Source organism: Curtobacterium sp. NPDC092190 (assembly GCF_044755625.1).
Classification (GTDB): domain Bacteria; phylum Actinomycetota; class Actinomycetes; order Actinomycetales; family Microbacteriaceae; genus Curtobacterium.
Map to the genome: position 1 here is coordinate 151018 of NZ_JBIVRJ010000001.1, position 230686 is coordinate 381703.

Consider the following 230686-nt stretch of genomic DNA (forward strand, 5'->3'; position numbering starts at 1 on the left):
GGGGCGCTGGCGGGGGGCCCCGCTCGGCGCCCCATGGTCGGGGCCGGGGACGTGTGGCGGGTTGCGCCGTTTTCAACCCGGGCCCCCCCGGGGGGGGGGGGGGGGGGGGGCGGGGGGCCCCCGCGCCTCCCGTCCGTTCGTCTGCCCGTTCCTTCCCGGAACGCGTGACGTGCCGTGCGGAACCGGGCGTACCTGCCGGATCAGGAGGACCAGGTACGCCCGGAACGAGCAGCGACGCCCGAAACGACTGGGGACGCGGAAGGACCGGGTACGCGACGCGACGCGACGCGGCGCGGAGTGACGTGCCGCCTGCCGGTCAGGACGGGGCGCCGGCCCGCCGCCCACCGCCGGTCCACGACCGGGTCCCACCGTCGTGCACGGCGAGCCGCGTCCGGTGCCCCGACGAGGTACCGCGTGCGCGGGCGATCGCGTCGGCCGCGGACACGAGCGTCAGGTGCGACAGCACCTGCGGCGTGTTGCCGATGTGGTGACCGGTCGCCCCGTCGATCTCCTCGGAGAGCATGCCGACGTCGTTCGCGTAACCGACCAGGACGTCCATCAGCCGTTCGGCGTCGGCGATGCGCCCGGAGGCGGCGTACTGCTCGACGAGCCAGAACGAGCACGCCAGGAACGGGTGCTCGGAGCCGGACAGCCCGTCGAAGCCCGCGGTGGTCCGGTACCGCAGGACCAGGCCGTGCTCGCCGACGCGGAGGTCCTGCTCGATCGCCGCGACCGTCCCCGTCATGCGGGGGTCGTCGGCGTGCAGGTACCCGATCTGCGGCAGGACGAGCAGGCTCGCGTCGACCTCGTCGGTGTCGTAGTGCTGCCGGTAGCTGCCGCGTTCGGCGTTCCAGCCGTGCTCCTCGATCTCCGCGCGGACCTCGTCGCGCAGGCTGCGCCACCGGTCGACGGGGCCCTCGAGGCCGAACTCCTCGACGGCCGCCACCCCGCGGTCGAAGGCGGCCCAGATCATCGCCCGGGAGTGCGTGAAGTGCCGCCGCGGTCCGCGCATCTCCCAGATGCCGTTGTCCGGCTGCTGCCAGTGCTCCTCGACGTAGCCGAGCAGGGCACGCTGCAGGGCCCACGAGTCCGCGTTCTCCTCGACACCGAGCTCGCGCGCGTCGTGCAGGGCGGCCAGCACCTCGCCGAAGACGTCCCCCTGGTACTGGGTCGACGCGCCGTTGCCGAGCCGGACCGGCGTCGAGTCGAGGTAGCCGGGGAGCTCGTCGAGCGTGCGCTCGGGCAGTTCGCGTTCGCCGGCGATGCCGTACATGATCTGCACGTCGGCAGGGTCACCCGCGATCGCACGGAGCAGCCACCCGCGCCAGTGCATCGCCTCGTCCCGGTAGCCGTGGGCGATGAGCGACGCGAGCGCCAGGGACGCGTCGCGGAGCCAGACGTACCGGTAGTCCCAGTTGCGTTCGCCACCCGGGTCCTCCGGGAGGCTCGTGGTCGCGGCCGCCACGACGCCGCCGGTCTGGCCGTGGGTCATCGCACGGAGCAGCAGCAGGGACCGTCGGCTCGCCTCGGCGTAGGGGCCCTCGGTGTGCGCGGTCGCCATCCAGTCGCGCCACCAGCGCTCCGTCGCCTGCAGTGCGGCGTCGACGTCGAGCGGCTCCGGTGGCTCGCGGTGCGACGGGTACCAGGTGAGCACGGTGTCGACGACGTCGCCGTCGTGCACCGTGACGGTGTGCGTGTGCCGGTGGTCGTCGGCCCGGAAGCGCACGCCACGGACCACCACCGAGCCCGGGCCGGCGGTCGCGAGGAGCGCCGGGTCCTCGTCACCGCCGATCTGCCGGACCCAGGGGAGCGCTCGGGCGTAGTCGAACCGGATGCGGAGCGTCTGCTCGACCTCGACCGAGCCCTGCAGGCCGCGGACCCGTCGGATGATCGCCGCGCGGTGGGCGCCGATCGGCATGAGGTCGGTGACCTCGACGACGCCGGTCGACGTCGTCCACACGGTGGAGAGCACGAGCGTGTCCGGGTGGTGGTGCCGTGTGCTCGTGGCGTCCGGGTCCGTCGGGCGGAGCGACCAGTGCCCGTGGTCCTCGGTCCCGAGCAGTGAGGCGAAGGTCGACGGGCTGTCGAAGCGCGGCAGGCACGCCCAGTCGATCGTCCCGTCGCGGCCGACGAGTGCGGCCGTGTGGGTGTCCCCGATGAGGGCGTGGTCCTCGATGCGGTTCGGCGGGGTGACGGTGCTCATGGCTCGATCCTGGCACCGGCGGCCGCCGTGCGGCCCGGCAGCGCTGAAGGTGTGCACAGCGGAGCCGACGGAGCTGCCGGTGCAGGGATCAGAGCGGGGCTGACGGGTCGGCGTCGACGAGGCCCACGCGAGCGAGCTCCGACCACATGCCGGCACCGTCCGGGGCGTACACCCACGGTGCGGACCCGGCGCGCGTCCGTTCCTGCGCGCGCGACCGACCACCGGCCAGGACCGCCTCGCTCGTGGACAGCTGCCGGACGGCGACACCGGCGACGTTTTCGGGGTGCTCCCGGGCGAACTCGCCGTAGAGCGTCTCGTCGTGCTGCCCGTCGTCACCGACCAGGAGCCACTGCACGTCCGGGAAGTCGCTCGCGAGTCGCCGCAGGTTCTGCTGCTTGTGCAACTGGCCGCTCCGGAAGAAGCGGTCGTGGGTCGGCCCCCAGTCCGTCAGCAGGAGCGTGCCGGTCGGGTACATGTTCCGGGTCAGGAAGCGTTGCAGCGTCGGCGCCACGTTCCACGCCCCGGTCGAGAGGTACACGGTCGGAGCGCCGGGGTGCTGCGCGAGCACGCGTTCGTACAGCACGGACATGCCCGGGACCGGGCGTCGGGCGTGCTCGGTCAGGACGAAGGAGTTCCACGCTGCGAGCATCGGGCGGGGGAGCGACGTCACCATCACCGTGTCGTCGATGTCGGACAGCAGACCGAAGCGCGTGTCCGGGTCCACGATGAAGACGTCGGCCTCGACGTCGCGCATCCCACCGGCCGAAAGGCGCACCGTCTGCCATCCGGGTTCGAGGTCGATCGGGACCTTCACGTCGACCACGCCGCCACGGTCGGACTGCACCACGTGGGTCGTGCCACCGGCCGTCACGGTGACCTCGGCGTCGTCGACGGCGACACTCGTGAAGCTCCGCCAGCCGCGCACGCCGTAGTAGGAGGCGTCGGACGCCAGGCCGCGTCGCGTCAGCAGGACACGGCAGAGCACGCGGATCCAGCCCGGTGCGCCGTAGCCCGTGTAGGGGATCACGGTCGGCACGAGCCCGCGACGCCGGGCCCGGTGCTCGCGGAACTCCTGGACGGCGTCCTCGATCCGAGCGGCCCGGTGGAGGATCGGTTCGGCCAACGACGGCTCGTGGGGCGTCGGGTCGGGCATGGCTCCATCCTCCCACGCGCGGGACCCCGGCGGCGGGCGGTGGACGACCACGACGGGGTGAGTCGCAGCGATGATCCAGCCGGTCTGTGCGAGAGTCCTTCCCGTCACATCCCACATGACCGCGCTCCGCCGGGAGCGCAAGAGGAGAACACGTGCTCGTCACCGAGGTATCGAACGCACTGCCGGGGGGATCATCACTGCTCAGGAACGAGCCGGTCCAAGCCCGCAGTTCGGCGCGCCTCGCGGGACTCCTCGACGCCGCGGCTGCCGTGATCGACGAGATCGGGTTCGAGCGACTGACCACCGCGATGGTGGCCGAGCGCGCGGGGGCGTCGATCGGCACGGTCTACCGGTACTTCCCGGACCGCATCGCCGTGGTCGAGGCGCTGGCGATCCGGAGCACCCAGCGGCTCGCCGAGCGCTTCCTCACCGCCCTCGACGAGAGCGACGCCACGACCTGGCAGGACGCGCACGACGCGCTCATCGACGCGACCGTCGAGATGTACCGCGCGGAGCCGGGCTTCCGCGCGATCCGCTTCGGTGACCCCGCGGACACCGGCACCGGTGACGCCGAGGACCGCATGGCTGCGCTGGGGGCAGCCGTCGCGCAGGTCCTGCACGACCGCTTCGGCTACCCGCTGGGCGAGCGTGCTGAGCGCGCCTGGGTCGTCCTGGCCGAGTCCGCGCACGCCGTGATCGCCCGGGCGCTCCGCGACCGGACCGCTCCCGACACCGCGCTCATCGAGGAGTACCGCACGATGAGCCGGGCGCACCTCGAGGCGGTCGCCGCAGCCGCCTGAACCGCGATCGGCCGGACGCGCGACGCGCCCGACCGGCGCACCGGACCATCCACCGACGCCCGTGCTCCCGAACAGGGAGTGCGGGCGTCGTTGTCCGCGAGCCGTCATGACCGGTCACGGTGGAACGCTGTCCTCGATGCGCGGGTACGCTCGTGCGGAGTCGGGCTACCTCCGAACAGAAGGGCACCCACATGATCGAGTTCCGCTCGGTGCGCAAGACGTACCCGGACGGCACCAACGCGGTCGACGACTTCAGCCTCGTCATCCCGTCGCGGACCACCACGGTCTTCGTCGGCTCCAGCGGCTGCGGCAAGACCACCCTGCTCCGCATGATCAACCGGATGGTCGACCCGTCGTCGGGGACCGTCGAGATCGACGGTGAGGACGTCGCCGGGGTCGACCCCGTGCAGCTCCGTCGCCGCATCGGCTACGTCATGCAGAACGCCGGCCTGCTGCCGCACCGCAAGGTCGCCGACAACATCGCGACCGTGCCGCTCCTGACGGGTGTCCCGAAGGGCGAGGCCCGTGCCCGGGCGCTCGAACTGATGGACACCGTCGGTCTCGACCGGGCGTTCGCGGACCGGTACCCCTCGCAGCTCTCCGGCGGACAGCAGCAGCGCGTCGGCGTGGCCCGCGGCCTCGCCGTCGACCCGAACGTCCTGCTCATGGACGAGCCGTTCGGCGCCGTCGACCCGCTCGTCCGCAACGACCTGCAGGACGAGCTCATCCGGTTGCAGCGCGAGCTCGGCAAGACCGTCGTCTTCGTGACCCACGACATCGACGAGGCGTTCAAGCTCGGCGACCAGGTCGTCATCCTCAAGAAGGGCGGCGAGATCGCGCAGCTCGGGACCCCCGCCGAGATCCTCGCCGAACCGGCGGACGACTTCGTCGCGAACTTCATCGGTGCCGGCCGCGGTCGGCGTGCCCTGCGCGTCGAGCAGACGCCGACCGGCCCGATCGTGGTCGACGGCGACGGCCGGGCAGCCGGTGTGCTCACCGGTCCGGTCCAGGTGGTCGACGCCGCAGCCGCGGTGCCACAGGCAGCAGAGGCCGGGGCGCGTGACACCGCCCCGGGTGCTCCGGCGCAGGGTGGGGGACCGCGGTGAACTGGATCCTGTCGAACCTCGACACGATCAGTGACGCCACGATCGCGCACCTCGCGATCGCGATCCCACCGATCATCATCAGCTTCCTGCTCTCCATCCCGATCGGCTGGGTGGTGGTCCGACTGCAGCGAGCGGGCGGATCCCGCTTCGCCGCCGGTCTGGGCAGCGGCATCGTTACCTTCGCGGGTCTCCTCTACGCGATCCCGTCCCTGGCGCTGTTCGTCGCCCTGCCCGGCATCATCGGGACGAGCCTGCAGAGCCCGGTCAACGTGATCATCAGCCTGACGATCTACGGTCTCGCGCTCATGGTCCGGTCGACGGTGGACGGCCTCTCCTCGGTCGACGCCGGCACGAAGGCGGCCTCGACCGCCATGGGGTACTCGGGCGTGCAGCGCTTCTTCCGAGTCGAGCTCCCGCTCGCCGGACCCGTGCTGCTCGCCGGCCTGCGGGTGATCGCGGTGTCGACGATCTCGCTCACGACCGTCGGCGCGGTGCTCGGCATCCAGAGCCTCGGCTCGCTGTTCACCGACGGACTCGCGCGCGGCATCTACGAGGAGATCCTCTCGGGCATCGTCATGGTGCTCGTGCTCGCCTTCGCCCTCGACGGCCTGCTCGTGCTGCTCGGACGGCTCGTCATGCCGTGGACACGGCGGGCGCCCCGGAGCCGTCGCGCCGCGCGTCGGGTCCTGCAGCGAGCGGAGGTCGCATCGTGATCATCGGAGAGGCGTTCGGCTGGGTGTTCGACCCGGCCAACTACGCCGGCGTCAACCCGATCCCCGAGCGGCTCTGGGAACACGTCTGGATCACCCTGCTCGCCGTGGTGATCGCAGCCGTGATCGCGGTCCCGATCGGGTACGCGATCGGGCACACGGGCCGGGCACGCGGGTTGTCCATCGCGCTGTCCGGCGGCATCAGGGCCCTCCCGACGCTCGGCGTGCTGTCCCTCTTCGGCCTGCTGCTCGGCATCGGGCTCGAGGCGCCGCTGCTGGCACTCGTGGTCCTGGCCGTCCCGTCGGTGCTCGCCGGGGCGTACGCGGGGATCGAGTCCGTCGACCCGGTCACGATCGACGCGGCGAAGGCCCAGGGCATGACCGGGTGGCAGGTGCTCTGGAAGGTCGAGATCCCGCTCGGGCTGCCGCTGCTCATCGGTGGCGTCCGGTCGGCCGTGCTCCAGGTCGTCGCCACCGCCACCCTGGCCGCCTACGTCGGCGCCGGGGGACTGGGCGGCTACTTCTTCCTCGGCCTCAAGACCCAGGACTACGCCGAGATGCTCGGCGCGTCCGTCCTCGTGATCGCGCTCGCGATCGCGTTCGAGATCGTGTTCGCCGCGCTGCAGCGGGCGTCGGTGCCGAAGGGCACCCTCGACCCGTCCGCGCGGCAGCGCCAGGGATCGCGCGAGCGAGCCCGCAATCCCATCCCGGAAGGAAACCCATCGTGACCACAGCACGGATCCGCGTCGCCCTCGCCGCCGCAACGGCACTCGGCGTCGCCGCAGCCCTGACCGGCTGCTCCTCTGGTGACCCGCTCAGCAGCGGCTCCAGCGCGTCGTCCGACTCGAAGACGATCGTCATCGGCTCGCAGCAGTACTACTCGAACGAGATCATCGCCGAGCTCTACGCGCAGGTGCTCGAGAAGGACGGCTTCACCGTCGAGCGCAACTTCAACATCGGGCAGCGCGAGGTCTACATCCCGCAGCTCGAGAAGGGCGCGATCGACGTCATGCCCGAGTACAGCGGCAACCTGCTGCAGTACTTCGACAAGGAGTCGACGGCCAAGAGCGCGGACCAGATCGACGAGGCGCTCGAGAAGGCCCTGCCGAAGGGCCTGCGCGTCCTCGACGAGGCCGACGCCACCGACCAGGACAGCTACACCGTGACGAAGCAGTTCTCCGAGGAGAACGACGTCACGAGCCTGGCCGACCTGAAGGACGTCAAGGAGAAGCTGACCGTCGGCGCGAACTCCGAGTTCCAGACCCGCCCGTACGGCCCCGATGGCCTGAAGTCGGTCTACGGCGTGGACGTCGACTTCAAGGCGGTCGAGGACTCCGGCGGCGCCCTGACGGTGAAGGCGCTCAAGGACGGCACCGTCCAGCTCGCCGACATCTACAGCGCGGACCCGAGCATCAAGGCGAACGACTTCGTCTCGCTCAAGGACCCGGAGAACCTGATCCTGCCGCAGAACGTCATCCCCGTGGTCTCCGACAAGGTCGACGAGAAGGCTGCTGATGCCATCGACGAGGTGAACGAGAAGCTCACCACCGACAAGCTCATCGAGCTCAACGAGAAGAGCGTCACGGACAAGGAGAAGGCCTCGCAGATCGCGAAGCAGTTCCTCCAGGACGAGGGTCTGCTCTAGTCGGTCGGCGCTCGGCGCCGATCAGCACTGAACGACAGGTGTCGGGCTTCGGCCCGGCACCTGTCGTCGTTCACGCGGAGGGTACCCGGGCACCGTCGTTCCGCACGATCGTGCCGACCAGTGCTTGTGCACATTCGTGCAGAGTGCCCCTCTACAACTTGTCGAAGCAGGTGTCCCGGCGGTAGCGTGGAGGTGTCCCGACGGGGTGACAAGTACCAGTTCCTCCTCCCGGAAGAGGCATCTCTCGTGCACGAACAGCGCGCGGCGGACCGGCTCGGACACGCCGCATGAACGACATCCTCGATCCCCTGATCCTGTCGCGGTGGCAGTTCGGTCTGACGACGATCTACCACTTCCTCTTCGTCCCGCTGACGATCGGCATGGCGCTCGTCGTCGCCGTCTTCCAGTCGGCGTGGGTGCGGACCGGGCGCGCTCACTACCTCCAGCTGACCCGTTTCTTCGGGCGCATCTTCCTCATCAACTTCGCGATGGGCGTCGTCACCGGCATCGTCCAGGAGTTCCAGTTCGGCATGAACTGGTCGAACTACTCGCGGTTCGTGGGCGACGTCTTCGGTGCCCCGCTCGCGCTCGAGGGCATCCTCGCGTTCTTCTTCGAGGCGGCGTTCATCGGCATCTGGATCTTCGGGTGGGACCGCCTGCCGCGGGCGCTGCACCTGGCGAGCATCTGGTGCGTCAGCGTCGGCACGATGATGTCGGCGTACTTCATCCTGGCGGCGAACGCCTTCATGCAGCACCCCGTCGGCTTCGCGATCAACGAGGCGAAGGGCCGCGCCGAGCTCACCGACATCTGGGCCGTCCTGACCAACAAGGTCGCGCTGGCCGCCTTCCCGCACACGCTCTTCGGGGCCTTCATGGTCGCCGCCTCGGTGATCATCGCGGTCGCGGCGTGGCACCTCGCACGCAACCAGAACCTCGAGACGATGATGCCGGCGCTCAAGTTCGGCATGTGGACGATGCTGGCGTCCGGTGCGCTGACCGTGCTGTCCGGCGACCAGCTCGGGCTTACGATGGTCGACACCCAGCCGATGAAGATGGCCGCGGCCGAGGCGCTCTACAACACCTCGACGGGCAAGGACGCCTCGTTCTCGATCTTCACGCTCGGCACCCCCGACGGTGTGCACGAACTGTTCTCGATCCGCATCCCGTACCTGCTCTCGTTCCTGTCGACGCACACCTTCACCGGCACGGTCGAGGGCATCAACGACCTGCAGGCGCAGTACACGCAGGTGTACGGCCCCGGCGACTACAAGCCGATCATCTGGGTGACCTACTGGTCGTTCCGCTGGATGATCGCCCTGGGTGTCGGCGCGGTGCTCGTGTCGGTCGTCGGCCTGTGGCTGACCCGCAAGGGCCGGTTCCCGTCGCAGCGCTGGGTCTGGCGCATCGCCACCTGGTCGGTCCCGCTGCCGATGGCCGCGATGATCATGGGCTGGGTCTTCACCGAGATGGGCCGCCAGCCGTGGCTCGTGTTCGGGCTGCTCCGCACGGCGGACGGCGTCTCGCCGAACGTCACCGGGGTCGAGGTCCTCATCTCCCTGGTCGTGTTCACGCTGATCTACGGCGCGCTCGCGGTCGTCGAGTTCCGGCTCATCAAGAAGGTCGCGCAGGAGGGCCCCGCCGCCCCTGCGAAGGTCGACGAGGTCACCGGCGAGGTCGAGCACGAAGTGACGGTGTACTGAGATGGATCTGCCAGTCCTGTGGTTCGCGATCGTCGGACTGTTCTTCGTCGGGTACTTCGTCCTCGACGGGTTCGACTTCGGTGTCGGGATGTCCCTGCCGTTCCTCGGCAAGGACGACACCGACCGACGCGTGTTGATCAACACGATCGGCCCGGTGTGGGACCTCAACGAGACCTGGGTCATCGTCGCCGGGGCCTGCCTGTTCGCGGCGTTCCCCGAGTGGTACGCGACGATGTTCTCCGGCTTCTACCTCGCCCTGCTGCTCATCCTCGTGGCGCTCATCGCCCGTGGGGTCTCGTTCGAGTACCGGCACCAGCGGAAGCACCCGGAGTGGAAGCGCCGGTTCGACCTGATGATCATCGTCGGCAGCGCCGTGCCGTCCTTCCTGTGGGGCGTCGCGTTCGGCAACGTCGTCCGCGGGATCCCGATGGACGCCGGGCACAACTTCACGGGCACGTTCCTCGACCTGCTGAACCCGTTCGCGCTGCTGACCGGCCTCGCGACCCTGATGGTGTTCTTCACGCACGGCGTCGTGTTCGTCGCACTGAAGACCGAGGGTGAGATCCGCGTGCGGGCGAAGCGCCTGGCGGTCCGGGCGGGCGTGCTGACGATCGTCGTCGGTGCCGCGTTCCTGGTGGCGATGGCGTTCGTGCGGGCGACGCCGGCGAGCCTGGTGCTCTCGGTCGTCGCGGCACTCGCGCTCGTCCTCGCCGTGCTCTGCACCGCGTGGGGCAAGGAGGGGCGGGCGTTCACGCTGATGGCGGTCACGATCGCCGCCGTGGTCCTGGCGATGTTCACCGCGATCTTCCCCGACGTCATGCCGGCGTCGAACGACCCGGCGAACAGCCTGACCGTGGTCAACGCGTCGAGCGGGCAGTACACGCTGACCGTGATGAGCTGGGTCGCGCTGATCTTCGTCCCGCTCGTGCTGGCCTACCAGGCCTGGACCTACTGGGTGTTCCGCAAGCGCGTCTCGCGGGCCCACATCGACCAGGCCGCGCACTAGGGGCTCCCGGTGAAGCCGCTCGATCCTCGTCTGCTGCGCCTGTCGCGTGCGGCGCGCTGGTCCGTCGTCGCGTCCGCGGGGACGGGCCTGGTCCGCACACTCGCGACGATCGGTGTCGCCTGGGGGATCGCGGCGGCCGTCACCCTCGGCGTCGACGCGGTGCGCGACGGGCGGCTCCCGGAGACGTTCGTCCCGACGCTGACACTGCTGGTCGGTGCGTTCGTCGTCCGTGCCGTCGCCGCCTGGGCGACGGACGACCTGGCGGCGCGGGCCGGGGCGACGGTGAAGAGCGAGCTCCGTGCGACCGTCCTCTCCCGAGTGGCCGAGCGCGGACCGTCCTGGCTCGCCGCCCGGTCGAGCGCCGGCTTCGCCACCGCGCTCGGCCCCGGGCTCGACGCCCTCGACGCCTACTTCGGGCGGTACGTCCCACAGCTCGCGCTCACGGCGGTCGCGACCCCGGTGCTCCTCGTCGCGATCGAGCTCGGTGACCTGACGAGCGCGGTCGTCATCGTGCTCGCGATGCCGGTGATCCCCGTGTTCATGGTGCTCATCGGTCTGGCGACCCAGGCGCTGCAGCGGCGGCAGGCCGACGCGCTCACCCGCCTCGGCGGCGCCTTCACCGAGGCGGTCGAGGGCCTCGCCACCCTCAAGGTCTTCGGACGTGCCCGCCGCCAGGTCGATCGCATCGGCACCGTCACCGACGAGTACCGGCGCGGCACCATCGGTGTCCTGCGTCTGTCCTTCGTCAGCGGCTTCGCCCTCGAACTCGCCGCGAGCCTGTCCGTCGCCCTCGTCGCGGTGTCGATCGGCGTCCGACTCGTCGACGGCTCGCTCGGCCTCGGCGCCGCGATGTTCGTCCTGGTGCTCGCCCCGGAGGCGTTCGCACCCCTCCGCCAGGTCGGCGCCGACTTCCACGCCGCCCAGGACGGCGTCGAGGCGTCCGGCGCCGTGCTCGACGTCCTCGACGACCGGGGACGCGACACGTCGACCAGCGCACCCGCGCCCGGCACCCCGGCCGCCGCGGCCACCGACCTGGTGCTCGAGGGCCTGGTGGTCCGTCGCCCCGACGTCGTCGTCGGACCGCTCGACGTGCGCGTCGCGCCCGGCACCGTCGTCGCCCTCGCCGGGCCCAGCGGGTCCGGCAAGTCCAGTCTCATCGCGGCGATCCGGGGTGTCCTCGCCCACGACGGCACGGTGACGGTGCCCGGTCCGGCCGACGCCACCCGCGCCGACCGCACGACCTGGGGTGACCAGCGTCCGCGCCTGGTGCGCGGCACGGTCGCCGAGAACGTCGCCCTGCACACGCGACCCGACGACCACGACGTGCGCCGCGCCCTGGGCGAGGCGGGGCTGGGGGTCGAGCCGAGCCTCCCGGTCGGACCCGGGGGAGCCGGTCTCTCGGGCGGTCAGGCGCAGCGCGTCGCGGTCGCCCGGGCCCTGTACCGGGCGCGTCGCGCCCGCACCCCGCTCGTCCTGCTCGACGAGCCGACGTCGGCCCTCGACGCCGACGCGGAGCAGATCGTCGTCGACGCCGTCCGGTCGCTCGCCGCCGACGGCGCGGTCGTCGTCGTGGCGAGCCACCGCCCCGCCGTGCTGGCCGCCGCCGACGTCCGCGTCGACCTCCGCCCCGGCGGAGCGGTGACCGTGACGCACCGACAGGAGGCACGCTCGTGAGCCGGGAGGCCCGTCCCACCCCCGTCCTGCGGCTGGCGCTCCCGCACGGGGCCGGCTGGGCGAAGGCGGTCGCCGCCGGCACGCTCAGCGCCGTCTGTGCGGTGGCGCTCCTGGCGGCGAGCGGCTACCTCATCACCCGCGCGGCCGAGCAGCCACCGATCCTCTACCTGACGCTCGTCATGGTCGGGGTGCGTGCGTTCGCCCTCGGCCGGGCCGCGCTGCGCTACGTCGACCGACTCGCCGGGCACGACGCGTCGTTCCGGCAGCTCGCCGTCGTCCGGACCGAGATGTACCGACGGCTCGCCTCGGTCGCGCCGGCCGGGCTCGGGGCGACCGGGCGCGGTGACCTGCTCACCCGGCTCGTCACGGACACCGACCGGCTGCAGGACCTGCCGATCCGCGTCGTCGGCCCGCTCGTGTCGGCCGGGGTCGTCGCCCTGCTCTCCGTCGTCGCGGTCGCGGTGGTCTGGTGGCCCGCGGCGGTGGTGCTCGTCGTCGCCCTCGCCGTCGCCGCGCTGCTCGGGACGGTCACGACCCTGTCCGTCGCGCGGCGATCGGACCGCGAGACGGCGGCCGAACGCGGACGGGTCGCGGACCTGGTGCTCGACACCGTCCGGACCCTCGACGTGTTCGCCGCGTACGGCACGCTGCCCGACCGCCTGGCCGGCATCGCCGCGCTCGACGCCCGCGTGACCCGCGCCGTCCGGCGTCGTGCGACCGTCGAGTCGCTCGTCGGGGCCCTCGTCGGCCTGGTCGGTGGCGGCGCCGTCGTCGGGGTGCTCGCGGTCGGTGCTCCCGCGGTCGTCTCGGGCGCGCTCGTCGGACCGCTCTGGGCGCTCGCCGTCTTCGTGCCGCTCGCACTCTTCGAGGTCGTCGGCGGGGTCCCGCTCGCCGTTCTGACGCTGCGCCGGGTCCGCGCCGCCGCGGAACGGGTCGAGGAGGTCGTCCCCGCGGAGCTCCCGGCCGGCATCGTGCCGGAGCCCGACGTGCCGGCCGACCCGTCGGACCTCGTCGTCGACGGGCCGGTGCGGGTGACGGTGCGGGACCTGACCGTGCGGTGGCCCGGCGCGTCGGCGCCCGCGGTGGACCGGGTGTCGTTCGACCTGTACCCGGGTGAGGTCGTCGTGCTCGAGGGGCCGAGCGGTGCCGGGAAGTCCACCCTCGTGGACGCCCTGGTGCGGTTCGTCGACCACGAGGGGTCGTACACGCTCGACGGGGTCGAGACGCGGTCGATGCACCCGGACGCGGTGCGCGCACGGGTCGGGCTCGTGGAGCAGGACCCGTTCGTGTTCGACCAGTCGGTGCGGCAGAACCTGCTCTTCGCGCGGGACACCGCGACGGACGCCGAGCTCAGCGACGTGCTCGACCGGGTCGGGCTCGGCCCGTGGGTCGCGGGGCGCGGTGGGCTCGACGCCCTGGTGGGGGAGCGCGGCGGACTGCTCTCCGGCGGGCAGGCGCACCGCCTCGCGCTCGCCCGGGCGCTGCTGCACGCGTTCCCGGTGCTGGTGCTCGACGAGCCGACCGCGGACGTCGACCCCGACCTCGGCGAAGCGGTGCTCCGCGACCTCGTCGGTGCGGCGCGGCGGGCCGGACGCACCGTGCTGGTCGTGTCCCACGTGCCGGTCCCGGCCGACCTGGTGGACCGGACCCTGCGGATGCGTGACGGACGCCTCGTCGAGGGGTGACCGCCTGCCGGACGGAGGATGCGTCGGCGGGACCGGGGCGGGCCTCCAGGCCTTGTACCCTTGGTGATCGTGACCACCGAGCACTCCACTGCGAACGCAACCGAGCACCCCGCCGGGCCCGCAGCCGTCGATCCCGACGCCTACGACTTCCGCCGCATCCAGGAGAAGTGGCAGCCCCGCTGGGAGGAGCTCGGCCTCTTCACGACCGACCTCGACGACTCGCGCCCGCGCAAGTACATCCTCGAGATGTTCCCGTACCCGTCCGGCGACCTGCACATGGGGCACGCCGAGAACTGGGCACTCGGCGACTTCGTGGCCCGCTACTGGCGGCAGCAGGGCTTCAACGTCCTGCACCCCATCGGCTGGGACTCCTTCGGCCTGCCCGCCGAGAACGCGGCGATCAAGCGCGGGGTCGACCCGGCGCAGTGGACCTACGCGAACATCGAGCAGCAGAAGGCCTCGTTCAAGCGCTACGCGCCGTCGTTCGACTGGACGACGGAGATCCACACGTCGGACCCCGAGTACTACAAGTGGAACCAGTGGCTGTTCCTCAAGATGTACGAGAAGGGCCTGGCCTACCGGAAGGACAGCTGGGTCAACTGGGACCCGGTGGACCAGACCGTGCTCGCGAACGAGCAGGTGCTGCCCGACGGCACCTCGGACCGTTCCGGCGCCGTCGTCGTCAAGAAGAAGCTGACGCAGTGGTACTTCGCGATCACGAAGTACGCGGACCGGCTGCTCGACGACCTCAACCAGCTCGAGGGTCGCTGGCCGGCGAAGGTGATCGCGCAGCAGCGCAACTGGATCGGCCGTTCGGTCGGCGCCGACGTCGACTTCGTCATCGAGGGGCACGACGAGCCCGTCACCGTGTTCACCACACGTCCGGACACCATCCACGGGGTGACGTTCCTCGTGGTGGCGCCGGACTCGGACCTGGCGGCGTCGCTGGTCTCCGCCGCCCCTGACGACGTGCGTGCCGACTTCGACGCGTACCTGACCGCGACGCAGAAGACCTCGGAGATCGACCGGCAGAACGCCGACCGGCCGAAGACCGGCGTGCCGCTCGGCCGCTCCGCGATCCACCCGCTCACGGGGGAGCGCCTGCCGATCTGGGCCGCCGACTACGTGCTCGCCGACTACGGCCACGGCGCCGTGATGGCGGTCCCGGCGCACGACCAGCGCGACCTCGACTTCGCCCGGGCCTTCGACCTGCCCGTCAAGGTCGTCGTCGACACGAACCAGCCCGTCACCGGTGCCATCCCGGTCATCCCCGAGGGCGCGACGCTCGAGGACCTGCCCGCGCTCGACCCCGTCTCGACCGGCGAGGCGCTCACCGGCCAGGGCCGGATGATCAACTCCGGGCCGCTCGACGGCATGTCGAAGCAGCACGCCATCACTGCGGCGATCTCCCTGCTCGAGGAGCGTGGGACGGGTCGGGCTGCGAAGACCTACCGCCTGCGCGACTGGCTCATCTCCCGTCAGCGCTTCTGGGGCACCCCGATCCCGATCATCCACGGCGCCGACGGCACCGAGCACCCGGTCCCGATGGACCAGCTGCCGGTGCGCCTGCCGTCGACCGAGGGCCTCGACCTCAAGCCGAAGGGCACCTCGCCGCTCGGTGGAGCGACCGACTGGGTGAACGTGCCGAACCCGGTGGACGGCACCCCGGCGCTCCGCGACACGGACACGATGGACACCTTCGTCGACTCGTCGTGGTACTTCCTGCGCTTCCTGTCGGCCCAGGACGACACGCAGGCGTTCGACCCCGAGGCCGCTCGGAGGTGGGCTCCGGTCGACCAGTACATCGGTGGCATCGAGCACGCGATCCTGCACCTGCTCTACGCGCGCTTCGTCACGAAGGTCCTGTTCGACCTCGGCTACCTCGACTTCACCGAGCCGTTCTCGGCGCTTCTCAACCAGGGCATGGTGCTCTCCGGCGGCTCGAAGATGTCGAAGTCGAAGGGCGGCGTCTCGCTCGGCGACGAGCTCGACGCGAACGGCGTCGACGCGATCCGCCTCGTGATGGGCTTCGCCGGGCCGCCGGAGGACGACATCAACTGGGAGGACGTGTCGCCGTCGGCGTCCGCACGCTTCCTCGCCCGCGCCTACCGCCTGGCGCTCGACGTCACCTCGGCACCGGACGCCGTCTGGGCCGACGGTGACCGTGCCCTGCGCCAGGTGACGCACCGCTTCCTGGCCGACGCGCCGGGGATGATGGAGGCCTTCAAGTTCAACGTCGTGATCGCGCGACTGATGGACCTGGTGAACGTCACCCGCAAGGCGATCGACAGCGGCCCCGGCGCCGGTGACCCCGCCGTGCGCGAGGCCGTCGAGACGATCGCCCTCGCCCTCGCCGTCTTCGCCCCGTACACCGGCGAGGAGATGTGGGAGAAGCTGGGCTACGAGGCCACGGTCGCCACGTACGGCTGGCGGAAGGCGGACCCGACGCTGCTCGTGCAGGAGACGCTCACCGCGGTCGTGCAGGTCAACGGCAAGGTGCGCGACTCGTTCGAGGTGTCGAAGTCGATCGAGGCGGACGAGCTCGAGCAGCTCGCGCGGGCCTCGGCGAACGTGCAGCGGTACATCGGTGACCGCGAGATCGTCAAGGTCATCGTGCGGGCGCCGAAGCTCGTGAACATCGCGATCAAGGGCTGACGGCTCCCGGAGTCCTCCCCACCTGACCGGCCCGGCCGGTCCCTCCACAGGAGGGGCCGCCGGGCCGTCGTCGTCCCCGTGGCGGGACCTACCGTGCCGGGCATGACTGCTTCGTCTCCTGGAGGACCCGGTGCCGACGGGTCGTGGGCGTCCCGGTTCGCGCTCTCGCCCCGGGCGGCCGTGGTGCTGGCCGCCGTGGTGGTCGGGCTCGCGCTCGTGGTGGTCGCGATCGGGACCCTCGGGACGCGATCGACGGCCGGGGTGACGGTGACGAGCGCGCCCTCGACGGCGCCCGGCCGACCGGATCCGGGTCCGAGCACGGACGCCACGGGCGGCGCTCCCGGGTCCGGATCGCGCTCGGGATCGGCGAGTGCCGCGGCGGTCACCGTGTACGTGCTCGGCGCGGTGGTCCGGACCGGGGTCGTCGAGGTCCCCGCCGGGACCCGCGTGGACGGCGCGCTGCAGCGAGCGGGGGGAGCCACGGCCGACGCCGACCTCGCCCGGCTCAACCTCGCTCGTCCGGTGGTGGACGGAGAACGCCTGTACGTGCCGCGGGTCGGGGAGACCGAGGTACCCGAGGCGCTCCGGCCGGACGCGCCGGGTGCCGGGGGCGGGAGTGCCGCCGTCGGGGGTGGTGCCGGCGGCGCGGACGACACGGGCGCGGCCGTCGTCGACCTCAACACCGCCGACCAGCCGACGCTCGAGACCCTGCCCGGCATCGGCCCGGCACTGGCGGCCCGCATCCTGGCGTGGCGCGAGGAGCACGGCGGGTTCACGTCGGTGGACGACCTGCTCGAGGTCAGCGGCATCGGCGACACCCGCCTCGCCGAGCTGCGGGACCGGGTCCGGGTCTGAGTCGTGGACGTGCAGCCGAGCCTCGTCGACCTGCGCCTCGCGGGACCGGTGGCCGTCGCGTGGATCGAGGCGGCGCTGCTCGTCGGGGCGCCGGGGACCGCGTGGTGGTGCGCGACGACCACGGCGACCGCCGGCACCGTGGTCGTCCTGGCGCTCGTGGTGCGGGGCCGGCGCGGGCGTGCAGCGCTGTCCGGCGGTCGCGGTGGTCTGCTGGGCGGCGTGCCGGGTGGCGTGCTGGGCGGCGTGCTCGTCGCGGCAGCGTGCTGCCTGCTCGTCGCGGTGGCGGTCGGGGTGGGCGCGGCGGCGCGGTCGCCGCAGGCGCTCGCGGACCGTGCCGGACGGACCGTGGCCGTCGAGGTCGTGCTGACCCGGGACCTCGCCGCCTCCGACCGGTCGACCACGGGCACGCTGCGGACGATCGGTGACGTGGGCGGGCTCGAGGTCCCCGTGCGCGTGGTCCCGGCCGGGCGTCTCCGTGCGTCGGCCGGAGCGGTGCTGCACGCCCGGGCGACGGTGCAGACCGACGACGGCGGCGCACCGACCGCGGCGGTGGTGTTCCTGCGCGGACGTCCGACGAGCCTGCCGCCGACCGGTCTGCTGGCAGCGTCGGAGCGCGTGCGGCAGGACTTCACGGCGGTGACGCGCGACCTGCCCGAACCCGGCGGCGCGCTGCTGCGCGGGCTGGCGATCGGGGACCGCAGCGGACTCGACCCGGCGACGGAGTCCGCGATGGAGACGACCGCGCTGACCCACCTCACGGCGGTCTCCGGCTCGAACTGCGCCGTCGTCGTCGCGCTCGTCGTTGCCGGGTGCCGGGCGCTCGGGCTCCCTCGGGTCCTCCGGGCGGTCGCGGCCGTCGGGTTCCTGGTGGCCTTCGTGGTGCTCGTGCGACCGGACCCGTCGATCGTGCGTGCCGCGGTGATGGCGGTGGTGGTCCTGGCGGTCCGGCTGTCGGGCCGCCCGCTCCGCGGGGTGCCGCTCCTGGCGCTCACCGTCCTCGGCATGCTCGTGGTGGACCCCTGGTACGCCCGGGCGCCCGCGTTCGCGCTGTCGGTCCTGGCCACCGGCGGCATCATCGTGCTGGCACCGCGCCTGACCGCCCTGCTCGCGCGGCGGTGGTGGCAGCCCGTCGCTGCAGCGGTCGCGATCCCCGTCGCCGCACAGCTCGCCTGCTGGCCCGTGACGGTCGTGCTCGCCCCGACCCTCCCGACCTACGCGGTCCCGGCGAACCTGCTGACGGAGCCCCTCGCGCCCGTCGTCACCGTCGGCGGGCTCGCCGCGTGCGTGCTCGCTCCTGTCTGGCCCTGGGGCGCCGGGGTCGTCGCGCACGTGGCCTGGGCTCCCGCGGCGGTCATCGGTGCCGTCGCACACGGGGCGGCCGCACTGCCGGCGGCGACGCTCGACTGGCCCGCCGGACCGGTCGGAGCCGCGACGGCGGGGGTGGTCAGCCTGGCGGTCGCCGGTGCCGTCCTCGTGGATGCTCCGCGACGGACGTGGGTGCTGGTCGCAGCGGGGACCGTCGTCGCGATCGGGATCGGACTCGTGGCCGTCCCGCGGCTCGTGGTGCGCTCGACCGTGCCGGGGGACTGGGCGGTGGTGGCGTGCGACGTCGGGCAGGGTGACGCCGTCCTGGTGCGCGACGGCACCGGTCCGGTCGCCCTCGTCGACACCGGGGACGACGAGGAGCTGCTGCTGCGGTGCCTCGACCTGGTCGGGGTCGACCGGGTCGACCTGCTCGTGCTGACCCACTTCGACCGTGACCACGTCGGCGCGGTGAGGGCGGTGGCGGACCGGGTCGCGCGGGCGCTCGTCGGTCCCGTCGGACGGCCCGAGGACGAGCGGGTCGTCGGGACGCTCGAGCGGGCCGGGGTCGAGGTCCGGACCGCGGACGACGGCACGTCGGGCACCCTCGGCGCGTTGCGCTGGCGGGCGGTGTGGCCGCGCGCGGGATCGTCGGCATCGGGCAACGACGCGAGTGTCGTCCTCGAGACCACCGCCGACGGACCCTGCCCGACCTGTGTGTCCGGGGTGTTCCTCGGCGACCTCGGGGAACAGGCCCAGCGCCGGCTCCGACCCTTGGTCGAGGCGCACCCGGACGTCGTCAAGGTCGCCCACCACGGATCGGCCGACCAGGACCCGGCGTTGTACCGACAGCTCGCGGCGCCGATCGGACTCATCGGCGTCGGCGCCGACAACACCTACGGGCACCCGACGGCGTCGGCGCTCGACGCCCTCCGCGCCGCGGGGACGACCGCATTCCGCACCGACGAGCAGGGTACCGTCGTGGTCTCGCGATCGGCCGACGGGTCGTTGCAGGTCTGGACCGAGCGGACGGCGCCGACGCCGGAGGCACCCTCGCCGACTCCACGGGCGTCGGTCCTGACGGCGCCGGCCGCGACGACGGGGGGCCGTCCGGCGGGAGGTCCGTCTGCGGCGGCCCGTAGGATCGGAGCAGGCCCCGACCAGCTCGCTCCGGAGCCGACGGAAGGAACGCATGCCCGCCAAGAAGCCCACGCGCGCCGCCGCGAAGATCGACCAGGTGCCGTGGTCCGGTGTCCGACCGGCGCCCGTCGTGCTCGTCACCGGTCCCGAGCAGTTCCTGGCGGAGCGGGCGAGCAGCGTCCTCCGGGACCTGCTCGTCGGCGAGGACCCGGCGCTCGAGGTGCACGACCTCGAGGCAGACCAGTACGCCCCCGGCCTCTTGGCGACGCTCGCGAGCCCGTCGCTCTTCGGCGAACCGCGGCTCGTGCGGGTGACGAACGTCGAGAAGTGCACCGACGCCTTCATCACCGAGACGATCTCCTACCTGCAGGCGCCCGCTGACGACGTCACGCTGGTCCTGCGACACGGTGGGGGCATGCGCGGCAAGAAGCTGCTCGACACCATCCGCAGCGGGGTCGGCGGCGGCGTCGAGGTCCAGTGCGACGAGCTCAAGCGCGACACCGACAAGATCGACTTCGTCAACGCCGAGTTCCGGGCCGCCCGGCGGAAGATCGCGCCCTCGGCAGTCCGCACGCTCGTCGCGGCGTTCTCCGACGACCTCGCGGAGCTCGCGGCGGCGTGCCGGCAGCTGCTGGCCGACGAGGCCGAGGAGATCACCGACCGCACCGTCGACAAGTACTACGGCGGTCGCGTCGAGACCAACGCGTTCAAGGTCGCGGACATCGCGCTCGCGGGACGCTCGGCTCCGGCGATCGTCGAGCTGCGGCACGCCCTCGCGACGGGGGAGGCGCCGGTGCCGATCGTCGCGGCGTTCGCGAGCAAGATCCGCACGATGGCCAAGGTCAGCGCCTTCCGTGGGCCGAGCGGCCAGGCGGCGTCCGCGCTCGGCATGGCGCCGTGGCAGGTGCAGCGCGCGCAGCGCGACGTCGCCGGGTGGAGCGAGGCCGGGTTGGCGAACGCGATCACGAGCATCGCGGCGGCGGACACGGCGGTGAAGGGCGGCTCTCGCGACGCGCACTACGCGCTCGAGGTCATGGTCCGGACCATCGCCCGTCGCGGCGAGGAGCGCTGAGGCGCGGCCCGCCCCGCGACGAGGCCGCAGCACGACGAGCAGCACCTCGCGCCACGGATCTCCGTGGCACGAGGTGCTTCCGGTTGTTCTCGAGCGAGTCGCGCCGCCGCCGCCGCGCTCGTGGCGCTGCCGCCGCGCTGCCGCCGCGCCGCCCCGCCCGGGCACACGCCGCAACGACGAGAGCCCCGCACCATCGGTGCGGGGCTCTCGTGCAGGTGTCAGACGCTCAGAGCGCGGAGACCTTCTTGGCGATGGCCGACTTGCGGTTCGCCGCCTGGTTCTTGTGGATGACGCCCTTGCTCACGGCCTTGTCGAGCTTCTTCGACGCGAGGGCCAGCGCTGCGACGGCCTTGTCCTTGTCGCCGGCGACGACGGCCTCGTTCGTGTGGCGGATGACCGTCTTGAGCTCCGAGCGGTAGGCCTTGTTGCGCTCCTGGGCCTTGAGGTTGGTCTTGATGCGCTTCATCTGCGACTTGATGTTCGCCATGCGTGTTGCTCCTTGTTCGTCTGCTACGGGTGGTCGCGACGTCGGGTAGAGGGGCCCTCTGTCGCATCGCGTTCCACCCGTGGGCGGGGAACGCGGAAGCCAGCCACCAACTCTACCAGCAGACCCACGGACCGCCAAAGCCCCGACGCGCCGTGCTCCGTGCCAGGGCCGCACGGCGGAAACGCCCCCGCAACACGGACGGGTTACCGTGACGAGGTGCCATCCCTCGCTCCACGCATCGACTCCGTCCCCGCCTCCGGCATCCGTCGCGTCTACGAGCAGGCGGCCCTGCTGCGAGCGGACGACACCGACGTCGCGATGCTCGTGATCGGTGAGCCCGACGTCCCGGTCGCGCCGCACATCGGCGAGGCCGCGCGCCGCGCGTGGACCGAGGACCGCACGGACTACACGCCGAACGGCGGCATCGCACCGCTCCGTGCGGCGATCCGCGACAAGCTGCGTCGCGAGAACCGCATCGAGGTCGACGTCGAGCAGGTCTGGACGACGATCGGCGCGACCCAGGCGCTGTTCCAGGCGATGACCCTCGTGCTGAGCCCCGGGGACGAGGTCCTGGTGCCCGACCCCGGCTACACGACCTTCACGATGAACGCGCACATCATCGGTGCCACCCCCGTGCCGTACCGGCTCGAGCCGCAGCACGACTTCGAACCCGACCTCGCGGCACTCGAGGCGAGCGTCACCGAGCACACCCGTGCGATCGTGGTGAACTCGCCGTCGAACCCGCTCGGCTCGGTGTTCGGCGAGGACACCCTGCGCGCGCTCCTGGCCCTGGCGAAGCGGCACGACCTGTGGGTGATCAGCGACGAGGTCTACGAGTACTTCACCCACGGCACGCGTCACGTGAGCATCGCGGCCCTCGACGACGACGACCGGGTCTTCACCGCCTTCTCGTTGAGCAAGACGTACGCGATGACCGGTGTCCGGGTCGGCTACCTGGTGACGCCGAAGGGCATGGGGCCCACGATGCGCACGACGCAGGAGGCGATGATCAGCTGCGTCGCGGAGCCGGACCAGTGGGCCGCGCTGGCGGCGATCGTGGGCGACCACCAGGCGGTGCAGGACGCACGCGAGCACTACCGAGCGAACCTCGCCGTCGCGAAGGAGGTCCTCGACGCAGCGGGCATCCGCTACCTCGATCCGCGCGGCGCCTTCTACCTGTGGATCGACGTCTCGCACGCGTCGCAGGGCGACGTCGCCGAGTGGGCGCTGGCGTTCCTGCACCGCGAGCACGTCGCGGTCGCCCCGGGCAGCGCCTTCGGTCGGTCCGGTGAGGGGTGGATCCGGGTCTGCCTGGCGGCGACCGTCGACGACCTCCGTCGCGGCCTGGGAGCGCTGCCGGCGCCCGCCAGGGCGACCGTCTGACGGACGGGAGGCCCGTGGCGGGCGCGACCACGCGCCTCCGGTCCGTCCTGCAGACCGTCCGGGGCCGTGGCGCGCCTCCACAGGTCGGCCTGCGGTGCGCGCTGCCCGTGTGCAACCGTGGGACAATCGTTCGACCGCACCGACCCCCTGAGGAACCGTGAGCCCACAAGCATCCGCGCCGCTCGAGCCCGCCGCGACCCCGGCCGAGGCGATCCGCAACTTCTGCATCATCGCGCACATCGACCACGGCAAGTCCACGCTGGCCGACCGCATGCTGCAGATCACCGGCATCGTCGAGGAGCGGGCGATGCGTGCGCAGTACCTCGACCGCATGGACATCGAGCGCGAGCGCGGCATCACGATCAAGTCGCAGGCCGTCCGCATGCCGTGGGAGCTCGACGGTCAGACCTTCGCCCTGAACATGATCGACACCCCCGGGCACGTCGACTTCTCGTACGAGGTCTCGCGCTCGCTCGCGGCGTGCGAGGGCGCGATCCTGCTCGTCGACGCGGCGCAGGGCATCGAGGCCCAGACGCTCGCCAACCTGTACCTGGCGCTCGACAACGACCTCGAGATCATCCCGGTCCTCAACAAGATCGACCTGCCGGCGGCCGACCCCGACAAGTACGCCGCCGAGCTCGCGCAGCTCATCGGTGGCAAGCCGGAGGACGTCCTCCGCGTCTCGGGCAAGACCGGTGTCGGTGTCGCCGAGCTCCTCGACCGCGTGGTCCGGACCGTGCCGGCGCCGGTCGGCGACGTCGAAGCGGCCCCCCGCGCGATGATCTTCGACTCGGTCTACGACAGCTACCGCGGCGTCGTGACGTACGTCCGGATGATCGACGGCACGATCCACCCGCGCGAGAAGGTCCAGATGATGTCGACCCGGTCGACGCACGAGATCCTCGAGATCGGTGTGTCGTCGCCCGAGCCGAAGCCGACGAAGGGACTGTCGGTCGGCGAGGTCGGCTACCTGATCACCGGTGTGAAGGACGTCCGGCAGTCGAAGGTCGGTGACACGGTCACGACGGCGCAGAAGCCGGCGACCGAGGCGCTGCCCGGGTACACGGACCCGAAGCCGATGGTGTTCTCGGGCCTGTACCCGATCGACGGTTCCGACTACCCGGACCTGCGCGAGGCGCTCGACAAGCTCAAGCTGTCGGACGCGGCCCTCGTGTACGAGCCCGAGACCTCGGTGGCGCTCGGCTTCGGCTTCCGCTGCGGCTTCCTCGGCCTGCTGCACCTCGAGATCATCACCGAGCGCCTGTCGCGGGAGTTCGGCCTCGACCTCATCACGACGGCCCCGAGCGTGATCTACGAGGTCACGAACGAGGACACGACCGTGACCGAGGTCACGAACCCCTCCGAGTTCCCGGGCGGTCGCATCGTCGAGGTCCGCGAGCCGATGGTCCGCGCGGCGATCCTCGCGCCGAAGGACTACGTCGGCGCGATCATGGAGCTCTGCCAGTCGCGCCGCGGATCCCTGCTCGGCATGGAGTACCTGGGCGAGGACCGCGTCGAGATCCGGTACGAGATGCCCCTCGGCGAGATCGTGTTCGACTTCTTCGACCAGCTGAAGAGCAAGACGCAGGGCTACGCCTCGCTCGACTACGAGCCGACCGGCGACCAGGCCGCCGACCTCGTCAAGGTCGACATCCTGCTGCAGGGCGAGCAGGTCGACGCGTTCAGCGCGATCGTCCACCGCGACAAGGCGTACGCGTACGGCACGCTGATGACCGAGCGTCTCCGCAAGCTCATCCCGCGGCAGCAGTTCGAAGTGCCGATCCAGGCCGCGATCGGTGCGCGGATCATCGCCCGCGAGAGCATCCGTGCGATGCGCAAGGACGTCCTGGCGAAGTGCTACGGCGGTGACATCACCCGCAAGCGCAAGCTCCTCGAGAAGCAGAAGGAGGGCAAGAAGCGCATGAAGATGGTGGGTCGCGTCGAGGTCCCGCAGGAAGCCTTCATCGCAGCGCTCTCGGGCGACGTCGAAGAGAAGAAGAAGTAGCCGCTGCGAGCACGAGCAGCACGACGGAGCCCCGCCACGAGCGGGGCTCCGTCGTTCCCGGACCCGCTCGTCCCGGTGCGGTAAGCGGACGAGATCGGGGCGCAGTCCGCCGGGGGTTCGGGGGCGGCCGGCCTGGTCCTCCGCGGATGCGGTGGGTGGACCGGGTAGTCTGCCCGCACTCTGGGGGACCGGGCAGGTCACCCGATCTGTACGGTCGCATCTGTACCGAGGGCGACTGAAGACCCCTCAGTTCAGGGTGGACCCGGCCGCCCGGACCGTGCGTGCTCCTGCGCCACGGCGCTCGAGGACCCGGGGTGCACACGGAGGTGCGAACCACGATGTCCCGTCACGCAACGACCGTCCCCCGCGCACGGCGCCGACGGTCCGAACGCGTCCTGGTCGCCGCCGGCGTCGCTGCTGCGGTGGTGCTCGCCATGAGCTTCAGCGGCACGCTGTCGGTCTTCACGCAGGCCTTCCTGCACGGCACCAACACGGTCGCGACCTCGACCGTCCAGATCGTGGAGACGACGGCGGACGGTTCGCCGGGTGCGTGCACGACCGCGGCCGACGGCACGGCGAGCTGCACCGACCCGGACCTCTACGGCGGCCAGTCCCTGCGACCGGGGGGCCGGTCGGAACCCCAGACGATCTTCTTCGAGAACACCGGGACGGCGACGCCCACCGGCTTCCGGCTGACCGGCGGACCGTGCGCGACCACGCCCGAGAGCGGGTCGGACCTGTGCCGCCAGCTCGTCGTGAAGATGACCTGGCGCGGCGCCGACGTGCTGCCCGCGTCCACGACGCCCGCGTACCTCGCGGCGAACGCGATCACGCTGCCCTACCCACCCGCCGCAGGCGAGCGCTACCCGCTGGCCGTGCAGGTCTCGCTCCCGGACGGGGCGACCGCGCCGACGTCGGGTGTGACCCTCTCACAGGCCCTCACGTTCACGTTCTCGGCCTGACGGTGCCGTCGTGGGAAGGCACTCGGCGATCGTCCCGCGGGCTTCGGTGCGCACGGGCTGGCTCCTCACGGCGGCGGGTCTCGTCGCCTCGGTCGCCCTCGCACTGACGGCGACCGGCACGACGTCGGCGTACACGGCGTCGATCTCGAACACCACGAACACCGCCAACACCGTCTCGATCGAGATGACGCAGGGCCCTGACGCCTCGACCGTGGCGTGCAGGAGCACCGCCACGGCCACCACGACCTGCTCGACCGACCTCTACGCGGGCAAGGACCTCCGGCCGGGGGACACGACGCGCGGCACCTCCACGGTGATCAGGAACACCGGAGGGGTCACCGCGTCCGCCTTCTCGCTCACCCCCGGCACCTGCATCGGCACCGTCTCGACGTCGAACAGCATCTGCTCCTGGTTGCGCGTCACCGTGACGTGGACGACGCCGACGGGGACCACGACCGTGGTCTCGGGGGAGAGCGCCGCGACGGTCGGCGGGCGGACCTTCCCCATCAGCCCGGCGCCTGCGGCCGGTCAGGGCGGTACCGCCGTCGTGTCGGTCGCCCTCGACCCGGCGGCTCCGAACGACTCGCAGGCGCAGAGCATGAGCCAGTCGCTCGTGTGGACGTTCACCGCATGACGGTGGCGGAGACCGGCGACGCGATCGGCGTCCCCGCGGCTGGTCGCCGGCGTGCTCCCGGCCGCGCGGTGCGGGTGCGGCTCGTCGTCACCGTCGCCGTCGTCCTGCTCGTGCTGCTCGGTGTCGGGGCCGCGACGGCCGCGGGCGTCCGGACGTTCGACGTCCGGACGCCGTCGATGGGCCGCACGGCACCCGTCGGCTCGCTCGTCGTCACCCTGCCGCCCGGACCGGACCGGCTGGCCGTCGGCGACGTCATCACCTTCGTCCCACCGGTCGCCGAGGGCGGGGGGACGGCGCCTCGACTGCCCTACACGCACCGCATCAGCGCGGTGGAGGACGGCGCGTTCACCACCAAGGGCGACGCGAACGGTGCTGCGGACGGCTGGACCGTCAGCCGCGCTGACGTCGTCGGCAGGGTCGTCGCAGTCCTGCCCGGTGCGGGGTGGGCGCTCCGCATGCTGCCGTGGTCCGTCGGCGGGGTCGGTCTCGTCTGGCTCCTGACCGGGCTCCTCGGCGCGGGCGCTCCGCGGACCGCCGCTCGCCTGCTCGGCTCGGCCGCGGTGCTGGCCGGCGTGGTGACGGTCTTCCGACCGTTCGCCGCCCTCGTCGTGACCGGCGTCGACCCGGGGACGCGGCCGGTGGCGCACGTGGTCTCGACCGGTCTGCTGCCGATCCGGGTGGTCGGACCGTCCGGTGCGTCCGACCGGCTCGTCAGCGGTGCGGTCGGTCAGGTGCCCCTGCCTCCGGGGTCGGACGGCGCGGTCGCGCTCGCCGCTCGACTCGACCTCTCCCCGCTCGGTTGGGCGGTGCTCGCCGTGCTCTGTGCCGCACCCCTCGTCGTCGGGGTCCTCCTGGCCCGGTCGCAGAGCCTCCGTGTCGCCGATCCCGGGCACACGGAGGGCCCTGCGACGGACCTCCCGGCGGTGTCGTCGTGAGTGCCAGGACGGCGGGCGTGCTCACCGGGGCGCTCGTCGTGGCACTCACCGTGGCGACCGGTGTCACCACGACGGCCGATCCCACCCTCGCCGTCTACACGGCGGCGTCGTCGAACCGGAGCACCGCGAGCACGGTCGGTGACTACGCCCTGACGGGCCTGCCGTTCCGTGACTCCTTCGCCGGAGGGCAGGGGGCGTGGAGGACCTACGGCGGCTCCTGGACGACCCGGACGCAGTTCGGCTACGGCACGTTCACCGAGACGGCCGGCTCCTCCGACGGGCCCAAGGCCGTCACGGGTGACCCGTCGTGGACGGACTACACGATGCAGGCGGACGTCCAGGTGAACAGCGGGACGAACGCCGGGCTCCTGGTCCGCGTCACGGATCCCGCTCCGGGTGCCGATGCGTTCACGGGGTACTCGATCGGTCTGGACCGGACGGACAACACGCTGTCGATCAGCCGGACGAAGCACGGTGCGACGACCCGACTGGCGTCCTCGACGATCCCCGGCAGGCTCGCGAACGGACAGTTCTACCACGTGGTCGTGCAGGCCGCCGGGTGCGGCATCACCGCCTGGTCGACCACCGTCGGCGCGAACGACTGGACGCGGGCGAGTGTCTCGGAGTCGTCGGCCGACTGCTTGACGACGGGCGCGATCGGGCTGCGCGGCAACGGCAGCGCAGCCGGCTACCGCTTCGTGACGGCCACAGCGGGTGCCCTCGCACCCTCGCTCGCGGCGGACCCGTACAACTCGACCCTCGCCACCGGTCGGTTCGAGGACGGCGCGCCCGCGCGGGTGTTCGGGGGCACGTGGGCGATCGACCAGCAGGAGGAACGGATCCGCAGCACGGCCTACGCGAACACCGGGGACAAGCAGGTCCTGAACCGGGTCTGGGGCGACATGACCCTGACGGGCGACGTGCGCCTGATGCGCACCCCGAGGTCGGGCGTCGACGCGGGTCTCGTCGTCCGGGTGAACGACCCGTCCACAGGGATCGACTCGATGCGCGCCTACTCCGTCGGCATCACCGCGACCGGGATGACCATCGGCGAGCACCGGTCGCCCGGGTTCGTCGGGTCGTTCGTGTCCTTCGGTCGGACGGTGCAGGCCGAGGAGTGGTGGCACCTCACCGTCGAGGCGGTCGGCTGCACGATCACGGCCACCGCGTCGCCGGCCGACGGTGGGACACCCGTCCAGGGTCGCGTGTCCTTCGGTGCCTGCTCGTCGACGAGCGGCGCGGTCGGGATCCGCGAGCAGGGCACCGAGGCCGAGTGGCGGAACCTCGCCGTCACGCCACGCTGACACAGGTCGGGCCGAGCGGCCCCGGTACGATGGGTCCATGAGTTCCCGCGGCAGCTACCGGACCGCCCTGACCTACGGTGCCGTCGGTGCCACGCAGGCGGCGGACCTCATGACCTACCCGCCGGAGGGCTTCACCCCGGCGCAGTCGCGGGCGCGCATCGGCCACGGCGACGCCCGGTTCGAGACCGCGGTGACGCAGGCGTTGACCTGGCAGATCCAGGAGCGCAGCGGCATCCGGGTGCAGGTCGAGGACCATCCCGACGACGACGAGGTCCGCTACAACCCGGTGACGTTCGACGAGCACGGTGTCCCGATCGCACCGGCCTCGATCGGCACGCCCCGGGTGGAGAAGTTCGCCGCCGACGGCACCCCGCTGCTGACGGCGGGCACCACGGCGACGCTCGAGATGCACGCGTTCGGGCAGACCGTGCACGCGCCGGTCCGCGTCGTGTCGATCATCGACGAGACCGACCGCAAGGGCTTCGCCTACGGCACGCTCGAGGGGCACCCGCTGTCCGGCGAGGAGTCCTTCGTGGTCGAGCGCACGAGCGACGGTTCGGTGTGGCTGCAGGTCCGCCAGTTCTCGCAGCCGTCGAGCCGGAAGTGGGCGTTCGTGGCGCCGCTGCTCCGTCGACAGCAGCGGGTCATGGCAGCGAAGTACCTCAGCGCACTGCGCGGCGACTGACCGGTCGAAACGAGGCGTCCGACCGCGTGCTCGGCACGGCGCACCGACCGCCACCGCCGCCGCCGCTCAGCGCAGCGGCGGCAGCGCGGCGATCGCCTCCTCGAGCAGTCGGGCGTCCTGCACGCAGTCCCGCGCGACGCACACCGCGCTCGTCCCACGCAGGGCGTCGACCTCGTAGACCCCGGTCGCGACCGCGACGAACGGGATCCCCACCGCGTCGGCCGCCTCGCCGTCCCGCGGGGTGTCGCCGACGATGACGGCTCGCTCCCCGGACAGGGCGGCGGCGGCGCGTGCGGTGACGCCGGTGCGCTCGACCTCCGCGTCCCCGAAGTAGGAGTGCTCCCAGTCGAAGGCGCCGAGGTCGAAACCCGCCCCGCCCAGCTTCACGCGGGCCCGGTGCTCGGAGTTGCCGGTCAGCAGGCCGTTCCGCCAGCCGAGTCCGGCGAACCGGCGGACGAGCGCGGCGGCTCCCGGGGCGGGGGAGCGGCGTTCGCCCCGGCCGTAGCGCTCGTCGGTCAGGTCGCGCAGGTGCCGGCTGACCGTGGGGATGAGCGCGTCGTCGAGGTCGTGTGCCCGGACGTGGTCCGCGATGAGCCCGGCGTCGGTCCGGCCGTGCTGGTGTCCGACCTTCAGCACGAGGTCGCGGCCGACCGCGCGCTCGACGGCCAGGTGGTACAGGTTGCCGGGCGACGCCGCGTTCAGCACGAGGGTGCCGTCGATGTCCCACAGCACCGTGGTGGGGACGGTGTGGTGCTCCATGGCTCCATCATGGCCGAGAATGGAGTCCATGCCGAGTGCGCTCCCGATCGCCGATCCCGCTCCCGCGGACGGCCTGCTCACCCCTGGCCCCGGCGCCGGCGACGTCCCCTTCGGCGTCTACGTCCACGTGCCGTTCTGCCGGGTGCGGTGCGGCTACTGCGACTTCAACACCTACACGGCGTCCGAGCTGCGCGGGGTGCGCCGTGACGACTACGCCGGCCACGCGGTGCAGGAGATCCGGTGGGCGGCCGAGGTCCTCGACCGCTCCGGGGTGCCGCGACGCCCGGTCTCGACGGTGTTCTTCGGCGGTGGCACGCCGACGATGCTGCCGGCGGACGACCTGGTGATGATCCTCCGGGCGATCGACGACACGTGGGGCATCCTGCCGGGGGCGGAGGTCACCACCGAGGCGAACCCGGACTCCGTGGACGCGGACGCGATCGCGACCCTGCAGCGCGGCGGGTTCACCCGGATGAGCTACGGCATGCAGTCGGCCGTCCCGCACGTCCTCGCGACGCTCGACCGGACCCACGACCCCGAGCGGGTGCCGGTCGTGGTGGACCTCGCGAAGCAGCAGGGCCTCGACGTCAGCCTCGACCTCATCTACTCGACCCCGGGGGAGTCGCTCGACGACTGGCGCACCTCGCTCGAGGCCGCGCTGGCCTGCGCGCCCGATCACGTGTCGGCGTACTCGCTCATCGTCGAGGACGGCACGGCGATGGGGCGCATGGTGGCCCGCGGCGACCTGCCGGCCCCGGACGACGACCTCGCCGCCGACATGTACGAGCTCGCCGACCGGACCCTCGCCGACGCCGGGTACTCCTGGTACGAGGTCTCGAACTGGGCGCGCACCGATGAGGCCGGTGGTCCGGAGCGCCACGCGAGCCGACACAACCTGTCCTACTGGAAGGGCCACGACTGGTGGGGCGTCGGCCCGGGTGCGCACTCCGCGGTCGCCGGCACCCGCTGGTGGAACGTGAAGCACCCGGCCGCGTACGCGAACCGGGTGCTGGCCGGCGAGTCGCCCGCGGCGGGGCGCGAGACGCTCGACGCCGACACCCGGTACGTCGAACGGGTGCTGCTCGCCGCGCGCGTCCGCGGCGAGCTCACCACCGCGGAGCTCGGCCGGGAGGCACGTGGCCGGGTCGCCGGTCTCATCGCGCGTGGCCTCGTGGACGGCACGGCCGCGGTGCGGGGACGCATCGAGCTCACCCTGCAGGGCCGGCTGCTCGCGGACGCGGTCGTCCGCGAGCTGCTCGACTGACGCGCCGGCGGTCGCTCGCGCGCTACTGCTTGATGAACTCGATGGTGAGCGGGTAGCGGTAGAAGTCACCGCGGTTCGCCGCGAGGGCGGCCAAGATCGCGAAGACGATCACGATCACGTACAGGATCGGCAGCAGCACGAGTCCGATGACGACGAACGCCAACAGGCTGCACACGAACCCGGCGATCGCCATCGTGATGTGGAAGTTCAGTGCCTGACGGGTGTGCTCCTTCACGAACTGCCCGCGGTCGCGCAGCACCAGGTAGGCGATGATCGGCACGACCAGGCTGAAGAAGATGCCGCCGACGTGCGTCAGCGTCGCCCAGAGTCGCTGGTCCTCCGGCGACATCGGCTGGGGCGGCGTGAAGCCGGCCGGGTACTGCGGTCCCTGCGGGTTCTGGGGTCCGCCCTGCTGCTGGCCGTAGCGGCCGTCCTGCGGGCCGCCCGGTTGCTGTCCGTAGCTCATGCCGTGAGCGTACCGGCGTGGGCCCCGGCGGTCCCGGTCGGTCGGCGGTCGGGCGTAGGATCAGCAGTCGACACGTCCGAGTGCCAGCATCGAACGGAAGGGGTCCGGATGGTCAGCGAACGCTCCCTCGAGGTCCTCAAGGCGATCGTGCGGGACTACGTGGCCTCGCGCGAGCCCGTCGGCTCGAAGACGATCGTCGAGCGCCACGCCTTCGGGGTCAGCGCCGCGACGATCCGCAACGACATGGCGCAGCTCGAGGACGAACAGCTGATCGCGGCGCCGCACACCTCGTCGGGGCGGGTGCCGACCGACAAGGGGTACCGACTCTTCGTCGACCACCTGGCCGCAGCCCGGCCGCTGTCGAGCGCGCAGCGCCACGCCATCGAGACCTTCCTCGGCACGCCGAACGACCTCGACGAGGTCCTCGGTCGCACGGTCCGCCTGCTCAGCCAGCTCACCAACCAGGTCGCGCTGGTGCAGTACCCGTCGATGGTGCGCGCACGCGTGCAGCACGTCGAGCTCGTCCGGCTCGGTGACACCCGCCTGATGGTCGTGCTCATCACCGACACCGCCCGGGTCGAGCAGCGCGTGGTCGAGACGGACGTCCCCCTCGACGAGGGGTCGCTCACCGAGCTCCGCACCGTCGTGAACGGGGCGAGCGTCGGGCTCCTGCTGCAGGACGTCCCGCGTGCCCTGCGCGAGGTGCCGCAGCAGCTCCGTCCGGACGCGCAGACCCTCGGCGGCGTCGTCGTCGCGACGCTCATCGAGCAGGTCGCGGCGAACCGGCAGGACCGCCTGGTCATGGCCGGCGCGGCGAACCTGGCGAAGAGCGAACGCGACTTCTCCGGCGGACTGTTCTCCGTGCTCGAGGCGATCGAGGAACAGGTGACCCTGCTCCGCCTGTTCGGCGAGATGCAGGTGGACGACGTGGCCGTGGCCGCGAGCATCGGCGTCGAGAACGCCGAGTACGGCCTCGACGCGACGAGCATCGTCGCCGGTGGCTACCTCGCCGGCGGCGGAGCGGTCGCCCGACTCGGGGTCCTCGGCCCCACCCGCATGGACTACGGCACGAACATGGCCGCCGTCCGTGCGGTCGCACGGTACCTGTCCAAGCTGCTGGGCGAACATTGACCGGACCCTGCGCCCGACGCGCGGTGTCCAGCGGACCGGCTCCGCGCCTCCAGACCGGACCGCGGCGACCGCCGCGACCCACCGACCGAACCGAAACCGACTGAGGGAACCGTGGCAGACCACTACGACGTCCTCGGCGTCCAGCCGGACGCCTCCGATGCCGACATCAAGAAGGCCTACCGACGGCTGGCGCGCGAGCTCCACCCGGACGTCAACCCGAGCCCGGACGCGGCCGAGCGCTTCAAGGACGTGACGCACGCGTACGACGTGCTGAGCGACCCGGAGCAGCGCCGACGCTACGACGCCGGCCCGCAGGAGAGCCCCTTCGGCGGCGGTGCCGCCGGTGGCTTCAGCGACATCTTCGACGCCTTCTTCGGCGGGGGTGGCGGCGGCGGACGCGGCAACGGTCCGCGCAGCCGTGCCGAGCGCGGGCAGGACGCCCTGCTGCGCATCGAGGTCGACCTCGACGAGGTCGTCTTCGGCACCCACAAGGACGTCGAGGTCGACACGGCCGTCGTCTGCGACACGTGCCACGGCTCGTGCTGCGCGCCGGGGACCAGCCCCCGCACCTGCGACATCTGCGGTGGCTCCGGGCACATCCAGCGCCAGGTCCGCTCGCTCCTCGGCAACGTCGTGACCAGCGCGCCCTGCGGGACGTGCCGCGGCTACGGTACCGTCATCCCGAGTCCCTGCCCGACGTGCCAGGGCCAGGGGCGCGTCCGCGCCCGCCGGACCATCCCCGTCGACGTCCCCGCCGGCGTCGAGACCGGGCTGCGCCTGCAGATGCCGGGCCAGGGCGAGGTCGGACCCGCGGGCGGCCCGTCCGGCGACCTGTACCTCGAGGTCAAGGTGCGCCACCACGACGTCTACAGCCGCGACGGCGACGACCTGCTCGCGACGCTCGAGGTCCAGATGACCGATGCGATCCTCGGCGCGCACACGACGATCGACGGGCTCGACGGGCCGGTCGAGCTCGAGATCCGTCCGGGCGTGCAGAGCGCCGACGTCCTGGTCATCAAGGACCGCGGCGTGACGAAGCTGCGCGGCACCGGCCGGGGCGACCTCCGCGTCGGCGTGCAGGTCGTGACCCCGACCAAGCTCTCGCACAAGGAACGTGGGCTCGTCGAGCAGCTCGCGAAGACGCACAAGGCACCGGGACCGCAGCTCGCCCGCTTCCAGCAGGGCATGTTCGGCAAGCTCCGCGACCGCTTCTTCAACTTCTGATGGCATCGCTCTACCTCGTCGGTCCGGGGACCCTCGACGACCTCGGCGCCGGTGACGCGGTGTCGCTCGACGGCGCGGAGGGCCGACACGCCGTCTCGGTCGCGCGGGTCCGCGTCGGCGAGACGCTGCGCCTCTCCGACGGCCGGGGCACGGTCGTCACGGGCGCGGTCGCGTCGACCGGCAAGGACACGCTGACCCTGACGGTCGCCGACGTCGCCGTCGAGGCGGAACCGCGTCCGGCGCTGGTGCTCGTGCAGGCGCTCGCGAAGGGCGGGCGTGACGAGATGGCGGTGCAGGCAGCCACCGAGATCGGCGTCGACCGCATCGTCCCCTGGGCTGCAGCGCGCAGCGTGTCGCGGTGGGACGGCGCGAAGGTCGAGAAGGGACGCGCCCGGTGGGTCGCGATCGCGCAGGAGGCCGCGAAGCAGGCGGTCCGGTCGCGCGTCCCGACGGTGGACGCACCGGTGACGACGGCGCAGCTGGCCGCGGTCGGCCGGGAGGCGCGGCGTGCGCTGGTCGTGCTGGACCCGGTCGGCGCGGTGCGGCTCTCGGCGTGGGAGCCGCCGGCCGACGTCGACGAGATCGTCCTGGTCGTCGGACCCGAGGGCGGGATCGACGGTCCCGAGTTCGACCGGCTCGAGGCCGCCGGCGCCGTCCGCGTGCGGCTCGGGGACACCGTGCTCCGCACCTCGACCGCCGGACCGTCCGCCCTGGCCGTCCTGCAGACCAGGCTCGGGCGCTGGTAGCGGCGTCGGAGGCGGGTCCTACGATGGTCTCCATGAGCAGCAGCGAGCCGAGCATCTTCTCGAGGATCGTCGCGCGCGAGGTCCCGGCGACCATCGTGGCCGAGGACGACCGGGTGATCGCGTTCGAGGACATCGCTCCGAAGGCACCCGTCCACGTGCTCGTGGTGCCCAAGACCGAGGAGTACCGCGACGTCACCGAGCTCGCCGCCGGTGACCCCGAGCTGCTGGCGCACGTCGTCGCGACCGCCCGCCGCATCGCGGACGAGCGGGCCGGCGGCCAGTTCCGTCTCGTCTTCAACACCGGCGAAGCCGCCGGTCAGACCGTGTTCCACGTGCACGCGCACGTCCTCGCAGGTGATCTGCACGAAGGGAATCTCCTTGCCGGTTGACGACTCCGTCCACCCCGCGTCCGACGCGCCCGCACCGGACCGACCCACGACCCGACCCGTGTCCGACCCGTCCGACGTCGTCGTCGACATCCGGGTCGACGGCATCGCGATGGTCCAGCTCCTCGGCCCGCAGGACCGCCTGCTCAAGACGGTCGAGCGGCAGTACCCGGGCGTCCGGGTGCTCGTCCGCGGCAACGAGGTCTCCCTCACCGGAGCCGAACGCGACGTCGCCCGTGCCCACGCGCTCGTCGACGAGCTCGTCGGCATGGTGAAGCGCGGGCAGGACATCGGTCCGGCGGACATCCCGACGTCGGCGCGGATCCTCGACGAGGACCGCAAGCCCTCGGACACGTTCGGCACCCCGATCGTGGCGAGCCGCGGCAAGTCGGTGCGGCCGAAGACCGACGGGCAGCGCGCCTACGTCGACGCCATCGACCAGCACACCATCACCTTCGGCATCGGCCCCGCGGGCACCGGCAAGACCTACCTGGCGATGGCGAAGGCCGTCCAGGCACTGCAGCGGCGCGAGGTCACCCGCATCATCCTGACCCGTCCCGCGGTCGAGGCGGGCGAGCGGCTCGGGTTCCTGCCGGGCACGCTGACCGACAAGATCGATCCGTACCTGCGCCCGCTGTACGACGCCCTCAACGAGATGATGGACCCCGAGCTGGTCCCGAAGCTGCTGGCGGCCGGCACCGTCGAGGTCGCACCGCTGGCGTACATGCGCGGGCGGACGCTGAACGACTCGTTCGTGATCCTCGACGAGGCGCAGAACACCACGCCCGAGCAGATGAAGATGTTCCTGACGCGCCTCGGCTTCGGCTCGAAGATGGTCGTCACCGGTGACATCACGCAGGTCGACCTGCCCGGCAACCTGTCCGGTCTCCGGCTCGTCACGCGGATCCTCGGCGACGTCGACGACATCCACTTCGCCCGGCTCGGCAGCGAGGACGTCGTCCGCCACACCCTGGTCGGACGGATCGTCGACGCCTACACCGTGTACGACGAGGAACGTCTGGCGGAACAGGCCGGGCACCGCCCCGCCGGCCGGGGGACCTCGCCGACGGGCAACCCAGCCGGAGCGAACCGCGCCGAGCGTCGCGGGCGGCCGCCGCAGGACCGCCAGCAGTCCCCGTACCCCCAGAACGACGCCCGAGGAGGCAACCGGTGAGCATCGAGCTCAACAACGAGTCGGGTGTCGAGGTCGACGAACAGGCCGTCCAGCGCCTCGCCGCCTTCGCGCTCGACGCGCTGCACGTCCACGCGGACGCGGAGCTCGCGATCGTCCTGGTCGACGAGGGCGCGATGGAGCAGCTGCACGTCCGGTGGATGGACGAGCCGGGTCCGACGGACGTCCTGAGCTTCCCGATGGACGAGCTCCGCCCGGGGACCGAGGACGAGCCGACACCGGCCGGGCTGCTCGGCGACATCGTCGTGTGCCCGCAGGTCGCCGCCGAGCAGGCGAAGACCGCGGGGCACACCACCACCGACGAGATGCTGCTGCTCACGTGCCACGGCATCCTCCACCTGCTCGGATTCGACCACGCCGAGCCGGAGGAGAAGGCCGAGATGTTCGGGCTGCAGGGCGAGATCCTCTCCGCCTTCGCGGCACAGCGACGCGGGCGGTGACCTGATGGTGCTCGTCGCCGTCCTGCTCGCGGCGGCGTTCGTCCTGGTCGTCGTCGGTGGTCTGCTCGCCGCGTCCGACGCCGCGCTCACCGTGCTGTCCCGCGCCGACCTCGACGAGATCGCCCGGGGCAGCCGCAACCGTCGTGCGATCGAGGCCGTGGCCGACGACGTCGGCGCGCACGTCAACGCCCTGAACTTCGTCCGCGTGCTCGCCGAGACCGCCGCCGCGGTGCTCGTCACGATCGCCCTCGTCACGGTGTTCGACACCTGGTGGGTGGCCCTGGTCGTGTCCGCCGCGATCATGACGGCCGTGTCGTTCGTGCTCGTCGGGTCGAGCCCGCGCAGCGTCGGACGCGCACACGCCGAGCGCCTCATCGGCGCGACCGGAGGACTCGTGCGCGCCGTCCGGATCGTGCTCGGTCCGCTCGCCGGGCTCCTCGTCGCGATCGGGGACCGGGTGACCCCCGGCCGTGGTCGCAGCGCATCGACGGTGTCGAGCGAGGAGCAGCTGCTCTCGCTCGTCGACGAGGCGACCGAGAGCAACGTGCTCGCACAGGACGACCGCGAGCTCATCCACTCGGTCTTCGAGTTCAGCGACACCCTGGTGCGCGAGGTCATGGTGCCCCGGACCGACATGCTCACGGTCGACGGCGAGGCCACCCTGGCCGCGGGGATGGAACGGTTCCTGGTCGCCGGCGTCTCGCGCATGCCGGTCACCGGCAAGGACAGCGACGACGTGCTCGGCGTGCTCTACCTGCGCGACGTCTCCCGCGCCCTGTACGAGCAGCCCGGCAGCGAGCGGGAACCGGTGACGGCGCTGCTGCGACCGGCCGAGTTCGTCCCCGAGTCGAAGCCCGCGGACGACACCCTCCGGCACATGCAGGTCGCCAAGAACCACCTGGTGCTCGTGGTCGACGAGTACGGCGGGGTCGCCGGGCTCGTGACGATGGAGGACCTCATCGAGGAACTCGTCGGCGACATCTCCGACGAGTACGACCGCACCGTGGTCGACCGGACCGAGGTCGGCCCGGGCGTCTGGCGCATCTCCGCCCGCATGCCGATCGACGAGCTCGGCGACCTCTTCGGCGTCGAGCTCGAGGACGACGACGTCGACACCGCCGGTGGCCTGCTGACGAAGGAGCTCGGCCGGCTGCCGGTCCGCGGCGAGCAGGTCACCGTCTCCGGGGTCGCGCTGACCGCCGACCGTGTCGAGGGCAAGCGCCGCCACCTGATCACCGTCCTGGCCGAGCGGAGCGCCGCCCTGCAGGACGCCGAGGACGCCCTCGACGAGACCACTCCGAGCACGACGGGAACCCCGAACGCATGACCGATCACGAACCCGACCACGGCACCGACACGGGTACGGACACCGACGCGACCACGGGGACCGACACACCGGGCCAGCCGTACCGCGCCGGCTTCGTCTCCTTCGTCGGGCGTCCGAACGTCGGCAAGTCGACGCTGACGAACGCCCTGGTCGGCGAGAAGGTCGCGATCACCTCGTCGAAGCCCCAGACCACGCGACGCGCCATCCGGGGCATCGTGCACCGGCCCGACGGCCAGGTCATCATCGTCGACACCCCCGGCGTGCACCGCCCCCGCACCCTGCTCGGCGAACGGCTCAACGACCTCGTGCAGTCGACGCTCGGTGACGTCGACGTGATCGGCTTCTGCGTGCCGGCCGACGAGCCGATCGGGCCGGGCGACAGGTTCATCAACGAGTCGCTCGACCAGTACCCGCGGGCGCGGAAGATCGCGATCGTCACGAAGATCGACGGCACTCCGAAGGACCGCGTCGGCGAGCAGCTCCTCGCGGTGTCCCAGCTGCGGGAGTGGGACACGATCATCCCGACGTCGGGGACGAAGGGCCTGCAGCTCGAGGTGCTGCTCGCCGAGATCACGAAGCTGCTGCCCGAGTCGCCGCAGCTGTACGACGCTTCCACCGTCACCGAGGAGACCGACGAGGACCGCATCGCCGAGCTCGTCCGCGAGGCAGCGCTCGAGGGCGTCCGCGACGAGCTGCCGCACTCGCTCGCGGTCGTCATCGAGGACGTCGTCGAGCCCGACGACGAGGACGACCCCGACGGACCGCTGCGGATCTTCGCGAACCTGTTCGTCGAGCGCGACAGCCAGAAGGCGATCGTCATCGGCCGCGGCGGGGAACGGCTGAAGGACGTCGGATCCCGGGCGCGCGCGGAGATCGAGTCGCTGCTCGGCGGTCGCCACGTCTACCTGAACATCCGTGTCAAGGTCGCCAAGGAGTGGCAGCGCGACCCGAAGCAGCTCGGCCGTCTGGGCTTCTGATCCGGGTCATCCCCTGGTCGGACGCGCGTCCTCCGGCCGCGTCGTACCGTGGGGTGGTGTTCCGCCCCCTGCTGCGCGCGCAGCTCGTCACCGACGTCACCACAGCGGTGCTGCTCGGAGGGCTGCTGACGCTCCTGCGTGCGTCCGCCGACCTGCCGTCCCTCTGGCTGGTGACGGTGGTCGGACTGAGCATCGCCCTCGCGATCCGTCGCCTGTCGCCGGGGCTGTCGCTCGCACTCTCGTGGGTGATCGCCGTCTTCGAGATGGTGACCATGCAGGTGCCGGACTACTCGAACGCGCTGCTCGCCGGCGTGCTCTTCACCACGAGCGCCTACGGCAGCAAGCGCGTCCGCATCGCCGGCCTGGTCTCGGCCATCGGCGGATCCGCGGTCGCGGCGGCGTACGTCGGGCTGTACGACCACCAGCGCCGCTCCGGCATCGAGACCGCCTCGTCGCCCACGCTCGAGACCCTGCAGGTCGTGCTCGCGACGTTCGCCGGCGTCCTGCTGCTGCTCCTGCTGCCGTGGCTCGCCGGACTCGTCCGCCGCGCCCGCCGGTCCGCGAGCATGAGCCGGGAGGCCCAGCTGGTCGCCGAACGGGATGCCGCACGCGCCGACCGTGCGGTCGCGGTCGAGCAGGAGCGGGTGCGGATCGCCCGCGACATGCACGACATCGTCGCGCACTCGCTGGCTGTCGTCATCGCCCAGGCGGACGGGGCACGCTACGCCGCCAAGACCGACCCCGCGATCGCGGACCAGGCGCTCGAGACCATCTCGAGCACCGCTCGCAGTGCCCTCGGTGACGTCCGCGAGCTGCTCGGCGCCCTGCGGCACGAGCAGGGGACCGCCCCGACGCCCGAGGCAGCCGACCTCGAGGTGCTCGTGGCCGAGATGCGCGAGGTCGGCCTCGACGTCCGTGTGGACCGGGAAGGCGACCCGACCGGTCTGCCCACGACGACCCAGCTCGCCGTGTACCGGATCGTCCAGGAGAGCCTGACGAACGCGTGGAAGCACGGGGAGAGCGGGACACCGGTCCACACCGCGCTGACCTACCGTCCCGACACCGTCGAGATCACCGTCGTGAACCGGCGCGCCGACGACGGCTCCAGCGGCCCCGGCACCGGGCACGGACTGGTCGGCATGCGCGAGCGTGTCACGATGACCGGGGGGTCGATGACGGCTGGGCACCGCGGTGACGACTTCGTGGTGGCCGTGCGCATGCCCGCGGTCCCCGCGAGCGGCCAGTTCCCCCGCGGCCGTATCACCCAGATGGAGCAGGAGCGCACCAGATGACCACGTCCCAGCCGACCGGTGGCCCGATCCGGGTCGCCCTCGTCGACGACCAGGCGCTCTTCCGCACCGGGATCCGGATGCTCATCGACTCACAGCCCGACCTGCAGTTCGTCGGTGAGGCCGGCGACGGGGCCGAGGGCGCCGAGCTCGTGCGGCGCACCGGGGCGGACGTGGTGCTCATGGACGTCCGGATGCCCGTGATGGACGGGATCACCGCGACCGCACGGATCGTCGAGCAGGGCGGGGCAGACGCCGCGAAGGTGCTCGTGCTCACCACCTTCGACTTCGACGAGGCTGCCGCGAAGGCGATCCGGGCGGGCGCGAGCGGCTTCGTGCTCAAGGATGCCGACCCGGAGTTCCTGCTCGCCGCGGTCCGGACCGTGCACGCCGGCACCGCCGTGTTCGCCGCCTCCGCCACCCGCGAGCTCCTCCGCCGGTACGACGACGGCGCGGCCCAGGCCGCCGCGGTGCCCGCCGCCTTCGCCGAGCTGACGCCCCGTGAGCGGGAGATCTTCGACCTCGCGGCACGCGGGTACAGCAACAGCGAGATCGCCCAGCACGAGTACGTCAGCGAGGCGACGGTGAAGACGCACATCTCGCGCGTGCTCAGCAAGCTCGACCTGCGGGACCGCGTCCGGCTCGTCGTGTTCGCGCACGAGCACGGGCTGGTGCCCAGGGCCGACTGACCCCGGCGTCGACCGGCGGAGCGACCCGCCGTCATCCGACAGGATGACCCCTCCACAGCACGTCGAGCCGAGCGGACCATCCACAGGAGCCGCGCGACGGACGCGGGACGCGCCTCCCGGCCGCCAGGCTCGGAGCATGACCACCAACCACACCCCGATCATCCGGCTCGACCACGTGTCCAAGCACTACGGCGACGCCGCCCGCCGCGTCACCGCGCTCGACGACGTCAGCGTCGACATCGGGGCGGGGGAGTTCACCGCCGTGATGGGGCCGTCGGGCTCCGGCAAGTCGACGCTCATGCACGTCGCCGCGGGGCTCGACGCGGTGAGCACCGGGCGGATCACGATCGACGGGGTCGACATCACCGGCCTCGGGGACCGCGAGCTCACCGAACTGCGCCGTCGCCGGCTCGGGTTCGTGTTCCAGTCCTTCAACCTCGTCCCGACGCTCGACGTGCGGGAGAACATCCGGCTGCCGTTCCTGCTCGGTGGGCACCAGCCGAGCCGGGACGAGTCGGCGTGGATCGACCGGCTCGTCGACCTGCTCGGCCTGGGTGACCGTCTGACCCACCGGCCGCACCAACTCTCCGGCGGACAGCAGCAGCGCGTCGCGATCGCGCGTGCGCTCGCGTCGCGTCCCGCCGTGGTGGTCGCGGACGAGCCGACGGGCGCCCTCGACTCACGCACCGGGCGTGACGTCCTCGCGATCCTCCGCGGCGCCGTGCAGGAGTGGGGGCAGAGCGTCGTCATGGTCACGCACGACCCGACGGCCGCCGCGAACGCGGACCGCATCCTCTTCCTCGCCGACGGGCGGATCGTGGACGACCGCCCGTCGATGACCGCCGCCGAGATCTCGGCGACGATGCTCGGGATGGAGGCAGCCGCGTGACCGGCCTGCGCACGTTCGCCCCGACGGTCCTCGTCGCAGCCCTCGGCACGACGTTCGGGTCCGCCCTCGTCATCGCTCCCGGCATCGTGACCCAGGCGATGGCTGCCGCGGGTCTCGACGACCTCGCACCCGTCCGGGCGATCCTGTCCGTCGTCGGGTGGCTCTTCCTCGGCATCGCCCTCTACGTCGGTGCGATCGTGACGGCGAACACCTGCGCCACGATCATCGCGGGGCAGACCCGCACGATCGCCCTCCAGCGGTTGATCGGGGCGACGGGCGCCACCCTGCGTGCCCGGACGATCCGCACCGGCCTCGTCGTCGGTGCCGTCGGCGGCGCGGTGGGCACCGTCGTCGGCACCGGGCTGTCCGCGTGCTTCGTCGCGGTCCTGCGGAGCACCGGCTTCCTCCCGGAGACCACCTACACGCTCGTCCCGTGGGAACTCGTGCTGCCGCTCGTCGCCGTGGTCCTGGCGACCTGGGGCGCGTTCGCGGCCGGGTCCCGCCGGGTGCTGACGGTCACGCCGCTGCAGGCGCTGTCATCGACCGTCGAGCCGAGCCACGCCGACGTCCGGTCGGGCCGGGCGCGGACGGTCTGGGCGGTCCTGCTCATGACGGTCGGTGCGCTGCTGATGGTGCTCGGTCTGGTCCTCAGCCCCGCCACGCCCGCGGCCGTCCTGCCGGCGGCCCTCGGCGGGTTCGTCTCCTTCGCCGGGGTCGCGGTCGGCGCGACGATCGTGATGCCCCCGGTCCTGCAGTTCATCGGTCGGATCGGGTCCCGTGACCCGGTCGTCCTGCTCGCCGGTCGCAACGCGATGCGGGCTCCGGGCCGGTCGTCACGGGCCACCATCGGGCTCGTCATCGGCGTGACCCTGCTGGTCACCTTCGCGGTCGCGCTCGGGATCATGCAGCACGTGGTCGAGACCCAGATGGCGGCGATGGGCGACGCTTCCCTGCCGGCGGACGCGGTCCAGGCGCAGCGGGACTTCTTCGTGCAGCTGAACGCCGTCGTGAGCGTGATCGTCGGGTTCTCCGCGGTGATCGCCGCGGTCGGCGTCGTGAACGCCCTCGCGCTCGGCGTGCTCCAGCGTCGTCGTGAGCTCGGCCTGCTGCGCGTCCTCGGGCTGACCGGGGCGCAGGTCCGACGCATGATCGTGACCGAGGCCGTGCAGATGGTCGTCGCCGCGGTCGTCACCGGACTCGTCCTCGGCACCCTGTACGGCTGGGTCGGCGGGCAGACGATGCTCGGCTCGCTCGGGACGGTCGTCACGCCCGTGCTGCCGCCGCTGACCGTCGCGGTCGTGGTGGTGGGGGCCCTCGTGCTCGCGGTCGTCGCCACGGTCGCACCGGTCCGGCGGGCCATGCGGGTGTCACCGACCGAGGCGCTCGCCGTCGACTGACCGCACGGGTCGGGAGGAGCGTCCGGGACGTCATCCACTTGCACCGCGCTGGTGTACCAGTGCTACGGTGGCAGCGATGTACTCGGCGCTCCTCCTCCTTCGCTGCCGCGACGAGGCCTGACACACGGCCCACCTCGTCGCGGAGTCCGTCGTGGCCCCCCACAGCGCCGATGCCGGCGAGACGACGAAAGCGACGACCATGCAGAACACCCAGCGCCCCTCCGGGATGCCGATCCACAAGTACGTCCCCTTCCACGAGCAGATCCGCGTCGACCTGCCCGACCGCACCTGGCCGACGAAGCGCATCGACCGGGCGCCTCGGTGGTGCGCGGTGGACCTCCGCGACGGCAACCAGGCCCTGATCGACCCGATGGACTCCGAGCGCAAGCGGGCCATGTTCGACCTGCTCGTCCGGATGGGCTACAAGGAGATCGAGGTCGGCTTCCCGAGCGCATCGCAGACCGACTTCGACTTCGTCCGGTCGCTCATCGAGGACGGCGCGATCCCGGACGACGTCACGATCCAGGTGCTGACCCAGGCGCGTGAGCACCTCATCGACCGCACGTACGAGGCGATCGACGGGGCGAAGCAGGCCATCGTGCACCTCTACAACTCGACGTCCATCGTCCAGCGCGAGGTCGTCTTCCGCACCGACGTGCAGGGCGTCGTCGACATCGCCGTCGCGGGCGCCCGGATGTGCAAGGCGGCCGAGGCCCGGCTGCAGCACGGCACGCAGGTGTTCTACGAGTACTCACCGGAGTCCTACACGGGCACCGAGCTCGAGGTCGCGGCGCAGATCTGCAACGCCGTGCTCGAGGTCTTCGAGCCGACCTCCGACCGCAAGGTGATCATCAACCTCCCGGCGACGGTCGAGATGGCCACGCCCAACGTCTACGCCGACTCGATCGAGTGGATGTCGCGCAACCTCGACCACCGCGAGGACGTCATCCTGTCGCTGCACCCGCACAACGACCGCGGCACCGCCGTCGCCGCCGCCGAGCTCGGCTACATGGCCGGGGCGGACCGCATCGAGGGGTGCCTGTTCGGCAACGGCGAGCGCACCGGCAACGTGGACCTCGTCGCCCTCGGCATGAACCTGTTCACGCAGGGCATCGACCCCCAGGTCGACTTCTCGGACATCGACCAGGTCAAGCGCACCGTCGAGTACTGCAACCAGCTGCCGGTGCCCGAGCGGCAGCCCTGGGCCGGCGACCTGGTCTACACGGCGTTCAGCGGTTCGCACCAGGACGCCATCAACAAGGGCTTCGAGGCGATGCAGGCCAAGGCCACCGCCGCGGGGAAGTCCGTCGACGACATCGCCTGGGCGGTGCCGTACCTGCCCGTCGACCCGAAGGACATCGGCCGCTCGTACGAGGCCGTCATCCGCGTCAACTCGCAGTCCGGCAAGGGCGGCGTCGCGTACCTGCTCAAGACCGACCACGCGATCGACCTGCCCCGCAAGCTGCAGATCGAGTTCTCCGGCGTGGTGCAGCAGCGCACCGACACCGAGGGCGGTGAGTTCTCGTCCGACCGGATCTGGGACCTGTTCCGCGACGAGTACCTGCCGGCCGACGACGAGTCGGACAAGTGGGGCCGGTACGAGATCACGAAGACGGCGACGTCGAGCGACTTCGACGGCACCACGGAGCTCCACGTCGCGATGCGAGTCGACGAGGGGTCCGTCGCCGCCGATGCAGTCGGCACCGGTCCGGTCGACGCCTTCCTCACCGTCATGCGGGAGCAGGGCGTCGCGGTCACGCTGTACGACTACTCCGAGCACACGATGAGCGCCTCGGGTGACGCGAAGGCCGCCGCCTACGTCGAGCTCGACGTGGACGGCACCCGGCTGTGGGGCGTCGGGATCGACGCCGACATCGCGACCGCCTCGCTCAAGGCGATCGTCTCCGCGGTGAACCGGGCCGTGCGCGCCGGGGCCGCGACCGGGACGCCGGAGCTGGTCACGGCGTAGGACGCCAGCGCTCTCGGGAGGCGCGGTGCGGGTCCGTCCCATACCGCGCCTCCCGTCTGTGGACGCGTCGTCGACCGGGCGGATCCCGTCACGCTCGGCGTCGTCCGTCGACGGCGGTGCGTCGAGCGGGTGGATTCGGTCACGCTCGGTGTCGTCCGGCGACGGGATCTGCCCGCCGGACGGAACTCACGCGGCGTGTCCTGCCCGCTCCGCGCTCCGCGCTGGCCGCGCCGCCGGCACCCGCTGTCGGCGCCGCGGGGGATACTGGGGCAATGCCGCTGTACCGGGACGAGTGCGTCGTGCTGCGCACCCACAAGCTCGGCGAGGCCGACCGCATCGTCACCATGCTGAGCCGGCAGCACGGCAAGATCCGGGCGGTGGCCAAGGGGGTACGGCGCACGGCGTCGAAGTTCGGGTCGCGACTCGAGCCGTTCATGGTCGTCGACGCGCAGTTCTACGAGGGTAGGTCGCTCGACATCGTCACCCAGGCCGAGAGCCTCGGCTCGTACGGCGCCCAGATCGTCACCGACTACGGCGCCTACACGGCGGCCAGCGCCATGGTCGAGACGGCGGACCGGTTGAGCGAGGCGGACGCCGGGCTCCAGCAGTACCTGCTGCTCGTCGGTGCCCTGCGCTCACTGTCCAGGCACGAGCACGTCGTCAGCGCCACGCTCGACTCGTACCTGCTCCGGGCGATGAGCATCGCGGGGTGGGCGCCGTCGTTCGGCGACTGTGCGGTGACGGGGGAGCCCGGGCCGCACACCGCCTTCGTCGTGCAGCTCGGCGGGGTGGTGGCGGACCGTGCAGCGCCGCCCGGGACGCCCCGGCTCGACACCGACACGCTCGGCCTGCTCGGGGCACTGCTCGCCGGGGACTGGTCGACCGTCGACGCCTCCGACGAGCGGACGCGGTCGCGGGCCTCCGGCGTGGTGGCGGCCTACGCCCAGTGGCACCTGGAACGATCGCTCCGGTCACTGCCCCACGTGGACCGCAGTGAACACCCCGCTCCGGTCGCACCGACCCCCGGTGGGGTTCCGGCAGCCGTGGTCGCCACCCCGGCGCCCGCCGTGCCCGTCACGTCCGATCACGAAGGAACACCTGCATGAGCCCGCGCCGGTCCGCGTCCGAAGCCGTGTCCGAGGGACTGCGACCCGTCGACTGGACGGGGGAGCAGCCGCCGGCGATCCCGGCGCAGTTCGTCCCGGAGCACGTGGCGATCGTCATGGACGGCAACGGCCGCTGGGCGAACCAGCGCGGCCTGACGCGGGTCGAGGGGCACAAGGCCGGCGAGGCCTCGCTGCTCGACGTCGTCGCCGGCGCGATCCAGATCGGCGTCAAGCACGTCTCGGCGTACGCGTTCTCGACCGAGAACTGGAAGCGGTCGCCGGACGAGGTCCGCTTCCTGATGGGCTTCAACCGCGAGGTCATCCACCGCCGTCGCGACCAGCTGCACGCGTGGGGTGTCCGCGTGCGGTGGGCCGGCCGGCGACCCCGGCTCTGGCGGAGCGTCGTCGACGAGCTGCAGACCGCGGAGCGGATGACCGCCGACAACGACGTCTGCACCCTCACGATGTGCGTCAACTACGGTGGGCGGAACGAGATCGTCGACGCGGTCCGGGGCATGGCCGAGGACGTCGCCGCCGGTCGGATGAAACCGAGCCAGGTGACGGAGAAGGCCCTGGCGAAGCGGCTCTACGTGCCCGAGCTGCCCGACGTGGACCTGTTCCTGCGGAGCTCGGGCGAGCAGCGGACGTCGAACTTCATGCTGTGGCAGTCCGCGTACGCGGAGATGGTGTTCCTCGACCAGCTCTGGCCGGACTTCCGCCGCACCGACCTGTGGGGAGCGATCGAGGAGTACGCGCGCCGCGACCGACGCTACGGCGGCGCGGTGGACGCACCGACCGCCTGACGGGAGGCCCGTGGCGGGGCAGCCACGGGCCTCCCGTCCGACCCGTGGCCGGCCGCACAGCCGTCGGTGCCGACACGAGACCCGTGCCACGGACAGCGCGCCGCGCCTCACGTGAGCAGGTGCGCCACCCCACCGACCGCCTCCAGCGCCGCCCGCACGCTCGGCACGCGGTCCGCGCCGCGGGAGACCACGACCTCGACCCGTCGTGCCAGCGCGTCGTCGGCCGGCGTGACCGCCACACCGGACGGTACGACGGTGGTCGACAGCGCCAGCCGGGGCAGCAGGGCGACGCCGAGCCCGGCCGCGACCAGCCCGACGACCGCCGCGGCGTTGTCGGTCTCGAGCACGATCTCCGGCGTGAACCCGGACGCCGCGCACGACGCGAGCAGGTGCCCGCGGCACCGCGGACAACCGCCGATCCACCGGGCGTCCCGGAACGCGGCGAGGTCGGCTGCCCGGTCCCCGGGCGGCACCGCACCCGCGGCGGTGACGAGCGCGAGCGGATCGCGCCCGAGCACGCGCGTGGTCAGGGTCGGATCGTTCGCGGAGTCGTCCTGCAGTGCGTGCGAGAAGGTCAGGGCGACGTCGACCTCGCCGCGCCGGAGCAGTTCGACGGCCTCGGGGGGCTCGGCCTCGACGTACGACGTCACCACCCCGGGGCTGTCCGTCGCCAGCGCCGCGAGCACCGGGGGCACGAGGGTCGACGACGCGCTCGGGAAGCCGGCGAGCCGCACCCGCCCGCGGGCGAGACCGCCGACCGCGTCGAGGTCCTCTCGTGCTGCGGCCAGGGCCGCCTCGACGTGCAGGGCGTGGTCGGCGAGGACGCGTCCGGACTCCGTCAGGGTCGCACCGCGGCCGCCGCGGAGCACGAGGTCGTGTCCGAGCCGCTGTTCGGCGCGTGTGAGCAACTGGCTGACGGCGGGCTGGCTGTAGCCGAGCGCCGCGGCCGCACGGCTGATCGACCCGCCGTCGCGCACGGCGAGCAGGACCCGGAGCAGCTGCGGTTCGATGGCCTCCACAACACGATGTTATGGGTCCCCGAAGAAGCCTGCCCTGGCGTGATGGCGCCGGCCGTCGGAGCCTGGGGGCATGGACTCCTTCGTCGACGGATCGGGCTACCTCGCCGCCTGCACCGCCGGGCTCCCCACGCTCGGCACCCTGGCCGCACAGCGGGCGGACCTCGACGCGTGGTCGCGCGCCGCGACCTCGCCCGCGACGTACGGCGCCCTGGTCGAGGAGGGCCGTGAGCTATTCGCGGGCATCGTCGGCGTGGACGCCGCACGGGTGGCGACGGGGTCGCAGACCTCGGCGATGGTGGCACTCGTCGCTGCGTCACTGCCGGACGGTGCCGAGGTCGTCGTCCCCGACGGCGACTTCTCGTCCGTCGTCTTCCCGTTCCTCGTCCAGGCGCACCGCGGCGTCACGGTCCGCAGTGTCCCGCTCGAGCGACTCGCCGACGCCGTCCGCCCGGGCACCGCGCTCGTCGCCTGGTCCGCCGTGCAGTCCGCCACCGGCGTGGTGACCGACCCCGCCCCGGTCCTCGACGCGGCGCGCGCCTCCGGTGCCCTCACCCTCTGCGACCTCACCCAGGCCGCGGGCGTCCTGCCGGTGTCCGCCGCGCCGTTCGACGTCACGGTCACGCACGCCTACAAGTGGTTGTGCGCACCGCGCGGCGTCGCCTTCGCGACGTTCTCCGACGCGGCGCTGGAGCGCGTCCGCCCCGTGCAGGCCGGCTGGTACGCGGGAGCGGACGTCTGGTCCTCGTGCTACGGCCCGACCATGCAGCTCGCCGACGACGCCCGCCGTTTCGACGTGTCCCCGGCATGGCAGGCGTGGCCGGGGGCGGTCGCCGCCCTGCGACACCTCGCGTCCGTCGACGCCGGTTCGGCCTGGAGGCACGCGACCGGTCGCACGGACCGGCTCGCCGACGCGCTCGGGACGCCCCGGTCCGGTCAGGCGATCACGACCTTCCCCGACCCGGACGGATCGGCCCTCCGCGCCCTGTCCGCGGCGGGGGTCACGGCGAGCGGACGGGCGGGCCGGCTGCGCCTGGCCTTCCACCTGTGGAACGACGACGCCGACGTCGACCGGGTCGTCGCGGTGCTGGGTGCGGTGGAGGGGTTCCGTCCCGCGGGGTGAGCCGGCCCGTCCACGGGTGCCGCGACCGGCGTCCGTCGGTCGCCGCGGGGCCGGTACGCTTGCCCGGTACCGTTCCCGCACCGGGCACCCAGTCCGGCGAACTCAGGAGTCCTCTTGGCACCGTCCTCCCGTCTCGACAGCGTCATCGCCCTGGCCAAGGGCCGTGGCTTCGTCTTCCAGTCGGGGGAGATCTACGGCGGATCCCGCTCCGCGTGGGACTACGGGCCCCTCGGCGTCGAGCTGAAGGAGAACATCAAGCGCCAGTGGTGGCAGCGGTTCGTCCGCGGCCGCGGCGACATGGTCGGCCTCGACTCCGCCGTGATCCTGCCCCGCAAGGTGTGGGAGGCCTCGGGTCACGTCGCCACCTTCACCGACCCGCTCGTCGAGTGCCTGCACTGCCACCACCGGTTCCGCGAAGACCACCTGCTCGAGGCGTTCGAGGCGAAGAAGGGTCGAGCGCCCGAGGGCGGCATGGCCGAGGTGCCGTGCCCGAACTGCGGCACCCGCGGTGAGTGGACCGAGCCGCGCGAGTTCTCCGGCATGCTCAAGACCTACCTCGGCCCGGTCGAGTCCGAGGAAGGGCTGAACTTCCTCCGCCCGGAGACGGCGCAGGGCATCTTCGTCGACTTCGCGCAGGTCGTCACGACGAGCCGCATGAAGCCCCCGTTCGGCATCGGTCAGGTCGGCAAGGCGTTCCGCAACGAGATCACGCCCGGCAACTTCATCTTCCGCACGCGCGAGTTCGAGCAGATGGAGATCGAGTACTTCGTGCCGCCGGCCGACGTCGACACGCACTACGAGCAGTGGATCGCCGACGCGGTGGCGTTCTTCACCGACCTCGGCATCGACCCCGAGAACCTGCGGCGCTTCGACGTGCCCGACGGCGAGCGCGCGCACTACTCGGACGCCACCGCGGACATCGAGTACCGCTTCGGGTTCGCCGGCTCCGAGTGGGGCGAGCTCATGGGCGTCGCGAACCGCACCGACTTCGACCTGAACAACCACATCGAGTCGTCGGGCAAGGACCTGCGCTTCTTCGACCAGGCCGCGAACGAGAAGTACGTGCCCTACGTCATCGAGCCGTCGTTCGGGCTCACCCGTGCGCTCATGGCGTTCCTGCTCGACGCGTACCACGAGGACGAGGCCCCGAACGCGAAGGGCGGCGTCGACAAGCGCACCGTCCTGCGCCTCGACCCGCGCCTGGCGCCGGTCAAGGCCGCGGTGCTCCCGCTGTCCCGCAACGAGCAGCTGTCGCCGGTGGCGCGCGGGCTCGCCGACGACCTGCGGAAGCACTGGAACGTGGACTTCGACGACGCCGGCGCGATCGGTCGGCGCTACCGTCGCCACGACGAGATCGGCACGCCGTTCTGCATCACGGTCGACTTCGACACGCTCGACGACAAGGCGGTCACGGTGCGTGAGCGCGACACCATGTCGCAGGAGCGCGTCTCGCTCGACCAGCTGCAGGGCTACCTGGCGCAGCGCCTCCTCGGGGCGTAGCGCGCGGCTGCTGCGGCAGTACCGAACCACGGAACCGACAACGAACCAGCGCCCCTGCCTGGTTCGTTGTCGGTTTCGTGGTTCGACCTCGGAATAGCACCGACCGCCCGGCGTTGGAGCAGCCGTGAACGAGTCTGTGAAGGTCGATGTCTGGTCGGACATCGCATGCCCCTGGTGCTACATCGGCAAGCGGAAGTTCGAGGCCGGCGTCGCCGCGTTCGCCTCCTCGCCCGACGCCCAGCCGGTCGAGGTCGAGTACCACTCCTTCGAGCTGAGCCCGGACACCCCGGTCGACTTCGAGGGCACCGAGGCCGAGTTCCTCTCGCAGCACAAGGGCCTGCCGGTGCAGCAGGCACAGCAGATGATCGACCAGGTCGCCGGCATCGCCTCGTCCGTCGGGCTGCACTACGACTACGACGCACTGCGCCACACGAACACCGTCAAGGCGCACCAGGTCATCCACCTGGCGAAGCAGCACGGCAAGCAGCTCGAGATGGTCGAGCGCCTCTTCACCGCGTACTTCGAGCGCGGCGAGCACGTCGGACAGGACGAGTCCCTGGCCGACCTGGGCGCCTCGATCGGTCTGGACCGCGACGAGGTCCTGGCGACCCTGCGCGACGACGCCCAGCTCGCCGCCGTCCGTGCCGACCAGGCCCAGGCGCAGGCGTTCGGGATCAACGGCGTCCCGTTCTTCGTCATCGACGGCAAGTACGGCGTCTCCGGCGCACAGGACCCGGCGGCGTTCGAGCAGGTGCTCCGCCAGGTCGTCGCCCTCCGCGACGTGACGCCCGAGGAGCTCGCGGCGCAGCAGCAGCGCGCCGCGGACGACGCGACCGCGGATGCGGAGGCGACCCGGTGACCGGCGTGACGACGACCGGCCCGGTCGAGCCGGGCCTCCAGGCCGACGACCGGGAGGCGCGACCCGCCCTGCTCACGCTCGTCACGCCCGGCGGTGCGCCGGTCTGCGAGGGTGACAGCTGCTTCGTGCCCGGTGCCGAGGGCGACTGGACCGAGGTCCCCGACTGAGCCGTCCGCTAGCGGACGGGTTCCTCGTCGGTGATGTCGGCGACGGTCGCGTCGTAGGCGGCGACGAGCGCGTCGCCGTCGACGAAGGCACTCGCGCCGTGGCGACCGGCACCGAGCGCGATGCGGCGGCCGAGGACGCGTTCGTCGGCGTACACCGGCAGGTCGCCGGTCGCGCCGATCGGCGTGATCGTGCCGCGCTCGTAGCCCGAGGCCTCGAGCGCGGTCGCCGCGTCGGGCATGGACAGCTTGTTGACGCCGACGACGGTGCGGAGCTTCTTCCAGGCGATGCTGCGGCCGCCCGGCACCAGCGCGAGCAGGAAGCCACCGTCGTGACGCTTGACGACGAGCGTCTTCACGATGTCGCCCGGGTCGATGCCGAGCAGGGCGGCGGCACCCTCGAGGGAGTCGGCGGCGGGGCGCTGGACGACGTCCACCGCGAGCCCTCGGGCGGCGGCGTCGGCGTCGAACCGGGCGATCGCGGAGTCGGTCATGTGGAGAACGCTACCGGCGCGGACACGCGTGGGAGAATGGAGCACGTATGACGATCACCGACGCGCCCACCACGGCGCCCCGCACGGCGAAGCCCCTGCGCATCGGCCCCATCGAGGTCGAGGCGCCGGTCGTGCTCGCGCCGATGGCGGGCATCACGAACATGGCCTACCGCCGGCTCTGCCGCGAGTACGGCGCCGGACTCTACGTCTGCGAGATGATCACCTCGCGGGCGCTGGTCGAACGCACTCCGGTGTCGATGCAGCTCATCCAGCACCACGAGTCGGAGACGCCGCGGTCCATCCAGCTGTACGGCGTCGAGCCGAACACCGTGGCCGAGGCGGCGACGATCCTGGTGGGCGAGGACCGCGCCGACCACATCGACCTCAACTTCGGGTGTCCGGTGCCGAAGGTCACACGGAAGGGCGGGGGAGCGGCCCTGCCGTGGAAGACCGACCTCTTCAAGGACCTCGTCGAGAAGACGGTCAAGGCCGCTGGCGACGTCCCGGTCACGGTGAAGATGCGCAAGGGCATCGACGCCGACCACCTGACCTACCTCGACGCGGCACGCATCGCCCGCGACGCCGGTGTCGCCGCGATCTCGCTGCACGCCCGCACCGCGAACGAGCACTACTCGGGGCAGGCGGACTGGTCCGCGATCGCCACGCTGAAGGAGACGATCACCGACATCCCGGTGCTCGGCAACGGCGACATCTGGTCCGCCGCCGACGCCCTGCGCATGGTCGACGAGACCGGCTGCGACGGTGTCGTGGTCGGCCGCGGCTGCCTGGGTCGTCCGTGGCTGTTCGGCGACCTGGCGGCGGCGTTCCGCGGTGAGGACGTGCGCGCGATGCCCTCGCTCGGCGACGTCGCGACCGCCTTCCGTCGACACACCGAGCTGCTCGTCGAGTTCTTCGGGTCCGAGGACCACGGGTGCCGCGACGCCCGGAAGCACGTCTCCTGGTACTTCAAGGGGTACCCGATCGGCGGCGACGTCCGCTCGGCGCTCTCCATGGCCTCGAGCCTGCAGGAGATCGACGACCTGCTCGGGCAGCTCGACTGGTCCGCGCCGTACCCCGGTGCCGACGTCGAGGGCCCGCGAGGCCGCGCCGGCCACCCGAAGCGCACGGCGCTGCCGGACCGCTGGCTCGAGTCGCGCGACGTGGACGCCGAGTTCCGCAAGGTCCTCGCCGCCGCCGAGCTGCACCACAGCGGCGGATGAGCGCCACCGCCTCGTACGGGCCGGCCGACGCGGAGCGCTGGCTGCCCGAGACCCACGGCAACCGTCGCTCCGACTTCGCCCGGGACCGCGCCCGCCTGCTGCACTCGAGCGCGCTCCGACGCCTCGCCGCGAAGACCCAGGTGCTCAGCCCGACCACCGGACTCGACTTCGCCCGCAACCGCCTGACGCACTCGCTCGAGGTCGCGCAGGTCGGGCGCGAGCTCGCCGACTCCCTCGGGCTCGACCCCGACGTCGTCGACACCGCGTGCCTGGCGCACGACATCGGGCACCCGCCGTTCGGGCACAACGGCGAGACCGCCGTGAACGCCTGGGCGGCGGACATCGGCGGCTTCGAGGGCAACGCCCAGACGCTGCGGTTGCTGACCCGCCTCGAGCCGAAGGTCTACGGCGACGGGCCGGACGACGAGCGTCCGTACGGGCTCAACCTGACCCGGGCTTCGCTCGACGCGAGCTGCAAGTACCCGTGGCCGGCGGCGCAGGGCGTCGCCGAGGCATCGTCGGGGCGCACCAAGTTCGGCTTCTACGACGACGACCACGACGCCTTCGCGTGGCTCCGGCGCGGTGCTCCGCGTCGGCAGCGGTGCATCGAGGCGCAGGTCATGGACCTGTCCGACGACATCGCCTACTCGGTGCACGACTTCGAGGACGCCGTCGTCGCGGGCTTCATCGACGTCGCGGCGCTGGGCGACCGGGTCGGCGAGAACGACATCGTCACCGCCATGCACGCCTGGGTCGGATCGGACCTCAGTCGTGACGAACTGCTCGAGGCCTTCGACCGACTCCGGTCGCTGCCGCTCTGGATGACGTCCTACGACGGGTCGCGGCGGGACATGGCGCGGCTCAAGAACCTCACCTCGCAGCTCATCGGGCGGTTCGCGCGGACGGCGACCGCGGCGACGCGCGAGTCCTACGCGTCCGGGTCCCTCGTGCGGTTCGCGGCCTCGGTCGTCACCCCGCCGGAGATCATCGGCGAGATCGCGGTGCTCAAGGGCATCGTCGCGGCGTTCGTCATGACCCACGGCGACCGGCAGCCCGTGTACGAGGACCAGCGTCGCGTGCTCACCGAGCTGCTCGACGCCCTGGCGGCGACGGGCAGTGCGGACCTCGAGCCGGGCTTCGCGGCGGACTGGCGTTCGGCGTCCGACGACGCCGGGCGGCTGCGGGCCGTGGTCGACCAGGTCGCGAGCCTGACGGACCAGGGGGCGCTGGCGTGGCACAAGCGACTCGTGGTGGGGGACCGGGAGACGACGCACATCGCGGTCTGACGCCGGCGTGCGGGACGCCGCCGTGCGAGACGCCGCCGTGAAGACGAGGCGCCGCCGTGAGGGCGAGACGCCGCCGGATCTGGGTCCGGTTCGCCGACCCGGCACCGTCTCGGGCGGACGGCGCCGTCTCGGTCGGACCGGAGTGGCTCCTGCCCGGCCGCCGCGCGTGTCGACGTGCGCACCGACCGAGGTGGGGCGCGTGCTGATCGTGCACCGCGCCTCCCGGCCGTCGTGCTCTCCACAGGCGGACACGGACCGTCCTCCGGCACCGGCCGCACGAACTAGGATCGAGGGGTGGCTGGCAGGATCGCGCGGAACGACATCGACGAGGTCCGCTCGCGTGTCAACATCGCCGACGTCGTCGGCGACCACGTCACGCTGAAGTCGGCGGGCGTCGGCTCGCTGAAGGGGCTCTGCCCGTTCCACGACGAGCGCTCCCCGTCGTTCCACGTGCGGCCGCAGGTCGGCCGGTACCACTGCTTCGGGTGCGGCGAGGACGGCGACGTCTTCGAGTTCATCATCAAGATGGACCACACGACGTTCCAGGAAGCGGTCGAGCGCATGGCCGCGAAGATCGGCTTCACGCTCCACTACGAAGAGGGCGACGGCCCGCGCACCGACTACAACCAGCGCGCGCGGCTGATCGCCGCGAACGAGGCAGCGCTCGAGTTCTACCAGTCGCAGCTCACCTCGGCGGCTGCCGAGCCCGCGCGACGCTTCCTCGGGGAGCGAGGCTTCGACCCCGCGGCAGCGCAGCACTTCGGCGTGGGCTTCGCGCCGCAGTCGTACGACGCCACGCGTGAGCACCTGCGGGGCCGTGGGTTCTCGATGGACGAGATCCTCGCGGCGGGGCTCGCCGGGCAGGGCGACCGCTCGCCGTACGACCGGTTCCGCGGACGCCTCGTGTGGCCGATCCGCGACGTGACCGGTGCGACGATCGGCTTCGGCGCGCGTCGGCTGCTCGACGACGACAAGGGCCCGAAGTACCTCAACACCCCCGAGACGCCGATCTACCACAAGAGCCAGGTCCTCTACGGGCTCGACCTCGCCCGCAAGGACATCTCCAAGGGCAAGCAGGTCGTGATCGTCGAGGGCTACACCGACGTCATGGCGTGCCACCTCGCCGGTGTGACGACCGCCGTCGCGACGTGCGGCACCTCGTTCGGTGTCGACCACATCAAGGTCCTCCGGCCGATGCTCGGCGACGTCAGCGGTGCCGACCCGAACGCCAACGGCGAGGTGGTCTTCACGTTCGACCCAGACGAGGCCGGGCAGCGTGCCGCCTCGCGGGCGTTCGCCGAGGAGCAGCGCTTCGCCGCGCAGACCTACGTCGCGGTGGCTCCCGGCGGACTCGACCCGTGTGACCTCCGACTCGCGCGGGGCGACGACGCGATCCGCCGGCTCGTCAGCGCGAAGCGCCCGATGTTCGAGTTCATGATCCGTCGGACGCTCGACGGCCACGACCTCGAGACCGTCGAGGGGCGGGTCAGCGCACTGCGGGCCGCCGCGCCGGTCCTCGCCGGGATCCGCGACCGCTCCCTCACGCAGGGGTACGTCCGCGAACTCGCCGGGTGGCTCGGCATGGACATCCCGGACGTCCGGCGGGCGGTCGACTCGGCGCGTCAGCGCGCGTCCGCAGCGCGCACCGACCGGACGGGAGGCCCGGTGCCGGTCGGCCAGGCCGGTCCCGGTGGTGAGCTGGTCGCCCCGCCCGAGGAGCCCGTGGCCGGTCTGCGGTTGCTGCCGAACGACCCGATCACCCGGATGGAGCGCGACGCCGTGATGGCGATGGTGCAGCAGCCCGGGTACGTGGGCGCACCGCTGATCTGGCTCGCGGCCGGCGCGACGTTCTCGGCGCCGATGCTGTCGGTCGTGCGGGACGCCGTGGTCGCCAACGTCGACTCGATCGGTGCGGGGGACTGGCTCGACCGGTTGCTGCAGGACGTGCCGGCGCCGTTCCGCGGTCTCGTGCAGGAGCTCGCACTCGCGCCGATCCCGGCTCGAACCGACGAGGACCTGGCGCTCTACGCCCGGAGCATCGTCGTGGCCCTGGTCGAGCGGGACCTGCTCGCCCGCAAGGCCTCGCTGCTCGGGCAGTTGCAGCGGGCCGACCCGCACGAGCAGTCCGACCGGCGCGCCGAGATCCAGCGCCAGCTCGTCGACATCGACGCGCAGCGGATGCGCCTCCGCGCCGACGCCGAGGCGGCAGCGCAGGGCTGAGCCGTCCCGCGAGGGGCGGCAGCGCGTCGTCGCCCGGCCACTCGTGCTGGACCGCTCGGTCGCCCGGCCACTCGTGCTGGACCCCAGGGTCGCGCGACCTGCCGCGTGCGGTCGATCTGGTCGCAGGACTCGCCGCCGCGACCCGGACTGAGCGGCAGGTCACGCGACCAGGGCGCGAGCGCCATCCGTCGCCGCCGCCGCAGCGGGCAGGGATCGCCGCGTGGACGACGTCGAGCGGGTGGGGATCGGTGCCCGGAGACGCCGAGGGTGACGTACTCCGCCCGCTCGGTGTCCCGCCGTGGCCCGGCCGCTCGCACTGGCCGTTCCGGTCTCACGACGTGCCGTGTGCGGTCGTCCTGGTCGCACGACCCGCCGCCGCGGCCCGAATTGAGCGGCAAGTCGTGCAACCCGAACGCGAGCGCCACCGACCGGCGCCGAGCGGGCAGGACATGCCGCGCGCGTGACGTCGGGTGGGCGGGATGTGTCGGCCGGGGAGGTCGAGCGTGACAGATCTCGCCCGCTCGGCAGTGGGCAGCGGGCAGCGGGCAGCGGGCAGCCGGCAGCGGGCAGCCGGCAGCCGCTCGCCCGCCCGGTGGGCAGCAGCGGCCCGACCTCCGACCCCCGTTGCACCACGCAACTTTCGTGCGCGACACGCCGCTCAGTGACGCGCGCATCATGCGCCACGCGACGCGGTCGTGCATTACAAGGGTGTAAACAAATGTCCCTCGAATCGTGGACTTCCGTGTCAGGGTGGTACCAATGAGCGTTCCCGGCGGGCCTCACAGTCGATCCACCGCCCGTCGCGGGACCCCTTGCGAACCATCACCGAGAGAGAGAGCGGACATGGCATCCGTATCCAAGTGGGGCAAGCGCGGCATCGCGCTCGGCGCCGGTGCAGCAGCGACGGCGCTGGTCCTGACCGGCTGCGCGAGCAGCAGCGTCTCCGACACCGACCTGAACGGCCTGAGCATCGGGACGACGGACAAGGTCACGTCCCTCGACCCGGCCGGGTCCTACGACAACGGCTCCTTCGCCGTGCAGAACCAGGTGTTCCCGTTCCTCATGAACACCCCGGTCGGCAGCCCCGACGTCAAGCCGGACATCGCCGAGAGCGGTGAGTTCACGAACGACACCACGTACACGGTGAAGCTCAAGAGCGGGCTGAAGTTCGCGAACGGGCACGACCTGACGTCGAGCGACGTGAAGTTCTCGTTCGAGCGCGAGCTGAAGATCAACAACGAGAACGGCCCGCAGTCGCTGCTCGCCAACCTCAAGAGCATCGAGACGCCGGACGCCACCACGGTCGTGTTCACGCTCGACCACGCCGACCAGACCTGGCCGCAGGTGCTCTCGAGCCCCGCCGGCCCGATCGTCGACGAGCAGGTCTTCTCGGCCGACGAGCTCACCCCGGCAGCCGACATCGTCAAGGGCAAGGCGTTCGCCGGGCAGTACGAGATCACCTCGTACAAGGAGAACGACACCATCCAGTACTCGGCGAACCCGAACTACGACGGGCTCCTCGGCAAGGCGAAGACCAAGGAGGTCACCGCCAGCTACTACACCAAGGAGACCGACCTCAAGCTCGCCGTGCAGAAGGGCGACGTCGACGTGGCGTACCGCTCGCTGACGCCGACCGACATCGCCGACCTGCGCAAGGACGACTCCGTCAAGGTCACCGACGGCCCCGGCGGCGAGATCCGCTACCTGGTCTTCAACTTCAACACGCAGCCGTTCGGCGCGAGCCAGTCCGACGCGGACGAGGCGAAGGCCCTCGCCGTGCGCCAGGCCGTGGCCGACGTCGTCGACCGCGAGAAGATCGCGAAGGACGTCTACAACAACACGTACTCGCCGGTCTACTCGATGGTGCCGGACGGCCTGACCGGTGCCGCGAAGCCGTTCGAGGAGCTCTACGGCAACGGCAAGGGCGGCCCCGACGTCGACAAGGCGAAGGAGACGCTGTCGAAGGCCGGTGTCACCGGCAAGGTGCAGCTCGACATCCAGTACGCACCCGACCACTACGGTTCGACGTCGGACGACGAGTACGCCGAGCTCAAGACGCAGCTCGAGAACTCGGGCCTGTTCTCCGTGAAGATCCAGTCGACGGTCTACACGACCTACGCGCAGGAGCGCACGAAGGACTCCTACCCGGTGTACCAGCTCGGGTGGTTCCCGGACTTCTCGGACGCCGACAACTACCTGTCGCCGTTCTTCACGAAGGACAACTTCGTGCAGAACCACTACGACGACCCGGAGATCCAGAAGCTGATCTCCGAGGAGCAGCAGGAGTCCGACAAGGACAAGCGCGCGCAGCTCATCGAGCAGGCGCAGGAGCGCGAGGCCACGCAGATCTCGACGCTGCCGCTCCTGCAGGGCAAGTCCGTGGCGGTCGCGGGCAAGGACGTCAAGGGCCTGACCCTCGACTCTTCGTACAAGTTCCGCTACGCCACCCTCTCCAAGTAACACCGGCGTCGGCCCACGGGGGCGTTCCCACGAGGAGCGCCCCCGTGGCCACGTCCCGAACGGCACCGAAAGGCACCCGTCCCCGTGACCCTCAGCACCCCCGAGGCGACACCGGAGCTGGCCACCGACCCCACCAAGCCCCAGGCACAGCGACGTGCCCGTGGGCAGGGCGGCGGGCTCGGTCGGTACATCCTGGTCCGCTTCCTCCTCATCTTCCCGACGGTGTTCATCCTGGTGACGCTCGTCTTCTTCCTGATGCGCGTCATCGGGAACCCGATCACCGCCTCGGTCGGTGGTCGGCTGACGCCCTCGCAGCTCCAGGAACGTCTGCACGCCGCCGGCTACGACCGCCCGGTCATCGTCCAGTACCTCGAGTACCTCGGCGGCATCGTGCGCGGGGACTTCGGCACGACGTCGACCGACAATCGCCCCATCACCGAGGTCATCGTCACGTACGGCGGCGCGACCGCGGAGCTGGTCTTCTACGCGCTCATCGTCGCCCTCGTCCTCGGCATCCCGCTCGGCATGCTCGCGGCGTACGTCCGCGACAAGTGGCCGGACGTGCTCTTCCGAGCGCTCGCGATCCTGACGTACGCGACGCCGGTGTTCTTCGGCGGTCTGCTCCTCAAGCTCGTCTTCTCCGTCTGGCTCGGCTGGCTGCCGCTCGGCGACCGCGCCTCCACCCGGGTGTCGCTCATCCTCGACAACATCCCGGGTGCGACCGGCATCTACCTCATCGACGCGCTCCGCACCAGCAACGCGCAGGTGATCGGCGACGTGCTGTCGCACGCCGTCCTGCCCGCGCTGACGCTCGGCCTGCTCACCGCCGGCATCTTCCTGCGTCTGGTGCGTGCCAACATGATCGGCTCGCTCGGGTCCGAGTACGTCGACGCGGCCCGCTCGCGCGGCGTCCGGGAGGCCCGGCTCGTCCGGACGCACGCCTTCCGTCCGGCGCTGGTCCCGATCATCACCGTGATGGGTCTGCAGATCGCCATGCTGCTCGGTGGGTCGGTGCTCACCGAGACCACGTTCGGCTGGCGCGGGCTCGGTTTCCAGCTCAACCAGTACCTGTCGGCCCGCGACTTCGTCGCGGTCCAGGGCATCGTCGCGATGCTCGCCGTGATCGTCGCCGTGACGAACTTCGTCGTCGACGTCGTCGCGGCGCTGATCGACCCGAGAGTGAGGTTCTAGCGATGGCCGACACCTCGCTCGTCGACCGCCACGAGCCGCTCTGGAAGCGGCTGCCCGTGGTGGTCCAGCTCCGCAGGAGCACCGGCTGGCAGCGCGCCATGCTCATCACCGGCGTGGTCATCTGCGCTCTGTACCTGATCGTCGCCCTCGCCGCGCCGCTCATCGCCCCGTACGGCTTCGGACAGCTGCAGGGCGCCGACGGCCAGGGCTTCCCGCGCACCGCCCCGCCGAGTGCCGAGCACGTCTGGGGCACCACGGTCGGTGGCTTCGACGTGTTCAGCCGCGTCGTCTTCGGCGCGCGCACCGCAGTGCTCGTCGTCATCGTCGCGGTCGTCGTGTCGATCACGATCGGTGTCATCCTCGGCATGGTCTCGGGGTACGTCGGCGGCTGGCTCGACCGGGTCCTCGTCGTCGTCGCCGACGCGATCTACGCGTTCCCCTCGCTGCTGCTCGCCATCGTCGTGTCGATCGTCATCTCCGGCGGCAACTCGAGCTACACCGGCGGCATCGTCGCGGCGGCGATCTCGATCACCGTCGTCTACGTCCCGCAGTACTTCCGGGTCGTGCGTGCCGAAGCGGTGCGCCTGAAGAACGAGGCGTTCGTCGAGTCCGCGCGGGTCATCGGCACGAACCCGTGGCGCATCATGACCCGCCACGTGCTGCGCAACAGCACCAGGAGCCTGCCGCTCATCCTGACGCTGAACGCCTCCGACGCGATCCTCACCCTGGCCGGCCTCGGCTTCCTCGGGTTCGGCATCGGCCCGACCAGCGGCGCGGAGTGGGGCTACGACCTCAGCCGCGCGCTGTCGGACGTCGGGTCGGGCGTCTGGTGGACCGGTGTGTTCCCCGGCGTCGCGATCGTCGTGCTCGTGCTCGGCGTGACCTTCATCGGCGAGAGCCTCAACGACATCTCGGACCCGCGCCTGCGCGCCCGCAGGAGGCTGAAGCAGCTGGTCTCGCGGAAGCAGGCCGCCAGCACGGAAGGGGCGACGGCATGACCGACGCAGGGAACGACCAGCAGGACCGACCGGTCGCGGTCGTCGACGACCTGACCGTCACCTTCGCGACCGACGGCGGTGCCGTCGACGCGGTCAAGGGCGTCAGTCTCGACGTCCGTCCGGGCGAGGTCCTCGCGCTGGTCGGCGAGTCCGGCTCCGGCAAGTCGGTCACGGCCCGCAGCATGCTGCGGTTGATGCCCGAGACGGCGACGCTCGGTGGTGCGGTGTACCTCGACGGTACCGACGTGGTCAGCGTCGGGTCGGCCAAGCTCCGCGAACTCCGCGGCACGGCCGGTGCGATGGTCTTCCAGGAGCCGTCGACCGCGCTCAACCCGGTCTTCACGGTGGGGTGGCAGATCGCCGAGGGCCTCCGGGCGCACGGCGGCGTCTCGAAGAAGGACGCCCGTGCGAAGGCGATCGACTACCTGCGCCGCGTCGGCATCCCCGACCCGGAGACGCGGGTCGACCACTACCCGCACCAGTTTTCCGGCGGGCAGAAGCAGCGCGTGGTCATCGCGAGTGCACTGGCCCTCGAGCCGAGCGTGATCATCGCCGACGAGCCGACCACCGCGCTCGACGTCACCGTGCAGGCCGAGATCCTCGACCTGCTCCGGCGCTGCCGCGACGAGTTCGGCGCCGCCATCGTCATCATCACGCACAACATGGGCGTGGTCGCCGACCTGGCCGACCGGGTCGCCGTCATGTACCAGGGCGAGGTCGTGGAGGAGGCACCGGTCGCACAGCTCTTCGCGGACCCGCAGGCCGACTACACGAAGCGCCTGCTCGCCGCCGTGCCCCGGCTGGAAGCATCGACGGGGACGGCCCGCCGAGCGGTGGTCGCGACCGACGTCGAGCCCCTCGTCAGCGCGAAGGGGCTCGAGATCGAGTACCCGGGCCGCCTCGGCTCGCCCGCCTTCAGGGCCGTGAAGGGCGTCGACCTCGACGTCCGTCCCGGCGAGGTGCTCGGGCTGGTGGGGGAGTCGGGCTCCGGCAAGACGACGATCGGTCGGGCCATCGCGGGGCTCACCCGCGTCACCGGCGGGTCGCTCGAGGTCCTCGGCACCGAGATGCTCGGGTACCGCGAGCGGGACTTCAAGCGGCACCGCAAGGACATCGGGTTCGTGTTCCAGGACCCGGCGACCTCGTTCAACCCGCTGCTCACGATCGCCGAGTGCGTCGCCGAGCCGCTCGTCGTGCACGGCGAGGTGCGGAACCCCCGAGCCGCCCGCAAGCGCGTCGGCGAGTTGCTCGAGATGGTGCAGCTCCCGGCGTCCTACGGCGACCGGTACCCGCACGAGCTGTCCGGTGGCCAGCGGCAGCGCGCCTCGCTCGCGCGCTCGATCGCACTCCGGCCGAAGCTGCTCATCGCGGACGAACCGACGAGCGCGCTCGACGTGTCGGTGCAGGCCCGCGTGCTGGAGCTCTTCCTCGAGCTGCAGCAGGACCTCGGGTTCGCGTCGCTGTTCATCAGCCACGACCTCGCGGTCGTCGGCGCACTGTCGGACCGCATCGCGGTGCTGTACCGCGGCGACCTGGTGGAAACGGGCACCACCGCCGAGGTCCTCGGTGCGCCGCAGCACCCCTACACGCAGCGGCTGCTCGCGTCGCTGCCCGTGCCGGACCCGGCGGAACAGGCGGAGCGACGGCGTACGCTGGTGGCACTGGAGAACGCCGGGTCCTGACCCGACGCGACCGGCCTGGAGGCACGGCGTTGCGTCGTCGACGCACGCCGCGCCTCCCGGCCGGTCACCTCCGGCGAACCACCGACGACGCGACACCGGTCCGTCGCGCAACCGCCGCCAGGGGGCGGCGCGGAAGGGGACCCATGATCGCGGTGAACGGCCCGGCGGTCGTCGCAGACGACGTCTCGATCGAGTACCGGGGCGTCCGCGGATCGGAGCCGATCCGCGCGGTCGACGGGGTCAGCCTGACCGTCCGCCAGGGCGAGATCCTCGCGCTCATCGGTGAGTCCGGTTCCGGCAAGAGCACCTTCGCCGCCGCGATCGCCGGGCAGCTCGGTGCGACCGGCGAGGGCGAGGGTGCGCACCGGCGGCAGATCGTCGGCGGTGAGCTCACCGTGCTCGGTCAGCACGTGCGCGGGCTCCGCCCGTCCTCGCGGAAGGCGCAGCGGCTGACCGGCCGCATCGGGTACCTGCCGCAGGACGGCGCCGACCGGCTGAGCCCCGACCTGACCGTGGGCGAGGCGATCGCCGAACCGATCTACCTGCGCGACCGGCGGTTCGACCGCAAGGAGGCCGGGCTCATGGTCGCGCGACTGGTCGACGCCGTGCACCTGCCCCTCGGCGTCATGCGCCTGAACACGTGGGAGCTGTCGAGCGGGCAGCGGCAGCGTGTCGCCCTCGCACGCGCGCTCATCCTCGAGCCGCAGCTCCTCGTCGCCGACGAACCCGCACGCGGCGTCGACGTCCTGGTCCGTCAGTCGGTGCTCGAGGCCCTGACGAACCTGCAGCGCGGTCGGCAGTTCTCGGCCGTCGTGGTGTCGAGCGACCTCCGCGAGGCCCGGGCGCTCGCGGACCGCGTCGGTGTGCTCGCCGAGAGCCGCCTGGTCGGGCTCGGCACCTTCGACGAGGTCCTCGACAACCCCGTCGACCCTTACGTGCAGACGCTCGCCGCGACCGCGTCGCGCCCGGTGAAGCGTCGTCCGACCGCGACCACCACCCCGCGGCGCTCGTCCGCCCCCCGTCGTCCGGTCGGTGCCGGGGCGGGCACCGCTCCCCGGGCCGAGCGTCAGGAGAACGCATGAGCACCACGACCGCACACGACACGGCGAGCAGCCGCGGGCACCGCGCGGTCGTCACCGACGCGGGCGCCCCGCTCCCCGTCGACGCACCCACGGCCGGACCGGTCGCGATCCTGCCGACCGCGGCCGACCTGCACGCGGACGCCGTGCGGGCCGCCGGCGGCACGGTCGGCGACCTCGGCGCGGACACGCGGGGGATCGTCTGGCTCGATGCCCGTGACCCCGACGGGCTCGCGGCAGCGTTGGACCAGGGGCCCTCGGTCGGCTGGGTCCAGCTGCCCTTCGCGGGCGTCGACGCCTTCGCCCACCTGATCCAGGAGCACGGGGACCGGGTGCTCTTCACGTCGGCCAAGGGCGCCTACGCGGAACCCGTCGCCGAGCACGCCCTCGCGCTGACGCTCGCGACGCTCCGGGTGCTGCAGAAGCGCGCCCGCGCGACGTCCTGGGCGACCGAGCCGGAGGGCGTGTCGCTCTACGGGCGGAACGTCGTGGTGATCGGCGCGGGCGGGATCGCCCTGGAGTACATCCGGCTCGTCGCCCCGTTCGAGGTCTCCGTGACCGTCGTGCGCCGCTCGGACGACCCGGTACCGGGAGCCGACCGCACGGTCACGACCGACGCCCTGGACGAGGTGCTGCCCGACGCCGACGTGGTCGTGGTCGCGGCGGCCATGACCTCGGGGACGGCGAAGCTGTTCGACGCGCGCCGGTTCGGACTCATGAAGCCCTCGGCGCGTCTCGTGAACATCGCGCGCGGGGGACTGGTCGACACCGACGCGCTCGTCGCGGCGCTGCGCGAGGGCACGATCGCCGCCGCCGGCCTCGACGTGACGGACCCGGAGCCGTTGCCCGACGGGCACCCGCTCTGGGACGAGCCGGGTGTGGTCGTCACGCCGCACCAGGCCGACACCCCGGACATGGTCGCGCCGCTGCTGGCCGAGCGCGTCCGGGCGAACACCGCCGCGTTCCTGTCCGGCTCCGGCGACGGGTTCGTCGGCGTCGTGGACCCCGTCGCGGGCTACTGAGCACCGACGGCGCCCCGCCCGGCCGGAGAGCTCGACGACGCGGCGCGCCCGGGATGCGCGGCCGATGCGCGGAGCGGGCTCGGGGTGCTGCTATGCTGTTACCCGTTGTTCGCACCACATTCGCCAGCGGACAGTGATCCTCGATAGCTCAATTGGCAGAGCAGCCGGCTGTTAACCGGCAGGTTGTTGGTTCGAGTCCAACTCGGGGAGCGACAGGCCCTCACCCTCCGGGGTGGGGGCTTCTTGCGTTCCCGGGGTTCGGCGCCCTTGCCGCTTGCCGCGAGACTCGGCTCCGCGGACGGTTTCGCGCCTACCGGACCACGAACGTGTCCGCACGGCCGAGTCTCGCGCGGAGCCGGCGCTGGGCACCGGCCGGTGTTCGGCTTCCGGCTGGCTCGCAGGCGCCGCCCGGTCGCAAGCTGTTAGCGTTCACAGGTGATCACCGTGCGCCGGACCCTCGCCGCGGCGTTCGTCGTCCTCGGAGCGGTGGCGCTCACCGCGTGCACCGCCGGGCAACCGGAGGCGGAGGACTCGCTCGACTCCGCAGCACGGTCCGAGGTCTCCGCGACGGGCAGCGCGCCGATCGTCTTCGCGTTCGTGTGCAGCGGCGCCGCGGACGGCAGCAGTGGCGCGGGCAGCGACACGACGGGTGACGACGCCGACGGCACGGGCGAGACGTACACGACCTACGCCGCCGTGTGGGAGGCCGAGCGCACCGACTGCCGGGCCGAGCGCATCACGGGCACCGAGATGTCGGCGCAGCAGCGGGCCGCGGTCCGGGCGGCCGACGGTACCGCCACGCTCGAGGAGCTCGCGGCGACCTGCGCGGAGCGCGGAGCGTCGCCGTGGCGAGACGGCGTCGCGACGCCGGAGCAGGCCGAGCTGGCGGCCGGACTGGTCGCGTACTGCCCCGGCCACCCTGACCGGGACCGCCTGCAGGAGTCGCTGACGGCCTACCGGGGCTGAGCCGGGCCTCCCGGCCGACCGCCGGTGCCGCCCTGGGACGTGCGCCGGAGCCGCCCGCGCGGTCAGCCCTCGGGGTGGTCGCGACCGGGGAGCCAGGACTTGCCCGGGCCGCCCCAGCTGCTCTTGCGGATCGCCTTCGCGACCTGCTTGCCGTACGGGTGCGCGAGCCGGTCGGCGTAGAGGTAGCCGTCCAGGTGGTCGTACTCGTGCTGGAAGACGCGGGCGAGCCACCCGTGGGCCTCGACCTCGAAGGGCTCACCGTGCTCGTCGACCGCACGGAGCAGGGCGCCCTCGGCCCGACGCAGCGGGAAGCGCTCGCCCGGGATCGAGAGGCAGCCCTCGGACTCCTCGTCCTCGTCGAGCTCCTCGACCGTCTCCGGCACGGGCGGGGTGGTCCAGAGCACCGGGTTGATCGCGACCCCGCGGTGCAGGACCTCGTCGTCGTCGGTCCACGAGTACACGAACAGGCGCTTGCCGACCCCGACCTGCGGACCCGCGAGACCGACCCCGGGGGCGAGGTCCATCGTCTCGTACATGTCCTGCACCAGTGCGCGGAGGTCGTCGTCGAACGCGGTGACCTCGGCAGCGCGCTCGTGGAGGACGGGTTCGCCGGTGATGCGGATGGGGAGGACGGGCATTCACCCAGGTTATCCGGCGAGGACCGGTAGCCTCGTCGCGTGACGACGGACCTCCCGATCCCGGACGCGGTCAACCTGACCCCGTTCCAGGCCCTGATGATCCCCGTCGCGCTCGTCGGCGCGGTCTTCCTCTCGCTGGGAGCGCAGTTCCAGAGCCGCGGGGTGCAGCGCGTCGAGGCCCGGCTCGGTCGGCAGTCGAAGGGGCTGTCGGTGCGGCACGTCCTCGGGCTGCTCGGCAGCGGCTGGTGGGTGCTCGGCACGCTCATGCTCGGTCTGGCCGTCGTGCTCCAGCTCATCAGCATCACGAACGCCCCGCTCATCGTCGTGCAGCCGCTCGGCGCCGTCGCGCTCGTCATCACCACGTGGTTCTCGTCACGGTCCTCCGGGGTGCCGCTCGGACAGCAGGCGCGACGGGCGGTCTGGACCTGCATCATCGGTGTCGGGATCTTCGTCGGCATCGCCGCCGTCGTCGGCCGCGAGAGCGCGATCACCCACGAGCAGCTCGTGACGATCCTGGTGGTGCTGGCGATCGTCCTGGTGGCCGTGTTCCTGTCGTTCCGCTTCGCGGCGAAGCGGGCGAGCGCCATGTACTACATCGTCGTGGCCGGGGTGCTCTACGGCTTCGTCGCGACACTGGCCAAGGTCGTGCTGAACCGGTTCCTGCACGGCACGTTCGACTGGCTGACCGCGATCGCCGTCGTCGGGGTGATCGTCGCCGCGGTGCTCGGCGGGTACTTCGTGCAGAACGCGTACTCGAGCGGGTCCGCCGACCTGGTGATCGCCGGCCTCACCGTCATCGACCCGATCGTCGCCGTGGGCATCGGCGTGATCGTGCTCGGCGAGGCCGCCGGGGCGCCGTGGATCGCGGTGGTCGGCTTCCTGGTCGCTGCGGTGATCGCCATCACGGGTGTGTTCCTGCTCGCGAAGCACCACCCCGAGACGCGGCGCTGACCGCGGTCGGCTCGCGGCGTCGGCGGTCGTGTCCGCGGTTGCTGACAGCGTCGGTCGTCGCTGTCGGCCATCGGCGTCGTCCGCGCGGCTGACGCGGGTGCTCGGGCCCGTGCGGTACCGTCGAGGCCCGACCAGCAACCGCCCACGAGAGGACGATGCCAGCCGTGTCAGAGGACGCCACCACCGCCACCGCCGAGTCGACGGGTGCGACGGGCGGGTCCCGACCGCTGCGCGTCATGATCGCGGCCGACACCTTCCCGCCGGACGTCAACGGCGCCGCGACCTTCGCCGAGCAGCTCGCCGTCGGGCTCGCGGAGCGCGGTCACGAGGTCCACGTCGTGGCCCCGGCCTCGAGCGCCCACCACGGCACGTTCGACGAGGAGCACCGCGGCGTCGTGCTCACCGTCCACCGGCTGAAGTCGTACAAGTGGCCGTGGCACGCGTGGCTCCGCTTCGTGTGGCCGTGGAGCGTCCGGAAGTGGACGGGTCCGATCCTCGACGCCGTCCAGCCGGACGTACTGCACATCCAGTCGCACATCGTCATCGGGCGCGGCATCGTGCAGGAGGCCCACGAGCGCGGCATCCGCATCGTCGGCACCAACCACTTCATGCCCGAGAACCTGCTCGAGTACGTCCCGTTCGGCCGTCGCACGCTGCCGATCGCGCTGAAGATCGCGTGGAACGACGCCGCCAAGACCTACCGGCTCGCCGACGCCATCACGACGCCGACGGTGCTGGCCGCGGACTACCTCCGCGAGGCCATCGCCGGACAGCAGGTCCTCGCGATCTCGTGCGGCATCGACGCGTCGCGCTACAGCGCCCGCAGCGGTCGCCCCGCGGGGAACGACATCGTGTTCGTCGGCCGGGTCGCGCCGGAGAAGAACCTCGACGTGCTCGTCCGGGCGCTCCCGCTGCTGCCGAGCGAGCTGCACGCGACGCTCACCATCGTCGGTGGCGGCGAGATGATCCCGAAGCTGAAGGCCCTCGTGCAGGAGCTCGGGCTCGAGGACCGGGTGCGCTTCGCCGGCTTCGTGTCGGACGAGGCGAAGCGCCAGGCGCTGACGAACGGCACCGTCTTCGCGATGCCGTCCACCGCCGAGCTGCAGAGCATCTCGTCCCTCGAGGCGATGGCGTCCGGGCTGCCGGTGGTGGCCGCGGACTCGATGGCACTGCCGCACCTCATCGACGGCAACGGGTACCTCTTCACGCCGGGCGACGTGCAGGACCTCGCTTCGAAGCTCGCACAGGTGCTGCAGGCGTCCGACGACGACTACCAGGCGCTGCGGGAGCGCAGCCTGGCCATGATCGAGGCACACGACATCAACCGCACGCTCGCGACGTTCGAGTCGCTGTATCGTGGGCAGTCGGTGGCCTGACGGTCCCCGACGAGGGGCGGTAGCCAAGCTGGTCAAGGCACTCGGCTCATAACCGAACGATCGCGGGTTCAAGTCCCGCCCGCCCTACCAAGCCGACGAACCCAGCGGGTTCAAGCAGTCCAGAAAGGCTGGCCCGCCCGTGCACCTGCCGCGACGACGTGAGACCCCCGACGACCACGCGCCGACCCCGAACGTGACGTTCGAGGCGACCCGGGTCGGCACCGGCGTGCGCGTGAACGCGTTCCGCATCGGCTTCATGGGGGCCCTGGGCGTGCTCATCGCCCTGCTGGCCGGCGTGATCGTCCAGCAGCTCAGCACGGTCCTGGTCTACATCGGCGTCGCGCTCTTCCTGTCGCTCGGCATCGATCCGCTGGTGTCCTTCCTCGAACGGTTCATCCCGCGCTGGTCGGCGATCACGATCGTCGTCGTGGGTGTGCTGTCCGCCTTCGCCGGCGTCGTGTTCGCGGTCGTCCCGATCCTCATCCAGCAGGCGACGAACCTCGTCCAGAACTTCCCGGAGATCGTCCAGGACATCTCGCAGCAGGAGTGGGTCCAGGACCTGTCGCAGCAGTTCGCCGGCGCCGTCGACGTCAACCACGCGCTGGAGTCGCTGCAGTCCTTCGTGGAGGACCCGGGCAACCTCCTCAGCCTCGGTGGCGGGATCCTGGCGGTCGGCAGCGGCATCCTGTCCGGGCTGACCGGCGCGATCATCGTCATCATCCTGATGCTGTACTTCCTGGCGTCGATGCGGGGCCTGAAGTCGATGGCCTACCGCTTCGTGCCGGCGACACGTCGGCAGAACTTCGTCGACGTCAGCGAGCAGATCACCCAGGCCGTCGGCCGCTACGTCGTCGGACAGATCAGCCAGGCGCTGATCAACGGCATCCTCAGCCTCGTGTTCCTGCTCATCATCGGCGCACCGCTGCCCGTTCTGCTGGCGACCTTCGCGTTCCTGGGCTCGCTCATCCCGCTCGTCGGCACCCTCGCCGCGGCGGTCGTCATCTCCCTGCTCTGCCTGTTCGCCTCGCCGGCCACGGCGCTCGCGGCCGCGATCTACTACCTCGTCTACATGCAGGTCGAGGCGTACGTCATCTCCCCGCGCATCATGTCGCGCGCGGTGCAGGTGCCGGGCGCCCTGGTGGTCATCGCCGCGGTCGCCGGTGGCACGATCGGCGGGGTCCTCGGGGCGCTCGTCGCCGTGCCGGTCGCCGCGTCGGTGATCATCATCGTGCAGAAGGTCATCTACCCCCGCCAGGAGCAGTCGTGAGCACGGTCGAGCCGGACCTGGCCGAGCACGTCGCGGCCCGCGATGCCTGGGCCCGCAGCGCGCGCGGCCCGCTCGCCCTGGTGAACGCGCAGCACGTCGACCGCCCGCAGCCCGTGTGGCCGGTCGCCGGGCAGTGGGCGCCGGCGCCCGGTGGTCTCACCGTCACCGCCGCGGCGGCGGACGGCGTCGTGGTCGACGGCGTCCCGGTGGACGGCACGGTGCTGGTCGCCGGTGACACCGCCGTCGTGCCGTCGACCGTCGCCTTCGCCGACGGTCTCGCCGGCACGGTGCACGGCTCCACGCTCCGCGTCTGGGACCCGGCCTCCGACGCGGTCTCCCGCTTCGCACGCATCGCGCGGTTCGCCCCGCGGCCGGGCGGGTGGGTCACGGCCGGCAGCTACGAACCCTGGTCCGGTCGGGAGGCACCCGGTCACCTGACCGACGCCGCCGGCGACCCCCTGCCCGTCGCCGGGACGATCGAGACCACGGTGGACGACGCTCCCGTGCGGCTCACCGCGGTGCGGTCCGCGCCGTTCCACGGCCGACCGCGCCTGCAGCTCATCCTGCAGGACACCACCAGCGCCCTGCCCGAGGGCGACCCGGGCAGCTCGTACTCGATGGGGCGCTTCCTGTACCTGCCCGAGCCCGACGGCGCGGCCGAGGTCGTGCTCGACTGGGACCGGCTCGTCCTGCCGCCCTGCGCGTTCTCGTACCAGTACGCCTGCCCGGTGCCCCCGGAGGAGAACCGCCTCCCGGTCGCACTCACCGCGGGGGAGCGGCACCCCGTCGACGAGCAGGGCGCCGTCCTGCACTGAGCGCCGCCGGTGCGGTCTGTTCGCCGGGTGTGGCGTTCCCAGCGCGGACGCTGCATAATGGGCGTGTCCGCAGGGACATCACAATCTGATACCGATGGTTCCGCTACCGGGACTCCGCACCACAGGTCGATGGGGAAGTCGCACCTGACGAAGCGGAGGAATCGTGAACGGAACGACGACAGGGGTGCTGTACGTGCACTCCTCACCACGCGCGCTCTGCCCGCACGTCGAATGGGCAGCCGGTCGCGCGATGAGCCGTGCCGTGAACTTCTCGTGGCTCGACCAGCCCGCACTCGACGGCTCCCGCCGGACGGAGTTCACCTGGACGGGCCAGGTCGGCACCGGTGCGGCGATCGCCTCTGCCCTGCGCGGGTGGGAACACCTGCGCTACGAGGTCACCGAGGAACCGACCGCGCAGTCCGACGGCGGGCGGTGGATGCACACGCCCGACCTCGGCGTCTTCTTCGCGCAGACCGACGTGTCCGGCAACATGGTCGTCCCCGAGGACCGTGTGCGCTACGCCATGGAGGTCGCCGGCAGCAACGCCCTCGAACTCCACCGCGAACTCCGTCTCGCCCTCGGGCAGGCCTGGGACGACGAGCTCGAGCCCTTCCGGCACGCCGCCGAGGGCAACCCCGTCGTCTGGCTGCACCGCGTCGGCTGACCCCTCCCGCGCCCTCCGCACCACTCGGACGCCGCCCGCTCCCTCCGGAGTCGGCGGCGTCCGTCGTCCCCGCGTGCGGCACGCCTGTCGTCGAGGAGCTGTGCCCTGGCCTCATTCAGGTCGCACGACGTGCCGCCTGCGGACGTCCCGGTCGCAGGACACGCCGTCGTCGCGGAACATGAGCGGCAGGTCGTGGGACCGGAACGGCCCGGGCACCGGCGGCCGATGGACGGGCGGCTCCCCGTGACGGACGGAGGCCCGCCCTGCGGACGCAGGACGGGCCTCCAGGCCGACGACGGGCCGGCGACGCCGGATCAGGACGTGCGGAACGCCACCACGGCGTTGTGTCCGCCGAACCCGAACGAGTTGCTCACCGCGAGCAGGTCTCCCGCGGGCAGCTCGCGCGGCGCGGTCGCGACGTCCATCACGATCTCCGGGTCCTGCTCGGTCAGGTTGATCGTCGGCGGCGCCACGCGCTGGTGCAGCGCCATGACCGTGAACGCGGCCTCGATCGCACCGGCACCGCCGAGCAGGTGCCCCGTCGACGCCTTGGTCGCCGAGACGACCACGTTGTCGAGGTGGTCGCCGAAGACGCGGCGCATCGCGTGGTACTCGGCCACGTCGCCGACCGGGGTCGAGGTGGCGTGGGCGTTGACGTGGACGACGTCCTCGCGGGCGGCGTCGGCGTGCTCGAGCGCCGTGATGACCGCGCGGGCGGCGGCGCTGCCCTCGGGGTCCGGCGCGGTGATGTGGAAGGCGTCCGAGGTGATCCCGGCACCGGCGACCTCGGCGTAGATCGTCGCGCCGCGGGCTTCCGCGTGCTCCTTCGACTCGAGGATGAGCGCTGCGGCGCCGTCGCCGAGCACGAAGCCGTCGCGCGTGACGTCGTACGGACGCGAGGCGGTCTCGGGGGAGTCGTTCCGTCGCGAGAGTGCCTGCATCGCGGCGAACGCGGCGAGGGGCAGCGGGTGCAGCGCGGCTTCGGCGCCACCGGTGATGACGATGTCGGCGTCGCCGTCGGCGATGTGGCGGTAGGCCTCGGCGAGCGACTCGGTGGACGAGGCGCAGGCGGAGAGGTAGGTGCGGGCACCGCCACGGGCGCCGAACTCCATCTCGATGGCGGCGGCCGGGCCGTTCGCCATGAGCATCGGCACGGTCATCGGCAGGACGCGACGGGGGCCCTTCTCGCGCAGGGTGTCCCACGCGTCGAGCAGGGTGTTGACGCCGCCGATGCCGGTGGCCCAGTCGACGATGAGCCGCTCGGGCACGACGGACTCGGCGTCGATGCCGGCGTCCGCCCACGCTTCACGAGCGGCGACGAGTGAGAGCTGCGACGACGGGTCCAGGCGCTTCGCCTCGGGACGCGTCAGCTGGTCGGTGAGGAAGCGGCGTGCCTGGCCGGCGAACTCGACGGGGATCTCGAGCGACGAGTAGCGCTCGTCCTCGATGCGGGTGATGCCGGACCCGCCGGCGAGCAGCGCGTCCCAGGTCTCCCGGGCGGTCGCGGCGAGGGGTGTGATCGCACCGATCCCGGTGACGACGACGGTCTTCTTGGTCATGGAACGACGTGTCTTTCGTGTGGACTGGTCGAGCGCCGGTGGACGCCCGTCCGTGTGGTCGAGCGCCGGTGGGCGCCCGCCCGGTGTGGTCGAGCGCCGGTGGGAGCTCCACCGCTGGTGGACGAGGTGAGCGCCGCGGCCCGCGGGATGTGCGCGGTCCGCGGCGCTCAGGAAGCTCGCGTCAGGCCTGGGCCTTGGTGATGTAGTCGACGGCGTCGCCCACGGTCTTGAGGTTCTTGACCTCTTCGTCCGGGATCTTCACGTCGAACTTCTCCTCGGCGTTCACGACGATGGTCATCATCGAGATGGAGTCGATGTCGAGGTCGTCGGTGAACGACTTGTCGGCTGCGACGGTGTCGGTCGCGATGCCGGTCTCGTCGTTGATCAGCTCGGCCAGGCCGGCGAGGACTTCTTCGTGGGACAGGGCCATGGTGGTTCTCCTTGAGGGGGGTGTCGTTTGACCGTGGACCAGCCTAGGGCACGAGTGGTACGGGTGCCCGGAGCCGAGCCGGTGTGGGGTTCAGGGGAGGACGACGACCTGCGCGCCGAACACGAGTCCGGCGCCGAAGCCGATCTGCAGGGCGAGGCCGCCCGACAGGTCCGGGTGCTCCTCGAGCAGGCGGTGCGTGGCGAGCGGGATGCTCGCGGCGGAGGTGTTGCCGGTCGTGGTGATGTCGCGGGCGATCGTCACCGTGTCGGGCAGACCGAGCTGCTTGGCGAACTCGTCGATGATCCGGATGTTCGCCTGGTGCGGCACGAAGGCCGCGAGGTCCTCCGGACGGACCCCGGCGGCCTCGATGGCCTGGCGCGCGACCTTGACCATCTCCCAGACCGCCCAGCGGAAGACCGTCTGCCCGGCCTGCCGCATGGTCGGTCGGGGTGCGCCCGCGGCCCACTCGTTGTAGGTCGCGGTCATGCCGATCGCGTCCCACTTCGAGCCGTCCGAGCCCCAGATCGACGGGCCGATGCCCGGCTGGTCGCTCGGGCCGACGACCGCCGCGCCCGCACCGTCGCCGAGCAGGAACGAGATCGACCGGTCGGTCGGGTCGACGACGTCGCTCAGCTTCTCGGCGCCGACGACGAGCACGTGGTCGGCGAGGCCGGACTTGATGAAGGAGTCCGCCTGGGCGATGCCGTAGGCGTAGCCGGCGCACGCGGCGCTCACGTCGTAGGCGGCTGCGGGCGTCGCGCCGATGCGCTCGGCGAGCAGGGACGCCATCGACGGGGTGGCGACGGTGTGCGTCACGGTGCTGACGAGGACGACGCCGATCTGCGACGGCTCGATGCCGGCCTTCTGGATGGCCTCGCGCGCCGCGGCCTCGGCGAGGTCGACCGCCTCGACGTCGGCGCCGGCCCGCTTGCGGGTGATGATGCCGGTGCGCTGGCGGATCCACTCGTCGGACGAGTCGATGGGCCCGACCAGGTCGTCGTTCGGCACGACGTTCTCGCCGCGCGCGGCACCGAACGCCAGGATGCGGGTGAACTCGTGGCCGCGACGCTGCTGCAGCACCGGACGGGAGGCGCTGGGCACCGCCGTCCCGTCGGCTGCGGTGGACGGGGTGGTGCTGTCGGTCATGCGGTTGCGTCTGCTTCCTGGCCTGCGGTCTCGCTGTCGCGCTGCAGGAGCTCGATCGCGGCGGGCAGGTCCTCGGGGGTCTTGATGGCGACGGTGGGCGTCCCGCGCATGCCGCGCTTGGCGAGACCGACGAGGGCCCCGGCCGGCGCGAGCTCGATGACACCGGTGACGCCGGCGGCGGTGAACGACTCCATCACGGCGTCCCAGTGCACGGGGTTCGCGATCTGCTGCACCACGAGGTCGACGAAGCGGCGCCCGTCGTCCACGCGGGAGCCGTCGGCGTTGGTCCAGATCGGCAGGGTGGGGTCCTGCGTGGCGATCGCGGCGGCGGCGGGGGCGACGCGTTCGACCGCGGGTGCCATGAAACGGGTGTGGAACGCACCGGCCACCGCGAGCGGGATCACCCTGGCCCGCGCGGGCGGGTCGGCGGCCAGCGCGGCGATGCCCTCGGTGGGCCCGGCGACGACGGTCTGCCCGCCGCCGTTGTGGTTCGCGGGCACGAGACCGTGCTGCGTGAGCGCTTCGGCGACCGCATCGGCGTCGCCACCGAGGACGGCCGCCATCGATGTCGGCTCGAGCGCGGCGGCGTCCGCCATCGCCCGGCCGCGTGCGGCGACGAGGGAGACGGCGTCGGTCGGCTCGAGGACACCGGCGACGGCCGCGGCGGTGAACTCGCCGACGGAGTGCCCGGCGACCCCGCCGACCAGGGCACGACGGCCGTCGGCGAGCAGGGCGTCGGCGGTGACGAGCCCGGCAGCCACGATGAGCGGCTGCGCGAGGGCGGTGTCCTTGATGGTGTCCGCGTCGGAGTTCGTGCCGTGCTCGACGAGGTCGACGCCGATCGCCTCGGACCACGCTCCGACGCGGTCACGGACGGCAGAGTCCTCGAGCCAGGGGGCGAGGAAGCCGGGGGTCTGGGAGCCCTGTCCGGGCGCGACGACGACGATCACCGGTCAATCCTCGTCGCCGCGCCGCTGTCGGCCCGTGTGGACATCCGACAGCGATCCGGCGGGGACGTTGTGCGATCCCTACCGTCGGGTCAGCGACGCGGCGGCAGGCGCCGTCGACCGGCGTTCGACTCGGACATCGCGCCGAGGATGAGCGCCGACTGCACGATCAGGGCGTCACGCGCGTGGGTGGCGTCCCACCCGATGACGTCGGCGACGCGGCGGAGCCGGTAGCGCACGGTGTTCGGGTGCACGAACAGCTCGCGCGCCGTCGCCTCGAGCGACCGGCCGGTGTCGAGGTAGCACCAGAGCGTCTGCAGGAGCTCGGTCGACTGGTCCTTGAGGGGGACGTAGATGCGCTGCACCAGTGCCGACCGAGCGAGCGGGTCACCCGCCAGGGCCCGCTCCGGCAGCAGGTCGTCGGCGAGTGCCGGACGGGGAGCACCGCGCCACGCCCGTGCGACGGCGAACCCGGCGAGGGCGCCCTTCGCGCTGGTCGAGGCGTCGACGACCCCGGGGACCTCGTTGCCGAGCACCAGGTGCCCCTCGCCGAACGACGGTTCGAGGGCCTGGGCGATGGCGGTGAAGGACACCGGCTCCTCGCCCTCGGGGACGTCGTCACGCGGGGTGGCCCGCCCGATGACGACCACGAGCCGAGAGCCCTGCACGCCGATGAGCACGTCGGCGTCCATGTGGCGCGCGGTGCGGCGGATCTGGTCGACCTCGAGCTGCTTCGGTGCGTTCCCGACGAGCACCGCGACCTCGCCGTGGCCGTGCCAGCCGAGCGCGGCGATGCGGGAGGGCAGCTCGTCGTCGTACTCGCCCGACAGGATCGAGTCGACGACCAGTGCCTCGAGCCGGGCGTCCCACAGGCCGCGGGCCTCGGCGGCGCGGGCGTAGACGTCGGCCGCTGCGAAGGCGATGTCCCGCGAGTACTTCAGGATCGCTTCCTGGAGCATCTCGTCGTCCTTCGCGCGCTCCTCGACCACGGTCACCACGACGCGGATGAGCTGCAGCGTCTGCTGCAGGCTCACCGAACGCAGGAGCTCGCGCGGGGCGGACCCGAAGACGTCGGCGGCGGCGATCCAGGGGGTCGACGCGGTGCCCTCGAGCCAGGAGATGAACGAGGTGATCCCCGCCTGGGCGACGAGGCCCACGGCGGACCGCCGCCCCGGGGGCATCTCGCTGTACCAGGGCAGGGTGTCCTCGAGCCGCTTGATCGTGGCGGTCGAGAGTTCGCCCGACACCTGCCGGAGCCAGGAGAGCGCGCGTTCGCGGTCCCTCTCCTGGCCCACGGCAGCGTCGGTGCGGGGTGTGCTCACCAGCGGATCAGGCCTCTCCGCCCGCGCTGCCGGTCGTGCCGGCGTTGACGTCGTGCAGGCGGTACTTGTCGATCGCCTGCTGGACGACGGCGTGGTCGACCTTGCCCTGCTTCGCGAGCTGCTGCAGCGTGCGCACCACGACGGACGGACCGTCGATGTGGAAGAAGCGGCGTGCCGCCGGACGGGTGTCCGAGAAGCCGAAGCCGTCGGCACCGAGCGTCGCGAAGTCGGTCGGGACGAACGGACGGATCTGCTCCTGCACGGCGTGCATGAAGTCGCTCACCGCCACGACCGGCCCCTCGGTGCCGAGCAGGCGCTCGGTCACGTACGGGGTGCGCGGCTGCTCGTTCGGGTTGAGGAACGCCTGCTGCTCGGCGTCGAGACCGTCACGGGTGAGTTCGCCCCAGCTCGTGACGCTCCAGACGTCGGCGGACACGCCCCAGTCCTCGGCGAGGAGCTGCTGCGCCTCGAGGATCCACGGCACCGCCACGCCGGACGCGAGCAGCTGGGCCTTCGGGCCGTCGTGCTCGCTCGGCTTGAGCAGGTACATGCCCTTGACGATGCCCTCGACGTCGACGCCCTCGGGCTCGGCGGGCTGCACGAGCGGCTCGTTGTAGACCGTCAGGTAGTACATGACGTTCGGGTCGTCGTGGGACGGCGAGCCGTCCTCGTTCGTCCCGTACATGCGCTCGAGGCCGGACCGGACGATGTGCCCGATCTCGTAGCCGTAGGCCGGGTCGTAGGACACGACCGCCGGGTTCGTCGCCGCGAGGAGCGGCGAGTGACCGTCGGCGTGCTGCAGGCCCTCGCCGGTCAGCGTGGTGCGCCCTGCGGTGGCACCGATCATGAAGCCGCGGACCATCTGGTCTCCGGCGGCCCAGATCGCGTCGCCGGTGCGCTGGAACCCGAACTGCGAGTAGAAGACGTAGACCGGGATGAGCGGTTCGCCCTGCGTCGAGTACGAGGACCCGACGGCGGTGAAGGCCGCGAGGGCGCCCGCCTCGTTGATGCCGACGTGGATGATCTGGCCCTGCGGGCTCTCCTTGTAGGCCAGGAGCAGCTCGCGGTCGACCGACGTGTAGTGCTGGCCGTTCGGGTTGTAGATCTTCGCGGTCGGGAAGTACGCGTCCATGCCGAACGTGCGCGCCTCGTCCGGGATGATCGGCACCACGCGGTTGCCGAAGTCCGGGGAGCGGAGCAGGTCCTTCAGCAGGCGGGCGAACGCCATGGTCGTGGCGACCTCCTGCTTGCCGGAGCCCTTCTTCACGACCTGGTACTTCGACTCCTCCGGCAGCGTGAACTGCGTGTACTTCGTCCGACGCTCCGGCACGTACCCGCCGAGCTCGCGGCGACGCTCGTGCATGTACTGGATCGCCTCGTCGTCGTGACCGGGGTGGTAGTACGGCGGGGTGTAGGGGTCCTCGTCGAGCTGTGCGTCGGAGATCGGGATGCGCATCTCGTCGCGGAACTGCTTGAGGTTGTCGAGCGTGAGCTTCTTCATCTGGTGGGTCGCGTTGCGCCCCTCGAAGCTCGGGCCGAGGCCGTAGCCCTTGACCGTCTTCGCCAGGATGACCGTCGGCTGGCCCTTGTGCTCGGTCGCGGCCTTGAACGCGGCGTAGACCTTGCGGTAGTCGTGCCCGCCGCGCTTGAGGTTCCAGATCTGGTCGTCCGTGTAGCCCTCGACGAGCTCGAGCGCCTTCGGGTCGCGCCCGAAGAAGTTCTCGCGGACGTAGGCGCCGTTCTCGGCCTTGTACGTCTGGTAGTCGCCGTCCGGCGTCGCGTTCATCAGGTTGAGGAGCGCGCCCTCGGTGTCGCGGGCGAGCAGGTCGTCCCACTCGCGGCCCCAGACGACCTTGATGACGTTCCAGCCCGCGCCGCGGAAGAACGCCTCGAGCTCCTGGATGATCTTGCCGTTGCCGCGGACGGGTCCGTCGAGGCGCTGGAGGTTGCAGTTGATGACGAAGTTCAGGTTGTCGAGCCCGTCGTTCGCCGCGACCTGCAGCTGCCCGCGCGACTCGACCTCGTCCATCTCGCCGTCGCCGAGGAACGCCCAGACCTGCTGGTCGGAGGCGTCCTTGATGCCGCGGTTGGACAGGTACTTGGCCTGCTGGGCCTGGTAGATCGCGTTGATCGGGCCGATGCCCATCGACACGGTCGGGAACTGCCAGAAGTGCGGCATGAGGCGCGGGTGCGGGTAGGACGACAGTCCACCGCCCGCGTGCGACTTCTCCTGGCGGAAGCCGTCGAGCTGGTCCTCGCTGAGGCGGCCCTCCATGTAGGCGCGGGCGTACATGCCGGGGGAGGCGTGGCCCTGGAAGAAGACCTGGTCACCGCCGGACGGGTGGTCCTGCGCGCGGAAGAAGTGGTTGTAGCCGACCTCGTACATCGCGGCGCTCGACGCGTACGTCGAGATGTGCCCACCGACCGCGACGCCGGGGCGCTGGGCGCGGTGCACCGTGATCGCGGCGTTCCACCGGATCCACCGGCGGTAGCGGCGCTCGAGTTCCTCGTCACCGGGGAACTCCGGCTCGTCCTCGGGCGCGATCGTGTTGACGTAGTCGGTCGTCGGGACCATCGGCACGCCGAGGTGCAGCTCGTTCGAGCGCTTCAGCAGGCTCTGCATGATCTCGCGGGCCCGCTGGTGGCCGTGCGTCGCGACGAGTCCGTCGAGCGACTCACGCCACTCTGCGGTCTCCTCCGGGTCCTGGTCGGTCCCTGCGGTGCTGCGCGGGTCCTGGTCGTTCACCGTCACCCTTGACCTCGTTCGTTCTCGTGGTGGTGGACATGGGGGCCACCGATGGTCGGGTCACGACCGGTCGGAGCCCACACCACCTTAGGCCCCACGACCGACGCCTTCGCTGATGGTGTCGTGCAGGTGGTACTTGCGTCCTGGTGCGGTCGGCGTACGATTGCCGATCGTGCACGGACGACCCGCACGTGCGCACGCGACACGGGCACACCCCACGCCCGAGGAAGAAGCAGCGCACCGATGGCCCTGGAGATCGGCTCCCTCGCGCCGGACTTCGAGCTCCCGAACCAGTTCGGCGAGCACGTCCGCCTCAGCGACTTCCGTGGCGTCCGCCCGGTCGCCCTCGTCTTCTTCCCGCTGGCGTTCTCGTCCGGCTGCACGAACGAGCTCTGCACCCTGCAGGACAACATCGCGATGTTCGAGGACCAGCGGGTCGAGCTGATCGGCATCTCCGTCGACTCGAAGGCCACGCTCCGCTCGTTCGCCGAGACGCACGGCTACGACTTCGAGCTGCTCGCCGACTTCTGGCCGCACGGCGCGGTGTCGAAGGAGTACGGCGTGTTCCTCGACAAGAAGGGCTTCGCGACCCGCGCGACGTTCGTCATCGACGTGCACGGTCGCATCAAGGCGTCGATCATCACCGAGCCCGGGCTGCAGCGCGACGTCGCCGAGTACCGCGAGGCGCTCGACCGTCTCGCCGCGTGCACCGCGCCGGTCCCGGTCGCCTGACCGTCCCCGCGAGCCCCTACGCACCCTGGCCGGTGACCGACGCGGCCGCCGCGTGGTCGCTCCGATGCACCACGGTGCCCACCGGCAGCGGGCCCGTGGTGGTGCACCACCGTCCCGGTGCCGACCCGGTGCTGCTGCTCCACGGCGTGGCGGGGTCGTGGACGACCTGGACGCCGTTGCTGGCCGCCGCCGGTGGTGTCGGCGCGCGGGGTCTCGTGCTCGTCGACCTGCCCGGGTGGGGGTCCTCGCCGGCGCCCGCGGGGCCGTTCACCGTGGACGACGGCGTCCGCGTGCTGCTGGAGGTCCTCGACGCCCTCGCCGTGGGGTCGGTCGACGTCGTCGGGCACTCGATGGGCGCGTTCGTCGCGCTCCACCTCGCCGTGGTCGCTCCCGAGCGCGTCGGGTCGCTCGGGCTCGTGTCGGGCACGACGACCGCGACCGTGCGGGCCTCCGGCCGACCCTGGCGTGCGCTCGCGTCCCTCCCCGCGTTCACGCTGCTGCGGGCCGGGCTCCTCGTGACGGGTCGTCGGGCGAGGGCGATCCTCCGTGGCACCGCCCGCGTCGGACTCCTGCCGCTCGTCGCCGCACCCGTGTTCGCGCACGTCCGTCGACTGGACCCGAGTGTCCTCGACGCCTTCGTCGACGAGTTCCGGCCCGAGCGCTTCACGGCTGCCGCCCGGGACGCCGCCGGCTACGACGTCGACCGCTGGCGCTCGGTCGGCTGCCCGGTGACTGCGGTGCTCGGCCGCGGGGACGTCTTCGCCCGGGTGTCCGACCTCGACGACCTGCGCGGCCTGGTGCCGGGAGCCCGGACGGCCGTGCTCGACGACTGCGGGCACTTCGCACACGTCGAGCACCCCGGTGCCGTGGCGGCGTTCCTCGGACTCACCTCCGCACCGGCCTGACGGGTCGGGCCGTTCCGCAGCGGTCGTCCGACGGCGCCGCGCCCCCAGCGCGGCCGTGCGAGCGCGGCCCTGCTCAGCCCGCCACCGCCCCGGCGGGGAACGTCTCCGCGATGCGGGACCGCACCTCGGTCACCACCGCGCGTCGCATCGCCGGCGAGAACAGCGCGTGGTCGCCGTCCGGGACCTCCACGACCGAGACCTTCGCACCCCAGCGGCGGACGGCGCGACGGCCGCCGTACCGCTCGAAGCGTTCGATGTCCTCCGGCGCCGCGACCACGACGACGTCAGTGCCGTGCTCGACGATCGGGCCGAGGTGGCCGACGACGCCGCCGAGCGCCCCGCGGCGGGCGATCGCGTCGCGGACCCGCGCCGGGACGAGGCGGTTGTAGGGAGCGCGGAGTGCGCGACGGAGCCGGGATGCGTCGGCCACCGCCTGCGCGGACCCGGCGTACGAGCCCGGAGCCGCGGGCGTGCGGCGGTAGTCGTTCGGACTGATCTCCACCACGAGCCGCGGGTGCTCGTCGACCGCGCGGCCGGCGAGCCACGCACCGGCGCACATGCCGACGATGGCGAGCCGCTCGGAGGGGACCCGCAACGCCGCGACCACCTCGTGCTGGTCGTCGACCCACTCCTGCGCGAACAGGAAGGCGTCCTCGTCGGCGCGCACGTCCGAGCTCTCCCCGGTACCCCGCCGGTCGACGCGCACGACGCGGGCGCCGTCACGGGCCAGCGTCCGCGCGAGGGCGACCTGGTAGTCGACGGCGCCGGTCCGGTGCTCGGCGCCGCCGTTGTGGAGCAGCACCACCGGGGCGTCCTCGTCCTGGGCGGAGGACACGGTCTCGACGGCGAAGAGCCCGTCCGGGCCGATGCGGAGCACCCGCTCGGACACGCGGTCGTCGACGTCCAGCACCTCGTCGAGCGCGGGCGGGGTCGTCGGAGCAGCGGTGGCGGGTGCCCAGGCGTCCAGCCGACCGACCACGGCGTCGACGGCGTCCGCCGGGATCCGGGCGTCGATGCTCGTGCCGTCGAGGAGCTCGGCGGTGCCGTCCACCTCGAGGACCTCGACCGGGCCGAGTCCGCGCGGCGGGACGGCACCAGGGCGGACGACGGCGACCGTCGTCGCGGAGCGTGGCGCGTACGCCAGGGCGCCGACGACGGCGGTCTCGGCGGGTCCGAGGTCGATGCCCACGAGCGACTCGACCCCGTCCACGATCCGGTCGGGGCCGATCGTGATCGTCGCGAGCGCCCGCTGCCGTCGCAGCCAGGCACGTCCGGACGCCGGGGCGTCCCAGACGACCAGGGCGTCGTCGTCACCGACGGCGGCGGCCGCGACCAGGGCTGCCGAGGCGAGACCCACGAACGCGATGCGCTCGACCCCCGACCGGCGCAGCACCGCCGCGGCGGCGCGAGCGGACCGCACCTGCGCGTCGGGGTCGCCGTCGTCCGCGGAGTCCCCACGTCCGGACGGGTCGTAGCGCACCGAGGCCACGCCACGGGCCTCCAGGCCGTCCGCCAGCAGCCGCAGCGTGCGGTAGGCGATGACGCCCTCCTGCCCGAGCGGCGGGCAGAGGACCACGCCGGCGCGTGCGGTCGGCGGGAGCTGCACGGCGAGGCGCAGCGCGGGCGACCCCGACCAGCCGTGGTGGGTGGTCACAGCGCCAGGGCGGCGCGGACGTCGGTCGTCCAGCGGTCCGGGTCGGTGCCGTGCGCGGCGAACAGGGCGATCGTGATGCGCTCGAGGCCGAACGCGGTGCAGGCGCTGTGGGCCACCTCGCCGTCGGCGGTGCGGAGACCGAACGACGTGCCGAAGTGGTCCTCGTGCAGGTTCGCCGACGAGATCGCCGTCGCCTCGTGCTCGGGCCCGTACACGGGGGTGACGAACTCGTACTTCAGCGACTGCTCGACCTGGTTCCGGGCGAGCATCTGGCCGACCCGACCGAAGAACGGGTCGTTCGCCGGGACGACGTCGATCGCCAGGCCGAAGGACTCGAGCAGGGCGCGCATGCCCGGGGTGCGGCCGTCGCGGTGCGCCTTCGCCGACTCGGGGGTGCCGACGTGCACGAACTCGTGCATGTGGAAGGCCTGCAGTCGCATCGGGTCGAGCGAGGGCTCGCGGCGGAACGAGTCGCCGACGATGTCGAACGTCCGACCACCGGCCGGCACCGTGTCGCCGATCAGCCCGTACAGCGGGTGGCAGACGGCCGGGGTCAGCATGAGGTCGGCGGGCTCGAGGAACGACTCCCAGCGCTCGCCGCGACCCCGGGCGGCCAGCAGTGCGCGGTGCGTCCGGTCGTCGCCGGTGAAGCCGGAGATCGACGCGGCGAGGTCCGGGAACGACGCGATGTAGTCCGTCCGCTCGAACGCGGCGAGCGGCTCGACCGGCGGGAAGCGCAGGACCTCGGCGTCGAGGTCGGCCTGGCTCCGCACGACGGCGGCGTCGACCGCGCCGTACACGCGCTCGAAGACGCCGGTGCGGCCGTAGAGCCCGGGGGAGCCGAGGTCGACGAGGACCCGGTCGGTGAGCAGACGTCCGCGCAGGTCGGCGCGCGCGGCGTCGAGGTCGGACGTGGTGGTGTGGTCGGTGATGGTCACAGGAGTGCTCCGCTCATGAGTGCCAGTGCGGCGTCGTTCTGCAGGAGCCGGTCGTTGCTCACCATGACGGCGGCTCCGTGGGCGTCCCGGAGGTGTCGGGCGATGCTCAGCGGCCCGGTCGCGGCGAACCCGGCGATGCCGACGATGCGCATCGCGGTCGTCACGATGTCGACGACCCGCTCCGATGCGGCGATCTTCAGGGCGTTGGCGGCGAGTGCGTACGCGGGGGAGCCGAGCACCGTCGCGTCGTCGGCGGACCGGTCGAAGCGCTCCGCGGCGTGGCGGACCGCGTCCGCGAGGGTCTGCAGCTCCACCAGGAGCTCGGCGAGCCGGAGGGCTCCCGGCGGGGTCGACCCGACCGCGGCCCGCGCCTGCTTCCGCACGGCCTGCCGGGCGCGGTCGGCGGCGCCGGCGGCGATGCCGGTCCAGACCGACGCCCACAGCACGTGCGAGACCGGCAGGACCGTCTGCGCCGAGATCGTCGCGTAGTCGTCGCGGAGCACCCGGTCCTCGTGGGTGTCGGCGTCGAGTACCCAGCCGTTGCTGCAGGTGCCGCGGAGACCGAGGGTGTCCCAGGTCGAGGTCTGCGTGAGGGTCGTGTCCTCGGGCAGGCAGACGACGAGACGCTGGTCCGAGGGCGCGGCGTCGGGGTCGCGACGGGCGGTGACGAACACCGCGTCGGCCTCGGTCGCGTAGGAGATGACGGGCGCCTCCTTGTGCAGGTGGATGCGACCAGCGGTGGAGACCTCGATGGCGCAGGTGCTCCGGCGCGCGTCGCCACCGATGCCCTTCTCGGTCGTCGAGGACGCCACGAGCGCTCCGGCCAGGACGGCCTCGGTCATCGCGGTGACACCGAGGCCGACGCCGCCGTGCCGCCAGAGCGCCATCGCCTGTCCGTGGTGCATCGCGAAGACCATCCCGGTCGCGGCGCACGCCCGCCCGAGGGCCGTGGCGATCGTCGAGAGCTCGGCGAGGGTGGCTCCCTCGCCGCCGAGTGCGGTCGGGACGGCGGCCGCCAGGAGGCCGTGCTCCTTCATCGCCGCGATCGCCTCGCGGGGCGGACGGGCGTCGCGGTCGACCTCGTCGGCGTGCCGGGCGGCGACCTCGGCGACGAGTGCGGCGCGGAGGGCGAAGCGGTCGACGGGCGTGGTCGCTCCGGTCGTGTCCGGGCCGACGGGGACCGACGGGTCGTCCAGGACGGGGGTGCTCACGCTGCTGCGTCCGCGGCGGCCGCGATCGACTCGATCGTGGCGAAGGTCGAGCGGTGCAGCACGGCGTCGGGGAACTCCACGTCGAGCTCGTTCTCCACCGCGAGCATCACGTTCACGGTGGCGTGCGAGGTCAGGCCGAGCGCGTACAGGTCGGCGATCGAGGCGATGTCGGACGCGTCGACGGTGAGGTGTCCGTGGTCGGCGAGGGCCCGTCGGACGGCCTGCTCGGCGCCGGGCGCGGCGAGGGCGACGGGGGCGGGTGCGGAGGTCGGGTCCTGGTGCATGCGAGCAACGATAGGGAGCATGCGGGCCCGGAAAACCGCCGTGCACGTGCGTGATCCCGCACGTGCGCCGCAAGGAACGCGGGACCGGGTCGGTCAGCGTCGGGACAGCGCCACGGCGGTCGCCAGCGCCAGCCCCCGTTCGTGTGACAACGACACCGCGACCGGTCCGCAGCCGACCGCCGCGGCGAGCTCGGCGGCGCGGCCGGAGAGCTCGACGACCGGGGCGCCGGCGGCGTCCAGCACCACCGCGACGTCCGTCGGGGGGACCGCGTCGCCCGGCGCGGGTCGCAGCAGCTTCAGCACGGCCTCCTTGCCGGCGAAGCGGGCGGCCAGACGCTCGGGGTCGTCACCGCAGTCGGCGCGCTCGCGGTCGGTGAACACCCGCGACAGGTAGCGCTCGCCGTGTGCGGCGATGCCCGCGACGACGTCCTCGACCGCCGCGAGGTCGGTACCGGTCCGGATCGTCGTCACGGGTGCAGCGTACGGCTCGCAGCCACGCGGTGGCACGACGTCGTCGCCGCGTGGCCGCGAGCCGCCCCCGACCCCGGTGCCGACCCCCGTCAGCGGTACTGCGGCGGCCAGTCGAACGGCGCCGGCAGGTGCGGCACCTCTCCGATCGTGGTGACGACGAGCACGACCTCGCGACGGTTCGTCAACGCGATCGACCGCGGGTTGCCGAGGTACCGGTGTCCGTCGACCCAGGTCGTCAGCTCCCCGTGCAGCCCGCCGACGTGCCCCGCGCCGAGCGAGACGTCCCACTCGTCGAAGAACTGCCCGAGTGTGAACGTCTGCCGGGTCGGCGACTCGACGTGCAGGATGCCGGAGGTGTCGTGGGTGTGGAGCTCGGCGGCGAACCGCTCCCGCGACGAGTGCCCGACGTCGCCCGGGACCGTCACCGGTGTCGAGCCTTCCAGGATCGTCAGGTGCGTGTGCACGTGCTCGGCGAGCGGTTCGCCCCAGACGTTCCGCAGGCCCGCCGCTTCGGCGCGCGTCTGCAGGTCGGTCGGTGCCGGCCAGGGAGGCGCGGTACGGGTCGTCCCCGCCGCCGGCGCCGTGCAGAGGGCGAGCAGGAGGACGGCCACCGCCGCGACGAGCGTGACGACGACGCTCCGGGGCGCCGTCCGCGCACCGCCCGTCCGCGGGGCCCGGCCGGTTCGCGTGCCTGGCCGGCGGCTCACCACCGGTCGTGCACGGTGGCGCGGAACCACCGGTCGTAGAGCTCGTGCACCGTGCTGTCGAGGGCGCCGAGGTCGAGTGCGCTGCCGTCGACCAGGTCCGGTGCTCCGGCGTTCGAGCGGGCCTGCTCGGGGTTCCTGGCGCCCGGGATGGCGGCGGTGACTCCGTCCTGCGCGACGATCCACGCGAGCGCCGCCTGCGGGACCGAGATGCCCTCGGGCAGCGCCGCCGCGAACGCCCGGGCGGCCTGCACGCCGTCCGCGAAGTCGACGCCGCTGAACGTCTCGCCCTGGTCGAAGGCCTCGCCGTGACGGTTGTAGTTGCGGTGGTCGCCCTCGCTGAACGTGGTCTCGGTCGTGTACTTCCCGGAGAGCAGTCCCGATGCCAACGGCACGCGCGCGAGGATCCCGACCCCTGCCTCTCGTGCGGCCGGCAGCACGCGGTCCAGCGGCTTGAGCCGGAACGCGTTGAGGATGACCTGCACGCTCGCGACGTGCGGGCGGGCGATCGCTGTGAGCGCCTGGTCCGCGGTCTCGACGGAGACGCCGTACGCGGCGACCGACCCGTCGGCGACGAGGGCGTCGAGGGCGTCGTACACGGCGTCGTCCTCGAAGACCGCGGTCGGCGGGCAGTGCAGCTGCACGAGGTCGAGGGTGTCCTGCCGGAGGTTGCGCCGGGAGCGGTCGACCCATTCGCGGAAGTTGGCCGCGACGTAGTTCGCGGGGACCTGGTCGGCGCGTCGACCCATCTTGGTCGTCACGGTGAGCGGCACGTCGGGGTTGGCCTGTCGCCATGCCCCGATGAGCTGCTCGCTGCGACCGTCGCCGTACACGTCGGCGGTGTCGAAGAGGGTGACGCCGGACTCGACCGAGGCGTCCATCACGGCGGCGGCGTCCTGCTCGCTGACGGGACCCCAGTCACCGCCGAACTGCCAGGTGCCGAGGCCGACGACGGACACGGAGCGGCCGGTGCGGCCGAGGGTGCGACTCTGCATGCGGACGAGCGTAGTCACGGCAGCCGCGGACGTCCCGTGACGATCCCCGGGGCGCAGGGCCGGCTCAGGACTCGGTCGGTCGGGACTCCGTCGGGTACGGCTCGGTCGCGACCCCGCGACGGAGCAGTGCCCGTGCTGCGCGGGCGCGGGGGACGACCCAGAGCGCGGACCACGCGCCGATCCCGACCCAGAGCGCGACGAGCAACCCCGTCAGGAGCGGGCCGTGCTGGTCCGCCATCGAGAGCGTCATCGCGGTCCAGAGCACGCAGAGGACGATCTTGCCCCAACCGGCGCCCTCGCGGTCGGCCTGCGCCTGCAGCGCCGGGACCCACTCGTCGGCCGTGACCCCCGGCGGCACACGCTGTTCCGCGACCCATCGCTGCACGGCCGCCGATCGCTCGTAGCCGCCGGCGGCTCGCCAGGCCCGCAGCTGCGTCCGGACGCCGATGGCCGCACCGGCGATCCCCGCGGGCACACCGACCCCGACGAGCAGCGCCGTCGTGGTCGTCAGCCAGGACGACGCGACGAGCACCGCGAGCACCACGCCGAAGGCCGCGCCGGCCACGGCGCTGCCGAGGAGCCGCAGCCGCCCGGACTCGTCCACCACACCGACACCGTCCACGAGGACGACGCTACCCGCGACGGACGACCGTCCGCTGCGAGCGCGCGGGGTGCCCGGTGGGGCATGATCGACCGGTGTCCTCCCTGAACCCGACCGCCGTGTACCGCGCCGCCCGTGACGAACTGCTCGCGGTCCTCGACGAGCACGACACCGAGCGTGCCGAGGCCGCCCGACGTGCGTTCCGCTGGCCCGACCTCGGCCGGACCTTCAACTGGGCGACCGACTGGTTCGACGTGGTCGCCCGTGGGAACGACCGCGTGGCGCTGTGGATCGTCGACGAGGACGGCGGCTCGCGCACGACGTACGCCGAGATGGCCGCCCGCTCCGACCGGCTCGCGGTCCGCCTGGACCGGCTCGGGGTCCGGAAGGGCGACCACGTGCTCCTGATGCTCGGCAACCAGCTCGAGCTGTGGGAGACGATGCTGGCGGTGATGAAGCTCGGCGCGGTCATCCTGCCGACCTCGACCATGCTCGACACCGCCGACCTGCAGGACCGCATCGACCGCGGCGGCGTCGCGCACGTCGTCACGAACCACGGGGAGACGCCGAAGTTCGACGGGGTGACGGGTGCTCCGTCGCGCATCGTGGTCGGGGGAGCGGTCGACGGTTGGACGTCCTACCCGGACGACCTCGGTACCCCGGCGCCGGCGGACGAGGTGCGGCCCGTGGTCACCACGAGCACCGACGACCCCTGCCTGGTGTACTTCACGTCGGGCACCACCTCGCGGCCGAAGATGGTCGTGCACACGCAGGCGTCGTACCCGGTCGGCCACCTCAGCACGATGCACTGGCTCGGACTCCGGCCCGGCGACGTGCACCTGGCCATCAGTTCACCCGGGTGGGGCAAGCACGCCTGGAGCTGCTTCTTCGCGCCGTGGATCGCCGAGGCGACCGTCTTCGTGTACGACACGCCGCGCTTCGACCCGGCCGGGCTCCTCGCGCAGCTCGACGAGGCCGGCGTCGACACGTTCTGCGCGCCGCCGACCGCCTGGCGGATGCTCCTGCAGTCCGACCTCGGACCGAGGCCGCGCGCGCTGCGCGAGGTGGTGTCCGCGGGCGAGCCGCTCAACCCCGAGGTGATCGCCCGTGTCCAGGCGGCCTGGGGCCTGACGATCCGCGACGGCTACGGCCAGACCGAGACGACGGCGATCATCGGCAACGTGCCCGGTGGGGCGGTGACACCCGGGGCGATGGGTCGTCCGCTGCCCGGGGTGGCCGTGACGCTGCTCGACCCGCTGTCCGGGCGCGTCGGGGACGAGGGCGAGGTCTGCCTCGACCTGACCGAGCGGCCGACGAACCTGATGGCCGGGTACCTCGGCGACCCGGAGCGCACCGCCGACGCGATGCGAGACGGCTTCTTCCACACCGGCGACATCGCGGTCCGCGACGCGGACGGGCAGCTGACCTTCATCGGCCGGACCGACGACGTCTTCAAGTCCTCCGACTACAAGGTGTCGCCGTTCGAGGTCGAGAGCGCCCTGCTGCAGCACGACGCCGTGGCCGAGAGCGCCGTCGTCCCCGCACCGGACGACGCACGGCTGAACGTCGTGAAGGCCTACGTCACGCTCGCGGCCGGGTGGGAGCCGACGGCCGAGACCGCTCGTGCGGTGCTCGAGCACGCACGGGTCGCGCTCCCGGCGTACGCCCGGGTCCGCCGGGTCGAGTTCGGGCAGCTACCGAAGACGATCTCGGGCAAGATCCGACGGGTCGAGCTCCGCGAGCGAGAGGAGTCCGCGGCGTCGGGCGGTGTGTCGGTCGAGGGGGAGTGGCGGGACGACCAGTTCCCGGAGCTCCGATCGGTGGGACGGGCTCAGGCGACGCGGAAGAAGTCGCCGTAGGTCGGCTCGGGCGGGACGTCGCCGTGCGTGCGGTGGTGCACGAGGGCGTCGATCTCGTCGGGGTGCCGCAGGCCGCGGCGGTGCCACTCGTGGGGGTGGCGCTGGAGTTCGCGGAGGTCGTTCGCGGTGCGCACCGTGCTCACGCCCCGAGGGTGACGACGGTGACGGCAGCGGTGGCGACGGTCACGGCGACGATGCCGAGGCTGGTCGCCAGGGTGGCGAGGACCCGTCCACGGGCTGCCTCCCGGACCTCGGAGAACTGCGAGTGCGTCGCGTCGATGGTGCTCATGGCCGGCCCTTCCCGTGCTGTGGGTCGCCGCCGATCGGCGACTGGGGCCAGCTTGCTCCGATTTCTCTAGTTTGTCTAACTACCGAAGTGGATGCGTACGCATATCGGCCATCGCACCCGGGCGGGCGGCGCCGTCGGCCTCGTCCGCGGGTGAGTCGGCGCCCATCGCGTCGATCACCTCGGCGAAGAACGCCTGCATCTCGACCACCGTCTGCGGCGACAGCCGGTCCGCCGCGGCGATCATCCGGGCGTGCACGTCGGTGAGTTCGGACCGGACCTCGTCGTCGCTGTGCACGGTCGCGACCAGCAGGGCGCCGCGGCCGTCCGCCGGGTCCGGCCGGCGTTCGGCGTGCCCGCTGGAGACGAGCCGCTTGACGACGGCCGTGGTCGACGCCGACGTGATCCCCAGGTGCGCGGTCAGGTCGCCCGGCCGCACCGCGCGGCCCTGCTCCGCGGCGCGCAGCAGGAAGCGGACCGCCTCCATGTCGGTCGCGTTCATCCCCATCGACCGGCGCTTGCGCTCGCGCATCGCGACCTCGGCGGCGCGGTAGCGCCGCATCGCGGTGAGCAGTTCGACACCGGTCCTCGCCGGCCGGTCCGGGTACCAGTACCCGGACGTCCCGTGCGTGCCGTCCTCGGTCATCGCAGCCTCCTCACCTCGTCCGCCCGACAGTACCGAGCCGGTCCGGGCGCGCGGGGAGCAGCGGGGTACGTGACGAGGGTCGGCGACCCGTGTCACCGGTCGCGACGCTCACGACCGGACCACGCGTCGGACGGGAGGCGCGAGGCGGGTCGGGCACGGGCCTCCCGTCCGGCACGCACCGGCTCACTGCCGCGGAGCGGCTCGTCCCGCAGCGGTCTCGTCCCGACGCGCGGACGAGGACCGGGTGCGGCGGCCGATCCGTGACCCGAACACAGACCGGCCGCCCGTGCCGTGGTGCCTGACCCGCACCACGACGTCTCGATTGAACACGATCCTGCTGTGAGCGCAAGCCCACAGCCGCTGCGCGCACTGCGTGCAGCCGACGTCCAGACACGCGGTCGCCGGGGCGCGCCGGAGATCGCGCGTCCGGACCGAGGAGGCCCGAGCGCCGTAGGCTCCGTGAGGAGAACTCGTCACGGGAGACGGAAGGCCGGCATGACCAGCACCACCACCAGCAGCCACCCCGCACCCGGCGCCGCACACGGCGCCCGGACGACCCAGGCCACCGCCTCCGTCGCCGCGATCCTCGCCGAGTCCGCGGCGCGGTTCCCGGACGACGTCGCGGTCGTCGTGGGGGACCAGCGGACCACGTACGCCGAGCTGTGGCAGCAGACCCTCGCCTACGCCGGCGGCCTCCGCGCGCGCGGTGTGCGTGAGGGCGACCGCGTCGCGATGCTCGTGCCGAACGTCGCCGACTTCCCGCGCGTCTACTACGCCGTCCTCGCGCTCGGCGCGGTGGTCGTGCCGGTGCACGCGCTGCTCAAGCGCGGGGAGATCGAGTTCGTGCTCCGCGACAGCGACGCCCGACTGCTCGTCTGCGCGGCCCCCCTGCTCGGCGAGGGTGGCGCCGGGGCGGCAGCCGCCGGCGTCGACGTGCTCAGCGTGCTCGCCCCGGCGGACGCCGAGGGCGCTCCGGACCGACTCGAGACCGTCGCCGCGACGAGCGAACCGCTCGACACCTACGTCCCGCGCCACCCGTTCGACACCGCCACGATCCTGTACACGAGCGGGACGACCGGGAAGCCGAAGGGCGCCGAGGGCTCCCACTTCGCCCTGCTCGAACAGGTCAACACGTGCCTGCTCACGACCTTCGACATGCGTCGGGGTGACGTCCTGCTCGGTGCGCTGCCGCTCTTCCACACCTTCGGGCAGACCTGCACCATGAACACCGGGTTCCGCGCCGGCGCGACGATCGTCATGCTGCCGAGGTTCGACGGCGACGCCGCACTCGCGGCCATGGTCGAGCACGACACGGCGATCTTCATGGGCGTCCCGACGATGTACATCGCGCTGCTCGACGCCGCGACCCGGTCCGAGGCTCGACCGCACCTGCGGTACGCGATCTCCGGCGGGGCATCGCTGCCGCTCGCCGTGCTCGAACGGTTCCAGCAGGTGTTCGACGCGCCGGTCCACGAGGGGTACGGGCTCACGGAGACCTCGCCGGTGGCGTCGTTCAACCACGTCGGGGCCACCCCGCGCCCGGGCACCATCGGGACGCCGATCTGGGGTGTCGACATCGAGATCGCCGACCCCGAGGTCACCGACCGCACCGTCCTGCTGCCGCGCGGCGAGATCGGCGAGCTGGTGATCCGCGGCCACAACCTGATGAACGGCTACCTGAACCGACCCGAGGCCACGGCCGAGGCGATCGTCGACGGGTGGTTCCGCACGGGCGACCTCGGGCGGAAGGACGACGACGGGTACCTCACCATCGTCGACCGCACGAAGGACATGATCATCCGCAACGGCTACAACGTGTACCCCCGGCAGGTGGAGGAGGTCCTCGCCGCCCACCCGGACGTCACGATGGCCGCCGTGTTCGGGATCCCGCACGAGGTGCACGGGCAGGAGGTCGCCGCGGCGGTCGTGCTCCGTCAGGGCGCCGAGGTGACCTCGGAGGAGCTGATCCGCTTCGTCGCCGACGAGATCGCCGTGTACAAGTACCCGCGGGTCGTGCACGTGGTGGACGCCCTGCCCCTGGGGCCGAGCGGGAAGGTGCTCAAGCGGGAGCTCGTCGAGCGGTTCGGCTGAGCGCCCCGCGGCGGGGTCGTCGGTCCGGAGCGCGGCTCGCGCTCCGGACCGGTCGCGATCGTGCTCGCGGCCGACCGTCGCCGACGTCAGCGGGCGCGTGGACCGGGCGCCGCCCGGCGGCGGCGTTGCTCGTCAGCCGTGGCCACGACGAGGAACACCGCCCCGATCACCGCAGGACCGTGGACAGGGTGTTCCCACCGAGCGTCTAGGATCGACTCCAGGGGCCTTTAGCTCAGCTGGTAGAGCGCCACGTTTACACCGTGGATGTCGTCGGTTCGATCCCGGCAGGGCCCACCAGAAAAACCCAGTTCAGGCCCCACCATGCGGAAATAATGTGTGGCCGACGGGAGGAGAATCCGGGCAGCTGCCGGTGAGCTGCCGGTGTCTAACCTGGGAGCTGGGGGATTGAGGTGTGCGCGCCGCGGTTGACGCTGGGAGAAGCATGCACGCCGCTCGGCCCGCTTGAAGTGGTGCCTGAGATTGTGCCGCGATCGTGCCCTCCAATGACTGCACGCTGATGGCCTCTTCGCAGCGACGCTGTGCCAAGCCAGGGGTAGCGAAGAGTCGCCGAACTTGGAGTGTAAGTCGGGCGAGTACGTCGACAATCGAGTTCCATGACGGTGAGCCGCGTCATACAGGCGGTCTACTGGCTAGACCTTGGTCCAATCCCGGCCCTATCGAATTTCACCGTGCAAGCCGCGCTAAGGTCAGGTTCGACAGATGATGCATCGGAGCGGCGCCCCTTGCGTTGACCCTACAACCTCCAGAATCTAGGCATGCTCTCCCTCGTTCTCTCCATCTATGCGGCTTTGGTTGCGACCTTCGCGCTGCTGTTCAACTACTTCAAAGAGCCAGTGCCGCTTATGCACGTGATCCGTAACGATGTGTCGGCCGAGTACGGAAAGCCCTACTGGTCGCTGTATTTCCGTAACCTCGGGGCAGGGTCAGCGCGGCACGTCAAGGTACGAACTCGACAGGGCAAGGCCCGATGGACGCCCTGGACGAGCCTCGCTCCGGTCTTGGATGCCAAGAGTGAGGTCGGCCACAGGGTGCCACTTACTGAAGAGGAGTACGCCGCGTTAGCGTCGGAGCCAGCTCGTTCGTCTTGGCGAGTGCAGTTCCGCTGGACGCAAGGCCCCGTCTCCTTCGTTGGCCAGCGCCGGCTCACTGTTCGTCCCGACCACTACTGGACTCGTGAACAGTCAGACGCTTGGGGTTAGCTGCTGACCGCTGGCTTCTTCCTGCCGTGCCTGTCGGGACCGTGAACGGCGGCGTCCAATCTTGGCTCGCCAAAAACTGATCTAGTGGCAGTGTCATCGCCTTTACCATCTCGGGATGTTCGTGAATGTCTTTGATTCGGTGACCGATCATGTAAAGCGTCGGCACCTTGGTATCAGGCCAAGCGATGTCGCGACGCACTGCCACGAGAAGATCAGCCATGAGTCGCATCGTCACCAAGTTCGGCGGATTCAAGTTGGCTGAAGTGCGCCACCGGTAAAATGTCTCGATCACTTCGTCCGAACCCCAAACCGTCACGAAGCCCTGAAAGTTCGTAATGACGTCTTCCATACCGGCCAGAGCGGCCGCGCTCCGATTCGGAGTGAGAAGGTCGTTTAGCGTTGTGAGGAAGGGCTGATACAGCTCGAACTTTTTCTGCGCTGTGCGCTCCTCAAGCGCTCTAAGACGTGCAGCCTCCGCCTCTGCGTGTTGCGCTCTGCCCGCGGCCCGCGACGCCAGAATGCTGGAGATCACGGCGACGGCGACGGGGACGGCAAGGGTGACGATTTGCAGCCATAGAGGAAGTGTCATGCGTGGGAGTCTTGCATCGACCGCCGTCGATCGGCATCACGACCGCGCCGTCCGGGGCGCCGGTAGGCCTCTGGTCGATCAGGTCAGCAGCAGGTTTGCCATCGCGCTGTCTTCCCCAGTGAAGAAGAGCCTCTAGGTCCACCGAACACCCCTCAAAGCAAGCACCCTCAGTCCAGTGGCTGAGGGTGCTTGTATTGAGGGGACTTACGAAAAGATCGGGCATGCTCGAGGATCTACGCGTACCTGTCGTTAGTCGCCGTCCGGATCAGCGCCTACGACCTCACCTACGACGTGCAGTAACAGCAGCGGCAACTCCAAAACCGAGGCCAGCTAGACCGACCAGCATTCCTCCGTTGTAAATCAATCCTGCAGCGAAGTTAACGCCCCCACCGGGAGGACTCAGTATGGTCCATACAGAGCCGATTGCAGTTGCAACGAAACCGACCGCAAGAAGAACGATTGCAGCAACGACTACCCCTGGCATTCTCATCAGTTATTACGTCCGTTTCCCTTATAGAAGGCCCAGCCAGCGCCACGAACAGCGGTGTAGTAGCCACCAGCGACACCAGCACAAGAGTTTCGCGTAGCACCCTTGGGGTAAGCCTTGTTGCAAGCATACGTAAGGTTACCGAGGAACGCGACGTCGCAGGTCAGGCGGTTAATCTTTTTCTTATTGCCATAGCAGATGTCGTGGGCGTCGCAAGCGGGCCTGAACTTCGCCTTACCCCACGTGTCGGGCGAATAGCTACAACCGTTGGGTGCAGCGAAAGTGGTCATCTCCCCACTCGCGGTCGGCTCGGGGTCGGTGGCGTCAGGAACGTCCTCCCCCTCGTTCGCGACTCGGAACGACCAATCTGCGGTCTGAATATCGCCTCGTTCGTCCCATGCGGTGGCAGCCGAAACTTTCGCCTTCCATGAGTAGGAGTGCCCTCGGGGAAGGTCGTAAAGGCCGAGCGGGACGTTACCAGTAGTGGTCGCCTGCGTGACGCCGGTTGTCAGGTCGCGGAGCTCATAAGCGATCGCAGCATCGCCAGGTAGGAGCCCTGACTGGGGAAGCGGGTAAAGGGAAACCACTTCCGGGTTCACCACTGCCCCGTTCGCAAGACTTGGCTGTAATGCCTCGTTCTGCCACTGACCAACCCCAAATTCGTAGGCCACGGAGGGCGCCAACCCCGTGCTGCTGGACAGTTCTGCACGCAGCTTCACTAGCCCAGACAAGGGTGGAGTCGTGAAGGTGAACGAGGACGTCGTAGTGTCATTCAGTGAATAAGACTCGAGCGGAAGGTCGTTCAGGTACACGTCGACCGTTTGCCCAGCCTCGACTGCAGCAGGCGCGCTTACAGTGCAAGACGCCGCAATATCATCGCTTCCCGTGGTAGCGGTCCATGTTCCAGCCCCGAACGGAGCGGCGCAAGTCAGACGAGGGGCTTGAGGATTGCTGTACCAGCCTTGGACGTCGAAAACGTAGTCGGTCGGGTCAGCGACACTGTTGATTGCGACCTTGCCGTTCGCGCCGAGCGGTACCGTAATGGTGTTCGTGCGGATCGTAGTCTCGTCGAAATTGATCGACGTCGTGTTCGGGCGGGTTGTGCCGTCTGCCCACACCGTCGCATTGCCGGCACCAGCGGTCGACTTCAGCGAGGTGAGCGAGAGGACAACGGCCTTGATACCAGAGCCCATGACGGGGACGCCTGCTTTGCCGGCGATCTGGATGGAACGGGTTTCGTTCTTTCCCATGACTGTGTTGCCGCTGGAGCGGGTGTCGTACGCACGGCCAGCACCGGGAGTGAAGACGGCGCCTCCCTTCCCAGCGGCGGTGAAGTAACCCTGGGTGTCGACGACGAGGTCGGTGGTGCTGTTGTTGTTGTAGATGGTGATCTTGCCGTCAGCGGAGAGCTTGACCTGCGCCTGCATCGAGGTCGGCACGTTGCCGGCGTAGTTGAAGGAGTTCGACGGACGGGTGTCGCCCGTGGCGTACGGGGTGAGGTACCCGACGGAGGCGGTGCGGTTGACGGCGATCATGTTGATGATCGCGCCGGAAGCACCCTTCGGGATGCCGCCGCGTCCGGAGACCTGCAGGTCGACACGCTCGCCGGCGCCGATGGTCTGCTGTGGGAAGCCGAGCCCGGAGCGGGTGTCAGCGATGCGCGAGCCGTTCAGCGGGACGAAGCCGCCGGCGGCAGTACCGTCGTCGCTGGCGGTGTAGTAGCCCTGCACGTCGAGGATGAGCCGGATGCTGGTCTCGGCCTGCACCTGAATCGTGCCGTCGGGATTCACCGCGAGGACAGCGGAGAACGAGGTGTTTTGCTCGCTCTCACCACCGTAGATACCCATGAGCGTCGTCTTCGCGGCTGCGTTCGGGCGCCCGTAGAGGATGCCCTGATGCGAGATGCTCGCCGCGGTCGCAACGACGGATACAGCTCCAACGGAACCGTCGTCCGGGACGCCGTTCTTGCCGGTCACCTGGACGGTGCGCCAGCCCTTGGCAGGCATCGGGGTGTCGAAGCCGCCGATGTTTCTCCCCGTGTCGAGGAAGCGTCCGGTTGCCGGGACGAATACGCCGCCGGTTCCGGTGTCGTTGAGGGCTTGCGCTGGCGTTGCGACCAGCAGCGAGCCAAGGATTGCGAGCGCGCTCAGGGTTGCGGCAGCGATGCTGCGCTTCCTCTGGCGCGGCCTGTGCAGCAGCGTGCGCACGAGACCCCCTAGGTCAGCTGACAGCACGGGTTGCCGTCAGTTCGCGAAGGCTAGAAGAAGTCTGAATACCGGCACAGGTCCCCCGAAGAGGGGCTCGCCAGAAAAATCCCAGTTCAGAGGTAATAGTTCCGGAATGGGCTGAGCGTTCTCTCAGTCTATGTCAACCTGCGAGCTGATGATCCCAGCCAGTCGGCTAGCGCCAAATGGCTAGCGCCGAACAGCTGTCCAGTTGGAGCTCTGGGCTGATCGAACGCAAGAGAGGGTGGGGCATTCTCACGCAAGTCAGCGTGAACAGCCACAACGCCGCGACGCGCCGGGGGGCCGCAGGGTCCGTTTTGGGTCCTAAAACGATGCGCAGGAAGGGCACATCAAGGGCGTAGCGACGCGAACGCTACGATGCTCCACACCAGCCAGAACCGCGGAACGACGCGGATCAAGGGCACAAGGACGCGCACCATCGCAAGGCCTGACCCGGTACCAGTGGGTTCCAGATTCAAGACCCACGAGCCCGCAAGGAGTGACGACCCATCGTGTCCGGGTCACAGCCGGCGGGTTCGACAACATTGATGTTGAAGTAAGCGCCGAAGCCGATGCCGGCGATCGAGCCTCTCTTCCACGCGAGACCTAGGCTCTTCTCATGATCAACGCCGCATACGCGCTGTACGACATCTTCCTTGAGTGGCGCGAGGCGGCCGCAGCCGGCGTGGTCGCAAATGACGCCCGAGGCTGGAACGCTGACCCGATGGTTGCGACTACAAAGATGCTCGAGACCAGCGCTCTGCTCACGGCTATCGATCGTGCGCTCAGCGAGATGGAGGCGGACGGTCTCAACGTCTACGTCTCGAGGGAGTCGTTCCCGCAATGGGGCCGCATGGCGGCCAATGCGGGGACCACTTGGGGTCAGCAGTCCGACCCTGGCGCGGCATTCCCTTCAGCAGCGATGGGGCAGCTGCAGATGCTGGGCACCCTCATTGAAGCGACCAAGGGGAGGATCGCGCCGGGCGGACTCGACCGGCTCAGTGCCGTCGTCGACGAAGCGATTGGCCTCCTTGAGGAAGACCAGACCATCAGCGCGGAGCTTCGCTACTACTTGGTGAAGCTGGTGCGCGAGATTCGCGATGCGATGGAGGATGAGACGCTCGCTGGGGGCTTCGACTATGCGAGCGCTGCTGAGCGGCTCTGGGTTGCCATGCAGGCTGCAGCCGGACAGGCGGACGAGGAGCGTAGTCCCCGATGGCGGGACGCCGCGGCCAAGCTGATTGTCCCTGCGGTCACGGGTGCCATCACACACGCGGCCACTCTCGGCTATGACGGTGTCGCAGCGGCGCTCGGACAGCTCGGCCAGTAGTTCCGAGGTGGGCGCCTGTCGTCTCGGCCGGAAGCATCAGCAGCTGCTCGGCGGCGGACCTTTACGTGCACGGCGCGACACACGTTAGCGGTTTGCCGCGGGGGGGGGGGGGAGTACGCCGTGCTCGCGCCGCCTGCCGAGCGTCGCCAGGCAGCCGCCGTTTCATTGGGCGGCGATATCGGCGGCCGAGGCGGTAGCGGTGCGTGTCGTCGGCGTAGGGGAGGCCGGCGCCACGGCGGGGAACTCGAGGACGACCGGCACAAGCTGCCGGTGTGCTGCCGGTGACCACGCGCAGCCGGGTGCTTTTGTTCGCAGTTGTCCGCAAGCTACTTCCGCGCCATCACTGGGAAGCGCTGCGTATCGCTGCGGACGTTTGCGCGGTCCGCCACGTTTACACCGTGGATGTCGTCGGTTCGATCCCGGCAGGGCCCACGCAGTCGCTCAGCGACGCGCGCGCAGGGTCTCGCTCGGCAGCTCCCCGAACCGCTTCGCGTAGGCGGAGGAGAACCGCCCGGCGTGTGCGAACCCCCACCGTCGTGCGGTGTCCGCCACGGTCGTCTCGCCCACCGAGTGGTACCGGAGCTCCGTCCGGATCCGGTCGAAGCGGATCCCGCGGAGCATCGAGTTCGGTGACATCCCGACCTGCCGCTGGAAGCCCTGCTGGAGCCCGCGGACACTGAGCCCGACGTGTTCGGCGACGTCGGTCGTGGTGATCGGGACGTCGGCGTTGGCGTGCATGTACTCGATCGCCTGCTGCACCCGGCCCCGTGCGCCGACGGGCACCGGCGCGGCCGGCGCGAGGGTCGTGTGCGGGAAGGTCCGGAGCATCGCCAGCGCGGTGCGCCGGGTGGCCTCGGCCATCGCGAGCGGGGACAGCGGCGTGGCACCGAGGACGACCTGCGCGGAGGCCCGCAGCTCGGCGTTCCACGTCCGGACGTCCTCCCGTCGGGGCAGCGCGGCGTGGTCGAACACGAGCGGCGCCGGCTCCGTGCCGTGCAGCTCGGCGGCGGTGCGCTCGAGCGTGCGGCGGTCGAACTGCACCACGTTCTGCCGGACGTCGGCGAGGTCGAAGCGGTACGGGCGCTCGCTCGGGAACACGATCGGGCGTCCGGGCGCGAGCGCCACCTCGTCGCGGTCGATGTCCAGCAGTCCGCCGCCGTCGCTGACCCACGTCACGAAGTAGTGGCTCGTCGCGTCGACCTCGCCGGCCATCCGACCGTCGAAGCGCTTCGAGTCCAGCGACATCCCCTCGCCACCGACCGATCGGAACCGGTAGCCGAAGTCCCGCTCGGTCCGCTCGGGCAGGAACCCGGCGGCACCGTACGCCGACTCGAACACCGCTCGGGCCGCGTCGAGGTCGTCGCCGGACGCCTCGACGACGTGACGGACGTCGGGTTCGGCGGTGGTCATGATCCGATGCTGACACGTCCGGCTGAGCCTCGCGCGCGCGTCGTGGTCAGGACAGCGCCTCGAGCGGGTTCTGCGCGAGCTTCCGGACGACACCGCCGTCGACCAGGCGCCGCGCTGCGGTGTCGGGCTTGCGAGCGGCCTGGTCGGCGACGCACGCGCCGAACTCCGCAGCCAGCGAGCCGCGGGGGTGCCGTGCGAGCACCTCGCGCAGGTACGACTCCGGCAGCAGCTCGGCCCCCGCACCGGAGACGTCGAGCCCGGTCGCGCGTTCGAGCAGGTGCCCCTCGAGGTCGAGGAGGACGTCGACGTCCGGCCAGTTGTGCCGCACGATCACGTCGAGCACGCGCTGCTGCCGCTCGACGGCCCAACCCGCCCCGGTCGTCAGGGCGACGGCGACGTGCCCACCGGCGTGCTCGTAGGACACCGTGTGGTTGTCGAACTCGGTCACGGTGCCGATGTCGTGCAGGACGGCCGCGACCCACAGCAGTTCGTGGTCGACGCCGTCGAGCCCGTCGAGCGCCGCGAAGCCCGCTGCCCAGTACCAGGACCGGACGGCGTGCGCCGTGATCGCCGTCGACTGGTAGCGCGTGGCGAGCGACGCAGCCGCTCGGGCGGCCGGGGTCTCCGGGACGGGGAAGTCGTCGATGCGCACCTCCGGATCATGGCATGCTCACCGCATGGACCCGCAGCCGCCCTACGGCGACCGTCGCCCCGCGCCGCCGCACCCGCCCGCGCGCTGGGACCCGTGGTCGGCGGCGTTCGCCGCACTCGCGGTCGCGGCCGGGGTCGGGGCACTCGCCGCGGCGTGCTGGGGCGTGGCCCTCGTGCTGCTCGCCCCGGAGGGCGGTGGAGTCGACTTCCGGTCCGTCTGGGCAGGGCTCGCCCTGGTCGCGTTCGTGGCGCTCACTGCGGTGCTCGCCGAGGCGGCGCGCGCTCGTCGCCGTCGGGGTGGCGGACGCTCGCAGCGGTGACGCGACCCACGGGAGGCACGGTGCCGGCCGGCCACGTGCCTCCGGACCGGCGCGGCGTCGGACGCGCGACGTGGCGCTGATCCGCCACGCGCCTCCCGTCCGGTGCGCTGCCGGCCCTGCCGGTGGGGCCGAGGTCCCAGGACGACAGCTGGTGCTCGCCGACCACGAGCGTGTACGGTCCCGGCGCGTCGGTACGACTTTACGGGTGGGGGAGTTCCGAGCGGAAGCGCTCAGACATCGCTCGTCGGCAGCGCGGTCGCGTCCGACGGCCCGCCCTCGGGAGGCGCCACGGCCGCGTCGACCGGGTCCTCGACCAGCCGGACGGTCACGCTGATGAGGTCCGCTGTCGCGGTCGTGTCCGCGTCGAGCAGGTCGCGGACCCGTTCGCCCACCGCGCGGAGGGTGTCCGCGGCGGGACGGCCGCCGTCGACGCTGATGCCGGTGACGACGTGCACGCGGCCGCCGCGTCGGTCCACGTCGACCAGGACGTCGGGGTCGTGCAGACGGAGCGGTACGGGCACCACCGCGTCGACCACGGTCTCGGCCGCGGCGGCGACGGGGCGGGGCGGGTAGACCCCGGTGACCCCGGGGACGTGTCGGATGCCGGCCGTCACCGTGCGTGAGATCGCTTCGTCGTCCATGGTCGCGCTCCTCGCTGCTGGTGGGTCGTCTCGCCGCCGGTCGGGCAGGCGGTGGTCGTCAGGGCAGGTAGACGTCGTCGAAGTGGACGTCGACGGCCTCGACGCGCAGCTCGGTGTGCCGTTCGACGGCCTCGGCGACGGTGACCCGCAGGCGCTCGGCGGTCTCCAGGGCCGACCCGCCGTACACGAGCCCGGCAGTCACGTCGATGCTGACCGCGGCTCCGGGCTCCTCCACGTCGCCCCGCAGCACGCAGCGGCCCATCACGACGCCGCCCATCGTGTCGCCGGCACGGCGCACGAGTCCGCGCACGGCCGCCTCGGTGACCGCCAGGCGCAGGCGCGGATCGGGGTGGGCGACCGGGACGTCGCGACCGGGCCGCACCTCGGCGCGGATCGCTCCCAGCAAGCGGTCGACCCAGGCGGTCTCCCGGTCGGGCTCGGCACCGGCGCGCTGCTCGAGCGCGCCGAGCGAGAGCTCGCGCAGGCGCTGCATGTTCGTCATCGCGAGTCGGCAGACCGCCGAGCCCTCGATGGACGGGTCGATCGGGTCCCGACCGCGGTCGAGGTAGTCCGCGATCTCCTCGATCGTGTGGCCGTCGAGGTCGTCGTCGGGCAGGGGGAGGTCGTCGGTCGTCATCGCCATCCCTCCATCTCCGCGGCGAGGAACCGTCGCGCCCGTGCGAGCAGGCCCCGCACGGTCGACGTCGGGAGCTCGAGTTCCTCGGCGATCTGCTGGTAGCTGTACCCGGCGGTCTCCCGGAGCAGCCAGCACCGACGCTGGTCGATCGGCATCCGGTCCAGTGCAGCCCACATCGCGTCGAGCTGCATGCGCGTCTCGACGGTACGCTCCGGGGCCTGCGACGGGTCGGCCGCCTCGTCGTGGTCGTCCAGGTCGTCGTGGTGACGTCGACGCCGGAGACGGTCGAGGGCCCGGCGGGTGACGATCTGCATGATCCAGGGGCGGAACCGCTCGGCGTCCTCGAGGTCCGCGAGCTTCCGCCACCCCGTCAGGAAGGCCTCCTGCACGACGTCGTCGGACTCGACGTTGGAGCCGAGCACCTGCTCCGCGTAGACGCGCATCAGCGGTCCGTGCCGGCGGGCGAGCACCTCGAAGGCCAGCACGTCGCCGTCGGCCGCGCGGGCGACGAGCGTCGCGTCGGACGCGTGCTGCAGCGCGGTGCCGTCGCTCATCCCCGCCTTCCGTCCGACTCGGGCTGCCGGTCGGTGGACCGGTCTCCACCGAGCATGCACCGGCAGCGCGGAGAGTGCCCGCGTGGTGTCGGGTGCGTCAGTTCGTGACGGATCCGCTGCTCGTGACGTCCCACTGGTGAGATGCACGACGACACCACCACGACCCCCCTGCCCGCTGTCGAACCGGAGCCGACCGACGACGCGACCACGGACCCGCTCGGCGACAGGACGCCGCAGCGTCCGCTCCGCCACGCAGCGCCGCAGCGGCCCGTCGCCGGCGCGGTGCGCACGGCACGGACGCTCTGCATGAGCGTGTTCGACCGGTGGCGGTGCGGGCTGGAGGACGGGCACGGGGGACTGCACACCGCGACCGAGGTCGGGGCCACCACGTCCTGGAACGACGCCGTCGCCGGCCGCATGCTCCGGGAGCTCTGAGCGGAGGAACGCACGACGCTCACTCGGCGGAGAAGAAGTCGCGGTACGCGGGGTCGGCCGGGACGTTCTCCAGCAGCCGGGTGTGCACGAGGGACGCGATCTCGTCCGGGTGACGCAGCCCACGCCGGTGCCACTCGCCCGGTTCCTCGTGCAGGTCGGAGAGTCTCGATCGCACCCGTTGCACCTCCCGCGTCGTCCCGCCGGCCGTCCTCGCCGGCGGGTCTGCGCGAGCGGGGTGCCGCCCGGTCGGACGGCTCCGTCCACACTGCACGCGCTCCGGGGCACCCGGCGGGTCCGGTCGTGTTCCGGACGCGGACGGGCGGACCATCCGGTTCGCGCGCTCGTGCTGCGTCCCGTGGCGCGCGCTCAGCTCCGCGGTACCGGGCGCAACCGCGGCACCCAGCACCGGACGGCTGCGGCGTAGCGGCGGAAGTCGTCACCGAACCGCTGCTCCAGGTCGCGCTCCTCGAGCGGGCGCACGACGCAGTTCCACACGACGGAGCCCGCGACCGCGTAGACGAGCACCGTCCAGGACGCCGCGACGAGCCCCACCGCAGCGCCCTGGGTCAGCCCGGCGAGGGCCATCGGGTTCCGCAGCACCCGGTAGGGGCCGGCGACCACGAGCCGGTTGGGCATCGCCGACGGCAACGGGGTTCCGCCGCCACGCGTCGACATCGACACCGCCGAGGCGAGGCCGAGCAGGCTCGCCAGCACGAAGACGACGAGACCGGTCCCGCTGACCACCTGCACGACGGCGTCGGGCAGCGGGGGACGGAGCCGCCACCGGGTCTCGGCGGCGGCGATCAGCAGCGGGAGGACGCCGAGGAAGAGCCCCCAGAACACGACGATCTGCACCGCGGTCCCGAGGAGGTGCCGGACGGGTCCGGCGTCCGGGTCGGCGGTCCGGAAGCGCAGCGGACCCGACGTGACGAGTTCGGTCGGCACCCGCCCGAGCAGCGCGAGGACGGAGCCGACGGTCGCTGCGGTCATCGCGACGACACCCCAGCCCGCCTCACGGGTGACCGTCGCCCAGGCGGCCGTCCCGAGCAGCACGAGCACCGTCCACCCCGTGGCGACGACGGCGGACCAGCGGAGGCCCGCGGCGGCCAGTGCCGAGGCGACGACGAACAGCGGGACGTCGAGCGCGGCGACCGGCACGGGGTCGAGCGAGCCGAGCGTCGCGGTCCGGACGATCGGCACGGTGGGGACCAGCAGCCACCAGACGGCGCCGCCCGACGCCTGCAGCGCGAACCACCACCGACCCCACGACACAGCTGCAACCTAGCAGCGCCGCGCCGACGTGACGGCGTCTCGCCGTGACCGGCGGTGTCCGGCGTGACCACGAACGGACGGGAGGCGCGGTGCCAGCCGGCACCGCGCCTCCCGTCCGTCAGCGCGCAGCGAACGCGCTCAGCGCTGTCCGTTGATCTGGCCGAGCCAGCGTCCGAACGTCTGCTCCTGCTGGTCGTCGTGCAGGGCGTGCAGGGTGCTGGTCGGCAGGCAGTGACGCTCGGTGTCGACGCTGTTCCCCTTGTGGAGGTCGAGGGTCATGGTGTGCTCCTTCGCGTGGTGTGTGGATGGTTCGACGTCGGCGGCTGCGCGGGCATTCCCGCTCGGAGAGCAGCGTGTCCGCTCCACGAGCCGAGGCGGTCCAGGGTCAGGGCGTGACCATGCCCCCGTTGACGTTGAGGGTCTCGCCGGCCACGAAGCTCGACTCCTGCGACGCGAGGAACACGTACGCCGGCGCGAGCTCGGCGGGCTGGGCCGCGCGGCCCATCGGCGACTCGCTGCTGCCGAACTCGGGCAGCGACTCCGGGTCGACGCCGCCGCTCGGCTGCAGGACGGTCCAGGTCGGACCCGGGGCGACGATGTTGACCCGGATGCCGCGCTCGACGAGCAGCTGCGACAACCCCTTGGAGAAGTTGTTGATCGCGCCCTTCGACGCCGCGTAGTCGAGGCGGTCGGGCGCGGGCTGGTAGGCCTCCATGGACGCGGTCGTCGTGACCGTCGACCCCGGCTGCAGATGCGGCAGGGCTGCCTTCACCAGGCGGAAGAGCCCGAACACGTTGACGTCGAACGTCGCCTCGAACTGGTCGTCGGTGATGTCGAGCAGGTCGGGCTGCCACCGCTGCTTGCCGGCGACGCTGACCAGCGCGTCGATGCCCCCGAGCTCGGCGACGGCGCGCTCGACGAGCTGCCCCGCGTAGGCCTTGTCGCGCAGGTCACCGGGGACCGCGACCGCCTTCCGCCCGGCCGCCTCGATCTGCTCGATCACGTGGTCGGCGTCGGACTGCTCCTCGGGCAGGTAGGCCAGGACGACGTCGGCCCCCTCGCGCGCGAAGGCGATCGCCACGGCGGCGCCGATGCCCGAGTCGGCTCCGGTGATGAGGGCCTTCCGGCCCTCGAGGCGCCCCGTGCCCCGGTAGCTGGACTCGCCGAGGTCGGGGACGGGGGTCATCTGCGACTGCAGGCCTGGCTCGTCCTGGGTCTGCGGCTCCGGAGAGACGTCGGGGTAGCGGCTGCGCGGGTCGCCGAAGGCGTACTGGTCGCTCGGTGCGGTGGTCATCGTGTCGCCTCCAGTTCGACCTTGACCCAGCCGGGCTCGCGGCGGTCGAAGGCCTCGTACGCGGCGATCGCGTCGCCGATGGGTTCGTGCTCGGTGATCAGCGCGGTCGGGTCGAACTGCCCCGATGCCACCAGGTCGATGAGCGGCGGGGTGACCGAGTGGTGGTCGCAGTTACCCATCCGGATCGTCAGGTTCTTGTTCATCGCCTCGCCGATCGGGTACGACTGTGCGGTCGGACCGTAGACGCCGATGATGCCGATGCGGCCGTACTTCGCGACCGACGCGACCGCCCACTGTGCGACCTGCGACGGGCCGTCACCGGGCTTCCACTGCTGCTGCTCGCCGAAGCCGTCCGGCGAGGCGTCGGGCGCGACCTGCTGCACCTCGGCGTCGAACTGCTGGGCCTGTTCGTCGGACACTGCTGCGGGGCCCTGCTTCGGGCGCTCCGCGTCGACGCCGACGGCGTCGATCACGGCGTCCGCGCCGATGCCGTTCGTCAGGTCCATGATCGCCTGCACCGGGTCCTCGCGGTTGTAGTCGACGACCTCGCAGTGCTGCGCGAGCGCCGCGGCGAGCCGGGTCTCCTCGCCGTCGACGACGATCACGCGGGCTGCGCCGAGCTTGTAGGCGGAGGCGGCGGCGAACTGGCCGACGATGCCGGCGCCGAACACGACCACGACGTCGCCGCGGGTGACCCCGGCGAGCTCGGCGCCGAACCAGCCGGTCGGGAAGATGTCGGAGAGCAGGATCGCCTGCTCGTCACTCACGTTCTCGGGCAGCGGGTGCATCGTGTTGCGGGCGTACGGCACGCGCACGTACTCCGCCTGCAGACCGTTCACCGGCCCGGTCGACTGCGGGCCGCCGAAGAAGCTCGTGCCGGCCTGCGGGCCGTTCGGGTTCGCGACGTCGCACTGCGCGGTCTTGCCCATCCGGCAGTACCGGCATGCGCCGCACGAGATCGTCGAGTTGATGACGACGCGGTCCCCGGCGCTGAACCCGCGGACGGCGTCACCGACCTGGGTGACGACGCCGACGGCCTCGTGCCCGAGGATGGTGCCCTCCTCCATCGGTGCCATGGTGCCGCGGACGAAGTGCAGGTCCGTGCCGCAGATCGCACTGCGGGTGATCCGGACGATCGCATCCTCCGGGTGCTGGATGGTGGGCTCCGGGACCTCGTCGAGGCGGATGTCCCCGATGCCGTGCCAGACCACTGCGCGCATGTTGCTCTCGCTTCCTGTCGTGGGGTGTTCGGGGGACACACAACCCGACCAGTGCTGGACGGATGCGGAGCGGCGTCCGATCAGCGCACCGGAACGGGGGACACGCAGCGCTGCGTGGACACCCAGGCCCGGCGCGTTCGCTGGCCGCCATGAGCGACGACCAGCACGACGAGAAGCAGACGCGCGACGACTTCGCCGACGCGGTGAACATGACCGCGTCGGAGCTGAAGGAGTGGCTCGACACGGACGAGTCGAAGGAGGTCGGACAGAAGTCCGACGGCGGCGGCGAGTCCACCGGTCACGAGAGCGGGCGGCACATCGTCCGCATCCTCGAGAAGAAGCAGGGCGACTACACCGACGACGACTACGCCCACATGCGGAAGGTCGTCGGCTACGTGGCGCGGCACTCGAAGCAGGAGCCGAAGGGCGACTCCCACGACTCGAAGTGGCGGTACTCGCTCATGAACTGGGGCCACGACCCGGAGAAGTAGGCCGCGGCGACCCGGGACCGTCGCGCCGGTCGGGCAGAATGGGGCCGTGGACGACTCCGGCATGCCCCGCTTCCGCCGCATCTGGTCGACGATCCAGGTCGGCGTCCTCGCCGCGGCCGTGGTGTTCTGCGTCGTGATGCTCGTCATCGGCCAGGGCAAGCTCGACCGCGTCTACGCGGTCGCCGCGGTCTTCTTCGGCCTGGCGCTGGTCGGCCACGCGACGTACCTCTGGTTGCTGGCACGCGCGAGGCGCTGAGCACTGGACGGACGGGAGGAGCGTGGCGGGCTCGGCACGCCCCGCTCGGCGGCCGTCAGGCCTGCTGCCAGACCCGCACCCAGTCGACGAGCATCTGCTGCGGGAACCGCGTGGTCGCGTCCGGCGACCCGGGCCAGGTGCCGCCCACGGCGACGTTGAGCAGCACGAAGAACGGCTTGTCGAAGACCCACGGCGACGTCCCCACGTCGGCCCGGGTGACCGTGCGCTGCGCGACGCCGTCGACGATCCACGTGACCGATCCCGGGCGCCAATCGACCCCGAAGACGTGGTAGGCGTCCGCCCAGGCCGCACCGTTCGGCAGGGTCGCAGCGGCCGACAGCCCCTGCGCTCCCGAGTAGCCGGGTCCGTGCATGGTGCCGTGCACGACACCGGGCTCGTACCCGACGTTCTCCATCACGTCGATCTCGCCGCAGGCCGGCCATCCGACCTGCCCGATGTCCGCGCCGAGCATCCAGAACGCGGGCCAGATCCCCTGCCCGCGCGGGATCCGGATGCGTGCCTCGATCCGGCCGTACTGCGCGGTGAAGGTGCCCTCGGTCTTCAGCCGCGCGGAGGTGTACGTGCCGTCGGCCTCGCGTCGTGCGGTGATGACGAGGTTGCCCGCGCCGTCCAGCGCGCTGTTCCGTCGCGAGTCGGTGTAGGTCTGCAGCTCGGCGTTCCCCCACCCGCCGGCGCCCGTGTCGAACCGCCAGATCCCCGGGTTCGGGGCGCTGCCGGCGGCGCCGTCGAACTCGTCAGCGGCGAGGAGCACCCCTCCGGACGACGTCGTGGTGGCCGCCGCGGCGTGGTCGTCCGGCGTCAGTGCCGCTCCGACGGCGGCCGTCGTGGCTGCGGCGCTGCCCAGCCCGAGCGCCAGGAAGCGGCGTCGGTCGACGGTGTGGGCGGCGTCGGTCGGCGTGTGGTCGTGCAGCATCCGGGGGATCCCTGTCCTCGTGCCCGTCGGTGGACGGGACGCACGATCATCCCCCGTGATCGGTCCGGTGACCAGTCCACACTTCGAGGGACACGCGCGCCGGACCGCGGTCGCGACGAGGGGTCGGTCCGCTCAGGGCACGTAGCCGACGCACAGCACGGTGACGTCGTCGGGGTGCTCGTCGGCGTGCGCGAGCTCGGCGATGCCGTCGACGACCTGCTGCGGGTGGTCCCGCTCCGCCACCCACGCCTCGAAGCGGTCGAGCGAGTCGAGGTCGCCGCCGAACAGGTCGAGCACGCCGTCGCTCACGGCCACGATGACGTCGCCGGGCTCGAGGACGGTGTCCTCGGCGGTCCAGCTCGTGCCGACACCGATCGGCAGGTGCGCCGACCGCAGCGGGCGGACGGTGCCGTCGACGCTCCGCAGCACCGTCAGCCCGTGCCCGGCGTCCACCCACCGGGCGTGCCCGTCACGGTCGACCCGCACGTGGAAGCACGTCGTGAACTGTCCGCTGGTCAGGTCGGACGTCCCGGTCGCGAGCCCGGTCGCGGCGCGGCGGACGGCGACCGCGGGGTCGGACTCGTCGACGGTGCTGCGGATGAGCGAGCGCACGGCGGCGGCGATCATGCCGGCGCCGACGCCCTTGCCCATCACGTCGCCGAGGGTGAAGGCGGCGCCGCCGGGGGTGGGGAACCAGTCGTAGAAGTCGCCTCCGACCGTCCGTGCGGGGATGCACACGCCCACCGCGCGGAGCTCCCCGGGCAGCCCCGCGGCGGTCGTCGGCAGGAGCGACTGCTGCACGAGGGCCGCGCGGTCGATCTCGCCCTCGGCCACCCGACGCCGGCGCTGCACCGCGGCGAGCTGGAGGCCGGCCTGCCGCGCGAGCTCGTTCGTCACGGCAGCCGTCGCCCCGAACACGAACACGACGATGAACAGCCGCACGAGCTCGCTCGGCCGCGGTTCGGTCGGGGAGATCGCGTAGGACAGCAGCAGCGTGCCGGTCGTGCCGAGCACCGGCCACACCACGTGCCGTCGCCCGGGGTTCGCGGCGACCCACACCACGGGCAGCACCACGATCGCGGTGAAGACCGAGGCGGCGTCGCCGGTGCCGTAGCGCAGGAAGCCGACCGCGACGAAGTCGATCGCGGGGACGAGCAGCTCGACCCGCATCGCCGCGGACGAGCGCACGGCGACGGCGGCGAAGACCAGGCCGAGCAGGGCGATCGCGACCCCGCTCCACATCAGCGGGGCGTCGGTGACCTCGAGCCACGGGGAGAAGGTGCTCCCCACGGCAGCCCCGACGATCAGCGCGGCGATGACCGTCTGCTTCGCGAGCGGAGCCCACGACGTCCGGAGGCCGCCGAGCACGATCGGACCGGTGTCGTCGCGCACGCTGATCGTCCACGTCGGCGTCGACGAGGGGCGGTCCGCGGTGCTCGTCACGCGGTCGAGTCAACCCGGACGGGGTGTTCCGGGCAACCCCACTCCGAGGGCCGGGCGTGTTGAGCCGCGCTCACGCGACGCGGCTCACACGACGATCGGTCGTCGCGCCTGCGCTCGCGCGACGGTCGACCGCCGGTCTCAGAGGCCGAGACGGAAGGCGAGGGGGACGAACAGCCCGGCGACCCAGACGAGGACCATCACCAGCGCGCCCGCGGCGAGCCACCGCCGACGCCGGCGCAGTCTCGGGCTGCGGTCCTCGCCCCACATCTGCGCCCGGACCAGCGTCCGGTTCGCCTGCTCGACGACGCGGCGGACCTCGGGGTCCTCGAGCGGGAGCGCCCCGGACCGGGCGTGCTCGGCGATCGCCGTCGCCTCCTCGACCGTCAGCTCGTCCTTCGGCATGCGCCCATCGTCGCACCCCCGGGCACGTCCGGGAAGCCGTGGGGCGACCGCACCCGGCCTGGGCGTCGTCGCAGCCGGTCGCGGGTAGCAACGAGGTCATGACCAAACGGTTCCGCGGGAAGATCGTCGTCGTCACCGGAGCATCGAGCGGCATCGGGAGGGCCGCGGCGCACGAGTTCGCCCGACAGGGGGCCACCCTCGTGCTCGCCGCTCGCAGCCACGACAGCCTCGAGGCCGCCGCGGCCGAGTGCCGGTCACTCGGCGCCGAGGCGGTCGCGATCCCGACCGACGTCGCCGACGAGCACGCCGTGCGCGACCTCGTCGCCACCACCACCGCACGGTTCGGCCAGATCGACGTCTTCGTCGGCAACGCGGCGCTCTTCGTCTACGGGCTCTTCGAGCAGACCCCGACGAAGGCGTTCAAGCGCGTCGTCGACACGAACCTGTACGGGCACCTCCACGCGATCTCCGCGCTGCTGCCGCACTGGAAGCAGCGCGGCACGGGGACGTACGTGCTCGTCGGGTCGATCCAGTCGCTGCTCTCCGCGCCGTACCAGTCGGCGTACGTGACGAGCAAGCACGCCGCACTCGGTCTGGTCGACGTCCTCGGCGACGAGTACGCGGGCACCGGGATCCGGTTCACCGCCCTGCTCCCCTCGACGATCGACACCCCGATCTACCAGAACGGGGCGAACTACACCGGCAAGACCTCGCACCCCCTGCCGCCCACGGTGTCGGTCGAGCGCGCCGGTCGGGCCGTCGTCCGCGCCGCGCTGCACCCGAAGCGCTACCGCTTCGTCGGGCGGATCCAGGCGTCGCTCGTGCCGCTGCAGTACGTGTTCCCGGGACTGTTCCACAAGATCACCAAGCCGATGGTGGAGACGTTCGCGCTCCGGGGCAAGGGCGTGCCGAGCGACGGTAACCTGTACGAGCCCGCCGACGCCCACAACGCCACCGACGGCGGCTGGGTGGCGAAACGCCGCCGCGTGACGCGTCCGCTCGTCTGGGCGGGCATCGCCGCGGTGGTCGGCACGGTCCTGCTCGGCCGCCCACGTCGCTAGCACGACCGGAACCGGACGGGAGGCGCGTGGCGGTCCGGCCGCGCGCCTCCCGTCCGTCGGTCGCTCGCCGTAGGGTGATCGCGTGGAGTTCCCGGGGGAGGCGGCCGACGCGCGCGACGCGTCGACCTCTCCGGGGTCACCCCGGGGCACGCAGGACCAGCAGGACGACACGCCCCGAGCGGGACGGCGCGCTCCGCGCGCGACGCCGCACGGAGGCACCGACGGGTCCTCCGGGAACCCCACGCCCCTCGAGGTCGTGGCGACGGCGCTCGCCGACGCCTTCCTCACCGCCGACTCGTGGGCCGTCGACGACCTGACCGCCGCCGGCTACGCCGTGGTCGGCGTCGACCGCGCCTACGTGGGACGAGCCGTCGGGGCGGCGCTCGACGCCTACCCGCGACCGCCCGTCGACGCACCCCGCCAGCTCGCCCGGGTGCTCGCCGCGGCACCCCGGCTCGCCGCCCTGCACCGCTCCCGCGAGGCGCGGCGTCCGGTCCGCGTGCTCGCCCGTCCGGTCACCGCCGTCCGCGCACGACCCGCGACCGACAGCCCGCTGCTCGTCGACACGCTCCCGGAGCTCGCCCGGGCGCTCGACGTCACCGTCGGTCGGCTGCTCTGGCTCGCCGACACCCGGGCGTGGAACCGGCACGCCCCGGCGGGCAGTCCGCTCCACCACGTCCGGCACGAGTGGGTGGTCCGGCCCGGGCGGGTACCGCGCCTGCTCGAGAAGCCGATGGACCTGCTCCGCCGGACGCAGCGCACCGTCCTGGACGGACTGCTGGTCCGGCTCCCGGTGCACGACGCCGCCCACGGGTTCGTGGCGGGACGGAGCGTCGTCACCGGCGCCGCGGTGCACACCGGGCAGCAGGTCGTGCTCAGCGCCGACCTGACCACGTTCTTCGCCAGCGTCACCGCCCCGACGGTCTACGGCGTGTTCCGGTCCGCCGGCTACGCGGAACCGCTCGCGCACGTCCTGACCGGGCTCTGCACCCACCGGGTCCCGCCCCACGTCCTCACCGCGATGCCGGCCGGCGGGAGCCCCGAGGAACGCGCCGCGCTGCGCGAGGCCCTCGCCGTCGCCCACCTGCCACAGGGCGCGCCCTCGTCGCCGGCCCTCGCCAACACGGCGCTGCGGCACCTCGACGCCCGCCTCGCCGGCTGGGCGGGAGCGACCGGTGCCCGGTACACCCGTTACGCCGACGACCTGACCTTCAGCGGCGACCACCGGTTGGCCGCCCGACCCGAAGCCTTCCTGCGCGGCGTCGAGCGGATCGTGACCGAGCAGGGGTACCGGCTCAACCCCCGCAAGAGCCGGGTCCGGAGGCGGGGGAGCCGGCAGTCGGTCACGGGGGTCGTCGTCAACGAGCGGCCGTCGCCCGGTCGCCGTGAGGTCGACCGGCTGCACGCCGTCCTGCACAACTGCGTCGTCCACGGCCCGGCGTCGCAGGACCGCGCCGGGCACCCCGACCTCCGCGCGCACCTGCTCGGCCGGATCGGCTGGGTCGAGCAGGTGCACCCCGGTCGCGCGCGGCGACTGCGCGAGGAGTTCGCCCGCATCCGGTGGTGACCCGTCCGCACGCTTCGCCGTCCGCCGTCCGCCGTCCGCCGTCCGCCCTCGGCCGTCCGGAGGTGCACGGACGGCGACTCCGACACCGGGACACGCTGTCCGGGAAGCGCACACCGGCCGCCGGTCCTGAGACCATGCGATCGTGACTGGGCAGGCACGAGGGACGGAACACCCCACGTTCCGACGCTTCCGGGTGGAGGCCGTCAGCGAGCACCGGGGTGACGAACTCGACGAGATCTACGGGACCGCCGGCGGGATCGACAGCGCGCTCGACACCTTCCGCTACCTCGGCGCGGGCGACGCCGAGGTCTCGGTCCGCCGGGCCGAGGTCCAGGGCACGCGGGCCGGCGTCATGCAGCCGCGCGACGAGCACATCGTCTTCTGGATCGGGGACGGCAGTGCGACCATCGAGGACCTCGACGGCGGCGACCCGCTCGCCGTGCAGCCGGGTGCACCGGTCCTGCTCACCGCCTCGCGTCGCTACGCCTTCACGGCGGACGTCCGCACGATCACGATGGTCCACCTGTCGGACCGCGTGCTCCGTCGCGCGCTCGTGCGCAGGGGACACCTGCCGACCGGGCCGGTGGTCCTCGCGCCGGAGTCCCCGGACGAGTCCGCGCGGCGGGCCCTGCGCGCCGTGATCCGTGCGCACGGTGGACCGGTCATGGACGCCGCGCTCGCCGACGCCGTCCGACAGACGATCAACGCGGAGATCGCCGACGCCGTCGTGGCGGCCTTCCCGGTCCTGCCGGCCGTCGCGCCGACCGGCCGTGGCTCCGCCGCGCGCGCAGCGGAGTGGATCCGCGCGCACGCCGACCAGCCGGTCACGCTCCGGGACATCGCGGACGCCGTCGGGATCAGCGAGCGGGGACTGCAGAACGCGATGCACCGTCGGTTCGGGGAGTCGCCGATGGCCAGGCTCCGGGCGGAGCGGCTCGACGGTGCCCGACGGGAGCTCGAGACGTCCGGCGGGGACCTCCTGGTGGCCGACGTCGCGCGCCGGTGGCAGTGGCCGCACCTCGGTCGGTTCGCCGCCGCGTACGCCGACCGCTTCGGCGAGCACCCGAGCGACACCCTGCACCGCAGCCGGCGGGACGACGGGTTCCGCTGAGGCCACGGCGGCGGCACCGGCGTCCGCACGTCCTGCGACCACGGCTACCCTGGCGGCCATGACGACACGCCGCGTGACCGCTCCGGAGCCGCCGGAGGACGGGTCGAAGCCGAAGGGCCCCGCCTCGTACTTCCCGAGCATCGAGCGGACCTACGGGCGCCCCGTGCAGGACTGGCTCGACCTGGTCGCCGAGCAGCTGGACGGGCACCGGCACGCGGAGGTGGTGGCCTGGCTGAAGGACGAGCACGGGTTCGGCCACGGGCACGCGAACGCGGTCGTCGGGTACGTCCGGAACGCGCTCGACGGCTGACCAGGCCCGGGCGCCCGACGGCTCGGCAGTCGCGGTGTCGGAGGTGCTCCCTACGGTGACGGCGTGGTCGAACCGGTGGACGCGTGGTGGCGACGGCGACAGTGGTCGCGGGGCACCGCCGTACCGTACGCCGTCGGCGAGTTCCGCTCGGCGTGGGCGTCGTACCCGGTGCTCGTGGGGCAGTACCACCCGGAGTGGAACCACGGCGTGGTGCTCACGCAGGTGCCGCCCGCGGCCGAGGTGCTGCTGACGTGGGAGTGCGACGTCGGTCACGTCTTCGTCGCAACGCCTGCCGAGCAGCGGTCGCGACCCGGGCGGGAGCGCCGACGGTCCGTCTGGTGCCCCGAGTGCCACCTGCAGGCGGCACCGCAGCGGTGGCCGGTGCTCCCCGAGGACTGGCCGGCAGCGGTCCCGCCGCCGCAGCGGGCGGAGCGGGTCAGCGGCCGCCGGACGCTCCCGTCGGCTCCGGGGCGAGGCCCGGTCCCCGGCGTGGGCCGGGTACCGACCGGTGCGGTGGCGTCGTCCCGATCGGGGGCCCGTGCTGCGGGACGGTCGGGCGCACGCTCGACACGGGCGAGCGGTACACGGTCGTCGCAGCCGGTCCCGCGGTCGATCTGCCCGAAGACCCCGAGGGTCCCGTCGGGCGACTCCTTCACGAGCGTGTGCGCCCCCGTGCCGGCGTCGGCGGTGGAGGCCGACCTGCGGCAGGCGCTGCGCGACCGGTTCGCCTTCACGTTCGACCACACGGCCATCCGGCTCGACCGCCCGTTCTTCGACCACGTCGAGGCCTGGCCGGACATCGTGCTCCCGGAGCTGCGCGTCGCGATCGAGTACGACAGCACGGGCCGACACGGGCTCGAGCACGTCGGACCCCGGCAGGAGACCGACCGGCGGAAGGACCGTGCCGTCCGCGCCGTGGGGTGGGAGGTCGTGCGGATCCGGACCGGCCGCCTGCCGGCGCTCGGTCCGTACGACCTCGAGGTGTCCGGCATCTCCGGGCGCACGATCGAGCGGCTCGTCGACACCCTGCGGGACCTCCGCGGAGCGCTGTTCGTCGACGCCTACGCGCGCTGACGGCCGGATCGGCGCAGGGTCTGGCGCGGGTACTCGCCGTGGCGCTGCTGGTAGGTCGCGGAGAAGCGGCCCGCGTGGGCGAACCCCCACTCGCGCGCGACCTCGGCGATGTTCGTCGTCGCCGGGTCGCCGGCGAGCAGCGCCTCGCGCACGCGGTCGAGCCGGACCTGTCGGATGTACGCGTTCGGCGAGAGCTCGAAGGTCCGCTGGAACGCCGTCTGCAGGGCGCGGAGGCTGAGTGACGCGACCCGGGCCAGGTCGGTGCTCGTGATCGGCAGGTGCGCGTGCTCGTGCACGTACTCGACGGCTCGTCGGACGTGCGCGTTGCGGGGGAGCAGCAGCTCGTCCGGCAGCGACGCGCTGACGACCGGGTAGAGCTCCAGCAGTGCCAGCGCCCCGAGTCGACCCATCTCGGCCTGCAGCAGCGGGGAGGCACGGCGGTCGAGGACGGTGTGCGAGATGAGCTGGACGCTGCTCCGCCAGACGCGCATCGCCCGCTCGTCCGGTCGGACGGTGTGGTCGAGCACGAGCTGCCCGGGCGCGGTCCCGCGTTCACCGGCGACCTCCTCGAGGGCGCTCCGGTTGACCTGGACGATGCGCTGGTCGTAGTCGTCGTACGAGAACGCGGCGCCCTGCTGCGGCCAGAGCTGCGGTCGACCGGGCTCCATCACGATCTGCGCGTCTCCCGACCCGATCGCAGCGGTGCCGCGGGTCGTCCACTGCACCACGAAGTCGTCGGACGGCGTCATGACGCCCTCGAGGTGGCCGTCGAAGCGGATCGACCGCAGCGACATCGCGGCGTCCCCCACCGCCGAGTAGCGGAACGCGAACGGCTGTCCGGTCGCGTCGGCGCTCCACTCGTTCCCCGCGTACGCGGTCGCGAGGAAGTCGCGGGCTTCGTCGAGGTCGGAGCTCTGCGTCTCGACGTCGATGCGTGGCGGCGTGATCGGGTTCATGGGTCCCGTGCATTCTGTCCGCCGGACGCGGCGCTGTCCGGACACCGGTGTCCCCGGTCCGGGGGGTGGACGACATCGTCCGCGCAGCAGGGATGTCCGGAGATCGTCGGACGAGGACTGCCGGACGTCCGTCTTTCGTCGTCGTCGCCCGGTCGGCGTCCGCCCGACGCCGCGGTCTCCTAGCGTCTTCGGTGGACGGGTGCCGGATCGGCCGGCCCCCCGGAGACCCGAGGACGACGACCGTGACCATCATCGCCACCGACCTGGACACCGGACCCACGACCGCCCGCGCCGCCGGGATCGGTCGCACGACCCCGCGGTTCGCCGAGGTGGTGGAGGCCCGCCGACAGCGTGGCCTCCAGATCGCCGCGGTGTCGACCGGTCTGCTCTCGGTGACCGTCGCCGCGTCCGCAGCGATCCTGCTGGGACTGTCCGCATGAGCATCCCGCGCAACGAACTCGGCATCCGCGGATCGCGGCTCTCCCGCGGGACCCGCGCGCTGCCCGGGGCGGACCACTCGGTCGCCGACACCGTGCTGCCGGTACGACGGTCGGCCGCCGCCGACGCACCGACGCAGCCGATCGACATGCGGGCCCTGCTCGCCGAGGCCCTCGACGCCGCTCGCGTGTCGGGCCAGTAGGCTCGCGCCACCCGCGGTCCCGACCCTGCAGAAGGCACATGACCCTCCTCACCCTGACCCCCACCGTCCGTGAGTCCCCGGCACAACGCCGGGCGTCGACCGCGGCGGACACCCTGTTCACACGGCACGGCGTCACCCCGGTGACGCTCGACGACGTCGCGGACGAGGCCGGACTCACGCGCGACGAGCTCACTGCCGCGTACCCGTCGAAGCGGGAGCTCGTCGTCGCCGTGCTCCAGCGCTGGCACGGCGCGTGGCGACGGGCACTGGACGGCATCGCTCGGGACGCCGACGACCCGCGGGACGAGGTCCTCGGGGTGTTCGGGTACCTGGAGCAGTGCTTCGCCGACGAGGGCTGGCGCGGCTGTGCGTTCATCAACGGGCACGCGGAACTCGGGCGCACCGACCCGGCGATCGCCGAGCTCGCGCGAGCGCACTTCGCCGACGTCGAGGCGCACCTGACGCAGCTCTGCGCGCGTGCCGGCGTGCCGTCGCACGTGGCGCAGGCGCTCTCGTTGCTCGTCGAGGGGGCCCGGGTGGAGTCCGCGGTGCAGCGGTCGGCGCAGCCCGCACGGGTGGCTCGCCTGGGTGCCGCGATGCTCCTCTCGGTCTACGAACCGCGCACGTCCTCCTGACACCGCCCGCCGGGGTACGTCGCAGGGGTACAGGAGCCTGGGTCCCGCGCGATCCGGACGGTAGGAACGAAGGATGACAGCGACCGCCTTCTGCCTGCACGCGCTGGGCTCGAGCTCGGAGGAGTTCGCCCTCCTCCGCTCCGAGCTCGCCGGCACCCTCGACCTCGTCGGCATCGACCTGCCGGGCTTCGGGCGGAGCCCCGCCTCCGGTGGCACGACCGTCGAGGAGATGGCCGTGCTCGTCGAGCGGGCGATCGGGGCGAGCGGCGCCACCGAGTGGGCGATCGTGGGTCACTCGATGGGCGGCAAGGTCGCGACGGTCGTCGCCGACCGCACGGTCTCGGGCGCGAACGGCCTGTTCGGACTCCGCGCCGTCGTCCTCCTCGCCGCCTCGCCCCTCGCTCCCGAGCCGATGGACGAGGACCGCCGCGACGCGATGCTCTCGTGGGCCGCGGACGGGCCGATCGAGCCGGACCACGCGGCGGAGTTCGTCGACGCGAACACCGCCGACGTGCTGCCCCCGGACCGGCACGAGCAGGCCGTGCAGGACGTGCGCCGCACCGACCCGCGCGCCTGGCGCGACTGGCTGCTCCGCGGTAGTCGGGAGGACTGGTCGACCACGGCCGAGCCGAACCCCGTCCCGGCGCTCGTGCTCGCCGGCGCCGAGGACGGCGACCTGGCGGCCGGGGCGCAGCGTCGCCTCACGATGCCGCACTGGCCCGCCGCCGAGCTGCACGAGGTACCGGGCGCCGCGCACCTGCTGCCGTGGGAGCGCCCGCAGGAGGTCGCCGCGCTCGTGCGCAGCTTCTGGGATCGGCGTGTCGCCCACGGACCGGTCGTCCCCGCCGACCAGGCCCGGGTGATCGCCTCGCCGCGGGTGAGTGCTCGGACCCGGGGCGTGCTCGCGGTGCGTGCGCTGCCCGACGACCCCGCCGCGACGCCGGACGCCCTGTCCCCGCAGCAGCTCGACGTGCTCCGGGCGGTGGCTCGGATCGTCGTCCCGCAGGCAGGGCCGGGAGAGGTGGACGTCGCGCTCCGTGTCGACCGTCAGCTCGCCGCCGGGCAGGGCGACGGATGGCGCCCCGACGGGATGCCGGAGGACGCCGACGCCTACCGCGGCGCGCTGGACGTGCTCGCGACGGTCGGTTCCGACGACCTGCCCGCGGTGCTCGAGGACGTCGCCGCCGGCCGGTACCGGTCGGACGGCCCGCTCGGGGCGGAACAGCTGCGGGTCTGGTTCGAGGACGCCAGCGTGGACCTCGTGAAGCAGTGGCTCGCCCACCCCGCCACGATGTCCGAGATCGACTACGACGGCTTCGCCAACGGTGGCGACGGCGTCCGGAAGCAGGGCTTCCAGCTGCTCGGAGCCGGGCAGCGGGAAGCGTGGGAACCCGAGGGAGCAGGACGATGAGACTCGACGCACAGCGCCACCACCAGGACGACGAGGTCGTCGACGTCGTCGTCGTCGGGACGGGTGCCGGCGGCGCCCCGCTGACCGCTCGCCTCGCTCGCGAGGGCCTGAGCGTCGTCGCCTTCGAGGCCGGTCGGAACACCGAGCCCGGCGACCACACGCCCGACGAGGTCGAGGCACCGGCGGACATCAACTGGATGGACGAACGCATCAGCGGTGGTGCCGCTCCGACCGCCTTCGGTCCGAACAACAGCGGGACCGGCGTCGGCGGCTCCACCCTGCACTGGGGCGCCTTCACCCCGCGCCCGAGCACGCACGACCTCCGTCTCCGCACCGAGAGCGGGCAGGGCGAGGACTGGCCGATCGACCACGCCGAGCTCACCGCGTACATCGAGCGCGTCGAGCACGAGGTCGGCGTCGCCGGCCCCGCGCACTACCCGTGGGACCCGGACCGCCGGTACCGGATGGGTCCGCCCGCGCGGAACGCCTCGTCGGACATGATGATGCGTGGCACCGCGGCGCTCGGCATCACCGCGACGGACGCACCGGTCGCCCTGACCACCGAGGACCGGATGCAGGAGCACCACGGGCTGCGTCAGGCGTGCGTGTCCTGCGGGTCGTGCCACCAGGGCTGCCGCAACGGGGCGAAGGTGTCGATGGACACGACCTACCTACCCGCCGCCGTCGCCTTCGGCGCGGAGATCCGTCCGGAGTCGTTCGTGCACGGCATCGAGCTCGACGCCGACGGCAGGGTGTGCGCCGTGCTCTACACGCGCGACGGCCGTGAGCGCCGCCAGCGGTGCCGGTCGCTCGTGCTCGCCGCGGGCGGGGTGGAGACGCCGCGCCTGCTCCTGCACACCGGGCTGGCCAACAGCAGCGGCCAGGTCGGCCGCAACTTCACGGCGCACGGGGCCACCCAGGTGTGGGCGACCTTCGACGAGTCGATGCGCTCGTACCGCGGGTACCCGTCGTCGATCATCACCGAGGACTTCGTCCGGCCGACCGACGCGGACTTCGCCGGCGGCTACCTGATCCAGAGCCTCGGCGTCCAGCCGTTGACCTTCGCGACCACGCTGGTCCGTGGCGGCGGGCTGCGCGGTGCCGAGCTCGTCAAGGCGATGCGCGACTACCCGCGGACGGCCGGCGTCGGCATCAACGCCGAGTGCCTGCCGTACGACGACAACCGGCTCGTGCTCTCCGACGACCTCGACGAGCACGGCGTGCCCCGGGCCCGCGTGACGTTCTCGCCGGGTTCGAACGAGGACGCGATCCGCGCCCACGCCGTCCGCACGATGACCGCCATCGTCGAGGCTGCCGGCGGGACCGACGTCCGGGTGCTCGAGCGCACCGCCCACACGATCGGCACGGCGCGCATGGGTTCCGACGCCGGGTCGTCCGTCGTCGACCCGGCGGGTCGGTCGTGGGACGTGCCGAACCTGTGGGTGTGTGACAACTCGGTGTTCCCGAGTGCCGTCATCGCGAACCCCGCGCTCACGATCATGGCGCTGTCCCTGCGCACCGCCGACCGGTTCCTGCGGGACGACCCAGCAGCCGACCGGCAGCGCGCGACGGCTGCAGCGGCCTGACCCGAGGTGCTGCGCGGCATCTCCGCGCGGCACCTCCACGACCCGCGTCGCGCACGGCACACGTCCGCGCAGGGAACGGGAGCCGGTCCCTGCCGTGCAGGGACCGGGAGCCGGCCTCAGCCGCGCAGCGCCAGTGCCTCGCTCGTCCACCGGGCGTGCAGCGCCCACGGGTCGTCCACGCCCGCGGCGACCCGCGCGACGTGCTCGAGCAGTGCGGGCGTGGTCCGGAACCACTCCGTCCCCGGGAACCGGTCGTCCGCGAAGGCCGTGTGCCGTCGTCGCTCGACGGACCGGTCGCCGCGTTCGAACGCCAGGAGCTCCTGGTGCGGCACCGCTGCGAGCCGTCGCCGCGGGTTCGCGGTCGTACCGATCTTCACCCGGTCGCCGAAGTCGTCGCGCTGCCGCAGGTAGTAGACGACGTCGACGCGCGGCGGTGGCAGTTCACCGTCCGGCACGTCGCCCCACCGCCACTCGCACGTCCCGCACAGCACGGCGCTCGGCCAGCGCACGCCCACGCGTGACCCGCAGACCGGGCACGGGCCCGGCAGCGCGTCCTCCGTTCCGACGTGCTCCGCCGCGACCTCGGCGACCAGGGTCACGTGTCCGCCGCAGAGCGGCAGGACGGCGCCGAAGCCGTCCGCGGACGGCGCGTCGCAACCGGGGACGCAGCAGGCGGGGACGGCAGGAGGGGTGACCACCCGGCGGACGCTAGCGTGCGCCACCGACGCGCGCCGGGCCTCCCGGCCGACGCACGGACCGGGGTCGCTCAGTCCGCGAAGATCACGCCGACCGGCTCGCGCTTCTCCTCCTGGAACCGGTCCTCGGCCCGCCCGAGCGCCCAGTACGCGGACAGGGACATCTCCGCCTTCTCGAGGCCCCACTCGTCCTGCAGCACGCGGCGGAGCGCCTTCACCGCGGTCCGCTCGCCGTGCGCGAAGACCTGCACCGGTCGGGAGGCACGGGGCAGCGCCCGAGCGGCGGCCACCAGCAGCGTGCCCGGCTCGGCGCCGGTGGCGTCGCGGTGCAGCCACCGCAGGTCGACCCCGTCCGGGTGCTCGAGCGGCTGCTCGTCGGCTGCGCCGCCGACCTCGACGAGCGCGATGCCGCGGGCGTCGTCGGGCATCGCGGCGAGGGCCGCGCCGATCGCGGGCATCGCGCTGTCGTCGCCGAGGAGCACGTGGGTGACGGTCGGGTCCGTCGACGGTGCGTACCCGCCGCCGGGTCCGGACAGGGCGAGCAGGTCACCGGGCTGAGCTGCGGCGGCCCACGGGCCGGCGAGGCCCCGGTCGCCGTGCCCGTCCTCGGGCCGGTGGTCGTCGTGCCGGTGGGCGTCGTGCCGGTGGGCGTCTTGCCCGTGGTCGTCGTGCAGCACGAAGTCGATGGCGATGGTCCCTGCGGCGTGGTCGACGGACCGGACCGTGTAGGTGCGGCGCGCCGGCCGCTGGTGCTTCGGCAGGGTCTCGCGCAGCGCCTCGAGGTCGTACGGCGGGGTCAGGCCGCTCGACGGCGGCGCGAGCAGGAGCTTGACGTACTTGTCCGTGGCGGCGAGGCGGTCCGGGTCGGCCCCGTCGACGAAGTCCCGGAAGGCCGGACCACCGAGGTGGACGCGCACCATGTGCGGGGACAGGTGCTCCGTGCGGTCGACGACGAAGACGTGCTGGGTGCGCTTGGGACTCATCCTGGGATTCCTCTTCCGGTGCTCGACCTTGCCAGCTACTGAGGTTAGCCTCACCTCATGAGTCCGACCGTGACGCCGTTCTCCGAGCTCCTGCGCCGGCGCTCCCGCACCGCTGCGGACCCGGCCGTGTGGACCGGCGGTGCCCACGACCTGCTCGCGGGGGAGTGCGACGTCGCCGACTACGCCGACCTGCTCGGCCAGTACGCCGTCGTGTACGACGCCCTCGAGCGTGCCGCCGAGCGGATGGCGGACCACCCGGTCGCCGCGCCGTTCGTCACGACGCAGCTCACCCGGATGCCCGCGATCCGCGCCGACCTCGAGTACCTCGTCGGTCCGGACTGGTCCGAGCTCTGCTGTCCGACCGCCGCGACCACCGCGTACGTCCGTCGCCTGTGCGCCGTCGCGGCGACCTCGCCCGGGGCGTTCGTCGCGCACCACTACACGCGGTACCTCGGGGACCTGACGGGCGGCCCCACCCTGGCCCGGATGCTCGAGGACCGGTTCGGGTTCGACACGAACGGCGTGCTCTTCACGATCTTCGACCAGGTGGCCGACCCCGCCGCCTTCGAGGACACCTACCGGGCCCAGCTCGACGCGGCCCCGTGGTCGGACGCCGAGCGCGAGGCCGTGCTCGCCGAGGTGGAGCTGGCCGCGGGCCTCGACCGGGCGCTGGTGGCCTCGGTGCGTCGCCCGACGGCGGGCGACGGTCGGACCGTGCCGCTGCTCCCCGCCTGACCGTGCCGGTGCTCGCCGCCTGATCGGGCTCCGGGCACGACGGGGCGGATCGACCGCCGGCGCGACCGCCGCTGCGCCCGCCGCCGCGTCCGTCGGCGCGCTGGTGGGCCGTGCCCTGGGCGGTCCGCGGTCCGTCCGGACGGTCGTCGTCACGTGCCCGCGTACGCCGGTACAGTGCTGGGGACCCGGGACGCGGTCCCGGCGCAACGTGAGAGGAACCCATGACGGCGATCGACGGATCGACGCGCCACGGGCGCGCACGGGACGACGTCAGCGGCGCGGTCGACAGCGACCTGCGCGCGGACGTCCGGTACCTCGGCATCCTGCTCGGGCGGGTGCTGCGGGAGACCGGGGGTGACGAGCTGCTGCACGACGTCGAGAGCCTGCGTGCCGCCGTCATCGACGCCTACGAGGGCTCCGACGCCGAGGGCGCCGCCCGTGCCGAGGCGATCGTGGCCGGCATGTCCGCCGAGCGGGCCGAGGCCGTCGCCCAGGCGTTCACGACGTACTTCCACCTGACGAACCTGGCCGAGGAGCACCACCGCGTGCGCGTCCTCCGTGCCCGGGGCGACGACGGCGGCCTGCCCGGCGACTCGTTCCCCGCGACGTACGCCTCGCTCGTCGAGCAGGTCGGTGCCGACGAGGCCGCCGCGCGCCTGGCCGACCTGCGGTTCCACCCGGTGCTCACCGCCCACCCGACCGAGGCCCGCCGTCGCGCGGTCACCACGGCCGTCCGGCGCATCACCGACCTCATCGACGAGCGCGACCGCTCGCGCAACGCCACCGCCCGCGCCGAGAACGAGCGGCGGCTGCTCGAGGAGATCACCACGCTCCTGCGCACCTCACCGCTGCGCACGACCCGGCCGACCCCGCTCGACGAGGTCCGCACGGCGATGAGCGTGTTCGACCAGACCCTGTTCGAGATCGTGCCGCAGGTCTACCGCCTGCTCGACGACCGGCTGCTCGGCGACGACGCCGGTCGGGTCCCGGTGACCGCACCGGCCTTCGTGCGCTTCGGCACCTGGATCGGCGGCGACCGCGACGGCAACCCGCACGTCACCGCCGGCGTCACGAAGCAGGCCGCCGACATCGCCGCCGAGCACATCCTGCTCGGCCTCTCCCGCGCAGCCACCCGCATCGGTTCGGCACTGACGCTCGACGCCGCCGAGACCCCCGCGGACGCCGGACTGCAGGCCCTCGTCGCAGCGCAGGAGCAGCTCGACCCGGGCATCGCCGAGCGGATCGGCGTCCGTGCCCCGAACGAGACGCACCGTCGAGCACTGCTCTTCGTCGCCGCCCGCATCCGCGCGACCCGCCGCGGCCAGGAGGGCCTGGCCTACGGCGACCCCGAGGAACTCCTCGCCGACCTCCGGGTGATCCAGGCGTCGCTCGTCGCCGCCGGTGCCGTCCGGACCGCGAACGGCGACCTGCAGAACCTCGTCTGGCAGGTCGAGACCTTCGGGTTCCACCTCGCCGAGCTCGAGGTCCGTCAACACTCGCAGGTGCACCGGAACGCCCTGGCGGAGATCCGGGCCGGCGGCGAGCTGAGCGAGACCACGGAGGAGGTCCTCGCGGTGTTCCGCACCGTCGCGGACCTGCAGCAGCGCTACGGCGTCCGTGCCGCGCACCGCTACATCGTCTCCTTCACGCAGTCGGCCGCCGACCTGGCGAACGTGCACGAGCTCGCCCGTGCCGCCTGCGGTGACGCGGCCCCGGTGCTCGACGTCATCCCGCTGTTCGAGACCTTCGCCGACCTGCACGCGAGCGTCGACATCCTCGACGAGGCCGTGCGCACCGAGCCCTTCCAGCGGCGGCTCGCGGCGACCGGGCGTCGGCTCGAGGTCATGCTCGGCTACTCCGACTCGTCGAAGGACGTCGGCCCGGTCTCGGCGAACCTGGCGCTCTACGACGCACAGGCACGGATCGCCGACTGGGCGCGCGAGCAGGACGTCGAGCTGACGCTGTTCCACGGCCGCGGCGGATCGCTCGGCCGCGGTGGTGGCCCGGCGAACGAGGCGGTCCTCGCACAGCCGCCGGGGTCGATCGACGGGCGACTCAAGCTCACCGAGCAGGGCGAGGTCATCTTCGCCCAGTACGGCGACCAGGACATCGCGGCACGGCACCTCGAGCAGATGGCCTCGGCAACGCTGTTCGCGTCGTCGCCGTCGAACGAGGAGCGCACGGCCGTCGCGGCGACCCGCTTCGCCGACCTCGCGCAGCAGCTCGACGACGTCTCGCGCCGCGCGTTCTACGACCTGGTCAAGGCGGACGGCTTCGCGCCGTGGTTCGCCCGCGTCACCCCGATGGAGGAGATCGGACTCCTGCCGCTCGGCTCCCGCCCGGCCCGACGCGGCCTGAGCGTGGAGTCGCTCGAGGATCTCCGAGCGATCCCGTGGGTGTTCTCGTGGACGCAGGCACGCATCAACCTCGCCGGGTGGTACGGCCTCGGCTCCGCGCTCGAGGCCGTCGGCGACGTCGATGCCCTGCGCGCCGCGTACGCGGAGTGGCCGCTGTTCGGCGCGATGATCAAGAACGTCGAGATGTCGCTCGCGAAGACCGACGAGCAGATCGCCCGCCGCTACCTCGAGCTCGCCGACCGCGACGACCTGGCCGCCAAGGTGCTCGACGAGATGCTCCGCACCCGCGACTGGGTGCTGCGGGTGTCCGGGGGGGCGGACGTGCTCGAGGACCGTCCGGTGCTCGCGCGTGCCGTGCGGCTGCGCAGCCCGTACGTCGACGCGCTGTCGCACCTGCAGCTGCGCGCCCTGCGGGCGATCCGGACCTCCGGCAGCACCGACCCGACGGACGGCGACCACCGCCTGCTCCTGCTCACCGTCAACGGGGTCGCGGCCGGTCTGCAGAACACGGGCTGATCCGCCCACGACCCCGTCCGTCACGGGTCAGCGTGGTGCCCGACGGCCGTCGCGGATCGGTCCGCGCGGGCGTAGCGTGGCGTCGGTGACGACGGAGCGCGCGGGGACCGGACCGACGACCGCGACGACCCGGCTGCCGCCGATCGTCCCACTGGCACTGATCGTCGGCGTCTCGCCCTTCGCCACCGACATGTACATCCCGGCGCTCCCGACGATCGCCCGCGACCTCGACACCACACCCGAGGTCGTGCAGCTGTCGCTCACGGCGTTCCTCGTCGCGTTCGCGGTCGGCCAGCTCCTCGCCGGGCCCGTGAGCGACGGCACCGGACGGCGACCGCTGCTCCTCGTCGGGACCGCCGGCTTCGCGCTGGCGTCCGTCGGCTGTGCGCTCGCACCGGACGCGGGCACCCTGGTGGCCGCCCGCGTGCTGCAGGGACTCGCCGGTGCGGCCGGAGCCGTCGCCGGTCGTGCGATGGTCTCCGACACGACCTCGGGGCCACGGGCGGCGACGGTGTTCGGCACCCTGGCCGCGATCAACGCCGTCGGGCCGGTCGTCGCACCGCTGGCCGGCGGCGCCGTGCTCACCGTCGGGTCCTGGCGCCTGATGTTCGTCGTCCTCGCCGTGCTCGGGGCGGCGTTCGCCGTCACGGTCGTCCTGCGCTTCGGCGAGACCCTCCCGCCGGCCGCCCGGGGCGGGACCGGCTTCCGGGCGAACGGGCGTCGCATCCGGGACCTGCTCGCGATCGGGCGCTTCCGGGCCTACGTCCTGACCGGGGTGCTCTCGACGATCGGCTTCTTCGCCTACATCGCGACGAGCTCGTTCGTGTTCCAGCAGCAGTACGGCTTCTCGGAGCAGCGTTACACGCTCGTGTTCGCGACGAACGCCTCGGTGATGGTCGTCACGACGCTCGTGTTCCGCCGCGTCGTCGGCCGGTTCTCCGAGGACTCCCTGCTGACCGCGGGGCTCGCCACGGGGACCCTCGGCAGCGCGGTCGTCCTGGTCGCTGCCCTCGCCGGAGCGGGACCCGTGCCGGTCTGGTGCGGGCTCGCGGTGGTCACCGGGGCCTGGGGGTTCGTGCTGCCCGCGGCCATGACCCGGACGCAGCACGTCGGCGCTGCCCACCCGGGAACCGCGGCCGCACTGCAGGGCGGTCTCACCTTCGGACTCGGCGGGCTCGGGACGCCGCTCGCGGGTGCGCTCGGCGGGACCGCGACCGCGATGGGCGCCGTGATGGTGACGCTCATGGCGGCCGCCGTTGTCGTCCAGGTCCTCGCGACGCGGCGAGGCCGTACCGCCTGACGGCTCACACCCGGTAGGTTGCAGGGTGCACCCGCACCGAACCGAGGAGGCCCCTGCATGGACATCGTCGTACACGAGGCGACAGACGACACCGCCGTGCTCGAGTGCAGCGGACGACTCAACATGGTGAGCGCGGGAGCCTTCCGCGAGACCGTGGCGAAGGTCGTCGAGGGCGGGCGCTCGCGTCTGGTCGTCGAGCTCTCCGGCGTCGAGTTCATGGACTCGTCCGGACTGGGCGCCCTGGTCGGCTGCCTGAAGACCGCGCGCCAGGCCGGGGGAGACCTGCGGCTCGCCGCCCCCTCCGAGCAGGTGCAGATGGTGCTCAAGCTCTCCAACATCGACAAGATCCTGCGGACGTACCCGGACGGGGACGCCGCGGTGACGAACTGGGCATGACCGTGGCCACCGGCGAGCACGTCCTCGACCTCGCCTGCCCGCCCGACGACGTCACGGCGGTGCACACGTTCCTGTCCTCGGTGTGGGCCCACGAGCCCGAGCTGTCCCTCGAGGACCGCATGGCGCTCGAACTCGCCCTCGTCGAGCTCGCCTCGAACGTCATCGAGCACGGAGCCGGCGGTCGTCCGGTGTCCTGCTCGCTCCGGATGGACGTCGGCCCGGACGAGGTCACGGTCTCGCTGTCCGACGACGGTGTGCCGGTCCTGGTCGACCCGTCGGCGGCGCACCTGCCGGACGCGCTGGCCGAGGGCGGCCGCGGGCTCGCGCTCGTGCAGATGGTCGTCGACGACCTGCGCTACGAGCGGGTCGACGACCGGAACCGATGGGTCGTCCGGCGCGGCCGCCGCTGACCGGTCTCCGCGTTCGGCCCGCGCATCATCCGTTTCCCGCACGGGAGGAGCCGGTCCGCGCACTCCGGGACGGTGCGCACGCGGGACCGGCGATGTCGTGCCACGCTCGGCCCGGTGACGACCGAGACGCGCGCTGACACCCGGATGCGCTACGAAGCCGTGGGGACCGACCTCGGCGCGGCGCTCCAGCTCTTCTCGGACGCGTACGACGGCGCGCACTTCGCTGCGCGCCACACCGCACGGTCGTTCGGGTACCGCTTCAAGGCGGTCGGTGACGCGTCGATGTCGTTCCGGTCGACCCACTTCGACGCGCACGCGACGGGTGAGGCGTCCTCCGGCGACGACTACGCCGTCATGTGGACGACCGACGGCGGAGGCACGGTCGACGTCGGTCGGGACGAGGCGTCCTTCGCTCCCGGGCACGCGCTCGTGTTCCCGGCAGGTCGGCCCTTCGTCTTCGAGGTCGAGGACGTCCGGCAGAACCTCGTGCACTTCGACCGGAGGTTCCTCGAGGGCATCGCGGCGGAGGAGCACGGCGGGCAGGCGGGCGCGATCGTCTTCGACCACACCGCGAGACCGCACGCCGAGGACCTGCGGGTGTGGAACGCACAGGTCCGACGGGCCGCGCAGGTCGTCCTCGGCCCCGCGGCTCCCTCACCGCTCGTCATGGCCGAGACCGCACGCGAGACCGCCCTCGCGATGCTGCGGACCTTCCCGCACGAGCAGATCGCGCCCGAGGTCCCGATGCCGCAGGGTGCGACGAGCCGGGTCCGCGAAGCGGTCGAGTACATGCACGCCTACGCGCACACCCCGATCACGACCACCGACGTGGCCGAACACGTCGGACTCAGCGTCCGCGGGCTGCAGCAGGCGTTCCAGCGGCAGGTCGGGACCGCCCCGAACGCCATGCTCCGTGGCATCCGGATGGACCGTGTCCGCGAGGAGCTCCACCGGGGCACCCCGGGGGAGCTCACGGTCGCCGCGGTCGCGGTCCGGTGGGGCTTCGCGCACCTCGGTCGGTTCTCGGCTGCCTACTCGGCGCGGTTCGGCGAGTACCCGCGCGACACCCTGCACAGCTGACGGTCGTCGCCGCCAGGGCTGCCCGCTCCGCTGCCCGGACGTCCGCTCCGCTGCCCGGGTGCCCGCTACGCTGCCCGGATGGAGGAGCAGCTGCGCCCGGCGGACCGGCACCCCTGGGTCGTCGTCCCGGGCATCTGGGGGTCGGACCCCGAGCACTGGCAGTCCCGCTGGCAGGACGAGCGCGCCGACGGTGCGGTGCGCATCGCACCGAGGTCCTGGTCGGACCCGGAGCCCGGCGACTGGAGCCGGGCGATCACCGAGGCCGTCGACGCCTGCTCCCGGCCGCCGGTGCTCGTCGCGCACAGCCTGGGCGTCCTGGCGGTGGCCGACTGGTTGGCAGAGCACGGCGTCGACGGCGCTCACGAGCGGGTCGTCGGCGCGTTCCTGGTGGCGGCCCCGGACCCCGAGGCGCCGGTGTTCCCCGCCGAGGCCGCCGGCTTCCGTGCTCCGCGCCGACCAGTCGCGGTACCGACCGTGCTCGTGGTCAGCGACGACGACCCGTACTGCTCCGTCGACCGAGCCGTCGCGTTCGCCGGCACGCTCGGGTCCCGGGTGGCCCGGGTGGGGGACCGGCAGCACGTGAACGTCGCGAGCGGTGTCGGTGCCTGGGACGAGGGTCGGCGCCTGCTCGACGACTTCGCGGAGTCGCTCCCGAGGCTCTGACACGCCGCTCATCTCCGACCCGGTACGTCACGTCCGAGAGTGCGGGATGCGCGACACACCGCGGATCTCCCCGCATCCGGCGCGCGTGATATCTATCCTGCGTCACATGGAGACCCAGCCCGGTGCGCGCACCCCCCTCGTCGACCCGTTCGGTCGCGAGCTCGAGGAGTGGCTCCGAGACGTCCCGGCCACCCGTACGCCGTACCTGGCGGACCTCGTGGTGCCGCCGGTCACGGGTCCGGTGCAGCGCCCGGTGACCACGGACGCCGTCGCCGAGCCCGCCGTGCCCGTCGGCCCTGGTGCGGCTGCTGCCGAGCCCGAGCCCGAGTCGGCGTCGGACGCACCCGAACCCGAGCCCCAGTCGGCGTCGGACGCACCCGAGCCCGTGTCCGCCGCTGCCGAGGCCGCACCCGCGCCCGCGCTCGTACCCGCCGCTGCCGCGCCCGCCGCCGAGCACTCGGAGCCCACCGCCTTCCGTCGTCGTGACCGTGCACGGCACGTCGCGGCCTGCGCCCCGTCGTTCCCCGAGCCGCCCGCCCGGATCGCCCTGCGCATCGAGGACCTGGCGGTCGAGGTCTCCGCCACGAGCGGTCGCACCACGATCGACCGCATCGTGCTGCTCGAGGACGAGGTCCGTCGCCGCGACGAGGACCTCGCGCGCCTCGCCGCCTGGGAGGCCACCGTCGCCCACCTCGACGACGCCGAGGTCGACGCCGCGCGCGCGTTCGCCCGCGCCGTCTTCGCGGACCTGCTCGCCGACGCAGCGGACGAGGTCGCGCGCCGTGATCGTGCCGCCGCCCGACGCGCCGCCACAGCACCGGTGCCGACGCCGGTGCGTGCAGCAGCCGCCCCGCGCGCCGCCGCACCCCGGACCGACGTCGCGACCCCGACGCGACCCGTCCAGCGGGCCACGACCGCACCGACCACGACCGGGGTCCTCGCGACCACGGGCTCGGGTGCCGTCGACGCTGCGGCGACCACCCCGGGCCGCGAGCTGCCGGTCCGGCCGGTGCTGGGCCTCCCGGTCGGCTCGCCCCTGTCGGCCGCGACCCGGCCCGCTCCGCTCGTCCAGCCGGCCACCGGGCCCACCGTCATCGACCGGGCTGCCTTCGCGGCCGCGCTGACCGCGCACACCGGTGCGACGGCGAGCACGCCGGTCGTGCTGCCCGAGGCGGTGGCCCTGCCCGCGAGCGAGACCACGGCGAGCCACGACGACGAGCACGCGCCGACGACGGACAGCACCGGACCCGGCTGGTGGGCGCGCCTCGTGGCACGTCTGCGGTCCCTGTTCGGCCGCCGCTGAGCGACCCGGACCCCGCCTGCGGCTCGGTAGACTGACGGGATGCCGACGCTCCGCGAACTCCAGGCCGTGATCGAGGACCTGTGGCCCTCCGCCGGCGCCGAGTCCTGGGATGCCGTGGGGCTCGTCTCCGGGCACCCGGACCAGCCGGTCGAGCACGTCCACCTCGCCGTCGACGCCGTGCCGGCCACGGCAGACGAGGCGGTCGCCGTGGGTGCCGACCTGCTCCTCACCCACCACCCGCTCCTGCTCCGCGGCGTCACCACGATCGACGAGACGACCGCCAAGGGACGGGTCCTCGCGACGCTCGTGCGGGGCGGGACCGCCCTGCTGGCCGCGCACACGAACGCCGACGTCGTGACGACCGGGACCTCGGCCGTGCTCGCGGACCGGCTGGGCCTCTCCGAGCAGCGGCCGCTCGAGCCGGGGGCCGAGCCCGGCACCGGCATCGGTCGTGTCGGGGTCCTGCCGCACGGGACCACCCTGGGCGCGCTCGCCCGGCAGCTCGTCGACCTCCTGCCGCCGACGGCGACCGGGGTCCGGGTCTCGGGCGACTTCGACCGGCCCGTCCGCACGGTCGCGCTGTGCGCCGGGGCCGGCGACGCCTACCTCGGCAACGCCGCGGTCCGCACCGCCGACGTCTACGTCACGAGCGACCTCCGGCACCACCCCGCCTCGGAGTTCCGCGAGCAGGCCCTGCTCGTCGACGGCCCGGCGCTGGTGGATACCTCGCACTGGGCGACCGAGTGGCTCTGGCTCGACGTCGCCGCCGAGCAGCTCCGACGACTCGCCGGCGTCCGCGTGACCGTCAGCGACCTGCGCACCGACCCCTGGGACTTCGCCGTCCTGCCCGCGGCCGAGCCGACACCCGGACCGACCGCCGCGGACGGCTCCGGCTCGACCGGCACCGCCGCTCCCACCCCCGCCCCCGAAGGAGACCGACCGTGAAGGCAGCACCCGAGGACCAGGTCGTCCTCCTCGACCTCCAGCGCCTCGACAACGACGTGACCCGTCTGTCGCACCGCATCACCGCCCTGCAGAAGGGCGACCGTCTCACGGAGCTCGGCACGACCGCCGCCTCGTTGCGCGCCGAACTCGCCGCCGCGACCGGCCAGGTCGAGGACGCCGAACGGGAACGCACACGCCTCGAGTCGGACACCGCGACGGCGCAGGCCCGCATCGAGCGCGACACGACGATGCTGCAGAACGTCTCCAGCGCGAAGGACGCCGCCGGGCTCGAGAGCGAGATGGAGTCCCTCCGTCGCCGCATCGGCGACCTGGAGACCGCCGAGCTCGAGGTGATGGAGCAGCTCGACGTGCACCGCGCTCGCGTCGGGGACATCGAGGCGAAGCTCGCCGGGGTCGAGGCGGACCGTGCCACCCTGGTCGCGGAACGTGACTCCGAGATCGCCCGTGCCGAGGCCGACCGCGAGTCGGCGGTCCAGAGCCGTGCGGCCGTCGCCACGAAGGTGCCCGCGGACCTGCTGGCGCTGTACGACCGGCAGCGTGCCCGCTACGGCTTCGGTGCGTCGCTGCTGCAGGGCGGGGTCTCGACCGCCTCGGGCGTGACCCTCACGAACTCGGACCTGCAGGACATCCGTCGGGCCGCGCCCGACGACGTCGTGCTCTGCCCCGACAGCGACGCGATCCTGGTGCGCACGGCCGAGTCCGGCCTGTAGACGCGGGACCACCGGACGGGAGGCACGTGGCGACACCGCCACGAGCCTCCCGTCCGTCGTCGGTGGGGACGCGCGGGGCGCGCTCGTGGTGTCGTGTGTGCGAACGGGCCGGCCGTACGCCGGGTTCTGTCCCGCTCTCGCGGTGACGGCCATCTCTCTCGGACCGACGTTGCCGCCGGCCTCCAGCGGTCCACCCGAGGACTCAGCGAGCAGCCTCGTCGTCCTCTGTCTGACCTTGCTCCGGGCGAGGTTTACCGAGCGGATCCGGTCACCCGGACCCCTGGTGGTCTCTTACACCACCGTTTCACCCTTACCGACGTCGCCGCCGGCGGTCTGCTTTCTGTGGCACTGTCTCGCGGATTGCTCCGGGTGGGTGTTACCCACCGCCCTGCTCTGTGGAGCCCGGACGTTCCTCGGCACTCCCGGGGGAGTGACGCGACCGTCTCACCGACCCGTTCGCACCCCCGAGTCTACCGCTGCCGACCCCGTCCCGCGCCCGCCTGCTGCCGACGGTCCCGGCGTCCGGCCCCTCTCTTGCCCGCCGTCGTTCGCCGAGCGGGCCAGATCTGTCACGCTCGACGCTGACACCCGACCGATCGCACCCGGTCGTCGGACCACGCGCGGCATGTCCTGCCCGCTCGCCGGACAGCGGGAGCCGGCCGCCGGCGGACGGTCTCGGTGCCGTAGGGCGGCTTCCGCGTCGTCGGACGGTCCCGGCGTCGGACGGCGCCGTCGGACGGGCAGGAGCAGCGCTGCCGGCAGCGCCGTCTACCTGCTGCGCGCCGCCAGGGTCGCTGCCCCGATGATGCCGGCGTTGTTCCGGAGGGTCGCGGGGATGATGTCCGCCTGCAGGTCGAGCAGCGGCAGGAACTCCTCGTGGTGCTTCGACACGCCGCCGCCGACGACGAAGAGCTCGGGGGAGAGCAGGGCCTCGAGCGTCGAGTAGTACTTCTGCAGGCGCTTCGCCCAGTGCTTCCAGGACAGCTCGTCCCGCTCCTTGGCCGCGAACGAGGCCTTCGTCTCGGCGTCGTGCCCGTCGATCTCCAGGTGGCCGAGCTCGGAGTTGACGATGAGAACGCCGTCGTTGATCAGCGCCGTGCCGATCCCGGTGCCCAGGGTCGTGACGACCACGAGCCCGTCCTTGCCCTTCGCCGCGCCGAACTGCTGCTCGGCGAACCCGGCGGCGTCGGCGTCGTTGACGAAGTGGATGGAACGACCGAGCTCCTTCTCGAAGAGCGCCTCGGCCTCGAAGCCGATCCACTTCTTCGACACGTTCGCAGCCGACATGGTCTTGCCGTCACGGACGATCGCGGGGAAGCAGACCCCGACGGGCACGTCCGCCGCCGGAGCGAGCTCGTCGAGGATCGACTTGGCGACCGCGACGATGTCGTGCGGCTTGCCGCCCTCGGGGGTGGCCTTCTTGATCCGGTCGGTCGTGAGCTCGCCGGTGGCGACGTCGACGATCGCGCCCTTGATGCCCGTACCGCCGATGTCGACGCCGACTGCGAGGGAGGTCATGAGAAGCGGTGCCTTTCGAGAGTGTCCGTCAGGAGACGGTGAGGAGTTCCGCGCCGCGCTCGGTGACGACGAGGGTGTGTTCGAACTGTGCGGTCCAGGACTTGTCGCGGGTGCTGACGGTCCAGTCGTCCGACCAGATGTCGGCCTCGATGCCGCCGAGCGTGAGCATGGGCTCGATGGTGAACACCATGCCCGGCTCCATGACGTCGTCGAAGCGCGGCGCGTCGTAGTGGGGGATGATCAGCCCGGAGTGGAAGGCACGACCGACGCCGTGACCGGTGTAGTCGCGGACGACGCCGTAGCCGAAGCGCTTCGCGTAGGCCTCGATCGCTCGTCCGATGACGTTGACCTGCCGTCCGGGGGCCACGGCCTTGATCCCGCGTTCGAGCGCGGTGCGGGTGCGGTCGACCAGGTCCTGCACCTCCTGCGACGCCTGCCCGACGACGAACGTGCGGTTCGTGTCGCCGTGCATGCCGTCCTTGTAGGCGGTGATGTCGATGTTGACCAGGTCACCCTCCTGCAGCACGGTGTCGTCCGGGATGCCGTGGCAGATGACCTCGTTCAGGCTCGAGCAGAGCGACTTGGGGTACCCGCGGTAGCCGAGCGTGGAGGGGTAGGCCCCGTGGGACACGACGAACTCGTGGCCGATGCGGTCGAGCTCGTCGGTGGTGACCCCGGGGCGGATGGCGTCCCCGACGGCGTCGATGGCCTGCGAGGCGATGCGTCCCGCGGCCCGGATCAGCTCGACCTCGTCCGGCGTGTACGTGTCACCGAGTCCGTGCTCGTGGGGCTCGACGCGCCCGACGTACTCGGGACGCTCGATGTCCTTCGGCACGGGGCGCTGCGGGGAGATCCGGCCGGCGGTCAGGTGTCCGTGTTCGTCCCGGGGCATGCCGACCACTCTAACCGGGTGCGGCAGGCCGCCGTCCCGCCGCACGCCGGCGCCGAGACGCCGGCGGCCGCGCGAGAGGCCCCGCACGTGCGCGAGGCGCGGCACGTGCGGGAGACGCCGGCGTCGGTGCGAGACGCCTCGCCGGTGCCGAGACGCCGCGTGATCCGGCTGCGTCTCGCGGCGCCGAGGGCGTCCGGCGGTGACGCCGGCGTCTCGCGGCGCCGCGCGGGGCACCGGCGACGCCCCGGCTCGAACCCGCCCTCAGGACCGCCCGCCCCGCGCCCCGCGCCCCACGCGACGGCCTGGAGGCGCGTCGCCGGCTCGCCGGACCGGCACCGCGCCTCCAGGCCGGTCACCCCCACCGCCCGGCCGTTCCCCGCGACCGTTCCCGGTCCGCGACCCCGCGAGTCTCGAGCTGAGCGACCGATCGCGCGCCCCGGTGCGCGAAGACTGTCGCGCAGCCCGAGACTCGGCTGCGCACCCGCCGCGCGCCGCGCGCGAGCGTGGTCCGACCCCGCACCCGCCGCGCGCGGGCGGCGCCCGACCGCCGTGGGTACGGTGGCGCCATGAGCGACGAACGCATCGAGTCCCAGTGGTGGTTCAACGAGAAGACGCACGAGGTGGAGCAGGGCCCGCAGTCGCCGCAGCGCGACCGCATCGGCCCGTTCGACACCCGCGAGGACGCGCAACACGCCCTGGACCGCATCAAGGCGAACAACGAGCGCTGGGACGACGCGGACCAATAGGCTGGGAGCCCCAGCAGCACCACGGAAAGGGCGTCCATGGACAAGCAGACGGACTTCGTGCTCCGCACCATCGAGGAGCGGGGCATCAAGTTCATCCGACTCTGGTTCACCGACGTCATCGGCACGCTGAAGTCCGTCGCGATCGCCCCGGCCGAGGTCGAGGGGGCCTTCGCGGAGGGCATCGGGTTCGACGGCTCCGCGATCGAGGGCCTCACGCGCTCCTACGAGGCCGACGTCCTGGCGCACCCGGACCCCTCGACGTTCCAGATCCTGCCCTGGCGGGGCGAGGTCGACCCGACGGCGCGGATGTTCTGCGACATCACGACGCCCGACGGCCAGCCCGCCGTCGCCGACCCTCGCAACGTGCTGAAGCGGACGCTGGCGAAGGCGAGTGACCGTGGGTTCACCTTCTACACGCACCCCGAGATCGAGTTCTACCTGCTGAAGAGCCGCGACTGGGCGGACGGCGGCCCGCAGCCCGTCGACCAGGCCGGCTACTTCGACAACGTCCCCGGCGGCAGCGCCCACGACTTCCGCCGCCGCTCGGTGCGCATGCTCGAGGACCTCGGCATCTCGGTGGAGTTCTCCCACCACGAGGCCGGCCCCGGGCAGAACGAGATCGACCTCCGCTACGCCGACGCGCTGACGATGGCGGACAACATCATGACCTTCCGCACGGTGGTGAAGGAGGTCGCGATCGAGCAGGGCGTCTACGCGACCTTCATGCCGAAGCCGCTGTCGGGGCAGCCCGGCTCCGGCATGCACACGCACGTGTCGCTCTTCGAGGGCGACCAGAACGCCTTCTACGAGGCCGGCGGCGAGTACCAGCTGTCGCAGACCGCGAAGCACTTCATCGCCGGTGTGCTGCGGCACGCGCCGGAGATCACCGCCGTGACGAACCAGTTCGTCAACTCGTACAAGCGCCTGTGGGGCGGTGACGAGGCCCCGTCCTTCGTGACCTGGGGCCACAACAACCGTTCGGCCCTGGTCCGCGTGCCGCTGTACAAGCCGAACAAGGGCCAGTCCGCCCGCGTCGAGTACCGCGGCATCGACTCCGCCGCGAACCCGTACCTGGCGTACTCGCTGCTCCTCGCGGCGGGCCTCAAGGGCATCGACGAGGGCTACGAGCTCCCGCCGGAGGCCGAGGACAACGTCTGGAGCCTGTCCGACGCCGAGCGCAAGGCCCTCGGCTACAAGCAGCTCCCGGCCAGCCTCGACCACGCGCTCGGTCTGATGGAGGACTCGGAGCTCGTCGCCGAGACCCTGGGCGAGCAGGTCTTCAACTTCGTGCTGCTCAACAAGCGGCAGGAGTGGAAGGCCTACCGCGACCAGGTCACGCCGTTCGAGCTCCGCACGAACCTCGGCGCGCTCTAGCAGCCGCCCGGTGCGCCACCCATGACCGGTCGGACGAAGACGTCCCGTTCCGAGATGGCCCGCCTGGGCTTCGCGGAGCTGTCGGAGAGCCTGGAGCGGATCGCCGGCCTGGAGGCCCGGTTCGGCCCCGACCTACGGGTGCCGGTCGCCGACGCCCCGGCCCTGTGGGAGTCCACGGCCGATCCCGACGGTGCGCTCCGGCTGCTCGAGCGGCTCCTCGAGCGTGCGCCGGACGAGCTGCGGCCGGTCCTGGCGGACCGGGCGGCCACCGAGCGGCTCGTCCGGTTGCTCGGTGCGTCGACGGGGCTCGGGGAGTTCCTGCACCGTCGTCCGGCGGAGATCGCGCTGCTGCTCGAGCCGGTCACCCCGCCGTGGTCGCAGGAGGCGTACACGGAGTCGCTGGCCGAGGCGGTCGCGGACGCCACCGGTGAGGACGCCCGCCTCCGGCTGCGGGTGCGCTACCGGCGGCACCTGGCGCAGATCGCCCTGTTCGACGTGCTGCACCCCGCCCCGACCGAGGCGTTCCCGGCGGTCGCCGCGGGGCTCGCCGACCTGGCCGGCTCGGCGCTCGAGGCGGCGGTCGCCGTCGCCCGGCGCGAGGTCCCGTTCCCCGCCGCCGACGTCGAGGCCACCCCGCTCGCCGTGATCGGCATGGGGAAGGCCGGCGCACGCGAGCTCAACTACGTCAGCGACGTCGACGTCATCTTCGTCACCGAGTCGACCCGTGACGACGAGACCGGCTCCGGCGTCGGAACCGACCGCGCCGTCCTCATCGCGACGCGGCTGGCGATCGCGGCGACGCACGCCATCACCGACCTCGCGGCCGAACCGGCACTGTGGGAGGTCGACGCCAACCTGCGGCCGGAGGGCAAGGACGGCGCGCTCGTCCGGACGCTCGACTCGCACGTGGCGTACTACGAGCGCTGGGCGAAGGGGTGGGAGTTCCAGGCGCTGCTCAAGGCGCGGCCGATCGCCGGCAGTCGGGACCTGGGGGAGCGCTACGCCGCAGCGGTCGCCCCGTTCGTCTGGAGTTCCGCCGGCCGGCCCGGGTTCGTCGAGTCGGTGCAGCGGATGCGGGAACGCGTCACCGAGCACATCCCGGACGACGAGGTCGACCGGCAGATCAAGCTCGGGCCGGGCGGGCTGCGCGACGTCGAGTTCACCGTGCAGCTCCTGCAGCTCGTGCACGGCCGCGACGACGACACCGTGCGGGTCCGCTCGACGCTCGAGGCGATGGACGCCCTGGCCGCCGCCGGGTACGTGGGCCGACCCGAGGCCGCACGCTTCGGCCCCGACTACGCCCTGCTGCGCCTCCTCGAGCACCGCATCCAGCTCCGACGACTGCAGCGCACGCACCTCATGCCCTCCGACGAGGACGAGCTCCGGGTGCTCGCACGCTCGACCGGGCTCGCGACCTCGGCGTCGGCGCTCGAGCAGCGGTGGCGCGGCGTGAAGCTCGAGGTCCGCGGGCTCCACGAGCGGCTCTTCTACCGACCGCTGCTCTCGGCGGTGGCCGCGACCGACGGTGACATCGTCCTGACGAACGACCAGGCGGCCGACCGCCTCGGCGCGATCGGCTTCGCGGACCCCTCGGGCGCGCTCGGCCACATCCGCGCGCTCACGCAGGGCACGAGCCGGCGGGCCGCGATCCAGCGCAACCTGCTCCCCGTGCTCCTGCGGTGGATGGCCGAGGGGCCGGCTCCGGACCGGGCGCTCCTGGCGTTCCGGCGCCTCAGCGACACGCTGGGGGAGTCGAGCTGGTTCCTCCGCATGCTCCGCGACTCGTCGGGCGCCGCGCACTCCCTGACGACCGTGCTGTCCGAGTCGGCGTTCCTCGCCGGGTTGCTCGAGCGCTTCCCCGAAGCGGTCGCGTGGCTCGACGAACCGGAGACGCTCCTCCGGCCCCGACCGCTGGCGTCCCTGCTCGCCGAACACGCCGCGACGACCGCCCGACACGGTGACGACGTCGACGGTGCCGCCGCCCTCGTCCGGTCCGCCCGACGTCGCGAGACGCTCCGGCTCGGCATGGCCGCAGTGCTGGGCCACCTCGACGTGGACGCACTCGGTCCGGCGCTGTCCGACGTCTCCGAGGCGACCCTGACCGGAGCGCTCACCCTCGCGCGGCGCGACGCTCCCGAGGGCCTCGCGTTCGGCATCGTCGCGATGGGACGCTTCGGTGGCCGGGAGCTCGGCTTCGGGTCCGACGCCGACGTGCTCTACGTGTACCGGGCGCCGGAGGGCCTCGAGTCGGAGCAGGCCTCGCGGGCGGCGCAGCGCATCGTCCGTGAGCTGTCGCGGCTGACCGACGACGCCATCCACCCGTTCGAGCTCGACATCGACCTGCGTCCGGAGGGGAAGAACGGACCGGTGGTGCGGACGCTCGAGTCGTACGGCGCGTACTACGCCCGGTGGTCGTTGACGTGGGAGGCGCAGGCACTCCTCCGGGCCCGTGGTGCCGTCGGCGACGACGGACTCCTGCGGGACTTCGAGCACCTGGCGGACCGGACCCGGTACCCGGAGCACATCGACGAGCAGGCGGTCCGCGAGGTCCGGCGCATCAAGGCCCGCGTCGAGTCCGAGCGGCTGCCACGCGGAGCCGACCCAGCGCGGCACCTGAAGCTCGGCCGCGGGTCCCTCAGCGACGTGGAGTGGTTCGTGCAGCTGCTGCAGCTGCAGCACGCGACGACGGTGCCCGGGCTCCGGACCACCTCGACGCTCGAGGCGCTCGACGCCGCCACCGCCGCCGGACTCGTCGCGGCGGAGGACGCCGACCGCCTCGGCGCCGCCTGGCGCTTCGCGTCCCGCACCCGGAGCGCCCTCGTGCTCTGGTCCGGGAAGACGACCGACGTGCTGCCCGTCGACCGGGTGCAGCTCGAGGGCATCGCGCGCCTGATGGAGTACCCGCCCGGATCGGCGTCCCGGCTCGAGGACGACTACCTCGGCGTCACACGGCGCGCTCGCCAGGTCTTCGAGCGGGAGTTCTACGGCGCCTGAGGGTGGGGCGACACGCCCGGACCGACGTCCGCGGGGGAACGTGACACGTCGTCGTCGATGAATTCCTGATGTCGTCCGCCGTCCCCCGACGGCTGCCGCGCTGTACCCCGACCGGCACGGGCCCACCCGTCGTGACCGGACCGTGATCGGGGGCTGCGGACCGGGGCAGCAGCGGTCCCGACCAGGCAGCCCCCGGACGGGGGTACGTGCCCTTCGACCTGGGGTTTCCTGCACTAGTGAGCCCTGCCTGCCGGGTCGTCATCGGCCGCTGTTGCGCTCCGGACGGCGGTGGACCGGTCCACATTCCTGCTGTCAGCAGCAGTGCGGACAGCCGCGGTCTGCCGCGAGGGGGACTGCGTTGTACCCCGTGACCTCCTGGAAACACCCCCGGACAGGGGTCGCGTTGCGGTGGCACCCAGCTTCTGCCTCAATGGGCTCACCCGAACCGCCCACGGTTCCTCGATGAAGCGGAATCCCCACCTCGAACGTTGAAGCAGGGATCGATGTTCACCTTCATTCTGCAGATCCGGCAGATGGTCGAAGGGCACCCCGAGTTCTACCTGTTCGCCGTGTACTCCGCGGTGATCTGGTTGCTCTGGCTGCTCAAGGTCGTCCTGTCCGCCCGCTACCGCCCCTACACCGGCACCTTCGTCGGGACGACCAGCGTGGTCGTCCCCGTCGTCGACGAGCCGATCGACCTCTTCCGTGACGTGATCGGCCGCATGGTCGAGCAGGGGCCGGGCGAGATCATCGTCGTCATCAACGGCGCGAGGAACGAGGCGCTGGAGCAGGTCTGCGACGAGTTCGCCCCGCTCGTCCGCTGGACCCACACGCCGATCCCGGGCAAGCGCAACGCCGTCAAGGTCGGCACCGAGATGTCGACGGGCGACATCACCGTGCTCGTCGACTCGGACACGGTGTGGACCCCGGGGACGCTCTCCGAGCTGCTCAAGCCCTTCGCCGACGAGTCCATCGGCGGGGTCACCACCCGCCAGCGCATCCTCGAGCCGACGCGCTCGTGGATCACCCGGTGGGCCGACTGGCTCGAGAACTCGCGGGCGCTCTACTCGATGCCGGCGCAGAGCGTGCTCGGCCAGATCGGGTGCCTGCCCGGGCGCACCATCGCCTTCCGCCGGAACATCCTCGCCCGTGTAATGGACCGGTTCATGCACGAGGAGTTCATGGGCGTCTTCCTCGAGGTGTCCGACGACCGCACCCTGACGAACCTGACCCTCAAGGAGGGCTACCGGACCGTCTACCAGTACACGTCGCTGGTCTACACGGACGCACCGCTGCAGGTGAAGAAGCTGTTCAAGCAGCAGCTGCGCTGGGCCCGCGGCTCGCAGTACAACACGCTGCGCATGCTCCCGTGGATGCTCGGTCACGCGCCGATCCTGGCGGTGTTCTTCCTCACCGACATCATCCTGCCGTTCATGCTCTTCGGCGTGATCGCCGGCTGGATCTACCGCGCGGTGACCGGGCAGGGCGAGAACCTGTACCAGGGCATCCTGCAGCAGTACGGCTTCTCGACGGGCTTCGTCTACGTCGCCGGGCTCATGGTCGTCTCCAGCGTGCTGAGCATGGCGGTCCGCCAGATGCGCCACCTCGCCGAGAAGCCGAGCGACTTCTTCCGGCTGCCGATGTTCATCATCGTGTCGACGTTCTTCCTCATGCCGATCCGGCTCATCGGTTTCTTCCGCCTGGCGCACGCGTCCGGGTGGGGGACCCGCGCCGGGGCCTACGCCGGTGGTCCGATGGAGGAGGACCCGGCGGCCGCCGTCCAGCCGACCGCCACCGGCACGCCGGTCAGCCCGGTCGACGCCGGGCTCCCACCGGCGGACCGCACCGACGTCGCCCGGTCCCGGGTCGACGTCGGCGACCAGGCCGCGGCCGACCGCGCGTTCGACGAGCTCTTCGGCGCCGACGCCACGACCACCTCGACCGCGACGGTCCTCGCCACCCGGCGATCGGCGGCGACGGCCGCTGCGGCTCCCGCGGCGCCTGCCCGTCCGGCGTCGGCGAAGGCCCGCCGTCGCAACCCGTACGCCGCGATCCCGTACCTCATCGGGTTCGCGATCCTCGCACTGGAGGCGTTCCTCATTGTCTGACCTCATCCGTTCCACCAGCACGTGGTGGGCCCAGTCGAGCAAGCACGCCCGCCGCACCGCGATCGGCACGGTCGCGATCGTCCTGGTGCTCGGCCTGATCACCTGGACGGTCTGGGTGTCGCCGGCCGGCCCGGTGTCGAGCGCGGTGCAGACCGCCCTCGGCGTCACCCCGCCCAAGGCGAAGCAGCCCACCGCCGCCGAACTCAGCGCGAAGCTCGACGCGGCGCAGCAGACCATCTGGAAGCTCGAGGGCAAGCTCGACTCCTCGGGAGCGCAGGCCGGGTCGCGGGCCGAGGAGATCACCCGCCTGAAGGCGCAGATCGCCTCGCTGCAGTCCGACCTCGGCGCTGCGACGAGCGGCGGCAAGGCGTCCGCCGGGGGGTCGGGCCCGGCGGGCTCCTCCGGTGCGTCCGGTCCGAGCGGGAGCGCTGCGGGGACCGCCGCCGGCGCCTCCGACTCCGGCGCCGGCTCGGGCGGGGGCTCCGGCTCCGGCTCCGGTTCGGGCGCGGGCTCGGGCTCGGGCGCCTCCGACGGGAAGGGCGGGACCGGCGGCACCGGCGGGACCGCGGGCCCGTCGAAGGACCCGGTCGCGTCCGAACCGATCACGACCCCGACCAAGGCGCAGATCCTCGGTCAGCAGTCCCGCTGGTACGGGCTCTACACGACGCAGTCGCCCTTCAACTGGGCCGAGTACGACCGCGTCTCGCAGGAGGTCGGCCGGGCCACGAACATGGTGGGCTACTTCCAGGGGTTCGACCAGGACTTCAATGCCAGCGCCGTCCAGCGGTCGTGGGCGAACGGCCGCCTGCCGATGATGACGTGGGAGACCGTGCCCGCGAAGACCGGGAACGACCAGCCGTACGTCGAGGGCTACACGAACCAGGACATCGTCTCCGGGAAGTTCGACGACTACCTCGCGTCCTACGCAAGGGCGCTGAAGGCGAACGGGATGCCCGTCGTCATCCGCCTCGACCACGAGATGAACGGCCAGTGGTACAACTGGTCCGAGGGGTCGAAGCAGCAGAACGCGCCGGGGTCGTACGTCGCCATGTGGCAGCACGTGCACGACGTCTTCCAGGCCAACGGGGCGAACGACTACGTCATCTGGAACTGGTCGCCGTCGCGCATCGACAAGCTCGGCAACCCGAAGTACCAGACGCTCGACTACATGCGGCAGTACTACCCGGGCGCCGACTACGTCGACTGGGTCGGCATGAGCGGCTACTACCGAACGGCCACCGAGCAGCCCACGTTCCAGAACACCTTCGGAGCGACCCTCGCGCAGCTCCGGCAGGTTGCGCCGGGCAAGCACGTCCTGCTCAACGAGATCGGCGCCACCGAGACCGGCGGCAGCGTCTCGGACAGCCAGAAGTCGCAGTGGATCGACTCGCTCTTCGACGCCCTCGCCGACCCCGCCAACCGTGACGTCATCGGCTTCGCGTACTTCAGCCAGGTGGCCACCACCATCGTCGACGGCGCCCGCACCACGAACGACTGGCGCCTCGACTCCCGCGCCGACAGCCTGGCGACCTTCGCCGAGGGCATCGCCCGCACCGACACCGACTACGACCTGCAGGAGGTCAAGCAGTGACCGCTCAGAAGAAGACCGACGCCGCCGACGTGCGGCCGGCTCCCGTCATCAGTGTCATCGGCACCGGATACCTCGGCGCGACCCACGCGGCCGCCATGGCCGAGATGGGCTTCGAGACCATCGGCGTGGACGTCGACCCCGCGAAGCTCGCCGCCCTGTCCGCCGGCGAGGTGCCGTTCTACGAGCCCGGCCTGCCCGAGCTCATCACGAAGCACGTCGCCACCGGGAAGCTCCGGTTCACCGCCGACCTGGCCGAGGCCGTCGCCGCCGCGGACGTCCACTTCGTCTGCGTCGGCACGCCGCAGAAGGCCGGGTCGCACGCTGCGAACCTGACCTACGTCGAGGCCGCCACCCGCGGTGTCGCGGAGCACCTCACGCACCCGGGGCTCATCGTCGGCAAGTCCACGGTGCCCGTCGGGACGGCGGAGCGACTGCGCGGGATCGTCCGCGAGTTCAGCCCGTCCGGCATCCAGGCGGAGCTCGTCTGGAACCCGGAGTTCCTCCGCGAGGGCAAGGCCGTCGACGACACCCTGCACCCGGACCGTCTGGTCTGGGGCGGCGCGTCGGCGGCGGCAGACGCGGTGATCCGCGAGGTCTACGCGGCACCGATCGCCGAGGGCACGCCGGTCATCACGACGGACCTCGCGACCGCCGAGCTCGTGAAGGTCAGCGCGAACGCGTTCCTCGCGACGAAGATCTCCTTCATCAACGCGATCTCCGAGATGTGCGCCATCACCGGTGCCGACGTCACCACGCTCGCCGACGCCCTCGGGCACGACGTCCGCATCGGGCGCAAGTTCCTGAACGCCGGGCTCGGCTTCGGCGGCGGCTGCCTGCCGAAGGACATCCGTGCGCTCATGCACCGTGCGAACGAGATCGGCGCCGGTCGGGTCGTCGGACTGATGCAGCAGGTCGACGAGATCAACATGGGGCAGCGCGAGCGGGTCATCGACATGACGATCGAGGCGCTCGGGGGTTCCGTGCTGAACCGCCGCGTGGCCGTGGTCGGGGCCGCGTTCAAGCCGCTCACCGACGACGTCCGGGACTCGCCGGCGCTCAACGTCGCCGCGGCGCTGCACCTCCGCGGCGCGCAGGTCACGCTGTGGGACCCGGAGGCCAACGAGACCGCTCGTCGCTCCTTCCCGACGCTGTCCTACGCGGCGACGAAGGAGGACGCGGTCGAGGGTGCCGACGTGGTGCTCGTCCTGACGGAGTGGGACGAGATCGTGCAGGCGTCGCCGGTGTCGCTCGGCGGCATCGTCGGCCGTCGCACCGTCATCGACGCCCGCAACTGCCTCCCGGTCGCCGACTGGGTCGAGGCCGGGTGGTCCGTCCGCTCCCTGGGGCGGCCCACACCGGTCGCGAGCTCGGCCGTGAGCGTGGCGGCGGGGTCGAACGACGTGCTGGCCGCAGCGCGCTAGTCGTCACCGCGCAGGAGCGGGGTCCGTGCCGGGGGCGGCAGGGACCCCGCTCCGTCGTGTGCGATGAATGCTCTTCGGCGCGTACGAGACCGTTCCGCGCCTCGGAGGCTCTTCCGCGCGTACGAGGTCGTTCCTCCCGACCTCCTTCGCGCGATTCGGCATCCCATTCGGCTGCAATGGGCAGGAACGTGCGGGCGCGACTGTCTGGAGGCCCGGTGTCGGTCCGCCGGACCGGCACCGGGCCTCCAGGCGGTCACCACCACCGCACGACGCGCCCCGCACGCAGAAGGCCCCGCACCGGAACCGGTGCGGGGCCTTCGTGGTGTCAGCGCAGATCAGACGCCGAAGTAGAGCTCGTACTCGAACGGGTGCGGACGCTGCGCGAGCGGGAGGATCTCGTTCTCACGCTTGTAGTCGATCCACGTCTGGATGAGGTCCTCGGTGAAGACGTTGCCCTTCGTGAGGAACTCGTGGTCCGCCTCGAGCGCCTCGAGCGCCTCGTCGAGGGAGCCCGGCACCTGCGGGATGCCCTTGGCCTCCTCCGGCGGGAGCTCGTACAGGTCCTTGTCGACCGGCTCGTGCGGCTCGATGCGGTTCTGGATGCCGTCGAGGCCGGCCATCAGCTGCGCCGCGAAGGCGAGGTACGGGTTGCCCGAGGCGTCCGGCGCGCGGAACTCGATGCGCTTCGCCTTCGGGTTCGTGCCCGTGATCGGGATGCGGATCGCGGCGGAGCGGTTGCCGGCCGAGTACACCAGGTTGACCGGAGCCTCGAACCCCTTGACCAGACGGTGGTAGGAGTTGATCGACGGGTTCGTGAAGGCGAGCAGCGCCGGGGCGTGCTTCAGGATGCCACCGATGTACCAGCGCGCGACGTCCGAGAGGCCGCCGTAGCCGTTCTCGTCGTAGAACAGCGGCTTGCCGTCGCTCCAGAGCGACTGGTGGGTGTGCATGCCCGAGCCGTTGTCGCCGAACAGCGGCTTCGGCATGAACGTGGCGACCTTGCCCCACTGGTCGGCCGTGTTCTTGACGATGTACTTGAACTTCAGGATGTCGTCCGCGGCGTGGACCATCGTGTCGAACTTGTAGTTGATCTCCTGCTGGCCGCCGGTGCCCACCTCGTGGTGCGAGCGCTCGAGCTCGAAGCCCGCCTCGATCAGCTTGAGCGTGATGTCGTCGCGCAGGTCGGCCGTCTTGTCGACGGGGGAGACCGGGAAGTACCCGCCCTTGTAGGGGGTCTTGTTGGCGAGGTTGCCGCCCTCTTCCTCGCGACCGGTGTTCCAGGCGCCCTCTTCCGAGTCGACCGAGTAGAACGACTTGTTCTGGGTCACCGAGTAGCGGACGTCGTCGAAGATGTAGAACTCGGCCTCGGGCGCGAAGAACGCGGTGTCCGCGATACCCGTCGACGCGAGGTACTTCTCGGCCTTCTTCGCCACCTGGCGCGGGTCGCGGCCGTAGATCTCGCCGTTCCGCGGGTTGTAGATGTCGAAGATCATGATCAGCGTGCGCTCGGCGCGGAACTGGTCGATGTACGCCGTCGTCACATCCGGGATGAGCTGCATGTCCGACTCGTGGATCGACGCGAAGCCGCGGATCGAGGAGCCGTCGAAGAGCTGTCCGACCGAGAAGAAGTCCTCGTCGACCGTCGACGCCGGGATGTTGAAGTGCTGCTGGACACCGGGCAGGTCCGTGAAGCGGATGTCGAGGAACTTGACGTCCGTGTCCTTGATGAAGGCGAGCACCTCGGAGGAATCGCTGAACATGTGTGTCGATCTCCTGGGGGGTAGGTGATGTCGGAGGTGCCGCGGGTGCACCCTCCGACGAGGCTATTGACACCGGGTTTCCCGGACATGACTGCATTGTTTCGTGCGTGTTACGGGCACGGAGTCGCCTACCCTTGGAGCATGGCCCGCAGCACCACCCCGCCCTCGGCGTCGTCCGCACACCCCGGTGGGGAGCACCCGGACGGGTGGCCGGGCAAGGACCTCGGGCTCCCCGAGGACGGGCCGCGCAGCGTCGGCCGCATCGGTCGCCGGGTCGTCGGGCTGCTCATCGACGGCATCCTGGCCGACCTCGTGGCGTACGTCACCGGCGTGTGGTCGCCGCTCGAGGGATCCGGCGACATCGCGCACACGTGGATCCAGCTCGCAATCTTCGCGGTGCTGCAGGTCCTGTTCATCTGCACGCTGTCGGGCTCCTTCGGTCACGTGTGCGTCGGCCTGCGGGTCGTCCCGATCCGCGGCGGCTACGTCGGGGTGTGGCGACCGATCGTCCGCACCGTGCTGCTCTGCCTGGTCGTCCCGGCGCTCATCATCGACCGTGACAGCCGTGGTGCGCACGACCGCATCGCGGGGACGGTGCTCGTCCGGCGCTGACCGGCGCGGCCGGACGCGCGCGGAGCCGGAGGCGTGCGAACGACGCGCAACGACATCGTCGACGTCGTACGACAGCGGCGGTGTCGTTCTGCCCGCGGGTCGTCCGGCGGGTACGGGCGGAGCGACGAGATCGCTGTCGCACGACAGCGGCGGTGTCGTTCAGCCCGCGGTCGCCCGGCGGCGGGGGGAGAACGACGAGATCGCTGTCGGACGAGAGCGGCGGTGTCGTTCTGCCTGGCAGCACCACCGGCAAGGTCGTCGCTCCGACGAGACCACAGTCACGAGGAGCATGCGCCTCGCACGCAGCGACGCCCCCGACCTGGCACGGTCGGGGGCGTCGTCGCTCGGAGCGCGGGGGAGACGATCAGCGCGGACGTCCGGCGCGCGCACGCATCGGGTCCATGCCCTTGGGGATCGCGGCCGCCGGGCTGTGCGTGAGGGAGTCCAGACGGTTCGCGACCGCCAGGACCTCGTTGCGGTTGAGCGCCTTCTTGTACTTGTTCATCGCCCGCGGGAGCTTGTGCAGCGTCACGCCGTCCTCGTCGTCGTCGACGTGGACCACGTGCACGGGGACGTTCGGGACGATGCGCTGGACCTTGCGGCGCTCCTCGTCCACCTGGCGCTTGAGGTTGCCCCGCTGCCCCTCGGTGATGAGGACCACACCCGGGGTGCCGACCGCGCGGTAGACGGCGGCCTGCGACCGGCCGTGCACGGCGACGGGCATCTCGCTCGATCGCCACTGGCGGCGGAGCGAGTTCGAGAGCACGGCGCCGACGGCGCCCGGCTGCCCGGCGATCTGCGAGTAGGCGGCACGCTCCGCCAGCCGACCGAGGACGATGAGGAAGAGCAGCACACCGAGCAGCACGCCGGCCACGATCCACAGCGTGATCGCGAGCCAGTTCTGGCCCGGCAGGAGCAGCGCGAGCAGGACACCCGCGACGACGGGGCCGACGAACGCCAGCAGGAACCACCAGACGGACTTCGGGTCGGCCCGACGGGTCATGGTGAAGACCTGGTACATCTGCTTGAGACGACCCGGCTCCTTCGCCGTCGTTGCTTGGGGAGTGCTGCGTGCCATGCGACCAGGATACGGCCTCGACCATCGCTCGCAGACCGCTGGTGCCCAGGCTGTGGGCGAACGTCGCCGTCCACAGGTACCGCACGCCGGCCGGGGGGCCCGTCCGGCGTCCGTGAAGCTCGTCACCATGACGACGACAGCGGGCAGCAGACGGTGGTGCGGTGCACAGGACCCCGCCGACTTCTCGGGGTGGGTCGCCGACCGCGCCGCCGGCGCCGGCCCGCACCTCGTTCCGGTGACCCGGGTCGGCAGGTGCCCGCAGGGCCACCTCGCCGCCGAGGTCCTCGACCCGTCGACCCGCGCGCTCGAGGACGCACTGGAGGCACTCGGCACGCCGACCGAGGGCGTGGCGGTCACCCTGACGGTGCCCCTGCTCGAACTCGCTGCGCGGGCACGATCGGGTGCGGTCGTGCTCGGAGCCGTCCCCTTCGACGCCGTGCGCGTCGACGAAGCGGGAGCGATCGTCGTCGCCGACCGTCCTCCCGGGGCGTCGGTCGCCTGCACGACACGCACGTCGCCTGACCCCGGTGCGGACGCCCGGACGACGGCCCCTGCCGCCGGGGTCCTCTCCCGGGCGACGGCGGCCGCTCGGGCCGAGGCAGCAGCAGCCTCCTCGCGGGTCGCGTGCACGCCGCCGGCGCACCCGCTCCCGTCTCCCCGTGGCCTCGACGGCGCCCGCCAGCTCGTCACCGCCGCCCGTTGCGTGTGGGACCGTGTGGACGCGCGGTCACCCGCCCGCGGCACGCTCGACCCGGTCCTCGACGCCGCGCGGGACGGGGACGCTCGGACGATCTCGGACGCGCTCGACCTCGTCGTCGGAGCCGCGCCACCCCGACCCGTGCGCTGGAGCAGACCGGGCCCGGCCTTCCCCGACGAGGAGCACGTCGGCGTCGGGCGTCTGCCGGACGACACCACGGACGCGATCGGCTCGGTCGCCCGGGTGGTGCGGGACCTGGTCGAGCAGGGGATCCCCCTGGGACGGGAGCGCCGAGTGCCGGTCCGGCACGTCCTCGTCGGCACGGTGGTCGCGGGCGGTCTCGTGACCGCAGCGACCGGTCTGCGCTGACCGTGCCCGTGCCCGTGCCCGTGCCCGTGCCCGTGCCCGCGGCCGCAGGATCGCCGGACCGCCCCGGCCCGCGACGCACCGGGCCGGCTCCGACGCTCCCGGTGGAACGCCGGACGGCCCCGGTCCCACGAGGGGACCGGGGCCGTCCGGTGCGGATCGGAGCGACGACTCAGTAGCCGAGGTTCGGGCCGAAGTTGCCCTCCTCGAGGCGGTTCTTCACCGCGACGAGGTACCGCGACGCGTCGGCGCCGTCGATGATCCGGTGGTCGTACGACAGTGCGAGGTAGACGAACGAACGGACGGCGATCGCCTCCTGCCCGTCGACCTTCACGACCGCCGGACGCTTGGTGACGATGCCCGTGCCGAGGATCGCGGACTGCGGCAGGAACACCACGGGGGTGTCGAACAGCGCGCCGCGCGAACCGGTGTTGGTCAGCGTGAAGGTGCCACCCGCGAGCTCGTCCGGCTTGAGCTGGTTGTTGCGCGTGCGCTCGGCCAGGTCCGCGATCGCCTTCGAGAAGTCGGCGAGCGAGAGTCCCGACGCGTCCTTGATCACCGGGGTGAGCAGGCCGCGCTCGGTGTCCACCGCGATCGAGACGTTCTCGTGGTCCGGGTAGACGATCTCGTCGCCCTCGACCGTGGAGTTGATCTTCGGGTGGGCCTTGAGCGCCTCGGACGCCGCGAGGGCGAAGAACGGCATGAAGCTGAGCTTCGAACCGGTCTTCTCGAGGAACTCGGCCTTGTTCGCGTCGCGGAACTGCGCGACCTTCGTGACGTCGACCTCGACGACGCTGGTGAGCTGTGCGGTCGAGGTCATCGACTGCACGGCGCGCTCGGCGACCACCTTGCGGAGGCGCGTCATCTTCTCGCGCGTGCCGCGGAGCGGCGAGGTCTCGGCCACGAACGGGCCGGACGCCGCGGCGGCCGGAGCCGACGAACCGGCGGACGACGCCTTCGCGGCGGCGGCGAGCACGTCCTCCTTGCGGATGCGGCCACCGACCCCGGAGCCGGAGACCGTCGACAGGTCGACGCCCTGCTCGTTGGCGAGCTTGCGCACCAGCGGGGTGACGTAGCCGGAGGCCGACGCGTCCTGGTTCGGGTTCGGCACCGACGCCGACGCGGTGGAACCGGCTGCGGCCGGAGCCGGAGCCGCGGCGGGCGCGGGGACCGCTGCCGGCACGGCGGCGGGCGGCGGGACCGGAGCGGCCTGCGGGACGGGCGGAGCCGACGGTGCCTGCGGGGCGGCGGGCTGCGTCTGGCCACCGGGCGCCGGCTCGGCCTGCTGCGGCTCCGGAGCCTTCTGCTCCTCGCCCTGCTCGGTGCTCGGAGCCGTCTCGGGCTCGCTCTCCTCGGCGGCTGCGGCGTCCTGGTCCGCACCCTGGTCGTCCGACGAACCGGAGTCCGATCCGGAGCCGTCGCCGATCTTCACCAGCGCGGTGCCGACCTCGACGGTCTCGTCCTCCTGGACGAGGATCTCCTCGACGACGCCGGCGATCGGCGACGGGATCTCGGTGTCGACCTTGTCGGTCGAGACCTCGAGCAGCGGCTCGTCGACCTCGACGCGGTCACCGACGTTCTTCAGCCATCGGGTGACCGTGCCCTCGGTGACGCTCTCGCCGAGCGCCGGGAGGTTGACGGATTCGCTCATCGGGTGGGCTCCTGTTCGCGGGTTGCTGTGGTGGTGGTTGTCATTGTCTCGGTGTGCACGGTGGACGTGGTCGTCACAGCGCGTGCAGCGGCTTGCCCGCGAGGTGGAGGAAGGCCTCGCCCAGGGCCTCGTTCTGCGTCGGGTGGGCGTGGACGAGCGGTGCGACGTCCTCCGGGTGCGCCTCCCAGTTCACCGCGAGCTGGGCCTCACCGATGAGCTCGCCGACGCGCGCGCCGATCATCGAGACACCGACGACCGGGCCGTCGACGACCCGGACGACCTTGACGGCGCCGGAGGTCCCGATGATGTGGCTGCGGCCGTTGCCCGCGAGGTTGTACTCGTAGAAGTCGACCTTGTCCTTGCCGTACTCCTCCTCGGCCTTGGCCTGGGAGAGTCCGACCGAGGCTACCTCGGGGTCGGAGTAGGTCACCTTCGGGATGTTCGTGTCGGAGATGACGACGGGCTTCAGGCCCGCGATCTCCTCGGCCACGAAGATCCCCTGCTGGAAGCCGCGGTGCGCGAGCTGCAGGCCGGGGACGATGTCGCCGACGGCGTAGACGTTCGGCAGGTTGGTGGCGAGGCGCTCGTCGGTCGTGACGAACCCGCGGTCCATCGCGACGCCGACCTCGTCGAAGCCCATGTTCTGCGTGAGCGGGCCACGGCCGACCGCGACGAGGAGCACGTCGCCCTCGTAGGTCTTGCCGTCCTCGAGCGTCACGACGACGCCGTTCTCGTGCTGGTCGACGTGGTCGAAGCGCACGCCGAGCGAGAACTCGATGCCGCGCTTGCGGAAGGCGCGCTCGAGCTGCTTGGACATCGACTCGTCCTCGGCGGGGATGAGGTGGGGCAGGCCCTCGACGATCGTGACGTCGGCGCCGAACGACTTCCACACGCTGGCGAACTCGACGCCGATGACGCCACCACCGAGGATGACGACCTTGTTCGGGACGTAGTCCATCTTGAGCGCGGTCTCGGACGTGATCACGCGACCGCCGATCTCGAGGCCCGGCAGGGACTTCGAGTACGAACCCGTGGCGAGCACGACGTTCTTGCCGGTGACGGTCTGGTCGCCGACCTGCACGGTGTTCTGCGAGGTCAGACGGCCCCAGCCCTCGACGACGGTGATGCCGCGCGCCTTGACCAGGCCCTGCAGGCCCTTGTACTTCGAGTTGATGACGCCCTGCTGGTAGTCGATGACCTTCGGCACCTCGACGCCGGCGAACTCGGCGATGACGCCGTACTTCTCCGCGTCGCGGGTGGCGTCGGCGACCTCGGCGGCGTGCAGCAGCGCCTTGGTCGGGATGCAGCCGCGGTGCAGGCAGGTCCCCCCGAGCTTGTCTCCCTCGATGAGCGCGACGCTCATGCCGAGCTCGGCGGCCCGGAGCGCAGCGGCGTAGCCACCACTGCCGCCACCGAGGACCACGACGTCGTAAGTCTGTTCCGTCACCTGGTGCAACTCCCTCGTGCGTGTCGGGATCCCGGTCGGACCCCACTGGACACCGCGGCGGCGGCGTCCGACGGTCGGACCGCATGGTTCCGGTCCCGTCCCGCTGGTTCCGGCGGACGCGCGTCGGTGCGCAGCCCGCCGGACACCAACCTACTACCTGGACTGGAGCTCTTCTGCGAGCCCGATGAGCGTCCGGACCATGACGCCGGTCGCGCCCTTGCCGAGCCAGCCGTACCCGCCGCCCTTGTGCTCCGAGGGGCCCGCGATGTCGAGGTGCGCCCACGGCACGCCGTCGCCCACGAACCGCTCGAGGAACTTGCCGGCGAGGAGCATCCCACCGGCCGGGTTGCCCACGGTCGCGTTGACCATGTCGGCGACGTCGCTGGCGAGTCGCGCGTCGAGCTCCTCGGGCAGGGGCATCGGCCAGATCGGCTCGGCGACGGCGTCGGCGACCGCGCGGACCCGTGCGACCAGGTCGTCGCTGCCCATCAGGCCGGTGGTCCGGTCGCCGAGGGCGACGACCTGTGCGCCGGTGAGCGTCGCGACGTCGACGAGGGCGTCGGGCTGCTCGAGCGAGGCGGCGACCATGCCGTCGCCGAGGACGAGTCGGCCCTCGGCGTCGGTGTTCGTGACCTCGACGGTCTTCCCGTTCTTCAGGGTGAGCACGTCGCCGGGGCGCGTCGCGGAGCCGGACGGCATGTTCTCGGCGAGGCACAGCCAGGCGGTGACCTTCGTGTCGAGGCCGAGGCGCGCGGCGGCGATCGTCGCGGCGAGCACGGTGGCGGCGCCGGTCATGTCGGTCTTCATGCCGAGCATCGACGCGGCGGGCTTCAGCGAGAGGCCGCCGGAGTCGAAGGTGATGCCCTTGCCGACCAGCGCGAGGTGCTTGGACGCCGACGACGGCTCGTAGCGGACGACGACCAGGCGCGGGGGACGCTCGGAGCCGCGGCCGACCCCGAGGATGCCCCCGAAGCCCTGCTCCTCGAGCTGCTGCTCGTCGAGGACCTCGACGGTGAGGGGGAGGCCCTCGGCCTGCGCGACGGCGACGTCGGCGACGTCCGCCGGGCCGAGGTCGCCGGCGGCGGTGTTCACGAGGTCACGGACGAGCGCAGCCGCGTCGGCGACGATCGCGGGCCGGACGGTGGCGTCGGCGGCGGTGTCGGCCGGCGCGACGACCGCGATGCGCTGGTCGCCCCGGGCCGGAGCGGTCGTGCCGGTGCCCTTGTGCCGGGTGAAGGCGTAGGAGCCGAGCGCCGCACCCTCGAGCGCGGCGTCGACGAGCTCGGCCGAGTCGGTCGGCAGCGCCAGGGCGATCGACGCAGCCTGGGGGAGCTGGCGGACCGCGCTGCCGGCGGCCGCGCGGACGGACGCCGCGTCGACCGTGGCACCGAGGCCGACGAGTGCGATCCCGGCCGCGGCGACGCCGGTACCGGGGAGGCGGACCAGCTGGTCCTTCGCACCCGTCACACCGACGGAGCCGAGGTCGAGGTCGGCGAGCGCGTCCAGGGCGCCGGCAGCGCTCGGAGCGATCGTGGGGGCACCGCCGTCGGTGCCCGAGCGGACGCCGAGCACGAGGACGTCGGCGTCGACGTCGGAGGGGGTCGAGGTGGTGGTGGAGAGCGTCGGTCGGACCATGCGCCCAGCCTAGCCAGCACGTGTTCGCCGAGAGCGTCGGGCCGGCGCAGGGGTCGGTCGGGGGTGCCGCCTAGCATGGGGACGGTGAACCACCCCGAGGACCTGTACTCCGCTCCCGACGGCGCGCCGACCGTCCCGGCCGGGCTGCACCTGGTCGCGGGCCTGACCGGCTTCGTCGACGCGGGGTCCGCCGTCGCGCAGGTGGCCACGTCGATCCTCGACGGCCTCGACCACGAGCTCGTCGCGGAGTTCGACCCGGACGTCCTGCTCGACTGGCGCGCCCGCCGGCCGGTCATCACCTTCGAGCACGACCACATCACGGCCGTCGAACCGCCGCGCCTGGCGCTGCACCTGGTGCGCGACGAGCTCGGGCAGCCGTTCCTGTTCCTCACCGGGTACGAGCCGGACTTCCAGTGGAACCGGTTCGTCGACGCCGTCACCGGCCTCGCCGACCGCCTGCAGGTCGCGGACACGACGTGGGTCCAGTCCATCCCCATGCCCGTCCCCCACACCCGTCCGATCAGCCTGACGGTGTCGGGGACCCGCGCGGACCTGGTCGAGCAGCTGAGCGTGTGGAAGCCGGAGACGCAGGCGCCCGCGAACGTCCTGCACCTGGTCGAGCACCGGCTGACGCAGCTGGGTGCATCGGTCACCGGGCTCGTCCTGCTGGTCCCGCACTACCTCGGCGACACCGAGTTCCCCGACGCGGCGGTCACCGCACTGTCGAGCATCGCGGCGGCCACCGGTCTGATCTTCCCGACCGACGCGCTGCGTGCGTCCGACCGCGAGTTCCGCACACGCGTCGAGGAGCAGGTCGCGGGCAACCCCGAGCTCCAGCGCCTGGTCGGTGTGCTCGAGGAACGGCACGACACCTACATGGAGGGCAACCCGGTCGCGTCGCCCCTGACGAACGAGGACGGCGAGGTCCCGACCGCCGACGCGATCGCGGCCGAGCTCGAGCGCTTCCTGGCCGACCGGCGGTCCGACGGCGACGCGTCGATCGACTGACTGACAGGGAGCGGGCTGCGCCGCTCGCGGCCTGGAGGCTCCTCCACGGCCCGCACCGCGCCTCCCGTCCTCCACAGCACGTGTCGGGCGCGGGCCGCGCGTCGGTAGCCTTGTCGGGTGAACTCCCGCCGTGCCTTCCTCGTCTGGGGCGTCGCGGTGCTCGCCTACGTCCTCGCCGTGGTGCAGCGGTCGTCGCTCGGGGTCTCCGGCGTCGACGCGCAGGACCGCTTCGCGGTCTCGGCCGCGGTCCTGTCCACGCTCGCCGTCGTGCAGATCGCCGTCTACGCCGGGCTGCAGATCCCGGTGGGGATCGCGCTCGACCGGGTGGGGCCGCGCAGGCTCGTGCTGCTGGGCGCCGCGCTGCTCGTGGTCGGCCAGGTCGTCGTCGCGTTCTCGCCGACGATCGGCCCGGCCATCGCGGGCCGGGTGCTCGTCGGAGCCGGCGACGCGATGACCTTCATCTCGGTGATCCGTCTCGTCCCGATGTGGTTCACGGGCCGCATCCTGCCGCAGATCTCCCAGTGGACGGGCAACCTCGGTCAGGTCGGACAGGTCCTGTCGGCCTTCCCGTTCGCCGTGCTCCTGCACACCGCCGGGTGGACCCCGGCGTTCGGGGTCGCCGCGGCCGCGAGCCTGGTCGGTCTCGTGCTGGCGGTCGTCTTCGTCCGCAACGGCCCCGTCGCGGTGCGGACCGACACGATCCCACTGCCCCTGCCGCACTCGTGGCGTGGCGCCTTCCACACCTTCGGGCACGCGCTGCGGCGGCCGGGCACGCAGCTCGGCTTCTGGTCCCACTACGTCACGCAGTCGTCCGGCACGGTCTTCTCGTTGCTGTGGGGCGTGCCGATGCTGCGCGGCCTCGGGTACAGCCCGTCCGAGGCGGCCGGCTTCCTCACCGTCGTCGTCGTCACCGGCTTCGTCGTGGGACCGGTGCTCGGCGTGCTCTGCGCCCGGTTCCCGCTCCGGCGGTCGAACCTGGTGCTCGGCATCGTCCTGGCGCTCGGGGTGGTGTGGACGGCGGTGCTGCTCTGGCCCGGGCACCCGCCGACGTGGCTGCTCGTCCTGCTCGTGGTCGCGATGGGGGTCGGCGGCCCGGGATCCCTCATCGGTTTCGACTTCGCACGCAGCTTCAACCCGGTCGGGTCGCTCGGCTCGGCGAACGGCGTCGTGAACGTCGGCGGGTTCCTGGCGGCCTTCGTCATGATGTTCCTCATCGGGACGCTGCTCGACGTCGTATCGGGCGCGACGGGGCGCACGGTGTTCGCCTGGGACAACTTCCGCATCGCGCTCACCGTCCAGTACGTGGTGGTCGGGTTCGGCGTCGTGATGCTGCTGCTCGCGCGCCGACGGACCCGGCGGCAGATGCACGCGCAGGACGGAATACGGGTGGGGCCGCTCTGGGTTGCACTGGTTGCGCGCCTGCGGAAGCAGGCCGTGCAATAATGGAGGACGGACCCGTTCGGGCCCCTCACGACCGCGTCGCCTCGCTGCGCCGCGGGGGTCGGGGGACTTGACATGGGTCCTCATGCTGCCCGGAACGGTAGGACCTGACGACGCGGGGGACTGCGGCCCAGGCCCTGGGCGGCGAGGGAAGCCACGACCCCACGAACGTGGCACGACGAGAGAGGTGATCGCATGGCTGCCCGGAGCACGACGATCGATCCCACGAAGGACACCGAGCCCGAGGCCGTCGCGGCGGACGACGCCGACGCGGCCGAGGGGAAGGCTGCGCCGAAGAAGCGCGCCACCAAGACCACCGCCGCGAAGAAGCCCGCTGCGAAGGCAGCGCCGAAGAAGACGGCCACGCGCGCGAAGAAGAAGGCCGACGACGAGGACGAGGACGACGAGGCCGTCGAGCCCGCGGACGACGCCGTCGACTCGACGGACGACGCCGAGGACACCGAGACCGAGGAGAAGGACGCCAAGCCGGACGCCGCAGCAGCGGTCGCCGCGGGCGCGCTCGTCATCTCGCAGTCCGACGACGACGAGGCACCGGTCTACTCGACCACGATCACCGGCGCCACCGCCGACCCGGTCAAGGACTACCTGAAGCAGATCGGCAAGGTCGCGCTCCTCAACGCCGAGCAGGAGGTCGAGCTCGCGATGCGGATCGAGGCCGGCCTGTTCGCCAAGGACAAGCTGCAGCACTCGACCGGTCTCTCCAAGCCGGAGGAGCGCGAGCTCCGCTGGGTCGCCCGTGACGGGCAGCGCGCGAAGTCCCACCTACTCGGCGCGAACCTGCGCCTCGTCGTCTCGCTGGCCAAGCGCTACACGGGCCGCGGCATGCAGTTCCTGGACCTCATCCAGGAGGGCAACCTCGGTCTGATCCGTGCGGTCGAGAAGTTCGACTACACCAAGGGCTTCAAGTTCTCGACGTACGCCACCTGGTGGATCCGTCAGGCGATCACCCGCGCGATGGCCGACCAGGCCCGCACCATCCGCATCCCGGTGCACATGGTCGAGGTCATCAACAAGCTGGCCCGTGTGCAGCGCCAGATGCTGCAGGACCTCGGTCGCGAGCCCACTCCGGAAGAGCTCGCCCGCGAGCTCGACATGACCCCGGAGAAGGTCGTAGAGGTGCAGAAGTACGGTCGCGAGCCGATCTCGCTCCACACCCCGCTGGGTGAGGACGGCGACTCGGAGTTCGGCGACCTGATCGAGGACACCGAGGCGGTCGTGCCGGCCGACGCCGTGGGCTTCACGATGCTGCAGAAGCAGCTCGAGAGCCTGCTCGACTCCCTGTCCGAGCGCGAGGCGGGCGTGATCCGCATGCGCTTCGGCCTCGGTGACGGTCAGCCGAAGACCCTCGACCAGATCGGGGACACGTTCGGCGTGACGCGCGAGCGGATCCGACAGATCGAGTCCAAGACGATGGCGAAGCTCCGCCACCCGTCCCGGTCGCAGTCGCTCCGCGACTACCTCGAGTAGGCCGATGCGCTTCCTCATCCCGATCCTGGTCGGGCGGGTCCTCCGCGCCCTCGCACGTGCGCGGGGCGGCGGGTCCGCCTACCCGGGCTACATCGTCCTCAAGCTCGTGCCGGACTTCCTCCAGCACGTGACGAAGCAGTTCCCGAACGGCGTCGTCTTCGTGCTCGGCTCCAACGGCAAGTCGACGACGACGCACATGATCTCGGACATCGTCCGGGCACACGGCCTCCGCGTCTTCACGAACCCGTCCGGTGCGAACCTGCCGCAGGGCATCGCCTCGGCGCTGTTGTCCGAGGTGTCGCTGACCGGCAGGCTCAAGGCGGACATCGGCATCCTCGAGGTGGACGAGGCCTTCGCGGTCGAGCTCGCCGGCATCCTGTCCCCGTCGACGGTGACGATGCTCAACGTGCAGGTCGACCAGCTCTACCGGTTCTTCGAGACCGAGCGCGTCGCGACGATGATGCTCGACACGGCGGCGCTGTCCACGGCGAACGTCATCACGAACCGGGACGACCAGTTCCTCGACGCGTACGCGGGCCGCTCGGGCCAGCGCGTGCTCCGCTTCGGCGCGAGCGCCGAGGTCGTCGCTGCGGCCCCGAACGGGCTGCAGAACGCCGACGACTTCGACCGGACCGCCGGCGAGCCGAACCCTGCCGAGTCCGAGGTCGTCGCCGACACCGGCGACGGAGCGACGATCCGGTTCGACGGCACGGACATCCCCGTCCGGCTGCCGGCACGGGGCCTGCACTACGCGGTGGACGCAGCGGCCGCAACCGCGACCGCGAGCGCCGCACTGGGTGCGCAGTTCCGGGCCGACGCCGTCACGAGGGCCTTCGGCACGATGAAGCCCGCGTACGGGCGAGGCGAGCGCCTGCCGATCGCTGGCGAGTCCGCCGAGTTCACGATGTTCAAGAACGCGGCGAGCCTGCAGCTCAACCTCGACGCCCTGCCGGACCGCCCGGAGCAGGTCCTCATGGCGATCGACGAGGGCACCCCGGACATCTCCTGGATCTACGACATCGACTTCTCGAAGCTCGACCACGTGGACGTCGTGTCCGGGGACAAGGCGTGGCAGATCGCCATCGCGCTCGAGCACGCCGGTGTCCGCATCGGCCGTGTCGAGCCCGACGTCGAGGCTGCCATCCGGCACATGGAGCAGCTCGGCTCGACGACGTCGGGGACGAAGAACTTCATCGTCAACTACGAGATCATGATGATCGCCCGCAAGGCCCTCGGCCACGGCGACATGGAGAAGACCGCATGACGGCCGACCGGCTGACCATCCTGCACGTCTACCCGCGTCAGATGGGGGTCTCGGGCGACCGTGGCAACGTCGTGGCCCTCACCCGCCGTGCCGAGGCCGCCGGCATCGCCACGGAGGTCGTCACGTACGCGCCGGGCGACCAGCTCCCTGCTGCGGCCGACGTCGTCGTCGTGGGCAACGGGCCGCTCAGCGCCATGCGCTCGCTCGGGGCTGACGTCACGCGTGTCGGGGCGTCCCTCCGCGAGTTCGCCGCTGCCGGCGTGCCCGTCGTGGCCGTCGGCGGGGGTTTCGACCTCGCGACCAACGAGGTCGTCCCCACCGAGGGATCACCCGTCGCGGGCTTCGGCGTGTTCGACGCGCGGGCCGTCCGCGGTGCCGAGCGTCGGGTGAACTACTTCGTGCTCGACACGCGGTACCCCCTGCTGCCCGGCGCACCGAAGCGTCTCGCCGGCTTCGAGGACCACGCGACCCGGATCGAAGTGGCTCCGGGCGTCGAGCCCTTCGCCGACGTCGTGTCCGGTGGCGGCAACCAGGCCGGGTCCGCCGTCGAGGGGGCGATCACGGGTTCGTCCTTCGGCACGCACACCCAGGGGCCGATCCTGCCGCTCAACCCGCAGCTGACCGATGCGGTGCTCGCTGCGGCGACCACGCGCCTCGGGCGCGAGTACGCGCCGGACCCGGAGCGGACGGCGACCGTCGACCGGTACGCGCGCGAAGCGCGCGCGACCGTCGACCGCTACGTCGACAAGGCCTTCAAGCGGATCGCCTAGTCGACCTGGCGGTCGTCACGACGACGAACGGGAGGCGGGGGGGGGGCGGGGGGGGCCCCCCCCCCGGGGGGGGGGGGGGGGGGGGGGGGGCCCCCCCCCCCCCCCCCCCCCCCCCCCGCCGGGGGGGGGGGGGCCCGGGGGCCCCCCCGCCTCCCGTTCGTCCGTCTGGTGACGACTACTTCGACTCGTGGAGTCGGCTGCTCTCGTCGTGCCACTCGAGCGCGGTGGCTGCGAGCTTCTCCTTGAACTCGGCGCCGTGGTGGGCGCAGAAGTAGAGCTCGCCGCTGGCCATGGTGGCGCGGATGTACGCCTGCGCTCCGCAGCTGTCGCAGCGGTCAGCGGCGGTGAGCTGGTGGCTGCTGGCTTCGTCGATGGAGAGGTCCTGCACGGTCTGGGTCATTGCTGTGCTCCTCACGGATCGCAGGTGGTGCGGGTGGACCACCATTTGAACACGTGGTGGCTGGGAGCCGTGCATCCCGGACCGCCTGTTTCGCTGAGCGCGGAGCGGTTGTCCCCAGTCCGAGCCGCGCCGCTGTCCGGCGGTCTGGCTGTCGGTGCCCCTCGGTACCATCGGGATGTGAGCTCCGACTACTCTGCACGACACCTCTCCGTCCTCGAAGGGCTCGAGGCGGTTCGGAAGCGTCCGGGCATGTACATCGGCTCGACGGACTCGCGCGGGCTCATGCACTGCCTGTGGGAGATCATCGACAACTCCGTCGACGAAGCGCTCGCGGGTCACGGCGACGAGATCGGGGTCGTGCTGCACGCCGACGGCTCCGTCGAGGTCCGCGACACCGCCCGCGGCATCCCTGTGGACGTGGAACCGAAGACCGGCCTGACCGGGGTCGAGGTCGTGTTCACGAAGCTGCACGCCGGCGGCAAGTTCGGGTCCGGGTCGTACGCGGCCTCCGGTGGCCTGCACGGCGTGGGTGCCTCGGTCGTGAACGCGCTGTCGGAGCGCCTCGACGTCGAGGTCGACCGCGGTGGCAAGACCTACGCGATGTCCTTCCACCGGGGCGAGCCCGGCACCTTCGCCGGTGACGGGCCGGATGCGCCCTTCACCCCGTTCACCTCGGGCAGTGAGCTCCGTGTCGTCGGCAAGGTGAAGAAGGGGGTCACCGGGTCCCGCATCCGGTACTGGGCGGACCGACAGATCTTCACCACGGACGCCCGTTTCAGCACGGGCGACCTGGTCAACCGCGCCCGCCAGACCGCCTTCCTGGTGCCCGGGCTCGGCATCACGATCACCGACGAACGGGCCGCGTCCATCGAGGCTGCCGCCCAGCGTGCCGAGGCGACCGGGACGACGGTCGCGCCCGGTCCGGTCATCGAGCGCTTCCGGTACGAGGGCGGCATCAGCGAGTTCGTCGAGCACCTGGCGGTCGACTCCGCGGTCACCGACGTCTGGCGCATCCAGGGCACCGGGACCTTCACGGAGACCGTTCCGATGCTCGACGACAAGGGGCACATGGTGTCCACCTCGGTCGAGCGGACCTGCGAGGTCGACATCGCGATGCGGTGGGGCAGCGGGTACGAGACCGTCGAGCGGAGCTTCGTCAACATCATCGCGACGCCGAAGGGCGGCACGCACCTGACCGGCTTCGAGTCGGGCGTCGTCAAGGCCGTGCGCACGCAGGTCGAGGCGAACGCCCGCAAGCTCAAGGTCGGGCAGGACAAGCTCGAGAAGGACGACGTGCTCGCAGGCCTCACCGCCGTGCTGACCGTCCGCCTGCCCGAGCCGCAGTTCGAGGGGCAGACGAAGGAGGTCCTCGGCACCCCCGCGGTCCGGAAGATCGTCGACCAGGTCGTGGCGAAGCAGCTCACCGACGTCCTCACCTCGACACAGCGCACCGAGAAGGCGCAGGCCGCGACCCTGCTCGAGAAGGTCGTCGCCGAGATGAAGACCCGCATCTCGGCGCGGGCGCACAAGGAGACGCAGCGGCGCAAGAACGCGCTGGAGAACTCCTCGTTGCCGACCAAGCTCGCCGACTGCCGCAAGCAGGACGCCGAGGGTACGGAGCTCTTCATCGTCGAGGGCGACTCCGCGCTCGGCACCGCCAAGCTCGCCCGCAACAGCGAGTACCAGGCGCTGCTGCCCATCCGCGGCAAGATCCTCAACGTGCAGAAGGCCTCGGTGTCGGACATGCTGTCCAACACGGAGTGCGCCTCGATCATCCAGGTCATCGGCGCCGGCTCCGGCCGCTCGTTCGAGATCGACCAGGCCCGCTACGGCAAGATCATCATCATGTCGGACGCCGACGTCGACGGTGCCCACATCCGCACGCTCCTGCTGACGCTGTTCTTCCGGTACATGCGGCCGATGATCGAGCAGGGCCGGGTGTTCGCCGCCGTACCGCCGCTGCACCGGGTCGTCGTGGTGAACCGCGGCAAGCCGAACGACACGCTCTACACCTACTCCGAGGCCGAGCTGCAGGCGGTGCTGAAGAAGCTCGCGAAGCAGGGCAAGAAGTACCAGGAGCCGATCCAGCGGTACAAGGGTCTGGGGGAGATGGACGCCGACCAGCTCGCCGAGACCACGATGGACCGGGCGCACCGCACGCTCCGTCGGGTGAACGTGACCGATGCCGAGAGCGCCGCGAAGGTGTTCGAGCTGCTGATGGGCAACGACGTCGCGCCGCGCAAGGAGTTCATCCTGGCCGGCGAGGGTCTCGACCGCGACCGCATCGACGCGTAGGGGCGGCGGCGCGGCGCCCGGCGGCGGCGGCGACGCGGAGCGCGGCGCCCGGCGGCGGCGCGGGGCGGCGCCCAGCGGCAGCGCGAAGTGGCGCTCAGCGGCGGCGCACGGCCGCAGCGCGAAGCGGCGCCCAGCGGCGGCGCACGGCCCGAGACTCGCGCTGGCCGACGGTTCTCGCCCTCTGCTGTCTGGCCGAGACACCGCCGGCCGGACGAGACGCCGTCGTCGTGCCGAGACGCCCCCGGATCCGGGGGCGTCTCGCGAACTCGGCCTCGTCTCGTGGATCCCACGGCGTCTCGCGGCGTCCCGGGCGTCTCGAGGGACCAGCTGGCGGACGGGAGGCGACGCGCTGACTGCCACCGCGCCTCCCGGCCGTCAGGTCGACCCTCCGGGCGCGTGACACGCCGCGTGCCGACGCTCCGGTCGCACGACACGTCGGCACCAGCGGCGCGGGACGGCAAGTCGTGCGACCAGGGCGGGAACACGGCGGCCGCACACTCGCGCGCAGCGGCGGGCGGGACCCCGCCTACGCCTCGCCCGCGGTACCGTCCAGGGCTGCTGCGCTGCCGCCGATCGAGCCGATCACGGCCTCGAGCGGCGCTCCCGACCCGTCGCGCTTCGACAGCCAGTCGGGCAGGGTCCGCGCGGCTCCGTCCGACCCGACGGCGTGCGGCGGCGCGATGCCGGCCCACGCCACGGTCAGCCCGTCCTCGCCCTTGAGGAACGCGTGCGCCCGCACACCCTGCGTCGCACGGCCCTTCGCGGGGAACTCCGAGAACGCCGAGACCTTCGCCCGTCCGGGGTCCGTGCCGGGCAGCGCCCCCGACGCCGTCGACACGGTGGCGACCACTGCGTCCTCGGACGGCGCCACGGACCCGAACCAGATCACCGATGCGCCGGAAGCCAGGGAGACCCCGGCGACGCCGCCTGCGGGCAGCCCCTGCGGCCGGACGCCCGAAGCCGGGAACCGCAGCAGCTGCGCGTTCGACGTGATGAACACGAGGTCGTCCGACTCCGGCGCCTGCGCGGCCCCGACGACGGTGTCCTTCGGCTTCAGCCCGATGGCGACGAACTCGTCCTTGTCCGGCCAGGCGCCGGTCGCGACGCGCTTCACGACGCCCTGCGCGGTACCGATGGCGAGCGAGTCGCCCGCCCCTGCGGACAGGTCGACGAGTGCGACGACGGACTCGGTGCGAGCGATCCCGAGGTAGTCGGACACCCGCACGCCGGCGTCGAGCCGGACGGACGCCGGCGGCACCGCGGGGACGTCGACGGGGGAGAACCGCAGCACGCGGCCGGTCGAGGTCAGCGCACCGACCTGCCCACGGACGGTGGAGACGACGGTCGAGCGGACCGCGTCGTGCTTCGACCGCTTCGGCACCCGCACGATCCCGAGGTCCGAGGAGGGGATGTCCACCCGCACGAGTCGACCGGTGGTCGAGAGCAGCACACGGCACGGAGCGTCGGCGATCTGCAGCGACTCAGGGTCGACCGCGGCCTTGCGGCCACCGCGCACCGGGGCATCGGCCTCGGTGAGCAGGGTGCGGCGCGGCGTGGCGAACCGGTCGGAGACCTCGGTCAGCTCGACCGCCACCTGGGCACGGAGGCGGGCGTCGGACGCCAGCAGTTCCTCGAGCGCGGCGATGTCGGCGAGGAGCTGGTCGCGCTCGCCCTCGAGCTCCAGGCGCGAGAACTTCGTCAGGCGCCGCAGACGCAGCTCGAGGATGTACTCGGCCTGCACCTCGGACAGGTCGAAGACGTCCTGCAGCCTCGTCCGTGCGGCCTCGGAGTCGTCGGACGAGCGGATGACCTCGATGACCTCGTCGATGTCGAGGATCGCGATGAGCAGACCCTCGACGAGGTGCAGCCGTTCCTTCCGACGGGCGAGCCGGTACCGGGAGCGCCGGGTGACCACGTCGAGCCGGTGCTGCACGTAGACGTCGAGCAGTTCGCGCAGGCCGAGCGTGCGCGGTGACCCCTGCACGAGCGCGACGTTGTTGATGCCGAAGCCGTCCTCGAGCGGGGTGTGCTTGTAGAGCTGCTCGAGCACGGCCGTCGGGTTGAAGCCGGACTTGATGCCGATCACCAGCCGCAGCCCGTGGTTCCGGTCCGTCAGGTCGTTGACGTCGGAGATGCCGACGAGCTTCTTCGCCTGGACGCCGTCCTTGATCTTCTCGATCACGCGTTCGGGGCCGACCAGGTACGGCAGCTCCGTGACGACGAGGCCGACCTTGCGCGGCGTGAGGTTCTCGACGGACACCTTCGCCCGGGTGCGGAACGAGCCACGGCCCGTCGCGTAGGCGTCGCGCACCCCGGAGAGTCCGACGATCGTGCCACCGGACGGCAGGTCCGGGCCCGGCACGAACTCCATCAGTTCCTCGAGGGTCGCCGTCGGGTTCAGGAGCAGGTGCTTCGCGGCCTCGACGACCTCGCCCAGGTTGTGCGGCGCCATGTTCGTCGCCATGCCGACCGCGATGCCCGAGGCGCCGTTGACGAGCAGGTTCGGGAACGCCGCCGGCAGCACGCCCGGCTGCATGATCTGGTTGTCGTAGTTCGGGACGAAGTCGACGACGTCCTCGCCCAGGCCCTCCGTCATCGCCATCGACGGCTCGGCCAGACGGGCCTCGGTGTACCGGGCGGCCGCGGGGCCGTCGTCGAGCGACCCGAAGTTGCCGTGCCCGTCGACCAGCGGCACACGCATCGTGAACGGCTGCGCCAGGCGCACGAGGGCGTCGTAGATCGCGCCGTCGCCGTGCGGGTGCAGCTTGCCCATCACCTCGCCGGTGACGCGGGCGCTCTTCACGTGCCCACGGTCCGGTCGGAGCCCCATCTCCGCCATCTGGTAGAGGATGCGTCGCTGCACCGGCTTGAGGCCGTCGCGCGCGTCCGGCAGGGCCCGCGAGTAGATGACGGAGTACGCGTACTCGAGGAACGAACCCTGCATCTCCTCGGAGACGTCGACGTCCTCGATGCGCTCACCGTCGGGCAGGCCGACTGCTTCCGTGCGTGCCATGGGACCTTTCTGGGAGGATCGTGGGGTGCCCCCCAGCGTACCGAGCGCCCCAGACACCACCGCGAACCTCGCCGACGTGCTGCCGAGTTGCCTCGTCGCGCTCGGCGCCGCCGACGACACGTGGTTGCGCACCACCGGCCGGGAGGCACGGATCACCCTCCGTCCCGCCCGCTCGGTCGTCGTCGTGCTGGTCGACGGCCTCGGGTCGTCCGCCCTGTCGGCCCGCGCCGGGCACGCTCGCTGGCTCACCGCCGCCACCGGCGGCGGCACCCTCAAGCGCCTGCGCAGCGGGTTCCCGACGACGACCGCCGCGGCGCTCAGCACCCTGACGACCGGCCGCTCGCCCGGCACGCACGGCGTGGTCGGCTACAGCGGGTGGGAGCCCGAGGGTGAGCGGGTGGTCAACCTGCTGTCCGGCTGGGACTCCGAGGTGCCGACGGGCTGGCTGCTCGCCGACACCGTCTTCACCGAGGCCAGCGCGCTCGGCATCGAGCCCGTGGTGGTCGGTCCGGCCCGCTACGAGTCCTCGGGGATGACCGCGAACGTGCTCGGCGGTGCCCGGTACACCGCAGCCGACAGCATCGCGCAGCGGGTCGACGCCGCACTGGCGGCGACGGCGTCCGGCCGATCGCTCGTCTACCTCTACGTGCCGGAGCTCGACTCGATCGGGCACAAGCACGGGTGGGAGTCGGACCGCTGGACCGCGGCGCTCGAGTCACTCGACGGCGAGCTCGCCCGGCTCGCGACCCGCGGCGCTGCCGACGTGGGCATCCTCGTGACGGCCGACCACGGCGTGCTCGACGTGCCGGCCGAGGCGAACATCGCGATGGACCCCGCGCTCCTCGTGGACGTCGTGGGGATCGCCGGGGACCCCCGCTGCCGACAGCTGGTCGTGCGCCCCGGCACCGACGTCCCGGCGCTGGTCGAGGCCTGGCGCACCCGCTACGGCAAGAAGGCGTACGTCGCCAGCCGCGACGAGGCCGTGGCCGCCGGGTGGTTCGGTGCCGTGGACGACCGCGTGCTCCCGCGCATCGGGGACGTCGTCGTGGTCGCGAGGGGGTCGTGGGCCTTCAACGACGACCGCGACCTCGACCCGCGCAAGGAGCCGAAGCGGATGATCGGGCAGCACGGTGCCATGACGGACGACGAGGTCTTCGTGCCCCTGCGGCTGGCAAGCGCCTTCGCGGGCTGACCCGGGCGGGAACGCGAGCAGCCCCGCGACGCGACGAGCGTGGCGGGGCTGCACCGGGCCTCCAGGCCGGACGGACCGGACCGAGGAGGCTGGATCAGGCGGGGTCCTCCGGGCGGGTGCCGAAGACGATCTCGTCCCAGCTCGGCATCGACCGGCGGTTGCGCTTCTTGCGCTCGGAGCGGCCGTCGGCCTCGGGAGCCGATGCCGGACGGTCGTCACGCTCGGGGGCGGAGGCCGGCGAGTCCCAGCCCTGGAGGGGGACGTCCACGACGCTGATGGAGGTCCCGCGGGGCTCGTCCTGCTGTTCGGTGAAGGATGCCGCCTCGCGCTCACCGCGCCGACGGCGGAGTGCCTCGAGCAGGTCGGCGGTCTCGTTGCCGGGCGAGCGTTCCTCGACGGGCGCGGCACCGATGCGGGGGAGCGGCGCACGGAGCGGACGCTCCTGGGCCTCGGGGGCCGGCGCGTCCTCGGCCTGCTCGACGCGGAAGGCACCGGAGTCGAAGCGCGTGCCGTCGGCGTCGTGGTGGTCGTTCTCCACCGCACGCAGGCGCGGAGCGATGCCCTCGTCGTCGGTGTCGGAGAGACGGTGGGCGTCGCCGTTGTCGGGCGTGAGCGTCGACGTCTTGGGGTCGAAGGACCACTGCGCGTCGTGCTCGACCTCGGACGCGGTGTAGCGGACCCGGACCTGCCACCCCTGCTCGGCGTTCTTCCACGACGCCCACGCGACGCCGGTCGCGTCGCCGGCCTCGAGCTTGGCCTCGATGGCCTCGCCGAAGGTGTCGGGCGCCTCGGCGTCGGTCGGGGTGACCGGGACACGTCGTGCGGCGTCGAGGACGAAGGAGCGCTCGGCGAGCACCGGACCCTCGAACCGCCGGACGTACTCGACGTCGACGTCGAGCGCCGCTGCGACGTCGGCCGCGTCGGCGCCACCACGGATGCGGGCCTGCACGTCCTTCGGCGACACGCGCTTCTGGGGGCCGGCGTCGGGGTTGGCCTGGCGGACCTGGCTCGTCAGCGACGCGGTGACCGGCAACCGGTACTCGGTGCCGCCGTCGGTCGCGAGCAGGAGTGCCCCGGACTCGACTCCGATGACTCTCACGTCTTGCATGGTTGCGCCTCCCGAGCGTTGCGTACGGTCGTGCTCGTACCCCAGGAGTATGCAGCGGTGCATCCCCGTTGCCGCGGAGGCGCACGGGCGTGCCGCGGACTCCCGCACGCGCGCGGACTTGCCGCGGAGGCGCACGGGCGTGCCGCGGACTCCCGCACGCCCGGGGACGGTCCTCGTCCGCTGCCGGCCCCGCGCACCGTCCTCGTCCGCTCCCGGCCGCCGGGAATGTCCGACCACCACAGTGGGTTGCACGGCCTGACGATCCCGCACGGCGTTCGGTTTGCGCTCTCGCGGGTCGTGGTGCAAACTGTCGCCGCCGATCACCGGCGACGACCTCTCGACACGAGAAACGGATGGGCATGGCCACCGATTACGACGCCCCCAGGAAGACCGACGAATCCTCTGACTCGGAGTCGATCGAGGCCCTCAAGGAGCGCGTTCCCGACAAGATGTCGGGGGTCGTCGACGATGATTCGGACAACCCCGGCAGCTTCGAGCTCGCTGGACAGGACCTCAGCGACGTCGACCTCGACGTCGTCGTGCTGCCGCCGCAGGTGGACGAGTTCACCTGCGTCGAGTGCTTCCTCGTGAAGCACCGTTCGCAGCTCGACCACGAGTCGAAGCTCGGCCCCGTGTGCGCGGAGTGCGCGGCGCTCTGAGTCGCAGCTCCACCGGGACGGCCCGTCACCCTTCGTGGGTGGCGGGCCGTTCCGCGTTGCGGCGCGGGGCGGGAGCGCCGTTCCGCGCGTGGGAGACCGTTCCGCGCGTAGGAGATCGGAAGTTCCTGCTTCGTACGCGCGGATCGTCATCCCATTGCGGGCGTGAGGGGCTCGAACGCTCGCGACTGGCGGACTGGAACCGGTGGGACGGGGGAGGGCGCGCCTCCCGACCGGACCGCCGCGACCGCTATGCGAGCCCGAGCTCGCGCCGGCGGCACGCCGCGTCAGGAACGCAGGGCGTCCACCACGGCCTGCGGGTTGCGCGCGCTGACCAGCCAGTAGGGCGTCGGGTCCGCCGGGTCCGTCACCTCGACGCGCACGACCCCGCGCACGTACCCGCGGAAGAGCGTCCACGCGCGGGCGTCGAGCGCAGGACCGCGCTGGGTCGTGGCCTCGGCGCCGGTGTGCGCGGTGGCCTCGCCGACGAGCGTCCGCGGCAGGTGCGCACGGCCGGCGCGGAACTCGGTGTCGGTGACCTCGATCGTCGGGGCGAGCGCCCAGAGCAGCACGACCACGCCGAGGTACATGCCGGTCGCCACGAGGACGCCGGCCAGGACGCTGATCGGCAGGAACACGAGCAGGCTCGCGGGGATGACGAGCGCCGTCGCCAGGTAGAGGGCGGGCGGGGCCCAGAGTCGTTCGCGGTACACGGTCACCCCTCCATCCCACCACGAGTCGGAGCAGGTCACGGAACGGTCACGGAACGACCACGCTCGTGCACTACCCTCGTCTCGTGACCGAACCAGTCGACGTGCTCTGGACCGGGGAGAACGCCCCCGTCCACGCCCACCCCGGTGATGCCGGAGCCGACCTCGTCTCGACCGAGGCCTTCGTGCTGCAGCCCGGGGAGCGCCGTCTCGTCGGCACCGGGCTCCGGATCGCACTGCCGGACGGCCACGTCGCCTTCGTGGTGCCCCGGAGCGGCCTCGCGGCGAAGCACGGGGTCACGATCGTGAACGCCCCCGGCACCGTCGACTCCGGCTACCGGGGCGAGGTCAAGGTCGCCCTGCTCAACACCGATGTGTCCGAGCCGTACGAGGTGCACGTGGGGGACCGCATCGCGCAGGTGGTCGTCATGCCGGTGCCGCGGGTCACCTACACCCGCGTCGAGGAGCTGCCGGACAGTGTCCGCGGCGAGGGCGGCTTCGGCTCCTCGGGCTACGGTGACCACCGCAGCGGCGCACTGTACGGTGCCGCCGACGACTTCCAGGAAGGAACGGGCGCATGAAGTTCGGTCGACGCAAGCGTGACGAGGTCGAGGTGGCGGACGCCGTCGCCGACGACGCCGTGATCGCGGGGACGACGCCGGAGGTCGACATCGCGACCGATGCCGACGCCGACCTCGACGAGGTGGACGCGGTCGCACCGACCGACAAGTCGGCTCCGGCCGACCGTGCCGACAACGGCCCGCACGACGAGACCGAGGCGAACCTGGTCCGCCCGTACGTCGACCTGGGCGGCGTGAAGGTCCTCCCGCGTGAGGGCCTGCACCTGCGCCTCGAGGTCGAGGAGGGTTCGCAGCGCGTCGTCGCGGTCGGGCTCGACTACGACGAGTCCACGCTCCAGGTCCAGCCCTTCGCCGCGCCCCGGTCCACCGGGCTGTGGCACGAGATCCGCGCGCAGATCGCCGACCAGATCGAGCGGCAGGGCGGCCGCGTGGACGAGGTCGACGGCCCCTTCGGTCCCGAGCTCCGCGCTCTCGTGCCGGTCGTCGTCGACGGCTCCGGCGCGACCGACGGTGCACGCGCCGCACGCTTCGTCGGTGTCGACGGCCCCCGCTGGTTCCTGCGCGGCGTGATCGCCGGCAAGGCCGCGGAACAGCCGGACGACGCCGCAGAGATCGAGGAGCTCTTCCGCAGCGTGGTCGTCGTGCGTGGCACGACGCCGATGCCGCCGCGCGACCTCATCCCGCTGCACATGCCCAAGTCGACGCAGACCGCCGTCTGACGACCGTCCGCGACGAACGACCCACGACACGGCCTGGAGGCACGGTGCCGGACCACGACGAGACCCCCCGTCCCGCGGACGCGAGCGACCAGGGCGCGGCTCCGGTCGACGGTCCGACCGGGCCGGGGCCGGCCGTCCCGGCTGGACGGACGGCCCCGGCCCGGACGGCTGGTGACGACTCCGTGGACGAGGACGCCGTGCCGTCGTTCTCGGCGCAGTTCCGCGCGGCGGTGCAGAACGCCGGCATCGCCCGGGTCGCGCCGGGCGAGGCGCCCTCCGGCCGTGCGCTGCTCGGTGCGGTCGGCGGCGTGCGCGGGCTCGCCGAGTCGGTGCTGCCCGGTTTCGCGTTCCTCGTCGTCTACGCGATCACGAAGGAGCTCGTGCCGAGCGTCGTGATCCCGGTGCTCGTCGGGCTCGTGTTCGTGGTGGTCCGTCTGGCGCAGCGGCAGTCGCTCGTGATGTCCTTCGCGGGCATCGCCGGCGTGGTCGTCTCGGCGGTCCTGGCGCTGGTCACCGGCCGGGCCGAGACGAACTTCATCCCCGGCATCGTCATCAACTCGGTGTGGCTCGTCGGGCTGCTCGTCACCCTGGCGATCCGGTGGCCGCTGATCGGCGTCGTGGTCGGCTTCCTGCTCCCGCCGGACGAGGACGGCTCCCACGTCGACTGGCGTGCCGACCCCACCAAGCGCCGGGTGCTCACGGTGGCGACGTGGATCTGGGTCGGGCTCTTCGCGCTCCGGCTGGCCGTCGAGGTACCGCTGTACCTGACCGCGCAGGTCGAGCTCCTCGCCGCGGTGAAGCTGGTGCTCGGCGTCCCGCTCTACGCGGCCGTGCTGTGGGTCACGTGGTTGCTCGTCCGCACGGTGTTCGTGCGTCGGGAGGACACCGCCGCGGTGTAGAGTTGTCTCGACATCGAGACAGTTTCCCGGGGGCGCGCCAGCACCGTCGGGATTAGGTTTGCCTTGCTGGTGGGACGTTCCGACGCCCGCGATGATGAGGGCACACCGATCAGTAGGGAGGCGGCACAGTGGCTGCAGTCAACAGCTTCGGCTCGAAGGACACGCTCTCGGTTGGGGGTGTCGACTACGCGTTCCACCGGATCGACACGGTGCCGGGGCACGAGAAGCTCCCGTACAGCCTGAAGGTGCTGCTCGAGAACCTGCTCCGCACCGAGGACGGCGCGAACGTCACCGAGGAGCAGATCCGCGCGCTCGGCTCCTGGAAGCCCGAGGCCGAGCCGGACACCGAGATCCAGTTCTCGCCGGCCCGCGTGGTCATGCAGGACTTCACGGGCGTCCCGTGCATCGTCGACCTCGCCACCATGCGCGAGGCGATGGCGCAGATCGGCGGCGACCCGAACAAGATCAACCCGCTCTCGCCGGCCGAGATGGTCATCGACCACTCCGTCGTCGCCGACCTGTTCGGCCGCGAGGACGCCCTCCAGCGCAACACCGACCTCGAGTACGAGCGCAACGGGGAGCGCTACCAGTTCCTCCGCTGGGGCCAGACCGCATTCGAGGACTTCAAGGTCGTCCCGCCGGGCACCGGCATCGTGCACCAGGTCAACATCGAGTACCTGGCGAAGGTCACGTACACCCGCGAGTTCGACGGTGAGCTCTACGCGTACCCGGACACCCTCGTCGGCACCGACTCGCACACCACCATGGTGAACGGCCTCGGCGTGCTCGGGTGGGGCGTCGGCGGCATCGAGGCCGAGGCCGCGATGCTCGGCCAGCCCGTGTCGATGCTCATCCCGAAGGTCGTCGGCTTCAAGCTGTCCGGTTCGATCCCCGCCGGCGTCACCGCGACGGACGTGGTGCTGACCATCACCCAGGAGCTCCGTAAGCACGGCGTCGTGGGCAAGTTCGTCGAGTTCTACGGCGAGGGCGTCTCCGAGGTCCCGCTCGCGAACCGCGCGACCATCGGCAACATGTCGCCGGAGTTCGGCTCCACCGCCGCGATCTTCCCCGTCGACTCCGTCACGCTCGACTACCTGCGCCTGACCGGCCGGTCCGAGGACCAGATCGCCCTGGTCGAGGCGTACTCCAAGGCCCAGGGCCTGTGGCACGACCCGTCGGTGGAGCCCGCGTACTCCGAGTACATGGAGCTCGACCTCTCGACGGTCGTCCCGTCGATCTCCGGCCCGAAGCGCCCGCAGGACCGCATCGAGCTGTCGAAGGCCAAGGACCAGTTCGAGGTCGACCTCGCCAACTACGCGAGCATCGACCACACGCACGAGGACAAGGCCGTGGCGGACACCTTCCCGGCGTCCGACCCGGTCGCCGCCGCGCCCGGTGACGAGCACGCCGTCGACGACCTGCAGGACGCCCCCGCGTCCGAGGTCCCCGTGCACGCCTCGAGCGCGCCCGGCACGGTGTCGAAGCCGACGTCGGTCTCCGTGGCCGACGGCGACACGTTCACGATCGACCACGGTGCCGTCGCGATCGCCGCGATCACCTCGTGCACGAACACGTCGAACCCGTCGGTGATGATGGCCGCCGGCATCCTCGCGCGGAACGCCGCGAAGAAGGGCCTCAAGGCCAAGCCGTGGGTGAAGACCACCCTCGCGCCGGGCTCGAAGGTCGTCACCGACTACTACGAGAAGGCCGGGCTCACCAGCTACCTCGAGGACCTCGGCTTCTACACGGTCGGCTACGGCTGCACCACCTGCATCGGCAACTCGGGCCCGCTGCCCGAGGAGATCTCGCAGGCCGTGCAGGACAACGACCTCGCCGTCACCGCGGTGCTCTCGGGCAACCGCAACTTCGAGGGCCGGATCAACCCCGACGTGAAGATGAACTACCTGGCCTCGCCGCCGCTGGTCATCGCGTACGCCCTGGCCGGGTCGATGCACTTCGACTTCGACAAGGACGCCCTCGGCACCGACCAGGACGGCAACGACGTCTACCTGCAGGACATCTGGCCCGACGCGGCCGAGGTGCAGGACGTGATCGACACGTCGATCGACACCGAGATGTTCACCCACGAGTACGGTTCCGTGTTCGAGGGCGACGACCGCTGGAAGAACCTGCCGACCCCGACGGGCGACACGTTCGAGTGGGACACCGAGTCGACCTACGTCCGGAAGCCCCCGTACTTCGAGGGCATGACGATGCAGCCCGACGCGGTCTCCGACATCTCCGGTGCCCGCGTGCTCGCGAAGCTCGGTGACTCGGTCACGACCGACCACATCTCCCCGGCCGGTTCGATCAAGGCCGACAGCCCGGCCGGTCGGTACCTCGACGAGCACGGCGTCGACCGCAAGGACTTCAACTCCTACGGCTCGCGCCGCGGCAACCACGAGGTGATGATCCGCGGCACGTTCGCGAACATCCGCCTGCGGAACCAGCTGCTGGACGGCGTCGAGGGCGGCTACACCCGCGACTTCACGACGCCCGACGGCGAGCAGTCGTTCATCTACGACGCCTCGCAGCACTACCAGGAGCAGGGCATCCCGCTCGTCATCTTCGGTGGCAAGGAGTACGGTTCCGGCTCGTCGCGCGACTGGGCGGCGAAGGGCACGAACCTGCTCGGCGTCAAGGCGGTCATCACCGAGAGCTTCGAGCGCATCCACCGCTCGAACCTCATCGGCATGGGTGTCGTCCCGCTGCAGTTCCCGGCGGGTGAGACGGTCGAGTCGCTCGGTCTCGACGGCACCGAGGTCGTCTCGATCTCGGGGCTCACCGAGTTGAACGAGGGCCGCACGCCGAAGACCGTGCACGTCACCGCGGAGCCGAGCGAGCACTCGCCGGCCGGCAAGCAGACGGTCGAGTTCGACGCGGTCGTCCGCATCGACACCCCCGGTGAGGCGGACTACTACCGCAACGGCGGCATCCTGCAGTACGTGCTCCGTTCGCTCGTCTGATCCCTTCCACGAAACGCAACCGAGGCGGTTCCGCGCAGCGTCACAGCGCTGTGCGGGACCGCCTTCGTTGCGTTCTGCGGAGTGCGACCGGACGGACGGGAGGCGCGTGGCGGGGCCGCCACGCGCCTCCCGTCCGTGTCCCGGTCGCGCGGATAGTGTGGGGACCTGCCCCACGAAAGGAGCGCCCGTGAGCCTGCTGAGCAGCATCACGTCGCCGCGCGACCTCAGGCGTCTGTCCGACGCACAGATGACGGAGCTCGCCGCCGAGATCCGACGGTTCCTCGTCGCCGAGGTCGCGAAGACCGGCGGGCACCTCGGACCGAACCTCGGGGTCGTCGAGCTGACGCTCGCGATGCACCGCGTGTTCGACTCGCCGCACGACCCGTTCGTCTTCGACACGGGGCACCAGTCGTACGTGCACAAGCTCGTCACCGGGCGGCAGGACTTCTCGAAGCTGCGCGAGCGCGGCGGGCTGGCCGGCTACCCGCAGCGGAGCGAGTCGGAGCACGACATCGTCGAGTCCTCGCACGCGTCCTCGTCGCTGTCCTGGGCTGACGGGATCTCCCGCGCCTTCCGGCAGACCGGGCAGGACGACCGCACCGTCGTGGCGGTCGTCGGCGACGGCGCCCTCACCGGCGGGATGACGTGGGAGGCGCTCAACAACATCTCGGACAGCAACGACCGCCGCCTGGTGATCGTGGTCAACGACAACGGTCGGTCCTACGCGCCGACGATCGGGGGCATGGCGCGCTTCCTCAGCTCGGTGCGCACCCGCCGTGAGTACCGGGCGCTGTTCGAGAAGTCGCAGGCCGTCGCCTCGCGGTTCGGTGCGCCGGGTCGTGCGTTCTACCGGGGGGTCCGTGGCGGACTCCACGGGTTCCTGGCGCGGTTCACCAACAACGAGGCGCTCTACTCGAACCTCGACATCAAGTACATCGGGCCGGTCAACGGTCACGACCAGCGGGCCGTCGAGGCGGCGCTCCGGCAGGCGAAGGCCTACGGCGCGCCGACCATCGTGCACGCGATCACGGAGAAGGGCCACGGCTTCGAGCCGGCGCTCCGCGACCAGGCGGACCAGTTCCACGCCGTCGGGCACATCGACCCCGAGACGGGGGAGTCGCTCGACGTGTCGTCCGGGCCCTCGTGGACGTCGGTGTTCGCCTCGGAGCTGGCGTCGGTCGGTGCGGCCGACGAGCGGATCGTCGCGATCACCGCGGCCATGCTGCGACCGACCGGGCTCCACCGCTTCCAGGAGCAACACCCCGACCGGGTGATCGACGTCGGCATCGCGGAGCAGCACGCCGTGACGACCGCGGCGGGGCTCGCCTACGGCGGGCTGCACCCCGTCGTGGCGCTCTACGCGACCTTCCTCAACCGGGCGTTCGACCAGGTGCTCATGGACGTGGCGCTCCATCGTGCCGGCGTGACGTTCGTCCTCGACCGCGCGGGCATCACCGGGCCGGACGGGCCGTCGCACCACGGGATGTGGGACCTCGCGCTGCTGCAGGTCGTCCCCGGGATCCGCATCGCCGCACCGCGCGATGCCGCGACGCTGCGCGAGGAGTTCCGCGAGGCCGTCGCCGTGGACGACGCCCCGACGGTGCTGCGCTGGTCGAAGGGATCCGTCGGACCGGACGTCCCGGCGATCCGTCGGCTGCACGACGGCGTGGACGTCCTGCGGGACCCGTCCGAGGGGCAGGAACCCGACGTCCTGTTCGTCGCCGTCGGCTCGATGGTGCCGGTCGCCCTCGAAGCCGCCGGGCTGCTCGAATCGCAGGGCATCGGCGTCACGGTCGTCGACCCCCGGTGGGTCGTGCCGATCCCGACCTCGCTCATCGACCTCTCGCGCGACCACCGGCTCGTCATCACGATCGAGGACGGCGTCCGCGTCGGTGGAGTCGGGACCCGGCTGCGGCAGGACCTGCGTGCCGCCGGGGTCGACACCGGGGTGAACGAGCTCGGGCTGCCGGACGAGTTCATCGACCACGCCTCGCGGTCGCAGATCCTGTCGGACGTGGGGCTCACGGCGCAGGCGATCGCGCGGGACGTCATCGACCAGGTGGTCGGCACGAAGCTGCCCCAGGCGAAGCCGGCGCGGACTCGGGAGTCGGCCGACCACTGAGGCTCGTGCGGCGCCGGTCGGCGCGGCACCGGCGCGAGTCGCGGCACCGTTCGGCGTGCCGGCGCGTGGTTCGGTGCCGGCCTGCCGGCGCGTGGTTCGGCGTGCCACAGCACAACCGGAAGCACCTCGCGCCACGGGTTCCCGTGGCGCGAGGTGCTTCCGGTTGTGCGGAGTGGTTCGAGTCGGCTAGCGCGAGGCGGGGCCGACGATCGCCGGGGTGTGGAACGTGCCGCCGAAGACGCGCTCCGAGGCGCCGGAGCGGTCGAGGTAGGGGCTGATGCCACCGGCCTGGAACGGGTAGCCGGCGCCGAGGATCAGACCGAGGTCGATCTCCTCGACGTGCTCGACGACGTGGTCCTCGAGCATGCGGTGCACCTCGTCCGCCAGGGCGTCCTCGAACCGCTGCTGCATCGTCGCCGCGTCGACCGGCTTCGCGTCCTTCTTCGACGGTGCGACGAGCTTCACGGCGGCGGGGTCGTACCCGGTGGCGGTGCCCTTCTTGTCGCGGGTCAGGATCGTGCCGTGCTCCGCGATCCGCTTCAGGCCGTCACCGGGGTAGAAGCGCTCCGGCCACGCCGCGTGGTGCGAGTCGAGCACGTGCGCACCGACGGGCAGGCCGACGAGCTCGAGCAGCTCGAACGGCGACATCGGCAGGCCGAGCGGCGCAGCACCCTCGGCGACGATTTCGAAGGGCGTGCCCTCCTCGACGCCGCGCATCGCCTCGCCGAGCACCCGAGCGAGCACGCGGTTGACGACGAAGCCCGGCTGGTCGGCGGTGATGATCGCGGTCTTCTTCAGGGTCTTCGCGACCGTGAGTGCGGTGACGAGCGCTTCGTCCGAGGTCTCGTCGGCCCGCACCACCTCGAGCAGCGGCATCACGGCCACCGGGTTGAAGAAGTGGAAGCCGACGAGGCGCTCCGGGTGCTCGAGCACCGACGCCATCTCGTCGACCGACAACGACGAGGTGTTCGTCGCCAGGATCGCGTCGGGCGCGATGACCTGCTCGATCTTCCGGAAGACGTCCTGCTTGACCGACATCTCCTCGAAGACGGCCTCGATCACCCAGTCGGCGTCGGCGAACGCGTCGTACGACACCGACCCGCTGACGAGCGCCGTGATGCGGTTCGCGTCGTCGGGGGAGATGCGGCCCTTCTCGCGGAGCTTCTCGACCTCACCGGCGATGCGCGCGACCCCGGCGTCCACGCGGGCCTGGTCGACGTCGGTGATGACGACCGGGACGCCGAGACGGCGGGCGAACAGCAGCGCGAACTGCGACGCCATCAGCCCGGCGCCGAGGACGCCGACCTTCGTGATCTTCTTCGCCTCGACGCCCTCGGGAGCGCCGACGGGCTTCTTCGCGCGCTTCTGCACGAGGTCGAACGCGTACATCGACGCGGCGAACTGGTCACCGGCGAGCAGGTCGGCGAGGGCGTCGTCCTCGTCGGCGAAGCGGTCGTCGAGCGAGCCCGACTTCGCTGCGGCGACGAGGTCGAGCGCACGGAAAGGCGACTTCGGGACGGTGCCGATCTTCGAGGCCACCTGCTGTCGCGCCACCTTGACCACGGTGCCCCAGGCGGCCTTCTCGAGCATGCCGGGCTCGTTCGCGCGCTTGACCTTCTTGCGGCCGCTGACGACCCCGTCGGCCCACGCGACCGCGGACGGCAGGAAGGTCACGGAGGGGATGAGCGCGTCGCCGATGCCGAGCTCGACGGCGGCCTTGCCGTCCATGAGCCGGTTGTTCTTGAGCGGGTTCTCCACGATGACGCGGAGCGCCTTCTCGGGACCGATCAGGCGGGGGAGCAGCGTGGCCCCACCCCAGCCGGGGATGATGCCGAGGAAGACCTCGGGCAGCCCGATGCCCTGCGCCGCCGAGGAGAACACGCGGTAGGTGCAGTGCAGGGCGATCTCGAGCCCACCACCGAGCGCGATGCCGTTCACGAAGGCGAACGACGGCACACCGAGGTCGGAGAGCTTGCGGAGCGTCGCGTGCCCGAGGGCGCCGAGCTCATGAGCGACCTCGCGCGAGGGGAGCGCTGCCGCCTGCGACAGGTCGGCACCGGCGGCGAAGCAGTACTCCTTGCCGGTGATCGCGACCGCCTGGATGCTCCCGGCGGAGGCCGCTGCGCGCAGCGTGTCGAGCACGTCGGACAGCTCGCGCATGGTGCGCGGGCCGAGGGTCGACGGGCGCTTGTGGTCCTTGCCGTTGTCGAGCGTGACGAGGGCGAGCGTGCCACCGGACGGCAGCGGCACGTGCTTGACGTACGAGTGGGTGACGACCTCGTCGGCGCTGAGCTCGGTCAGCTGGTCGATCGGGGTGGTGGTCATCGTCAGGCCGCCTTCCGTGCCGCGCTCTTGCTGAAGTTCGGGTTCTCCCAGATGACGGTGCCGCCCTGGCCGAGGCCGATGCACATCGTCGTGATGCCGTACCGGACGTCCGGCCGCTCGGCGAACTGGGCCGCGAGCTGGTTCATGAGCCGGACGCCGCTCGACGCGAGCGGGTGTCCGACGGCGATCGCGCCGCCCCAGGCGTTGACGTTCGCGGAGTCCTGGGCGATGCCGTAGTTGTCGAGGAAGGCGAGCACCTGGACGGCGAACGCCTCGTTGATCTCGAAGAGCCCGATGTCGTCGATCGTCAGCCCTGCCTTGCGGAGCGCCTTGTCGGTCGCGGGGACGGGCCCGACGCCCATCACCTCGGGCTCGACGCCCGCGAAGGCGAACGAGACCATGCGCATCTTCGTCGGCAGGCCGTGCTGCTTCGCGCCGTCCTCGGAGGCGAGGAGGCTCATGGTGGCGCCGTCGTTGAGACCGGCCGCGTTGCCGGCGGTGACCCGTCCGTGGGGCCGGAACGGTGTGCGCAGCGCAGCCAGGGCCTCCAGGGTGGTGCCGGGACGCGGCGGCTCGTCCGCCGTGACGATGTCCCAGCCCTCGCCGGTGTTCACCTCGACCGGGACCACGTCGGGCTGCAGCTTGCCGGCCGCCCACGCGGCGGCGTAGCGCTGCTGCGACTGGACGGCGAAGGCGTCCGTGCGGTCCTTCGTGATGGCGGGGAAGCGGTCGTGCAGCCGCTCGGCGGTGCTGCCCATGACCAGCGCGTCGGTCGCGACCATGCGCTCCGCGACGAAGCGCGGGTTCACGTCGGCGCCGAAGCCCATCGGGTGGCGGCCCATGTGCTCGACCCCGCCGGCGATGGCGACGTCGGCAGCGCCGAAGGCGATCGCGCCGGCGAGCGTGGTGACGCTCGTCATCGCACCGGCGCACATGCGGTCGATGGCGTAGCCCGGGACCGACTTCGGCAGCCCGGCGAGCATGCCGACGGTGCGGCCGAGGGTCAGGCCCTGGTCGCCCTGCTGGGTGGTGGCGGCCACGGCGACGTCGTCGACCGCCGCGCCGTCGAGCTGGCTGTTCCGGTCGAGCAGACCGCGCATCGCGTGGACCGCGAGGTCGTCGGCGCGGGTCTTCCAGAACACCCCCTTCTCACCGGCTCGTCCGAACGGTGTGCGCACACCGTCCACGAACACGACGTCTGCTGCTCTGGCCAATCCGGGCCTCCAGATCCTCTTCGATCGAGTCGGGGCACGTTCCGCCCCGACCGGCCGGGCCGAGCCCGGCGACGGTACCGACGCTATGCCCGCCGCCTGGGCGAGCGCATGCCGGTTGGGGTGTTCCTACGAGCCGGTGTTGCTCTCGGCAGCAGGCTGCTGTGCGGCGTCGACAAAGGCGTGCGCGATGATCGACGCCGTCTCCTCGACCTGCCACGGGCGGGCGTCGTGCCCGGCAAGGGCGGCTCCGACGGTCTCGGTCGCGATCGGTGTCGGCGGTTCCCAGGACACCACCCGGAGGGTCTCCGGGGTGAGCAGGTTCTCGACGGGGACGTCGAGCTCCTCGGCACGCGCGACGACGGCGGCGCGAGCGGCCTTGTAGCGGCGGTCGGCCTCCGGGTTGCGGTCCGCCCACGCGCGGGGCGGCGGGAGCGTCGCCTCGCCGGTGCCGCGGAGCTTCGGCAGGTCCTCGGTCGTGCGCCCCTCCTCGACGGCGGCCCACCAGCGGTCGAGTTCCGACCGGCTCGCCCGGCCGGTGAAGGCCTTGACGGCACTCAGCTCGGCCTTCGAGGTCGGGTTCGCCGCCGCTGCGGCGACGATGGCCGAGTCGGGCACGATGCGACCCGGGGCGGTGTCGACCTGGCGGGCGTAGGCGTCGCGTGCGGTCCAGAGCGACCGGGCGATCGCGAGGGCCCGCGCGCCGCGGAGCGCGTGCATGCCGGACAGGCGGCGCCACGGCTCGGCCTTCGGGGGCTTCGGGGCGCGGGTCAGGACGGCGGCGAACTCCTCGGCGGCGATCCGCGACTTGCCGGCGGCGTCGAGCACCGCGGCGAGGGCGTCGCGCAGGTCGGGGAGCAGCTCGACGTCGAGCGCGGCGTAGACGAGCCAGGCCTGGGGGAGCGGACGCGTCGACCAGTCGGCGGCGGAGTGGGCCTTGGCGAGCGTGATGCCGAGGAGCTGCTCGACCACCGCGCCGAGACCGACGCGGGGGAACCCGGCGATGCGGGCACCGAGCTCGGTGTCGAAGATGCGGGTCGGGACGAGGCCGACCTCCTGCAGGCAGGGCAGGTCCTGCGAGGCGGCGTGGAACAGCCACTCCTCGTCGACGATCGCGGCCTGCAGTTCCGCGAAGTCACCGATCGCGATCGGGTCGAACAGGAAGGCGCCCGCACCGCGGCGGAAGACCTGGATGAGGTAGGCGCGCTGCGAGTACCGGTAGCCGCTCGCACGCTCCGCGTCGACCGCGACCGGGCCGTGTCCGGCGGCGATCGCGTCGACCGCCTGCAGGTACTCGTCGCGGTCCTCGATCACGCGCACGGTGGCGTGCGCGTCCTCGAACGCGGGATCGGCCGAGGCGCCCGACACGGCGTCGCGGGCCTGGCTGGCGGGGTCGGTCACTTCGTGGTCCTCCTCGGGGCCAGCAGGGTCACGCCGTCGGACGCCGGAGGGAGCCCCGCGAGCATCGCGACGATCTCCTCCCAGGCCTCGACGTGCGCGGTCAGGTCCTCGTCGCGGGGCGTCCACGAGGCCCGGAGCTCGAGCTGTGCGCCGTCGCCCTGGGCCGCGAGGTCGCCGTAGCCGCGCGAGATGATCTTGGTCGCCGTGCCCGACGCCCGGTCGTACGTCGCACCGTGGGCAGCGAGCGCGTCGACGAGCCAGCTCCACGTCACGTCGGCGACGAACTCGTCGACGCCGATCTCCGGTTCGAGCGGTGCCTGGGCGAAGGTCACGACGCGGAACGCGCCGCCCCAGCCCTCCGGTTCTGCGGGGTCGTACAGGGCGATGAAGCGGCCGGTCCCGAGGTCGGAGTCGATGCCGTGCACGGCGCCCGACACGTCCGCCGCGAGGGCGATCGAGTGCGGTGCGATGCGTGACGGCGAGGGGATCTCGGTGACGGTCGTCTCGGTGCGGGTCCGGCCCGGTGCGACGAACGCGCGCAGGCGTTCGAAGGCCTCGGGCTCTCGGGATTCGGACACGCTTGCAGACTAGGCTCCGGACCATGTCCCGATCAGCGCGACCCGCCGAGGACGTGGCCCAGGAGACCGCACGATCGGCCGGGGTCGTCGCGCTCGGCGCGGGCATCGCGGCCGCTGCGGTCACCACCGCGGTCATCGGCGGCTTCGTCGCCGCCGTCGCCCGAGCGGTCGTCACGCCCGACCGGAAGCGCGTCGAGCGTGTCCCGATCCACGCGGTCGACACCGGTCGGATGACCGTGACGCTCGAACGGACCGCCGACACCGAGCTGCAGGGGCGCTACAGCCTGTGGTTCGGCGGCGGTACCGGGCACCTGCGCGTCGGTGAGGTGCTCGGCACCACCGACACCACGGTCACGCGTCGCATCATCGCGATCGACGCCGGCGACCCGACCGCGGCTCGGCGCGGGCGCTGGGGCGGGTGGTTCTACCTCACGCCAGGCGAGCTCGACGTGCCCGTCGAGGACGTCGACATCCCGACACCGAACGGCGCCGCGCCGGCGTGGGTCGTCCGCGCCGACGACCCCGACGCGCCCTGGGCCGTGCTCGTGCACGGTCGCGGGGTCACCCGCGCCGAGACCATCCGCGCCGTCCCGGTCTTCCGCGCCGCCGGCTACTCGGTCGTCCTCGCCTCGTGGCGGAACGACGGCGTCGCCCCGCGCAGCGAGGACGGACGCTACGGCCTCGGCAGCACCGAGTGGGAGGACGTCGACGGCGTGCTCCGCTGGCTCACCGCGCAGCAGGCCCGGAGCGTCGTGCTCATGGGATGGTCGATGGGCGGTGCGGTCGTCCTGCAGACCCTCGTGCGGTCGCGGTTCGCCGGGCTCGTCGACGGGATCGTGCTCGAGTCGCCGGTCGTCGACTGGCACGCGGTGCTCGAGTCGCAGAGCCGTGTCCTGAAGCTCCCGCGCCCGGTGCGCAAGGTCGCCCAGCGCATCCTCCGGACGCCCGTGCTGCACCACGTCGCCGGGCTGCACCACCCGGTGGACCTCCGGGAACTCGACATGGTCGCCCGAGCTGACGAGCTCGACGTGCCGATCCTCATCCTGCACAGCGACGACGACGGGTTCGTGCCGTCATCGGCGTCGCACGAACTGGCGCGGGTCCGGCCGGACATCGTCCGGCTCGAGGTGCAGACGACCGCGCGGCACACGAAGCTCTGGAACCACGACGCCGACTGGTTCGACGCACGGATCCTCGCGTGGCTCACCGAGGTGGTGCAACCGACGGACGCGACGAGCGCGCGGTAGACGCGAACGATCGTCGGACGGGAGGCACGGTGCCAGCTGGCACCGTGCCTCCCGGCCGTCCTGGGTCAGGGTCGGTCGTCGTCCTGGTCGTGCGGCAGACGTCGCGCGATCGTCGTCGCGAGGACCGCGGCGCGGTCCGGTGTGAACGCGACGGTCGCGACCACTCCGGGAGCGTCGAGAGCGCAGAAGGGGAGGTCGTCAGCGTCGAAGCGTGCCACTGCGGCGACGAAGGACTCGAGGTCGAGGACCGTGAACCCCCGCTCGGCGGGCAGACCGTACTTGGTCGCGAACGTCTCCGCGGTCGTTCGAGCGCCCTGCTCGAAGAGTCTGATGCGGTCGTCGGGCGCGAGGAGTCGGACGAGTTCGAGGGCCCGGTCAGCGCCGGGTGCCGCGGTCGCGGCGAGCAGCGTCGCGAGTTCAGCGGCGCTGATGGTCTCGACCCCGGCGGTACGGTCAGTGACCGTAGCGGACAGGAACGCGCCGTCCGACGCCCGGAGCAGGACCGTGAGGACCTCGTCGCCGAGGTCGACCTACCGGACCAGCACCGGGTCGTGCCCGAGCTCGTCGAGGGGCGTCACGAGGGCATCGTCGCGGGGCGTCCCCGCTCGTCTGCTCCGGCGGAGTGCGCGGGCGATCGCGGCGGCAGGGGCGTCGTACCCGAGCACGTCCGCGTCGTCCGGCACGGCGTCCAGGATCTCGTGGGCTCGGGTGGGACGTCGAGGCGTCTGGGGAGGGTCAGGCGGAGCAGTGGCACGCTCGTGCCGGAGGTCGTCACGTCATGCCTCCACGAGGATGCGGGGAGCAGCCGGAGCGTGTCGGCTGTGGCCGTGCCGACTACCGGACACCGTGACCTCCGTCGCCCTCGTCCGCGGCGCGGATGAGCTGGTCCGGCCGGGGGAGTTCGGCCGGCATCTCCGTCGTGAACCACGGGAGCTCGAAGGAGTCGATCCGGCCGTCGAGCATCCACACGAGGACTTCACCCGCGAGCGGTGCCTCGTCCGTGCGGTAGGCCAGCGATCCCGGCAGACGACCGTCGGGCAAGTCGGCTCGGGGTGTCTCCGCGAGCACGACGTCCCAGATCCTCGGAGCTGTCTCCTGGACGGCTCGCACCGCCTCGGCCTGCTGTCGGAGTTCCGCCGCTCCCGGCGCGGGGAGCGTGTCGAGGAACGCGAGCAGGAGCGACTGGACGCGGTACGCGGCGAGGTCAGCGTCTCGAGTGCCGATCGAGGGTACCGCGACCTCCGGACCGAACAGCCGCTCGAACGCTTCCGAGACGCCGATGACCGAGGGATCCAGGACCACGGAGGCCTCGCCGCTGTGGAAGAAGTCGATGCGGAGGACCGCCCGGGCCGGGTCAGCCGCGGCGCCGAACGGGACGCCGAAGAACTCGCCGTCGATCAGCTGGTCGTTGTCACGGACGAGCGTCAGCATCTCGTCGTGTGAGAACCACAGGCCAGGTGGCGGTGCTGCTCTGAGACGACGGTCCCACTCGTGCACGTTCACCGTCGATCCCGAGCGCACGACGATGTCGAGATCGGTGACGAGCCACCGGAGCGGTGGGACGGTCAGCGATGTGAAGACGTCGTGGAACGCGGGGAGCAGGTGTTCGTCCGACGGCCGTGTCCGGAAGGACAGAAGGCCGCTTTCGGTCTCTGGGTGGTGAAGCCAGATGGCAGGGCCCCCGCCCGGCATGATGATGATCCTGGTCGGGGGCGTCTCCGGTCCGATGTAGTGCCACGACTCGAACTCGGGGTGCGGTCCGGCGGTCAGACGCGAGCCGTCGGAGAACGTCATCGACAGCGTCGAGCCCGTGGCGTGCGCCTCGGTGACCACGAGCGTGTGCAGGCGGAGAGCCGGTACCAGCCCCGACTTGTCGCCCTCCGGGTCGATCATCGTCGCGGCGTCGGGGGACCGACCGAGGGAGAACGGGCACTCCAGGATGACGGTGGCGCCGTTCGAGAGCAGGAGTCGGAGCGCGTGGTCGACCCATATGGCGTCGACCGTCTCTCCGACGAGGAGCAGGGGGACGTCCTCGACGGCCAGTTCGTTCATCGTGCGCACTTCGTGGGGCAGTCTGGATTTCGAAGTGCTCGCTCAGACGGGCGAGCGTCCATCTCATGCGAGCGCGCGTCCGCCTCGGTCTCGTAGATCTCGCCCCAGGCGATGTTCGCGGGCATGGCATCGGCAGGCAGATCGGCGTCGGGCAGGCAGATCTGCACGAAGTGCGGGAAGGCGGGGAATGTCCAGAGGTCTTCGTCCTCGAACCGACTCCAGAGCAAGAGCTCGCTGATGCCGAGCGGGTGGCCGAGTTCTTGGCCGCTCAGGGGTGGATCGCAGCTGACCATCAGCGCATGGTGTCCGTTCGGGAGCTCGATCGGTCGTTCCACCTCGCACCGGAAGACGGACGAGAACCGCAGGCTGTCCATGGACGAGAGGAAGAACACTTCTTGCATGTCAGAACTCCGGTCTGATGCCGAGATACACGATCAATCGAACAGCTTCGCCGACGCTATCCCCGGTCGGTGCCGAACTTCTTCGAAAGCCGGAAGCCAGCGACGGATGCCGTGATGTGCCTGGATGGCTTTCTCCAAGATCAGCGGCGAGTCGATCGCGCGACGGGGAATCTCCTTCGACTCGGATTCTGTCGCATGCCGAACCTCGGAGCCGCTGAATTCGTGATCTTGACGCCATCGAGTTCGGCAGCCCCGTAGGTGAAGGCAGGCAGATACCGCTCAGAGTCGGCGGCAGCGTGTCCGATCATCTCCCACATTCCTGGTCGAAATCGGGAGTCGAAGATCAGCCGGGAAAACAGCGGTTCCGACCCCGTCAGATCGTCGAGTCTGAGCGACGGGTCCTCGTCAGCTCCGAAGATTCGGTCGAGGATGATGACGTAGAGAGCAGATATGTACTCGCTTACGACCTGGCCGGCCGAGCGGCGCTGGTCGTCGACGGGAATCGTGAACACTTCGCCGATGGACACGTCGGAGACGCTCCTCGCATTGTTCAACATCAAGCGACCGATGCTGTGGTGAGCCTTGAAAGCCCTCTCCAGTACCATTGGCGAGGCGATCGCGAGACGTTGACGCTGGCCCCGGTGCAAGCCGAACTCAGTCCGGGAAGAGTTCCGACGATGATGGCATCGGCACCCAGCGCACCTTCTCGAGAGCGGGATTTCTGGGTGCCACACCGGCAGCCATCATCAGGAACTTCTCGATGAGCATGGGCGATCGCGTCGTTCTCGGAGGGATGGTAGCGGCTTCTTCGGCGGTCGCCGCGCGGGTCCTCGTCTCATCGAAGCTCGTAAGTCGGACGCCCCCGGTTTCTGGCAGCCCCCAGGTGGAAGCGGGCAGATACCGCCGATTGTCGGTCTGCGCCTGGGTGACCACTTCCCACATTCCCGGCCGGAATCGCGCGTCGTGGGTCCAACTGGCCACGATCGGCGGGTGCATCAGCGCGGCGAGCGCATCGGGGATCGCGACCGGATGCCGAACGAGGTGGTCGAAGACAACGACGAAGACCGCACCCTCGCCGACATGCAGAACTTGACCGACATAGGCGCGATCGTCGTCAATCTTCACACTGAAGACGTCGCTGACCCTGACCTCCAGGACGTCCTTCGAAGCACTCAATACGGATCCCCTCCTGCTGCTTGGTAGCGCGCCTCGCGCATCTGGTGTCGTTTGTTCTCGAGCAACCCATCAGGATTGCCCTTGTTGGTCGGACCGCCGAGACGCCCACGAGGCGTCGTGTCCGTTGTCCGTGAGCCAGTCCTGCACCGCCGTCACGAGGGACTGTGCGTGCAGCGTGCCCCAGCACGTGTTGCACCCCGACTCGTAGCCGCTCAGGGCGTTGCGGAAGGACGACACCGAGCCGGACAGGGAGTCGTCGGCACCACGGGTGCTCGACGCGAACGAGCGGAGATCAGCCGGCACCGCCGACGACGTGCCCCCGCTGCCGCCACCGCCCGCCGGGATCGTGCGACCGCGCACCGAGACGGCATCGGCCTGGAGCTGGGGCTCCGGCTCGGGTTCCGGGGGCTTCGGGTCGTCCTCGGCGCCGAACCACGTCGACACCTCGTGCGCGGCACCGACGAAGAAGTTCTCCTCGCGCTCGCGCTTCCGAGCCTCCCACGCCTTGGCGTCGGCCCGTCGTCGGTCCTCCTGCTTCGCCGCCTCGCGCAGCTCGTCGACGAAGCCGACCAGGGACGACAGCGCGTCCGAGAGCTTGCTCGCGCTGCGGGAGGCGATGCCGGCGTTGTCGGCGAACACCTGCGAGAAGTACCCGCGGAACTCGCGTCCCGCGCTCGTCACCGCAGCGGCACGCGTCGCAGTCTGTCCGTTGATCGCGGACGCCAGGTTGCGCGCCGCGGTCTTCAGTGCGTCGGCGTCACCGTACGAGTACCCAGTCGGATCGTTGCCGTGGACCTTCGCCATGATGTCTCCCCCCGATGACTCCTCGATCTTGGCACGGCAGGAGGGCGGATGACCAGGAGGGGAGATATCGCGTACGGACAGAGTGACGAACGGGAGGCGCGGGGGCGGCCGGCCCCGCGCCTCCCGTCCGTCAGGAGACCGCCATCAGTCCGCAGCGGCCGCCTGCACCTGCCGCTGCACCCGACCGAGCATGCCGACCATGCCCCGGATCCGCAGCGGGCTGACCGCCTCGGTGAGTCCGAGCGTCAGCGGGTAGTCCACCGGGACCGCCAGGACCTCGGGTGCGGACAACCCGGACAGCCCCTGCGCCAGGATCGACGCGAAGCCGCGGGTGGTCGGTGCCTCGCGTGGCGCCGTCGCGTGCATCCGGACCACGTCCGGCGCATCGCCCTCCGCACCCACCGTGACGGTGATGAAGACAGGGGACTGGCACTCCTCGACACGCTCGAGCTCGTCCTCGTGCCCCTGCAGCCGCTCGGGCAGCGCAGGCAGCTCGTCGGAGAACTCGAGGAGCAGCTGGAGGCGGTCCTGCTGCGAGAGTTCGAGGAAGTCGTCGCGGATCTCGGCGAGGGGGCGGGGGAGTTCGGTGCTCATCGGGTGGGAACGGTACCCGGCTCGGTGCCCGTGGCGATCGGGACGCGCACGGCGCTGCCCCACTCGGTCCACGAACCGTCGTAGTTGCGGACGTTGTCGTAGCCGAGCAGGTGCTGCAGCACGAACCAGGTGTGGCTCGAGCGCTCGCCGATGCGACAGTAGGCGATGACCTCGTCGGCATCCCCGATGCCGGCACCGTCGCGGTAGACGGCGTCCAGTTCCTGCCGGCTCTTGAACGTGCCGTCGGGAGCGGCCGCGGTGGCCCAGGGGATGTTCACGGCGGTCGGGACGTGTCCGGCGCGCAGGGCGCCCTCCTCCGGGTAGTCCGGGGCCGTGGTGCGCTCGCCGGAGTACTCGGGGGCGCTGCGCACGTCGATGAGCGGCTTGCCGAGGTGCTCGAGCACGTCCTCCTTGAAGGCGCGGACCTGCTCGTCGCGGCGCTCCACGACGGGGTACTCGACCGGGGTGACCTCGGTGCTGTCGGTCGTGACCGCGCGGTCCTCGGCGATCCACTTCGCCCGGCCACCGTCGAGCAGCCGGACGTCCTCGTGGCCGAACAGCGTGAACACCCAGAGGGCGTACGCGGCCCACCAGTTGTTCTTGTCGCCGTAGATCACGACGGTGGTGTCGCGGCCGATGCCCTTGCCGCCGACGAGCCGGGCGAAGGCCGCGCCGTCGATGTAGTCGCGCTGGACGGGGTCGTTGAGGTCGGTGTGCCAGTCGATCTTCACCGCGCCGGGGACGTGGCCCGTCTCGTAGAGCAGGACGTCCTCGTCGGACTCGACGACCACGAGGTCGGGCGACCCGGTACCGGCGTCGAGCTGCTCCTGGAGCCACTCGGTCGACACCAGGCGCTCGGGGTGGGCGTAGGCGGCGAACTTCTCGGACGGGTCGACCGGTGCGGTCATCGGGGGTACCTCCAGGCTGCGGGACGAGCGGGGCGGGCGAGGCATAGGATCGGTCCTCGGTGCCCGCGGGCAACGGTACGCGGACGTACCGACCGCCACCTGCAACGTGACACCGCACGACATGCTTCCCGGAGGGGCCACACTTGCCTGCACACCTCGTCGACCGTGATCCGCAGGTGACGCCGCAGCAGATGGCCGCCGCGCTCGTCCCGCCGCCGCAGTTCGCCGACGCGTCGTTCGCCAGCTACCGGCCGGACCCCGAGTACCCGTCGCAGGCGGCGGTGCGCGACGCGGTCGAGGCCTTCGTCGCGACGCGGCCGGAGCCAGCGCGGCGCGGGCTGTTCGGCCGCCGCCGCGAACCGGTCCAGCCGGCGCGCTCCGGCGTGTACCTCGACGGCGGGTTCGGTGTCGGCAAGACGCACCTGCTCGCCGCGGCCTACCACGCGGAGCCGTCGCGGAAGACGTTCGGCACGTTCATCGAGTACACCGCGCTCGTCGGCGCGCTCGGGTTCCAGGGCACGGTCGACCTGCTCCGTGGGACGTCCCTGGTGTGCATCGACGAGTTCGAGCTCGACGACCCGGGCGACACGATGGTGATGACCCGGCTCATCAAGGAGCTGTCCGAGTCGGGCACGCGTTTCGCGGCGACGTCGAACACCCCGCCCGGTGCGCTGGGCGAGGGCCGGTTCGCCGCGCAGGACTTCCTGCGCGAGATCCAGGCGATGTCCGACCGGTTCGAGACGATGCGGATCGACGGGCTCGACTACCGCCGTCGGGCCGTGGACGAGTCGGCGCGGGTGGTCGGGGACGTCGTCGGTGCGCTGCCCGGTGGGGCGACGACGCTCGACGACTTCCGAGCGGTCGTGGACCACCTGGCGACCGTGCACCCGTCGAAGTACGTCGCGCTGGTGGACGGGCTCGACGCCGTCGGGCTGACCGACGTGCAGGCGTTCACCGACCAGACCGACGCACTGCGCTGGGTGGCGCTCGTCGACCGCCTCTACGACGCGCAGGTGCGGATCGTCGCGTCCGGTACGCCGCTCGACCAGGTGTACCCGCAGGCGATGCTCGACGGCGGCTACCGCAAGAAGTACCTGCGGGCCGCGTCGCGCGTGGTCGCGCTGTCCCGCGCGGCCGACTGAGCCACCGTCCGACGGGAGGCCCGTGGCGACACCGCCACGGGCCTCCCGTCCGACGCGCGCGACCGTCCGGCCCTCGCGGCGTCCCGTCAGCGGTGTCGGACCCGTCATCCGGTGTCCGGAAACACACCGTTCACACGGGAGCCCCACGCGTTACACCCGCGAAACACATCGTGCTCCCTCGCGAAACGTCGTGTCGCCAGACTCGTCAGCACCCGAGGGCGGTCCCGAGAGCCGCACTGCAATCGCGAGAGGTGAACAGATGCTTGATCAGGGCAACACGGCATTCGTGTTGATCATGGCGGCGCTGGTGTTGTTCATGACACCCGGCCTGGCCTTCTTCTACGGCGGCCTGGTGAAGGCCAAGTCCGTCATCAGCATGATGATGATGTCCTTCGGAGCGATCGCCCTGGTCGGCGTCCTCTGGGTGCTCTACGGCTACGCGATCGCCTTCGCGAACCACGGCGAGGGCACGAACGTCGCGGGCATCGTCGGGTTCTTCAGCATCGACTGGAACCAGATCGGCCTCGGCCAGGCGTTCGAGGAGGCCAAGGCCTCGACGATCAACGCCGCGTACCCGTCGATGGCGTTCGTCGGCTTCCAGGCCACCTTCGCGATCATCACCGTCGCCCTGATCTCCGGCGCGATCGCCGACCGCGCGAAGTTCGGCGCGTGGATGATCTTCGCCGGAGTCTGGGTCACGGTCGTCTACTTCCCGGTCGCCTCCTGGGTCTTCAACCTCACCTCGGGCATGTTCGCCACGTGGGGCGTCATCGACTTCGCCGGTGGCACCGCGGTGCACATCAACGCCGGTGCCGCGGGTCTCGCCCTGGCGCTCGTGCTCGGCAAGCGCGTCGGCTTCGCCAAGGGCGCGCACAAGCCGCACAACCCGCCCTTCGTGCTCCTCGGTGCAGCCATCCTCTGGTTCGGCTGGTTCGGCTTCAACGCCGGCTCGGAGGGGGCCGCTGACGGCATCGCCGCCCTCGCCTGGGTGAACACGCTCGCCGCTCCGGCCGCCGCGATCCTCGGATGGCTCCTCATCGAGAAGCTCAAGGACGGCAAGGCCACCTCCGTCGGTGCCGCCTCGGGTGCCGTCGCCGGTCTCGTCGCGATCACCCCGGCCTGCGCCGCGCTCACCCCGGGCTGGGGCATCCTGCTCGGCTTCCTCGCCGGTGTGGTCTGCTGCTTCGCGATCGACCTCAAGTACAAGCTCGGCTTCGACGACTCGCTCGACGTCGTGGGCGTCCACCTCGTCGGCGGCATCTTCGGCACGCTCTACCTCGGCTTCTTCGCCGACGACACCGGTCTCATCTACTCGGGCTCCTTCGAGCAGCTCGGCAAGCAGGCCGTCGCCGCCGCAGCTGTCCTGGTCTACTCGTTCGTCCTGGCCTTCGTGATCGGCTTCGCCATCGAGAAGACGATCGGCTTCCGCGTGAAGACCGAGGACGAGGTCGCCGGCATCGACACCGCGGTCCACGGTGAAGAGGGCTACGTCCTCTACGAGGAGCGCGACGAGACCCCGGTCTCGGTCCGCTAGACACCGCACCACCCGCACGACGACGGGCCCCGCGCACACAGCAGGCGCGGGGCCCGTCGTCGTGGGCGGTGCCCGTCACAGTGGTCGCGACCACGGCGCGTGGCGCCGATCACGGACGGGAGGCGCGGCGCGTGGCGCCGATCACGGACGGGAGGCGCGGTGCGGGGCGGACCCGCACCGCGCCTCCCGTCCGGTGGTCGCGACCACGGCGCGTGGTGCGCCGTTCTGTCAGGTCACCAGGCGTAGTCCTCCGGCGAGGTGTCGTGGCCCGGGAAGATCTCGTCGAGCCGGTCGAGGGCGCGCTGGTCGAGTCGGATGTCGACGGCGCGCACCGCGGACTCCCACTGCTCCATCGTGCGCGGGCCGGTGATCGGCGCCGTCACACCGGGCTGGTGCAGCAGCCACGCCAGGGCCAGCTCGCCCGGGGTGTGACCGAGCTCCTTCGCGAGCGACTCGTACGCGGTGAGCTGGTCGCGGTGTCCCTCGACGTACTCCGCGCTGCGGCCGGACAGGCGGCGGGAGCCGTTCTCGGTCTTCTCGATGACCCCGCCGAGCAGTCCGCCCTGCAACGGCGACCACGGGATGATCCCGAGGCCGTACTCACGGGCGGCGGGCAGGACCTCGCGCTCGACGTCGCGCACGACGAGGTTGTAGATCGACTGCTCGCTCACCAGGCCGAGGCTGCCCCGGCGTACGGCTGCCTCCTGCGCCTGCGCGATGTGCCACCCGGCGAAGTTCGACGAGCCGACGTAGAGCACCTTGCCCTGCTGCACGGCGACGTCGATCGCCTGCCAGATCTCGTCCCACGGGGTCGCCCGGTCGACGTGGTGGAACTGGTACAGGTCGACGTGGTCGGTCTGCAGCCGACGGAGGCTCGCGTCGAGCGACTGCCGGATGTTCAGCGCGCTCAGCTTGCCGCCGTTCGGCCAGTCGGTCATCTCGCCGTAGACCTTCGTCGCGAGGACGGTCTTCTCGCGTCGACCGCCGCCCTTCGCGAACCAGCGGCCGATGATCTCCTCGGTGGCACCCTTGCCCACCGAGCCGCCGTAGCCGTTGGCGGTGTCGAAGAAGTTCACGCCGAGCTCGTGCGCCCGGTCCATGATCGCGTGCGAGTCGTCCTCGCTGGTCTCCGGTCCGAAGTTCATCGTGCCGAGCACCGCTCGTGACACCGACAGCCCTGTCCGTCCGAGGTGTGTGTAGTCCATGCCTCCGGTCTACGCGGGTGCGGGTGTGCGAACCAGGCCCTGCGGGTGCCGGTCATGCGCCCGGCGTAGAACGGGACGAGCCGTCCTCCACGGAGCGCGGCCGATGGACCCCACACGGAAGGACGCACCATGCCCGCGAAGGACGAGATCCCCAGCACCCTGCAGCGGTCGCCGGAGCACGCGCAGGACATCTTCGCCGAGACGCTCGACTCGGCGAACGAGACGTACGGTCCGGGAGAGCGCGCACACCGCACCGCCTACGCCGCCGTCAAGCACGAGTACGAGAAGGTCGGCGACCACTGGGAGGAGAAGGACTCCTCCGGTCCGTCGGACTCCGGCGCGGAGGGCACGCGCGGCTCCGGGGAGACCCAGGGCGGCGTCGACGCGAACGCCTCGAAGGCGCACCTGATGGAGGTCGCGAAGCGCCTCGACGTCAGCGGCCGCTCGAAGATGGACAAGGACGAACTCGTCCAGGCGATCAAGCGGGCGAACGACCGGGCGACGGCAGCGGCGCGGCGGTGACCGGACCGGCGACGGTCGCGTGGGGGTGACCGCGCCGGCGACGGCTGCGGTTGCGCGGCGTCCCGACCGGCTGTCGACTCGTTCGTGCATGCTCCGCCCGGCATGCGCCGTGGACCGAGGGGAGTAGCGTGCCGCGGGTGAACACGCCAGCACTCCGTGGCAGCCGGATCCTCGGCTTCGGCCACCACCAACCCGACCGGGTCCTCACCAACGACGAACTGTCGACGATGGTCGACACGAACGACGAGTGGATCACCACCCGCACCGGCATCAGGACCCGCCGGATCGCGGGCCCTGACGACAGCGTCGTGTCGATGGCGATCGAGGCCGGTCGGATGGCCGTCGCCGACGCCGGTCTCGAGCCCTCCGACATCGGGCTCGTGATCGTCGCCTCGACCACGCACCGCGAGCGGTCGCCGTACACGGCCGGACGGGTCGTCGCGGCGCTCGGGATGGCGAACGGTCCGGCACCCATCGACATCAACACGGCGTGCAGCGGCTTCGAGTACGCGATGGCCCTCGCCGACCAGTCGATCCGCGTCGGCGCCTCGGACACCGCCCTCGTGATCGGGTCCGAGACCCTGTCCAGCATCGCCGACTGGACGGATCGCTCGACCTGCGTGCTCGTCGGCGACGGTGCCGGAGCCGTGGTGATCGGTGCTGCCGACACCGCGGAGATCGGACCCGTGTCGTGGGGAAGCGTGCCGCACCTCAACGAGGCCGTGCTGGTCACGCGCGACCCCGAGTACTTCACGCAGCAGGGTCGGTCGATCTACCGCTGGGCGATCACGGAGGCCGAGGGACACGCCCGCGCGGTCGTCGACGCAGCCGGAGTGACGCTCGACGACATCGGCGTCCTCGCTTTCCACCAGGCGAACCTCCGCATCATCGAGCCCCTGGCCGAGGCACTCGGCGGCGGGGACAAGTACGTCGTGCGGGACGTGGTCGAGTCCGGGAACACCTCGGCCGCGAGCGTGCCGCTCGGGCTGTCGAAGGCGTGGCACCGCGGGGAGCTGCCGGAGGACACCCTGGCGCTGCTGTTCGGCTTCGGCGGGGGCTTCGCGCACGCCGGGCAGGTGGTGCGGACGCCGAAGCGGCGGTCGTGACCCGGTGACGCGCTGACGGAGGCGGCCCGTCGACGGGCGTCATCAGTCGACGGACGCCCGACGTCGGACGTCGGACGTCGGACGTTGCCTGTCGATGGACGCTGACCGTCGACGGACGCGGACCGCGCACGGACGGGAGGCGCGGTGCACGCTGGCACCGCGCCTCCCGTCCGTCAGCCGCGCGCCGTCAGCCGTGCGACGTCAGCCGCGCTCGCCGCGCCCGTCGGGTACCTCGCGGTCGTGCTGGGGGTCACGGTGCGGCGTGTCCGCCCAGAGGTCCTCGTCGTCTCGCTCCTTCCGGCGCCACGGCAGCGCTCGACGTTCCTTCTCGTCCGTTCGTCCGTCGCCGGCCGCTCGATCCTTCGCCCCACGGCCGCGCTCCTTCGTCGGCTTGGTCGGCTTCGTCTCGAGGACGACGGGGAAGTGCCGCGGTGGCAGTCCGAAGCCCTCGCGGGACGCCTGGACGACCTTCTTGCCGAGTGCGTGGTTGCCCAGGCCGCCGACGGCCGCGCCGATGCCGAACGGCAGCGCACGGCCGAGGACCGAGGCGCCCTGCCGCGCTGCGAAGCGCTTGATGAACTGGTCGCGGACCTTGCCACCGATGCCGCTCACCACCTGCTTCGGCAGGGAGGCGGTCACCATCTCGCCCCAGAACGCCGAGCGTGCCTGGCCCCCGGTGGCCTGACCGGCGAGCTGCTTGACGAGTTGCGTCCCCGGAGCGCCGAGGATGAGGGCCATCACGAGGGTGCGCGAGCGTTCCGGATCCTCGAGGGCGATGCCGTGCACCTCGGTCACCGACTGCGCGAAGAGTGCCGTGGCTTCGAGGAAGCCGACCGTCTCGGCACCGCTGAGGCCGAGCGCCGCTGCCATGCCGACACCGGGGATCACCGCACTCGCTCCCACGGCAGCGCCACCCGTGGTCACCGCTGTGAGGTACTGCCGCTCGAGGATCTGGATGACCTCGGCGGGGCTCGCATCCGGGTGGCGACGCCGCACGGCGTTCACGTGCGCGACCACCACGGGACGCTGCACGGCGATGACGCGGTCGAGCATCTTGGTCCACCCCGTGGGATTCTCGGGTGTGGGGGTGCGGTCGTCGCGGGTGTCGGACTGGACCGGGGCGGGCGGCATCGGCACGATCGCCCCGTCGTTGTGCTGTCGGGCCATGACGCAGAACGTACGCCGACGCGGTGGGAGCTCCGCACTCGCAGGACGCCGCGCGCGCCGGCTCGGTGGTCGTGCAGGTCGTCGTCACCGGCACGGCACACCCGCTCGGAGGAGCTTCGCGCGCAAGCGCTCGGGTTCCATCAGGTCGGCCCAGACGACCCGGACGACCGTGCGGACCTCGGGGAACGACCGGATGAAGTCCTCGCGCTGCTTCTCCTGCCAGTGTGCGGCGGCGGCGTCCGCACCGTCGCCGTACTTCGCCCGCCCGTCGACCTCGACGACGACGCCCTGGTCCGGGAACCAGAAGTCGACGACTGCCGTCCGGTCTCCCGCGCGGCTGAAGACGTGCTGCTGGACGGGCTCCGGCGTCCCGAGCAGTCGGAAGCGCACCCGGCACACCGACTCCGCCGGAGAGTCGGACAACGCCGACCCCATCCCGAGCGCCGCCGCCGCCTTGTCACGTGCAACGGTGACCGTGTCGGCCGCCTCCGCCAGCATCTCCGGGAGCACACGGCGATCGTGCAACGCCGCGTCGACGGCCGGGAGCACTGCGCCGAGCGGTTCGGTCACGGCCATGTCCACCAGGACGTCGACGAGCGGTTCGACCGTGAGCCCTCCGAACCTGGAGGGGGTGTATGGCGGCGTCCCCTCCCATCGGCCGCGGGGCGCACGCGCGACGGTTGGCCGGACTCGCTGGTACGTCGTCGTCTCCACGCGAGAACGCCGCGGGTCGCGGAGTTCCACTCGATCCGGCAGGGCGGAGACGAGGGGGAGTCCGTGGGCGAGGACGGCGCTGCGGTGCGCCAACAGTGTCGGCGGACGGATGCGGTGTGCAGTGGCGCGGACCAGCAGCAGGTGGTGTTCCTCCGGCAGGAGACCGACGACCGTTCCTGGGTCGACGAGGACACCGGGGCGGATCCTCCGCAGGTCGCCGCGCTGTGCGCGACGTTGGAGCGCACGGCGCTCGGCGGAGGGGAAACAGCTCGTGTGGATGAGGGGGACGGCGAGGACTCGTTCGTGCATGCCCGCAAGCCTCGTGCTCTGGATCGGCATCGACGACGGCAGTTGGCCGAACTGGGGACGGTGAGCCGCGCCTCCCGGCTGTGCAGGAGAGATGGCGGCGAGGAGTGCGACAACGTCCATGTTGTACGACAGTGCATCTGTCGCGCCGGCCGCGAGACGCCGCCGTTGCGCAAGCAGTGCGACAACGTTGATGTCGTACGACAGCGGATCTGTCGTGTCAGCCGCGAGGGGCCGCGGTCTCGCGAGAAGTACGACGAATCCGTTGTCGTACGACAGCGGGTGAGTCGTACGACAGCGCCAGCCAGCCAGCCCCGCTCCCCGCGCCCGCAGCGTGCGCCAGGGCCCCGGCGCGCTACCGCCGCGCGAGCTCCGCGCGCAGCGGCAGGTCCTGGTCCTCGAGGATGAACTGGGCGCCGACGGCCGTGCGCGCGTGCACGACGACCGGCGCGAGCAGGTTCACTGTCGTGCCGGACGCCCCCGGGTTGGCGACCACGAGGAGCATCGCGTCGGCGGGGTCGGTCAGGCCGATCAGGGCCGCCTGCTCGTCGGTGAGCTCGGGCGCGTAGTCGGGCAGGTGCACCGCGGCGTCGAGCAGGAACAGCCGCGCGTCGTCGCCGTGCAGGGCGAAGAGCCCCTCGGCGCCCTCGACGGGCTCCAGGGTGAACACGGGTGCCGGCGACAGCCCGAACGGCGGCGTGGGGAAGGTCAGGTCGATGCTCATCGGAGGTAGTCCATCAGGGTCGGCTGCAGGACCTTCGCGGTGACGGCGAGGGCTGCCTGGTACGTGGTCTGCTGCACCTGCAGGTCGAGGACCGCACCGGCGAGGTCGAGGTCCTCGATGCCGGCGCGACGGGTCTCCAGCGCGACGGACGAGGTCTTCAGCGCGTCCTGCGCCCCCAGTGCCGCCGCGTGCCGCACACCCACGTCGGCCTGCGCCGCACGGAGGGTGCCGAACGCCGCGTCGACGTCGTTGAGCTTCGGGTTCACGTTCACACCGTTCTGCAGGTCGGCGACGATGCCGTCGATCACCGCGAAGGCCGACGTCGCGCCGGAGCCGAACGCCGCAGCCCCCGGGGTGTCGACCCGCACGGTCTGGGCGTCGCCGACGCGTCGGGACACCGCGGTGGTCGCAGCGGCGAAGCCGTCGGCGCTCGTGTAGGCGGTCGCCTCGGTCGAGGAGCCGGCGAAGACCGACCGCGTGCCGTAGGTCGTGTTGGCGGCGGACTCGAGGTCGGCCTTGAGCGCCCGGAACTGCGTGATGAACGCGTCGCGGGCGGTGTCGTCCATCACACCGGAGTTCGCGGCCTGCACGGTCAGGTCCCGCACCGTCGTCAGCACCGCGTGGGCGCCGGACAGGGCACTGTCGGTCGTCGCGAGCCAGCCCACCGCGTCGTTCGCGTTGCGCGTGTACTGCGCGGCGGCGGCCTGCTCCTTCCGCACCTGCATCGACGAGCCGGTGCCGACCGGGTCGTCCGACGGCTTCGCGATCGCCTGCAGCGTGGTGGCGCGCTGCGTGGCGTCGGCGACGCGGGCGGCGTTCGCCTGCAGCCGCTCCGTCGCGGCCGTGATCGACATCTGGGTGGTCACACGGGTGATCACGGTCAGCCCCTCCCGACGAGTCCGACGCGGTTGATGAGCGTGTCGAGCATCTCGTCGACCGCGGTGAGGACGCGCGCTGCGCCCTGGTAGGCGTGCTGGTAGCTGAGCAGGTTGACGTTCTCCTCGTCGAGGTCCACGCCGGCGCCCGACTGCTGGTGCGTGCGCGCGCTGGTGAGGGCGAGTCCGGTGAGCGTCGCCTCCGACGAGGCCGTCCGGGAGGCGCTGCCCACCCCCGCCACGAAGCTCGCCCAGGTGCTGTCCGCACCCCCGGCGACCGTGCCGAGTCGCGAGAGCGTGTCGGCGAACGAGTCGTCGAGTTGTCCCGCCGCGTTCCGCGTCGCCAACCCGTCGCCGTCGGTCGGGACGACCGAGAGGCCCTGCGCGGCCGGGGTGCCCGCGGCGAGGGCGAAGAACGGCGCTCCGGTGGCACCCGAGGGCGTGGTGCCCTTCGCGTGCTCGGTGTTCACGGTCTCGGCGAGTCGGGTCGCGACTCGGTCGTACGCGGCTGACGCCTCGGCGATGGCGCCACCCGTGCCGCCGGCAGCGGGGGCGAGGAGTGCGAGCGCGCCACCGATCGAGCCGCCGTCGAGCGCCACCGAGCCGGCACTGCCCGAGGTCCAGCGGAGGGACACGGCAGCGCCGTCGCCCAGACGCGCGCCGCCCTCGAGCGCGACGGTCCGGACGGTGTCGCCCTGCACGAGCGGGTTGCCGCCGAGGAGGACGTCGACGGTGCCGTCGGTGTTCGTCCGGACCGTGCCGCCGGCGAGTCCCGCGATCTGCTGCGTGAGCCGGTCGCGCTGGTCCTGCAGTTCGTTCGCGCTGCCACCGGCGGCGAGGGCCGACCGGATCTGCACGTTCAGCCCGGCGACCTGCTCCGCCGCGTCGTTGAGCTGGTCGACCTGGGTCGCGGCGGTCGAACGAACCGTCGTCCACTGCGTGTCGAGCGCCTTCGAGCCGGTGGCGAGGGCGGTCGCGACGGTGGTCGCGGCGGCGATCACGGACGAGGCGGCGCCCGCGTCGTCGGGGTGCGCGGCGAGGTCGCCCCACGCGGACCAGAAGACGTCGAGCTGTGCCGACAGGCCGTTCTTCCCGGGCTCGTGCAGGCCGTCCTCGATCGCCGAGAGCCCGGTCGCGCGGGTCTGTGCCCAGGCCGACGAGCCGGTCGCCGCGCGGAGGCCGGCGTCGAGCGTCAGGGAGCCGAGGCGTGCGATGCCGTCGACGGAGACGCCCTGCCCGGCGAGGGCAGCGGTGCCGTGCACGAAACCGGTCTGCACGGCGGGGACCGACGACTGCGTGACGCGCTGGCGCGTGTACCCGGCGGTGCCGGCGTTGGCGATGTTCTGCCCGGTGACGTCGATGCCGGCGCGTGCCGCGGTCAGGCCGGAGTAGGCGGTCGCGAGGGATCCGAAGGTGCTCACCACGGTGCTACAGGGTCCCCTCGAACAGGCGTGCGGCGTCGGGACGGGAGCCGGAGCTGCCCGAGGCGTCGTACGTGGACGCGTCGCCGACCGAGCCGGCGAGGGTCTCCTCGGTGGCCTGGGCAGCCGTCCGGAGGAAGCGGTCGTTCTCGTCGCGGAGCGCGCCGATGTGCGTCGTCAGCTCGACCATCGCGGCGAGGTGCGTCGCGAGGATCTCGCCCCAGGGGCCGTTCGGCGCGGCGGCGACCACGTCGCGCAGGGGAGCGTCGGGGTCGACACCCCACTCCTCGGCGACGGCGGCACTCGACGCGGCGCGCTCGAGCCCGGTGCTGCGGAGCCGTTCGAGGACCTGCTCGACCTCGCGGCTGGCGTGCGACACCCAGCGGGAGCGCCCGGCGGCGAGCAGGAGCTGCTCCTCCTCGAGCTTGAACGTGAGCAGTTCGAGCAGTTCGCGCTCGCGCCAGAGGACGGCGGACAGGTCGTTCACGCTCATGGCTCCTCCCGGTTCGGGATCGGTGTCGGCGACCAGCGGGTCGTGCCGGTCCGCCTTCCGGTGGACAGCGGGGACTATCGACGCCGGTCGCACGGTCGTAAGCGGACCGCGGCGGTGGAAGCGAGCACGAGACGGGCCGGCGCTGCTCGGCGGAGCGGTGCCGCGCCTCCCGGCCTGCGCTCCCGGGAGACGCACCGTCACCCAGACCGGGGGACAGAACCGGCGGTTCGTGCCGGTTTGTCCGCTGAAGTGCGGACCGCTGGAACCCCGCGTCCCCCCGCACTGGGGACGTTCACAGCCTGCACCGGTGACTTCCCAGCCGATACATTCGAACCGCACCGCGGGGGACACTCCCGCACCGCGTCGCAGGGGCGCGGGTGCACCGCCCGGAGGGAACCGGGTGGTTCTTCGTCGACCGCACCGGCCTCCCGAGGGCCGGTGTCCGTCGCGCCCACGGACGGGTCAGTCAGCACGTCGACCAGGGGAAGCCAATGGACCGGAACGCACGCAACGCGATGATCGTGGAGCACCTGCCGCTCGTCGGCTACATCGTGTCGGACGTCCGTGCGCGGGCCACCCACCTCGACCGTGACGACCTGGCTGCCGTGGGCTCGCTCGCACTCGTCGCCGCCGCCGAGGCCTTCGACCCGGAGCTCGGCGTGCCCTTCGGCGCCTACGCCCGTACCCGGATCACCGGTGCGCTCGCGGACGACATGCGCTCGTCCGACTGGGCGTCGCGCGGCACCCGGAAGCGCATCCGCGAGACCCTCGCGACGCAGGAGGCCCTGTCCGCCCGACTCGGTCGCTCGGTCGGCGTGCAGGAGATCGCCGACGCGATGGGCGTCGACCGCCAGACCGCCGCTGACGCCATGTCCGACGCCGCACGGACGGTCGGCACGATCGACGAGACCGTGCACGACGTCATCGCGTCCGAGGACCCGCTGCCCGGTGAGGACCTGCTCGAGGCCGAGAAGCGCCGCTACCTGCGCGCCGCCGTCGCCGCGCTGCCCGACCGGATGCGCTACGTCGTCGAGAACGTCTACTTCGGCGACCGCTCGGTCACCGAGGTCGCGGCCGAGCTCGGGATCACGCACTCCGCGGTGTCGCAGCAGCGGTCCGAGGCGATGCGGCTCCTGCGGGACGGCCTCGCCGAGCACTACGGCGACGGCACCGCGGTCGAGCCGGTGTCGCGCACGACCGCCGCGCGGCGCAGTGCGTACCTGGCGCGGGTCGCGGCGAACGCCGCCGCCGGGGTCGCCCGCGCCGTGCAGGACGCGTCGACGCCGACGGTCGTCGCAGCCAGCTGATCTTCGGCGAGGAGATTTCCTCGCCGACACCTAACGACCTCGGCGGACCTGCCGAGAGTCACGGATGTCAGCCCATGGACGGGCAGACACCACCACCCAAGGATTCACGGAGGAAACCACCATGGGTATGTCCATCAACACCAACCTCTCGGCACTCAACACGTACCGGAACCTCAACGCGACGCAGAACGACCTGTCGAAGTCCCTCGAGAAGCTCTCGACCGGTCTCCGCATCAACCGTGCTGCCGACGACGCTTCGGGCCTGACGATCTCCGAGGGACTCAAGTCGCAGGTCGGTGGCCTCACGGTCGCCGCCCGCAACGCGCAGGACGGCATCTCCGTCGTGCAGACCGCTGAAGGTGGCCTCACCGAGACCCACTCGATCCTCCAGCGCATGCGCGACCTCGCCGTCCAGGCGGGTAACGACTCGAACAACGAGACGTCGCGCACGGCGATCAAGACCGAGGTCGACGAGCTCACCAACGAGCTCACCCGTATCTCGGACTCGTCGAACTTCAACGGCATCAAGCTGCTGGACGGCTCGGCGGGTACCGGCAAGGACGGCAAGCTGACCTTCCAGGTCGGCGCGGACGGCAACACGAGCAGCCAGATCACGATCGACCTCTCGAAGTCGAACGTCTCGACGCTCGCTGCTGACCTGAAGTCGAAGTCGACCACGACTGCGACGGTCGACACGGACGCGATCAAGGGCAAGTCGCTCACGATCGGGTCCGAGACCTTCGCGGTCGCTGCCGACGCCACCTACGCGGACGCCTCGGACCTCGCCACCGCCCTCAACGCCGACGACAAGATCTCGGCGAAGTACACCGCGGCTGCGGTCGACGGCAAGCTGACGATCACCGCGAAGGACGGCAGCGCCGTGACGGTGAGCGGCGACGGTCTCTCGGGCGCGACGACGGCTTCGGCTGGCGGCCTGCAGTTCGGTTCCGCGGCGCAGGCTCAGGCGGCCATCAGCACGATCGACGAGAAGATCGCCTACGTCTCCGCGGCTCGCTCCAACATCGGTGCGATCCAGAACCGCCTCGACCACGCCATCAACGTGACGAACGTGGCCAAGGAGAACCTGACCGCTGCTGGTTCGCGCATCACCGACGTCGACATGGCGCAGGAGATGGTCAAGTACACCCGCGACAACATCCTGAGCCAGGCCGGCACCTCGATGCTCGCGCAGGCGAACCAGAGCACCCAGGGCGTGCTCTCGCTCCTCCGCTAGCACCACCGACGCCGTCGTCCGGAGGAGTTCGAGTCCTCCGGACGGCGGCGTCACCACACCCACGACCACCCCCGACGACAGGGAGCCCCGCGATGTCGACGTCGTCCGTCTCGGGCAACAGTCTCGCGATCGACGGTCTGGTCAGCGGTCTCAAGACCTCCGACCTGATCAACTCACTGATGACCATCGAGCAGGTCCCGCAGACCCTGCTCAAGAACAAGCTCACCGACACCAACTCGTTCGTGTCGTCGCTGCAGACGATCAACTCGCTCGTGCAGACGCTCGCGACGAAGGCCGGCGACGCCGCCAAGGCCACGTCGCTCGACGTGTACGCCGCGAAGAGCTCGTCCACCGGGGTCACCGTCGCGACCGACGCCACGGCCTCGGCCGGCTCCGTCAGCTTCCAGGTCGGGTCGACCGCGGCGGCACACGTCGGCGTCACCGCCGCGATGTCGACCTGGGCGTCCGCAGCCGAGCCGCTCACGCTCGTCGGTGCCGACGGGAAGAAGACCACCGTCACACCGGCCTCGGGATCGCTCGACGACGCGGTCACCGCGATCAACAAGGCCGGCGCCGGTGTGACCGCGACGAAGGTCGCGGCCGGGACCGACGCCGACGGCACGAAGCTCTACCGCCTGCAGCTCAGCGCGACGAAGACCGGCGCAGCGGCCTCCTTCACGCTCTACCGCGGCTCGTCCGACGACGTGATGGCCGGTACCGCGACGAACGTCTTCACCCAGCCGGGGGCCGCCGTCGTCACCCAGGGCAAGGACGCGAGCGTCACACTCTGGGCGGGGACCGCCGCCGCACAGACGGTCACGAGCGCCACGAACACGTTCGACGACCTGCTGCCGGGGCTCGACGTCACGGTCACGCAGACCACGACCGACCCGGTGACCGTCACGGTCGCGCAGGACACCACGAAGGCCCAGGCCGTCGCGTCCGGACTCGTCGACGCGCTCAACGCGATCACCTCGTACTACGCCACGAACACGGCGGTGACGAGCACCACGAGTCCGACCACCGGCACCACGTCGACGAAGGCCGGGGTCCTGACCGGGGACGGCACGACCCGCGACGCGGTGCAGCGCCTCACCACGACGATGTCGACGCCGGTGAACGGGAAGTCGCCGTCGTCCATCGGCATCGTCATCCAGAAGGACGGCACCTTCAGCTTCGACGCCGCGGTCTTCCAGAAGGCCCTGGCGGACGACCCGCAGGGCACCCAGGCCATGCTGTCCGGCGTCGCGACGAACGTCGGCGCCGCGGCGACGGCCGCGTCGGACAAGTACACGGGGTCGATCACGACCTCGATCACCGGGCAGCAGTCGGTCGCGAAGGACCTGACGACGCAGATCGACAACTGGTCGGACCGCCTCACCGCACGACGGGCGACGCTGCAGGCGCAGTACTCCGCCCTCGAGACCAGCCTCAGCAAGCTCCAGTCCCAGTCGGCGTGGCTCTCCAGCCAGCTGGCATCGACGTCGACGAGTTGACGGGAACGACCATGAACGCCTTCGACCTGCAGTCCGCCGCCTTCCGTCAGGCCGCACAGCCCCGCACGGTGACCGACCAGCGCCGAGCGCAGTACACGAACGAGGCCGTGCTCTCGGCGACACCCGCACAGCTCGTCACGATGCTCTACGACCGGCTGCTCCTCGACCTGCACCGCGCCGAAGCCGCGCAGACGACGTCCGACTGGGAGGCCGCGCGCGAGCAGCTGCTGCACGCCCAGGCCATCGTCGGCGAGCTGTCGTCGACGCTCCGCATCGACGTGTGGGACGGCGGCGAGGGGCTCCTCGCGATCTACAACTACGCGTCGACGTCGTTGATCACCGCGAACGTGCACCGCGACGTGCAGGCGACGCGCGACTGCATCCGGATCCTGGAGCCGCTGCGCCAGTCGTGGCACGAGGCCGCCGCGGCCCTCCCGACGACCCAGGCGCCGCAGGTCGGCACCGGGGGAGCGCTCGGTGTCGCCTGACCCGCACCCCACCCCCGCCGCTGAGACCGCCGACGGTGCGTGGGCCGCGGTGCTCGACGCCCTCGAGCACGAGCTGACCACGATCGACGCGACCACGGACGGCACCGCAGCGATCGTCCTCGACGCGACCCCGTGGGTCGTCCCGACCACGCTCGGACCGGTGCCGCGCGCGCTGGTGGGTCGTGCCTCCCGGCTGCTGGCCGCGCAGCGCGACCGGATGTCGACGCTCGAGACCGAGCGGCGGCAGACCCTGGAGCACCTCGGCGCGCTCCGTCAGGTCGCGGCGACGGACGAGCCGCGCGGCTCCGTGTACCTGGACGCCTCCGCCTGAGGCGCACCTGCTCGAGCGAGCACGACGACAGATGCGTCGTCGCACGACAGCGGTTCCGTCGTGTCGGTCGTGGGCCGTCGCGCACCTCGGGCCGGGACGACAGATGCGTCGTCGGACGACAGCGGCTTCGTCGCACCACAGCGGAGCACGCGACGAGTGTTCGACGAGCTCCGCCGCCGCAGCCAGCCCCCGCCCCCCGTTCGGGGCGAGCCCTAACGTCCCCAGCGCCGCCGCCGACAGCGCCCTCCGAGCACGGATCGCTCACTCGTTCGGCCACGGATCGGCCACCGCCAATCGGCGACGTCGCACGACGTCGCACACCGAGGGGACGGGCCACCCGTGTTCGATTCCGTGACGAGCGTCGCGCTGCAGAGCGCGCTCGACGGGCTGTCGCTGCGACAGCGCACCATCGCGAACAACGTCGCGAACATCAACACGCCGAACTACCACGCCGAGAAGGTGCGCTTCGAGGACGCCCTCGCGCAGTCGATCGTGCACGGTGACGGGCACGCGACCGCGACCACCGCGCGCAGCCTCGAGCCGACGAACGAGATCGGCAACAACGTCAACCTCGACCAGGAGACCCTGTCGAACGTGGACACGGTCCTGCGCTACCAGTTCGCCACCCAGGCGGTCGGCGGCGAGGCGACGGCCCTCCGCGCCGCGATGCGGACGAACTCGTGACGACCTTCGACGCGATCGGCATCGCGAGCACCGGCATGACCGTGCACCGGAAGTGGCTCGACGCGATCTCGGACAACATCGCCAACGTCAACACGGTCCGCTCGATGGACGACTCCGCGTTCCAGGCCCGCTACGTCGAGGTCCAGGAGGGCGCCGGCACGTCGGGCGCCTACGTCAAGGGGGCGGCGTTCGGCAGCGCCGCCGGACGCGTGACCTACGACCCGGACAACCCGCTCGCGAACGCGGAGGGCTACGTCCGCATGCCGGACATCGACCTCGGCACGCAGATGGCGGACCTCATCATGGCCCAGCGCGGGTACCAGGCGAACGCCGCCGTGGTCGACCGTGCCAAGACCGCCTACGAGGCGGCACTGCAGATCGGGAAGAACTGATGCCCATCGACGCACTGAACGGTGTGACCACCAACGCGATGACCCGTGCGTTCGCCGGCGCCACGGACGCCGCGACCGGTGCCGGAGCGCTCGGCGGTGCCGCGGGCGCCGGCGCGGTCCAGCCGACCACCGGCGGCGACGGCTTCGCCGCGAGCCTCGGCAACGCGGTCGACGGGCTCCAGCAGCTGCAGAGCGACTCGAAGACCCTGGCGCTCAAGGCCGTCACGGGCAACCTCGACGACATCCACGACGCCACCATCGCGTCCACCCGTGCCCAGGTCACCCTCGAGCTCGTCGCAGCCGTCCGCAACAAGGGCGTCGACGCGTTCAACGAGATCATGCGGATGCAGGCCTGATGCCCGCCGCGATGCAGAACACGTGGGGGCGGCTCGTCGCCTACGTGAAGGGCTTCTCCGCCGCGCAGCGCACCATCGCGCTGATCGGCGTCGCCGCACTCGTGCTCGGCGGGATCGCCCTCGCCAGCTGGCTCGGCAAGGCGTCCTACGCGCCGCTCTTCACCGGACTGGCCGCAGCCGACGCGAGCTCGATCACCGACCAGCTGACGACCGACGGCGTGCCGTACCAGCTGACCGACGGCGGCGCGACGATCCTCGTGCCGCAGGACAAGGTGTACTCGGAGCGGCTCAAGGCGGCGTCGAACAACCTGCCGTCGTCGAACGAGGGCGGCTACTCGCTGCTCGACAAGATGGGCGTGACGAGCTCGGAGTTCCAGCAGGACGTCACCTACAAGCGGGCGATCGAGGGCGAGCTGGCGAAGACGATCTCGTCGATGGACGGCGTGAAGGCCGCCACCGTGCAGCTCGCCATCCCCGAGAAGACCGTCTTCGTGTCCGAGGAGAAGGACCCGACGGCGTCGGTGTTCGTCGCGACCGAGAACGGCGCGCAGCTCACCACGGACCAGGTGCAGTCGATCGTGCACCTGACGAGCGCCGCGGTCGAGGGGATGCAGCCCACCGACGTCTCCGTCGTGGACCAGAAGGGCCAGACCCTCTCCGCGGTCGGTACCGGAGCGACCGGCAGCGGCGCCGACCAGGCGGCCGACTACGACGCGGCCACCCGGAAGAAGATCCAGGACCTGCTCGACACCACGCTCGGACCGGGCAACGCGAGCGTCGTGGTCTCGGCGACGATGAACCAGCAGTCGGGCACCCGGACGTCGGAGAGCTTCGCACAGCCGAAGGGCGGTGCAGTCGCCCTCAACGAGTCCAGCTCGACGGAGGAGTACGGCTCCGGGTCCGGTGCGGGCGCCGGTGCGACCGGCGTCCTCGGTCCGGACAACATCGCGGTGCCGAACGGGACCGCCGGCGGCACCACCACGAACGGCACGGCCGCCGGTGACGACGGCTACAAGAACGAGTCGGCGACGAAGAACAACGCCGTCGACAAGACCACCGAGACGACGCAGATCCCCGCCGGTGGTGTCGAGCGGCAGACCATCTCGGTCGCCCTGAACTCGCGCGCCGACTCGGTGCAGAACGCGAACCTGCAGAGCATCAACGACCTGGTGTCCGCCGCCGCCGGAGCCGACAACGCCCGGGGCGACCAGGTCCGCGTCGCGATGATGGACTTCGACGACTCCGCGGCGAAGGACGCCGCCAAGGCCCTCGAGGAGCAGCAGCAGGCCGAGCAGCAGCAGGCCATGTGGTCGGCCATCCGCACCGCCGGCATCGTCGTCGCCGTCCTCGCCGCCGCGATCGTGCTCGCGATCGTGCTGGCCCGCCGTGCCCGCCGTCAGTCGCGCGAGGCCGTCGACGTCGGTGAGCTCGACGCCTTCGCCGGTGAGACGTTCGAACTGCCCCTCGGTACCGACGACCTGGCGATCCCGGCCGTCGAGCCGCAGACGGTCGCGCTGCAGACGCTGCCCCACGACGACGCCCCGACCGAGGTGCTGACGACGGACGAGATCAGCGCCGAGCGTCGCCGGCAGGAGATCTCCGCGCTGGCCGAGCGCGACCCGAAGCGCACCGCCGACCTGCTCCGCGGGCTCCTCGACGACCGGTCGCCGGTGTGAGCGCGCTCGTCCCGGTCCCCGCCGGCGGGGGCACCACCGACCGCGCCCTGACCGGCGCGCAGAAGGTCGCGCTCATCCTCATGCAGATGGAGACCGAGCGCGCGGCCGAGGTGATGAAGCAGTTCACCGAGCTCGAGGCCGAGGAGATCAGCGCCGAGATCGTCCGGATGCGCCGCGTGGACGACTCCGTCGTGGACCGCACGATGAGCGAGTTCCACCGCATCACGCAGCGCGGCCGCGTGCAGAAGCGCGGCGGCAAGGACGCCGCGCTCGGGCTGCTCGAGGCGTCGTTCGGGTCCGAACGCGCCGCGGGCGTGATGGACCGGCTGGCCTCGAACCTCGCCGGGCAGTCGTTCGAGTTCCTCGACGACGCCGAACCCGGCCAGGTCGTCAGCCTGCTCGAGGGCGAGCTGCCCCAGACCATCGCCCTCGTGCTCGCGCACCTGCAGCCCGGGCAGGCGAGCGCGGTGCTCGCCGGGGTCGACGACCGTGTCCGCACCGACGTCGCCCAGGCCTTCGCGACGATGGGCACGGCGACCCCCGAGGCCGTCGGGATCGTCGCCGGCGTCCTCCGCCAGCGCGCCGGTGCCGTGGTCTCGCCGCGCGAGAGCGTCGAGGTCGTCGGCGGCATCGCGCCCCTGGTCGAGATCATCAACCGCTCGGACGTCGCCACCGAGAAGGCCGTGCTCGACGGCCTCGAGGCGCGCGACCCGGAGCTCGCGGAGGACATCCGCTCGCGGATGCTCACGTTCGAGGACATCGTCAAGCTCGAGTCGCGCGACATCCAGCAGGTGCTCCGCGGCATCGACTCGAAGCTCCTCGCGACCGCCATGAAGGGTGCGCCGACGCCGGTCGTCGAGACGATCCGCGCGAACGTGTCCGAGCGCAACCGCGAGCTGCTGGACGACGAGCTGCAGGCCATGGGCCCCGTGCGCGTCTCGCAGGTCGAGGAGGCGCGCGCCGAGGTGGTCCGCTCCGTCCGCGAGCTGGAGGCCGAGGGCACGATAACCGTCCACCGCGCCGAGGAGGACGAGCTCGTTGACTGACACCACCGTGCAGCGCGTCGCGTTCCCCGTGCTCGGGAGCGCGACGACCCGCGACCTCGCAGCGGCCGCCGACGTGCGCGGCCACGCCGCGGGCTACGCCGCGGGCCTCCGTGCCGCCCAGGCCGAGACCGCTGCGCTGCACGCCCGGCTCGAGGCCGAGCACGCAACGCGACTCGCGGCGCTCCAGGCCGAGACCGTCCGCCGTGTCCAGGTGCTCGACGCGGCCACGAACGCGATGCTCTCCCAGGTCGTGCCGGTGCTGGCCGACGCCGAGGAGTCCCTGGTCGACGCTGCGCTCGACCTGGCCGAGGCCGTCGTCGGACACGTGGTGCGTTCCGGGCGCCAGGACGACGCGACCGGCGAGGGCGACGGCCAGGAGGTACGCCCCACCACCGGTGCGGAGGCGACCGTCCGTCGGGCGCTCGCCTCGGTCGACGCCACCGTCGCGGTGGCCGTCCGGCTCAGCCCCGCCGACGCAGCCCGCGTCGCCGACCTCGCGCTGCCGGTCCCGGTCGTGCCGGACGTGGCGCTGCTCGACGGCGACGCCGTCGTGGACCTGCCGGACGGGCTGCTCGACCTCCGCATCGGCGCAGCGCTCGACCGTGCGCGCGCGGCGCTGGGCCGCTCCGCCGACCGGCCGGAGGCGTCCCGGTGACCGCGATCCTCCTCCGTCCCCGTGGGTTCGACGAGGCGATCGCCCTCGCCGCGCCGCAGCGCGTGGGCCTCGTCACGAGCGCGGTGGGCCTCGGGCTGACCGTCGCCGGGGTCGAGGCCCGGATCGGCGACGTCCTGACCGTCGGCGCCGAGGGCGGTCCGCAGACCCCCGTCGAGGTCGTCGCCACCGATCCAACCGGTGTGCGCTGCATGCCGCTCGGACGCCTCGTCGCGGTGAGCGCGGGCACCCCGGTCCGCCCGACCGGCCGTCCCGTGCTGGTGCCGACCGGCGCAGGGCTGTTCGGCCGGGTGCTCGACGGGCTCGGACGGCCGATCGACGACCGTGGTCCGCTCGACACCGACGGCTGGGTGCCGCTCGACCACGCGACGCCGAACGCCATGGCGCGCACGCGGATCGACGCGCCGATGCAGCTCGGCGTCCGTGTGCTCGACACCCTGACGACCGTGGGTCGTGGACAGCGCATGGGCCTGTTCGCCGGCTCCGGCGTCGGCAAGTCCTCGCTGCTGTCGATGATCGCGCGCGGGAGCGACGCAGCCGTCAACGTCATCGCCCTGGTGGGGGAGCGCGGCCGCGAGGTCCGGGAGTTCCTCGAGGACGACCTCGGGCCCGAGGGCCTCGCCCGCTCGATCGTCGTGGTCTCGACGTCCGACGAGCCGGCCCTGATGCGCCTGCGCGCGGCGTTCGTCGCCACCCGGATCGCGGAGTCGTTCCGCGACGCCGGGCAGGACGTCGTGCTCATGATGGACTCGCTCACCCGCGTCGCGATGGCGCAGCGCGAGATCGGACTGTCCGTGGGCGAGCCGCCCGCGACCCGGGGCTACCCGCCGTCGACCTTCTCGGTGCTCGCCGGGCTCCTCGAGCGCGCGGGCACCGACCGGGTCGGCAGCATCACCGGGCTCTACACCGTGCTCGTGGACGGCGACGACCACAACGAGCCGATCGCGGACAGCGCCAGGAGCATCCTCGACGGGCACGTCGTGCTCGACCGGAAGCTCGCCGTGACCGGGCACTTCCCGTCCGTCGACGCGCTCGGGTCGGTGTCCCGCGTCGCCTCGAAGGTCACCGAGCCGTGGCAGCGCGCTGCGGCCACCGCGCTCCGGAAGGTGATGGCGGCCCGCCGGAACGCGCAGGACCTGCTCGACGTCGGCGCCTACCAGCCCGGCACGAACCCGCTCGTCGACGCAGCGGTCACCCACCAGGACGCGATCGACGCGTTCCTCCGACAGGGGATGGACGACCGCGCGGACGCCGGGACGTCCTGGCGAGCCCTCGACGCCCTCGTCGCCCGACTGGGGGTGTCCGCCTGATGGCCCGACGCTTCCCCCTCGCCGGACTGCTGCGCCTGCGGCACGCCGAGCAGGACCGCGCCGCCGCCACTCTGGCCGCCGCGAACGACCGTGTCCGCGACGCCGCCGACGCCCGCATCGCCGCGCGGCGGAACCTGGCGGACCGCGAGCAGGAGCAGCTCGTCACGGACGCCGCGACGCTGAGCGCGCTCGCGGCCGCGCGGGCCTCGACCCGGGGGATGCTCGAGGAGCTCGACGCCGTCGCACGCACCCGTCGTGCCGATGCCGATGCCGCCCGGACCGCGTACTCCGCCGCCCGCCGTGCCGCGCTCGGCCTCGAGAAGCTCCAGGGCCACCACGACCGCGAGCAGGCCGCCGCCGGCCTGCGCGCCGAGCAGGACGCCCTCGACGAGATCGCGGCACGACGCCGCACGGAAGGTGGTGCCCGATGAGCGTCGACGCCGTGCTCTCCCGGATCGCCGAGATCCGCACCCAGATCGACGCCCTGCGCGGCGGTACCACCGCCTCCGCGGGCGGCTCCGCCTCGAACGAGGCCACGACCGGCGCGTTCGCCGACGCCCTGGCGACCGCGACCGGGACGTCGACGAGCGCCGGCGCCGCCGGCACCGCTGCTGCCGACGGGGCGTCCCGCACGCCGGCCACCTCGGTCGACGCGGGCCGCGGCACCCTGGCGACCGGCAGCGGCGCCACGGGGTCCGACGTGGTCGAGGACGCGAAGAAGTACCTCGGCGTGCCCTACGTGTTCGGCGGGACGACCCGGTCCGGCATGGACTGCTCCGGGCTCGTGCAGACGGTGTTCAAGGACCTCGGGGTGACGATGCCACGCGTGGTGCCCGACCAGGCGGACATGGGGGTGCCCGTCGGGTCGCTCAAGGACGCGAAGCCGGGCGACCTCATCATCCCGAAGGGCGAGCAGCACATCGTGATCTACGTCGGTGACGGCAAGGTGCTGCACGCACCCCGACCCGGCAAGGACGTCCGGATCGTGGACAACTGGTACAAGGACTCCGACATCGCGACGATCCGCCGCATCGTGCCGAGCGAGGCCGCGGCTCCTGCGGCGACCCGCTCGGTCTCCGCAGCGGGTGCGGCGCAGTCGGTCACCGACCTGCAGACCGCGGCACTCCTGTCGGCGATGCGGGGGAGTGCTGCATGAGCACCGTGAGCACGACGACCCTCTCCCCGGCCCCCGCCGCACCGGGGAGCGCTGCGACCGCCGGGTCGACGACCTCGGCGCTGCCGTTCGGCGCCGCCCTCGCCGCGGTGCTCGCGCCGGCCGCGTCGAGCACGTCGGGCGGCGCGTCGGTGGGGCCCGCGGGCGTCACCGGTGCGCCGTCCGGGACGGCCGCCGCCTCGGGTGCCCCCGCCACGGGCGCTCCGGCCTCGACCGCCGCTGCCCCGAACACCGCGGACACGACCGCCGCTGCCCCGAACACCGCGGACACGACCACCGCGGACACGACGGCCGCTGTCCCCGCCACCGACCCGACGCTGCTCGGCATCGTGCCGGTGCCCACCGCCCTCGTCGCGGTCCCGTCGGCCAGCGCCGCCGCCGTGTCGGACGATGCGGTGTCGCCCCAGGTCGGGACCGCGGGGACGGACGGTGTCGCGCCCTCGGCCGGCAATGCACGACCGACCGGGGCCTCCGACCCGCTCGGAGTCACAGAAACGCGCGGGACCGCCGGTCCTGCCAGCACCGCGGACCGCGCAGCGGCGGCCGGGATCGCTACGCCGGCACCGGTTGCCGGCTCCGGACCCGCCGTTGCGCGCTCCACCGGACCGCAGGTCGGCGCCGTGCCGTCCACGACCGCTCGACCTGCAGGAACGTCCGGCGCTCCCCGGCCCGGTGCGGCACAGCCCGCCGTGGTCCGTCCCGCTGCGGCGCCGCTCGAAGGCGACGTGTCCGACGTGTCCGCGGGAACGACGCCCGTCCTCGCGACCACGCCGTCGACGACCGGTGCACCCGGCGCGCCCTCGACGACCGCCACCTCTGCGGCGACCGGCTCGACCGTCGCGGCCCCGTCGGTCCTCGGACCCGTCGCGGTGGACGGGGCGTCGAGCTCCGCCGCTCCCGGAGCCGCGACAGCCGTCGCCGTGACCGCGTCCGCGAGCACGACGACCGAGACCACCACTGCCGGGACCACCACGACCGGGGCCACCGCGACCCTGACCGCCACGACCCTTCCCACCACGACGGCGAGCAGCCCGCTCGCGACGACGGACGCCGCGGCCGAGGCCGCCGGCCCCACGGCAGCGACCAGCGTGTCGTCGGCGCCGCAGGCCGGTCGCCCTGCCGACACCGGCACGGCGAGCACGGCGACCGCCGCCGCCCCGGTCGTGCAGACCGGACCGGCCACCGGGGCCCGGGGCGACGACGGGTCGGACCGGCGGACGGGCGGCCAGGGTGATCCGAGCCTCCAGGCCGTGACCGCCCCGCGCAGTGGCGAGACGCCGTTCGCGGTCCCCGCACCCGCGACGACCGGGCTCCCCACCGCGCCGGGCGCGGCGACGGCGAACGCCCCGGCGCCCCTCGCACAGCAGCTCGCGCGCCCGGTGTTCACGCTCGCGCAGGCCGGTCCCGGCGACCACGTCGTCACGGTGCAGGTCACGCCCGACGCGCTCGGTCCCGTCACGGTCCGCGCGCACGTGACCGCGCACGGGATGCACGTCGAGCTCTTCGCCGCGTCGGACGCCGGCCGCGACGCGGTCCGGCAGGTGCTGCCCGACCTCCGCCGTGACGCTGCCGGCAGCGGGACCACCACGACCCTCGACCTGTCCTCCCAGAACCACCCGGGCGCGCAGCCCGGTCGCGACGACCGGCCGGCACCGACGGTGCTGCGCCCGGGAGTCGGCCTGGAGGCCCGCCCCACCCCGACCGCGCCGGTCACCACCCGGCCCACCACCGTCCGATCCGTCGGACTCGACGTCCTCGCCTGACGCGGACACGAGAAGGAGACCACACCATGCCCCTCGACGGCATCACCGGCTCGGTGGACGCTGCCACGCAGGCAGCGGCGATCGCCCAGACCGCCGGTGCGAAGAAGTCCCAGACGATGGACTCGGAGGTGTTCATGAAGCTGCTCGTCACGCAGCTCCGGAACCAGGACCCGTCCTCGCCGATGGACACCAACCAGATGATCAGCCAGCAGACGCAGCTCGCGACGATGGAGCAGATCACCAACCAGACCACGACGGCGAACGAGAACTTCTCCCTGCAGATGCGGATCGCCGCCGCGAACCTCGTCGGGAAGCAGGTCAGCTACACCGACGCGAGCACCGGGACCGCGGTCTCGGGCACCGCCACCGCCGTGTCGTACGCGAACAGCGTGCCGACCGTGACCGTGAACGGGAAGGAGGTCGACCTCGACGTGATCTCCGGTATCAAGGCCGCCTGACCCGCGGCCGCGCTCCTCGTCCCCCTCCTGTTCGTCCTCCCTCCACGAGTCTTCCCTCCACGAGTCTTCCTTCCACGAAAGGTCGCACCATGCTCCGCTCCCTCTACTCCGGCATCTCCGGTCTCCGTTCGCACCAGCAGATGCTCGACGTCACCGGCAACAACATCGCCAACGTCAACACCGTCGGCTTCAAGTCGTCGACCACCGTCTTCCAGGACACCCTGTCGCAGATGACCCAGGGCGCCGGAGGACCGCAGACCGGCCTCGGCGGCACGAATCCCGCGCAGATCGGCCTCGGCGTGCAGGTCGCCGGCGTCTCCACCAACTTCGCGCAGGGCTCCGCACAGGCCACCGGCAAGGCCACCGACCTGATGATCTCCGGCGACGGGTTCTTCGTCACCCGCCTCGGCAACGACACCGTCTACTCCCGCGCCGGCGCGTTCGACTTCGACGCCGACGGTCGCCTCGTCACCGCCGACGGCAAGATCGTGCAGGGCTACTCGGCCACGAACGGTGTGGTCAACGAGGGTGGTGGCCTGACCGACATCCGGCTGCCCATCGACGCCGCAGCACCCGCGGTGCGGACCACGACGGCCGGGGTCACGGGCAATCTGCCGTCCGAGACCGCCGTCGACGCCCAGAAGGTCCGCGAGGCCACCGTCTACGGCCCGGACGGCGAGAAGCGCTCCCTCACGCTGACCTACACGAAGACCTCGGCGACGCAGTGGAGCGTCCAGGGCCGCATCGACGGCGGGACGCTCGGCCCGGCGACGACGCTGACGTTCAACACCGACGGGTCGCTCGCCAGCGGTGGCCCCGTCACCGTCGGCGGGATCACCGTCGACGTCTCGAAGACGACCGGCTACGCGTCGCTCGACACCGCGTCGATCTCGGAGCAGAACGGCAGCGCGGCCGGCTCCCTGCAGGGGTACTCGATCTCGAAGGACGGCACCGTCGTCGGGTCGTTCTCCAACGGGTCCTCGCTGGCGATCGGCCGCATCGCCCTCGCCACCTTCGCGAACCCGGCCGGCCTCGAGAAGACCGGCGCATCCGGGTACCGCGCGACCGCGAACTCCGGCCAGGCCACCGTCGGCGCACCCGGCGACCCGGGTGTGGGACAGCTCGCCTCGGGCACCCTCGAGATGTCGAACGTGGACCTGTCGCAGGAGTTCACGAACCTGATCGTGGCGCAGCGCGGCTTCCAGGCGAACGCGCGGATCATCACGACCTCGGACGAGGTGCTGCAGGAGCTGACGAACCTGAAGCGGTAGGGGAGCGGGGCGGTCGGTCGCGGCCGCGCCGTCCCTGCTCCTGCACGGTGCGGGGCCGCCGCTCGGGCCGTGGCGAACCACGGCACGAGCGGCGGTCCCGCAGGCGCTAGCGGGTCCCGGCGCCGGGCGTGTCCCAGTACGACGGCTGTTCGTACTGCTCGGACCACCCGCGACGCATCCGCGTCGCCGCGCGGTCGAACGCGTCGACGAGGTCCGTGTCCGTGGTGAGCAGCGCCTGCAGGCGGAGCCCGTCGTACAGCGCCAGCAACTGCTGCGCGCCCCGGACCGGGTCCATGGTCGCCGGCTCCCGTCCGTCGCGGACGTCCGCTGCGAGCCCGTCACGGATCGACTGCCGGAACCGCCGGTAGGTGGACCGGTGGTAGTCGGCGCCCTCCACCGTCGGGTCAGCGGCGGACGCGAGACTCGCGGCGAGGAGTTCCATGAGTGCCGGCTGCTCCGCATGTGCAGCGAGCAGGGCGTGCAGGAACGGGACGGTGCCCTTCTCCGCCATCAACGGCACGAGCGGCGCCGCGATCGTCTGCGTCCACCGTTCGACGGTCGCGGCGAGCAGCGCCCGTTCCGTCGGGAACGCCGCACGGACCTCGTCGGCGTCCATGCCCGCGCGCTCAGCGACGACGTCGAGGGTGAACCGGGAGACGCCGCCGTCGTGGAGCGCGGCGATCGCCCCGTCGATCGCGCGCGTGCGCGGTGCTTCGTCCGTTTCGGCCGTCCGGCTCGTCAGGGGTGCCAGCGGGTGCTTCCGGAACCACTCCAACAGCCCTCGCGCCCGGGTCAGGCCGAACATGGGGTCGGCTGGCTGGCTGGGGCCGAACAGGTCACTGAATCCCGGGACCTGCTGCATCAGCGGATCGAGCGGCTGGAACGCCATCGACCAGTCCGGGAACGACCGCTGGGCGACGGGCTCGTCCGCCAGGATCCGGACGTTCGTGTGCCGAGGGTCACGGCGGACCTGTTCGAAGCGGACAGCAACGGTCTCGTCGTCGCCCTCGATGATCCCGAGGCAGTTGTCACCCTTGTGCGCCAGGATGCCCGTCACCCCGAGGGCCGTGTTCTTCTCCCGCCCGACCGCGAGGATCTGCGCGAGCTCGGTGTCCGTGATCGGACGGGTCTGTGTGCTGGTGTACACGATCGAACGCATCGGTGCTGGTCTCCCTGCCGTAGTGGAACACGGTGCGCTCTCGAGTGAACTGCCCTGTCTACTGCTCCGCAACCCCCCGACCGGGCGCGGACAGTGGTCATCCCGTGAACGCCCCCGTGCAGGAGTTGCGGACCGGCCGGAGACGGGCGGGACACGGGACACGGGAAGCAGTGCCTGGCTGCAACCCGAATGCAGCCAGACACGACACCGTCCGGATCACGAGTCCGGTACGGGGACCATCGAACCAGGCCGTGAGGAGGCCCTCGAGACCCACAACGCGGGGAGAACGACCGTTCCCCGGCGTGCCTCGCTCGTCGACAGATCGCCTCGCAGGTGCTCCGGCGTTCACCGCTCGCGGAGGATCCCGAGGAACTCGTCGGCCATGCCGAGGTGCTGTTCGAGCTTCGCGCGCCGCTGCTCGGTGTCGCGGATGTACTCGTCGAGCTGCTCGCGGAGACGCGCCTGCCCGGGTCCGTCACCGACGACCTCGAGGGCGTCGACGACGGCGAGCAGTTCGGCCATCTGTTCGAGGGAGAAGCCGAGCGGCTTCATGCGACGGATGATGAGCAGCCGGGCGAGGTCGGTGTCGGTGTAGAGCCGGAAGCCGCCCTCGGTCCGGCCGGACGGGTGCAGGAGACCGACCTCGTCGTAGTGGCGGATCGTCCGGTTCGACAGGCCCGTACGGTCGGCGAGTTCGCCGATGTGCATCGTCGTCGGTGCGGCTCGCTCCGTCATCGGCTTCTCCTTCGTGGTCCTGCTGGGCTCTGGCGAGCGTAGCGCCGTCGTGTCCCCGGCCCCTGTACCAGGGATCGACAACCCTTCCGTGGCGGTAGGGTTCGGGAGTCCCCAGTGAAAGCGAGCGTGGCATCACGTCCTCCCCGAACACATCTGACATCACCCTGCCCACCCCGGGTGCCGTCCCACCGGCGGATCCGACAGCGACGCCGCCCGGCCGGACGGCGAGGGGTGCACGTGGCTGGTTGCCGTGGGTCGCGGTGATCGCTGCGGGCGGTGCCCTGTCGGTCATGAGTGCGCCGGGGCAGACGGCGGGCCTGTCGGTGTTCACGGACCCGCTGATCCGGGAGCTGGGCATCTCACGGACGGAGGTGTCGACGAGTTACCTCATCGGCACCCTGCTGGGTGCGTGCGTCCTGCCGTTGACGGGTCGAGCGTTGGACCGGTGGGGCGTCCGGCGGATGACGATCATCATCGGGGTCGCGTTCGCCGTGTTCCTCGCCGCGTTGAGCTTCGTCGCGGGGATCGTCGGCCTGACGGCTGGGTTCGTCGGTGTGCGCATGGCCGGACAGGGCGCGCTCTCGCTCGCCGCGACGACGCTCGTCGCCCGCAGCATCGCCGACCGACGGGGCCTCGCGCTCGGGATCGCGTCCGGGATCGGCTCCGGGGGGATCTCCCTGGTGCCGGTGTTCGTCGAGACCCTGATCGCGGGCACCGACATCCACGTCGCGTGGCGGGTGGAGGCGGTCGTCGTCGCCGCGGTCGTGATCCCGATCGGATTGCTCCTTCCGCGACGTACCGCCACTGCCCAGGGCAGGAAGTCCGCGGAAGCTGCCGGTGGCGGGCCGGTGTGGACGCTCCGGGAAGCGGCCGCCACCGGCATGTTCTGGACCATCGCTGCCGGGCTCGCGGTGTCCGGGATGCTCAGCACCGCGCTGGCCTTCCACCAGGTCGCCGTCCTCGGCGAGCAGGGCCTCACCCCGGGGGAAGCGGCCGCGAACTTCCTCCCGCAGACCGTCACCGGCATCGCCGCGACCCTGCTCACGGGCGCGCTGTCGGACCGCATCCCGCCGAAGTTCGGCGTCACCATCGCGATGACGACCCTCACCGGCGCACTCCTGCTGCTCCCGATCGTGCACACCGGGTGGACCGCTGTCCTCTACGGGCTCGTCCTCGGCGCCGCCGGCGGAGCCCTGCGTGGCATCGAAGCCGCCGCGTACGTCCGGTACTACGGAACGGCGAACATCGGCGTGATCCGCGGCGTCGCGACCGGGACGAACCTCGCCTCGACCGCGTTCGGACCGCTGCTGCTCGCGCTCGGCCACGACGTCGCCGGCGACTACGCCACCCCGGTGCTGGTCGCCGCGATCCTGCCGGCAGTCGTCGCCGTCGTCTCCGTCTTCGCCCGCGCCCCACGTCACCCGGCACTGCACAGCTGATCGGCCAGCGGCACGCGAGTACCAGCGGCCGCCCGCGAGCGGGTCAGTGCGCGCGGAGTTCGTCGAGGAACTCGTCGACCATGTGCAGCTGCTCCTGGAGGCGCCCTCGTCGTGTCTCAGCGTCCCGGATGAACGCAGCGACCCGCGAACGGACCGCGGTCAGGTCGACGTCGGGCTGCGCTTCGTCGAGCATCTTCACCGCGTCCACCAGGATCCCGGCCTCCCCGAGGGAGAACCCGAGCGGTTTCATCCGCCGCACCATCAGGAGTCGGGCGACGTCGTCCTCGGAGTACAGGCGGAAGCCGCCTTCGGTGCGGCCGGACGGGTGCAGCACCTCGGCGGCGTCGTAGTCGCGGATCGTCTTCACACTCAACCCGGTGCGCTCGGCGACCTCGCCGATGTGCATCAGGTACTCGTTCGACATCGTCACGTCGTCACCCTCCACTTGCGCAACAACCCTTCCGTTGCGTTAGAGTCGAACCATACCAACCTTCCCGCAACGGAAGGGTTGGATCCGGCTGGACGCTCTGCCGCCGCCGGCCGTGCGCGATGACGCGCCCCACGACAGCTCTCGCGGGCGCAGCGCCCGCACCCCCATCCGAAGGAGACCCGTGACCACCGTCACGCAGTCGGTGCCCGTCCAGGTGCACCACAGCCCCACCGTCCTGTCCGCACTGCGGAACCCGAAGATCCTGCTCCGTGAGGTCCTGGCCGGCCTCGTCGTCGCCCTCGCCCTGATCCCCGAGGCGATCTCGTTCTCGATCATCGCCGGGGTCGACCCCCGCGTCGGCCTGTTCTCGGCGTTCGTGATGGCTGTCGTCATCTCCTTCGTCGGCGGCCGCGCCGCGATGATCACCGGCGCCACCGGAGCCATCGCCCTCGTCGTCGCCCCCGTCGTCGAGGAACACGGCCTCGACTACCTCATCGCCACCGTCCTCCTCGGCGGGATCTTCCAGCTCGTCCTCGGTGGGCTGGGCGCGGCGAAGCTCATGCGGTTCGTGCCCCGGTCCGTGATGGTCGGCTTCGTCAACGCGCTCGCGATCCTGATCTTCACCGCGCAGCTGCCGAACATCATCGGCGTCTCCTGGCTCGTCTGGCCGATCGCCGCGGCCGGTATCGCGATCATCGTCCTGCTGCCACGCCTCACGAAGGCGATCCCTGCACCCCTGGTCGCGATCGTCGTCCTGACCCTGGTGACCGTGTTCGCGTCGATCGCCGTCCCGACCGTCGGCGACGAGGGCAAGCTGCCCGACAGCCTCCCGACCCTGTTCATCCCGAACGTCCCGGTGAACCTCGAGACGCTCACGATCATCGCCCCGTACGCCCTCGCCATGGCGCTCGTCGGGCTGCTCGAGTCGCTGATGACCGCGAAGCTCGTCGACGAGGTCACCGACACCGGTTCCCGCAAGACCCGCGAATCCCTCGGGCAGGGCGTCGCGAACATCGCCTCCGGCCTCTTGGGTGGCATGGGCGGCTGCGCGATGATCGGCCAGACGATGATCAACGTCAAGGCCTCCGGCGCTCGGACCCGCATCTCGACGTTCCTGTCCGGCGTGTTCCTGCTGGTCCTCGTCGTCGGGCTCGGCGACGTCGTCGCGATCATCCCGATGGCAGCCCTCGTCGCCGTCATGGTGATGGTCTCCGTCGGCACCTTCGACTGGCACAGCATCAAGCCCTCCACGCTCAAGCGGATGCCGGTCGGCGAGACGATCGTCATGGTCCTCACCGTCGTGATCGTCGTCGCCACCGACAACCTCGCCATCGGTGTGATCATCGGTGTGATCGCCGCGATGGTCGTCTTCGCCCGCCGCGTCTCCCACTTCACCAACGTCTCGCGGAGCATGGAGACGCTCCCGACCGGTGAACAACACGCGCTGTACACCGTCGAGGGTGAGCTGTTCTTCGCCTCCTCCAACGACCTCACCACCCAGTTCGACTACTCGGACGACCCCGAGCTCGTGATCATCGACATGACCAGGTCGCACGTGTGGGACGCCTCCACCGTCGCCGCGCTCGACTCGATCGAGACGAAGTACCACCAGCACGGCAAGCGGGTCGAGATCCGCGGCATGAACGACGCCAGCCGGGCCTTCCACGGCCGCCTCGCCGGGAACCTCGGCGCCGGCCACTGAGGCCGCTCCGACCTCCGCCCGGCCCCGACCCGGGGCACCGAGTGGACGGGCGGAGCAGCGAGGCCGGTTCCTGATCCACCGGCTTCGCGGCGGGCACCGTCACGTCGTCCACGGACGGTGCCCGCACCTCACGTCGACGGGAGCCAGCTGTGCCGAAACCACCCACCATCCACGACGTCGCCGCCGCTGCGCACGTGTCACACCAGACCGTGTCCCGCGTCCTCAACGGCGCCACCAACGTCCGACCCACGACCCGCTCGCGCGTCGAACACGCGATCCAGGCGCTCGACTACACCCGCGATGACCAAGCCGCAGCACTCGCCCGCCGCCCGCGGCGACGGACGACCGACTGACGACGGTCGCCCTGACGCCCACGGCCCCTCCGGCAGCTCGCCGTCAGGGGCCGTTCGTGGCTCAGCGCGGTGTCGTCCGGGACAACGCGTTGCTCGTTGACCTGCGAGACGTGCGGTGGGAGGCTCGCTCGATGCGAGGGAGTGAGCGAGCGCTGATCCTCCGGCCCACCACGCCTGGCGACTTCCTCGAGGTGCGGGCACTGTTCCGCGATCCGGCGTTCGAGGGATGGGGCGGGCCTGGGTTCCGGTCCGAATCGCAGCTCCGGGAGAAGTACCTGGGCGCTCGTCTCCCGGACGTCGAGTGCTTCCTCGTCGAGGTCGACGACCGAGTGGTCGGCTTCACGCAGTTGTACGCCGATGGATCGGGCGCCGGTACAGACCTCATCCTGCTGCCCGCGGAGCGTGGTGCGGGTGTCGGTCGACAGGTGGTCGAGGCCCTGCTCGAGCGGGTCCGGGCGAGCGGCAGGACCCACTTCGTGGTCGACCCGTCACCCGAGGACCGCGATGCGGTCGCGTTCTGGCGAGCTGTCGGCTTCCGAGGTCGAGGTCGAGGTCGAGGCCGAGGCACCCTGGCGTACCCACTCCAGGCGACGGACGAGCAGTAGAACGTGGTGAGCTGAGGTCGTGCGCATCCGATCAGTGGCAGTCGTCGTCCGCGACGAGCGGGTGCTCGTGATCGAGCGACGCAAGGACGGGCGGAGCTACTGCGTGCTCCCCGGTGGTGGCGTCGAAGCGGGCGAGGATCTCCGTGCGGCCTGCCGCCGTGAGCTGCTCGAGGAGACCGGGCTCGACGGTCACGTGGGCGACCTGCTCGACGTCCCTGTGGAGAGCGACACACCTGCCGTGTATCTCATCACGGTGCGGGTGAGCTCCGCGGAGCTGTCGCTCGGAGGCCCGGAGCTGCAGCGTGCCTCGGAGCGCAACGAGTACGCCCCGACCTGGATCGCCGCGACGTCGCTCGACGACGTGCACCTCGTGCCCGCTGAGGCGGTACAGGCGGTACGTCTCGTCCTGCGCGCCACCTCGCCATCGTCCGAGCCGCTTCGGTAGCCGACCGCCCAGCGGACGGTTCATCCGTGGGGGCTGCGCCGGGCCAGGTCGTTGCGACGGGAGAAGTCCTCGAGGGCCGCACGGTCCGGCAGGAGGACCTTCGGTCGTCCGAACTCGTCGAAGGCGTGTCGGTACCGGAGCCGGTTCTTCCTGGCGGGTCCGAGCATGAACCGGATCATCTCGATGCGGAGACGGTCGCGAGTGCCGTCCAGGCTCCCGGCGCGGTCGGATTCGAAGAGGGTCCGGCGGACGTACCGGACGACGCTCGCTGCCGGCGAGGCATCCAGGACCACCAGGCCCGTCGCGCGCCGGAGCCGCTCGGGGAGCCAGCGGGAGTAGTTGCCGTCGATGACCCACCGATCGGTGCGCACCACCTCGTCGTGCATCAGCTCGAACTCGTCGTCCGGGCGCTCGACCCACTGTGTCCCGGGCAGGTGCCGGTACTGGTCCAGATGGATCACCGGAAGGGAACGGACTCGGCCGACGGCCGCCGCGAGGGTCGACTTGCCGCTGTTCGACGGCCCCAGGATGCAGATCCGCTGGCCGAGGTCGTCGAGGTCCATGTCGCGAGTCTTCCACGGGCACGTCGACGGTCCGGCTGCCCCGGATCGTCGGTGATCACCCGTCGGGCAGTCCCCGGTCGACCCTGCCCCCGTACGGTGGACGGGTGTCATCGTCGCTCCGCAGCCCGGGGACCTCGCGTCCGAAGCTCCTCACCGTCACGTACGTCGTCGTGACCGGTGCCCGCAAGTGGCTCGCCCGCGGACTGACGCGGCTCGGCTGGCGCCCCGCCCTGTTGCCGTACTCCGGCTACGCCGACGCGCAGCAGGGCCGTGTCCTGGCCCGGGTGGTGCTCGCACCGGCATCGGTCGACCCGGCCGCCCGACGTGGGATCGCCGCATGGCGTCGGCTGCTGACGGTGGAACGCCCCGACGTCGAGGTGGAGGTCGCGCTCGGCGGCACGACCACGACGGCGTTCAGTGACGAGCAAGGGCTCGTGGACCTGAGCGTGGCGCTCGATCACTCGTCGGGGTCTGCTCCCGAGGACGCCGTGTTGCGACTGCCGGGGCGAGCGCCGACCCGTGTGCCGATCCACGCCGTCGCAGGCGGGTCACACCGGGGCGTCGTCTGCGACATCGACGACACCGTGTGGGTCACGGGCATGTCGAACCCGATCGCAGCCGCCCGACGGACGTTCTTCGGCAGGAGTGCGACGCGGAAGGCCGTCCCCGGCATGGCCGAGCTCGTGCAGGACGTCGTCCGTGGTCAAGGTCAGCCGACGGTCGTCTACGTCAGCAACGGTCCGTGGAACTTCGCGGGGATCGCCTCGCGGTTCCTGCAACGCAACGGGTTCCCGGCCGGCACGCTGCTCATGACGGACTGGGGGATCACACCGACGCACTGGTTCCGGGACGGGAAGGAACACAAGCGGTCCTCCCTCCTCCGGCTGCGCGAGGACCTGCCCGACGTCTCCTGGGTGCTCATCGGTGACGACGGCGAACACGACCCCGAGCTCTACTCGGCCTTCGCTCGCGACCATCGCGAGGCGGTCGCAGCGATCGCCATCCGTGAGGTGCAGGAGTCCACGTCGGGGCGTGAGCAGGTGACGCTGGTGCACGGCGTGCCCGTCGTCCGGGGCCGCGACGGGAACGCGCTGCTGCCGTTGCTGCGCCGAGCGCTCGAGCAGTGACCGACAGGACGGCGACGTGGACGACTCCGCTCGGCTCCTGCGACTCCTGACCCCGAGCAGTCGCGGACCGAGGTCGTCAGGGACGCAACAGGACCGCCCGACCTGACGGGCCAGCGCGACCGTCAGCGCCTCGGGCCCTCGCGCAGCTGTGCCCGGTACGTGCCCGGTGCCGTTCCGCAGGCCCGGGTGAAGTGCGCGTAGAAGCTCGACTGCGACCCGAAGCCCGCCGCGTGCGCGATCTCCGAGATGGTCAGCGAGGTGGTCGCGAGCAACCGCTGCGACTCGGCGACCCGGCAGCGCGTCAGGTACTCGAGGATCGTCGCGCCGACGTCCTGACGGAACACCGTCATCGCGTAGTGCGGGTGCAGGTGTGCCGCGGCAGCCACGTCGGCGACCTCGATCGGGTCCCGGAACCGGTCGACGACGAACCGCACCATGTCGATCACCCGGTGCATCGCGTCCGCGGTGCCGTGTCCGTCCTCGGCGCGCAGGGCGAGGGCGTCACGGTGGTGGCGGAGGAGCCGCCGCACGAGCGCCTGGGCCTCGAGGTTCGCGATCACCTCGGCGCCGTCGTCCGCGAAGTCGCGCTGCCACGACCCCAGCATCGACTCGACGTCCCGACCGGCGGCGGCCGTGGGCACGACGACGGGCCGGTTGAGGAGCATGGCGCCCAGGTCGTGGTCGGGCAGCCCCCACGCCAGGACCTCGCCGAGCGGGATGTGCACCCAGCGGAACTGCCCGGTCCCGGTCGCGTCGCCGACGAGCTGGTGGGGTGTCCACCCCCAGAAGAGTGCGATCTCCCCGGCGTGGACGCTCACGGGCGCACCGCCGAACCGGTAGTCCAGCCGCCCCTCGAGCACGAGGTTGATCTCGAGGTCGTCGTGCCGGTGCGACGACGCCATGAGCGGCGCCGGGCCGCGATGGCTCCAGTACGCCGCTTCCACCGTCTCCACGTCGAGCACACCGCGAGCCTACGACAGCGCACCGCCCGACCGGCAGGGCCGGTACCGGCCGCTCGGCCAGGCCGGCATCCGTCGGGGAGCAGCCCGTCCGAGGATCCTGGAACCCTCCCGTCCGAAGCCGGAGGACCCGGGGGAGCCTCGCTTCCTAGCGTGACGACATGACCAAGATCACCATCATCGGCGCCGGCGGCTTCGTCTTCCCCTTCCGCCTCATCGGCGACCTCGTGAGCTTCCCCGCACTGCAGGACGCGACCCTGCACCTCATGGACCTCGACGCGGGCAGGGTCGCCCGCACCGCGACGGCCGCACGCGAACTCGTGGCTCACCACGGGCTCGGGGTCGAGGTCCTCGAGACCACCGACCGGCGCGAAGCCCTCGACGGCGCCGACGTCGTCATCATCACGTTCCAGGTCGGCGGGGTCGAGTCGTACCGGTGGGACGTCGAGATCCCGCGGAGGTACGGCATCGACCAGGCGGTCGGCGACACCGTCGGCCCCGGCGGCGTCTTCCGGTTCCTCCGGTCCGTCCGCGCCTACGAGGACATCGCCCGTGACGCCCTCGAGCTCTGCCCGGACGCCCAGTTCATCAACTACGCCAACCCGATGGCGATGGCGACGGCGTTCCTCAACGCGAAGGGCCTGCGCACCGTCGGGCTGTGCCACAGCGTGCAGGGGACGACGCGGATGCTCGCCCGGACCCTCGACGTGCCGTACGACGAGGTCGAGTTCGTCAGCGCCGGCATCAACCACCAGGCCTGGATCCTCGAGTTCCGACGCCGGGGCGGCGAGGACCTGTACCCGCGCCTCCGCGAGGTCATGTCCGCGAAGCACCGGCGGGGGACCGCGGCGTCCGACCTGCACGACGACGACGGTGACCACAGCGAGGCCGCCGTCGCTGCGAGCAACTACGAGGGCGGGAACGAACAGGTCCGCACCGAGCTGATGCGGTCCTTCGGGTACTTCGAGACCGAGTCGAGCCACCACGCGAGCGAGTACGTCCCGTACTTCCGGAAGGACCCGGAGACCGTGCTCGAGTACATCCCGGAGCGCTGGGACTACTACGAGATCTGCCGCGCGCACGACGAACAGGGCGACGTGGACGCGCAGCTCGAGAAGCTCAAGGCCGACCTGTCTCCGAGCGTGGAGTACGGCGCGTCCATCGTCAACGCGATCGTCACCGGCGTCCCCGCGGTCGTGTACGGCAACGTGCCGAACAGCACGGGCGTCATCCAGAACCTGCCGTCCGACGCCTGCGTCGAGGTCGCGTGCCTGGTCGACGGCAAGGGCGTGCAGCCGACGTCGTTCGGCGAACTCCCGCCCCAGCTCGCCGCGCTCAACCGCACGAACACCAACGTGCAGACGCTCGCCGTGCGCGCCGCACTCACGGGGGACGTGGCACACGTGCACCACGCGGTCGCGCTCGACCCGTTGACCGCAGCGCACCTGACCCTCGACCGGATCGCCGCGATGACCGACGAACTCCTGCACGCGCACGCCGCGCTGCTGCCCGAGTCCCTGCGTCCGGCGTCGGCGGTCACCTCCGGTGCGCCCGTGGGAGCCGACCGGGAGGCTCGTCCCGCGCTCGTCTGACCCCGCACGCCCGGCGCGGGGTCACCGTCCCCGCGCCGGCGCGGCCACCCGTCGGGTCGCGACCGCAGCACCGGTCGCGACCCGTCCACGCGGGGCGCGACGACGCGCCCGCGCAGGCCGCGCCTCCCGTCCGAACGCACACGGCACCACGACCTCGAAGGAGAGGACCATGCCGACCCGACCATCCCCCCAGCTGGCCAGACGGGGGTTCCTCGCGCTCGCCGGCATCTCCATGGCCGGCGCACTCGCGGCCTGCGCGGGGCAGGGGACCGCCGCGCACGGCGGCACCAAGCACATCCGCCTGTCGACCTGGAACATCCCGACCGACATCACCAGCTACCAGGCGATCGCCGACGAGTTCGTCGCCGCGCACCCCGGCACGAGCGTCGCCGTCGAGGTCACGACGGGCCAGTTCCACCAGTGGTTCATCACCCGCCTCGCCGCCGACCTCGCCCCGGACATCATCCGGATCACCCCGCAGCAGATCGGTCGGTACGCCGCCAACGGCAGCCTGGTCGACATCAGCTCTCAGGTTCCCGCCGACTACCGGGCCGACTACACGGACCCGTTCTGGGCGATCGGCGCTCGGAACGACGGCGTGTACGGGGTGTTCCAGCACACCGACAACTTCATCACCTACTACAACCGCACCGTCATGGAACGCATCGGCGTCACGCCGCCGACCGCCGTCGCGGACGCCTGGACGTGGGACGAGTTCCTCGACGTCGCCCGCGAGGTCAAGCAGGTCACCGGGAAGTACGCCTTCGGCTACGGCTGGAGCGGACCGGAGACCGCGTACCGGTGGCTGCCCTTCGTGTACCAGAACAGCGGCGCCTTCCTCGGCGAGGACGGAGCGACCCCGTCGATGGACACCCCCGAGGCGATCGGTGCCCTCGAGTTCGGACGGAAGTGGTACTCCGAGGGCCTCGCCACCACGGGCAACCTCAGCAAGACCGGCGGCGGCGACGTCGCCCGGAACCTCTTCATGACGGGGCAGATCGGGATGATGCTCAACAACCCCGAGCCGATGGCACAGCTCGACGAGGAGATGCCCGACGACTGGGGCACCGCGCCGATGGTGCGCAACTCCGGCGAGGCGAGCGACCTGGGCGGGAACGCCCTGGCGGTCACCAAGTCGAGCCGGTACCCGGAGCTCGCAGCGGAACTCGTCGTGATGATCACGAGCCGGGCGAACGTCGAACGCTTCTGCCACGACGGCAACTGGCTGCCGGCGCGGAAGTCCCTCGACGCCGCCGACATCGGGTACGCGACCCACTCCGACACCATGCAGCAGTTCATCGACCAGGGCGCGACGATCCCCCTGTCGATGGTGAAGGCCGAGAGCGGGCAGTACTTCGCATCGCTCAACGCGGTCTTCGCCGACTACCTCGACCTGTGTCTCCTCGGGCAGCTCAGCCCGGAGGACGCAGCAGACCAGATGATGGGGGCGATGCGCAGTGTCACTGCGAACTGAGACCGCGCCGGTGCACCCGGCGACGACCAGGCCGCCGACCGGCGGGCTCCGCGCCGGACGGCCCACCC

The 230686-nt window shown here is 71.9% G+C and carries 214 protein-coding genes, 4 tRNA genes, 1 other RNA gene and 1 pseudogene (1 of these 220 cut by a window edge); 140 read left to right on the top strand and 80 right to left on the bottom strand.

Annotation, left to right across the window (positions count from 1 at the left end; all coding sequences use genetic code 11):
- Positions 1-316 precede the first annotated feature (316 nt).
- Together ACIQFY_RS00700 and ACIQFY_RS00705 are read right to left on the bottom strand one after the other, a co-directional pair.
- Positions 317-2203, bottom strand: a complete 1887-nt coding sequence (locus tag ACIQFY_RS00700; protein ID WP_400337818.1) for a glycoside hydrolase family 15 protein — start codon at positions 2201-2203, stop codon at positions 317-319.
- 88 nt (positions 2204-2291) lie between these two features.
- Complete coding sequence (locus tag ACIQFY_RS00705) at positions 2292-3356, bottom strand: App1 family protein (protein WP_066653808.1); 1065 nt, start codon at positions 3354-3356, stop codon at positions 2292-2294.
- Between the two features lie 152 nt (positions 3357-3508).
- Between ACIQFY_RS00705 and ACIQFY_RS00710 the strand changes: the two genes are divergently transcribed.
- The 13 genes and pseudogenes from ACIQFY_RS00710 (at position 3509) to holA (ending at position 20706) form a co-directional block, all read left to right on the top strand.
- Positions 3509-4156 carry a TetR/AcrR family transcriptional regulator gene (locus ACIQFY_RS00710; RefSeq protein ID WP_066653809.1) on the top strand — a complete coding sequence of 216 codons (648 nt, stop codon included), beginning with the start codon at positions 3509-3511 and terminating at the stop codon, positions 4154-4156.
- Positions 4157-4347: 191 nt separating this feature from the next.
- Complete coding sequence (locus ACIQFY_RS00715) at positions 4348-5262, top strand: ABC transporter ATP-binding protein (protein WP_066653812.1); 915 nt, start codon at positions 4348-4350, stop codon at positions 5260-5262.
- Positions 5259-5975 carry an ABC transporter permease subunit gene (locus ACIQFY_RS00720; protein ID WP_326496185.1) on the top strand — a complete coding sequence of 239 codons (717 nt, stop codon included), beginning with the start codon at positions 5259-5261 and terminating at the stop codon, positions 5973-5975. The genes ACIQFY_RS00715 and ACIQFY_RS00720 overlap by 4 nt, the downstream gene beginning before the upstream one ends.
- Positions 5972-6700 carry an ABC transporter permease gene (locus tag ACIQFY_RS00725; protein WP_400337823.1) on the top strand — a complete coding sequence of 243 codons (729 nt, stop codon included), beginning with the start codon at positions 5972-5974 and terminating at the stop codon, positions 6698-6700. The genes ACIQFY_RS00720 and ACIQFY_RS00725 overlap by 4 nt, the downstream gene beginning before the upstream one ends.
- Positions 6697-7617 carry an ABC transporter substrate-binding protein gene (locus tag ACIQFY_RS00730; RefSeq protein WP_400337826.1) on the top strand — a complete coding sequence of 307 codons (921 nt, stop codon included), beginning with the start codon at positions 6697-6699 and terminating at the stop codon, positions 7615-7617. Before ACIQFY_RS00725 ends, ACIQFY_RS00730 begins: the two co-directional genes overlap by 4 nt.
- Positions 7618-7904: 287 nt before the next feature.
- Positions 7905-9317, top strand: a complete 1413-nt coding sequence (locus tag ACIQFY_RS00735) for a cytochrome ubiquinol oxidase subunit I (RefSeq protein WP_400337829.1) — start codon at positions 7905-7907, stop codon at positions 9315-9317.
- A 1-nt stretch (position 9318) separates the two neighbouring features.
- Positions 9319-10323 carry a cytochrome d ubiquinol oxidase subunit II gene (gene cydB, locus ACIQFY_RS00740; protein ID WP_326496181.1) on the top strand — a complete coding sequence of 335 codons (1005 nt, stop codon included), beginning with the start codon at positions 9319-9321 and terminating at the stop codon, positions 10321-10323.
- Positions 10324-10332: 9 nt separating this feature from the next.
- Entirely contained in the window at positions 10333-11997 is a 1665-nt protein-coding gene (gene cydD / locus ACIQFY_RS00745) for a thiol reductant ABC exporter subunit CydD (protein WP_400337832.1), read from the top strand.
- Positions 11994-13682, top strand: coding sequence for a thiol reductant ABC exporter subunit CydC (gene cydC, locus ACIQFY_RS00750; protein ID WP_400337834.1), 1689 nt, complete (start codon positions 11994-11996; stop codon positions 13680-13682). The genes cydD and cydC overlap by 4 nt, the downstream gene beginning before the upstream one ends.
- A 63-nt stretch (positions 13683-13745) precedes the next feature.
- Complete coding sequence (leuS, locus tag ACIQFY_RS00755; protein ID WP_400337837.1) at positions 13746-16337, top strand: leucine--tRNA ligase; 2592 nt, start codon at positions 13746-13748, stop codon at positions 16335-16337.
- Between the two features lie 102 nt (positions 16338-16439).
- On the top strand, positions 16440-17192 hold the full coding sequence (locus tag ACIQFY_RS00760) for a helix-hairpin-helix domain-containing protein (RefSeq protein WP_400337840.1): 753 nt from the start codon (positions 16440-16442) through the stop codon (positions 17190-17192).
- Between the two features lie 636 nt (positions 17193-17828).
- Positions 17829-18974 (top strand): annotated as a pseudogene (locus tag ACIQFY_RS00765) (ComEC/Rec2 family competence protein); the annotation flags it as partial.
- 712 nt (positions 18975-19686) lie between these two features.
- Positions 19687-20706: a DNA polymerase III subunit delta gene (holA, locus tag ACIQFY_RS00770; RefSeq protein WP_066653827.1), complete on the top strand. Its 1020-nt coding sequence runs from the start codon at positions 19687-19689 to the stop codon at positions 20704-20706.
- A gap of 226 nt (positions 20707-20932) precedes the next feature.
- On the opposite strand, the gene rpsT is transcribed toward holA, so the two are convergent.
- Positions 20933-21193, bottom strand: a complete 261-nt coding sequence (gene rpsT, locus ACIQFY_RS00775; protein WP_058729393.1) for a 30S ribosomal protein S20 — start codon at positions 21191-21193, stop codon at positions 20933-20935.
- A gap of 216 nt (positions 21194-21409) precedes the next feature.
- On the opposite strand from rpsT, the gene ACIQFY_RS00780 reads away from it, so the two are divergent.
- The 7 genes from ACIQFY_RS00780 (at position 21410) to ACIQFY_RS00810 (ending at position 29101) form a co-directional block, all read left to right on the top strand.
- Entirely contained in the window at positions 21410-22576 is a 1167-nt protein-coding gene (locus tag ACIQFY_RS00780) for an aminotransferase class I/II-fold pyridoxal phosphate-dependent enzyme (RefSeq protein ID WP_326496177.1), read from the top strand.
- 157 nt (positions 22577-22733) lie between these two features.
- On the top strand, positions 22734-24581 hold the full coding sequence (gene lepA / locus ACIQFY_RS00785) for a translation elongation factor 4 (protein WP_400337845.1): 1848 nt from the start codon (positions 22734-22736) through the stop codon (positions 24579-24581).
- 338 nt (positions 24582-24919) lie between these two features.
- A complete protein-coding gene (locus ACIQFY_RS00790; protein WP_400337848.1) occupies positions 24920-25543 on the top strand; it encodes a hypothetical protein in 624 nt (207 codons plus the stop codon).
- A 10-nt stretch (positions 25544-25553) separates the two neighbouring features.
- A complete protein-coding gene (locus ACIQFY_RS00795) occupies positions 25554-26177 on the top strand; it encodes a hypothetical protein (RefSeq protein ID WP_400337850.1) in 624 nt (207 codons plus the stop codon).
- Positions 26174-27112, top strand: coding sequence for a hypothetical protein (locus ACIQFY_RS00800; RefSeq protein ID WP_400337853.1), 939 nt, complete (start codon positions 26174-26176; stop codon positions 27110-27112). The genes ACIQFY_RS00795 and ACIQFY_RS00800 overlap by 4 nt, the downstream gene beginning before the upstream one ends.
- The gene (locus tag ACIQFY_RS00805) at positions 27109-28416 is read left to right on the top strand and encodes a family 16 glycoside hydrolase (RefSeq protein ID WP_326496173.1); all 1308 of its coding nucleotides are present in this window, start codon (positions 27109-27111) and stop codon (positions 28414-28416) included. Before ACIQFY_RS00800 ends, ACIQFY_RS00805 begins: the two co-directional genes overlap by 4 nt.
- Before the next feature lie 37 nt (positions 28417-28453).
- Positions 28454-29101, top strand: a complete 648-nt coding sequence (locus tag ACIQFY_RS00810) for a DUF1990 family protein (RefSeq protein ID WP_400337855.1) — start codon at positions 28454-28456, stop codon at positions 29099-29101.
- A gap of 66 nt (positions 29102-29167) precedes the next feature.
- Here the strand turns inward: ACIQFY_RS00810 and ACIQFY_RS00815 are convergent, their stop codons facing one another.
- Positions 29168-29860 (bottom strand): HAD family hydrolase, encoded by a 693-nt coding sequence (locus ACIQFY_RS00815; protein ID WP_066653854.1) that lies wholly within the window; start codon positions 29858-29860, stop codon positions 29168-29170.
- A 28-nt stretch (positions 29861-29888) separates the two neighbouring features.
- On the opposite strand from ACIQFY_RS00815, the gene hemW reads away from it, so the two are divergent.
- On the top strand, positions 29889-31124 hold the full coding sequence (hemW, locus tag ACIQFY_RS00820; RefSeq protein WP_066658103.1) for a radical SAM family heme chaperone HemW: 1236 nt from the start codon (positions 29889-29891) through the stop codon (positions 31122-31124).
- Between the two features lie 22 nt (positions 31125-31146).
- Here hemW and ACIQFY_RS00825 read toward each other — a convergent pair whose 3' ends face one another.
- Entirely contained in the window at positions 31147-31590 is a 444-nt protein-coding gene (locus tag ACIQFY_RS00825) for a DUF4870 domain-containing protein (RefSeq protein WP_326496171.1), read from the bottom strand.
- 108 nt (positions 31591-31698) lie between these two features.
- Between ACIQFY_RS00825 and hrcA the strand changes: the two genes are divergently transcribed.
- From hrcA to ACIQFY_RS00900, 15 genes are all read left to right on the top strand, one after another.
- Positions 31699-32721 carry a heat-inducible transcriptional repressor HrcA gene (gene hrcA, locus ACIQFY_RS00830; RefSeq protein WP_400337859.1) on the top strand — a complete coding sequence of 341 codons (1023 nt, stop codon included), beginning with the start codon at positions 31699-31701 and terminating at the stop codon, positions 32719-32721.
- Between the two features lie 111 nt (positions 32722-32832).
- Entirely contained in the window at positions 32833-33945 is a 1113-nt protein-coding gene (gene dnaJ, locus ACIQFY_RS00835) for a molecular chaperone DnaJ (protein WP_066653858.1), read from the top strand.
- The gene (locus ACIQFY_RS00840) at positions 33945-34691 is read left to right on the top strand and encodes a 16S rRNA (uracil(1498)-N(3))-methyltransferase (RefSeq protein ID WP_326496169.1); all 747 of its coding nucleotides are present in this window, start codon (positions 33945-33947) and stop codon (positions 34689-34691) included. The genes dnaJ and ACIQFY_RS00840 overlap by 1 nt, the downstream gene beginning before the upstream one ends.
- A gap of 32 nt (positions 34692-34723) precedes the next feature.
- On the top strand, positions 34724-35080 hold the full coding sequence (locus ACIQFY_RS00845) for a histidine triad nucleotide-binding protein (protein ID WP_066653863.1): 357 nt from the start codon (positions 34724-34726) through the stop codon (positions 35078-35080).
- A 109-nt stretch (positions 35081-35189) separates the two neighbouring features.
- The gene (locus tag ACIQFY_RS00850) at positions 35190-36251 is read left to right on the top strand and encodes a PhoH family protein (RefSeq protein ID WP_400338386.1); all 1062 of its coding nucleotides are present in this window, start codon (positions 35190-35192) and stop codon (positions 36249-36251) included.
- Positions 36248-36709 carry an rRNA maturation RNase YbeY gene (gene ybeY / locus ACIQFY_RS00855; RefSeq protein WP_066653869.1) on the top strand — a complete coding sequence of 154 codons (462 nt, stop codon included), beginning with the start codon at positions 36248-36250 and terminating at the stop codon, positions 36707-36709. Before ACIQFY_RS00850 ends, ybeY begins: the two co-directional genes overlap by 4 nt.
- A 4-nt stretch (positions 36710-36713) precedes the next feature.
- A complete protein-coding gene (locus ACIQFY_RS00860; protein ID WP_066653872.1) occupies positions 36714-38036 on the top strand; it encodes a hemolysin family protein in 1323 nt (440 codons plus the stop codon).
- Positions 38033-39013, top strand: a complete 981-nt coding sequence (gene era, locus ACIQFY_RS00865) for a GTPase Era (RefSeq protein ID WP_311205310.1) — start codon at positions 38033-38035, stop codon at positions 39011-39013. Before ACIQFY_RS00860 ends, era begins: the two co-directional genes overlap by 4 nt.
- Positions 39014-39069: 56 nt before the next feature.
- Positions 39070-40305, top strand: coding sequence for a sensor histidine kinase (locus tag ACIQFY_RS00870; protein WP_144411283.1), 1236 nt, complete (start codon positions 39070-39072; stop codon positions 40303-40305).
- On the top strand, positions 40302-40991 hold the full coding sequence (locus tag ACIQFY_RS00875) for a response regulator (protein ID WP_066653881.1): 690 nt from the start codon (positions 40302-40304) through the stop codon (positions 40989-40991). The genes ACIQFY_RS00870 and ACIQFY_RS00875 overlap by 4 nt, the downstream gene beginning before the upstream one ends.
- 136 nt (positions 40992-41127) lie before the next feature.
- Complete coding sequence (locus ACIQFY_RS00880) at positions 41128-41880, top strand: ABC transporter ATP-binding protein (RefSeq protein WP_251154955.1); 753 nt, start codon at positions 41128-41130, stop codon at positions 41878-41880.
- Positions 41877-43277, top strand: coding sequence for an FtsX-like permease family protein (locus ACIQFY_RS00885; protein WP_400337866.1), 1401 nt, complete (start codon positions 41877-41879; stop codon positions 43275-43277). Before ACIQFY_RS00880 ends, ACIQFY_RS00885 begins: the two co-directional genes overlap by 4 nt.
- Before the next feature lie 199 nt (positions 43278-43476).
- Complete coding sequence (gene leuA, locus ACIQFY_RS00890) at positions 43477-45246, top strand: 2-isopropylmalate synthase (protein WP_400337869.1); 1770 nt, start codon at positions 43477-43479, stop codon at positions 45244-45246.
- A 272-nt stretch (positions 45247-45518) separates the two neighbouring features.
- The gene (recO, locus tag ACIQFY_RS00895) at positions 45519-46352 is read left to right on the top strand and encodes a DNA repair protein RecO (protein ID WP_400337872.1); all 834 of its coding nucleotides are present in this window, start codon (positions 45519-45521) and stop codon (positions 46350-46352) included.
- Positions 46349-47155: an isoprenyl transferase gene (locus ACIQFY_RS00900; protein ID WP_066653897.1), complete on the top strand. Its 807-nt coding sequence runs from the start codon at positions 46349-46351 to the stop codon at positions 47153-47155. Before recO ends, ACIQFY_RS00900 begins: the two co-directional genes overlap by 4 nt.
- A 107-nt stretch (positions 47156-47262) precedes the next feature.
- On the opposite strand, the gene ACIQFY_RS00905 is transcribed toward ACIQFY_RS00900, so the two are convergent.
- On the bottom strand, positions 47263-48174 hold the full coding sequence (locus ACIQFY_RS00905; RefSeq protein WP_400337875.1) for a LysR family transcriptional regulator: 912 nt from the start codon (positions 48172-48174) through the stop codon (positions 47263-47265).
- 70 nt (positions 48175-48244) lie between these two features.
- On the opposite strand from ACIQFY_RS00905, the gene ACIQFY_RS00910 reads away from it, so the two are divergent.
- The 4 genes from ACIQFY_RS00910 to ACIQFY_RS00925 all read left to right on the top strand — a co-directional run bounded on the left by ACIQFY_RS00910 (position 48245) and on the right by ACIQFY_RS00925 (position 51820).
- Entirely contained in the window at positions 48245-49294 is a 1050-nt protein-coding gene (locus tag ACIQFY_RS00910; RefSeq protein WP_400337878.1) for an aminotransferase class V-fold PLP-dependent enzyme, read from the top strand.
- Positions 49295-49408: 114 nt separating this feature from the next.
- Complete coding sequence (locus ACIQFY_RS00915; RefSeq protein ID WP_066653905.1) at positions 49409-50794, top strand: glycine--tRNA ligase; 1386 nt, start codon at positions 49409-49411, stop codon at positions 50792-50794.
- A 124-nt stretch (positions 50795-50918) separates the two neighbouring features.
- On the top strand, positions 50919-51653 hold the full coding sequence (locus ACIQFY_RS00920; RefSeq protein WP_400337881.1) for a DsbA family protein: 735 nt from the start codon (positions 50919-50921) through the stop codon (positions 51651-51653).
- The gene (locus ACIQFY_RS00925; protein ID WP_158407743.1) at positions 51650-51820 is read left to right on the top strand and encodes a hypothetical protein; all 171 of its coding nucleotides are present in this window, start codon (positions 51650-51652) and stop codon (positions 51818-51820) included. Before ACIQFY_RS00920 ends, ACIQFY_RS00925 begins: the two co-directional genes overlap by 4 nt.
- An 8-nt stretch (positions 51821-51828) precedes the next feature.
- On the opposite strand, the gene ACIQFY_RS00930 is transcribed toward ACIQFY_RS00925, so the two are convergent.
- Complete coding sequence (locus ACIQFY_RS00930) at positions 51829-52311, bottom strand: YbaK/EbsC family protein (RefSeq protein ID WP_326496158.1); 483 nt, start codon at positions 52309-52311, stop codon at positions 51829-51831.
- Positions 52312-52358: 47 nt separating this feature from the next.
- Between ACIQFY_RS00930 and dusB the strand changes: the two genes are divergently transcribed.
- The 11 genes from dusB (at position 52359) to ACIQFY_RS00985 (ending at position 66435) form a co-directional block, all read left to right on the top strand.
- A complete protein-coding gene (gene dusB / locus ACIQFY_RS00935) occupies positions 52359-53531 on the top strand; it encodes a tRNA dihydrouridine synthase DusB (protein WP_066653911.1) in 1173 nt (390 codons plus the stop codon).
- Positions 53528-54817 carry a deoxyguanosinetriphosphate triphosphohydrolase gene (locus ACIQFY_RS00940; protein ID WP_066653914.1) on the top strand — a complete coding sequence of 430 codons (1290 nt, stop codon included), beginning with the start codon at positions 53528-53530 and terminating at the stop codon, positions 54815-54817. Before dusB ends, ACIQFY_RS00940 begins: the two co-directional genes overlap by 4 nt.
- Positions 54818-55111: 294 nt before the next feature.
- Positions 55112-57037, top strand: coding sequence for a DNA primase (dnaG, locus tag ACIQFY_RS00945; RefSeq protein ID WP_209683000.1), 1926 nt, complete (start codon positions 55112-55114; stop codon positions 57035-57037).
- Positions 57038-57880: 843 nt separating this feature from the next.
- Positions 57881-59497, top strand: a complete 1617-nt coding sequence (locus ACIQFY_RS00950) for an ABC transporter substrate-binding protein (protein ID WP_400337887.1) — start codon at positions 57881-57883, stop codon at positions 59495-59497.
- A gap of 84 nt (positions 59498-59581) precedes the next feature.
- Positions 59582-60688: an ABC transporter permease gene (locus tag ACIQFY_RS00955; protein WP_400337890.1), complete on the top strand. Its 1107-nt coding sequence runs from the start codon at positions 59582-59584 to the stop codon at positions 60686-60688.
- 2 nt (positions 60689-60690) lie between these two features.
- On the top strand, positions 60691-61686 hold the full coding sequence (locus ACIQFY_RS00960) for an ABC transporter permease (protein WP_400337892.1): 996 nt from the start codon (positions 60691-60693) through the stop codon (positions 61684-61686).
- On the top strand, positions 61683-63368 hold the full coding sequence (locus ACIQFY_RS00965; RefSeq protein ID WP_400337895.1) for an ABC transporter ATP-binding protein: 1686 nt from the start codon (positions 61683-61685) through the stop codon (positions 63366-63368). The genes ACIQFY_RS00960 and ACIQFY_RS00965 overlap by 4 nt, the downstream gene beginning before the upstream one ends.
- 143 nt (positions 63369-63511) lie before the next feature.
- Positions 63512-64450 carry an ATP-binding cassette domain-containing protein gene (locus ACIQFY_RS00970; RefSeq protein WP_326496155.1) on the top strand — a complete coding sequence of 313 codons (939 nt, stop codon included), beginning with the start codon at positions 63512-63514 and terminating at the stop codon, positions 64448-64450.
- The gene (locus ACIQFY_RS00975) at positions 64447-65469 is read left to right on the top strand and encodes a D-isomer specific 2-hydroxyacid dehydrogenase family protein (RefSeq protein ID WP_081984809.1); all 1023 of its coding nucleotides are present in this window, start codon (positions 64447-64449) and stop codon (positions 65467-65469) included. Before ACIQFY_RS00970 ends, ACIQFY_RS00975 begins: the two co-directional genes overlap by 4 nt.
- Positions 65470-65606: 137 nt before the next feature.
- Positions 65607-65679 (top strand) — tRNA-Asn (locus ACIQFY_RS00980).
- Positions 65680-65904: 225 nt separating this feature from the next.
- The gene (locus ACIQFY_RS00985) at positions 65905-66435 is read left to right on the top strand and encodes a hypothetical protein (protein WP_326496154.1); all 531 of its coding nucleotides are present in this window, start codon (positions 65905-65907) and stop codon (positions 66433-66435) included.
- A gap of 62 nt (positions 66436-66497) precedes the next feature.
- On the opposite strand, the gene def is transcribed toward ACIQFY_RS00985, so the two are convergent.
- Positions 66498-67073: a peptide deformylase gene (gene def / locus ACIQFY_RS00990; RefSeq protein WP_326496153.1), complete on the bottom strand. Its 576-nt coding sequence runs from the start codon at positions 67071-67073 to the stop codon at positions 66498-66500.
- Between the two features lie 39 nt (positions 67074-67112).
- Here def and ACIQFY_RS00995 point away from each other — a divergent pair, with 39 nt between their 5' ends.
- The 6 genes from ACIQFY_RS00995 (at position 67113) to ACIQFY_RS01020 (ending at position 72146) form a co-directional block, all read left to right on the top strand.
- The gene (locus ACIQFY_RS00995; protein ID WP_174234721.1) at positions 67113-68024 is read left to right on the top strand and encodes a DMT family transporter; all 912 of its coding nucleotides are present in this window, start codon (positions 67113-67115) and stop codon (positions 68022-68024) included.
- Positions 68025-68179: 155 nt separating this feature from the next.
- Positions 68180-69400 carry a glycosyltransferase gene (locus ACIQFY_RS01000; protein WP_400337901.1) on the top strand — a complete coding sequence of 407 codons (1221 nt, stop codon included), beginning with the start codon at positions 68180-68182 and terminating at the stop codon, positions 69398-69400.
- A 13-nt stretch (positions 69401-69413) separates the two neighbouring features.
- Positions 69414-69490, top strand: a tRNA-Ile gene (locus tag ACIQFY_RS01005).
- A 55-nt stretch (positions 69491-69545) separates the two neighbouring features.
- Complete coding sequence (locus tag ACIQFY_RS01010) at positions 69546-70667, top strand: AI-2E family transporter (protein WP_400338387.1); 1122 nt, start codon at positions 69546-69548, stop codon at positions 70665-70667.
- Entirely contained in the window at positions 70664-71482 is an 819-nt protein-coding gene (locus ACIQFY_RS01015; RefSeq protein ID WP_400337904.1) for a DUF1684 domain-containing protein, read from the top strand. Before ACIQFY_RS01010 ends, ACIQFY_RS01015 begins: the two co-directional genes overlap by 4 nt.
- Positions 71483-71666: 184 nt before the next feature.
- Positions 71667-72146 carry a DUF3145 domain-containing protein gene (locus ACIQFY_RS01020; RefSeq protein WP_081984811.1) on the top strand — a complete coding sequence of 160 codons (480 nt, stop codon included), beginning with the start codon at positions 71667-71669 and terminating at the stop codon, positions 72144-72146.
- Positions 72147-72460: 314 nt separating this feature from the next.
- On the opposite strand, the gene ACIQFY_RS01025 is transcribed toward ACIQFY_RS01020, so the two are convergent.
- The 6 genes from ACIQFY_RS01025 to aceE all read right to left on the bottom strand — a co-directional run bounded on the left by ACIQFY_RS01025 (position 72461) and on the right by aceE (position 80302).
- On the bottom strand, positions 72461-73705 hold the full coding sequence (locus ACIQFY_RS01025; RefSeq protein WP_400337907.1) for a beta-ketoacyl-[acyl-carrier-protein] synthase family protein: 1245 nt from the start codon (positions 73703-73705) through the stop codon (positions 72461-72463).
- A gap of 181 nt (positions 73706-73886) precedes the next feature.
- On the bottom strand, positions 73887-74135 hold the full coding sequence (locus ACIQFY_RS01030; RefSeq protein ID WP_289473377.1) for an acyl carrier protein: 249 nt from the start codon (positions 74133-74135) through the stop codon (positions 73887-73889).
- Positions 74136-74225: 90 nt separating this feature from the next.
- Entirely contained in the window at positions 74226-75281 is a 1056-nt protein-coding gene (locus ACIQFY_RS01035; RefSeq protein ID WP_289473378.1) for a beta-ketoacyl-ACP synthase III, read from the bottom strand.
- Positions 75278-76231 (bottom strand): ACP S-malonyltransferase, encoded by a 954-nt coding sequence (locus ACIQFY_RS01040; RefSeq protein ID WP_400337910.1) that lies wholly within the window; start codon positions 76229-76231, stop codon positions 75278-75280. Before ACIQFY_RS01040 ends, ACIQFY_RS01035 begins: the two co-directional genes overlap by 4 nt.
- Positions 76232-76320: 89 nt before the next feature.
- A complete protein-coding gene (locus ACIQFY_RS01045; protein WP_200884165.1) occupies positions 76321-77523 on the bottom strand; it encodes a CdaR family transcriptional regulator in 1203 nt (400 codons plus the stop codon).
- A 34-nt stretch (positions 77524-77557) separates the two neighbouring features.
- Positions 77558-80302: a pyruvate dehydrogenase (acetyl-transferring), homodimeric type gene (gene aceE / locus ACIQFY_RS01050; protein ID WP_209682980.1), complete on the bottom strand. Its 2745-nt coding sequence runs from the start codon at positions 80300-80302 to the stop codon at positions 77558-77560.
- A 237-nt stretch (positions 80303-80539) separates the two neighbouring features.
- Between aceE and ACIQFY_RS01055 the strand changes: the two genes are divergently transcribed.
- Positions 80540-81028 carry a peroxiredoxin gene (locus ACIQFY_RS01055; RefSeq protein WP_066653934.1) on the top strand — a complete coding sequence of 163 codons (489 nt, stop codon included), beginning with the start codon at positions 80540-80542 and terminating at the stop codon, positions 81026-81028.
- 32 nt (positions 81029-81060) lie between these two features.
- Positions 81061-81933 carry an alpha/beta fold hydrolase gene (locus ACIQFY_RS01060; protein ID WP_400337915.1) on the top strand — a complete coding sequence of 291 codons (873 nt, stop codon included), beginning with the start codon at positions 81061-81063 and terminating at the stop codon, positions 81931-81933.
- A gap of 73 nt (positions 81934-82006) precedes the next feature.
- Here ACIQFY_RS01060 and ACIQFY_RS01065 read toward each other — a convergent pair whose 3' ends face one another.
- The 8 genes from ACIQFY_RS01065 to ACIQFY_RS01100 all read right to left on the bottom strand — a co-directional run bounded on the left by ACIQFY_RS01065 (position 82007) and on the right by ACIQFY_RS01100 (position 88812).
- The gene (locus ACIQFY_RS01065) at positions 82007-83587 is read right to left on the bottom strand and encodes an alpha/beta hydrolase (protein WP_251154968.1); all 1581 of its coding nucleotides are present in this window, start codon (positions 83585-83587) and stop codon (positions 82007-82009) included.
- Complete coding sequence (locus tag ACIQFY_RS01070) at positions 83584-84525, bottom strand: amino acid--[acyl-carrier-protein] ligase (RefSeq protein ID WP_209682971.1); 942 nt, start codon at positions 84523-84525, stop codon at positions 83584-83586. Before ACIQFY_RS01070 ends, ACIQFY_RS01065 begins: the two co-directional genes overlap by 4 nt.
- Positions 84522-85736, bottom strand: a complete 1215-nt coding sequence (locus ACIQFY_RS01075) for an acyl-CoA dehydrogenase family protein (protein WP_400337919.1) — start codon at positions 85734-85736, stop codon at positions 84522-84524. The genes ACIQFY_RS01070 and ACIQFY_RS01075 overlap by 4 nt, the downstream gene beginning before the upstream one ends.
- Positions 85733-86020: an acyl carrier protein gene (locus tag ACIQFY_RS01080; protein ID WP_400337921.1), complete on the bottom strand. Its 288-nt coding sequence runs from the start codon at positions 86018-86020 to the stop codon at positions 85733-85735. Before ACIQFY_RS01080 ends, ACIQFY_RS01075 begins: the two co-directional genes overlap by 4 nt.
- A 93-nt stretch (positions 86021-86113) precedes the next feature.
- Positions 86114-86491: a holo-ACP synthase gene (locus ACIQFY_RS01085; protein WP_081984813.1), complete on the bottom strand. Its 378-nt coding sequence runs from the start codon at positions 86489-86491 to the stop codon at positions 86114-86116.
- An 89-nt stretch (positions 86492-86580) separates the two neighbouring features.
- Complete coding sequence (locus ACIQFY_RS01090) at positions 86581-87102, bottom strand: hypothetical protein (protein ID WP_400337923.1); 522 nt, start codon at positions 87100-87102, stop codon at positions 86581-86583.
- Between the two features lie 92 nt (positions 87103-87194).
- The gene (locus ACIQFY_RS01095) at positions 87195-88190 is read right to left on the bottom strand and encodes an aldo/keto reductase (protein ID WP_400337925.1); all 996 of its coding nucleotides are present in this window, start codon (positions 88188-88190) and stop codon (positions 87195-87197) included.
- A 64-nt stretch (positions 88191-88254) separates the two neighbouring features.
- On the bottom strand, positions 88255-88812 hold the full coding sequence (locus tag ACIQFY_RS01100) for a hypothetical protein (protein WP_271825420.1): 558 nt from the start codon (positions 88810-88812) through the stop codon (positions 88255-88257).
- A gap of 83 nt (positions 88813-88895) precedes the next feature.
- On the opposite strand from ACIQFY_RS01100, the gene ACIQFY_RS01105 reads away from it, so the two are divergent.
- Complete coding sequence (locus ACIQFY_RS01105) at positions 88896-90650, top strand: AMP-binding protein (RefSeq protein WP_271825653.1); 1755 nt, start codon at positions 88896-88898, stop codon at positions 90648-90650.
- On the opposite strand, the gene ACIQFY_RS01110 is transcribed toward ACIQFY_RS01105, so the two are convergent.
- From ACIQFY_RS01110 to ACIQFY_RS01120, 3 genes are all read right to left on the bottom strand, one after another.
- A complete protein-coding gene (locus ACIQFY_RS01110) occupies positions 90623-90793 on the bottom strand; it encodes a hypothetical protein (protein WP_158407745.1) in 171 nt (56 codons plus the stop codon). The genes ACIQFY_RS01105 and ACIQFY_RS01110 overlap by 28 nt on opposite strands.
- A complete protein-coding gene (locus tag ACIQFY_RS01115) occupies positions 90790-90939 on the bottom strand; it encodes a hypothetical protein (protein WP_158407746.1) in 150 nt (49 codons plus the stop codon). Before ACIQFY_RS01115 ends, ACIQFY_RS01110 begins: the two co-directional genes overlap by 4 nt.
- A 79-nt stretch (positions 90940-91018) precedes the next feature.
- Entirely contained in the window at positions 91019-91582 is a 564-nt protein-coding gene (locus ACIQFY_RS01120) for a MarR family winged helix-turn-helix transcriptional regulator (RefSeq protein WP_209682951.1), read from the bottom strand.
- Positions 91583-92077: 495 nt separating this feature from the next.
- On the opposite strand from ACIQFY_RS01120, the gene ACIQFY_RS01125 reads away from it, so the two are divergent.
- Positions 92078-93673 (top strand): long-chain fatty acid--CoA ligase, encoded by a 1596-nt coding sequence (locus tag ACIQFY_RS01125; protein ID WP_271825425.1) that lies wholly within the window; start codon positions 92078-92080, stop codon positions 93671-93673.
- Between the two features lie 221 nt (positions 93674-93894).
- Positions 93895-93970, top strand: a tRNA-Val gene (locus ACIQFY_RS01130).
- Positions 93971-94837: 867 nt separating this feature from the next.
- On the opposite strand, the gene ACIQFY_RS01135 is transcribed toward ACIQFY_RS01130, so the two are convergent.
- Positions 94838-95482 (bottom strand): hypothetical protein, encoded by a 645-nt coding sequence (locus ACIQFY_RS01135; RefSeq protein WP_144411285.1) that lies wholly within the window; start codon positions 95480-95482, stop codon positions 94838-94840.
- Between the two features lie 489 nt (positions 95483-95971).
- Positions 95972-98176, bottom strand: coding sequence for a phospholipase A2 (locus tag ACIQFY_RS01140; protein WP_066653949.1), 2205 nt, complete (start codon positions 98174-98176; stop codon positions 95972-95974).
- 637 nt (positions 98177-98813) lie between these two features.
- Here ACIQFY_RS01140 and ACIQFY_RS01145 point away from each other — a divergent pair.
- A complete protein-coding gene (locus ACIQFY_RS01145; protein WP_066653951.1) occupies positions 98814-99524 on the top strand; it encodes a hypothetical protein in 711 nt (236 codons plus the stop codon).
- 345 nt (positions 99525-99869) lie between these two features.
- Positions 99870-99956 (top strand) — tRNA-Val (locus ACIQFY_RS01150).
- Positions 99957-99965: 9 nt separating this feature from the next.
- On the opposite strand, the gene ACIQFY_RS01155 is transcribed toward ACIQFY_RS01150, so the two are convergent.
- Both ACIQFY_RS01155 and ACIQFY_RS01160 read right to left on the bottom strand, forming a co-directional pair.
- Positions 99966-100934 (bottom strand): AraC family transcriptional regulator, encoded by a 969-nt coding sequence (locus ACIQFY_RS01155; protein ID WP_066653953.1) that lies wholly within the window; start codon positions 100932-100934, stop codon positions 99966-99968.
- 46 nt (positions 100935-100980) lie between these two features.
- Positions 100981-101586, bottom strand: coding sequence for an HD domain-containing protein (locus ACIQFY_RS01160; protein ID WP_066653955.1), 606 nt, complete (start codon positions 101584-101586; stop codon positions 100981-100983).
- A gap of 25 nt (positions 101587-101611) precedes the next feature.
- Between ACIQFY_RS01160 and ACIQFY_RS01165 the strand changes: the two genes are divergently transcribed.
- Positions 101612-101905, top strand: a complete 294-nt coding sequence (locus ACIQFY_RS01165) for a hypothetical protein (RefSeq protein WP_066653957.1) — start codon at positions 101612-101614, stop codon at positions 101903-101905.
- Positions 101906-102135: 230 nt separating this feature from the next.
- On the opposite strand, the gene ACIQFY_RS01170 is transcribed toward ACIQFY_RS01165, so the two are convergent.
- The 3 genes from ACIQFY_RS01170 to ACIQFY_RS01180 are packed head-to-tail and all read right to left on the bottom strand — an operon-like array spanning position 102136 to position 103737.
- Positions 102136-102546 carry a hypothetical protein gene (locus ACIQFY_RS01170; RefSeq protein ID WP_066653959.1) on the bottom strand — a complete coding sequence of 137 codons (411 nt, stop codon included), beginning with the start codon at positions 102544-102546 and terminating at the stop codon, positions 102136-102138.
- A 58-nt stretch (positions 102547-102604) separates the two neighbouring features.
- Positions 102605-103183 carry an Asp23/Gls24 family envelope stress response protein gene (locus ACIQFY_RS01175; RefSeq protein ID WP_209682929.1) on the bottom strand — a complete coding sequence of 193 codons (579 nt, stop codon included), beginning with the start codon at positions 103181-103183 and terminating at the stop codon, positions 102605-102607.
- Positions 103180-103737, bottom strand: coding sequence for an RNA polymerase sigma factor (locus ACIQFY_RS01180; protein WP_066653961.1), 558 nt, complete (start codon positions 103735-103737; stop codon positions 103180-103182). The genes ACIQFY_RS01175 and ACIQFY_RS01180 overlap by 4 nt, the downstream gene beginning before the upstream one ends.
- A gap of 141 nt (positions 103738-103878) precedes the next feature.
- On the opposite strand from ACIQFY_RS01180, the gene ACIQFY_RS01185 reads away from it, so the two are divergent.
- On the top strand, positions 103879-104172 hold the full coding sequence (locus ACIQFY_RS01185; RefSeq protein ID WP_209682927.1) for a hypothetical protein: 294 nt from the start codon (positions 103879-103881) through the stop codon (positions 104170-104172).
- A 19-nt stretch (positions 104173-104191) separates the two neighbouring features.
- Here the strand turns inward: ACIQFY_RS01185 and ACIQFY_RS01190 are convergent, their stop codons facing one another.
- From ACIQFY_RS01190 to ACIQFY_RS01210, 5 genes are all read right to left on the bottom strand, one after another.
- Positions 104192-104347, bottom strand: a complete 156-nt coding sequence (locus ACIQFY_RS01190; RefSeq protein WP_158407747.1) for a hypothetical protein — start codon at positions 104345-104347, stop codon at positions 104192-104194.
- A 191-nt stretch (positions 104348-104538) separates the two neighbouring features.
- Positions 104539-105444: a methyltransferase family protein gene (locus ACIQFY_RS01195; RefSeq protein WP_400337932.1), complete on the bottom strand. Its 906-nt coding sequence runs from the start codon at positions 105442-105444 to the stop codon at positions 104539-104541.
- 138 nt (positions 105445-105582) lie between these two features.
- Positions 105583-105723: a hypothetical protein gene (locus tag ACIQFY_RS01200; RefSeq protein WP_158407748.1), complete on the bottom strand. Its 141-nt coding sequence runs from the start codon at positions 105721-105723 to the stop codon at positions 105583-105585.
- A gap of 106 nt (positions 105724-105829) precedes the next feature.
- Positions 105830-106738, bottom strand: a complete 909-nt coding sequence (locus tag ACIQFY_RS01205) for an SDR family oxidoreductase (RefSeq protein ID WP_066653970.1) — start codon at positions 106736-106738, stop codon at positions 105830-105832.
- Positions 106735-107958 (bottom strand): zinc-dependent alcohol dehydrogenase, encoded by a 1224-nt coding sequence (locus ACIQFY_RS01210; protein ID WP_209682923.1) that lies wholly within the window; start codon positions 107956-107958, stop codon positions 106735-106737. The genes ACIQFY_RS01205 and ACIQFY_RS01210 overlap by 4 nt, the downstream gene beginning before the upstream one ends.
- Before the next feature lie 149 nt (positions 107959-108107).
- Between ACIQFY_RS01210 and ACIQFY_RS01215 the strand changes: the two genes are divergently transcribed.
- Complete coding sequence (locus ACIQFY_RS01215) at positions 108108-108449, top strand: DUF3140 domain-containing protein (protein WP_400337934.1); 342 nt, start codon at positions 108108-108110, stop codon at positions 108447-108449.
- Positions 108450-108495: 46 nt separating this feature from the next.
- Positions 108496-108705, top strand: coding sequence for a hypothetical protein (locus tag ACIQFY_RS01220; RefSeq protein WP_058729470.1), 210 nt, complete (start codon positions 108496-108498; stop codon positions 108703-108705).
- Positions 108706-108760: 55 nt separating this feature from the next.
- Here ACIQFY_RS01220 and ACIQFY_RS01225 read toward each other — a convergent pair whose 3' ends face one another.
- From ACIQFY_RS01225 to ACIQFY_RS01235, 3 genes are all read right to left on the bottom strand, one after another.
- Positions 108761-109639, bottom strand: coding sequence for a family 16 glycosylhydrolase (locus tag ACIQFY_RS01225; RefSeq protein WP_400337937.1), 879 nt, complete (start codon positions 109637-109639; stop codon positions 108761-108763).
- 132 nt (positions 109640-109771) lie between these two features.
- Complete coding sequence (locus tag ACIQFY_RS01230; RefSeq protein WP_400337939.1) at positions 109772-111082, bottom strand: PP2C family protein-serine/threonine phosphatase; 1311 nt, start codon at positions 111080-111082, stop codon at positions 109772-109774.
- A gap of 138 nt (positions 111083-111220) precedes the next feature.
- Positions 111221-111484 carry a hypothetical protein gene (locus ACIQFY_RS01235; RefSeq protein ID WP_400337941.1) on the bottom strand — a complete coding sequence of 88 codons (264 nt, stop codon included), beginning with the start codon at positions 111482-111484 and terminating at the stop codon, positions 111221-111223.
- 98 nt (positions 111485-111582) lie between these two features.
- Here ACIQFY_RS01235 and ACIQFY_RS01240 point away from each other — a divergent pair, with 98 nt between their 5' ends.
- The 5 genes from ACIQFY_RS01240 to ACIQFY_RS01260 all read left to right on the top strand — a co-directional run bounded on the left by ACIQFY_RS01240 (position 111583) and on the right by ACIQFY_RS01260 (position 116607).
- On the top strand, positions 111583-112545 hold the full coding sequence (locus ACIQFY_RS01240) for an SDR family NAD(P)-dependent oxidoreductase (protein WP_400337943.1): 963 nt from the start codon (positions 111583-111585) through the stop codon (positions 112543-112545).
- A gap of 82 nt (positions 112546-112627) precedes the next feature.
- Positions 112628-114112: a reverse transcriptase domain-containing protein gene (locus ACIQFY_RS01245; protein ID WP_400337945.1), complete on the top strand. Its 1485-nt coding sequence runs from the start codon at positions 112628-112630 to the stop codon at positions 114110-114112.
- 142 nt (positions 114113-114254) lie between these two features.
- Positions 114255-115223 (top strand): helix-turn-helix transcriptional regulator, encoded by a 969-nt coding sequence (locus ACIQFY_RS01250; RefSeq protein WP_400337947.1) that lies wholly within the window; start codon positions 114255-114257, stop codon positions 115221-115223.
- A 58-nt stretch (positions 115224-115281) separates the two neighbouring features.
- Complete coding sequence (locus ACIQFY_RS01255) at positions 115282-115533, top strand: DUF4287 domain-containing protein (RefSeq protein ID WP_066653985.1); 252 nt, start codon at positions 115282-115284, stop codon at positions 115531-115533.
- 63 nt (positions 115534-115596) lie between these two features.
- A complete protein-coding gene (locus ACIQFY_RS01260; RefSeq protein ID WP_400337949.1) occupies positions 115597-116607 on the top strand; it encodes a hypothetical protein in 1011 nt (336 codons plus the stop codon).
- Here ACIQFY_RS01260 and ACIQFY_RS01265 read toward each other — a convergent pair.
- Positions 116595-117563, bottom strand: coding sequence for an AraC family transcriptional regulator (locus ACIQFY_RS01265; protein ID WP_400337951.1), 969 nt, complete (start codon positions 117561-117563; stop codon positions 116595-116597). The two genes, ACIQFY_RS01260 and ACIQFY_RS01265, sit on opposite strands and share 13 nt — an antisense overlap.
- 242 nt (positions 117564-117805) lie before the next feature.
- Between ACIQFY_RS01265 and ACIQFY_RS01270 the strand changes: the two genes are divergently transcribed.
- From ACIQFY_RS01270 to ACIQFY_RS01290, 5 genes are all read left to right on the top strand, one after another.
- Positions 117806-118003, top strand: a complete 198-nt coding sequence (locus ACIQFY_RS01270; RefSeq protein WP_066653991.1) for a hypothetical protein — start codon at positions 117806-117808, stop codon at positions 118001-118003.
- A complete protein-coding gene (locus tag ACIQFY_RS01275; protein WP_066653993.1) occupies positions 118000-118203 on the top strand; it encodes a hypothetical protein in 204 nt (67 codons plus the stop codon). Before ACIQFY_RS01270 ends, ACIQFY_RS01275 begins: the two co-directional genes overlap by 4 nt.
- A 38-nt stretch (positions 118204-118241) precedes the next feature.
- Entirely contained in the window at positions 118242-118838 is a 597-nt protein-coding gene (locus ACIQFY_RS01280; RefSeq protein WP_400337953.1) for a TetR/AcrR family transcriptional regulator, read from the top strand.
- A 73-nt stretch (positions 118839-118911) separates the two neighbouring features.
- The gene (locus tag ACIQFY_RS01285; protein ID WP_400337955.1) at positions 118912-120249 is read left to right on the top strand and encodes an alpha/beta fold hydrolase; all 1338 of its coding nucleotides are present in this window, start codon (positions 118912-118914) and stop codon (positions 120247-120249) included.
- Complete coding sequence (locus ACIQFY_RS01290; protein WP_400337957.1) at positions 120246-121835, top strand: GMC family oxidoreductase; 1590 nt, start codon at positions 120246-120248, stop codon at positions 121833-121835. The genes ACIQFY_RS01285 and ACIQFY_RS01290 overlap by 4 nt, the downstream gene beginning before the upstream one ends.
- 116 nt (positions 121836-121951) lie before the next feature.
- Here the strand turns inward: ACIQFY_RS01290 and ACIQFY_RS01295 are convergent, their stop codons facing one another.
- On the bottom strand, positions 121952-122533 hold the full coding sequence (locus ACIQFY_RS01295) for a GIY-YIG nuclease family protein (RefSeq protein WP_400337959.1): 582 nt from the start codon (positions 122531-122533) through the stop codon (positions 121952-121954).
- Positions 122534-122601: 68 nt separating this feature from the next.
- A complete protein-coding gene (locus ACIQFY_RS01300; protein WP_400337961.1) occupies positions 122602-123513 on the bottom strand; it encodes a siderophore-interacting protein in 912 nt (303 codons plus the stop codon).
- A gap of 57 nt (positions 123514-123570) precedes the next feature.
- Here ACIQFY_RS01300 and ACIQFY_RS01305 point away from each other — a divergent pair, with 57 nt between their 5' ends.
- From ACIQFY_RS01305 to ACIQFY_RS01350, 10 genes are all read left to right on the top strand, one after another.
- Positions 123571-124248, top strand: a complete 678-nt coding sequence (locus ACIQFY_RS01305) for a heme oxygenase (biliverdin-producing) (RefSeq protein ID WP_066654006.1) — start codon at positions 123571-123573, stop codon at positions 124246-124248.
- 221 nt (positions 124249-124469) lie between these two features.
- Positions 124470-127121, top strand: a complete 2652-nt coding sequence (locus ACIQFY_RS01310) for a phosphoenolpyruvate carboxylase (protein WP_400337963.1) — start codon at positions 124470-124472, stop codon at positions 127119-127121.
- A gap of 85 nt (positions 127122-127206) precedes the next feature.
- Complete coding sequence (locus ACIQFY_RS01315) at positions 127207-128421, top strand: multidrug effflux MFS transporter (protein ID WP_400337964.1); 1215 nt, start codon at positions 127207-127209, stop codon at positions 128419-128421.
- Between the two features lie 57 nt (positions 128422-128478).
- Positions 128479-128817, top strand: a complete 339-nt coding sequence (locus ACIQFY_RS01320; RefSeq protein ID WP_066654011.1) for an STAS domain-containing protein — start codon at positions 128479-128481, stop codon at positions 128815-128817.
- A complete protein-coding gene (locus ACIQFY_RS01325) occupies positions 128814-129227 on the top strand; it encodes an ATP-binding protein (RefSeq protein WP_066654013.1) in 414 nt (137 codons plus the stop codon). Before ACIQFY_RS01320 ends, ACIQFY_RS01325 begins: the two co-directional genes overlap by 4 nt.
- Before the next feature lie 114 nt (positions 129228-129341).
- Positions 129342-130307 (top strand): AraC family transcriptional regulator, encoded by a 966-nt coding sequence (locus ACIQFY_RS01330; RefSeq protein ID WP_066654015.1) that lies wholly within the window; start codon positions 129342-129344, stop codon positions 130305-130307.
- Between the two features lie 78 nt (positions 130308-130385).
- Complete coding sequence (locus tag ACIQFY_RS01335; protein WP_400337967.1) at positions 130386-130970, top strand: RBBP9/YdeN family alpha/beta hydrolase; 585 nt, start codon at positions 130386-130388, stop codon at positions 130968-130970.
- Between the two features lie 106 nt (positions 130971-131076).
- A complete protein-coding gene (locus ACIQFY_RS01340; RefSeq protein WP_326496117.1) occupies positions 131077-132273 on the top strand; it encodes a hypothetical protein in 1197 nt (398 codons plus the stop codon).
- A gap of 39 nt (positions 132274-132312) precedes the next feature.
- Positions 132313-133218, top strand: a complete 906-nt coding sequence (locus ACIQFY_RS01345; RefSeq protein ID WP_400337968.1) for a Nif3-like dinuclear metal center hexameric protein — start codon at positions 132313-132315, stop codon at positions 133216-133218.
- Positions 133215-133949 (top strand): zinc ribbon domain-containing protein, encoded by a 735-nt coding sequence (locus ACIQFY_RS01350; RefSeq protein ID WP_066654022.1) that lies wholly within the window; start codon positions 133215-133217, stop codon positions 133947-133949. Before ACIQFY_RS01345 ends, ACIQFY_RS01350 begins: the two co-directional genes overlap by 4 nt.
- Positions 133950-134048: 99 nt before the next feature.
- Here the strand turns inward: ACIQFY_RS01350 and rnpB are convergent.
- The 3 genes from rnpB to map form a co-directional block, all read right to left on the bottom strand.
- Positions 134049-134405, bottom strand: an RNA gene (gene rnpB, locus ACIQFY_RS01355) — RNase P RNA component class A.
- 312 nt (positions 134406-134717) lie between these two features.
- Positions 134718-135467: a polyphosphate--glucose phosphotransferase gene (gene ppgK / locus ACIQFY_RS01360; RefSeq protein WP_400337970.1), complete on the bottom strand. Its 750-nt coding sequence runs from the start codon at positions 135465-135467 to the stop codon at positions 134718-134720.
- 28 nt (positions 135468-135495) lie between these two features.
- Positions 135496-136359: a type I methionyl aminopeptidase gene (gene map / locus ACIQFY_RS01365; protein WP_066658125.1), complete on the bottom strand. Its 864-nt coding sequence runs from the start codon at positions 136357-136359 to the stop codon at positions 135496-135498.
- Between the two features lie 566 nt (positions 136360-136925).
- Between map and ACIQFY_RS01370 the strand changes: the two genes are divergently transcribed.
- The 6 genes from ACIQFY_RS01370 to ACIQFY_RS01395 all read left to right on the top strand — a co-directional run bounded on the left by ACIQFY_RS01370 (position 136926) and on the right by ACIQFY_RS01395 (position 146593).
- Positions 136926-137105, top strand: a complete 180-nt coding sequence (locus tag ACIQFY_RS01370) for an SPOR domain-containing protein (RefSeq protein ID WP_066654026.1) — start codon at positions 136926-136928, stop codon at positions 137103-137105.
- A gap of 36 nt (positions 137106-137141) precedes the next feature.
- Positions 137142-138479 (top strand): type I glutamate--ammonia ligase, encoded by a 1338-nt coding sequence (gene glnA, locus ACIQFY_RS01375; protein WP_066654028.1) that lies wholly within the window; start codon positions 137142-137144, stop codon positions 138477-138479.
- A 21-nt stretch (positions 138480-138500) separates the two neighbouring features.
- Positions 138501-141473 carry a bifunctional [glutamine synthetase] adenylyltransferase/[glutamine synthetase]-adenylyl-L-tyrosine phosphorylase gene (locus tag ACIQFY_RS01380; RefSeq protein ID WP_400337973.1) on the top strand — a complete coding sequence of 991 codons (2973 nt, stop codon included), beginning with the start codon at positions 138501-138503 and terminating at the stop codon, positions 141471-141473.
- Positions 141474-141976: 503 nt separating this feature from the next.
- Positions 141977-143581, top strand: a complete 1605-nt coding sequence (locus ACIQFY_RS01385) for a glycosyltransferase family 2 protein (RefSeq protein ID WP_400337975.1) — start codon at positions 141977-141979, stop codon at positions 143579-143581.
- Positions 143574-145172 carry a glycoside hydrolase family 26 protein gene (locus tag ACIQFY_RS01390; protein WP_400337976.1) on the top strand — a complete coding sequence of 533 codons (1599 nt, stop codon included), beginning with the start codon at positions 143574-143576 and terminating at the stop codon, positions 145170-145172. The genes ACIQFY_RS01385 and ACIQFY_RS01390 overlap by 8 nt, the downstream gene beginning before the upstream one ends.
- Positions 145169-146593: a UDP-glucose/GDP-mannose dehydrogenase family protein gene (locus tag ACIQFY_RS01395; protein WP_209682874.1), complete on the top strand. Its 1425-nt coding sequence runs from the start codon at positions 145169-145171 to the stop codon at positions 146591-146593. Before ACIQFY_RS01390 ends, ACIQFY_RS01395 begins: the two co-directional genes overlap by 4 nt.
- 335 nt (positions 146594-146928) lie before the next feature.
- Here the strand turns inward: ACIQFY_RS01395 and glnA (ACIQFY_RS01400) are convergent, their stop codons facing one another.
- Entirely contained in the window at positions 146929-148353 is a 1425-nt protein-coding gene (glnA, locus tag ACIQFY_RS01400; protein ID WP_111225920.1) for a type I glutamate--ammonia ligase, read from the bottom strand.
- A gap of 141 nt (positions 148354-148494) precedes the next feature.
- Between glnA (ACIQFY_RS01400) and ACIQFY_RS01405 the strand changes: the two genes are divergently transcribed.
- Entirely contained in the window at positions 148495-148965 is a 471-nt protein-coding gene (locus ACIQFY_RS01405) for an RDD family protein (protein ID WP_271826540.1), read from the top strand.
- A 364-nt stretch (positions 148966-149329) separates the two neighbouring features.
- On the opposite strand, the gene ACIQFY_RS01410 is transcribed toward ACIQFY_RS01405, so the two are convergent.
- Positions 149330-150043, bottom strand: a complete 714-nt coding sequence (locus ACIQFY_RS01410; RefSeq protein ID WP_058728606.1) for a DUF4191 family protein — start codon at positions 150041-150043, stop codon at positions 149330-149332.
- A 127-nt stretch (positions 150044-150170) separates the two neighbouring features.
- Here ACIQFY_RS01410 and ACIQFY_RS01415 point away from each other — a divergent pair, with 127 nt between their 5' ends.
- Positions 150171-151109, top strand: coding sequence for a hypothetical protein (locus tag ACIQFY_RS01415; RefSeq protein WP_400337978.1), 939 nt, complete (start codon positions 150171-150173; stop codon positions 151107-151109).
- A gap of 169 nt (positions 151110-151278) precedes the next feature.
- On the opposite strand, the gene sucB is transcribed toward ACIQFY_RS01415, so the two are convergent.
- The 3 genes from sucB to ACIQFY_RS01430 form a co-directional block, all read right to left on the bottom strand.
- Complete coding sequence (gene sucB / locus ACIQFY_RS01420) at positions 151279-152757, bottom strand: 2-oxoglutarate dehydrogenase, E2 component, dihydrolipoamide succinyltransferase (RefSeq protein ID WP_271826542.1); 1479 nt, start codon at positions 152755-152757, stop codon at positions 151279-151281.
- Between the two features lie 73 nt (positions 152758-152830).
- Positions 152831-154204 carry a dihydrolipoyl dehydrogenase gene (gene lpdA / locus ACIQFY_RS01425; RefSeq protein WP_066654046.1) on the bottom strand — a complete coding sequence of 458 codons (1374 nt, stop codon included), beginning with the start codon at positions 154202-154204 and terminating at the stop codon, positions 152831-152833.
- A gap of 153 nt (positions 154205-154357) precedes the next feature.
- The gene (locus ACIQFY_RS01430) at positions 154358-155839 is read right to left on the bottom strand and encodes a leucyl aminopeptidase (RefSeq protein ID WP_251161043.1); all 1482 of its coding nucleotides are present in this window, start codon (positions 155837-155839) and stop codon (positions 154358-154360) included.
- Positions 155840-155914: 75 nt separating this feature from the next.
- Here ACIQFY_RS01430 and ACIQFY_RS01435 point away from each other — a divergent pair, with 75 nt between their 5' ends.
- The 5 genes from ACIQFY_RS01435 to ACIQFY_RS01455 all read left to right on the top strand — a co-directional run bounded on the left by ACIQFY_RS01435 (position 155915) and on the right by ACIQFY_RS01455 (position 161809).
- A complete protein-coding gene (locus tag ACIQFY_RS01435) occupies positions 155915-156847 on the top strand; it encodes a proteasome assembly chaperone family protein (protein ID WP_400337980.1) in 933 nt (310 codons plus the stop codon).
- 117 nt (positions 156848-156964) lie between these two features.
- On the top strand, positions 156965-158290 hold the full coding sequence (locus tag ACIQFY_RS01440) for a nitrate/nitrite transporter (protein ID WP_066654049.1): 1326 nt from the start codon (positions 156965-156967) through the stop codon (positions 158288-158290).
- Positions 158291-158482: 192 nt separating this feature from the next.
- A complete protein-coding gene (locus ACIQFY_RS01445; RefSeq protein WP_400337982.1) occupies positions 158483-159775 on the top strand; it encodes an RNA polymerase sigma factor in 1293 nt (430 codons plus the stop codon).
- Between the two features lie 4 nt (positions 159776-159779).
- Positions 159780-161039 carry a MurT ligase domain-containing protein gene (locus tag ACIQFY_RS01450; RefSeq protein WP_400337984.1) on the top strand — a complete coding sequence of 420 codons (1260 nt, stop codon included), beginning with the start codon at positions 159780-159782 and terminating at the stop codon, positions 161037-161039.
- Complete coding sequence (locus ACIQFY_RS01455; RefSeq protein ID WP_400337986.1) at positions 161036-161809, top strand: type 1 glutamine amidotransferase; 774 nt, start codon at positions 161036-161038, stop codon at positions 161807-161809. Before ACIQFY_RS01450 ends, ACIQFY_RS01455 begins: the two co-directional genes overlap by 4 nt.
- A 175-nt stretch (positions 161810-161984) precedes the next feature.
- Here ACIQFY_RS01455 and ACIQFY_RS01460 read toward each other — a convergent pair whose 3' ends face one another.
- A complete protein-coding gene (locus ACIQFY_RS01460) occupies positions 161985-162209 on the bottom strand; it encodes a hypothetical protein (RefSeq protein ID WP_066654059.1) in 225 nt (74 codons plus the stop codon).
- Positions 162210-162386: 177 nt separating this feature from the next.
- Here ACIQFY_RS01460 and ACIQFY_RS01465 point away from each other — a divergent pair, with 177 nt between their 5' ends.
- Positions 162387-164504, top strand: coding sequence for a type IIA DNA topoisomerase subunit B (locus ACIQFY_RS01465; protein ID WP_066654061.1), 2118 nt, complete (start codon positions 162387-162389; stop codon positions 164502-164504).
- 526 nt (positions 164505-165030) lie between these two features.
- On the opposite strand, the gene ACIQFY_RS01470 is transcribed toward ACIQFY_RS01465, so the two are convergent.
- Positions 165031-167517, bottom strand: a complete 2487-nt coding sequence (locus ACIQFY_RS01470) for a DNA topoisomerase IV subunit A (RefSeq protein ID WP_311205343.1) — start codon at positions 167515-167517, stop codon at positions 165031-165033.
- 25 nt (positions 167518-167542) lie between these two features.
- Between ACIQFY_RS01470 and ACIQFY_RS01475 the strand changes: the two genes are divergently transcribed.
- Positions 167543-168709, top strand: a complete 1167-nt coding sequence (locus ACIQFY_RS01475; RefSeq protein ID WP_400337988.1) for an alkaline phosphatase family protein — start codon at positions 167543-167545, stop codon at positions 168707-168709.
- A 94-nt stretch (positions 168710-168803) separates the two neighbouring features.
- Here ACIQFY_RS01475 and sepH read toward each other — a convergent pair whose 3' ends face one another.
- The gene (sepH, locus tag ACIQFY_RS01480; protein WP_400337990.1) at positions 168804-169808 is read right to left on the bottom strand and encodes a septation protein SepH; all 1005 of its coding nucleotides are present in this window, start codon (positions 169806-169808) and stop codon (positions 168804-168806) included.
- A 368-nt stretch (positions 169809-170176) separates the two neighbouring features.
- On the opposite strand from sepH, the gene ACIQFY_RS01485 reads away from it, so the two are divergent.
- Positions 170177-170476: a DUF4193 domain-containing protein gene (locus ACIQFY_RS01485; protein ID WP_066658128.1), complete on the top strand. Its 300-nt coding sequence runs from the start codon at positions 170177-170179 to the stop codon at positions 170474-170476.
- 284 nt (positions 170477-170760) lie between these two features.
- On the opposite strand, the gene ACIQFY_RS01490 is transcribed toward ACIQFY_RS01485, so the two are convergent.
- The gene (locus ACIQFY_RS01490) at positions 170761-171192 is read right to left on the bottom strand and encodes a DUF3093 domain-containing protein (RefSeq protein ID WP_400337992.1); all 432 of its coding nucleotides are present in this window, start codon (positions 171190-171192) and stop codon (positions 170761-170763) included.
- A gap of 77 nt (positions 171193-171269) precedes the next feature.
- Here ACIQFY_RS01490 and dut point away from each other — a divergent pair, with 77 nt between their 5' ends.
- From dut to dxs, 5 genes are all read left to right on the top strand, one after another.
- Positions 171270-171764 carry a dUTP diphosphatase gene (gene dut / locus ACIQFY_RS01495; protein ID WP_400337994.1) on the top strand — a complete coding sequence of 165 codons (495 nt, stop codon included), beginning with the start codon at positions 171270-171272 and terminating at the stop codon, positions 171762-171764.
- On the top strand, positions 171761-172483 hold the full coding sequence (locus ACIQFY_RS01500; protein WP_235426579.1) for a DUF3710 domain-containing protein: 723 nt from the start codon (positions 171761-171763) through the stop codon (positions 172481-172483). Before dut ends, ACIQFY_RS01500 begins: the two co-directional genes overlap by 4 nt.
- A 182-nt stretch (positions 172484-172665) precedes the next feature.
- Positions 172666-173382: a DUF3159 domain-containing protein gene (locus tag ACIQFY_RS01505; RefSeq protein WP_066658133.1), complete on the top strand. Its 717-nt coding sequence runs from the start codon at positions 172666-172668 to the stop codon at positions 173380-173382.
- 128 nt (positions 173383-173510) lie between these two features.
- A complete protein-coding gene (locus ACIQFY_RS01510; RefSeq protein WP_066654071.1) occupies positions 173511-176348 on the top strand; it encodes an aconitate hydratase in 2838 nt (945 codons plus the stop codon).
- A gap of 187 nt (positions 176349-176535) precedes the next feature.
- On the top strand, positions 176536-178470 hold the full coding sequence (dxs, locus tag ACIQFY_RS01515) for a 1-deoxy-D-xylulose-5-phosphate synthase (protein WP_271826546.1): 1935 nt from the start codon (positions 176536-176538) through the stop codon (positions 178468-178470).
- Between the two features lie 186 nt (positions 178471-178656).
- Here dxs and ACIQFY_RS01520 read toward each other — a convergent pair whose 3' ends face one another.
- From ACIQFY_RS01520 to ACIQFY_RS01535, 4 genes are all read right to left on the bottom strand, one after another.
- Positions 178657-180795 carry a 3-hydroxyacyl-CoA dehydrogenase NAD-binding domain-containing protein gene (locus tag ACIQFY_RS01520; RefSeq protein ID WP_400337997.1) on the bottom strand — a complete coding sequence of 713 codons (2139 nt, stop codon included), beginning with the start codon at positions 180793-180795 and terminating at the stop codon, positions 178657-178659.
- A gap of 2 nt (positions 180796-180797) precedes the next feature.
- Positions 180798-182009 carry a thiolase family protein gene (locus tag ACIQFY_RS01525; protein WP_081984825.1) on the bottom strand — a complete coding sequence of 404 codons (1212 nt, stop codon included), beginning with the start codon at positions 182007-182009 and terminating at the stop codon, positions 180798-180800.
- Positions 182010-182135: 126 nt separating this feature from the next.
- Positions 182136-183374: an HRDC domain-containing protein gene (locus ACIQFY_RS01530; protein WP_374109574.1), complete on the bottom strand. Its 1239-nt coding sequence runs from the start codon at positions 183372-183374 to the stop codon at positions 182136-182138.
- Between the two features lie 29 nt (positions 183375-183403).
- On the bottom strand, positions 183404-183985 hold the full coding sequence (locus tag ACIQFY_RS01535; RefSeq protein WP_066654075.1) for a DUF3000 domain-containing protein: 582 nt from the start codon (positions 183983-183985) through the stop codon (positions 183404-183406).
- Between the two features lie 23 nt (positions 183986-184008).
- On the opposite strand from ACIQFY_RS01535, the gene ACIQFY_RS01540 reads away from it, so the two are divergent.
- Positions 184009-185232 (top strand): alpha/beta fold hydrolase, encoded by a 1224-nt coding sequence (locus ACIQFY_RS01540; protein WP_311205347.1) that lies wholly within the window; start codon positions 184009-184011, stop codon positions 185230-185232.
- A gap of 65 nt (positions 185233-185297) precedes the next feature.
- Here the strand turns inward: ACIQFY_RS01540 and ACIQFY_RS01545 are convergent, their stop codons facing one another.
- The 9 genes from ACIQFY_RS01545 to ACIQFY_RS01585 form a co-directional block, all read right to left on the bottom strand.
- Complete coding sequence (locus tag ACIQFY_RS01545) at positions 185298-185450, bottom strand: hypothetical protein (protein WP_158407749.1); 153 nt, start codon at positions 185448-185450, stop codon at positions 185298-185300.
- 312 nt (positions 185451-185762) lie between these two features.
- Entirely contained in the window at positions 185763-185915 is a 153-nt protein-coding gene (locus tag ACIQFY_RS01550; RefSeq protein ID WP_158407750.1) for a hypothetical protein, read from the bottom strand.
- 151 nt (positions 185916-186066) lie between these two features.
- Positions 186067-187284 (bottom strand): DUF6188 family protein, encoded by a 1218-nt coding sequence (locus ACIQFY_RS01555; RefSeq protein WP_400338000.1) that lies wholly within the window; start codon positions 187282-187284, stop codon positions 186067-186069.
- Positions 187281-187685 (bottom strand): hypothetical protein, encoded by a 405-nt coding sequence (locus ACIQFY_RS01560; protein ID WP_400338002.1) that lies wholly within the window; start codon positions 187683-187685, stop codon positions 187281-187283. The genes ACIQFY_RS01555 and ACIQFY_RS01560 overlap by 4 nt, the downstream gene beginning before the upstream one ends.
- 140 nt (positions 187686-187825) lie before the next feature.
- The gene (locus ACIQFY_RS01565) at positions 187826-188242 is read right to left on the bottom strand and encodes an Imm26 family immunity protein (RefSeq protein ID WP_285844895.1); all 417 of its coding nucleotides are present in this window, start codon (positions 188240-188242) and stop codon (positions 187826-187828) included.
- 97 nt (positions 188243-188339) lie between these two features.
- Positions 188340-188861: a hypothetical protein gene (locus ACIQFY_RS01570; RefSeq protein WP_066654081.1), complete on the bottom strand. Its 522-nt coding sequence runs from the start codon at positions 188859-188861 to the stop codon at positions 188340-188342.
- Between the two features lie 69 nt (positions 188862-188930).
- Positions 188931-189665 (bottom strand): hypothetical protein, encoded by a 735-nt coding sequence (locus ACIQFY_RS01575; protein WP_400338004.1) that lies wholly within the window; start codon positions 189663-189665, stop codon positions 188931-188933.
- A 144-nt stretch (positions 189666-189809) separates the two neighbouring features.
- The gene (locus tag ACIQFY_RS01580) at positions 189810-190259 is read right to left on the bottom strand and encodes a SufE family protein (RefSeq protein ID WP_251160285.1); all 450 of its coding nucleotides are present in this window, start codon (positions 190257-190259) and stop codon (positions 189810-189812) included.
- The gene (locus ACIQFY_RS01585; RefSeq protein WP_400338005.1) at positions 190256-191167 is read right to left on the bottom strand and encodes a sulfurtransferase; all 912 of its coding nucleotides are present in this window, start codon (positions 191165-191167) and stop codon (positions 190256-190258) included. The genes ACIQFY_RS01580 and ACIQFY_RS01585 overlap by 4 nt, the downstream gene beginning before the upstream one ends.
- Positions 191168-191358: 191 nt before the next feature.
- On the opposite strand from ACIQFY_RS01585, the gene zapE reads away from it, so the two are divergent.
- Together zapE and ACIQFY_RS01595 are read left to right on the top strand one after the other, a co-directional pair.
- A complete protein-coding gene (gene zapE / locus ACIQFY_RS01590) occupies positions 191359-192309 on the top strand; it encodes a cell division protein ZapE (protein ID WP_081985283.1) in 951 nt (316 codons plus the stop codon).
- A gap of 259 nt (positions 192310-192568) precedes the next feature.
- Complete coding sequence (locus ACIQFY_RS01595; RefSeq protein ID WP_251155418.1) at positions 192569-193843, top strand: ammonium transporter; 1275 nt, start codon at positions 192569-192571, stop codon at positions 193841-193843.
- A gap of 233 nt (positions 193844-194076) precedes the next feature.
- On the opposite strand, the gene ACIQFY_RS01600 is transcribed toward ACIQFY_RS01595, so the two are convergent.
- The gene (locus tag ACIQFY_RS01600) at positions 194077-195048 is read right to left on the bottom strand and encodes an aldo/keto reductase (protein ID WP_326496548.1); all 972 of its coding nucleotides are present in this window, start codon (positions 195046-195048) and stop codon (positions 194077-194079) included.
- A 129-nt stretch (positions 195049-195177) separates the two neighbouring features.
- Between ACIQFY_RS01600 and ACIQFY_RS01605 the strand changes: the two genes are divergently transcribed.
- Both ACIQFY_RS01605 and ACIQFY_RS01610 read left to right on the top strand, forming a co-directional pair.
- Complete coding sequence (locus tag ACIQFY_RS01605; RefSeq protein ID WP_209682807.1) at positions 195178-195570, top strand: ChaB family protein; 393 nt, start codon at positions 195178-195180, stop codon at positions 195568-195570.
- A gap of 137 nt (positions 195571-195707) precedes the next feature.
- The gene (locus ACIQFY_RS01610; protein WP_400338008.1) at positions 195708-196676 is read left to right on the top strand and encodes a beta-ketoacyl-ACP synthase 3; all 969 of its coding nucleotides are present in this window, start codon (positions 195708-195710) and stop codon (positions 196674-196676) included.
- A gap of 201 nt (positions 196677-196877) precedes the next feature.
- Here ACIQFY_RS01610 and ACIQFY_RS01615 read toward each other — a convergent pair whose 3' ends face one another.
- The 6 genes from ACIQFY_RS01615 to ACIQFY_RS01640 all read right to left on the bottom strand — a co-directional run bounded on the left by ACIQFY_RS01615 (position 196878) and on the right by ACIQFY_RS01640 (position 202376).
- Positions 196878-197843 carry a hypothetical protein gene (locus tag ACIQFY_RS01615; RefSeq protein WP_400338010.1) on the bottom strand — a complete coding sequence of 322 codons (966 nt, stop codon included), beginning with the start codon at positions 197841-197843 and terminating at the stop codon, positions 196878-196880.
- Between the two features lie 84 nt (positions 197844-197927).
- Positions 197928-198419: a hypothetical protein gene (locus ACIQFY_RS01620; protein WP_400338012.1), complete on the bottom strand. Its 492-nt coding sequence runs from the start codon at positions 198417-198419 to the stop codon at positions 197928-197930.
- A gap of 799 nt (positions 198420-199218) precedes the next feature.
- On the bottom strand, positions 199219-199587 hold the full coding sequence (gene fliW, locus ACIQFY_RS01625; RefSeq protein WP_209682800.1) for a flagellar assembly protein FliW: 369 nt from the start codon (positions 199585-199587) through the stop codon (positions 199219-199221).
- Positions 199584-200465, bottom strand: a complete 882-nt coding sequence (locus ACIQFY_RS01630; RefSeq protein WP_066654097.1) for a flagellin — start codon at positions 200463-200465, stop codon at positions 199584-199586. The genes fliW and ACIQFY_RS01630 overlap by 4 nt, the downstream gene beginning before the upstream one ends.
- A 2-nt stretch (positions 200466-200467) precedes the next feature.
- Positions 200468-201883, bottom strand: a complete 1416-nt coding sequence (gene flgK / locus ACIQFY_RS01635; protein WP_400338015.1) for a flagellar hook-associated protein FlgK — start codon at positions 201881-201883, stop codon at positions 200468-200470.
- A 7-nt stretch (positions 201884-201890) separates the two neighbouring features.
- Entirely contained in the window at positions 201891-202376 is a 486-nt protein-coding gene (locus tag ACIQFY_RS01640; RefSeq protein WP_400338017.1) for a flagellar protein FlgN, read from the bottom strand.
- Between the two features lie 491 nt (positions 202377-202867).
- Between ACIQFY_RS01640 and ACIQFY_RS01645 the strand changes: the two genes are divergently transcribed.
- The 17 genes from ACIQFY_RS01645 (at position 202868) to ACIQFY_RS01725 (ending at position 218035) form a co-directional block, all read left to right on the top strand.
- Positions 202868-203683: a sigma-70 family RNA polymerase sigma factor gene (locus ACIQFY_RS01645; protein ID WP_400338019.1), complete on the top strand. Its 816-nt coding sequence runs from the start codon at positions 202868-202870 to the stop codon at positions 203681-203683.
- A gap of 121 nt (positions 203684-203804) precedes the next feature.
- A complete protein-coding gene (locus tag ACIQFY_RS01650) occupies positions 203805-204917 on the top strand; it encodes a flagellin (protein ID WP_400338021.1) in 1113 nt (370 codons plus the stop codon).
- Between the two features lie 92 nt (positions 204918-205009).
- Positions 205010-206413 carry a flagellar filament capping protein FliD gene (fliD, locus tag ACIQFY_RS01655; RefSeq protein ID WP_400338022.1) on the top strand — a complete coding sequence of 468 codons (1404 nt, stop codon included), beginning with the start codon at positions 205010-205012 and terminating at the stop codon, positions 206411-206413.
- Between the two features lie 11 nt (positions 206414-206424).
- Positions 206425-206901: a flagellar export chaperone FliS gene (gene fliS, locus ACIQFY_RS01660; RefSeq protein ID WP_235426581.1), complete on the top strand. Its 477-nt coding sequence runs from the start codon at positions 206425-206427 to the stop codon at positions 206899-206901.
- Positions 206891-207232: a hypothetical protein gene (locus ACIQFY_RS01665; protein ID WP_066654105.1), complete on the top strand. Its 342-nt coding sequence runs from the start codon at positions 206891-206893 to the stop codon at positions 207230-207232. Before fliS ends, ACIQFY_RS01665 begins: the two co-directional genes overlap by 11 nt.
- 339 nt (positions 207233-207571) lie before the next feature.
- Positions 207572-207916 carry a flagellar basal body protein gene (locus ACIQFY_RS01670; RefSeq protein WP_066654107.1) on the top strand — a complete coding sequence of 115 codons (345 nt, stop codon included), beginning with the start codon at positions 207572-207574 and terminating at the stop codon, positions 207914-207916.
- Complete coding sequence (locus ACIQFY_RS01675; RefSeq protein WP_224442989.1) at positions 207913-208308, top strand: flagellar basal body rod protein FlgC; 396 nt, start codon at positions 207913-207915, stop codon at positions 208306-208308. Before ACIQFY_RS01670 ends, ACIQFY_RS01675 begins: the two co-directional genes overlap by 4 nt.
- A 38-nt stretch (positions 208309-208346) precedes the next feature.
- The gene (gene fliE, locus ACIQFY_RS01680; protein ID WP_400338389.1) at positions 208347-208664 is read left to right on the top strand and encodes a flagellar hook-basal body complex protein FliE; all 318 of its coding nucleotides are present in this window, start codon (positions 208347-208349) and stop codon (positions 208662-208664) included.
- Positions 208664-210340, top strand: a complete 1677-nt coding sequence (gene fliF / locus ACIQFY_RS01685) for a flagellar basal-body MS-ring/collar protein FliF (RefSeq protein WP_066654109.1) — start codon at positions 208664-208666, stop codon at positions 210338-210340. Before fliE ends, fliF begins: the two co-directional genes overlap by 1 nt.
- Entirely contained in the window at positions 210337-211386 is a 1050-nt protein-coding gene (fliG, locus tag ACIQFY_RS01690; RefSeq protein ID WP_081984829.1) for a flagellar motor switch protein FliG, read from the top strand. Before fliF ends, fliG begins: the two co-directional genes overlap by 4 nt.
- On the top strand, positions 211379-212041 hold the full coding sequence (locus ACIQFY_RS01695; protein ID WP_400338025.1) for a hypothetical protein: 663 nt from the start codon (positions 211379-211381) through the stop codon (positions 212039-212041). The genes fliG and ACIQFY_RS01695 overlap by 8 nt, the downstream gene beginning before the upstream one ends.
- Positions 212038-213369 (top strand): FliI/YscN family ATPase, encoded by a 1332-nt coding sequence (locus ACIQFY_RS01700; protein ID WP_400338026.1) that lies wholly within the window; start codon positions 212038-212040, stop codon positions 213367-213369. Before ACIQFY_RS01695 ends, ACIQFY_RS01700 begins: the two co-directional genes overlap by 4 nt.
- A complete protein-coding gene (locus ACIQFY_RS01705) occupies positions 213369-213800 on the top strand; it encodes a flagellar export protein FliJ (protein ID WP_400338028.1) in 432 nt (143 codons plus the stop codon). The genes ACIQFY_RS01700 and ACIQFY_RS01705 overlap by 1 nt, the downstream gene beginning before the upstream one ends.
- Positions 213797-214525: a C40 family peptidase gene (locus ACIQFY_RS01710; RefSeq protein ID WP_251160269.1), complete on the top strand. Its 729-nt coding sequence runs from the start codon at positions 213797-213799 to the stop codon at positions 214523-214525. The genes ACIQFY_RS01705 and ACIQFY_RS01710 overlap by 4 nt, the downstream gene beginning before the upstream one ends.
- Positions 214522-216306, top strand: coding sequence for a flagellar hook-length control protein FliK (locus ACIQFY_RS01715; RefSeq protein WP_400338030.1), 1785 nt, complete (start codon positions 214522-214524; stop codon positions 216304-216306). Before ACIQFY_RS01710 ends, ACIQFY_RS01715 begins: the two co-directional genes overlap by 4 nt.
- Before the next feature lie 26 nt (positions 216307-216332).
- Positions 216333-216764: a flagellar hook assembly protein FlgD gene (locus ACIQFY_RS01720; RefSeq protein WP_251155430.1), complete on the top strand. Its 432-nt coding sequence runs from the start codon at positions 216333-216335 to the stop codon at positions 216762-216764.
- An 89-nt stretch (positions 216765-216853) separates the two neighbouring features.
- Positions 216854-218035, top strand: coding sequence for a flagellar hook protein FlgE (locus ACIQFY_RS01725; RefSeq protein WP_251155431.1), 1182 nt, complete (start codon positions 216854-216856; stop codon positions 218033-218035).
- Between the two features lie 106 nt (positions 218036-218141).
- Here the strand turns inward: ACIQFY_RS01725 and ACIQFY_RS01730 are convergent, their stop codons facing one another.
- Positions 218142-219194, bottom strand: a complete 1053-nt coding sequence (locus tag ACIQFY_RS01730) for a BLUF domain-containing protein (protein ID WP_209682767.1) — start codon at positions 219192-219194, stop codon at positions 218142-218144.
- 345 nt (positions 219195-219539) lie between these two features.
- Positions 219540-219929 (bottom strand): MerR family transcriptional regulator, encoded by a 390-nt coding sequence (locus tag ACIQFY_RS01735; RefSeq protein WP_209682764.1) that lies wholly within the window; start codon positions 219927-219929, stop codon positions 219540-219542.
- A gap of 290 nt (positions 219930-220219) precedes the next feature.
- Between ACIQFY_RS01735 and ACIQFY_RS01740 the strand changes: the two genes are divergently transcribed.
- Positions 220220-221368, top strand: coding sequence for an MFS transporter (locus tag ACIQFY_RS01740; protein WP_400338033.1), 1149 nt, complete (start codon positions 220220-220222; stop codon positions 221366-221368).
- A gap of 43 nt (positions 221369-221411) precedes the next feature.
- Here the strand turns inward: ACIQFY_RS01740 and ACIQFY_RS01745 are convergent, their stop codons facing one another.
- Entirely contained in the window at positions 221412-221792 is a 381-nt protein-coding gene (locus ACIQFY_RS01745; protein WP_058728562.1) for a MerR family transcriptional regulator, read from the bottom strand.
- Between the two features lie 187 nt (positions 221793-221979).
- Between ACIQFY_RS01745 and ACIQFY_RS01750 the strand changes: the two genes are divergently transcribed.
- The 4 genes from ACIQFY_RS01750 (at position 221980) to ACIQFY_RS01765 (ending at position 224903) form a co-directional block, all read left to right on the top strand.
- On the top strand, positions 221980-223500 hold the full coding sequence (locus ACIQFY_RS01750) for a SulP family inorganic anion transporter (protein WP_400338035.1): 1521 nt from the start codon (positions 221980-221982) through the stop codon (positions 223498-223500).
- 149 nt (positions 223501-223649) lie between these two features.
- Positions 223650-223853 (top strand): LacI family DNA-binding transcriptional regulator, encoded by a 204-nt coding sequence (locus ACIQFY_RS01755; RefSeq protein WP_066654131.1) that lies wholly within the window; start codon positions 223650-223652, stop codon positions 223851-223853.
- 131 nt (positions 223854-223984) lie between these two features.
- Complete coding sequence (locus ACIQFY_RS01760; protein WP_400338037.1) at positions 223985-224458, top strand: GNAT family N-acetyltransferase; 474 nt, start codon at positions 223985-223987, stop codon at positions 224456-224458.
- 19 nt (positions 224459-224477) lie between these two features.
- Positions 224478-224903, top strand: a complete 426-nt coding sequence (locus tag ACIQFY_RS01765; RefSeq protein WP_400338039.1) for an NUDIX domain-containing protein — start codon at positions 224478-224480, stop codon at positions 224901-224903.
- Positions 224904-224923: 20 nt separating this feature from the next.
- Here ACIQFY_RS01765 and ACIQFY_RS01770 read toward each other — a convergent pair whose 3' ends face one another.
- Positions 224924-225466, bottom strand: a complete 543-nt coding sequence (locus ACIQFY_RS01770; RefSeq protein WP_400338040.1) for a hypothetical protein — start codon at positions 225464-225466, stop codon at positions 224924-224926.
- Between the two features lie 104 nt (positions 225467-225570).
- Here ACIQFY_RS01770 and ACIQFY_RS01775 point away from each other — a divergent pair, with 104 nt between their 5' ends.
- Positions 225571-226593, top strand: coding sequence for an App1 family protein (locus ACIQFY_RS01775; protein ID WP_400338042.1), 1023 nt, complete (start codon positions 225571-225573; stop codon positions 226591-226593).
- A gap of 122 nt (positions 226594-226715) precedes the next feature.
- On the opposite strand, the gene ACIQFY_RS01780 is transcribed toward ACIQFY_RS01775, so the two are convergent.
- On the bottom strand, positions 226716-227555 hold the full coding sequence (locus ACIQFY_RS01780) for a helix-turn-helix domain-containing protein (RefSeq protein WP_400338044.1): 840 nt from the start codon (positions 227553-227555) through the stop codon (positions 226716-226718).
- Between the two features lie 158 nt (positions 227556-227713).
- On the opposite strand from ACIQFY_RS01780, the gene melA reads away from it, so the two are divergent.
- The 3 genes from melA to ACIQFY_RS01795 form a co-directional block, all read left to right on the top strand.
- A complete protein-coding gene (gene melA / locus ACIQFY_RS01785; RefSeq protein ID WP_400338045.1) occupies positions 227714-229144 on the top strand; it encodes an alpha-galactosidase in 1431 nt (476 codons plus the stop codon).
- A gap of 169 nt (positions 229145-229313) precedes the next feature.
- A complete protein-coding gene (locus tag ACIQFY_RS01790; RefSeq protein WP_400338047.1) occupies positions 229314-230618 on the top strand; it encodes an ABC transporter substrate-binding protein in 1305 nt (434 codons plus the stop codon).
- A protein-coding gene (locus tag ACIQFY_RS01795) for a carbohydrate ABC transporter permease (RefSeq protein WP_209682743.1) crosses the window boundary here: on the top strand, positions 230602-230686 show its beginning. Its footprint extends 872 nt past the window's final position; only the first 85 of its 957 coding nucleotides appear in the window; its start codon is at positions 230602-230604; its stop codon lies beyond the right edge, outside the window. The genes ACIQFY_RS01790 and ACIQFY_RS01795 overlap by 17 nt, the downstream gene beginning before the upstream one ends.

Coding starts and splice junctions, on each gene's coding strand:
- ACIQFY_RS00970 (WP_326496155.1), top strand. CDS start 63,512: ATGATCGCGGTGAACGGCCCGGCGGTCGTCGCAGACGACGTCTCGATC.
- ACIQFY_RS01705 (WP_400338028.1), top strand. CDS start 213,369: ATGGCCCGACGCTTCCCCCTCGCCGGACTGCTGCGCCTGCGGCACGCC.
- ACIQFY_RS01175 (WP_209682929.1), bottom strand. CDS start 103,183: ATGACGACCGACGACCTCCCCCTGCCCGACGACGACCTCGACGGCCAC.
- ACIQFY_RS01720 (WP_251155430.1), top strand. CDS start 216,333: ATGCCCCTCGACGGCATCACCGGCTCGGTGGACGCTGCCACGCAGGCA.
- ACIQFY_RS01095 (WP_400337925.1), bottom strand. CDS start 88,190: ATGCAGAGTCGCACCCTCGGCCGCACCGGCCGCTCCGTGTCCGTCGTC.
- ACIQFY_RS00850 (WP_400338386.1), top strand. CDS start 35,190: ATGGTCCAGCTCCTCGGCCCGCAGGACCGCCTGCTCAAGACGGTCGAG.
- fliE (WP_400338389.1), top strand. CDS start 208,347: ATGACCCGTGCGTTCGCCGGCGCCACGGACGCCGCGACCGGTGCCGGA.
- ACIQFY_RS00760 (WP_400337840.1), top strand. CDS start 16,440: ATGACTGCTTCGTCTCCTGGAGGACCCGGTGCCGACGGGTCGTGGGCG.
- ACIQFY_RS00700 (WP_400337818.1), bottom strand. CDS start 2,203: ATGAGCACCGTCACCCCGCCGAACCGCATCGAGGACCACGCCCTCATC.
- ACIQFY_RS01740 (WP_400338033.1), top strand. CDS start 220,220: ATGAGTGCGCCGGGGCAGACGGCGGGCCTGTCGGTGTTCACGGACCCG.
- ACIQFY_RS01560 (WP_400338002.1), bottom strand. CDS start 187,685: ATGCAAGAAGTGTTCTTCCTCTCGTCCATGGACAGCCTGCGGTTCTCG.
- cydB (WP_326496181.1), top strand. CDS start 9,319: ATGGATCTGCCAGTCCTGTGGTTCGCGATCGTCGGACTGTTCTTCGTC.
- ACIQFY_RS01205 (WP_066653970.1), bottom strand. CDS start 106,738: ATGACCACCGCACCGAGCGACCAGTACGCCTTCGGCGACCCGCGCAGC.
- ACIQFY_RS01640 (WP_400338017.1), bottom strand. CDS start 202,376: ATGAGCGTGAACGACCTGTCCGCCGTCCTCTGGCGCGAGCGCGAACTG.
- ACIQFY_RS00940 (WP_066653914.1), top strand. CDS start 53,528: ATGAGCGCCACCGCCTCGTACGGGCCGGCCGACGCGGAGCGCTGGCTG.
- ACIQFY_RS01650 (WP_400338021.1), top strand. CDS start 203,805: ATGGGTATGTCCATCAACACCAACCTCTCGGCACTCAACACGTACCGG.
- ACIQFY_RS01135 (WP_144411285.1), bottom strand. CDS start 95,482: ATGACACTTCCTCTATGGCTGCAAATCGTCACCCTTGCCGTCCCCGTC.
- ACIQFY_RS01155 (WP_066653953.1), bottom strand. CDS start 100,934: ATGACCACCGCCGAACCCGACGTCCGTCACGTCGTCGAGGCGTCCGGC.
- ACIQFY_RS01180 (WP_066653961.1), bottom strand. CDS start 103,737: ATGAGCGACGGCACCGCGCTGCAGCACGCGTCCGACGCGACGCTCGTC.
- ACIQFY_RS00800 (WP_400337853.1), top strand. CDS start 26,174: ATGACGGTGGCGGAGACCGGCGACGCGATCGGCGTCCCCGCGGCTGGT.
- hrcA (WP_400337859.1), top strand. CDS start 31,699: ATGGTCAGCGAACGCTCCCTCGAGGTCCTCAAGGCGATCGTGCGGGAC.
- ACIQFY_RS00810 (WP_400337855.1), top strand. CDS start 28,454: ATGAGTTCCCGCGGCAGCTACCGGACCGCCCTGACCTACGGTGCCGTC.
- dusB (WP_066653911.1), top strand. CDS start 52,359: ATGACGATCACCGACGCGCCCACCACGGCGCCCCGCACGGCGAAGCCC.
- ACIQFY_RS01520 (WP_400337997.1), bottom strand. CDS start 180,795: ATGACCACCACCCCGATCGACCAGCTGACCGAGCTCAGCGCCGACGAG.
- ACIQFY_RS01275 (WP_066653993.1), top strand. CDS start 118,000: ATGAGCATCCCGCGCAACGAACTCGGCATCCGCGGATCGCGGCTCTCC.
- holA (WP_066653827.1), top strand. CDS start 19,687: ATGCCCGCCAAGAAGCCCACGCGCGCCGCCGCGAAGATCGACCAGGTG.
- ACIQFY_RS01240 (WP_400337943.1), top strand. CDS start 111,583: ATGACCAAACGGTTCCGCGGGAAGATCGTCGTCGTCACCGGAGCATCG.
- ACIQFY_RS01280 (WP_400337953.1), top strand. CDS start 118,242: ATGACCCTCCTCACCCTGACCCCCACCGTCCGTGAGTCCCCGGCACAA.
- fliW (WP_209682800.1), bottom strand. CDS start 199,587: ATGAGCATCGACCTGACCTTCCCCACGCCGCCGTTCGGGCTGTCGCCG.
- ACIQFY_RS01380 (WP_400337973.1), top strand. CDS start 138,501: ATGACCGGTCGGACGAAGACGTCCCGTTCCGAGATGGCCCGCCTGGGC.
- ACIQFY_RS01415 (WP_400337978.1), top strand. CDS start 150,171: ATGACGACGACAGCGGGCAGCAGACGGTGGTGCGGTGCACAGGACCCC.
- ACIQFY_RS01580 (WP_251160285.1), bottom strand. CDS start 190,259: ATGAGCACCGAACTCCCCCGCCCCCTCGCCGAGATCCGCGACGACTTC.
- zapE (WP_081985283.1), top strand. CDS start 191,359: ATGGCCGCCGCGCTCGTCCCGCCGCCGCAGTTCGCCGACGCGTCGTTC.
- ACIQFY_RS01760 (WP_400338037.1), top strand. CDS start 223,985: ATGCGAGGGAGTGAGCGAGCGCTGATCCTCCGGCCCACCACGCCTGGC.
- ACIQFY_RS01055 (WP_066653934.1), top strand. CDS start 80,540: ATGGCCCTGGAGATCGGCTCCCTCGCGCCGGACTTCGAGCTCCCGAAC.
- ACIQFY_RS01460 (WP_066654059.1), bottom strand. CDS start 162,209: ATGACCCAGACCGTGCAGGACCTCTCCATCGACGAAGCCAGCAGCCAC.
- ACIQFY_RS01225 (WP_400337937.1), bottom strand. CDS start 109,639: ATGCTGCACGACCACACGCCGACCGACGCCGCCCACACCGTCGACCGA.
- ACIQFY_RS01485 (WP_066658128.1), top strand. CDS start 170,177: ATGGCCACCGATTACGACGCCCCCAGGAAGACCGACGAATCCTCTGAC.
- ACIQFY_RS01710 (WP_251160269.1), top strand. CDS start 213,797: ATGAGCGTCGACGCCGTGCTCTCCCGGATCGCCGAGATCCGCACCCAG.
- ACIQFY_RS01080 (WP_400337921.1), bottom strand. CDS start 86,020: ATGCACCAGGACCCGACCTCCGCACCCGCCCCCGTCGCCCTCGCCGCG.
- def (WP_326496153.1), bottom strand. CDS start 67,073: ATGCCCGTCCTCCCCATCCGCATCACCGGCGAACCCGTCCTCCACGAG.
- glnA (WP_066654028.1), top strand. CDS start 137,142: ATGGACAAGCAGACGGACTTCGTGCTCCGCACCATCGAGGAGCGGGGC.
- ACIQFY_RS01470 (WP_311205343.1), bottom strand. CDS start 167,517: ATGGCACGCACGGAAGCAGTCGGCCTGCCCGACGGTGAGCGCATCGAG.
- ACIQFY_RS01430 (WP_251161043.1), bottom strand. CDS start 155,839: ATGGTCCGACCGACGCTCTCCACCACCACCTCGACCCCCTCCGACGTC.
- ACIQFY_RS01255 (WP_066653985.1), top strand. CDS start 115,282: ATGACGACACGCCGCGTGACCGCTCCGGAGCCGCCGGAGGACGGGTCG.
- ACIQFY_RS00930 (WP_326496158.1), bottom strand. CDS start 52,311: ATGACCGACTCCGCGATCGCCCGGTTCGACGCCGACGCCGCCGCCCGA.
- ACIQFY_RS01595 (WP_251155418.1), top strand. CDS start 192,569: ATGCTTGATCAGGGCAACACGGCATTCGTGTTGATCATGGCGGCGCTG.
- rpsT (WP_058729393.1), bottom strand. CDS start 21,193: ATGGCGAACATCAAGTCGCAGATGAAGCGCATCAAGACCAACCTCAAG.
- ACIQFY_RS01410 (WP_058728606.1), bottom strand. CDS start 150,043: ATGGCACGCAGCACTCCCCAAGCAACGACGGCGAAGGAGCCGGGTCGT.
- ACIQFY_RS01770 (WP_400338040.1), bottom strand. CDS start 225,466: ATGGACCTCGACGACCTCGGCCAGCGGATCTGCATCCTGGGGCCGTCG.
- ACIQFY_RS01725 (WP_251155431.1), top strand. CDS start 216,854: ATGCTCCGCTCCCTCTACTCCGGCATCTCCGGTCTCCGTTCGCACCAG.
- fliD (WP_400338022.1), top strand. CDS start 205,010: ATGTCGACGTCGTCCGTCTCGGGCAACAGTCTCGCGATCGACGGTCTG.
- ACIQFY_RS01335 (WP_400337967.1), top strand. CDS start 130,386: ATGGAGGAGCAGCTGCGCCCGGCGGACCGGCACCCCTGGGTCGTCGTC.
- ACIQFY_RS01405 (WP_271826540.1), top strand. CDS start 148,495: ATGGCCCGCAGCACCACCCCGCCCTCGGCGTCGTCCGCACACCCCGGT.
- ACIQFY_RS01790 (WP_400338047.1), top strand. CDS start 229,314: ATGCCGACCCGACCATCCCCCCAGCTGGCCAGACGGGGGTTCCTCGCG.
- ACIQFY_RS01585 (WP_400338005.1), bottom strand. CDS start 191,167: ATGACCGCACCGGTCGACCCGTCCGAGAAGTTCGCCGCCTACGCCCAC.
- glnA (WP_111225920.1), bottom strand. CDS start 148,353: ATGTTCAGCGATTCCTCCGAGGTGCTCGCCTTCATCAAGGACACGGAC.
- ACIQFY_RS00715 (WP_066653812.1), top strand. CDS start 4,348: ATGATCGAGTTCCGCTCGGTGCGCAAGACGTACCCGGACGGCACCAAC.
- ACIQFY_RS00845 (WP_066653863.1), top strand. CDS start 34,724: ATGAGCAGCAGCGAGCCGAGCATCTTCTCGAGGATCGTCGCGCGCGAG.
- ACIQFY_RS00975 (WP_081984809.1), top strand. CDS start 64,447: ATGAGCACCACGACCGCACACGACACGGCGAGCAGCCGCGGGCACCGC.
- ACIQFY_RS01115 (WP_158407746.1), bottom strand. CDS start 90,939: ATGAGCACCATCGACGCGACGCACTCGCAGTTCTCCGAGGTCCGGGAG.
- ACIQFY_RS00910 (WP_400337878.1), top strand. CDS start 48,245: ATGGACTCCTTCGTCGACGGATCGGGCTACCTCGCCGCCTGCACCGCC.
- ACIQFY_RS01450 (WP_400337984.1), top strand. CDS start 159,780: ATGCGCTTCCTCATCCCGATCCTGGTCGGGCGGGTCCTCCGCGCCCTC.
- melA (WP_400338045.1), top strand. CDS start 227,714: ATGACCAAGATCACCATCATCGGCGCCGGCGGCTTCGTCTTCCCCTTC.
- ACIQFY_RS01310 (WP_400337963.1), top strand. CDS start 124,470: ATGACGGCGATCGACGGATCGACGCGCCACGGGCGCGCACGGGACGAC.
- ACIQFY_RS00875 (WP_066653881.1), top strand. CDS start 40,302: ATGACCACGTCCCAGCCGACCGGTGGCCCGATCCGGGTCGCCCTCGTC.
- ACIQFY_RS01645 (WP_400338019.1), top strand. CDS start 202,868: ATGGACCGGAACGCACGCAACGCGATGATCGTGGAGCACCTGCCGCTC.
- ACIQFY_RS01540 (WP_311205347.1), top strand. CDS start 184,009: ATGTCCCGATCAGCGCGACCCGCCGAGGACGTGGCCCAGGAGACCGCA.
- ACIQFY_RS01615 (WP_400338010.1), bottom strand. CDS start 197,843: ATGGCCCGACAGCACAACGACGGGGCGATCGTGCCGATGCCGCCCGCC.
- ACIQFY_RS01730 (WP_209682767.1), bottom strand. CDS start 219,194: ATGCGTTCGATCGTGTACACCAGCACACAGACCCGTCCGATCACGGAC.
- ACIQFY_RS01345 (WP_400337968.1), top strand. CDS start 132,313: ATGCCGACGCTCCGCGAACTCCAGGCCGTGATCGAGGACCTGTGGCCC.
- ACIQFY_RS00900 (WP_066653897.1), top strand. CDS start 46,349: ATGAGCCCGCGCCGGTCCGCGTCCGAAGCCGTGTCCGAGGGACTGCGA.
- map (WP_066658125.1), bottom strand. CDS start 136,359: ATGCCCCGGGACGAACACGGACACCTGACCGCCGGCCGGATCTCCCCG.
- ACIQFY_RS00790 (WP_400337848.1), top strand. CDS start 24,920: ATGTCCCGTCACGCAACGACCGTCCCCCGCGCACGGCGCCGACGGTCC.
- ACIQFY_RS01435 (WP_400337980.1), top strand. CDS start 155,915: ATGGGGACGGTGAACCACCCCGAGGACCTGTACTCCGCTCCCGACGGC.
- ACIQFY_RS01235 (WP_400337941.1), bottom strand. CDS start 111,484: ATGCCGAAGGACGAGCTGACGGTCGAGGAGGCGACGGCGATCGCCGAG.
- ACIQFY_RS01210 (WP_209682923.1), bottom strand. CDS start 107,958: ATGCGCGCAGTGGTCTGGCACGGCATCGGGGACATCCGCCTCGACGAG.
- ACIQFY_RS01025 (WP_400337907.1), bottom strand. CDS start 73,705: ATGACCAAGAAGACCGTCGTCGTCACCGGGATCGGTGCGATCACACCC.
- ACIQFY_RS00950 (WP_400337887.1), top strand. CDS start 57,881: ATGGCATCCGTATCCAAGTGGGGCAAGCGCGGCATCGCGCTCGGCGCC.
- hemW (WP_066658103.1), top strand. CDS start 29,889: ATGCCGAGTGCGCTCCCGATCGCCGATCCCGCTCCCGCGGACGGCCTG.
- ACIQFY_RS01605 (WP_209682807.1), top strand. CDS start 195,178: ATGCCCGCGAAGGACGAGATCCCCAGCACCCTGCAGCGGTCGCCGGAG.
- ACIQFY_RS01300 (WP_400337961.1), bottom strand. CDS start 123,513: ATGAGTCCCAAGCGCACCCAGCACGTCTTCGTCGTCGACCGCACGGAG.
- ACIQFY_RS00880 (WP_251154955.1), top strand. CDS start 41,128: ATGACCACCAACCACACCCCGATCATCCGGCTCGACCACGTGTCCAAG.
- ACIQFY_RS01215 (WP_400337934.1), top strand. CDS start 108,108: ATGAGCGACGACCAGCACGACGAGAAGCAGACGCGCGACGACTTCGCC.
- recO (WP_400337872.1), top strand. CDS start 45,519: ATGCCGCTGTACCGGGACGAGTGCGTCGTGCTGCGCACCCACAAGCTC.
- ACIQFY_RS01340 (WP_326496117.1), top strand. CDS start 131,077: ATGGAGACCCAGCCCGGTGCGCGCACCCCCCTCGTCGACCCGTTCGGT.
- ACIQFY_RS01200 (WP_158407748.1), bottom strand. CDS start 105,723: ATGACCCTCGACCTCCACAAGGGGAACAGCGTCGACACCGAGCGTCAC.
- ACIQFY_RS00825 (WP_326496171.1), bottom strand. CDS start 31,590: ATGAGCTACGGACAGCAACCGGGCGGCCCGCAGGACGGCCGCTACGGC.
- ACIQFY_RS00705 (WP_066653808.1), bottom strand. CDS start 3,356: ATGCCCGACCCGACGCCCCACGAGCCGTCGTTGGCCGAACCGATCCTC.
- ACIQFY_RS01170 (WP_066653959.1), bottom strand. CDS start 102,546: ATGGACGACGAAGCGATCTCACGCACGGTGACGGCCGGCATCCGACAC.
- ACIQFY_RS01035 (WP_289473378.1), bottom strand. CDS start 75,281: ATGACCGACAGCACCACCCCGTCCACCGCAGCCGACGGGACGGCGGTG.
- ACIQFY_RS01165 (WP_066653957.1), top strand. CDS start 101,612: ATGGACCCGCAGCCGCCCTACGGCGACCGTCGCCCCGCGCCGCCGCAC.
- ACIQFY_RS01325 (WP_066654013.1), top strand. CDS start 128,814: ATGACCGTGGCCACCGGCGAGCACGTCCTCGACCTCGCCTGCCCGCCC.
- ACIQFY_RS01145 (WP_066653951.1), top strand. CDS start 98,814: ATGATCAACGCCGCATACGCGCTGTACGACATCTTCCTTGAGTGGCGC.
- ACIQFY_RS01030 (WP_289473377.1), bottom strand. CDS start 74,135: ATGGCCCTGTCCCACGAAGAAGTCCTCGCCGGCCTGGCCGAGCTGATC.
- ACIQFY_RS01555 (WP_400338000.1), bottom strand. CDS start 187,284: ATGAACGAACTGGCCGTCGAGGACGTCCCCCTGCTCCTCGTCGGAGAG.
- ACIQFY_RS01565 (WP_285844895.1), bottom strand. CDS start 188,242: ATGTTGAACAATGCGAGGAGCGTCTCCGACGTGTCCATCGGCGAAGTG.
- ACIQFY_RS01265 (WP_400337951.1), bottom strand. CDS start 117,563: ATGAACCCGATCACGCCGCCACGCATCGACGTCGAGACGCAGAGCTCC.
- ACIQFY_RS01600 (WP_326496548.1), bottom strand. CDS start 195,048: ATGGACTACACACACCTCGGACGGACAGGGCTGTCGGTGTCACGAGCG.
- ACIQFY_RS01125 (WP_271825425.1), top strand. CDS start 92,078: ATGACCAGCACCACCACCAGCAGCCACCCCGCACCCGGCGCCGCACAC.
- fliS (WP_235426581.1), top strand. CDS start 206,425: ATGAACGCCTTCGACCTGCAGTCCGCCGCCTTCCGTCAGGCCGCACAG.
- ACIQFY_RS01320 (WP_066654011.1), top strand. CDS start 128,479: ATGGACATCGTCGTACACGAGGCGACAGACGACACCGCCGTGCTCGAG.
- ACIQFY_RS01455 (WP_400337986.1), top strand. CDS start 161,036: ATGACGGCCGACCGGCTGACCATCCTGCACGTCTACCCGCGTCAGATG.
- ACIQFY_RS00815 (WP_066653854.1), bottom strand. CDS start 29,860: ATGGAGCACCACACCGTCCCCACCACGGTGCTGTGGGACATCGACGGC.
- ACIQFY_RS01445 (WP_400337982.1), top strand. CDS start 158,483: ATGGCTGCCCGGAGCACGACGATCGATCCCACGAAGGACACCGAGCCC.
- ACIQFY_RS01285 (WP_400337955.1), top strand. CDS start 118,912: ATGACAGCGACCGCCTTCTGCCTGCACGCGCTGGGCTCGAGCTCGGAG.
- era (WP_311205310.1), top strand. CDS start 38,033: ATGACCGATCACGAACCCGACCACGGCACCGACACGGGTACGGACACC.
- ACIQFY_RS01370 (WP_066654026.1), top strand. CDS start 136,926: ATGAGCGACGAACGCATCGAGTCCCAGTGGTGGTTCAACGAGAAGACG.
- fliF (WP_066654109.1), top strand. CDS start 208,664: ATGCCCGCCGCGATGCAGAACACGTGGGGGCGGCTCGTCGCCTACGTG.
- ACIQFY_RS01000 (WP_400337901.1), top strand. CDS start 68,180: ATGCCAGCCGTGTCAGAGGACGCCACCACCGCCACCGCCGAGTCGACG.
- ACIQFY_RS01305 (WP_066654006.1), top strand. CDS start 123,571: ATGAGTCCGACCGTGACGCCGTTCTCCGAGCTCCTGCGCCGGCGCTCC.
- ACIQFY_RS01715 (WP_400338030.1), top strand. CDS start 214,522: ATGAGCACCGTGAGCACGACGACCCTCTCCCCGGCCCCCGCCGCACCG.
- ppgK (WP_400337970.1), bottom strand. CDS start 135,467: ATGACCTCCCTCGCAGTCGGCGTCGACATCGGCGGTACGGGCATCAAG.
- ACIQFY_RS00840 (WP_326496169.1), top strand. CDS start 33,945: ATGGCATCGCTCTACCTCGTCGGTCCGGGGACCCTCGACGACCTCGGC.
- ACIQFY_RS01735 (WP_209682764.1), bottom strand. CDS start 219,929: ATGACGGAGCGAGCCGCACCGACGACGATGCACATCGGCGAACTCGCC.
- ACIQFY_RS00960 (WP_400337892.1), top strand. CDS start 60,691: ATGGCCGACACCTCGCTCGTCGACCGCCACGAGCCGCTCTGGAAGCGG.
- ACIQFY_RS01120 (WP_209682951.1), bottom strand. CDS start 91,582: ATGACCGAGGACGGCACGCACGGGACGTCCGGGTACTGGTACCCGGAC.
- ACIQFY_RS01500 (WP_235426579.1), top strand. CDS start 171,761: ATGAAGTTCGGTCGACGCAAGCGTGACGAGGTCGAGGTGGCGGACGCC.
- ACIQFY_RS01620 (WP_400338012.1), bottom strand. CDS start 198,419: ATGGCCGTGACCGAACCGCTCGGCGCAGTGCTCCCGGCCGTCGACGCG.
- ACIQFY_RS01290 (WP_400337957.1), top strand. CDS start 120,246: ATGAGACTCGACGCACAGCGCCACCACCAGGACGACGAGGTCGTCGAC.
- ACIQFY_RS00965 (WP_400337895.1), top strand. CDS start 61,683: ATGACCGACGCAGGGAACGACCAGCAGGACCGACCGGTCGCGGTCGTC.
- ACIQFY_RS01185 (WP_209682927.1), top strand. CDS start 103,879: ATGCACGACGACACCACCACGACCCCCCTGCCCGCTGTCGAACCGGAG.
- ACIQFY_RS00860 (WP_066653872.1), top strand. CDS start 36,714: ATGGTGCTCGTCGCCGTCCTGCTCGCGGCGGCGTTCGTCCTGGTCGTC.
- leuA (WP_400337869.1), top strand. CDS start 43,477: ATGCAGAACACCCAGCGCCCCTCCGGGATGCCGATCCACAAGTACGTC.
- sucB (WP_271826542.1), bottom strand. CDS start 152,757: ATGAGCGAATCCGTCAACCTCCCGGCGCTCGGCGAGAGCGTCACCGAG.
- ACIQFY_RS01745 (WP_058728562.1), bottom strand. CDS start 221,792: ATGTCGAACGAGTACCTGATGCACATCGGCGAGGTCGCCGAGCGCACC.
- ACIQFY_RS01575 (WP_400338004.1), bottom strand. CDS start 189,665: ATGGCGAAGGTCCACGGCAACGATCCGACTGGGTACTCGTACGGTGAC.
- ACIQFY_RS01385 (WP_400337975.1), top strand. CDS start 141,977: ATGTTCACCTTCATTCTGCAGATCCGGCAGATGGTCGAAGGGCACCCC.
- ACIQFY_RS00735 (WP_400337829.1), top strand. CDS start 7,905: ATGAACGACATCCTCGATCCCCTGATCCTGTCGCGGTGGCAGTTCGGT.